Origin of the sequence: Chitinophaga caseinilytica, from assembly GCF_038396765.1 — a bacterium.
GTDB classification, from domain to species: Bacteria; Bacteroidota; Bacteroidia; order Chitinophagales; family Chitinophagaceae; genus Chitinophaga; species Chitinophaga caseinilytica.
In genome coordinates, this window is the sequence record NZ_CP150096.1 from 3,106,765 (window position 1) to 3,337,450 (window position 230,686).

At 56.0% G+C, this 230,686-nt stretch carries 148 protein-coding genes, 1 tRNA gene and 1 pseudogene (2 of these 150 running past the window's edge); 91 read left to right on the forward strand and 59 right to left on the reverse strand.

The features are described 5' to 3' along the window. Nucleotides 1-573 carry the 3' portion of a Crp/Fnr family transcriptional regulator gene (locus WJU22_RS12930; protein ID WP_341843650.1) on the forward strand. 90 nt of this gene lie to the left of the window's left edge, so only the last 573 of its 663 coding nucleotides appear in the window; its start codon lies off the left edge, out of view; the stop codon is at nucleotides 571-573. A 19-nt stretch (nucleotides 574-592) separates the two neighbouring features. On the opposite strand, the gene WJU22_RS12935 is transcribed toward WJU22_RS12930, so the two are convergent. Then, nucleotides 593-1,048: an OsmC family protein gene (locus WJU22_RS12935; RefSeq protein WP_341843651.1), complete on the reverse strand. Its 456-nt coding sequence runs from the start codon at nucleotides 1,046-1,048 to the stop codon at nucleotides 593-595. Nucleotides 1,049-1,514: 466 nt separating this feature from the next. Here WJU22_RS12935 and WJU22_RS12940 point away from each other — a divergent pair, with 466 nt between their 5' ends. Then, entirely contained in the window at nucleotides 1,515-1,880 is a 366-nt protein-coding gene (locus WJU22_RS12940; protein WP_341843652.1) for a hypothetical protein, read from the forward strand. 18 nt (nucleotides 1,881-1,898) lie between these two features. Further along, complete coding sequence (locus tag WJU22_RS12945; RefSeq protein WP_341843653.1) at nucleotides 1,899-2,987, forward strand: hypothetical protein; 1,089 nt, start codon at nucleotides 1,899-1,901, stop codon at nucleotides 2,985-2,987. Between the two features lie 53 nt (nucleotides 2,988-3,040). Here WJU22_RS12945 and WJU22_RS12950 read toward each other — a convergent pair whose 3' ends face one another. Genes WJU22_RS12950 through WJU22_RS12960 form a run of 3 tightly spaced genes read right to left on the reverse strand, consistent with a single transcriptional unit; the run spans nucleotide 3,041 to nucleotide 5,284 of the window. Next, on the reverse strand, nucleotides 3,041-3,568 hold the full coding sequence (locus tag WJU22_RS12950; protein ID WP_341843654.1) for a DUF3237 domain-containing protein: 528 nt from the start codon (nucleotides 3,566-3,568) through the stop codon (nucleotides 3,041-3,043). 16 nt (nucleotides 3,569-3,584) lie between these two features. Continuing rightward, nucleotides 3,585-4,457: an RNA polymerase sigma factor gene (locus WJU22_RS12955; RefSeq protein WP_341843655.1), complete on the reverse strand. Its 873-nt coding sequence runs from the start codon at nucleotides 4,455-4,457 to the stop codon at nucleotides 3,585-3,587. Between the two features lie 23 nt (nucleotides 4,458-4,480). After that, nucleotides 4,481-5,284, reverse strand: coding sequence for an SDR family oxidoreductase (locus WJU22_RS12960; protein ID WP_341843656.1), 804 nt, complete (start codon nucleotides 5,282-5,284; stop codon nucleotides 4,481-4,483). Nucleotides 5,285-5,497: 213 nt separating this feature from the next. On the opposite strand from WJU22_RS12960, the gene WJU22_RS12965 reads away from it, so the two are divergent. Continuing rightward, nucleotides 5,498-6,988, forward strand: a complete 1,491-nt coding sequence (locus tag WJU22_RS12965; protein WP_341843657.1) for a LamG-like jellyroll fold domain-containing protein — start codon at nucleotides 5,498-5,500, stop codon at nucleotides 6,986-6,988. Here WJU22_RS12965 and WJU22_RS12970 read toward each other — a convergent pair whose 3' ends face one another. The 14 genes from WJU22_RS12970 to WJU22_RS13035 all read right to left on the reverse strand — a co-directional run bounded on the left by WJU22_RS12970 (nucleotide 6,989) and on the right by WJU22_RS13035 (nucleotide 37,853). Next, nucleotides 6,989-8,626, reverse strand: a complete 1,638-nt coding sequence (locus tag WJU22_RS12970) for a glycoside hydrolase family 32 protein (protein ID WP_341843658.1) — start codon at nucleotides 8,624-8,626, stop codon at nucleotides 6,989-6,991. It abuts the gene before it with no gap. Nucleotides 8,627-8,765: 139 nt separating this feature from the next. Next, complete coding sequence (locus WJU22_RS12975) at nucleotides 8,766-9,806, reverse strand: hypothetical protein (RefSeq protein ID WP_341843659.1); 1,041 nt, start codon at nucleotides 9,804-9,806, stop codon at nucleotides 8,766-8,768. Nucleotides 9,807-9,823: 17 nt separating this feature from the next. Next, nucleotides 9,824-10,900 (reverse strand): hypothetical protein, encoded by a 1,077-nt coding sequence (locus WJU22_RS12980; protein WP_341843660.1) that lies wholly within the window; start codon nucleotides 10,898-10,900, stop codon nucleotides 9,824-9,826. Further along, nucleotides 10,858-13,353: a YncE family protein gene (locus tag WJU22_RS12985; protein ID WP_341843661.1), complete on the reverse strand. Its 2,496-nt coding sequence runs from the start codon at nucleotides 13,351-13,353 to the stop codon at nucleotides 10,858-10,860. Before WJU22_RS12985 ends, WJU22_RS12980 begins: the two co-directional genes overlap by 43 nt. Before the next feature lie 30 nt (nucleotides 13,354-13,383). Further along, nucleotides 13,384-17,445, reverse strand: a complete 4,062-nt coding sequence (locus WJU22_RS12990; RefSeq protein ID WP_341843662.1) for a hypothetical protein — start codon at nucleotides 17,443-17,445, stop codon at nucleotides 13,384-13,386. A 3-nt stretch (nucleotides 17,446-17,448) separates the two neighbouring features. Further along, nucleotides 17,449-19,602, reverse strand: coding sequence for a hypothetical protein (locus tag WJU22_RS12995; protein WP_341843663.1), 2,154 nt, complete (start codon nucleotides 19,600-19,602; stop codon nucleotides 17,449-17,451). Then, nucleotides 19,599-24,356 carry a DUF6603 domain-containing protein gene (locus WJU22_RS13000; RefSeq protein WP_341843664.1) on the reverse strand — a complete coding sequence of 1,586 codons (4,758 nt, stop codon included), beginning with the start codon at nucleotides 24,354-24,356 and terminating at the stop codon, nucleotides 19,599-19,601. Before WJU22_RS13000 ends, WJU22_RS12995 begins: the two co-directional genes overlap by 4 nt. A 14-nt stretch (nucleotides 24,357-24,370) precedes the next feature. Then, a complete protein-coding gene (locus tag WJU22_RS13005; RefSeq protein WP_341843665.1) occupies nucleotides 24,371-26,341 on the reverse strand; it encodes a hypothetical protein in 1,971 nt (656 codons plus the stop codon). Nucleotides 26,342-26,848: 507 nt separating this feature from the next. After that, the gene (locus WJU22_RS13010) at nucleotides 26,849-28,834 is read right to left on the reverse strand and encodes a DUF4135 domain-containing protein (protein ID WP_341843666.1); all 1,986 of its coding nucleotides are present in this window, start codon (nucleotides 28,832-28,834) and stop codon (nucleotides 26,849-26,851) included. Between the two features lie 493 nt (nucleotides 28,835-29,327). After that, complete coding sequence (locus tag WJU22_RS13015) at nucleotides 29,328-29,903, reverse strand: hypothetical protein (RefSeq protein WP_341843667.1); 576 nt, start codon at nucleotides 29,901-29,903, stop codon at nucleotides 29,328-29,330. A gap of 98 nt (nucleotides 29,904-30,001) precedes the next feature. Next, nucleotides 30,002-31,789, reverse strand: a complete 1,788-nt coding sequence (locus tag WJU22_RS13020; protein WP_341843668.1) for an alpha-L-fucosidase — start codon at nucleotides 31,787-31,789, stop codon at nucleotides 30,002-30,004. 62 nt (nucleotides 31,790-31,851) lie between these two features. Then, nucleotides 31,852-33,465: a RagB/SusD family nutrient uptake outer membrane protein gene (locus WJU22_RS13025; RefSeq protein WP_341843669.1), complete on the reverse strand. Its 1,614-nt coding sequence runs from the start codon at nucleotides 33,463-33,465 to the stop codon at nucleotides 31,852-31,854. Nucleotides 33,466-33,482: 17 nt separating this feature from the next. Continuing rightward, nucleotides 33,483-36,671 (reverse strand): TonB-dependent receptor, encoded by a 3,189-nt coding sequence (locus WJU22_RS13030; protein WP_341843670.1) that lies wholly within the window; start codon nucleotides 36,669-36,671, stop codon nucleotides 33,483-33,485. 219 nt (nucleotides 36,672-36,890) lie between these two features. Then, nucleotides 36,891-37,853 (reverse strand): FecR family protein, encoded by a 963-nt coding sequence (locus WJU22_RS13035; RefSeq protein WP_341843671.1) that lies wholly within the window; start codon nucleotides 37,851-37,853, stop codon nucleotides 36,891-36,893. Between the two features lie 112 nt (nucleotides 37,854-37,965). Here WJU22_RS13035 and WJU22_RS13040 point away from each other — a divergent pair, with 112 nt between their 5' ends. Next, a complete protein-coding gene (locus tag WJU22_RS13040) occupies nucleotides 37,966-38,580 on the forward strand; it encodes an RNA polymerase sigma-70 factor (protein WP_341843774.1) in 615 nt (204 codons plus the stop codon). 152 nt (nucleotides 38,581-38,732) lie between these two features. On the opposite strand, the gene WJU22_RS13045 is transcribed toward WJU22_RS13040, so the two are convergent. Then, nucleotides 38,733-40,358 (reverse strand): glycoside hydrolase 43 family protein, encoded by a 1,626-nt coding sequence (locus tag WJU22_RS13045; RefSeq protein ID WP_341843672.1) that lies wholly within the window; start codon nucleotides 40,356-40,358, stop codon nucleotides 38,733-38,735. Between the two features lie 321 nt (nucleotides 40,359-40,679). Here WJU22_RS13045 and WJU22_RS13050 point away from each other — a divergent pair, with 321 nt between their 5' ends. From WJU22_RS13050 to WJU22_RS13160, 23 genes are all read left to right on the forward strand, one after another. Continuing rightward, nucleotides 40,680-41,099: a DUF3592 domain-containing protein gene (locus WJU22_RS13050; protein WP_341843673.1), complete on the forward strand. Its 420-nt coding sequence runs from the start codon at nucleotides 40,680-40,682 to the stop codon at nucleotides 41,097-41,099. Between the two features lie 317 nt (nucleotides 41,100-41,416). After that, nucleotides 41,417-44,926 (forward strand): glycoside hydrolase family 38 C-terminal domain-containing protein, encoded by a 3,510-nt coding sequence (locus tag WJU22_RS13055; RefSeq protein WP_341843674.1) that lies wholly within the window; start codon nucleotides 41,417-41,419, stop codon nucleotides 44,924-44,926. 19 nt (nucleotides 44,927-44,945) lie between these two features. Further along, nucleotides 44,946-47,255 (forward strand): GH92 family glycosyl hydrolase, encoded by a 2,310-nt coding sequence (locus tag WJU22_RS13060; protein ID WP_341843675.1) that lies wholly within the window; start codon nucleotides 44,946-44,948, stop codon nucleotides 47,253-47,255. A gap of 101 nt (nucleotides 47,256-47,356) precedes the next feature. Then, nucleotides 47,357-47,944: an RNA polymerase sigma factor gene (locus WJU22_RS13065; protein ID WP_341843676.1), complete on the forward strand. Its 588-nt coding sequence runs from the start codon at nucleotides 47,357-47,359 to the stop codon at nucleotides 47,942-47,944. Nucleotides 47,945-48,011: 67 nt separating this feature from the next. Continuing rightward, nucleotides 48,012-49,184, forward strand: coding sequence for a FecR family protein (locus WJU22_RS13070; RefSeq protein WP_341843677.1), 1,173 nt, complete (start codon nucleotides 48,012-48,014; stop codon nucleotides 49,182-49,184). A gap of 86 nt (nucleotides 49,185-49,270) precedes the next feature. Next, nucleotides 49,271-52,894 (forward strand): SusC/RagA family TonB-linked outer membrane protein, encoded by a 3,624-nt coding sequence (locus WJU22_RS13075; protein ID WP_341843678.1) that lies wholly within the window; start codon nucleotides 49,271-49,273, stop codon nucleotides 52,892-52,894. Nucleotides 52,895-52,906: 12 nt separating this feature from the next. After that, a complete protein-coding gene (locus WJU22_RS13080) occupies nucleotides 52,907-54,256 on the forward strand; it encodes a RagB/SusD family nutrient uptake outer membrane protein (RefSeq protein ID WP_341843679.1) in 1,350 nt (449 codons plus the stop codon). A gap of 13 nt (nucleotides 54,257-54,269) precedes the next feature. Further along, a complete protein-coding gene (locus tag WJU22_RS13085) occupies nucleotides 54,270-55,778 on the forward strand; it encodes a TlpA disulfide reductase family protein (protein ID WP_341843680.1) in 1,509 nt (502 codons plus the stop codon). 250 nt (nucleotides 55,779-56,028) lie between these two features. Then, a complete protein-coding gene (locus WJU22_RS13090) occupies nucleotides 56,029-56,601 on the forward strand; it encodes an RNA polymerase sigma-70 factor (protein ID WP_341843681.1) in 573 nt (190 codons plus the stop codon). Nucleotides 56,602-56,663: 62 nt separating this feature from the next. Next, nucleotides 56,664-57,737, forward strand: coding sequence for a FecR family protein (locus WJU22_RS13095; RefSeq protein WP_341843682.1), 1,074 nt, complete (start codon nucleotides 56,664-56,666; stop codon nucleotides 57,735-57,737). Nucleotides 57,738-57,764: 27 nt separating this feature from the next. Further along, a complete protein-coding gene (locus tag WJU22_RS13100; protein ID WP_341843683.1) occupies nucleotides 57,765-61,133 on the forward strand; it encodes a SusC/RagA family TonB-linked outer membrane protein in 3,369 nt (1,122 codons plus the stop codon). Nucleotides 61,134-61,135: 2 nt separating this feature from the next. Beyond that, entirely contained in the window at nucleotides 61,136-62,626 is a 1,491-nt protein-coding gene (locus tag WJU22_RS13105; protein ID WP_341843684.1) for a SusD/RagB family nutrient-binding outer membrane lipoprotein, read from the forward strand. Between the two features lie 265 nt (nucleotides 62,627-62,891). Further along, nucleotides 62,892-63,245: a hypothetical protein gene (locus WJU22_RS13110; RefSeq protein ID WP_341843685.1), complete on the forward strand. Its 354-nt coding sequence runs from the start codon at nucleotides 62,892-62,894 to the stop codon at nucleotides 63,243-63,245. After that, nucleotides 63,206-65,800, forward strand: coding sequence for a hypothetical protein (locus tag WJU22_RS13115; RefSeq protein ID WP_341843686.1), 2,595 nt, complete (start codon nucleotides 63,206-63,208; stop codon nucleotides 65,798-65,800). Before WJU22_RS13110 ends, WJU22_RS13115 begins: the two co-directional genes overlap by 40 nt. A gap of 56 nt (nucleotides 65,801-65,856) precedes the next feature. Further along, complete coding sequence (locus WJU22_RS13120; RefSeq protein WP_341843775.1) at nucleotides 65,857-67,323, forward strand: RagB/SusD family nutrient uptake outer membrane protein; 1,467 nt, start codon at nucleotides 65,857-65,859, stop codon at nucleotides 67,321-67,323. Nucleotides 67,324-67,334: 11 nt separating this feature from the next. Next, nucleotides 67,335-68,342: a hypothetical protein gene (locus tag WJU22_RS13125; RefSeq protein WP_341843687.1), complete on the forward strand. Its 1,008-nt coding sequence runs from the start codon at nucleotides 67,335-67,337 to the stop codon at nucleotides 68,340-68,342. Between the two features lie 9 nt (nucleotides 68,343-68,351). Continuing rightward, on the forward strand, nucleotides 68,352-69,419 hold the full coding sequence (locus WJU22_RS13130; RefSeq protein ID WP_341843688.1) for a DUF5007 domain-containing protein: 1,068 nt from the start codon (nucleotides 68,352-68,354) through the stop codon (nucleotides 69,417-69,419). Between the two features lie 11 nt (nucleotides 69,420-69,430). Continuing rightward, on the forward strand, nucleotides 69,431-72,550 hold the full coding sequence (locus tag WJU22_RS13135; protein WP_341843689.1) for a SusC/RagA family TonB-linked outer membrane protein: 3,120 nt from the start codon (nucleotides 69,431-69,433) through the stop codon (nucleotides 72,548-72,550). Nucleotides 72,551-72,560: 10 nt separating this feature from the next. Further along, a complete protein-coding gene (locus tag WJU22_RS13140; protein ID WP_341843690.1) occupies nucleotides 72,561-74,027 on the forward strand; it encodes a RagB/SusD family nutrient uptake outer membrane protein in 1,467 nt (488 codons plus the stop codon). After that, a complete protein-coding gene (locus WJU22_RS13145) occupies nucleotides 74,024-74,704 on the forward strand; it encodes a fasciclin domain-containing protein (RefSeq protein ID WP_341843691.1) in 681 nt (226 codons plus the stop codon). Before WJU22_RS13140 ends, WJU22_RS13145 begins: the two co-directional genes overlap by 4 nt. 19 nt (nucleotides 74,705-74,723) lie before the next feature. Continuing rightward, nucleotides 74,724-76,340 (forward strand): DUF5008 domain-containing protein, encoded by a 1,617-nt coding sequence (locus WJU22_RS13150; protein WP_341843692.1) that lies wholly within the window; start codon nucleotides 74,724-74,726, stop codon nucleotides 76,338-76,340. A 16-nt stretch (nucleotides 76,341-76,356) separates the two neighbouring features. Further along, complete coding sequence (locus tag WJU22_RS13155) at nucleotides 76,357-78,024, forward strand: alkaline phosphatase family protein (RefSeq protein WP_341843693.1); 1,668 nt, start codon at nucleotides 76,357-76,359, stop codon at nucleotides 78,022-78,024. A 30-nt stretch (nucleotides 78,025-78,054) separates the two neighbouring features. Continuing rightward, nucleotides 78,055-79,731, forward strand: a complete 1,677-nt coding sequence (locus WJU22_RS13160) for a LamG-like jellyroll fold domain-containing protein (protein ID WP_341843694.1) — start codon at nucleotides 78,055-78,057, stop codon at nucleotides 79,729-79,731. A gap of 65 nt (nucleotides 79,732-79,796) precedes the next feature. On the opposite strand, the gene WJU22_RS13165 is transcribed toward WJU22_RS13160, so the two are convergent. Then, complete coding sequence (locus WJU22_RS13165) at nucleotides 79,797-80,147, reverse strand: helix-turn-helix domain-containing protein (protein WP_341843695.1); 351 nt, start codon at nucleotides 80,145-80,147, stop codon at nucleotides 79,797-79,799. Nucleotides 80,148-80,280: 133 nt separating this feature from the next. Here WJU22_RS13165 and WJU22_RS13170 point away from each other — a divergent pair, with 133 nt between their 5' ends. From WJU22_RS13170 to WJU22_RS13180, 3 genes are all read left to right on the forward strand, one after another. Then, nucleotides 80,281-80,670: a hypothetical protein gene (locus WJU22_RS13170; RefSeq protein WP_341843696.1), complete on the forward strand. Its 390-nt coding sequence runs from the start codon at nucleotides 80,281-80,283 to the stop codon at nucleotides 80,668-80,670. A gap of 76 nt (nucleotides 80,671-80,746) precedes the next feature. Continuing rightward, nucleotides 80,747-81,631, forward strand: a complete 885-nt coding sequence (locus tag WJU22_RS13175; protein WP_341843697.1) for a hypothetical protein — start codon at nucleotides 80,747-80,749, stop codon at nucleotides 81,629-81,631. Nucleotides 81,632-81,729: 98 nt separating this feature from the next. Continuing rightward, nucleotides 81,730-83,481 (forward strand): SGNH/GDSL hydrolase family protein, encoded by a 1,752-nt coding sequence (locus WJU22_RS13180; protein WP_341843698.1) that lies wholly within the window; start codon nucleotides 81,730-81,732, stop codon nucleotides 83,479-83,481. Between the two features lie 54 nt (nucleotides 83,482-83,535). Here WJU22_RS13180 and WJU22_RS13185 read toward each other — a convergent pair whose 3' ends face one another. The 3 genes from WJU22_RS13185 to WJU22_RS13195 all read right to left on the reverse strand — a co-directional run bounded on the left by WJU22_RS13185 (nucleotide 83,536) and on the right by WJU22_RS13195 (nucleotide 89,703). After that, the gene (locus WJU22_RS13185; protein ID WP_341843699.1) at nucleotides 83,536-84,852 is read right to left on the reverse strand and encodes a DUF2231 domain-containing protein; all 1,317 of its coding nucleotides are present in this window, start codon (nucleotides 84,850-84,852) and stop codon (nucleotides 83,536-83,538) included. An 89-nt stretch (nucleotides 84,853-84,941) separates the two neighbouring features. Then, nucleotides 84,942-86,456, reverse strand: coding sequence for a DUF1501 domain-containing protein (locus tag WJU22_RS13190; RefSeq protein WP_341843700.1), 1,515 nt, complete (start codon nucleotides 86,454-86,456; stop codon nucleotides 84,942-84,944). A gap of 4 nt (nucleotides 86,457-86,460) precedes the next feature. Next, nucleotides 86,461-89,703 (reverse strand): DUF1553 domain-containing protein, encoded by a 3,243-nt coding sequence (locus WJU22_RS13195; RefSeq protein ID WP_341843701.1) that lies wholly within the window; start codon nucleotides 89,701-89,703, stop codon nucleotides 86,461-86,463. Nucleotides 89,704-90,174: 471 nt separating this feature from the next. Here WJU22_RS13195 and WJU22_RS13200 point away from each other — a divergent pair, with 471 nt between their 5' ends. After that, nucleotides 90,175-90,714 (forward strand): helix-turn-helix domain-containing protein, encoded by a 540-nt coding sequence (locus WJU22_RS13200; RefSeq protein WP_341843702.1) that lies wholly within the window; start codon nucleotides 90,175-90,177, stop codon nucleotides 90,712-90,714. 249 nt (nucleotides 90,715-90,963) lie between these two features. Here WJU22_RS13200 and WJU22_RS13205 read toward each other — a convergent pair. The 4 genes from WJU22_RS13205 to WJU22_RS13220 all read right to left on the reverse strand — a co-directional run bounded on the left by WJU22_RS13205 (nucleotide 90,964) and on the right by WJU22_RS13220 (nucleotide 95,086). Further along, nucleotides 90,964-91,050, reverse strand: a tRNA-Leu gene (locus WJU22_RS13205). 75 nt (nucleotides 91,051-91,125) lie between these two features. Beyond that, nucleotides 91,126-92,070 carry a DUF5996 family protein gene (locus tag WJU22_RS13210; RefSeq protein WP_341843703.1) on the reverse strand — a complete coding sequence of 315 codons (945 nt, stop codon included), beginning with the start codon at nucleotides 92,068-92,070 and terminating at the stop codon, nucleotides 91,126-91,128. A gap of 121 nt (nucleotides 92,071-92,191) precedes the next feature. Beyond that, nucleotides 92,192-93,874 (reverse strand): C25 family cysteine peptidase, encoded by a 1,683-nt coding sequence (locus tag WJU22_RS13215; RefSeq protein ID WP_341843704.1) that lies wholly within the window; start codon nucleotides 93,872-93,874, stop codon nucleotides 92,192-92,194. Nucleotides 93,875-94,093: 219 nt separating this feature from the next. Further along, a complete protein-coding gene (locus WJU22_RS13220; RefSeq protein ID WP_341843705.1) occupies nucleotides 94,094-95,086 on the reverse strand; it encodes an MBL fold metallo-hydrolase in 993 nt (330 codons plus the stop codon). Nucleotides 95,087-95,163: 77 nt separating this feature from the next. Here WJU22_RS13220 and WJU22_RS13225 point away from each other — a divergent pair, with 77 nt between their 5' ends. After that, nucleotides 95,164-95,514: an MmcQ/YjbR family DNA-binding protein gene (locus WJU22_RS13225; RefSeq protein WP_341843706.1), complete on the forward strand. Its 351-nt coding sequence runs from the start codon at nucleotides 95,164-95,166 to the stop codon at nucleotides 95,512-95,514. A gap of 117 nt (nucleotides 95,515-95,631) precedes the next feature. Here WJU22_RS13225 and WJU22_RS13230 read toward each other — a convergent pair whose 3' ends face one another. Continuing rightward, on the reverse strand, nucleotides 95,632-96,420 hold the full coding sequence (locus WJU22_RS13230; protein WP_341843707.1) for a DeoR/GlpR family DNA-binding transcription regulator: 789 nt from the start codon (nucleotides 96,418-96,420) through the stop codon (nucleotides 95,632-95,634). 347 nt (nucleotides 96,421-96,767) lie between these two features. On the opposite strand from WJU22_RS13230, the gene WJU22_RS13235 reads away from it, so the two are divergent. The 14 genes from WJU22_RS13235 to WJU22_RS13300 all read left to right on the forward strand — a co-directional run bounded on the left by WJU22_RS13235 (nucleotide 96,768) and on the right by WJU22_RS13300 (nucleotide 118,686). Further along, a complete protein-coding gene (locus WJU22_RS13235; RefSeq protein WP_341843708.1) occupies nucleotides 96,768-99,917 on the forward strand; it encodes a SusC/RagA family TonB-linked outer membrane protein in 3,150 nt (1,049 codons plus the stop codon). 20 nt (nucleotides 99,918-99,937) lie between these two features. Beyond that, complete coding sequence (locus WJU22_RS13240; protein WP_341843709.1) at nucleotides 99,938-101,485, forward strand: SusD/RagB family nutrient-binding outer membrane lipoprotein; 1,548 nt, start codon at nucleotides 99,938-99,940, stop codon at nucleotides 101,483-101,485. A gap of 44 nt (nucleotides 101,486-101,529) precedes the next feature. Next, a complete protein-coding gene (locus WJU22_RS13245) occupies nucleotides 101,530-103,800 on the forward strand; it encodes a glycoside hydrolase family 20 protein (protein ID WP_341843710.1) in 2,271 nt (756 codons plus the stop codon). A 9-nt stretch (nucleotides 103,801-103,809) separates the two neighbouring features. Continuing rightward, the gene (locus tag WJU22_RS13250) at nucleotides 103,810-105,117 is read left to right on the forward strand and encodes a gluconate:H+ symporter (protein WP_341843776.1); all 1,308 of its coding nucleotides are present in this window, start codon (nucleotides 103,810-103,812) and stop codon (nucleotides 105,115-105,117) included. A gap of 14 nt (nucleotides 105,118-105,131) precedes the next feature. After that, nucleotides 105,132-105,605, forward strand: a complete 474-nt coding sequence (locus WJU22_RS13255; protein ID WP_341843711.1) for a RidA family protein — start codon at nucleotides 105,132-105,134, stop codon at nucleotides 105,603-105,605. Nucleotides 105,606-105,654: 49 nt separating this feature from the next. Next, a complete protein-coding gene (locus WJU22_RS13260) occupies nucleotides 105,655-106,677 on the forward strand; it encodes a sugar kinase (RefSeq protein WP_341843712.1) in 1,023 nt (340 codons plus the stop codon). 74 nt (nucleotides 106,678-106,751) lie between these two features. Next, complete coding sequence (locus WJU22_RS13265) at nucleotides 106,752-107,564, forward strand: hypothetical protein (RefSeq protein ID WP_341843713.1); 813 nt, start codon at nucleotides 106,752-106,754, stop codon at nucleotides 107,562-107,564. A 337-nt stretch (nucleotides 107,565-107,901) separates the two neighbouring features. Continuing rightward, nucleotides 107,902-108,540 carry an RNA polymerase sigma factor gene (locus WJU22_RS13270; protein ID WP_341843714.1) on the forward strand — a complete coding sequence of 213 codons (639 nt, stop codon included), beginning with the start codon at nucleotides 107,902-107,904 and terminating at the stop codon, nucleotides 108,538-108,540. Nucleotides 108,541-108,558: 18 nt separating this feature from the next. Continuing rightward, entirely contained in the window at nucleotides 108,559-109,764 is a 1,206-nt protein-coding gene (locus WJU22_RS13275) for a FecR family protein (protein ID WP_341843715.1), read from the forward strand. 316 nt (nucleotides 109,765-110,080) lie between these two features. Then, nucleotides 110,081-113,497, forward strand: a complete 3,417-nt coding sequence (locus WJU22_RS13280; protein ID WP_341843716.1) for a SusC/RagA family TonB-linked outer membrane protein — start codon at nucleotides 110,081-110,083, stop codon at nucleotides 113,495-113,497. Between the two features lie 39 nt (nucleotides 113,498-113,536). Beyond that, nucleotides 113,537-115,027, forward strand: coding sequence for a RagB/SusD family nutrient uptake outer membrane protein (locus WJU22_RS13285; protein ID WP_341843717.1), 1,491 nt, complete (start codon nucleotides 113,537-113,539; stop codon nucleotides 115,025-115,027). A gap of 42 nt (nucleotides 115,028-115,069) precedes the next feature. After that, nucleotides 115,070-115,792 (forward strand): DUF4843 domain-containing protein, encoded by a 723-nt coding sequence (locus WJU22_RS13290; protein ID WP_341843718.1) that lies wholly within the window; start codon nucleotides 115,070-115,072, stop codon nucleotides 115,790-115,792. 23 nt (nucleotides 115,793-115,815) lie between these two features. Continuing rightward, on the forward strand, nucleotides 115,816-117,414 hold the full coding sequence (locus WJU22_RS13295; RefSeq protein ID WP_341843719.1) for a PKD-like family lipoprotein: 1,599 nt from the start codon (nucleotides 115,816-115,818) through the stop codon (nucleotides 117,412-117,414). A gap of 63 nt (nucleotides 117,415-117,477) precedes the next feature. After that, the gene (locus WJU22_RS13300; protein ID WP_341843720.1) at nucleotides 117,478-118,686 is read left to right on the forward strand and encodes a thioredoxin family protein; all 1,209 of its coding nucleotides are present in this window, start codon (nucleotides 117,478-117,480) and stop codon (nucleotides 118,684-118,686) included. 89 nt (nucleotides 118,687-118,775) lie between these two features. On the opposite strand, the gene WJU22_RS13305 is transcribed toward WJU22_RS13300, so the two are convergent. Further along, nucleotides 118,776-121,910: an ATP-binding protein gene (locus tag WJU22_RS13305; protein WP_341843721.1), complete on the reverse strand. Its 3,135-nt coding sequence runs from the start codon at nucleotides 121,908-121,910 to the stop codon at nucleotides 118,776-118,778. Continuing rightward, nucleotides 121,910-123,757: a CHAT domain-containing protein gene (locus tag WJU22_RS13310; RefSeq protein ID WP_341843722.1), complete on the reverse strand. Its 1,848-nt coding sequence runs from the start codon at nucleotides 123,755-123,757 to the stop codon at nucleotides 121,910-121,912. The genes WJU22_RS13305 and WJU22_RS13310 overlap by 1 nt, the downstream gene beginning before the upstream one ends. 311 nt (nucleotides 123,758-124,068) lie before the next feature. On the opposite strand from WJU22_RS13310, the gene WJU22_RS13315 reads away from it, so the two are divergent. The 5 genes from WJU22_RS13315 (at nucleotide 124,069) to WJU22_RS13335 (ending at nucleotide 135,316) form a co-directional block, all read left to right on the forward strand. After that, entirely contained in the window at nucleotides 124,069-126,870 is a 2,802-nt protein-coding gene (locus tag WJU22_RS13315) for a caspase family protein (protein WP_341843723.1), read from the forward strand. A gap of 11 nt (nucleotides 126,871-126,881) precedes the next feature. After that, the gene (locus WJU22_RS13320) at nucleotides 126,882-127,406 is read left to right on the forward strand and encodes a caspase family protein (RefSeq protein WP_341843724.1); all 525 of its coding nucleotides are present in this window, start codon (nucleotides 126,882-126,884) and stop codon (nucleotides 127,404-127,406) included. Beyond that, nucleotides 127,373-129,484 carry a S8/S53 family peptidase gene (locus tag WJU22_RS13325; protein WP_341843725.1) on the forward strand — a complete coding sequence of 704 codons (2,112 nt, stop codon included), beginning with the start codon at nucleotides 127,373-127,375 and terminating at the stop codon, nucleotides 129,482-129,484. The genes WJU22_RS13320 and WJU22_RS13325 overlap by 34 nt, the downstream gene beginning before the upstream one ends. A 225-nt stretch (nucleotides 129,485-129,709) precedes the next feature. Next, entirely contained in the window at nucleotides 129,710-133,303 is a 3,594-nt protein-coding gene (locus WJU22_RS13330) for a PAS domain S-box protein (protein WP_341843726.1), read from the forward strand. A gap of 63 nt (nucleotides 133,304-133,366) precedes the next feature. Further along, nucleotides 133,367-135,316 (forward strand): LTA synthase family protein, encoded by a 1,950-nt coding sequence (locus WJU22_RS13335; protein WP_341843727.1) that lies wholly within the window; start codon nucleotides 133,367-133,369, stop codon nucleotides 135,314-135,316. 80 nt (nucleotides 135,317-135,396) lie between these two features. Here the strand turns inward: WJU22_RS13335 and WJU22_RS13340 are convergent, their stop codons facing one another. Beyond that, on the reverse strand, nucleotides 135,397-135,597 hold the full coding sequence (locus WJU22_RS13340; RefSeq protein ID WP_341843728.1) for a hypothetical protein: 201 nt from the start codon (nucleotides 135,595-135,597) through the stop codon (nucleotides 135,397-135,399). A 74-nt stretch (nucleotides 135,598-135,671) separates the two neighbouring features. Continuing rightward, nucleotides 135,672-136,895, reverse strand: a complete 1,224-nt coding sequence (locus WJU22_RS13345; protein WP_341843729.1) for a YaiO family outer membrane beta-barrel protein — start codon at nucleotides 136,893-136,895, stop codon at nucleotides 135,672-135,674. A 100-nt stretch (nucleotides 136,896-136,995) separates the two neighbouring features. On the opposite strand from WJU22_RS13345, the gene WJU22_RS13350 reads away from it, so the two are divergent. The 5 genes from WJU22_RS13350 to WJU22_RS13370 all read left to right on the forward strand — a co-directional run bounded on the left by WJU22_RS13350 (nucleotide 136,996) and on the right by WJU22_RS13370 (nucleotide 142,247). Further along, on the forward strand, nucleotides 136,996-137,355 hold the full coding sequence (locus WJU22_RS13350; RefSeq protein ID WP_341843730.1) for a response regulator: 360 nt from the start codon (nucleotides 136,996-136,998) through the stop codon (nucleotides 137,353-137,355). A 17-nt stretch (nucleotides 137,356-137,372) separates the two neighbouring features. After that, entirely contained in the window at nucleotides 137,373-138,452 is a 1,080-nt protein-coding gene (locus WJU22_RS13355) for a HEAT repeat domain-containing protein (protein ID WP_341843731.1), read from the forward strand. After that, a complete protein-coding gene (locus tag WJU22_RS13360; protein WP_341843732.1) occupies nucleotides 138,449-139,885 on the forward strand; it encodes a glycosyltransferase in 1,437 nt (478 codons plus the stop codon). Before WJU22_RS13355 ends, WJU22_RS13360 begins: the two co-directional genes overlap by 4 nt. An 89-nt stretch (nucleotides 139,886-139,974) precedes the next feature. Then, a complete protein-coding gene (locus tag WJU22_RS13365; RefSeq protein WP_341843733.1) occupies nucleotides 139,975-141,192 on the forward strand; it encodes a PAS domain-containing sensor histidine kinase in 1,218 nt (405 codons plus the stop codon). Further along, nucleotides 141,189-142,247 (forward strand): response regulator, encoded by a 1,059-nt coding sequence (locus WJU22_RS13370; protein WP_341843734.1) that lies wholly within the window; start codon nucleotides 141,189-141,191, stop codon nucleotides 142,245-142,247. Before WJU22_RS13365 ends, WJU22_RS13370 begins: the two co-directional genes overlap by 4 nt. Here the strand turns inward: WJU22_RS13370 and WJU22_RS13375 are convergent. The 3 genes from WJU22_RS13375 to WJU22_RS13385 all read right to left on the reverse strand — a co-directional run bounded on the left by WJU22_RS13375 (nucleotide 142,204) and on the right by WJU22_RS13385 (nucleotide 144,541). After that, nucleotides 142,204-142,563: a hypothetical protein gene (locus WJU22_RS13375; RefSeq protein ID WP_341843735.1), complete on the reverse strand. Its 360-nt coding sequence runs from the start codon at nucleotides 142,561-142,563 to the stop codon at nucleotides 142,204-142,206. The two genes, WJU22_RS13370 and WJU22_RS13375, sit on opposite strands and share 44 nt — an antisense overlap. A 2-nt stretch (nucleotides 142,564-142,565) precedes the next feature. After that, complete coding sequence (locus tag WJU22_RS13380; RefSeq protein ID WP_341843736.1) at nucleotides 142,566-143,387, reverse strand: universal stress protein; 822 nt, start codon at nucleotides 143,385-143,387, stop codon at nucleotides 142,566-142,568. 152 nt (nucleotides 143,388-143,539) lie between these two features. Then, the gene (locus WJU22_RS13385; RefSeq protein ID WP_341843737.1) at nucleotides 143,540-144,541 is read right to left on the reverse strand and encodes a glycoside hydrolase family 43 protein; all 1,002 of its coding nucleotides are present in this window, start codon (nucleotides 144,539-144,541) and stop codon (nucleotides 143,540-143,542) included. A 68-nt stretch (nucleotides 144,542-144,609) separates the two neighbouring features. Here WJU22_RS13385 and WJU22_RS13390 point away from each other — a divergent pair, with 68 nt between their 5' ends. Beyond that, nucleotides 144,610-145,359, forward strand: coding sequence for an SDR family oxidoreductase (locus WJU22_RS13390; protein ID WP_341843738.1), 750 nt, complete (start codon nucleotides 144,610-144,612; stop codon nucleotides 145,357-145,359). Here the strand turns inward: WJU22_RS13390 and WJU22_RS13395 are convergent, their stop codons facing one another. Next, on the reverse strand, nucleotides 145,360-145,794 hold the full coding sequence (locus WJU22_RS13395; protein WP_341843739.1) for a hypothetical protein: 435 nt from the start codon (nucleotides 145,792-145,794) through the stop codon (nucleotides 145,360-145,362). It abuts the gene before it with no gap. A 63-nt stretch (nucleotides 145,795-145,857) separates the two neighbouring features. Further along, on the reverse strand, nucleotides 145,858-147,096 hold the full coding sequence (locus WJU22_RS13400; RefSeq protein ID WP_341843740.1) for a HAMP domain-containing sensor histidine kinase: 1,239 nt from the start codon (nucleotides 147,094-147,096) through the stop codon (nucleotides 145,858-145,860). A 166-nt stretch (nucleotides 147,097-147,262) separates the two neighbouring features. On the opposite strand from WJU22_RS13400, the gene WJU22_RS13405 reads away from it, so the two are divergent. Then, nucleotides 147,263-148,117, forward strand: coding sequence for a tetratricopeptide repeat protein (locus WJU22_RS13405; protein WP_341843741.1), 855 nt, complete (start codon nucleotides 147,263-147,265; stop codon nucleotides 148,115-148,117). A gap of 213 nt (nucleotides 148,118-148,330) precedes the next feature. Here the strand turns inward: WJU22_RS13405 and WJU22_RS13410 are convergent, their stop codons facing one another. From WJU22_RS13410 to WJU22_RS13420, 3 genes are read right to left on the reverse strand one after another with little or no spacing between them, the layout of a single operon-like run. Next, on the reverse strand, nucleotides 148,331-149,056 hold the full coding sequence (locus WJU22_RS13410) for a LytTR family DNA-binding domain-containing protein (RefSeq protein WP_341843742.1): 726 nt from the start codon (nucleotides 149,054-149,056) through the stop codon (nucleotides 148,331-148,333). Next, a complete protein-coding gene (locus tag WJU22_RS13415; RefSeq protein WP_341843743.1) occupies nucleotides 149,053-150,141 on the reverse strand; it encodes a sensor histidine kinase in 1,089 nt (362 codons plus the stop codon). The genes WJU22_RS13410 and WJU22_RS13415 overlap by 4 nt, the downstream gene beginning before the upstream one ends. 58 nt (nucleotides 150,142-150,199) lie before the next feature. Next, entirely contained in the window at nucleotides 150,200-150,349 is a 150-nt protein-coding gene (locus WJU22_RS13420) for a hypothetical protein (RefSeq protein WP_341843744.1), read from the reverse strand. A 13-nt stretch (nucleotides 150,350-150,362) separates the two neighbouring features. On the opposite strand from WJU22_RS13420, the gene WJU22_RS13425 reads away from it, so the two are divergent. Beyond that, on the forward strand, nucleotides 150,363-150,722 hold the full coding sequence (locus WJU22_RS13425) for a nuclear transport factor 2 family protein (RefSeq protein ID WP_341843745.1): 360 nt from the start codon (nucleotides 150,363-150,365) through the stop codon (nucleotides 150,720-150,722). Between the two features lie 13 nt (nucleotides 150,723-150,735). Here the strand turns inward: WJU22_RS13425 and WJU22_RS13430 are convergent, their stop codons facing one another. Then, nucleotides 150,736-151,542 carry a hypothetical protein gene (locus tag WJU22_RS13430; RefSeq protein WP_341843746.1) on the reverse strand — a complete coding sequence of 269 codons (807 nt, stop codon included), beginning with the start codon at nucleotides 151,540-151,542 and terminating at the stop codon, nucleotides 150,736-150,738. A gap of 69 nt (nucleotides 151,543-151,611) precedes the next feature. Between WJU22_RS13430 and rpiA the strand changes: the two genes are divergently transcribed. Both rpiA and WJU22_RS13440 read left to right on the forward strand, forming a co-directional pair. Continuing rightward, the gene (gene rpiA / locus WJU22_RS13435; protein WP_341843747.1) at nucleotides 151,612-152,283 is read left to right on the forward strand and encodes a ribose-5-phosphate isomerase RpiA; all 672 of its coding nucleotides are present in this window, start codon (nucleotides 151,612-151,614) and stop codon (nucleotides 152,281-152,283) included. Nucleotides 152,284-152,311: 28 nt separating this feature from the next. Then, on the forward strand, nucleotides 152,312-153,214 hold the full coding sequence (locus WJU22_RS13440) for a hypothetical protein (protein ID WP_341838696.1): 903 nt from the start codon (nucleotides 152,312-152,314) through the stop codon (nucleotides 153,212-153,214). Nucleotides 153,215-153,333: 119 nt separating this feature from the next. Here the strand turns inward: WJU22_RS13440 and WJU22_RS13445 are convergent, their stop codons facing one another. The 5 genes from WJU22_RS13445 to WJU22_RS13465 all read right to left on the reverse strand — a co-directional run bounded on the left by WJU22_RS13445 (nucleotide 153,334) and on the right by WJU22_RS13465 (nucleotide 159,105). Next, entirely contained in the window at nucleotides 153,334-154,047 is a 714-nt protein-coding gene (locus WJU22_RS13445; protein WP_341838697.1) for a 2OG-Fe(II) oxygenase, read from the reverse strand. Between the two features lie 27 nt (nucleotides 154,048-154,074). After that, on the reverse strand, nucleotides 154,075-154,914 hold the full coding sequence (locus WJU22_RS13450; RefSeq protein WP_341838698.1) for a methylated-DNA--[protein]-cysteine S-methyltransferase: 840 nt from the start codon (nucleotides 154,912-154,914) through the stop codon (nucleotides 154,075-154,077). Between the two features lie 74 nt (nucleotides 154,915-154,988). Then, nucleotides 154,989-155,585: an alpha-ketoglutarate-dependent dioxygenase AlkB gene (locus WJU22_RS13455; protein WP_341838699.1), complete on the reverse strand. Its 597-nt coding sequence runs from the start codon at nucleotides 155,583-155,585 to the stop codon at nucleotides 154,989-154,991. Next, complete coding sequence (locus WJU22_RS13460; protein ID WP_341838700.1) at nucleotides 155,561-155,902, reverse strand: Ada metal-binding domain-containing protein; 342 nt, start codon at nucleotides 155,900-155,902, stop codon at nucleotides 155,561-155,563. Before WJU22_RS13460 ends, WJU22_RS13455 begins: the two co-directional genes overlap by 25 nt. 41 nt (nucleotides 155,903-155,943) lie before the next feature. Next, entirely contained in the window at nucleotides 155,944-159,105 is a 3,162-nt protein-coding gene (locus WJU22_RS13465) for a TonB-dependent receptor (protein WP_341838701.1), read from the reverse strand. Between the two features lie 128 nt (nucleotides 159,106-159,233). Between WJU22_RS13465 and WJU22_RS13470 the strand changes: the two genes are divergently transcribed. The 8 genes from WJU22_RS13470 to WJU22_RS13505 all read left to right on the forward strand — a co-directional run bounded on the left by WJU22_RS13470 (nucleotide 159,234) and on the right by WJU22_RS13505 (nucleotide 165,351). Next, nucleotides 159,234-159,458 carry a DUF2905 domain-containing protein gene (locus tag WJU22_RS13470; protein WP_341838702.1) on the forward strand — a complete coding sequence of 75 codons (225 nt, stop codon included), beginning with the start codon at nucleotides 159,234-159,236 and terminating at the stop codon, nucleotides 159,456-159,458. Between the two features lie 161 nt (nucleotides 159,459-159,619). Next, the gene (locus tag WJU22_RS13475; protein WP_341838703.1) at nucleotides 159,620-160,519 is read left to right on the forward strand and encodes a TraB/GumN family protein; all 900 of its coding nucleotides are present in this window, start codon (nucleotides 159,620-159,622) and stop codon (nucleotides 160,517-160,519) included. Between the two features lie 47 nt (nucleotides 160,520-160,566). Then, nucleotides 160,567-161,961, forward strand: coding sequence for a serine hydrolase (locus WJU22_RS13480; RefSeq protein WP_341838704.1), 1,395 nt, complete (start codon nucleotides 160,567-160,569; stop codon nucleotides 161,959-161,961). A gap of 227 nt (nucleotides 161,962-162,188) precedes the next feature. Then, nucleotides 162,189-162,947 carry an SDR family oxidoreductase gene (locus WJU22_RS13485; RefSeq protein ID WP_341838705.1) on the forward strand — a complete coding sequence of 253 codons (759 nt, stop codon included), beginning with the start codon at nucleotides 162,189-162,191 and terminating at the stop codon, nucleotides 162,945-162,947. A gap of 130 nt (nucleotides 162,948-163,077) precedes the next feature. After that, nucleotides 163,078-163,548: a DinB family protein gene (locus tag WJU22_RS13490; protein WP_341838706.1), complete on the forward strand. Its 471-nt coding sequence runs from the start codon at nucleotides 163,078-163,080 to the stop codon at nucleotides 163,546-163,548. Nucleotides 163,549-163,602: 54 nt separating this feature from the next. Further along, the gene (locus WJU22_RS13495) at nucleotides 163,603-164,175 is read left to right on the forward strand and encodes a hypothetical protein (RefSeq protein WP_341838707.1); all 573 of its coding nucleotides are present in this window, start codon (nucleotides 163,603-163,605) and stop codon (nucleotides 164,173-164,175) included. 42 nt (nucleotides 164,176-164,217) lie between these two features. Then, a complete protein-coding gene (locus WJU22_RS13500) occupies nucleotides 164,218-164,772 on the forward strand; it encodes a hypothetical protein (protein WP_341838708.1) in 555 nt (184 codons plus the stop codon). Nucleotides 164,773-164,799: 27 nt separating this feature from the next. Continuing rightward, a complete protein-coding gene (locus WJU22_RS13505) occupies nucleotides 164,800-165,351 on the forward strand; it encodes a hypothetical protein (RefSeq protein ID WP_341838709.1) in 552 nt (183 codons plus the stop codon). Between the two features lie 50 nt (nucleotides 165,352-165,401). On the opposite strand, the gene WJU22_RS13510 is transcribed toward WJU22_RS13505, so the two are convergent. The 8 genes and pseudogenes from WJU22_RS13510 to WJU22_RS13545 all read right to left on the reverse strand — a co-directional run bounded on the left by WJU22_RS13510 (nucleotide 165,402) and on the right by WJU22_RS13545 (nucleotide 177,893). Then, complete coding sequence (locus tag WJU22_RS13510) at nucleotides 165,402-166,679, reverse strand: TCR/Tet family MFS transporter (protein WP_341838710.1); 1,278 nt, start codon at nucleotides 166,677-166,679, stop codon at nucleotides 165,402-165,404. A 175-nt stretch (nucleotides 166,680-166,854) separates the two neighbouring features. After that, nucleotides 166,855-168,762 carry a sodium:solute symporter family protein gene (locus WJU22_RS13515; RefSeq protein WP_341838711.1) on the reverse strand — a complete coding sequence of 636 codons (1,908 nt, stop codon included), beginning with the start codon at nucleotides 168,760-168,762 and terminating at the stop codon, nucleotides 166,855-166,857. A gap of 39 nt (nucleotides 168,763-168,801) precedes the next feature. Then, nucleotides 168,802-170,013: a glycosidase gene (locus WJU22_RS13520; RefSeq protein ID WP_341838712.1), complete on the reverse strand. Its 1,212-nt coding sequence runs from the start codon at nucleotides 170,011-170,013 to the stop codon at nucleotides 168,802-168,804. Nucleotides 170,014-170,060: 47 nt separating this feature from the next. Beyond that, nucleotides 170,061-171,875 carry an aryl-sulfate sulfotransferase gene (locus tag WJU22_RS13525; RefSeq protein ID WP_341838713.1) on the reverse strand — a complete coding sequence of 605 codons (1,815 nt, stop codon included), beginning with the start codon at nucleotides 171,873-171,875 and terminating at the stop codon, nucleotides 170,061-170,063. Nucleotides 171,876-171,940: 65 nt separating this feature from the next. Then, nucleotides 171,941-172,633, reverse strand: coding sequence for a RagB/SusD family nutrient uptake outer membrane protein (locus WJU22_RS13530; protein ID WP_341838714.1), 693 nt, complete (start codon nucleotides 172,631-172,633; stop codon nucleotides 171,941-171,943). Between the two features lie 323 nt (nucleotides 172,634-172,956). Beyond that, nucleotides 172,957-173,574, reverse strand: a pseudogene (locus WJU22_RS13535) (RagB/SusD family nutrient uptake outer membrane protein); the annotation flags it as partial. Nucleotides 173,575-173,602: 28 nt separating this feature from the next. After that, the gene (locus WJU22_RS13540; protein ID WP_341838715.1) at nucleotides 173,603-176,623 is read right to left on the reverse strand and encodes a TonB-dependent receptor; all 3,021 of its coding nucleotides are present in this window, start codon (nucleotides 176,621-176,623) and stop codon (nucleotides 173,603-173,605) included. Between the two features lie 397 nt (nucleotides 176,624-177,020). Continuing rightward, nucleotides 177,021-177,893, reverse strand: coding sequence for an AraC family transcriptional regulator (locus tag WJU22_RS13545; RefSeq protein WP_341838716.1), 873 nt, complete (start codon nucleotides 177,891-177,893; stop codon nucleotides 177,021-177,023). Nucleotides 177,894-178,057: 164 nt separating this feature from the next. Here WJU22_RS13545 and WJU22_RS13550 point away from each other — a divergent pair, with 164 nt between their 5' ends. The 3 genes from WJU22_RS13550 to WJU22_RS13560 all read left to right on the forward strand — a co-directional run bounded on the left by WJU22_RS13550 (nucleotide 178,058) and on the right by WJU22_RS13560 (nucleotide 180,683). Next, entirely contained in the window at nucleotides 178,058-178,627 is a 570-nt protein-coding gene (locus WJU22_RS13550; RefSeq protein ID WP_341838717.1) for a hypothetical protein, read from the forward strand. A 46-nt stretch (nucleotides 178,628-178,673) separates the two neighbouring features. Then, a complete protein-coding gene (locus WJU22_RS13555; RefSeq protein WP_341838718.1) occupies nucleotides 178,674-180,032 on the forward strand; it encodes a S41 family peptidase in 1,359 nt (452 codons plus the stop codon). A 72-nt stretch (nucleotides 180,033-180,104) separates the two neighbouring features. Continuing rightward, on the forward strand, nucleotides 180,105-180,683 hold the full coding sequence (locus WJU22_RS13560; RefSeq protein ID WP_341838719.1) for a YdeI/OmpD-associated family protein: 579 nt from the start codon (nucleotides 180,105-180,107) through the stop codon (nucleotides 180,681-180,683). A gap of 1 nt (nucleotide 180,684) precedes the next feature. Here WJU22_RS13560 and WJU22_RS13565 read toward each other — a convergent pair whose 3' ends face one another. Beyond that, complete coding sequence (locus WJU22_RS13565) at nucleotides 180,685-181,326, reverse strand: response regulator transcription factor (protein ID WP_341838720.1); 642 nt, start codon at nucleotides 181,324-181,326, stop codon at nucleotides 180,685-180,687. Between the two features lie 713 nt (nucleotides 181,327-182,039). Between WJU22_RS13565 and WJU22_RS13570 the strand changes: the two genes are divergently transcribed. Then, nucleotides 182,040-184,997: a sensor histidine kinase gene (locus WJU22_RS13570; protein WP_341838721.1), complete on the forward strand. Its 2,958-nt coding sequence runs from the start codon at nucleotides 182,040-182,042 to the stop codon at nucleotides 184,995-184,997. On the opposite strand, the gene WJU22_RS13575 is transcribed toward WJU22_RS13570, so the two are convergent. Next, nucleotides 184,960-185,601, reverse strand: coding sequence for a response regulator transcription factor (locus WJU22_RS13575; protein ID WP_341838722.1), 642 nt, complete (start codon nucleotides 185,599-185,601; stop codon nucleotides 184,960-184,962). The genes WJU22_RS13570 and WJU22_RS13575 overlap by 38 nt on opposite strands. A 276-nt stretch (nucleotides 185,602-185,877) precedes the next feature. Here WJU22_RS13575 and WJU22_RS13580 point away from each other — a divergent pair, with 276 nt between their 5' ends. Genes WJU22_RS13580 through WJU22_RS13590 form a run of 3 tightly spaced genes read left to right on the forward strand, consistent with a single transcriptional unit; the run spans nucleotide 185,878 to nucleotide 203,342 of the window. Further along, a complete protein-coding gene (locus tag WJU22_RS13580) occupies nucleotides 185,878-200,292 on the forward strand; it encodes an Ig-like domain-containing protein (protein WP_341838723.1) in 14,415 nt (4,804 codons plus the stop codon). 32 nt (nucleotides 200,293-200,324) lie between these two features. Then, the gene (locus WJU22_RS13585; RefSeq protein ID WP_341838724.1) at nucleotides 200,325-201,335 is read left to right on the forward strand and encodes a type IX secretion system membrane protein PorP/SprF; all 1,011 of its coding nucleotides are present in this window, start codon (nucleotides 200,325-200,327) and stop codon (nucleotides 201,333-201,335) included. A gap of 18 nt (nucleotides 201,336-201,353) precedes the next feature. After that, complete coding sequence (locus tag WJU22_RS13590) at nucleotides 201,354-203,342, forward strand: OmpA family protein (RefSeq protein ID WP_341838725.1); 1,989 nt, start codon at nucleotides 201,354-201,356, stop codon at nucleotides 203,340-203,342. A gap of 87 nt (nucleotides 203,343-203,429) precedes the next feature. Here WJU22_RS13590 and WJU22_RS13595 read toward each other — a convergent pair whose 3' ends face one another. Beyond that, complete coding sequence (locus WJU22_RS13595; RefSeq protein WP_341838726.1) at nucleotides 203,430-204,704, reverse strand: PQQ-binding-like beta-propeller repeat protein; 1,275 nt, start codon at nucleotides 204,702-204,704, stop codon at nucleotides 203,430-203,432. Between the two features lie 120 nt (nucleotides 204,705-204,824). On the opposite strand from WJU22_RS13595, the gene WJU22_RS13600 reads away from it, so the two are divergent. From WJU22_RS13600 to WJU22_RS13645, 10 genes are all read left to right on the forward strand, one after another. Beyond that, complete coding sequence (locus tag WJU22_RS13600) at nucleotides 204,825-205,421, forward strand: RNA polymerase sigma factor (RefSeq protein ID WP_341838727.1); 597 nt, start codon at nucleotides 204,825-204,827, stop codon at nucleotides 205,419-205,421. Between the two features lie 80 nt (nucleotides 205,422-205,501). After that, nucleotides 205,502-206,512, forward strand: a complete 1,011-nt coding sequence (locus WJU22_RS13605; protein ID WP_341838728.1) for a FecR family protein — start codon at nucleotides 205,502-205,504, stop codon at nucleotides 206,510-206,512. A 338-nt stretch (nucleotides 206,513-206,850) separates the two neighbouring features. Further along, on the forward strand, nucleotides 206,851-210,288 hold the full coding sequence (locus tag WJU22_RS13610) for a TonB-dependent receptor (protein WP_341838729.1): 3,438 nt from the start codon (nucleotides 206,851-206,853) through the stop codon (nucleotides 210,286-210,288). A 24-nt stretch (nucleotides 210,289-210,312) separates the two neighbouring features. Further along, nucleotides 210,313-212,028, forward strand: a complete 1,716-nt coding sequence (locus WJU22_RS13615) for a hypothetical protein (protein ID WP_341838730.1) — start codon at nucleotides 210,313-210,315, stop codon at nucleotides 212,026-212,028. Beyond that, nucleotides 212,028-213,209: a hypothetical protein gene (locus WJU22_RS13620; protein WP_341838731.1), complete on the forward strand. Its 1,182-nt coding sequence runs from the start codon at nucleotides 212,028-212,030 to the stop codon at nucleotides 213,207-213,209. Before WJU22_RS13615 ends, WJU22_RS13620 begins: the two co-directional genes overlap by 1 nt. A 30-nt stretch (nucleotides 213,210-213,239) precedes the next feature. Further along, a complete protein-coding gene (locus WJU22_RS13625; RefSeq protein ID WP_341838732.1) occupies nucleotides 213,240-214,313 on the forward strand; it encodes a fasciclin domain-containing protein in 1,074 nt (357 codons plus the stop codon). A gap of 2 nt (nucleotides 214,314-214,315) precedes the next feature. Then, the gene (locus WJU22_RS13630) at nucleotides 214,316-215,563 is read left to right on the forward strand and encodes a hypothetical protein (protein WP_341838733.1); all 1,248 of its coding nucleotides are present in this window, start codon (nucleotides 214,316-214,318) and stop codon (nucleotides 215,561-215,563) included. A gap of 22 nt (nucleotides 215,564-215,585) precedes the next feature. Further along, on the forward strand, nucleotides 215,586-216,587 hold the full coding sequence (locus WJU22_RS13635; protein ID WP_341838734.1) for a fasciclin domain-containing protein: 1,002 nt from the start codon (nucleotides 215,586-215,588) through the stop codon (nucleotides 216,585-216,587). A gap of 19 nt (nucleotides 216,588-216,606) precedes the next feature. Then, nucleotides 216,607-219,876 (forward strand): TonB-dependent receptor, encoded by a 3,270-nt coding sequence (locus WJU22_RS13640; RefSeq protein ID WP_341838735.1) that lies wholly within the window; start codon nucleotides 216,607-216,609, stop codon nucleotides 219,874-219,876. A gap of 27 nt (nucleotides 219,877-219,903) precedes the next feature. Continuing rightward, on the forward strand, nucleotides 219,904-222,099 hold the full coding sequence (locus tag WJU22_RS13645; protein WP_341838736.1) for an IPT/TIG domain-containing protein: 2,196 nt from the start codon (nucleotides 219,904-219,906) through the stop codon (nucleotides 222,097-222,099). Between the two features lie 117 nt (nucleotides 222,100-222,216). Here the strand turns inward: WJU22_RS13645 and WJU22_RS13650 are convergent, their stop codons facing one another. Further along, on the reverse strand, nucleotides 222,217-223,101 hold the full coding sequence (locus WJU22_RS13650; RefSeq protein ID WP_341838737.1) for a LysR family transcriptional regulator: 885 nt from the start codon (nucleotides 223,099-223,101) through the stop codon (nucleotides 222,217-222,219). Nucleotides 223,102-223,198: 97 nt separating this feature from the next. Here WJU22_RS13650 and WJU22_RS13655 point away from each other — a divergent pair, with 97 nt between their 5' ends. Beyond that, nucleotides 223,199-224,422 (forward strand): MFS transporter, encoded by a 1,224-nt coding sequence (locus tag WJU22_RS13655; RefSeq protein ID WP_341838738.1) that lies wholly within the window; start codon nucleotides 223,199-223,201, stop codon nucleotides 224,420-224,422. A 175-nt stretch (nucleotides 224,423-224,597) separates the two neighbouring features. Here WJU22_RS13655 and WJU22_RS13660 read toward each other — a convergent pair whose 3' ends face one another. Beyond that, on the reverse strand, nucleotides 224,598-225,770 hold the full coding sequence (locus tag WJU22_RS13660) for a metallophosphoesterase family protein (RefSeq protein ID WP_341838739.1): 1,173 nt from the start codon (nucleotides 225,768-225,770) through the stop codon (nucleotides 224,598-224,600). Between the two features lie 358 nt (nucleotides 225,771-226,128). Here WJU22_RS13660 and WJU22_RS13665 point away from each other — a divergent pair, with 358 nt between their 5' ends. The 3 genes from WJU22_RS13665 to WJU22_RS13675 form a co-directional block, all read left to right on the forward strand. After that, on the forward strand, nucleotides 226,129-228,741 hold the full coding sequence (locus tag WJU22_RS13665) for a DUF7133 domain-containing protein (protein WP_341838740.1): 2,613 nt from the start codon (nucleotides 226,129-226,131) through the stop codon (nucleotides 228,739-228,741). A 419-nt stretch (nucleotides 228,742-229,160) separates the two neighbouring features. Then, the gene (locus tag WJU22_RS13670; RefSeq protein ID WP_341838741.1) at nucleotides 229,161-230,174 is read left to right on the forward strand and encodes a zinc-binding alcohol dehydrogenase family protein; all 1,014 of its coding nucleotides are present in this window, start codon (nucleotides 229,161-229,163) and stop codon (nucleotides 230,172-230,174) included. Nucleotides 230,175-230,255: 81 nt separating this feature from the next. After that, on the forward strand, nucleotides 230,256-230,686 hold the 5' portion of the coding sequence (locus WJU22_RS13675) for an RNA polymerase sigma-70 factor (RefSeq protein ID WP_341838742.1). It continues 154 nt past the right edge of the window; 431 of the gene's 585 nt are visible here — the first part of the coding sequence; its start codon is at nucleotides 230,256-230,258; the stop codon falls past the right edge of the window.

Sequence of the window (230,686 nt, forward strand, 5' to 3'; positions counted from 1 at the left end):
GCCAGCCTGCTGCCCGCCCGGAAAGGGGAAACCATCACCCGGCAGGGACAATGGCTGCGCAACGCCATCCTGGTGGGCGCGGGATACATGAAGGTGTACCGGGAAGGCCCGGAGGGAGAAATTTTCATGTATTACCTCGAAGCGGGCCACGCCTGCGCCATGACTTTCGTGTGCGCACAGGGCAGCGAAGTGAGCGGGGTGATGATCACGGCGCTGGAAGACAGTCTCGTCATCCTGCTGCCGCTTCCGGTGATGGACAGGCTCATGCGGGAAAGCCACGACTGGAACCAGTTTGTGGTGAATACCTACCGCGCGCGGTTCGATAACCTGTTGCGGGCTTTCGATAGCGTCGTTTTCAAGAAACTCGACCAGCGGCTGCTGGATTACCTCCATGCCCAGGTGTCCCGCGTCAATAGCCGTACCCTCCAGATCACGCATCAGCAAATCGCCGACGATCTGCATTCCACGAGGGAGGCGGTGTCGCGGTTACTGAAAAGCATGGAGCAACAGGGGCTCCTGGCCATCAACCGCAACAGCCTATTATTGAAAACCGGCATCGTCCGGAAGCGGTAGGAACGATGCCGGCCGGGCGTCAGGCGCTCATTTCCGCGGGCCTGTTGGAAAACAGGGTGACCCCGTTGTATACCACGTTCCACGTCACGGGGAGTATCTTTTTCAACATATCGCTCACGCCGCAGAATTTCTCCTGCGAATCCTGCACCGCCTGCAATGCCGCGCCGGAAGCCGTGTCCGGGCCTTCGAAGATATAGTCGAGATGGATGGCGGTATATTGCATCGGGTGGCCGGCCGACAGCTGGCCCTGCACCTTCACGTCGAAATTCGTGATTTCCTGGTGCGCCTTGCGCAACAGGGCAATAACGTCCATCCCGGTGCAGCCGGAAAGGGCGGTCAATACAAGCGGTTTGGGAATAGGGCCGTTATTTTCGCCGCCAACTTTTTCGGGGCCGTCCATGATGACGGTGTGGCCGTTGACGAGGGAGTTGAATTGCATTTTGCCCATCCATTGGGACACGATTTCGTGTTGCATGATGTGTTTGGGTTTTGATTGATGAATACCCCACAAAGTTCCCATCTTCCCATCCGGGGTTTTGTAACATCGATCACATAGCCGAATTTCCTGTGTGCTAAACCTTGCGCGCATTTACCGAAATACCTTCGTATATTCGTTGCGTTAGTTTGTATATCGCTGCGCAAATGCGCAATCATAGTTGTGAAACAAATGAGCCTTCTTCATTTCTTCAACAACTGTAACCGGAAAACCTTTTCAATTCCCTATCCCGCTTTATCATCAAGCATACAAAGCATTACACGCCCGGTGGTCCCGCGCGGGCACGTCATGTTGCGTTCGTCCGGAAGGAGCGTGCACTGGCGCCGCACATTTGCCGCTATGGCAAATAGCTGGAACAATGCATGGCTGGTTTTGATGGTATGGCCGGATAGCGGAACACATATCCTATGCGTCAAACCAATTTGTTAACTAATACATTTTAACCATGAGTAAACATTCTATCCAGGTAACCTCCATTCTTTGCAACGCCACGTCGGAATCGGGCATTACCAGCGGCGATGAAGTCTATTTGGTGTGCCAGGCCGATGGCGGACTGCCCATCCGCGTGCCTGCCAAACTCAATTCCAGCCAGAACATGGAGAAAGGCGAAACATGGCATCCCGACAACCTCGTGCTCAATTTCGAGTATGAAGTGCTGGTGACGCTGTGGGACCATGATCTCAGTTACGACCCCAATCTCGCCACGTATCTCCAGTCGACCGACTTCCAGCCCGGCACCGGCTCCGGTTCCCGCCGTCTCAAAAACTACAACGGGGCGGATTACACCATTTCGTTCACTTACATCGATTAACCCCTTAAAAATTCCATTATGAAAGAAGAATTGAAAATTCAACTGGCGAACTACGCCGGCCTCAACCAGTCCATGAAGAAAACCCCCGCCCCCAAACCTCCGTCCATTCAAAAAATGCCCGACCTGGAAGGGAAAGTTTTCCAGGAAGCGGCAAAAGCCTGGGCCAGCTACAGCAGCTCTCCCGAAGGGAAGCAGGAACTGGCGGCAGCGGAGAATATGGATTTGCAGGAGCTCCGGGCGTACGTTGCCAGTTTGCCGGATAAACCTGTTTTTGCCAAACTCATCAGCTGGATCCGCTCGCTCGATTTGCCGGAGAGCAGCTTCACGATCGGGCTGAGCTTCGAAGCCGAAGCGGTCATCGGGATTAGCGGCACCATCGGCGTGGCCGTAGGCGTCGGCAATTCAAAAGGTATGCAGGCGGCTGAGTTCCTGGCGATGTCCGTAGAAGTGGGCTTGCAGGTCGGCATCATGGTCGGCGTGCAGTTCGGGCTGTGGGACCGTTCGCCGGAAAACCTGGAAGGGAACCGCTGGGGCTTTGAAATCGACCTGGGTTTCGAAGCGGAAATGAGTGCGGGGGTGTATATGGACGACGATGGGTTTTCCGGCCTGGCCGTCACTATCGGCATCGGCGTGGAAGACGGCATCGCGATCGTGGATTGTTACATCTACATCCTGGGCGGCCAGGGCGCAGACCCGTACCTGAAACCCGTGGTGCAGCCGCGGAAAAACAATCTCCTCATCATCGAAAGCCTGAAATGTGTACACCCCTCCAACGACGGCGGAGGAAACGAGAACGAAGTGTACTTCATTTTCCAGGCTGATGGCGATACGAAGTATCCCTATCCCACGTACGATTATTTTTCGATGAAGGAAGGAGACACCTGGCAATGCGGGCGCTCTGTCTGGTTCAATTCAAGTGTAGCGGTAACGGTGTATGATGAAGATGGAACGAGCGGCAACGATGTGGTAGGCACTTTCAGCATCGGCCTTCCCCTGGAATTGGGCAAGAGCGTCACCTTCAAAAGTACCAAAGATTATTCGTCGGGGCTCGATAAAGTGGAATATACCATCAATGTGAAGCTGGTGGCGCAGAATGTAAAAGGATAACGTCCGAAAGGGGCCGGCCTGGGAGGATGACATCCTGCCAGGCCGGCCTTTTGCTATTGAATGGCATAAATCCGGTAGCTCAATTTCCCCGGCGCTACGAACCGCCCTACACCAACCGCCACGGTATGGTTCAACCATGCGTATTTCGGGGAACTGGTCTCGAAAACCGGCGACGATCTGAAGTAGTAGTCCCCGGGCGAAAGCTCGTGGCCTTTCCCTGCGCGTAAAAGTGCGGATTTGTCTGCCGGCGCATAATTGAAACCGGTATAACTGATGTAGATCAGGGCGCCGTCGTCTGTCTGGATGGTAGCGCGCGCGTCCAGCCTGAAGGTGGTGGAGTCTGTCATCAGTCCCCATTCGCCGCCGCATCCCGTTAATTTGCCGTTGATCTTTTCGCCCTTAACAAGCCCTTCCCGGAAGGAAAAGATCAACCGTGTCCCCGTCGATACAGGCCCGATAACCTGTGGCGGATGAACGGAAATGTCGAGGTCGAAGAGGAATTTGGATGAAAGTTCCTGCGCTTGTACGCGCACGGCGGTACAGGCCGCGATCGCCGCAGCCAGGATAATTATCTTTTTCATGGTTATGGAAGTGTTTTTACGGGATGATAGAAGAAGGTTTTGAAGGGTTTGCGACATCGAAGAAATTATCGACGTCGCCGATGGCGGTGCGGGTGCATCGCATGATAATATCCTGCAAATCGGCGCCCTCGCTCTGCAACGGATCGATGGCTTTGACAAGGCGGGCCCGCAGTTCGTAAAGCTCCGTACGGTTGAATTTCTTCGAACCTTTCACGAGGTCGAGCTGCATGCGTTGTGCCTGTTGGTCCTGCTTCGGATTGAAAATACCGTTCAGCTGACTGCACTGATCGCAGATGCCGTTTTTGTTGACGAGCGCGCAACGGTGGTCGAAGATCCCGGTCATCGTTTCCCGCGCATCGTTCAGCAGGTGCTTTACCACGCCTTCGGTTTTGTCGAGAATGAGGCAGATTTCTTTCACCGGGAAATCATATATGTCCTTCAGTATGAGCGCCACCTGGTTTTCGATGGGCAGCGTTTTGGAGATGCAGGTAAAACAGAAATCGATATGTTCCATCATGTCGTATGCCCCGGCTGGGGAAGTACTATGCACCGTCCGGAACGATTGGGCGATCTCCGCTGTGCCGATGGCGAGCATGGCGCCCTGGTCCTGCGCGTCTTTGGGCCATCTTTTCTTTTTCTTCAGATGGTCGTAGGCCAGGTGGGTAGCGATGCTGAACACCCAGGTCTTGAGCGACGACTGCCGGTTGAACGTCGAAATTTTATCGAACGCGCGGATGAAAGTGTCGTGGGTGAGGTCGTCTGCATCGTTCCGGTCGGTGAGCAGGCGGTAGAGGTAAGATTTGAGCGGGTGCTGGAATTCAGCGAACAATTGCTGGAAGGCGTTGATGTCGCCGGCCAGGGCTTTGTTGTGCAGTGTTTCTTTTTCCATGGTTTGATGCAGGCTTTCGGATGTTAAAGTAGGTTTATTTTTCCGCAATCGAAATCGACGATGTGGCTGTTAAAAGGTGTGCCGTTGTCTGACACGAGGAACGCGGCGGTTTCGCCCAATTGCTGGAGCGTGGGGCCGGTAGCAAGGAGGTCGTGGCGGCTATATTGTTGCGCCATCTGTTCCCGCGGGATGCCTGCCTGGACGGAAAAGTCGGTGATCATTTCCTGGATCTTCCGGGTTTCCAGGAGGGCGCCGGCGCATAGGCAGATCGATTTGATGCCGTGTTTCCCGAATTCGGCGGCCATTACCCGCGTAAGGCCTTCGATGGCGGCGCAGGCGGCGGCGAACCCCGCCATATTGGGTGTTTTCGTTCTGGCCATCGAGGCGTTGAACAGCAGGAGGGTGCCGGGCGTACCGGATTCGATCATGTATTTCGCGGCGGCCCGGGAAGTGAGGAATTGCGATCCGCAGATCTTTTGCAAAGGATGCATGAATTGTTCGAAAGTGGCCATGGTACTGGGTGTTCCGCTTCCTGCGTCTTTGTAGTAAGTGCCAATACCGTTGAACACCATATCCAGCCGCCCGTTTTCAGCCACCACTTTTTTCAGATACCCGTCGATCTGCACTTCATCCATCGCATCTGCTTCGCCGGCTTTCGCAAGGCCGCCACCAGCTACGATCTCCTCGGCCAATGCCTCCGCCGCTGCCTGCCTTCTGGCCGTTACGTACACTTTCGCGCCATGCTGCGCGAACGCATGGGCAACCGCGCCTGCCACCTGTCCGGACGCGGCGAATATTACCGCTACCTTGTTTTTTAAACTGTTCATTTTGTATCGCTTTTTCATTTCGACGATCGGGCGGTCCGAAATGATCGGGATTTCCGGGATTTTTTTTCGATGGAAAAACCGGCAGGTTGGAAAGTTCCCGGATTTCCGGTCTTGCGTCTTTTCCCCAAAGCTGTATATTTGAGCGGCGGGGCGAATTTTTAAGATGATAAGCAACCGGCCAGCCCGCCACTTCCTTTAAAACATAACCTGACGATGCGAATTTCATGTTTATTGGCCGCTATGGCCACGCTCACGGCTGCTACCGCCATGGGCCAGACGATGGTAGCCCGCCATGGGTTCGACACGGTTTCCGTTCCCACCACCGCCGGCATCGCCGGAAAGGCTTTGGATCTCAGCAGCGCCGCCGCCACCAGGCGCCCCGTTACTTTCCCATATGCCCTCGGGCCGCATGCAGGATCGTATAGCGTACAGGTTTGGGTGAAAACGGGAGAAGGCCCGTCGAGGTACACATTCCTCGAAGCAACGGCTGGCGGGAACGGCTGGCAGCTCGGTATCCAGGAAAACGGCGCATGGTTCTGGGAATTACAGCAGGGCAAAACGACGTATCGCTATCAACCCACCCCGCAACGCCAGCAAATCCGCGACAAACGCTGGCATCAGCTCACCTTCTGCCATCATGTCGAAAAACAGGAAGCCACCCTTTATTTCGACGGCCGGCAGGTAGCCATTTACAACATAGAAGGAATTTCCAAAGCCACCGCCGCCGATACTTTGTTTGCCGGCGGGCGCCCACAGGGCGACCGTAGCGAATGGAACACATTCCCCGGGCAACTGGACGAAGTAACCTTGTTCGACGGTGTGCTTTCTCCCGCAAGCGTAGCGGCTTCCTGGCGCAGGCATTTCCCGCTGTCGCCCGAAAAGAGCCTACCAGCAGGGAAACAGCTGACCGTCATGAACTTCAACATCTGGCACGGCGGCAATGAAACCGGGAAAGACGCAGGGCCTGCGCGGGTGGTGGACATCATCCGTCAATCCGGCGCCGACATCGTTTCCATGCAGGAAACCTACGGTTCGGGGGAAAAGATCGCCGATGCGCTGGGATATTATTTCTACCTCCGCAGCAGCAACCTGAGCATCATGAGCCGTTTCCCGATAGACTCTACATTGCCAGGCTCCCGTTCGTTCTTCAACGGCGGCGCATTGGTCCGGCTGAACGAAAAGTCGAAAGTGGCCTTCATCACCAACTGGCTCAGCTATCCTTTCGATTATTGGGCCATGCTGGAAAAAGGGGAGAAGCTGGAACTGGATACGCTCGTCGCCGGAATGAAAACCCATAACGCCGCGCAACTCACCGCCACGCTCGACAAACTTTCACCTGTCATTCAACGGGCAAACGAAGTACCCGTCATTTTCTGCGGCGATCTCAACAGCGGTTCGCACCTGGATTACGTCGAAAAGACGAAGCATTTGAACGGTGGACTGGTAGTGCCTTTCCCGCAAAGTATCTATATGGCGGAAGCGGGGTTCACGGACAGCTACCGGAAAGTGCATCCCGATCCGTTGAAAGACCGCGGCACCACCTGGAGCCCTGAGTTCCCTTCGGCATTCAAAGACCGGATCGATTATATTTATTACAAAGGCAGCAAGCTCCATCCCGTAAAATCGTTCCTCATCGATCGCCACCCGGTAAAATATCCATCCGATCATGCGGCGCTGATCACCGTATTCGACTGGAAGCCTTAACTATGGCCATATCCCGCGTACCCGCGCCACTTCGAGCGAAGTGACGGTGACGTTATTGCCCCAGAACCGGAACCCTTCCGTGTTCCCGGCATCGGCTTTCCGTTCCGCAGACCAGGAGAACGCCCCGCCGTCCACGAACACTTCCACCGAAGAGCGGTCTAGCCAGATTTCGGCTGTAAGCTCCATGCTGGTGGGGTTTTGCGGAGAATAGAACATCCCGTTGAGCAGGTTGAAGTTCATGTCGTAACCGATGAGCCGCTGGCCGGAAAGGCTGAGCCCCGCGTCGGTAGCGTGGGAGAGGCGGAGGGTAGTTTTGATGTAGAGTTTATCGTCGCCGCTGAAATCCGCCAGCCGGCGGTTGGCCTCGTCTGTGGAGAGCTGCGCCCATTTTTGGGATGAACTATGGAGCTGTGATACTTCCCTGACCGGATAACTGAATAGCCGCGGCCCGTCTTTCGTATTGCGCAAAGTCAGTTCTGTGGGCAGCAGCATCATGTTATTGAAAGGCATGCCTTGCTGGGGGATGCGACCCCAACCGATCTGGATGCGCCGGCCGTCGCTGGCGGGAATGTTGTTGAAAGTCTGTGCCGCGTAAATGGAACCGGCGGAGAAGTAATATTTCCCATGCTCGGGTGTGAACGTTTTCCCGTCGAATTGCCCGATCATATAGGTGTTGGACGCGCCGTACATCACCCATTTACGGTTGTTGGGATCGCCGTCCACAGGCAGTTCGAACAGATCGGGGCATTCCCAGAAGCCGGTCACGTGGCTTTGGTAGTCCCATTTCTTCAGGTCGTGGGAAGTGTAGATCGAATGGCCGTCGCGCTCGTTAAGCACCATCACCCAATGTTTCGACGGGGCGTACCAGAACACGCGGGGATCGCGGGTATCTTTGCTGTTCCATTTTTCCTTCGAATCGATCACGGGGTTGCCGGCGTATTTGGTCCAGCTGCGGCCTTTATCCAGACTGTACGCTACGCATTGCACCTGGCGGTCGGGGCTGTCTGCCGTGTACAGCGCCACCATCGCTGGTTTGCCGGGTTTTCCGAAGCCGGAAGTATTGTCGAAGTCGATGACCGCCGAGCCGGAGAACATCGTCCCGGTTTTGTCGGGATGCAGGGCTACGGGGAGCTCTTCCCAGTGGATCATGTCGCGGCTGACGGCGTGGCCCCACGACATGTTCTCCCATTCCCGTTCGTATGGATTATGCTGGTAGAAAAGATGGTATTCCCCTTCATAAAATACCATGCCGTTGGGGTCGTTGATCCATCCGCGCCGGGTGGAGAAGTGGTACTGCGGACGGCGGTGCTCCCGGTAGAGGGAGTCCTGTCCCGCAATGCGGTCATCCTGGTAAATCATCCCTAATCCTTCCTTCCCGCCTTCGAATTCCACCCGCAGCTTTTTCCCTTTCCAGGCGCCTGCGTCCACGAATACCCAGTAATCCGGTGCGGCGCTCAGGCGGATGCGGAAATGACGGTCTTCCACACCGTTCACCCTGAACGTCATCACAGTCCGTTCCGACTGGTGCGATACGGGCAGGTTGATGTACCGTTTGGTAACTGTGAAAGTAGTGTCTGCGGCGGAGGCGCTGAACCCGGCGCCAAGGGCCGCCAGGAGCAATAGTGGGATCGTTTTCATGCGGAATGATGTTATGAAATGGACAGGTTTCCAAAGATAATCATCCTCCGGCCGAAAAGAAACCCTTCGGGAAGTAAAGCCGTGAAAACAGCAAAACCCGCTGCGTGAGCGGGTTTTGCCAGTTGTAAAGCCTCGAAAACTATCGTTTCAGTTCAAACGGAACGCTTCCCACGATCATGATCTTTTTGATGGGAACGCCTTGCCCTTTGGTAATGATCTCTTCGGGAGACGCATAATAATTCACGTCTGCCAGGTATTGCGGCGCTACGCGTTTCACATGTTCGATGAAATCGGTCCCTGTGCCGTTGGTGCCCACGATCGGGATGATGTTGGCGCCATCGGGCGGATCGGTCTTGCCCTTGTAGTATTTGAAAGTAATGGTGGAATCGAAATTGTCCGGCCACCTCACCTGTACGGTGGGCGCAAAGTTGGGGTTCGGAATGGACTGCCTGGGGAAGATGATGGTGTTCTGCGCGTCCGGGCCGGGCACGGAAAACTCGATTTCGCCGTCAGTGGGCAGGTTCTGGCATTGTACGCCGATGTTCAGCACGCCACCGTTTTCTGCACCGTAAATGGTCGCGTAGTTTTCGATGGTGGGCTGCGTGGCGTCTACTTCTATCGTGTTTTTCCAGCCAACGTTGGGATGCGTCAGGATGAAGTTGGCCATGTCGTTCACCGTGCCGATGCTGTACAGGTCGGGCGGCTCCAGCTGGTCGTCGCCGTTCTTCACCCACGCCACCAGGCAATAGTGGTTGTCTTGCCGCGGAGGCGTCCATTTGAACGGCTCGATCGTGGCGGCCAGCCCCTGCGCCTGCGCCACTACCTGCGCGGCGTTGATGGGCACGTTGGTGCCTTCGGTATGCATGATGGTATCCATCTTCCAGTTCTGCGGCCACAACACGATGCTGGTATCCACATAATACAGGTAGATCGTGGAAGTGATGCCCACCAGTTCCGTATTGATTCCACGGGCATATACGAAGTTGATTTGCAACGGCGTCTGGTTGTCGCCATCGGGCAGGCCCTTGTTGTAATTGTCCATATCCAGCAGCGACTGCGGATCTTTCAGCGGCACCGTCCCGGAAATACAGATGTCGGGCGATTGCGTCCAGCTGGGGCCTTTCGCGTTGTCGGGCGTTTCGCCAACGTAGTCCCTGATAAATAGTCCTTGGTATCCCATAAGAAAAAATTTAAGGATTAGGAATTGATTTGAAACACTTGTGCAATATTGTTGCTGTTTACACAGGCAAGGTAAATGGAGGAGGCATCCGGCAACATCGTGATACCCATCGGGTAGCGGATGTCGCGCTCCCAGGTGAGCGTTTGCACGATACGGAGCGAATTGGTGCTCACCACCCTGATGCCGGTAATGTCAGCGTCGGTGATGAACAGCCGGCTGCCGTCCGGCGAAATGCATAAACGCTGCAGGTTGATCACCGTGCCGTAGGAGTCGGGATATTTGTATTCCCGCATCTCCTGTTTGGCGATGTCGATCAGCACGAAACTGGTCATCATATTGGTTTGCGCCAGGATGTACAGCGTTCCGTTGTCTGGAGATACCACCATGGATTTCGCGATGCTGGTGATCGTGTAGATTTTGCTGGATGGCTGATAAATGCCGTTGGCATCCCGGTTGATCGTGTAGATTTTACCTGCGAACGCGTCCAGCACAAATACCACCGAGGCGTCCGGTGAATTGGCCAGCAGGATGGTGTTGGATTTAATGGTGGATACGAACAGGTTGTTGTCGGAAACCACCGTGTAGACGTTCGAATTCACATCGCAGGCGTACGTCACCAGCGCATGCTGCCCCGTGGCTTCCTTTACGACCAGGAACATATAATCGCCGGCGGCAGACATGGAAATATTAATCGGTTGCCGGGTAACGCCGCCCGTACCTGTGGGGATGGGGATCTTCAGTTGCGAAGCGAACGTAGTGGCATCCAGCACTTCCACCGAATCGTCGGCACTGGCGATGAGGAAGAGCTTTTTAACGGGTATCTGCGGCGAGAACACGCAACCGATCACATCGGTGGTGTTCATTTTGTTCACCACGGCGCCGGTAGCTACGTTGTACACGGACAGCCCTTTGGAATAAGTACCCTTGCCGATCGTGATCAGCGCATTGTGCCAGGACACGACGGATTTGTTGTCGTTGCTGATCTCCACATCTGTCGGCAGATTGCCCACATTCACCGGCGCGTTCTGCATCTGGTAATTGATGAGCTTGATCACCGTGAGGGATTTGTCGGTGCTGCTGGCGGCAAACACCATGGCGTCGTCGAGCGAGAGGAAATCCCCGCCGGACTGTTCACCGTAGGTATGCCGGCTTCCAGGATTTTGCAGTTGGAAACCCCTCCGCCGCAGCTCACCAGCGTCACGGTGTTGCTGCCGGAGTTGGTGACGAACGCATACGCCCGGCTGGTGTCCGTATCTATGCCCATGGGCAGGTTGCCGAGCGGCAGCTCCTGGCGCAACGACGAGCCTCTGTCGTCGTGATGCACCGCGATGAGCTTGTTGCTGCCCTTGCATACCACGAGCAGCGTATCGCCCGTGGGGTCGCCCACGGCCACGTCCACCGGCTGTGGTTCCAGGTCGGAAATATTGCGGATGAAATTGAAACTGTCGTCCAACGAACTGTACCCCACCACGGAAACGTTATTGCTGCCCGCATTGGCCACATACACCAGCGCGCCGGTTGGGTCGGTAGCCAATCCCATGGCGGAAATCCCTACCGGAACATCGTTTTTCACGGAGAAAACGGTGTCGCTCAGTTTTTCGATCACGATCAGGTGCCCCTGCTGATCTTCGCTATCGTTGCAGGTCACGAAAACGTAATCTTCGTCTGGCCCTACTGCGATGTGGGAGGGAACATTGTCGAGCGGTACGGTGCAGACGATGCTGAAAGAATAGGACGCGGTACTGTCGTTATACGTCACCCCGATCACGGTAAGCGTGCCGTTGTCTTCCACGGAAAAAAGATATTTACCATTGGTGGAAAACAGGATGTCTATCGGTTTTCCGCCTACATTGATGGGATCGGTGTAACGGTCGTAGGTCAGCGAATTGAGGATTTCGACGCTGTTGGCCGACTGGTTGATGGCTGCCACGAATTGCGCGTCGGGGGAGGCTACGACCTGTTTCGGGATGAAGTCGACGGTCACGTTCCGCGGCTCCTGGTCAAACGCCTGGATCAGCACGCTGCGTTGCAGTTCGTACAGTTTCGCGGAGTTTTTCGGGACGATGGACCACATCCCCGGGTTTTTCACGGATTTGTACAGCGTGCCTGATTTGTCGACCGGCTCTTTGGTATTGTCGCGGACGTTGACGAGGTACACGGGATCGTTGGTGTCCACGTCCCAGTAAAACTTCACGTCGTGCGGGAAATCTTTTTTATAGATCGCCGTAGGCGTTGCGATGAATGAATTGATTTCGGGTAGCACGTTCGCCGTCACCGTTTTCATCACCGTGTTCCCCGGTCCTCCGGCGCCATTGGCCACCAGCGTGATGTCGGTGGTTTCGGTGAGGAGGGCTTTGTAGCTTGTCACCTTCGTCACGTCTTCGTAGAATGGCATCAGCGTCAGCAGCTTGAAGTTTTTGGCCGTCCAGCTCACCGTCACTTCCGCCACACCGTTCTGCACGATGGCAGGGTTGGGCGAAATCGTGAGGTTGTCTATCGCCACGTGCGGGATTTTGTTCAGCACGATGTAATAAGACCCGTCGTTATACCCGGGCACGTCCTGGTATTGCACGAACATGAGCGTGGGCCCGGGCTCGAAGGTGGTCACGATCTGGTCGATGTCGAACTGCACGACCGATTTCGTGCCGGTACCGATAATGGCCTGCCCGTCTGGCGGCACCATGAGCCAGCAGGGGTTTTGCTGGTCGGCGTTCTGGGTGATCTTCCAGTTGCTGGCGTTCTGCCCTTGCCGTACCCTGATCTTCGCCGCAGACGCGGGCGTCGTCAACGCGCCATACCCCGGCCAATCGGCGGCGTACACGAACGATACGGTGAACACCGTTTTAGGCCCGGCTTTCACGACGGCCGGCGTAGGCCCGGGCTTGAAGATGAAGGAAATGCTGTTCATCACCGGATCATACCCGTCGATACTGTTGAAAATATCGCTGGCAGAATTGAGCTCGCAGCCGATGGCGGAATTGAGGTCTTTCTGCCCGTCGGGCGCATTTTGCAGCAGTACCTTGAAGAACGATACCTGCGGGAGTTTACCGCTGGACGCGGGGCTTACCCTGAAACAGCTCACGTTCAGACTGGCGTTGGGCGCCGCCGGCGGATTGCTCATCGTTAATCCGTTGATGGCAATGTTGATCGCATCGCCCGCACCACTGCCCAGCGTAATGTTTTTCGTGGGCGTCATGCAGATGAGGTTACCGTCCGGGTACAGTTCGAACTGCCAGTCGGCCGCCACGCAGGTCAGCGCCCCGAATTCGGCGGATGTAAGCTGCAGCGCGCTGAGGTCGAGGTACAGGATCGACCCCGTGGCCTTGGGTGCATCGCTTTTCGGAACGAGCTCGCCCGGCGTGAAAGTAGCATCACCGGTATTGAAGGTGATGGAGAGCGTGAGCTTGTTCACCGCCGGGTCTGTGGTAATGTATATCGTATTGGCGGCCGACGGGTTCCCGATCTCGAAAGACAGCTGCGGCAATGTGCCCTGCGATGCTTCTGAGGCATGCGTCAGCTGCGGCAGTTTGTTTTGTAATGTTTCCATATGCGTGTATTAAATGTTTTGGAATACAGTTTATTGGATGATGGACAGCAGCGATGCGTCGGTGCCGTTGTTGACGCCCGTTACATCCATAAAATCGACATACACCTGCACCTGTCCGCTGTTTTCGGCAACGAACGCTTTGGTGATGTTGAACGTGATCTCCGCGCCGGGCGCCAGTTCGGTATCTGCCGAAGGCGTGCAGGCCCAGTAGTTCCCGTATTGCAGGTTGTTGAGGCATTTGAACGTCCAGCTGGTGCGGGCGATCGCGATGTCCGGTACTTTGTCGTCACCGATCAGCTGGCCGAAATGGAGATAGAAAACGGCGCCGGTATTGGGGTCGCCTTCGGGTAGCAACTGGCCGGCTTTGAAAGTGATGTCCGTAGGCTTGCGGTTTTTTACGGTAAGGATGAAGTCATTGTCCTGCCCCGGCACGGCCACCGGTTGGCCCAGCGGGTTCTGCAGCGTGAAACTGAGCAACTGCGGATTGAGTCGCAGCCAGCCTTCCCGGATGGCCTGTGGCGTGTAGGCGGCGATGGCTTCGCTGGTCGTGAAGCTGATATCGGGGACCACGGCCCAGACGGGCTTGTCGGCCACGAGCGTTTCTTCCACCCAGCTCCATTGATAACCTTCTTCCGCGGGCAGCGGCAGGTTGAAGCCGGTAATGCCCTGCAGCACAGGCGTGGTAAGGAAAGTCATTTCGAGGGTGCTGACGATATCGGTGTATTCGTCGGGCGGTATCTCGATGGTCATCACGGGCTGAATGCCGCTGGTGGCGTAAATAGAGGCCCTGGGGTCTACCAGCATGAGGACTTTCACCGCGTCCTGCATCACGTTGGCCGGGTCGGGCGCATCGATTTTCGGGGAAACGTTCACCAGCAAGTTGGTGGCCGCCGGCTTCACGACGCCATTGGTGCCGGTGGCGGCTTCGCTGTAGAAGGATGAAAAATCGTATCCCTCCGTTCCCTGTTTGAAATAGCCGATCAAACCATCGTCAATATTGTCCAGGTCGCCGAGGATGACGGGGAACTGCACGCCGGTGAAACCGTTGTCTTCCGGCTCCAGCGTATACCAGCTTTGGTTGGCCGCCGGACTGCCCGCCGCTTCCAGCCGCAACATGGCCTGGGTAATGGCTACCGGCCGGCCGATCAGCACGGCCAGGTCGTTGTTTTGCGCGTAGCTGGAAGGGTTCACGAAATTATGCATGGAATCCACCGCCGTCCAGAAGTCGAGGAAGAAGGCGGGCGTACTGGTGGCAAGACTTTCCGCGAAAGCCGCAAAAACGGAATTCTGGTAAGCAAAAACGGAAGCTACCGACTGGTTGATGGTCTTGTTGTCGCCCGGGGCAGATTGCCAGAGGATGGTGGTGTGGTCGCCGTCGAGGAACATGGTGCCGAGGGCGTGGCCCTGCTGGTCGTAGAAAAACAGGCTGGCGTCGAGGTGATTGGGCATGACCCAGCCGCAAATGGGTGTGGTGGCGGGATGTACGGTCATTTCCTGGGATTGGTCGCCATCGGCAGACAGCCACCGGAAGATCAGCCGCGAGGGTTGGGAAATCCGCGGGGGCAGGAACGCCGTTTCCGGGATTTGTTTGCCATTGTACCAGCTGATCATGGAATTGGCGTAGCACTGGTCGGAAATCTGGATTTCGCGCTTGTTGCCGTACACGTCTACTGCGGTGAGCCGCGCGTTGAGGTACCCCGCGCGGATGGGGTTATAAAATCCGTTCGGTTCGGGCGATACGCTGTAGAAATCCCCGACGATGTCGCTCACGCTTTCGGTCAGTGGCGCGTAGGGGTTGTTGTCCGGCACCTTGACGTTCAGTTGCAGGTCCTGGTCCTGCATGATGAGCGAATTCCCGAACCCGTTGATGGAAAAGGTAACATACTTGCCCGTTCCGAGGTCGTCCAGGATGGTTTGCAGGGTTTTGTCGGTGTGGTCTTCCAGGTATTCCGCCAGTTGTTTGGCAAAGCTGTCGGCCGCGCTGAGCGTGAGGATGGCGGAGCCGCTGTAGCCTTCCCGGTTATGGGCGATGAACTGCGTGGGGTCGGAAGGGCCTTTATATGTGATAAAACCGCCGGCGTTCTGGTCTACGTCGTAATTGTTGCTGAAGAAGTTGGCGCTGTACTGCTGGAGGTTTTCTCCCTGCATCGTAGGCTGTAACGGCGAAAAATCCGCTTCCCAGATCACCATGATCGGGTTCCAGGGATTGCCGTTCCACCAGCGCACGGCTTTGGGCGCCGGCAGCAGGCCGGTAAAGGTATAGGTGGATTGGGACGCACCATCCAGCGCAGCCTGTAAACTGTCTTGCAAAACGTTGGCAGCGATGCCGGTGAGGCTGGATACGATGTTGGTGTTCAGCAGGCAGCTTTCTTCGATGAGGCTGTTGAAAACGGCGGATTGCGGTAAGTTGTTCGGCCCGGGCAGGTCGATGGCGTTGAACTGCGCCGCCGTGATGGTGATGTTATTGACAACGATGGATGAAAGCAGTTGATCGTTGATCCGGCAAATCAGGTACCCGTCTGCATCTACGCTGGCGGTAACGCTGAAGCGCGCCGTGCCGGCGAACTCCGGCGCAGTAAGCAAGAGCACCGGTTCGTTCGGCTGCCAGTACCTGCTGGCCGGGGTTTCCTTCAGTTCGAGCTGCGGCTTGATCCTGCGTTCCTCGTTGAGCGCGCCGAGCTGATCGTTGACCAGTTTGAGCTGTGCGTCGAGCTCGTTTTTCAGGGAAGTGAGTTTCGGGAAAATAGCGTCTTCGTAATAGCCGATCTGCGCGCGGATGATGGCGTCCAGCTCGTTTTTGGTGCCATCGTCATCGGCTTTCATCAACCGGTACCAGTTCCCGAACAGCGTACCTTTGAAATGGGTGTCGTAATCGGTGTAGTAATCGTATTGCTGCTGGACGATGTTCAGCTGGTTCAGGGAAATGCCCATCTGTAGCGGGAGATCGGTGGCCGGCGTGTCGTTCCCCGGGTCGTTGATATCGTCTTCGTCCGGTTTTTGGACGATGAGGTAGGTGATGCCGGCATCCGATGGATTGAACTGTTTGCCGTGCAGCAGTTCCTGCAGCAGCGAAAGCTGCCCTGGCTCCGGTTCCTTGAAAATCGGCAGGATGCCCGTCTGGAAAGCGTTCAGCAGGTCTTCGAAGAAATCGATATCCGGATGCAGCCGTTTTTTGAAGTAGGCGGAAAATGTTTCCGATGGATTGTTGCCGATGGTAACCGCTGCGGGAATAGGCCCCTGGTTGGGACTGTCCACGATATAACTCGTCTTGACGTTCCAGGTGATGGCTTCCGTCAAACCGCTGTAAAACGAATACACCGGCGTTGCGTCACTGTCTTTGAACGTCCACCCATAGGCCGTTTGCAACTGGTCTTTCGTTTTGCCGCCGTTCAGCGGATCGTTGACAGGCTGGCTGTACCAGCCGGTTACCTGGTACATCACATCGATGGGGCCATCGAGTTTATCCATATCGTCGTAAAAGCCGAAGATGTTCCTGGAGTTCGGGTAGAAGGCCGCGAAACACGTATCGCCGTTCGCAACGGCGCTCAGGTCCTGCCCCGTGAGGTCTTTGAACCTGTTGGGATCGGCAGGTTCGTTCCAGCTGGTGGTGAACAGCGCGGAGATGCCCGTGTACCGGTAGTTTTGTTCCTTGTCGCTGAGGGTTTTTACCGGCAGGGTCACCACGGCATCGGTCGGGTGAACGCCGGCGTCGTACAGGCCGTCGCTTTCGATGATCCAGGAAGTGCGGGAAGGTACGCCGCTGGTGATGATGATGCGGCTCAGCAGCCATCGGTTGGGCGTAACGGCAAAATTGGTTTGATTGGCCGCCGGGTCATAGTTGCCCCTGGTGAGGGCTTCGGGGAGCGCCCAGTGCAGGTGGACCCCTTTTTTCAACTGGTCGAGCGGCGCGTCGGTGAGCTTTCTCACCACGTTGGAGCCCAGGAAGGCATCGTAAATGCCGGTCTGGTTGATGAACGTGGTGGTAGCGCCCGCGAAGGTGCTGGTACCGTTTGCGTCTTCCTGGTCCTTGATTCCTACGCACAATGCGGTGATATCCACCGGTACGATCAGTCCGTTATCTGCTTGAGGCATACGTCAGGCTTTAGAATTGAGAAAATCAACTTTTACGACCCCCTTGATCATTTCCAGCGCGAATTGCGCTGCGGTGAAATCGGTGATCCCTTCACTGAGGGGCGGGGCGTTCAGTACCGTTTTGATGGCGTCTGCAGCTTTGCTGACCTGCAAGGTTTGCTGGTTGCTGCGGGTGGTGATCTTCGCCGTATATCCGTCGATCCCGGAGCCGGGGTCTCCGCCGCCCTGGATCACGCGCAGGGAGGTGAAGAGATCGGGATATACGCCTTCCACGCCGGAATGCAGGGCCTCCGGCGGTTCGTGGATAGAAACCCTTTGCACCACGCCGTCGAAGATGCAAAGCAATACTTCTTCCGACAGGCGCTCTATCCGCAACTGCTGGATCTCGGAAGTGCCGGCGGCATCGTCGTATCCCGTGATTTCCATGCCGGGCCAGCCTTTCAGCACGGCAGACCGCAGCAGGAAACCGGTGATGGTACCGGTATTGTTCACGAATCCCTTCAACGATTTCTTTCGTTTCCGGAATTGCGTGGCCGTTTTTCTCGCGTTGACGCGCAGTTTCGCCAGGTAAGGCGTTTCCACGATCATGGATGCGGTGGTGGAGCGCCCGATGCTGAAAGCCCCGTCCATCAACGCGTCTACCCAATTATTATCGATGTAGAAGAACCGCAGCGATTCCGGCGGCAACATCCGTTCATCGGCCACGAGATAGTTGAACGGCACGCCATTGAGCAAGCTCAGCCTGGCCATCCATTTCACGACGTCTTCCGGCGGCGAAATATCTTTTTCCATGCGCACGCTCCTGGCGGCGAACACGTCGCCGAAGGCTTCGATGCCCTGGTATTTGTTTTTGATGATTTCGTTTTCTTCTTCGATCACCTGCCAGGCGTACAAGCCTTTCTTCCAGTTGTAGAGCGACGATGCGAAGTTCTTGTTCTGCAGCGCCAGCAACTGCCCCAGCTGCCAGGCGGCGCCGTAGGAAATGTCGAACAGCCCGGTATCCGGATTGTACCGGTTCGCGGCGTCGGAGCAGGATACGGGAAATTCGATCGTTTCCTTCACCAGGTACGGCAAGAGCGGACTGCGGTACCAGGAAACGGTATGGCCGCTGTGCCGCAGCGAATGCCCGTGGGGCGTATATCCCATCATAATGGCGTTTTGTACCAGCACGGTAGCGTCTGCCGGGCTCAGCGTGCCCAGCGCCTGCTTGTCCAGGGCGGCTTTCACGGCGGCGGTGGTAGGTGGCGTGCCTTTGAACGGCACCTGCAGCACGGTAAGCCCCTGCTGGTCGAGCTCGTTTTTGTTCAGGTGCTCGAGAAGGCTTTTGAAGGTTTCGTCGCGGGAATTGACGGTGTAGCTCCAGTCGATGTAAGTGAGCAGGCGAACGGTGGTAATGCCGGCGGGGAGATTGCTCTTGCCGTCGTCGTCCGGCAGGTAATCACCGAAGTTTTCGAGGGAAACGAGGAAAGCGTAGTTGTCGGCATCGTTTTGCGGCAGGCGGTTTCCCAGCACCACGGTGAAGTTTTCCACTTCTTTCGCCAGGTTGTCCGTTTTGTCGAGCGTCTGCATTTTCCGGATGTGCGCCAGGAACGGGAGGTCTTTTTTCGTGGGGGCGATCTGGTTGAACAATGCCGCGGGAATGTCGATGATGTTGCAATCGTCGTCGGGTGTTTCGCCGTAATCCAGTTTTTGCATGCCGGGGTAGGAGAATGTTCCGGTGGGCATGGTCCCGGTGCCTGTAATGGAGGAGCCCGCCACGGTGATGGCGGTGCCCGCGGGCACGAGGGCTTTCGCCTTTTCCCGCACAACAGCGGGCTGCTCGCCTTCGCCGAACAAAAGCACCGCGAGCCAGGGCGCCGCCGCATCGCCATTCACACTGCTTCTTTCCCAGGGCAGAATCCGGCGGTTGAACAGCACATGCGGCAACGTTCCGCCGAATTCGCCGTTGGCCAGGTTTTGCGGGAAATTGGAATTGATATCGTCCGGATCGAGGGAGAACCGTTCGCTGGTAACCGCGAATTTCCTGCTTGCCGAAAATTCTCCCGGTTGCTGGTTCGTTTGCTGCTTCACCGTGATGGTATACTCGGCGGATTTCAGCGGCGGAATATCATACTGGATAAAAATTACCTCGTTTTCCGCGGGTGTGGTGTTCTTCATAGTTTAGTTTTTTCTTCTCCCAATAACCGGAAGAGCGGACTGGCCAGTAAATAATAGGTTTCCGGGTCTGCCAGTTCCACCACGTTGATCTGCACGTCCAGATCGAATCCCAAATCCGTAACGGCGCTCAGCAACATGGGCCGGTTGGCCTGCGCCTTGTTGGCCATGATGGTACCGGAAACGGTTACGTCCTTGAAATCATCTGTCAACGGTACATACGTTTCCGTCCAGGTGAAATACTGGAGCTCGGGGTCAAGCCGGAACTGCAGGTATTGCAGGTCGATGGGCAATGTGCTGGCAGGACAATCCTTGTACGGCACCATGGTAAACCCGGTGAGCACGTCTTTGAGCGTAGTATCGTTCAACGGGTCTCCCACATTCGGATTGCCGTTCCGGTTGAAGCTGACTTTCTGCCACAGACCTTTCGGCACGTTTTTCAGAATGGGCGTGGCGTGGAAGGTGGACAAATCGCCGTTGTCGCTGATGATCTCGATGACCTGTTTCGACTGGAAGGCGGAGCTGTCGAGCCCCACGGGCCGTACCCCGAAATCGGTGTTCTGTAACGGCGCCGGTATGTCAGGATCGATGACGATGCTGATTTTATCGTTTTTGTTATTGGTGAAATCCCATTCTTTCGAAGGAATGATGGCGTCTGTCGTCAGTTCGAACTTTTCCGCGTTCACGATCCAGTTCAGTTCGCCGGGTTTGTCGCTCAGTTGCGCCAGCAATCCATCGGCTACCAAAATCTTACATACATCCGCATTGCTGGCGGTTTGCAGGCCCTGGCTGGCGCCGGCCGGCAACTGGGGAAGCATGTCGCGGGTGAATTCGTCCCAACCGATTTGCTGCGGCTTGTTCTGGCTGCCCGCGCCGAAGGATATGGTGAAGGAAATGATGGTGACGTGAATGGTGGCCTTTCCGCTGAATTCCGGTCCCCAGACATGCAGGCCAACGCCAACGTGAATGGTGATGGTTTTCTTCGTGAAAAGGAGGTTGACGGTGAAAGACGCGCCGATGTCCGTATTGGCGACGATGTCGTAATGGAAAGGCTTCCACATGATGAGGAAATCGGCCTGGAGAATGAACCAGGCGCGGATCCCGCCGCTTTGCCATACGGCTTCCATCAACCCGCCGGCCATGATCGCGTTGGAGGTGAGCGCGAAATACAGGGCGCCCTTGATCATGAGGTGGCTGTCCACCTTCCACGAAACCCCCAGCCTGGGCACTTTCGGATACCAGTCGGGGACCGTGTAATTGGAATTATATCCGCCGAGCGTAATCACGAAATCGCCTTCATGATCGCCGCCGAACCAGAAGTAAAACGCGAACCCGCCGGTCAGGTGGCAGGCTTTGGCCAGCACGTACGAACTGTCTGTCAATTGCCCCTGTATCGAAATCATTCCCGACCCATCCACATAAGAAGCCTTGATGGCCAGTTCCGCATACGCTACAGCCGGAATGCCCGTGCTGCCGCCCGTTCCCGGAGGGAGCACCACGCGGGAAAGCCCCAGCAGCGCGATTTCCAGTCTGGTGCCGAACATCACCGTGAGCAGGGCGAAGGAGTTCACCATCTCGAAAGACGTGAAGTTGATGCCCGCGGCCAGCCAGGAACTGCCGATCTGCGGGGCCACGATGCCTTTCTGCACGATGTCTGCCAGCACGCCGTTCACCTGTGCGGCAATGTCTTTGGTAGGATCGGGCGTTGGCCCGCCGCCCGTGGCCCAGACCACGAACGGGAAGGTAGCCACGCCGGTTATGTCGGGGATCACCAGTTTGCGGTTGAACCCGAACCCGGCGGAAAGCCCGGTCACGAAGAAGAACGGCGGTCCGCCGATGGGGAAATTCAGTACGGCGTACAGGAACATGGACGGTTTCCCTTCCACTTCCGTATACCCGCCGATGCCGCCGATGGTGAGCGCGGGCGTTTTTACGAGAATGTCACCATAGAGGTTGACGGGCGAGAAGCTGCCCATCAATCCGCCGGAAACGAGGATGGGGCCGCTGTTGTAGGTGATGGAAATACCGCTGAGGGCGAAGGCGATGTCGAACGAACTGATGGCGGAACTGATGCCGAAACCGTTCAGGCCGATGCTGAGGCCGCTGGCGGTGGCGGTTACGTTTACCATGACGTAAATCCGGGAATCCTTGTACCCGATACCGATTTTGTCGAAATATAACGGCCCGAAATTCTTCTGGATGTTGAACCATTTCGCTTTCACGGCATCATCTCCCACCGCGGCCAGTTCCATCGTGGCGCCGTTGCTGCTGTCGCCGCCCAGGACGAGGCTCAGCGGGTACAGCGTGCCGCCGATGTTGACGGTCATGGAGAAGGAAACCTTTCCGTTCAGGCCGTCTTCGGGCAACAGCGGGTAGCCGGCGGGGTCGGCCACGAGGGCTTTGATCTGATTATTGATGGTGGTGGCGAGGGCTTTGGTGGTGACGATGGAAACGAAGTTCACGTCCACCGCTGTGATTTCGAGTTTGCCGGCCGGTATCAGCGTTGCGACTTTATCGATGATGGGAAGGTTGGCCAGATCGATCACCAGGTCGGAAGCCAGCCCGAAATAATAGATCCATTGCTGGTCTGCGGGGTTTTTCATGGCGAGGAAAACCGCTTTTCCGTAGTTGGCGGATTCCAGGGAGAAAGCCAGCGTACTGGAAGTGAAATCGTACATCATGGAGGCGCTTTTCAGCGCCAGGTCGAGGCCGGCCGGAACGGTGGGCATATCGAACCCGAAGGCGCCCACGATATCGGCCAGTTGCAGGTATTCGGAAGGCGTGAGGGCTTCCCAGGAGGCGGTGAGCCGCGTGTCTGTAGTACCGGAAGTGAAGTTGATGTGGAACACAGACTCGCCGCCGTTAGACACATGTTTGAGGGTAATGTCTCCCGACATCACGTTCTTGAAATTGTTGTTGCCCTCGTTTTCCAGCGAAAATTTCACGTTGATAGCGAGCTCTGTGGTGGTGAACGTGATTTTGGCGGTGGCGCCGAAGGAGAAGTTTTTGGTGGTGGAATTGAAGCTGACGGCCAGGTTCATCAGCGTGATGGTTTGGATCCATTTCGGGGGATTGGACACGCCGAACATCTGTACCACATACGAGATGAGGTCGCCGATAACGATGGGGTCGCCGTCTTTGGTGCGGCCGTTGAATTGCCAGCCGCCTTCGGGCGTATTGTTGATGGACGCGCTCAGTTCCACGCCCACTTTGCCGATCTGCAATACCGTGGCCACGCTTCCCTGTATCGGTTGCTGGATGTTGGTAGGGTCGCGGGTGAAGTGGAGCTTGAATACGTTGATGGCGATATTGTTCGTGATCTGCCAGACGGTGGCCGATTGCGCATCGAACCGGAAGCTTTGCACCGATGGCACCACGCCGATTTCGAGGACGGAGAATGAAAAATCGGGCACACCTTCCGGAACGGTCACCGTTCCTTCGAAAAGCTGCATGGCGATGGCGGTAAGGCTCAGCGTTTTCCCGGGCGCGAGCCCGGCCGTGATGGCCCAGTCGGGGTTATCCTCCGTTTTCCGGAGCGCGCACAGGAGGAAGTTGCCCGTCCCCACCTCGAAAATACCGTACAGATCGCCCAGCACGTTTCGCGTGAGGGGGTCGGTGAGGTTGTAGATATTGAACCCGATGGAAATCTTCGTGATGGAAAAATACCCTTCGATGACGGGCCAGGAAGAAGCGGTGGCCACTTCGAACTGCAATTGCGTGAGCACGCTGGTGGTGGCGTTGAAATTGACGAACAGCGCGTTGATATCGATTTGCGGAATACTGCTTAAGCCTGCGGGCAGGGAGTTCATGAAATCCGTTCCGCCCGCCAGGGCGAGCAGGTCTGAGAAGCTGGGCAACGTTACCTTTTCGCCGGGTTGCAGCCCGAAAGCCCATTCCGTAGTGCTTCCCAGGCTGGCGCCGAGGTACGCCGGCACGTTGACGCCGCCCAGCACGAAGGTGCCGGTTACACTGGCGGTGGTTTGCCAGTTTGCGGCAGGCGCCTGTTTGGTGAGCGTAAGGTTTACCTGGAGCCCCGGTAGCAGGAGAATTTGTTTGTCCACGATCGTCCAGCCGTTGGTCACGGAAACGCCGATGGTAAAGTAAGTGATGGATTTTATATTGACGTTGTACGAAACATCGAAACTGTTGATCTGGATCCCGGTGAGCGCGCCGGCCAGCACGGAAGGGAGGAACTGCGTGATGTCTTGCCCCGCCAGCAGGGAACTGATTTCCGCCGGGGTGAGGTTTTGATCGCCACCCTCGGCGATGCCGATCTGCCAGTCGCCGCCCGTACCGCTTTGCAGCACGATGGGAATGCCGCTGCCGGATACGCCTTTGCTGGTCACGTTGAGGTTGAACCGGAAGCTTTGCAGACTGAATTTTTCCGACAGCGTTTTGTTGAAGGAGATGTTGCCCGCCGTGATCCAGTCTAAAACGGGGAGGGTAGGCGTGTAGCTGGCCGGGAATATGGCATCCACGGCCCCTACCACCTGGTCTTCCTGCACATCGAAAGTGAGCGTCAGCGCGAGGGTTTTATATCCCAGCAGTCCCGACGTCCCTTTCACGGTCACCGAATCCGCTCCGGGCGCGGGTTTTTCGGCGTTGGTGAGCAGGAGCGTTTCCTGTTGCAACACATCCTGGAAGAACGTGTCCATGAAATCCAGCCCGAAATCTGCCGGGGTAATGAGCATGTCCCCGTTCGGCTGGATGGGGATGGCTTCCATTTTCTCGATGATCTGTGCTATCAGTGAGGGCATAATGAGGTGAATTGTCAGTTAACAGGAAGTGCTTCGTGCAGGCTTACATCTTCAACATGCAGCGAATTGGTAATGGAGGTTTGCAGCAGGAGCAACCGGGCGGCATATCGCGCGTCTCCCAACGGCTGTACCTGCTGCTGGTCGACGATCGCAGTGGTCGGGATGTTGGGAAAAAAGGTAGGCAGGGCGTACGTAACGGGAAGCTGCTGGGTAGCTGGGGGTGGATTGGGATTGTCTATCGTCACGGAGTTGGTGATCTGCACCTGGGCGCCGATAGAATCAACGATCTGCTGCATACCTATCCGGTAATAATAAATGGGGATGTCCAGCTGCGAAAGGTCGGTCAGGCATTGGTTGCCCGCCAGTACGTAGAAGTCCGGAAGGTCGGGTGCCTGGTAATTGCGCGCATCCACTTCAAGCTGTCGCCTGACGAGCGTTTGCATCGTGTACAGCTGGCCGGTGGCATTTAATGGGTTGAAGTAGTAGGGGGCGATATAGGTATTCTTGAATTCCGCGGTAGCGTAAGGGATGTATCGCACTACCACATTGTTCAGCCGGGTGAACCAGGCATCGAAAGCAAGGTTTTGCTGCGCGGCCCGCAATACCGTCATGCCGTCTGCAAACCCCGTCAGCAAAGCTGGCTGGTCTATCGGCACATATTGCTTGTTGCGGATGCCTTCCCATTGCCACAACCGGTTCTCCTTGTAATCGGGTTCGTATTTCTGGTCCAGGAAACAGTTATTCCCGGTGGCAGTCGGCGGTGGGGTTACCCAGGTGAAATCCTGTGCATTCAGGAAGAGCCCGTTGATCCCGCCTATCGGTAATCCAAGACCATCTATCAGGCTGGTGGCGCCGATGGAGTCGGTAGCCTTGTTCAGTGATATTTCCATATCTATCAGGTACGGCAGGTACGCTTTCACCCGGAGGTTTTCCAGGTGAAGGTCCTGCATGGAAAAGCTGCAGGCCAGCGCGGCGATCGCCCCTTCCGTGAGGTAAAACGTCCGGATAACGGCCGCGGCATTTTGGCTTTTGAAAATGAGGTAGTCGCTCTGCGCAAAAGGGTAATATCCGTTGAATTGTATGGACGTGCCAGACAGATCGTTGTTGAGGTATTCGATGTAACCATACGCGGCGCGCAACGGCAGGGGCGGGCCGGCCAGATATGTCGACTGGTAATTGCGTGGCAGGATGCCGTAGACGGGTACGGGTAATCCTGTAAATCCGGGATGGGTAGTCTTGTAAGCCGCCAGTTGTGCGTTGTAAATCTCGAAAAGACTGGCCGTCATAAACCTGGGAACAATGGCGTTGACAACGTCCGACCGGCCCGCCAGCAGACAGTCTGCCTCAATATCGCTGGGTTTGTACACGAGTCTTTTCACTTCGGTAACCGGGTTGTAATCAAACAATCCTACAACATCCACATTAAATGCAAGGATCAATACCTGTGTACCGCCTTTGTGGAAATCGGAACCGGTGGACCGGATGGCGGTCAGCTCCTGTATGGCGTTAATGGTGTTAGGCGTCAGTGCGTCGAAGAAGGCTTCGAGCAGGGCTTTATCGGCATACAGCCGCCGGCACGCCTGCTCGATATTGCCTGTAAAATGATTATAGAGCAATTGAAGCGCGCCGGTGGAAACCGTGAACGTGTTCCTGAAAGCCAGGCGGCTGGCGGGGTAGTTGTTCAGGATGTTGGTATTGAAATATTGCTCGTACGTCTGGTTGTTGGGGATGTTGAGCCGTAATGCCTGGTCTACCGCCGTGCCGATAAACAAATCAAACATCTTTGCCATTTCATTCATGAGGTTGGCGGATCTCACGGCAGTTCGCACAAAGCTGTAGTTGGCTGCGCCGAGATTGGTGGCCAGCGTTGTTCGGAAAAATGTTTGTGCATCTTGCAGATAGTCGAGGTACAATGATGCGCGATAGTTGTCTGGTGGTGTAACGCGCAGGGCTTTCAGTTCGGCGACCAATTCAGGATATGTCATAACAATAAGGTTTTTCGGACAATACGCGACACGTACACCTGGCGCATGTTTGCGCGAGATGAGCCATGGTGCACCAACACCGGGTACCTGGAATGTTGGTTGTACCAGCTGCATAGCAGGGCTACGTGACTAGTTGATCACAATAAAAACTCAGCAGGAAGATGAATGATGAATTACTGATTACGGGTTTAATGGATTTTACAATGAATCTATTTTAGGGCTAGACGATCAGTTAAATAGGGCGATATGAATGTAGCACTATTTCTTTTATTTCGACAAAAGTATTTTAGCAAAAATAAAAACTTAACAATTCAATTCGTACATGAATACAGCTTTTTCGTACGGTGAAAAACAGCTTTCATTTATAGCCTGTCTTTCATGAATAATATATTTTATAAATATTTTTACATTTCTCTATAATTGCCTGTCATGGCCGGTTGCGGCTGCTGCAAAGGTATGTTGCCGGATGTCCGACTTGTTTGAGTTTTCAACTGATGCAACGGGTTTTCAATTGACGGGAATTACCTGTTGCGGATTCATGCCTCCTGCGGCTAATGCATTCGTGATGGTGGGCGTTAGCAGCAATGAGCGCGCCGGGTTGCCCGGCGGATTAGCCAACGGAAATACCTGTGCCTGGTATACGATGGTGGTGGTGGGAATGTTGGCCAGGAACGTAGCCCGTCCCAGCACCGGCGCCACCTGGAATGGAACGGTGGCCGGCGGCGGCGCGGCATTGTTGATCGTTACCGTGGCAGGGATTGGCACCTGCGCGCCGTTGGAGTCGATGATTTCCTGCATGCCGATCCGGTAATAGTAAATCGGTATATCCACCTGCTGGAGGTCGGTCAGGCATTGCACGCCCGCCAGCGACAGGAAGTCAGGGTTCGCGCCAGGCACATAATTGTTCGCTTTCGCGGTAAGCTCACCTGTGATGAGCTGTTGTAACGTATATGCATTGCCGGTCGCATTCATGGGGTTCAGGTAATACGGCGTAACGAAACTGTTCTTGAAAAAGGAAGTAGGATAGGGGAGATAGCGCACCACAACATTGTTCAGCCGCGCGAACCAGCCATTGAAAGCAAGGTTCTGCTCCGCGAACGCCAGTACCGTCATTCCATCTGCAAAGCCCGTCAGCAGCGAAGGTTGATCGATCATCACATTTTGCTTGTTCCGTGTGCCGGACCATGTCCATAAACGGTTCTGATAGAACACTGTTTCATAGTCCTGGTCGAGGTAACAGTTTGCCCCTGAAGCGGTGGGGGCAGGGGTGCTCCATCCGAATTCCTGCGCATCGAGGTACAACCCGTTGATGCCGCCGGCCGCCAGCCCGAACACGTTCGCGATGAGCACCGTCGACTCAATGCTGTTCGAAGCCTTCGCCAGGCTTACTTCCATGTCTATCAGGTAAGGCAGGTACCCTTTTACCCGTACGTTTTCCAGGTGGAGGTCCTGAATGGAAAAGCTGCATGCCAGCGCGGCCGTTGCGCCTTCCGTCCGGTAGAAAGCCTGTGTGATGGCGGCGGCGTTCTGGCTTTTGAAGATCATGTAATCGCTTTGCGCGAAAGGGAAGTAGCCGTTATACTGGATGGTGGTGCCGGAAAGATCGTTGTTGAGATATTCGAGATATCCGTAGGCGGCGCGCACCGGCAGGGGTGGCCCGCCGACATGTGCCGATTGAAAGCTGCGCGGCAGAATACCGTAAGTCGTTACCGGCAGCCCGGTAAACGCGGGATTGGCAAGCTTGTAGGCGGCCAGTTGCGTGTTGTATATTTCGAACAGGCTGGCTGTCATAAACCCGGGCGTGATGGCGTTGATCACCGCAGATTTGCCCGCCAGCAGGCAATCCGTCTCGATGTCGCTGGGTTTGTACACGATCCGTTTGTCCGTGGTCATGGTGGTGTCGCCCGCGGCTTCGGTCACATCCACCGTTAATGTAAAGATCAACACCTGTTTGCCGCCTTTGTGGAAATCCGAGCCGGTCGATTTAATGCGCGAAAGCCCCCAGACAACGTTCGTCGTGTTGGGAGACAGCTCATCGAAAAAAGTGCCCAACGCATTCCTGTCGGCGTACACGCGCTGGCAGGCCTGCTGGATATTGCCGGTGAAATGATTGTACAGCTGCAGCAGCGCATTGGTGGAAACGGTGTAAATACCCCGGAAGGTGTTCCGGGTGCCCGGATAGCCTGGGGTCAGGATATTGTTATCAAAATATTGCTGGTACGTTTCGTTGTTGGGAACATTGAGGAGAAGTGCCGCATCCACCGCCGCGCCAATGTACAGGTCAAACATCGCTGCCATTTCATTCAGCAGGTTGGCCGACCTGACGGCCGTTCTCACGAAACTGTAATTCGGCGCGCCGATATTGGCGGCCAGGGTAGTCTGGAAGAACGTTTGCGCCTGCTGCAGATAGTCGAGGTACAAAGACGCGCGGTTCACATCCGGCGGCGTTACGCCCATGGCCCTCAGGATAGCTTCTAATTGGGTTCTGTTCATTTCGAAACGGGTTTTAAAGCAATGTATGACACGTACAACGCGCCCATCCACTCCGGGCAAACGGTTGAAAATCCTGCATCCGTTTGGGAAATGCGGTTTTCACGCGATGCGCTGCACGGCTACGTGATGAATTATCAATACTGAAACGCTGACAGGAAGATGAATGATGAATTACGGGTTCAATAAATATTTAGGATTGAACAATCAATGCTAGACGATTTTGTCAAAATAGGGCAGTATGAAATTAGCACTAATTATTTTATTTCAGCAAAAGTATTTTCCGACGATGATGTTTTTTGATTGCCTGAGGATAAAAGTAGGTGAGCGGAAACGCAGGATGGTGAAGTGTTTCAGAGAAATGAAAATATTTGTATGCTTGGGGAGAAACAACAGTAAGCGGAAACGTAGGTTGATGCATCGTTTCGCGTGAAATCAAAAAGGTACCCCATGCCGTGGGATACCTTTTCTATTGCGTTGTCGAATGTACGGTAGACTATTTCACTACGTACAACATGTCTTCATAATCATGCGCGGCTACATACAGGGGCACTTCGGCCCAGGGAGCCTTTCCTTTGGCAGCGGCCACGGTATGTTTGGCCAGTTCCTGTACCCGGAGGATGACGAGATATTCATGCAGCTCGCATGCCTCGCGCAACTGATCGTCGCGGAAACCTTCTGTTTCCATATATCTTTTATTGGTTTCCTGCAGGGGTTCGAAGCCCGTGATGGTGAGGGTTTTTTCGGATTCCCCGCTGAAATCCTGCAGCCAGTCAAGGTTTTCACGGTTGGCGATGGATTCGTAAGCCAGCAGGTGCAGGAACCAACGGTCGAAATGCGTCGTAAAACTGTTCATTTCGAGATAGAGCGCCTTGATCTCGAGCTCCTCTTCATCCGTCATGTACGTCCAGGAATGATTGAAATACGCCGTGAGCGGCGCCTGGAGGTGCAGCAGGTCTTTGCCGATCACTTGCTGGAATCCGGACGCCGGCAGTTGCGCCAGCATCGATTCCGCTTCCCGGATGGCCGTTTCTATTTGACCCGACTGGATGAGTTCCTGTATTTGTTGCATGCTGCAAAGAAAGGACAATTCGCGTAAATGGCGAATTAATACAAAAAAGGGTAGCCGACCCGCTTCGGCCAGCTACCCTTTCTATTTTAATGCTCTCGTTATTTCACGCGCACCAGCCGCACTTCCTGGAGGTTCATCACGCCCAGGCCGGGTTTGGTCAGTGGTTTGATCGTGATCGCGTTCACGCCCGCCGTTGCGAGGTTCACAGTACCGAGGTCCCAGTCGCGGTAAGCGCTCCAGTTATTGTCGGTACTTTTCACCACGCCGGTCAGGGTGGATTTTCCGGCCGTCACCGCGATTTTCGATCCGGCAGACTCGTCCGTGCAAGCCGCCCGGAGGATCACTTTGTACTTCCCGGGTTGCTTCACCCGGAGGTTCCACGTCGCCGTACCTGTCAGGGCCGTCCAGCTGTAAATGACCGGTTTGTCGCCCACCGAAAGCCCTACGCCCGGCGTGAGGACCGCATCGCCGGTATGCAGGCGGTAACCGTTGTCGGCTTCCGGGAAAATCCCCATGGGAACGAGGGAAGTTCCCGTAACGTCCAATTCGATCACGGTGGTAAGCTCGTTCCGTTTTGTATGGGCGATATCGATGAAAATGCCCTGCTCGTTCACTTCCGTGCGCAGCGGCGTGCGTGCGGCGTCTGCCAGCACGAAGGCGCGTGGCGTACTGCCCGCGTCCGGGGCGATGGGCACGTGCAGCCGGTTGTTTTCCGGCCAATGGAAGATATGCAGGAAATATTTACCCGGTTTGGTGGTGATCCGCCCCCAGTTCACTTTGCCGACGCTGTTGGCGCGGGAGCCGTATATCGCTTCGCCGTTCATTTTCATCCAGCCGCCGATGCCCTGCATCAGTTCGATGCTTTTGGCGGGGATGGTGCCATCGCCCATGGGCCCCACGTTCAGGAGGTAATTCCCGCCTTTGGATACGATGTCGACGAGGTTCTGCACCAGTTCCTTATCGGTATGCCAGCGCTGATTGTTTTTGCTGTAGCCCCAGGTGCCGTTCATGGTCATGCACGATTCCCAGTCCATGTTTTTATAGCCCGTTTCGGGGATGAACTGTTCCGGCGTCACGAGGTCGCCGTTGGCGCGGGTATAATCGCTGTTGTCGTCGAAATGGTACAGCCTGTTGTTCATGATGATGTTGGGATGGTGCTTCTTGACCATGTCTACCAGCGCGTTGGCGCCCCATTTCTCACCCTGGATCTCCTGCGAGCTGTAGTCCCACCAAACCACGTCGATGGGCCCGTAATTGGAGAAAATCTCCTCGGCCTGCTGGTGCATGTAGGCCACATAGTTCGCGTTGTTGCGGGTATCGTTTTTTACACCGCCGGGCGTTGGCATGCCGTGCTCTACATAAGCGTCGGGATGGTGCCAGTCCAGCAGCGAAAAGTACACGCCCACGCGCAACCCCTGCTCGTGGAGGGCGTTCACGATTTCCCGCATGAGGTCGCGGCCGGTAACGTCTTTCCCATCGAACGTAGTGGTTTTACTGTCGTGCAGCGCAAAGCCTTCGTGGTGGCGGGTGGTGAAGATGACGTACCGGCAACCGGCTTCTTTGGCCGTTTTCGCCCATTCCCGCGCAAAACCGGGCTTTGGCCGGAACAGCGGCGTGAGCTGTTTTTCATAAACCGCGGCCGGAACGTTGGCCATGTTTTGTATCCATTCCACGCATCCTTCGTAATCCTTTCCGTTCCATTCACCGGCGGCGGCGCTGTAGAGCCCCCAGTGCACGAACATCCCGAAGTGTGCGTCGCGGAACCAGCGCATGCGCGCGTCCCGGATCGCTTCCGGCTCTGCCGCATTGGCTTTCAGCCCGCCGCCCGCCTGTGCGAACGTTGCATATCCGGAAAGCAGCATCCCGCCGAGCAGGCACGTCTTCAAAAAGTTTTTTCCCATCGTATTCGCTATGTAAGTCAATTTCATTACTGATTGATAAAGTGCTGTTACCAGTTCGGGTTCTGCTCCATATTCGGGTTCGCGTTCAATTCTACCAGCGGGATCGGCCAAACGTAGTCCCGGGCCGCGTTGAACTTCCTTTGCTCGATGATGACAGCCTTGCCGGTAGCAGGGTCTATCGCGCCTTTGGCGGGCTCGTTCAGGACGATTTCCGCGGTTTTCCAGCGGCGGATGTCGAACAGCCGCTGCCCTTCGAAAGCCAGTTCCACCTGTCTTTCCCGGCGCACCAGCTGCCGCAGGCTCGCCTGAGAATTGTACCGGCTCACGTCCACATCAGGCATTCCCGCGCGCGACCGTACCATATTGAGATAACGTACCACATCGGGGTTTTGCCAGTCGTTCATTTCCACGAGGCTTTCCACGTAACTGAGCAGCACTTCCGCATACCGGATGATCATGAAGTTGAGCGATCCTTCCCAGGGCGTTCCTGCATCCTGCGGGTCGAGGTATTTTTTGATCCAGAAACCGGTTTGGGTGGATTGGGTGAGGCCGATCTGGTCGGGGCTGCCTACTTTAAACGGCTCCAGTTTCCTGTTCACGAACGTTTCTCCGGGAAGGAGCACGCTGGCCGCTAAACGGGGATCGCGGTTGTTCTTGAACGCCGGGTCGGCCTGGTAGATAGCGATGCTGTCTGGCCCCAGTTCATTGATCGTTTTGCCCTGCAGCGTTTCGTATGTGTTCACGATCGCGGCGGTGGGGCTCGTTGTGGCCTGTCCGCTAAGGCTTTTGGGCCCGAACCGGAAAAACGCTTCCTTCTGCCCCCTTACGCGGAAAAATATCCTTTCCTTATTGATCATGCCGCTATAGGAAAAGAGGGAGGCATAGTTGCCGACAGCCGCGTCGGTGCTGTGATACAGCTCATATACGTTCAGGTCGATGACCTTTTTGGCGGCTTCCGCGCATTTGGCATAATCGCCGGCATTGAGGTACAGCATGGTTTGCAGGGCATAGCAGGTGCCTTTGCTCATGCGGTAGGCGTCGGCCTCGGAGTAGGTGGCTGGCAGACCGGCCGCGGCGGTATCAAGCTCCGCTGCGATGAAAGCGATCACTTCCTCGCGGGAGCTGCGCTTAGCGAACTGTTCGTTGGGCGACAGCGAATGGTTCACGATGGGGATGGGGCCGTAGAGCAGGAACAGGTCGAGGTGGTACCAGGCGCGGAGGGCGCGGGCTTCGCAGGCGTAGCGGTTTTTGCGGTTCGCATCTTCCACATAAGCGCGATTGTAGTTTTCGAGGAAACGGCTGGCTTTGCGGATGAAGAGGTAGTTGTTCTTGTAGATTTCGTGCACCGAGCTGGTCTGGCTGGTGGCCAGGCCTACGGGATAGGTTTGCCAATCGCCGTAATTCCCGCGGAATACCGCTTCGTCGGTAGTTCCGGCGAGGTGCATCCTGCAGTTCGCCATATAATCGTAATTGCCGAGGGAACCGGTGGGCAGGCCGGCGTAAATGCCGCCCAGGGCGCTTTGCAGATCGGTTTCCAGTTTCCACCATTTTTCGTCGGTAGTGGCGGTAGGGTTGTCGCGCACGAGGAAGTCCTTCTTGCAGGCGGCAAAGAAAGGAATGGCGAATAGTATCGATAACAGTATGATTGAATTCCTTTTCATGAATGGTAGTTTGTGGATCAGAAAGTAACGTTCAGGCCGGCGGTGTACATTTTCATGACCGGGTAGGTAGACTGGTCGCCCTTGCTTTCGGGGTCGCCGACTTCCCTTTTGCTGAAGGTGAACGGGTTCTGGGTATTCAGGTAAACGCGCACGCCTTTGATCCGGAGCGGCCCGGAAGTGGCCATGGGAATGTTATAACCGAGCTGCACGTATTTCACGCGGGCAAAGGCACCGTTAACGGCCCAGAAATCGGAAAATTTCTCATTGGGGCCGGGGGAGGGCAACAGCCGCGGGAAGCGGGCGCCGGGGTTTTCGGGCGTCCAGTAGTCCAGGTGCCAGGTCAGCGGCGTACCGCCTTCTCCGGCAGCGTTGAACGGAATGGCCATTCTGCCGTTGTAGAAGGAAACCACCTGCCCGATGCCGGTTACCATGGTCTCGAAATCGAAACGCTTCCATTTGAGGGAAACACTGGTGAACCAGGTGTTGTAGGGGGTCGAATTGCCGAGTTTCACTTTGTCGTTGTCATTGATGACGCCGTTACCGTCGGTATCGGCATACCGGATATCACCGGCAGCCTGCCCCTGGATGATGGGCACGCCTTTTTCGATGTCTCCCTGCTGGAGGAGCCCCATGCTTTTGAAACCGAAGTATTCGTACAGCAAGCCGCCTTTCTCGTTGATGGTGGTACCGTCGATCAGCGGTTTGGCCTGCGCCAGTTTCAGCAGGGTGGATTTGTTATGCGAATACCCCACGTTGAACGCGATATTGAGATCTTTGGCGAGGTCTGCGTTGTAGGAGAACTTCACTTCCCATCCGGTATTCTTCATGCTGCCGATATTGACGGGCGCGCTGCTGATGCCGGAAGTGAGGCTGGGTTGGGGATAGAGGATGAGGTCGGTCGTTTTTTTGTTGTACCAGTCGAACGTTACGTCCAGCTTGTTTTTAAACAAACTGATGTCTGTACCGATGTCCAGGATGCCGATTTTCTCCCAGGTGATGTCCGGGTTGCCGAAAGTGGTTTCATTGCCGCTGCCGGCGTCGATGGTAGATTGGTACTTATAGGCGCCGATTTCGTTATTGCCCAGTTTGCCGTACGACGCGCGGATTTTGAATTGGTCGAGGAAGGTGAGGGATTGCATGAAATCCTCGTTGCCCACGTTCCATCCCGCGGCAATGGAGGGGAAATTGCCCCATTTTTTGCCCGGCGCGAAGAGCGACGAGCCATCCCGCCTGATGCCCGCTTCCAGCAGATATTTATCATTAAAGCTGTAATTCGCCTTTCCGAAAACGGAGGTGAGCGTTTTTTCCGTCCACGCGTCGGAATTGTTCATTTCCTTCGAGTATCCGCCGATCACGTTCAGGCGGTGCTTCCCGAATGTTTTCGTGTAATCGAGGTTACCGCCGGTGTAGTAATAGCTGGAGCGGTTGCTGGGACTGGCGGATTTGATATCGGTGAAGTCGCGCCCTGTTTTCTGGTCGGTGAAATAATCGAAGAAAAGATAGGCGTCGCGGTTTTGCTTGTCGCTGCCGGAGGAAACGCGGTAGCTGAATTGTCCTTTCAGGAGCAATCCCGGCAGCAGTTCCCATTTGGGCCGGAGGTTGATGAGCACTTCGTCCCTGATCCGGTTGATGAGGCCGCCTCTTTCTGCATTGGCGACGGGGTTCCAGCTTTCGCCGTAGGTGCCGTAGTAAGTATATCCGGGCCTTTCCGGTTTATCGGGGAATTTGGACGCCAGGTTCGGGGGCGCCGTGTACACCCAGCTCAAAATGCCGCCGGTGCCGCGCCCCAGCGCGTAGGGCTCCTTCTGCTCGTCGCGCGAGGCGAAGAGGTCCATGAACACCACGATGTTCTTGCTGAGGTCTACGCTGGTGTTGGCCCTAACGTTCGCACGGTTGAACGAGGAATTATTGACCATGCCCTGCTGGCTGAGGTAGTTGGCCGTGAGTGCGAACCGCGCGGCGCTGTTGCCGCCCGATACGGAAATGGAATGCTGCTGGATGGAAGATTTCTTCCGAACGACCTCATCGCGCCAGCGCGTGTCCGGGTAGCGCACGGGGTCCGATTTGTCGGCCGTTTGCCGGATGGCGTCATCGGAATACAGCGGGTCGCCGCCGTTGTTTTTCAGGGCTTCGTTGGTCATGCGCATATAAGTGGCCGCATCCACGAAATCGGGGGTGAAGGTGGGCGTCTGGAAGCCTGCGTACCCGTTGTACTGGAGGCTGACCACGCCGGGCACGCCTCTTTTGGTGGTGATGAGGATCACGCCGTTGCCCGCCCTGGCGCCGTAAACGGACGCTGCTGCGGCGTCTTTGAGCACGGAAATGCTTTCGATGGTATTGGGGTCGAGCTTGTTCATGTCGAACGGAACGCCGTCTACCAGCACGAGCGGGTCTGAGCTGAGGAAGGTGCCTACACCGCGAATTTTAATAGCGGCGGCGTCGCCACCGGGCAGGCCGGAGCCCTGGGAAACGTTGATACCGGTAACGCCGCCCTGCAGGGCCTGCGACAGCTGTGTGATGGGTTTATTGTTCAGGTTGGCCAGGTTTACCGTACCTACGGAGCTGGCCATGTGTTTTACTTTTTGTTCCGTGAACCCTGTTACCACGAGCTCGTTGAGGCTGCTCACGTTTTCCGCGAGGGAGATGGTGAGGTTGCGCTGGCCGGCGATAACGGTGTGTTCCCGGGGTTTGTAGCCGATCATGGAGAAAACGAGCACTTCATTGGCGCTGGCTTTAATCTCGAAATAACCGTCGGGGTCGGCTATCATGCCGCGGGGCGTTCCTTTTACGGAAACGGTAGCGCCGGGGATGGGTTGCGGGGGCTCGGCCTGGTCGAGGATGCGGCCCCTTACCAGCACGGAATCCGCGGATATTTTAACCGGTTGCGCGCTGGGGAAGATAAGGATGTTGTTCCCTTTTTCCTTCCAGGCGTAGCGGCGCTGGAGCAGCAGGGCGTTCAGCACATCTTCCAGCGGCGTGTCGTGGAAGGAGGCGGTCACCAGTTGGTCGCCGTTCACCTGCGAAGCGTTGTAGGCGAAGCGCAGCGGGGTCGCTTTTTCTATCCGGCGCAATACCTGCAGCAGGGGCTCGTTCCCGGCTTTAAGCGTGAGCTTGAGTTCTTTCAGCCGCTGGGCGGAAACGTTTTCCGCTTTTAACGTGGAAAAAGTGGCGGCGAATAGCGCGATGAGTAAGGTGGAGATCCGCATGAACGCTAAAAAATTTTGGTTGACAGCACAACGCAGCGGTGCCCGTGGCACAAAAGCTGCCCGTGCCATTTCATTTCCATGAAATTGCATAGATTTGTAAGGGTTTGTTTGTTACGCAAATAGAACTCGAATTCCGGCCGCCTTGTCTGACCACAGGGCGGCTTTCTCGTTCCGTTTAGTTTTTTCTCTTGTCGTGAATGTTGCTGGTGCCAGCGGTCGTTAATCCCTGCTGAGCGTGATTCGTTTTTGTTGTTTGTTTACGTGGTAATTAATATTGTTCACATCACATATAATGCTGAGTAGTTCTTCCAGCGGCGCGCTCCTGTTGAAGCTGCCGGTAAATTGTTGCTGCAGGATGTTGTTGTCGGTCGTCTGAATCGTATATCCGTACCATTGCCCGAAGATGGCCATGATTTCTGCCAGTGATTGCTTGTCGAACTGCAATTCCCCGTTCTCCAGTTCCTCCAGTTGAGGGCGGCTTAATTTGAACCGCGACGCGTTGCCGTTCGCGGAAAGCAGCCGGTCGCCCGCGGCGAGGGTGCCCAGCACCTGGCGGTCTCTGCTCACTCTTACCTTCCCTTCCAAAACCGTCACCGTCAAACTGTCCGTTCCCGGGAACGACACAATATGGAAAACGGTGCCCAGCACCTGGGTGGCCACGTTCCCCGTGATCACCACAAACGGAATGCTGGCGGCGGCTACGTCGAAACTGGCGTTCCCTTCCAGCGAAACTTCCCGCTGCTTCCCGGAAAACTTTTTCTCGAAACGGATGGTACTGCCCGGTTGCAGGCTTACGACGGAACCGTCTGGCAACGCCGCCGTACGGGGCTTGTCGATCGCCACCCAAACCTCCATTTCTTTCGCCCGGGGCCGCAGGTAAAGGAACGCTGCGGCGCTGCCAACGAGCACCAGCACGGCCGCCGCCCATTTCCAATAGGGGCGGATGCGGGGTGTGAACACCTGCTCGTGCAGACTGTCCAACTGCCGGATACCGGCGATGCGCTCACCGATCGATTGCTTCAGTTCCTGCCGGACCTGTGCGGATTCCTCCGATTGTGCTTCCAGCCAATTTTCCGTTTGGTCGAAAGATGCGTACCAGTTTTCGACCCATCGTTGTTCGGCCGGTGTGGCTTCTCCGTTCAAATATTTTTCGATCAGGATCAATAAATGATCATTATCCATGTAGGCGCTTTCTATACTTAACGATCCACAAAAGGCTTACCGCCACTCAAAAAACGGATAATCAAATTTCATCCACTTTATGTGAAAATAATATTACCGGCCCGTGCTGAATATGGTTACGTTTGCAGGAGACATACGCTTTATTATCAACCATACACCAACATATAACGAGGACGAGCTTTTCCGGATGCTGCTTGCGGGAAAGGAAGAAGCGTTCGACGCCATTTACGACCGGTATGCGCTGCCGTTGCTCAACGCGGCCTACAAGCGGCTTCAATCGAAAGAAGAAGCGAAAGAGGTGGTGCAGGAAGTTTTCATTGGTTTATTTCTGAAGAAAGACGCCATCAGGCATGCGGGGAATTTATCCGGCTACCTGTTTACCGCGCTGCGCAACAAGGTGCTCGACATTATCAAGACCGATTTGCTGCATGCGTCGCACCATCAGCAAATGCGATTGTTGCAATCGCCCCACACGGAAATCGATCATCAGCTCGAGGAGAAGGAACTGGAAATAAGTATCCGCAAAGCGATCGCGCAATTGCCCGACAAATGCCGGGAAGCGTTTTTACTGAGCAGGTACGAGGGATTGTCGTACAAGGAGATCGCCGGGATATTGAAAGTATCCGTGAATACGGTGGAAAAGCACGTGGGCAAGGCGCTCCGGCTGCTGCGCTTGCAGTTGAACGATACGGGGTTATTGCTGCTGTTGTTGCTCCTCTTCCGATAACTTTTGCTGGCCCTGAAAAAAAGCTGCCAGGCCGAATTGTTGGCCTGGCAGCGGGAAATTTCATTTTCAATTGATGGTTAATTGTAATCCGGGTGCATCGCGGTCCCTGCTGGCGTGGCGTATACGTTGAAAACGGATATCGTGTTTGCAGATCATGGCCTGGCAGGCGCCGGATTTTCCCCTGTAAAATGAAACCAGTTCACATCCATATATCCATCTACGCCTTCCTTCGTGGTGCTGAAATTGAACAGCGCAAACCGGTTGGCGGTCCACACAAGGCCAAGGTCCATTTTTAACGTATTGCCGAACTGCTGGAAATCGCGTCCATTAATACTGTAGGAGAACGTTGCGAGAAATTGCTGATCGGTTGCATGCGCTTTGATCCAGATTTTTGACGGCGCAAATTGCGGGATGCTGTCGATCACTTTGCCGTCGTTCACCATGATGAGCGTATTGCTACCGGCTTCTTTACGGATGGCGATATAGGCGTACGGAAATTCGAAGATCCCGAAACCTGCCACATTTCCTGGTTTCAGGCCGCTTGCGTCTATTTCGGCGATGCCTTCCGATGCAGGGCCCTGCACCCTTTGCGTAAGCGTGTTGCGGGCGGTCTTGAGGTCTTCGGCGAAAGAAGCCTTCAGCCGCAGATGCCCTTTCCGCTCCTTCAACGACCATTTGCTGTTGTCCGGGTTATGGTTCCACTGCCACTGCAATCCCAGTTTCACATGATTGAACTCGTCAGACGTGGCGGGCACCACGACGGGAAAATTCTTACCGAGGTCCGGTTTTTTGCCGGATGCGTATCCCTTGCCGTTTTCGCCGAGGATGGGCCAACCGTCTACCCAGTTCACCGGCAACAGATGCGGTACCCGGCCGATGGGGCCACGGTCTTGCATGATGATGAACCACCAGTCGCCGTTCTGCAACTGCACCATGCCGCCCTGGTGGAGGCCGTTGTTGGGATAAGAGCTTTCGTCCTGGTAGATGACTTTGCTTTCGTACGGACCGGTAATGTTTTTGCTGCGCAAACAAACTTGCCATCCCTCCGTACCGCCCGCGGGGTTGGTGATATAATAATACCCATTGATCTTATACATGTGCGAACCTTCCATGCCATAAGCCGGATAAGGCGCCGTGGAGCCCTCGGGCCGGCGGATGCGCCCCCGCCAGATGGGGATCGTATCAAATGGTTGTTTCACCGACAGCGCATCGGCGTTCAGCTCCGTCAGATACAGCGTCCCGGAACCATGCACCACGTACACGCGCCCGTTGTCGTCGAAGAACAGGCCCGGGTCGTAGAGGTATTGTGGGAAGATGGTCCGCTTCCAGGGGCCTTTCACATCTTTGGCCACGCACATCGAGAACCGGCCGCTGTCGGCCCCCCAACCATCCGGCGTACAAAAACCGACATAGAAGTTGCCGTTGTGATGCCGGATCGTATTGGCCCAGGAACCGTTGAGGTACATGGTGCCGCCCTGCATGTCGAATTTCGGGTCGTCGTTATAGCGGTCGAGTGCATAGCCGGCCATTTCCCAGTTCACCAGGTCTTTGGAGCGGAGGATAGGGCTCCCGGGCACATAGTGCATGCTGGTAGACACGAAGTAGAAATACTCGCCGACGCGGATCACGTCCGGATCGGGCCAGTCGCCCCAGAGGAAAGGGTTTTTGAAAGTGCCGTCGCCGTTGTCTGCGGTGTAGGCTTTCGGTGGCTGTTGTGCCATCAGTGGTTGGCCTGCCAGGCAAACGCCTGCCAGTAACATAAAGAGTGTTTTTTTCATGATCGTTGTTTCCGCAGAAGCGCGCGTTGCTGAATCGCGGCTTTGTATGTTGTGAGTAGCATTTGAGATGTTCAAAGGTGAAGAACGGGGATGGTTCTTGTTGCAACAATATTGATATTTTCAGATGGTTTATTTGCAGAGGGCGGGTGAAAAGCGGGGGCTTCATGGGGCGGCCAACGAATCCATCAGGTAAAAATAGCACCGGTTGCCAGGGCCGGCAAAGGCGGGGAGCACCGTTCTGCCAATTGTTGAAAATATGTAACTTTAGAGCAGGTACTGCACACTTTAACATCCCCAAAACGAATAAACCGCTGTAACGGTATGGTATTCCTTTTTATCCTGATTATTTTGATCGGCACTTTGCCGCTGTTAAAAACGGTCCGCTATATCCGGCTGGAGGAGCGGATCAGAAGGAATGGTATCTCCACTTCCGGCATCGTAACGAGCATCAAGACCACCCGCTACCAGCGGGGCCCGGCAACAGACAGGGTGCATGTGAGATATGGCAGCATCATTCCTGGCCAGTACCATACCGCGGACTTTGTGGCCAAATACGGGAAATACAGGACCGGAGATTCCGTTCCGGTAAAATACCTCCCGGAAAAAACCGATAAGATCGTTGTGGCGGAGAAAAGAGGGTACTGGTTGATGTTGATATTTTCCATCGCGCTGTTGCTGTTCGTGTTTTTCGCCGTGTACAAGATCCATGAAATGGTGCAGGCGGATGGCGGCTATACCTGACTTCCTTCAACAGCGCGCAACCGCAGGCGCCCCATTTGTCTCCGGCTTTTTTCGTTTGGTAGATGAGGTACCTGATCGCTGTCCGGTGCAAAAAAAATGAAGAAACGCTTGCTTATATGTACATATGTACATACATTTGAAAAACCAGTGTGATTTGAATCAGCATCCAATTTTCGGCGAAAGTGCAGTAGAATAACGCTTAACGGTAGTGGGGACCGATGTCAGGAACCGCTATGCAACGGAGGCATGGTACATTGCGTAACGCAGCAACAGCCCGCGGATTAGCAAACCCTGTGAATTAAGAATACAACATGGAAATGAAAAAACTGCATGCCTGCATGTCTTTGACAGCAGCGATGGCACTCTTTTGCGGAAACATATCCGCGCAGGAGCGCGTCTACAGCATCGTTCAGCAAGTGCGACCAAGCGAGATCCGGTTGAATGCCTCGGGCACTTTCGGCGCCGATCAAAACGTGGGGCACCTCACAGACGGCTCCGGTCTGCAAGACAGCCTCCACGATAACAACGGCAGCGCCTCCACCATGTGGCACACCGCTTTACAGCCGGCAGCCACCAGTCCGGCCGCGGGCGTGCCCGCATTCCCGGCCTGGGTGCGGTTCGATTTTTCGTCGCCCAAAGCCTTCAGTTCCCTGCTGATCTGGAACCACAACCAGGAAAGGCTCACCAACCGCGGGTTCCGGGCAACCAAAGTGTACGGCACCACCGACGGGCAGCATTGGCAGCTGCTGAAAGGGTTTGAGCTGCCGGAAGCCAGGTCCCTCAACGGAAAAGCTTCAAAAATCGACATCCACGCCGCTTCGCCTTTGAAAGCAGTTATCATCGCGGCGGAATCCAACTGGGGCGGCAATGTTTTCGGGCTGAGCGAAGTGAAATTCGAATCGGAAAAGAAACTGAATGAAGCGGAGCTGCCGTTTCCGCAAGACTTTAATTGCACGTCCACGAGCATTTACCGCTACTGCAAAGATGGGAAGCCCGGCCGGGAAGTGACGCTGGATTTTTCGGGGAACAGCTTGTATGCGGCTTCGGAAATCGAAGTGGTGGTAGACGGGCGGAAGGAAACCGCTTCGCTGCCGTTCAATAAATACGGCTACGAATCCGCAAAGCTCGTGCTGCCTTCCGGCGTAGGGGTCAACAAAGAGATCCAGGTGTTCGTGCAGCTCAAGGCGGGCAAGCGGGTGATGCGGAAATCGTTCATCCTTCCCAAACAAAGGCAATGGACCGTTTACATTTATCCGCATTCGCATGTAGACATCGGTTATACCAATACGCACGAGAACGTGGAGATCATCCATAAACGGAACCTCGTCAACGCCATCCAACTGGCCAAACAAACGGCCAACTATCCCGATGGCGCCAGATATCTCTGGAACCCGGAAGTGATCTGGCCGGTAGAGCGCTATCTGAAAGACGCGTCGGCCGACGAGAAGGCCGATCTGTTCGATGCTATCCGCAAAGGCTACATTCACCTGGATGCGGGGTACATCAACGATAATACGAGCGTTACGGCAGATGAAGAGTTCCCGGGTTTTTTCGGCGAAGCGAAGCGGATGGAAAAGATCACCGGCGTTCCCGTGCGCACCATCGTGCAAGTGGATGTTCCCGGAATGACATGGGGGATCGTGCCCATGGCGGCGCAGTTCGGGATCAAATATGTGTTTGCGCCTTTTAATGGGTCAGACAGGACGGGACTGGCCGATAAAGTGAATTTCAAGCCGTTCTGGTGGATCGGGCAAGACGGGGTTTCGAAAGTCCTGTTCCTCCAGCCCGGCGATTATACCCCCGGCGCAAGGGCAAAAGGGTACATGTTCTGGCCGTTGATGGCCGGACAGAAAGATCCGTCAAAACTCATCCAGATCGTGAAAACCGACCGCCCGCGCGACCACTTTATTGACGGCTACTTATGGCCGAAACTGAAGGAGCTGGAGCAGGATGCGGACTATCCTTACGATCTGTTTCCCATGACCTGGGCGATGGCCGACAATACGCCCATCGACGCCGATCTTCCCGACGCCGTCAAAAGCTGGAATGAGGAATACGCCTATCCCCGGTTGGTGATTTCCAGTTCCACCGGCATTATGTCTGCCTTTGAAAAGAAATACGGTGACGTGATCCCCACGTACCGCGGCGATTTCACGGAATACTGGACGGATGGCCTGGGCTCGGCGGCAAAGGAAACGGGCATGAACCGCAATGCAAAAGAGCGACTGATACAAGCAGATGTGCTCTGGTCGATGCTGCGCCGCGGCGAAAAAGCACCCCGCGCAGCGATGGACGAGGCCTGGCGGAATGTGTTGATGGGCTCAGAGCATACCTGGTGCTACATGAACCCCAACCAGGAAGATATGCAAAACGCCATCTGGAAAGGGAAGCAGGCTTTCTTCCGGAATGCTGAGGAAGGGAGCATCCGCCAGCTTGCACAGTCGCTGCAACCGGTAGCCGCCGAATCGTCTGAAACTGTGGCGGTCTTCAATACGCTGGCCTGGCCGAGAAGCGGGCTGGTCACACTTTCCGGCAGCCAAAGCAAAGGGATTTTATCCGTGTGGGATGAGCAGGGAAGGGCGGTGAGCACACAGCGGCTGAGCACGGGCGAACTGGTGTTCATGGCCAGCGGCATCCCCGCCTACGGTGCGAAAAACTATAAATTAAGCACCCGTGCCGCAGCGGGACCGAAAATGAAAATGGCGAAAGGGAATGTGCTCGATAACGGCGTGCATCGCATCGTGCTGGACCCTGCTACCGGCGACATCGTCAGCATTAAGGATAAAAAAGGAGAGGAATTCGTGAACGATACGGATGCCAGCAAAGTCAACAGTTTCCGGTATTTATTGGGAAGCGGGAAGCAGGTAGCGAGCGGTCCGCAATATGCGGCGAACGCGGACGGTGCGGTGCAATCCGGGCCAAATGTCAGCGCGAAGGGAACCGGGCCTTCGAACGTCCGGTTGTCGATTAAGGAAAACGGGCCGCTGGTAGCTTCCATCCTCGTGGAATCGCAGGCAGACGGATGCAATGCACTGACACGCGAAGTGCGCGTGGTGGCGGGCCAGGCGGAAATCGAAATTGAAAACTGGGTAGATAAGGTAGCCACCACCCGGAAAGAAGGCATCCACTTCGGGTTCGCGTTCAACGTGCCGGATGGCCGCACGCGGATGGATATTCCCTTTGGCGTGGTAGAAATGGAAGTGGACCAATTACCCGCTGCGAACCGCAACTGGATGGGGCTTCAACGCTGGCTGGATATCTCGAACGGGGAGAAAGGCGTAACCTGGGCTTCTTTGGACGCGCCGATTTTTGAAAGCGGAGGCATGACCGCCAACATAATCGGCGGCGCGTTTCATTCGCCGGAATGGATAGCGCGTTTGCCGCTGAGCTCCACCGTGTATTCCTGGGCGCTGAACAATCACTGGCACACCAATTTTCCGCTGTTCCAGGAAGGGAAGGTCCGGTTCCGTTACCGGATGCTCCCGCATCTACATGCTTACGACGCTGTAAAAGCTAACCGCTTCGGGCTGGAGCAGGCGCAGCCTTTGGTGGTGGCGCCTGTCCGGGAAAATGTTAAGATAGGGCAGTTGGTAGGGGTAGACAATGAGAAGGTTTTCATTTCGATCGTAAAAACGGCAGCGGATGGCAAATCCATGATCATCCGGCTCCGGTCGGTTTCCCCGGCCCCCGAAAAAGTGCGGCTCCATTTTCCTTCTTTCAAACCTGCTTCCATCCGGACTTGCATCGCAGATGAAACGCCGGGGGAGGAAACAGGGACAGACATCAATTTGCTGCCTTACGGCCTCACCACGCTTATCGTCGAATAAAAATCATAGCCATTCATCCATGAAAATGAAACGAAGCTTCCTTTTGCTTTGCCTCGCGCAATTGGCCGGAACACTGGGGTTTGCGCAGGAAAAGCGCCCCGTCGGATATGTGGACGTTTTCACCGGGACCTCAAATTCCCGCTGGATGCTGGGCCCCTATGCCACGCGCCCCTACGGCATGATCCAGCTGGGGCCAGACAACCAGGGTGCCAACCAGGGCTACAACTGGATGGCCGGATATGAGTACGCCATCAACAGCGTAAACGGCTTCAGTCACCTCCATGCCTGGACGATGGCCGGCCTTCGCATCATGCCCACCACGGCGGATCTCGTATTTACTGATGAGCCTGCGGACGCGCCCTACAAAGGCGCTGGTGCCGGCTACCATTCCCGGATACAGAAGGAAACAGAGAAAGCATCACCCGGATATTATTCCGTTTACCTGTACGATCATGACGTTCAAGCGGAAATGGCGGTTACCGCCCGATGCGGCCTGCAACGCTATACGTTTCCGGAGAAGCAGGAATCGCGGGTCCTCATCGATCTGCAGTTCCCCGCAGAATACGATTTCAATGTAAAAGACGCACGCATCACGAAAGTTTCGGATACGGAGATCGAAGGATATGCGGAGTCGGAATCCGGTGGCTTCAACAACTACAAGCTGTGTTTTGTGCTGCAATTCGATAAACCGTTTCAGTCTTTTAACGGCTGGACCGGCCGTAAACTGGAACGGAACACCCGCGAGGTTGCAGGAAAAGGCGATGTGGGCGCATTCGTAACTTATACAACGAAAAACGGAGACCAGGTGCATGTACGGTCTGGCGTGTCGCTGGTTAGCATTGAACAGGCGCGCCTGAACCTGAAAACGGAAATGGCGCCTTTCGGCTGGAATATCGAAGCGGTAAAAATAGACGCCGAAACCAGTTGGAACGATCTGCTGTCAACGATCCAGGTGGAAGGAGGAACGGAGTCAGACAGGAAAAATTTCTACACCAACCTGTACCGCGTGTTCGCCGCCAAACAAACCTGGAACGACGTTAACGGTAAATACATCGACCCCTCCGAGCAGGTACGGACATTGCAATATTGTAAAAACATCTACGGTGGAGACGCCTTCTGGAATACCTTCTGGAACCTCAACGGCGTATTGAGCCTCGTTGCCCCGGAAATCATGGAAAACTGGGTCGGCACCCAGCTCGAGCTTTTCGAACATACCGGTTGGACGGGCAAAGGCCCCACCGGCCTGGAATACTCCGGCATCATGGAAGGCTCCCACGAAATTGCGCTGATGGCCGCCGCGCTGCAGAAAGGAATCATCAAAGACAAAGCCATCGCCGAAAAAGTATACCAGGCGGCGAAATTCACAATGATGCACGAAGGCGTGAACATCCACGGCGGCAGCGCCGGAAACCCCAGGCTAAAGGAGTACATGCGCTTCGGCTACGTTCCCTATGAGCTCGACAAGACCAACAAAGCCCTGGACTATGCGTTCGACGACTACTGCGTTGCGCAGATGGCGAAGAAGCTCGGCAAAAAAACCGATTACGATTACTTCATGAAACGCTCCCAAAACTATCGGAACGTTTTCAATCCGGAACTGAAGTTTGTAGTGCCCAAAGACTCCCTGGGCAAATGGATGCCGCATTACGACGAGTTTTCGAACAATTCGTTCGTGGAAGGGAACGGATGGCAGTACTCGTTTTACGTGCCACACGATGCGCATGGCCTGGTAGGCCTGATGGGGAAAGACCTGCTCAACCAGCGGCTGAACGACGGGTTTGAAAAATCGGTCGCGCATAAATTCGCAGCCCACGCCCTCGACCGGACTACCGGCGAGCGCCATGAATACTATATCAACCAGGGAAACGAGATCAACATGCAGCCCGCGTTCCTGTTCAATTATTCCGGAAAGCCCTGGCTGGCGCAAAAATGGTCGCGCGCGATCATGGAGGTTTTCTATGGCGATACGCCTTATCAGGGCTGGGAGGGCGATGAAGATGAAGGCCAGATGGGCGGCTGGTTCGTGATGAGCGCGATGGGACTGTTCGAGATGCGCGGCGGCACGGAAACGGAGCCCGAGCTTGATCTCACCAGTCCGTTGTTCACCAGAATCCGCATCCGCCTCGACCCGAAATATTATAAGGGCGGCGAGTTCGTCATCGAAGCGCGCAATAATTCCAGGGAGAACATCTACATCCAATCCGCCACCCTGAACGGAAAGCCGCTCAATCGCCCTAAAATCCTGTTCAGGGATATCGTGAGCGGCGGGAAGCTGGTGTTGGAAATGGGGCCGCTGCCTAATGAGAACTGGGGGACGGCGCCGATGTAAAAAGGGTGGCTCAGGAACGTGCCCGTTACCTCCGAATCCGCTTTTTTCCTATTTTTAACCCGGAAACCAGCCAAATCAAAATCGAAGGCGCATCCGGGCATATGCAATACAATTCAGACATCGAGCAGGCGTTGCTGCGGCGGATCGCCGGGGGCGACGAACAGGCTTACCGGGTCATCTTCGACCGGTATGCCGACAGGATGTATGCCAATGCCCTCCACTTCACCAAATCGCCCGAACTTGCCAAAGACCTCACGCAGGAGGTTTTCATCCGGGTATGGCTCCACCGTTCAAGGCTCACCGAAATAGACCGGTTCGACGGGTGGCTTTTTACCGTAGCCCGAAACGTGATCCGCAACGAGCTGCGTAAAAAGGTGCTTTCCACCGAGAATATCGAATTTTTGCAGGCGTATTTTAAAGACGGCAGTCTTACGCCGGAAGAGCGCCTGGAGTTCCGGGAGCTGGAAGCGCGGGTAGACGAGGCCATCGCCCACCTGCCGCCGCAAATGAAATCGGTTTTCCTGTACAGCCGGCAGGAAGGACTGACGCATGAACAGATTGCGCAAAAAATGAATATTTCCGTCGTTTCATCCAAAACGTACATGGTGCGGTGCCTGCTCGCCATCCGGCGGCACCTCGGCAAAAACGGCGCCCGGCTGGGGCTGTTGCTGTTTTTGCTGTCGAAATAAAAAATATTTCGGCCGGCACGTCTTACCCCCGCATCATTTATTGTCTTTATTCCAACAAACCATGCATATGCATCCGTCCGAATTAGATTCGCTCCTGCAAAAGTTCCTGGAAGACACGATCTCCGAAGCGGAACTGGACGCCCTCCGCCGGCATTTCGCCGACGAAGGCGCGGCCAGCCAACAGGAAGCGGCCATCGAGGCCGTCCTGTGGAAAGCCCGCTTTACCGACGTGCTTCCGGGATCGAAGGAGGAAGCCTTCGCGCAGGTGATGCAGGCCGCCCGCGAACGGGAAGCCACGCCGCCAACCGTCGTTCGCCCCCTCCGGCGCTGGTGGCCCGCCGCTGCCGCAGTGGCCATATTGTTGGGAGCCGGCATCTGGATGACTACACAGCGTTCCCAACGGCAACAGGATGCAGTTGCAGATACCCGTTCCGGTGACGGGATACATCCGGGCCGCGAAGGGGCCATCCTCACACTGGCCGACGGTACCGAAGTGGTGCTGGACAGTATGCAGAACGGGGTGGTAACCACGCAGGGCGCCACCACGCTCATGTTGCAGAACGGACGGCTTTCGTACGACGAAAAGCACGATGCCGGCAAATCGGCCGATGCCTATAACACCATTGCCACGCCGCCGGGCCGGCAATTCCAGATCGTATTGCCGGACGGCACTAAAATCTGGCTGAACGCCGCATCTACCTTGCGATATCCCGTCGCGTTCAGGGGCGGGGAGCGGAAAGTGAAAGTGGAAGGGGAGGCTTACCTGGAAGTGGCGGCAGATGCCGCGCGGCCTTTTATTGTGGACGTGGCGGGCGGAACGGAGGTCCAGGTACTGGGGACCAGCTTCAATATCAATGCCTATAAAGATGAGAAAGTGCAACGTACCACGCTGCTGCAGGGCAGGGTACGCGTGAAAGCCGCGGGCGGGGAGCGCATCCTCGATCCCGGGCAGGAAGCCGTGGCGGACGGCCAGCTTTCCGTCAACAATAACGCCAACCTGGCACAGGCCATAGCCTGGAAAAACGGTGTTTTCCATTTCGAGAATGCCAGCCTGGAAACCGTCATGCGCCAGCTTTCGCGCTGGTACGACGTAGAAGTTGTATATGAAAAACAGGTGCCCGCGCTCACCTTCGGGGGAGAAATGGGCCGGAACCTGGAACTGAAAGACGTATTGGAATTCCTGGAAGGATCAGGGGTGCATTTCCGGATCGAAGGCCGGAAGCTGATCGTATCGCCCTGAGGGGATTTCTGAAGGTGACTATTCCCGCCGATTAACGGAAACGGCAAAGCGCCGCTATTTTATCAACTAAACCTTTGCAAACAGCTATGCAATCAAACGCTCGATGCAACCGGTACGGGCATCGTATGCCCTGTACAGACGGCGGCTACCGCCGGTTGCCAACCAACCTCCATGTAACTGTCATCACCGCGATGCTATTATTTTTCAGCATCGGGGCGTATGCGCAAAAGATCACCTACGCCGGTAAGAACGTGCCGCTGGAGAAAACATTTTCCGTCATCAAAGCGCAGACCGGTTACCTCGTGGTGTACAGTTCCGGACTGTTGAAAGACGCGAAAAAAATTACCGTGAACGCCAGCAATATGCCGCTGCAAACGTTCCTGGACAAGATATTCGAACAGCAACCGCTGAAGTATGTCATTAAACAAAACACCATCCTGCTGACCCCAAAAACGCAATCGGCCGGCGTCCCGGAAAAGGAAGCCGCCATCCGGGAAGAAATGGACCGCGCGCAGGAGCAGGTTATCACCGGCATCGTGACCAATGAACAAGGCGTGCCCATCCCCGGCGCCACCCTCCGCAGGAAAGGCGGCACCAACGGCGCTGTTACCGGCGAAGACGGCGCTTTCCGGCTCAACGCCGGCAAAGGCGATATCGTGCTCGTGCAGATGATGGGGTTCCGCATGCAGGAAATCGCCATCGGCGGGCAAAGCACGCTGAAGATCTCGCTGCAGCCCGAAGCGGTAAACCTGGAGAACGTGACCATTTCCACCGGGTATAAGAAAATCCCGAAATACCAGCTCACCGGCGCCGCGTCCGTCATCACCGAAAAGGAATATGACCAGCGCGTGGCCGTTACCGGCAATTTCCTCGAAAGCCTCGAGGGTAAAGTGCCGGGGCTGGTGTATAACAGCCAGACGGGCGAGCTTTCCATCCGCGGCGTTTCCACCTTCGATGCGGTAAAAAGGCCGCTGATCGTGGTAGACGGCTTCCCGACGGAGATCGACCTCAATACCATCAACCCCATCGATATCGTTTCCATTTCCGTACTGCGCGATGCCGCCGCGGCATCCATTTACGGGGTGCGCGCTTCCAACGGCGTGATCGTCGTGGAAACGCGGAGAGGCCAGGCCGGCAAGGCCCGCTTCAATTTCCGCGCCACCACTGCCATGCAGGACGCGCCCGATTTCGGGTACCTGCGCTACGCCGGCGCGCCGGAATTTGCCGGGCTGCAGGAAGCGCAGTTCCGGAAATCCAATCCCTCAGAATCCAGCTACACCACCACAGGCGGGCCCCCGGCACCGGTGTTCCAGATCCTGTTCGACGAAAAAGCCAATCGCATCACGCCCGCCATCGCCCGCCAACGGCTCGATTCCATTGCCGGGTACGACAACCGCCGCGATTACGAAAACCTGTTCTACCGCTCCCGCGCCGCGCATAACCTCAACCTCGACGTGAGCGGCGGCGGCGAGAAAAGCACCTATCTTTTCGGCGTAAACTACATCGGCGAGAAGCGCGAAGGCATGAATGCAAAAAACGACCAGCTCATGCTCAACCTGGCCAATACCTTTCAATTGTCGCCCCGCATCCGGATGGACTTCCGCAGTACCTATGCCCACGCCGCATCCGGCCAGGGCGTGATCCCTTCGCTGACGGACTTTTATCCCTACGAACGCCTCACCGACGAACACGGCAATCCCGTTTCCGTTGTGCAGGGCCCCAACCGCGATTACCTCAGCACCGGCACTTCGAAAGCCCGTAACGACCGGTTGATCGCGGCGGGGCTGTACGATCAGCTCTATTATCCTTACCGCCAGCTGACCGCCAATACCACCGATATCAAAACCAACTCGGTGAAAGTTCAGGCCCGGCTGGAAGGGAAGATCGCTTCCTGGCTCACCGCGGAAGTAGGCGGGAACTACGAATACCTGCAAGGTGTGTCGAAAAACCTGTTGCTGGAATCGGCTTATGAAGTGCGTCAGCTGCTCAATATGAAAGCCACGAAAGACGCCAGCGGGCGCCCGCAGTTCATCGACGTTCCGCAAGGCAACATCCTCCGGAAAACCGATCAGAATGCCATGAACTACACGCTCCGCGGACAGCTCAATGCCGATAAGCGTTTCGGGGATCATGAGATCACCGGCATGCTGGGCGCCGAACAACGCAGGACGACCGCAGACGCCACGCTGGCCAGCTTCTTCGGGTACGACGGTCAAACGCTGCTCAGTAAGCCCGTCAACCTCCAGCGCGCTTCCCTGTCTACCCGCCCCGCATTTACCGACGCGAACATGTACGGCTCCGGGATGAACCTGACGAACTATTTCAACGAAACCAGCAGCGACCGCCGCTTCATGTCGTATTACGCGCAAGCCACCTACATCTACAAAAGCAAATACATCGCAACGGGCAGTTACCGGATCGACCAGTCGAACCTCTTCGGCGTGGACCCGAAGTATAAATACCGCCCGCTTTGGTCTACCGGCCTGGCATGGCGCCTGCATATGGAGGATTTCCTGAAAGACAAAACCTGGATCAGCGAACTGAAACTGAACGCCACCACCGGCCTCAACGGCAACGTGCCCCTCAGCAATAACGGGCCGTTCCTCATCCTGCAATCGCAGCTCAACAATCTGTTCGACGTATCGCAGCCCGCATATTTCGTGCTGACGCCGGAGAACCAGTCGCTCCGCTGGGAAACCACCCGCTCCTACAACCTCCGCCTCGATTATGGGTTCTTCAACAACCGGCTGTACGGTTCGGTGGATTATTACGTGAAGCGGACCAACGACGTGTTCGGGCAGTACGACGCCGATCCCACCACCGGGTTCAACCAATACAACGCCAATACCGCCACCATCCGCAACAGCGGGGTAGACCTGCTCATTTCCTCCGTGAACGCGCGCAGCCGGAAATTCGAATGGCGGACTTCGCTCACCGCATCGCTGAACCACAACAAGGTGCTGGCGGTGAAAGCCACGGAATATGATAATTCCCAGAGCATCACCAGCAACCGCATCAACCGGAAAGATTATCCGATGGATGCCTTGTTCAGTTATAATTACGGCGGCCTCACCAACATGGGCAAACCCTTCGTGAACGACCGGAAAGGCGGGCAGCATATCCTCAACTTCTACGGTGCGGCCGTGGTGGACGTCACGTTCGACGATCTCATCTACAACGGGACGGTTACGCCCAAATACGTGCTGGGCTTGAACAACCAGTTTACGGTAGGAGCTTTCGACCTGTCGTTCCTCTTCATGTATTACGGCGGCCACGTTATGCGTGTGGAGCAGCCCAGCCCGGACAACCTCGGTTCCTACGCCACGCCGCTGCTGGAAGGTTCCGCCAATTACTGGAAGCAGCCCGGAGACGAACTGGTGACGCAGATCCCCGGATTTACACCCGGCAGGGCGGCTGACCCGTATTATTTTTCGTCGTACGCGCGATATGGGTATAAGTATGCATCGCAATTCGTGCGCCGGGCCGATTACATCCGCCTGCGCGATGTGGTGCTGACCTGGAACGCCAATTTCGCTTTCATGAAGAAAGCGGGCTTCTCCCGCACGCAGTTGCGCCTGCAGGGGCAGAATATGTTCAAATACACGTTCAGCGGGAATGATATCGATCCGGAAGCCATCGACCGCGTGAGCGGCCGCCGCCGGCTGGAAGTACAGCCGCTGTACAGCCTTTCCCTTTTCACTAACTTCTAAGGCCCGAACATCATGCAATTCAAATATATTTTCCTTACACTGGCAGCGGCCGCATTATCGATGACGGGCTGCAACAAGTTCCTCGACGTTAAGCCCAAAGGGATCGTGATCCCCGATAAGGTGAACGATTTCCAGCTGATGCTGAATTCCCGGAACATGAACTTCAGCTATCCCACCGTGCTGCTGGAAATTTCAGATGATTATTACGAAGAGTTCGACGATCTCAGCACCGCACCTTCCGCCAATGCTTACTTCTGGCGCGAAGGGCTCGACCAGAACGAACAGTCGGAGCCCATTGCCTGGGGGCCGCTGTACAACACGATCTACCATGCCAATGTGATCATCAATAACGTGCTGAAGGTGAAAGACGGCACCGAAGCCCAGCGGAAATCCGTGGAGGCCGAGGCGCTGGTGATCCGTTCGGATTGCTATTTCACGCTGCTGACAATATTCGCCAAAGCGTACAATCCCGCTACGGCTGCGAAAGATCCGGGACTGCCGCTGATCACGAGCACGGACGTGACCGATAAAACGCCGCAGCGCGCATCGGTACAGGTTACGCTGGACAGCATGCTCAATGCGCTGCATCGCGCCATTCCCTCCCTTCCGCTGACCAATCTCAACAAGCACCGGCCCACCAAATACGCCGCTTACGGCCTGCTGGCAAGGATCTACCTGTACATGCGCAACTTCCCCGAAGCGGGTAAATACGCTGACCTGGCACTTTCCATGCAGCATACCCTGATCGATTATAACGATTATGTGGACGTATGGGATTTCCCGTCTATGGATGCCAATCCGGAAGTGCTGTGGCAGCGCGGTTCGCTGGATTATATGCTGCCGGCCGGCGGAAGGTTGCAGAAAAGCCTGGCAGACCTTTACCCGGATTCCGACCGCCGCAAAACCCTTTTGACGTATGAGTGGCCCGCGGGCTCGGGTTTTTATACCTATAACGCAGAGCCAGGATGGTTCAATTTCGGCAGCACCTTCCCGGAAATGTACCTGACGAAAGCGGAAGCGCTGGCGCGGAACGATCAGCCTGCCGCCGCCATGGACGTCATCAACGAATTGCGCCGCTACCGCATAGACACGGATGCATACGCGCCCCTTACCGCCGCCAATAAAACCGATGCCCTGCAGAAAGTACTGCTGGAGCGAAGGAAAGAGCTCGCCTTCCGCGGACAACGCTGGATGGATATGAAGCGCCTCGACCAGGAGGGGCTCATGCCGAAGGTAGACAGGGTGCTCCGCAGCACCGGCGCCGTACAGGCCACCCTCGCGCCCGGCGACAAAAAATACGTTTTCCAGATACCCGCGCGGGTACAGCAATTCAACCCTGATATCATTTTAAATGACCGCTAATATGCCAGTAAATATGAGAAAACTCATGCTTTGTTTCGCGTCGGGCATCGTTCTGCATGCCGCCGCGTACGCCCAGAAGGGCACCGCCGCCCTTGCGGGCCAGCTCAAAAAGGACGATATCACCACACCGTTGCATATCCGTAATATGGATGGTGCCGACCTTACCATTCCCGTAGAGGCCGATGGTACATTCAGCGGGAAGATCAATATTCCCGCAAAAGGTTTCTATGATGTGTCCGGCGTCGGGAATATATACCTCGAGCCTGGATATGCGCTCAACATCGTTTATGCGCCAGACAGTACCTACCGTTTTACCGGCAAAGGCGCGGTGGAAAACAATGCGTTCGTATCCGCCAGCAAAAAACTCGGCAATTACCTCGCCCTGGGCGAAGAAACCCTGCTGGCGCAGGAAGCGCTGTACATCCCCATGCCGGAATTCCTCGCTAAACTGGACGCGTTCCTGGACGGGGGAAAGAAAGAGTTCGCCAAATCATCGAACGCTTCGTTCCGGGAGATCGCAGAAAAAGACCTGGCGTTTTATGCCAAATATGTGATGCACATGTACGCCATTTACTATGGCACCGACCTCGTGAAACAGGCGGAATTCTACAAATTCATGCAATCCGGCGACAGGGCCGATTCCAATTATCAAAGGAAATTCCGCGCACTGGACTCGGCCCAGCGCGTAAAACGGCTGACCAAAGAAGAAAAGGCGAAGCTGACGGACCTGTACGATGTGCAGTGGGATAAAAACGATGCGCAGCTTTTCAAACAGTCGTACTGGTACCGCTACATGTTATCGTCGCACCTGTCGGCGCTGCAGTGGGGGAAATACCGCGATCTGTGGATGGCGGAGGGAACGGGCCGCGACCGGCGCAGCCTCATCGATCTGACGATCGTGCAGCATGAAGTGAAAGACCCCTTCATCCTGTCGAACCTCCGGCACCGGCATGTCACCAACGCCCTGAAAATGCTCGGCGACAAGGCGCTCCGCGATAGCTTGTACCAAAATTACATGGCTACCGTAAAACGCGCGGATTACCGGAAGGCGGTCGAGGAAATCTATGCCAATGCCAACACTTTCGGCGATAATAAGCAGGCGCCCGACTTCACGTACGAAGACATCAACGGCAAAAACGTTTCCCTGCGCGATTTACGCGGGAAGTATGTGTATATCGATGTGTGGGCCACCTGGTGCGGGCCCTGCAAAGCGGAAATTCCGCATCTCGAAAAAGTGGAAAAAGCTTTCCATGGAAAGGATATCACGTTCGTGAGCCTGTCGGTAGACAAGCAATCGGATAAGGGAAAATGGGTGGAATTCGTGAAGAACGGAACGCTGAACAGCATCCAGGTGCTGGCCGATAAGGATTTCGGTTCCGATTTCGTAAAGAAATTCAATATCAACGCCATTCCCCGCTTCATCCTCATTTCGCCGGACGGCAAAATCGTGAGCGCCAACGCGCTGCGGCCTTCCGACCCGAAGCTGACGGAAATGCTGGAAAAGTTACTGTCGAAAGGATAAGCATCATCCCGTGAATGTTAAAGGCCGGTCTTGTGACCGGCTTTTTTTGATCACCCGGGCCGCATCTTCGTATCACCACGATTTACGGCGTGAATCCGGGGCTGTGAGGGGCTTGGGTGTATCGTAATACTAGGGTGTTGCCCGCTCGGAAACTTTCTGAAAAAGAAAGGAAAATTGTCGCGCCGGTGCTTATATTGTGCAGGTGGATGGGGGCCAACCGTGACAGTGAACAATTATTTTATCCGAGACTATGGTGCATTTGTTAAGACGGATACAGGAGGAAGACGACCAGGCGGCGTTCAGGGAATTGTACCTGTCCCTTGCACCGCAACTCCTCAAATTCGCCTACCTGTATATCAAAAGCAAGTTCATTGCGGAAGAGGTAGTGAACGATGTTTTCCTGCGCCTCTGGCACAGGCGGCAGCACCTCGATGAGATTTCCGATCTGAAGGTATACCTGTATGTAGGCATCCGGAACGGGATTTCCAATTACTTCACCCGGAACAAGGAATGGGAACATGTAGACATCGACACCGTATCGGACGTAGCCCTGGAGCTCGCCATCGATCCGGAACAGCAGATGATTTCCTCCGAATTGCGGACCCGGATCGAAACCGCGGTGGCAGGCCTGCCGCCCCGGTGCCGCGTTATTTTCAAACTGATCCGGGAAGACGGGCTGAAGTACCGGGAAGTAGCGGAAATCCTCAATCTTTCCGTGAAAACGATCGAAAACCAGGTTACCATCGCCATCCGGAAAATCGGCGATGAAATATATTTGCGCACGGGCGAAGGCCGGCCGGCGGAGCGTTCTTCCAATATTTAAACGCTTTTTTGGGGGTAAAGGCAAAAAAATGTGTCTAAACGACAGCAGAACTTAATTTTGAAATGACAGCAGAGCAACAGCGGATCGATATATTATTGGCAAGGCATATGGCAGGCGAGATCACGCCGGCCGAGCGGGAGGAGCTGCAGCAATTGCTGAAGGGCCACGCCGACACGGCTTTTGTGATGGAAGTGCTGAACGCTGTGCAGACCGTAACGACAGGCCGCGATCCGGAACTGGCCGATCCGGATGTTTGGGCGGAAAGAAGCTGGTCTTCGCTGGAAGCCGCCATGAACGCACCGGCAGCGCCGGCAGCCCCGCAGGAAGCCGCGCCCGTTGCGAAAGTCCGCCGTATGCGGCCGTGGTATTACGCCGCTGCCGCGGTCATCGCCGTTGCGGTGGCCCTTCCGTTCCTGTTCAGGGATAAAGCAGCTATTTCACATGCCGCGCAGCGTAACATCGTTATAGCGAAAGGGGAGCGCACCAGCCTCAGCCTGCCCGATGGCACCAAAGTATGGGTCAACGGCGGCAGCAAACTGTCGTATGGCGAAGCGTTCGGCAGCAGCAACCGGGAAGTCTGCCTGGAAGGGGAAGCCTGCTTCGAGGTGGCGCCCGATGAAAAACGACCTTTTGTGGTCCGCACGGGAAACATGGACGTCCGCGTGCTGGGGACCCGCTTCAACATAAAAGCCTACCCGGAAGACGGGCAGGTGCAAGCCGTGTTGCTGAACGGCAAAGTGAAATTAACGCTCCGCAATACCGCCGGCGGCCAGGAAAAAGACATGCTGCTCGCACCGGGCCAGAAAGTGACGCTCGGCACCGTGGCCGGGGAAGGGGTGGCCGACCGGGAATTGCAGCTTCCGCTGGAAGTTGGGGCCGTGAACCCGGCCGATTGCGACGAAATCGCCTGGATAAACGACCGGCTCGTGTTCCGGGACGTTCCGTTCCGCGCGCTCGCCCGGGACATGGAACGCTGGTATGACGTGAAAATTCACCTGGAAGACGCTGCGCTGGGAAAAGAACTCTTCAGCGGCGTGTTCGACAAGCAGGATATCAACGAAGCATTAAAGGCGCTGCAGATCGCAACTCCTTTCACCTATACCCGGAATGGGGCGGATGTGTATATCCGCAGGTAGTTCAGTAGTATCAACCAATGGAATCGTATGAGCGCGCGTGTATGGCTATGCATGCTGGTTGTTGTTGTGGTAAGTCTCACTGCCCGGGGGCAGGAGCGTTATTCCTTTTCTTTCCGGAATGTGGGGATGGACAGGATATTGACCGAAATCGGCACGGAAACCGGGTACAAATTCCTGTACAATTCCCGTAACATCCCTTCCAATCCCCTCAATTTTACTGTCCACAAAACAACGTTGCCGCGCATCCTGTCGCGGTTGCTGGGCGACAGCCTTCAATTCAATATCCTCGACAACAAACTGATCGTGATATCGGCCATCGGTGCGCCGGCCAGCCGTACGATCACCGGTGTGCTCACCAATGGGCGGGATCAGCCGGTATCGGGCGCTACCATTCATATCGAAGACGAAACGGCCGGCACGGTCTCCGATTCCAGCGGGTATTTTGCCCTGGAGATCAAACGGGAATCGGTGCTGAGGGTCAGCCATATCGGGTACTACGAGAAAAATGTGAATACTGCGGGCTTGTCCCACATCAAGCTGGAACTGGCTGAAAAGCACAAAGACCTGGAAGAAATAACGGTTACCGCGTTGGAAATTCCCAAAGAAACCCGGTCGATCGGGTACGCCACCCAATCGTTCAAAGTAGCCGGCACGGATATCGTCAAATCGCGGGAGCCGAATGCGTTTACGTCGCTGTACGGAAAAGTGGCGGGCCTGGGCGTGCAGAATTCCCGCTATCTCTTCAACAACCCGTCCCTGTATCTCCGTGGTCAGCGGCCGCTGGTGGTGGTGGACGGGATACCCGTTGATACCGATTCCTGGGATATCAATATGGACGACGTGGAATCGATCACCGTGCTGAAAGGGCCTGCTGCCGGCGCCTTGTACGGCCAGCAGGGCGCGAACGGCGCCGTGCAGATCAAGACCCGGCGGGGCGCTACCAACAAAAGGCCCGTTGAAGTGTCGTTCAGTTCCACTACAGAATGGCAGGTGAGCCCGGTGGCCTTTCCGCATTCGCAGGGCAGCTACGGGCCGGGGGATTATTTCAAGTATGCCTACAAAGACGGCAAAGGCGGCGGTATCAACGATTTCGATTACAACATCTGGGGCCCGCGCATGGAAGGGCAGCTCATCACGCAGTGGGACAGCCCTCTCGATGCCAATGGCAACCTGGTGCCGTTGCCCTGGCTGCCGCGGAACAAAAACAACCTCCGCGATTTTCTGGACAACGGGATGCTGACCATCAGCAATCTGGCCCTGTCCACCAAAAGCGACCAGGGAGATTTCAGGATTTCGATGACCCGGCATTTCCAGCGCGGCATCGTGCCCAATTCGAAACTGGGCATTACGACCGTGAACATGTCGCTCGGGCAAAATATCGGCAAGCGCCTGCGGGCAGACGTGATGGTCAATTACAACCGGCAGAACACGCCCAATTACCCCAGCATTTATTACGGTCCGGAAAGCCCGGTGTATGAACTGCTGATCTGGAACGGCGCCAATTTCGACATCAACGACCCGCGGCTGCGCAACTACTGGAAGCCGGGGCAGGAGGGCGTACAGCAGCAATGGCTGGAATATGTGCGCTACAATAACCCCTGGTTCAATGCGTATGAAAATACCAAAGCGTTCAGCAAAGACGTGTTCACGGGGTTCGTTTCGCTGGGATATAAAATTTCCCCCGCTTTCAACCTGCAATTGAAATCCGATTTCAATATCCACTACACCGGCCAGGAATGGCATTTCCCGGTATCGGGGAATTTTTACGGGCTGGATTTTTATAAAGTGGGCGCTTACATGGAAGCCAGTTCCCGGTTCAGCCAGCAGAATGCTTCGTTCATGCTGAATTTCCAGCGAAAGATCGAAAACAACTGGTCGGTAAAGTTGTCCGCCGGCGGCAACCTCCAAACCATCCGGCGGAAAAACTACTCCGCCCATACTTCCGGCGGGCTCACCGTTCCGGGCGTTTATAATCTTCAGAATTCCGCCATGCCCGTCAGCAATGCGGAGAACTACCGCAGCCTCATGCAGGTGGCCAGTTTTTACGGATATGCGGACGTGGCCTACAAAAACCTGTTGTACCTCGATGTGTCCGGCCGGTTCGACCGCAATTCCAATATGCCGCTGCATAACAACCTCTATTTCTATCCCCAGGCCAGCATCAGCGCCATCATTTCCGACATGGTGAAGCTCCCCCGCGCCATATCTTTCCTGAAATGGACCGGCTCCCTGGCCAGGGTGGGAGAAGGGCTGAGCCCCTATTCCCTGGCGCAGACCTACGAGTGGGCCACGGCCTGGCTCGGCAACCAGGGCGTTACCTACGCGCCCGACAATGTGTTGTACAACCCCAATATCAAACCGGAATTCCATACCACCATGGAAACCGGGCTGGACGTCCGCTTCTTCAACCAGCGCGCCGGCCTGAAGGCACAGGTGTACCGCACGGTAGACGGGCCGCAGATATTCAATTTGTCCATCTCCGCCGCTTCGGGCTGGGGGTATCAGAAAATGAACGGATTGGAGTTGGAGCGCAGGGGCGTTGAACTCATCGCAGATGCAATACCCGTGCAGCGCAAACATTTTACCTGGGCCATGGCGGGCAACGTCAGCCGCAATATCCGGTATCTCAAAAAAGTCTACGATTCCCTGGACCATCATATCCGCGTGAACGTGGGCGAGCGGTTCGATCAGCTGTACGTCAACCCCTTCGAGCGGAATCCGCACACGGGCGCCATCCTGTTCCATCCCAACGGAACGCCCGTCATCAACCGGCAACGGTTCGTGCGGTTCGGGAATACCGATCCCGACTGGCTGGTGGGGATGCAGCAACAGTTCAAGTATAAAAGCTTTCAGCTGACGCTGGATTTTGACGGCAGCTTCGGCGGCAAATTCTCCAATTACCTGAACCTGAAAATGTGGCAGGCCGGTTCCCATCCGGATTCGGATAATTATTTCCGGTACCAGGACTGGCTGCATTATAAAGACCCGGGTTATCGCGGAACGCGCGTAGGTGTGGGCGATGTGGTGACCGGCGGAACGGTGACCTACGATGCCGATGGAAAGATATTGACAGACACCCGGACCTTCGCCCCCAACACGACGCCGGTGCTGGAGCAAGACTGGGCCACTACCTACGAAACGGCCGACGAGCGGCGATACCAGTCCAAAACCTATTTCAAGATGCGCGGCGTTACGCTCACCTATACGCTGCCTGCGGCGATGCTTCGGAAGATAAAGGGGCTGCATGGCGGAAGCGTGTCGCTGGTAGGGCGCAACATCATGTATTTATCGAAACAGAAACAGATCGATCTCGACCGCTGGTCGTACACCTCCGGCAGCGATCTGGAAGAACCATCGATGAGAAGTATCGGCTTTAACGTACACCTTAATTTCTAAGCATGAAGAAATTACTGCTGCCTTCAATTGTTTTGCTGTTGCTGTGGGTGGCTTGCATGAAGCCCGAGGAGTTGCAAAAGAACCCGAATAAAGCCAACGTGGCAACGCCGGGCAGTGTGCTGACCGGAGTGGAGGAAGATATGTTCACCAGCCAGTGGGGTTACGCGCAACGGAGCAGCCAGTATCATTGCGTGGTGAATTCCTACTACGGATCGCAGAGTTACGACTTCGGCGCCGCTTCACACCAATATTACCAGCTCCGCAACGTGATGCAGATGGAGAAAGAAGCACGGCGAACGGGCGGGCCCAACGAACGTGCTTACCTGGCGCTCGGGTTGTTCCTGCGTGCGTGGTTCTATATCCAGATGACGGTCCAGGTAGGCGATATTCCCATGAGCCAGGCCATGATGGCGGAACAGGGGATCATTGCGCCGGTATATGATGCACAGCGGGATGTGTACCTGCAATGCCTCGAGCTGCTGCGCCGTGCCAACGATTCGCTGGGCGCGCTGAACCGCGAAGGCGGCAAAACCGTTGCGGGCGATGTGTTCTATAAGGGCGATCTCGACCGGTGGCAACGCATGGTCAATGCTTTCCGGTTGCGGGTGTTGATCGGGCTCAGTAAAAAAACGGGGGATGCGGGACTGAAGGTCCCGGAAACATTTGCCTTCATCGTGTCCCACCCCGACCAATGTCCGCTGCCGCGCAGCAATGCAGATAACCTCGTGGTTACTTATAGCGACGCCAGTGTCGAAAATTACAATCCATCCTATTCGGCAACTCCTGGTGCCAGTTCCCGCAACAGTCCGCTGGCAGCCACTTTCGTGTCGTTAATGGTGAAGCTGGAAGACCCGCGGCTCATGGTGATCGCGTTGCCTTCCGCATTGGCGGATTCCATTACCGAATCGGCCAGCGATTTCCGATCGTATCGCGGAGCGGCAACGGGAACGCTGCAAAAACCCATGAGCGATTCTGCCGCGGCGGGTTATTATTCCCATCCGGACCCTGCGTTCTGGTTTGCGTCGAAAACCGGCCGGCCTACCATCCTGTTCGGTTACCCGGAACTGCAATTTACCATCGCCGAAGCGGCCAGTCGCGGCTGGATCAGCGGAAGCGCCGCTCCATATTACGAAGCAGGGATCCGCGCGTCTATGGAGTCGTACGGCCTGTCGGGAGCAGCGGTGAACGATTACCTGGCGCAGGAAACGGTTCGGTATGCAGACAATGAACAGCAGGGGCTGGAACAAATCCTTACCCAGAAATATATCGACTTTTTCCAGATGGGTGGATGGGAGCCTTTTTATAACCAGCGAAGGACGGGCGTGCCCGTTTTCGGTATCGGCCCTTCCAACCAGAACGGCGGAAAAATACCCCTCCGCTGGTTTTATCCGCCTTTCGAATATATCGACAACGGCCGCAATCTCCAGGCGGCCCTCAACCGCCAGTATGGCGGGATCGATCAGCTCAATGGCCAGATGTGGCTGATCAGGTAACCTAACGGAATTTTTTTTTCAGTCTTTTGGGGGGATATGGAAATTGCTGTGTCTTTAATGGTAGACCACTTGAATTTCTGTTAAGCTGAACCAAAATTTGTATGTAAGAAAGCCAATCTTTTTTTCATCGTCGTTAGATAACTGAATACGCGCGTTGGTGCGTACATCGCTTTTGCCATGCCCGTTACGAACGGGCCGGCGAAACCGGATGGGGAAGCTATGTCTTATCCCGCCGCATTCTGAACAAACATATTATTCCATACTGATGATATCATTGTTACACTTTCACCGGTTACGCAACATGTTCCTTTTGCTGACAGCCTGCTGCAGCGCGGGGAACGTGGTGGCGCAATCCGCGCCGGCAGATACCGCCGCCGGCCGTTCGAACTGGAAGAAGCCGGTATTCTTCCCTGCATCCGCAGACAGTCTGCCTCTCCGGTCCGCCAGGGAGCTACCTTACACGTATACCGGGCAGTTGCTGGACGGGCGGGTGCCTGGCGTGTCGGTACTGCGCGCTTCCGGCGAGCCCGGCATCGCTCCGCTGCCGCTGATCAGGGGCTTTCCATGCCGGCGGGGCATGTGGCAGACCAGTTCGCCAATCGACCGCTATACGTCGTGAACGGGATGCCGCTGGTGCGGAACGATCATCCTTATGCGCTGACATTAAAAGAACATCCTTTTACCGACATCGGCAGCGGCATCGATGTCACGGAAATGATAGACCTGGAAAACGTGCAGGAAATGCATGTATTGCGGGGCCCTGAAGCCGTAGCCATGTACGGTACCCGTGCCGCGGCCGGCGCCATCGTGATCACCACCCGCGATCCCGAACTGGGCCGTTACCATCTTGGCCTCAACGTCTACGCCGGCGTAGCGGTAAAGCCCCAGGTGAAAACCATCAACGGTTACTACCAGCGCGATTTTCTGCTGCCGTTTTACCGGCAATACGCCCAGCCCGCCCAATGGGCCAACTTTCCGGCCTACCTGGCGGATTCTACGCAGCAGGTATATTTCGGGCCGGCGGATTGGGATGACCTCTATTACAAGAACGCCCTGCAACACGGCGCCAGCCTCAATATCACGGGCGGAACGCGGCGGGCCAACTTCCGCTTCGGCGTCGGGGAACACACCGAAAACGGTGTGGCAGATAATACGGCGCTGCGGAAATACAACGTGTTTTACGACATGAACATCATCCCGGTTGAAGGGCTGACCATCAATACCTACGTTCAGATGTTCACCGCCCGCCGCGACCGCAACCGTTCGCTGGTGGAAAGACTGGGCGAAATGGAATACATCACCAACCAGCAGGCGCCGCTGCCGCCCAACAAAGCCTATCTCGGCCGTTACTATGAATTGCTGGAAACAGGGAAGGAGAACAACTTCGCGAATTCCGTGCAGGCGATGGTGGATGTTGGCGTGAAACTGGCCAGGGGATTGGATGTACGGTCGCAGTTCAGTATCGACTATAACGACAACGACCGCGATATGTTCGTGCCCGGCGCACTGAACGACTACAATAGCTACAACGCTTACTTTACTGGCGTGAACCGCCGCATCCGGCTGAATAATTTTCTCACGTACGAACGTGCGGCCGGAAGGTTGCACGCCTTCAAAGCGCAATTGGGGCAAACGTATGAAGAAGACCAGCTGAAGTATGATTACATCCGGGGCTGGCGGGGGCCGTCGGACTTCATCAAGATCATCCAGGTGGATACATACAACAATCTCCCGATCACGCATGATAAATCGCTCGTTTACACTTTCAAGGATTTCCTGAAACAACGCACGCTGTCGTTCTACGGCAATGTGGCGTACGATTACGGCGATAAATTCCACGCGTTGCTTTCGCTGCGCAGCGATGGCTCGTCGCTCTTCGGGAATGGTTACTGGTGGGCGATTTCGCCGGTGGCGTCGCTGAGCTGGGATGTGAAGAAAGCCACTTCGCAAGACCGGGCGCTGGGCGCCGTTCAGTTACAACTGAATGCGGGCCGCACGGCGATCATGCCTTCTTCCGATTACTACGGCTACGGCCCTTATTTTACGGTAGATGCCGGATGGGCGGGCGCGCTCAATATTTCCACCTACAATTCCATGCCTTCGCTGAATATGCCGTTCAGGAACGGTTACACTGCCGGCGGGATCCGTTGGCCGTATAACGATCACCTCGACCTCGGCGTGCATCTCGGCCTTTTCCGTCAATGGACGGCTTCCATCAACCTCTACACCCGCACCGGCCGCGAACTGATGGCCCAGGTGCCGGTAGATGCTGCCTATGGTTTCAGCGGTCAGAACGTGAATGGGATGGAAGTGAACAACAAAGGCGCGGAACTGGGGCTGGAAGGGAAGGTCCTCAGCGGCCGCGGGCTCCGGTGGACAACCCGTCTCAACATGCAGTATAACCGGAACAAAGTGCTGCGCCTGCCGGGCAATGTACAATCCATGGAATATGGCGTCCGCCACCTGGAGGCCGGTAAGCCGATGGACCAGTTCTGGCTGTTGCAGAACCAGGGGATTTACGCCACAGACGCCGATGTGCCTGGCGCATCCGGCGGCAAGGCGCTCACCTACAACGGTATCCCGCTCCGTGGCGGCGATCCGCGCTGGGAAGACGTTAACGGGGATGGCACCATCACCAACGCCGACCGTGTCATGAAAGGCCGCATCATTGCGCCGCTGCGCGGAGGATGGAGCAACACGATGGTGTACGGCCGCTGGTCGGCCGATGTGCTGTTCACCTTCGCTACCGGTAATCACTTGCTCAACGGCGACGCTGCCAACCGGCTGGACTTCGCCAACCGCGAAGGCGCCAATAGCCTCGACGGGGTGAAGGAGCTGACCTTCTGGCAATCGGCTTCCAATCTGGATAAATATCCCCGGTACAACCCCTGGAGCCTCGTGAACCCTTATCAGGCGGAGCAGGACCTTTTCCTTGAAAAAGCCTTCTGGCTGAAGCTGCAGGCGTTTACGCTGCGGCACGATCTGGCAGGTTACGGATTCATGAAACGTTCGGGATTGCGCAAGCTGCAAGTGTACGCCACGGCGATGAACCTGTTCACGCTGACGCCGTATAAAGGCGGAGACCCTTCACTGGCAGGGCTTACCGGTATCCATTACGGTGTGCCGCAGCCCTTGCCGCGCACTTTCACCATCGGCATCAACGCAGACCTTTAAAAGCTACTTCTACATGAATATGCAACGTTCATACATCTTTTTTCCTCTTGTCGGGTATGATGCTGGCGGCCTCCTGCCGGACGAAGCTGGATGTGCAGCCTTCGCACCTCGTGCCTGAACAGAAAATGTGGACCACTAAAAACGATGCACGTTCCGCCGTGTTTTCCGCCTACGCGCTGCTGCGTTCCGCCCTGGCCGACAAGAACGCCTGGCTGGTGTACGGGGAACTGCGGGCCGGGGATTTTACCAGCGTTTCGCGGGGCGACCTCAGCGCCGTAACGGCCAACCAGTTGACCGCATCTTTTCCCGCGCTGGAAAACTGGAGCAATTGGCGACCTTTCTACGCGGTGATCTACCAGGCCAATCTCTGTCTCGAAAAACTGGAGACCGTTCATAAAAACGACTTCCGGTATACCGAAGAGGAAATGAAGGTAGACCTGGCGCATGTGCGGTTCCTCCGGTCGCTGGCGTATTTCTACCTCGTACGTATCTGGGGCGATGTGCCCCTGGTGACGCGCGCCGTGAGCGGCGAATTCGTACCGCTGGAACGCGCGCCCCAGGCCCGTGTGCTCGATATGGCCGCAGCGGATGCACAGGCGGCGGCACAAGCCCTGCCCTGGAAATACGATCAGCAAAGCCCGGAGCTGCGGTCGCAGTACTGGGGCCAGCCCAGCGCCTTCTGGCAGGGCGTCATCGCCGGGAAAGGATCGGCGTACATGCTGCTGGCGCACATCGCGGCGTGGCGCGGAGATTATCTTTCGACGGATAAATTCGCCCGGCTGGTGATCGACAACCGTTCGAAAGGCGGTTACGCCCTGGTGAATACGACTACGCTGACCGGGAATGGGGGTGTGTTTACCGGTCAGGCGGAAGACATCGTTTTCGCCATGCCGTTCAACAAAAATTACCAGGAATCTTCCGCCTCGGGGCATATCGAAGAATGGGTGCTGGCGGAGCCGTTTATCTCCAAAGCCCAGCCCGATATCTTTATCAGCAACGATTCCATCCTCCGGATTTTCGACGAACCGAACGACGAGCGCTTTAAAGTGACCGACGGTGGCGCCGGTGTCGGGAATTATTTTACCGGCTTCGGTAATCCCGTTCCGCTTTTTTCCAAAATCCGGTTGCTGAGCGTAACGGGCGCCAATCCGCTGCGCAGCTATCAATCCGCCATCGTGGTGTTCAGGTATGAAGAACTGCTGCTCCTCAGGGCAGAAGCACTGCTGTACCTCGGCAAAACCGGGGAGTCCGCACAGGTGCTCAACAGCGTCCGCGGACAGCGGGGCATCGGGGAGTATAAAGGCCCGCTTGCAGGGCTGGCCAACGCCATTCTGCAGGAACGGCGGCGCGAGCTGCTGGGAGAGGGCTGGCGCTGGTTCGATCTGGTACGGTTCGAAAAACTGGAACAATATTCCCGTTTCTCCCCGGCAGATCTGGCCAATGGCGCGCAATTCTGGCCGATTTCCAAATCGCAGCTCAGCTCCGCTTCTCCCATCCAACAAAACAAATACTGGCAACAATAACCATTCGCTTCATGAAACGCATTCAAACAATATTATTGCTGTGCCTGTTCTGCGGGGCCGTCTGGAGTTGCAGGAAAGACGATACCTACCGCCATTCCCGCCCCGTGGAAGCATTCGGCGGCACTACCTACGACTACCTGAAATCCCAGCCGGAGAATTTCAGGGACGTGTTGTTCGTACTGGAAAAATGCGGGCTGGCAAACCTGCTCAAAACGGACTCGGTAACGCTCTTCGCCCCCACAGATCAAAGTCTCCACGCCGCCATGGAGAGTTACAATGTTTACCGTAAAACCCTCGGCCTCGCGCCCGCTGGTATGGATGACGTGGATTCGTCGTCGTGGCGGGCCGTCATGGGCAATTACCTGTTCCGCGGGGCCTACAAAATGGTCGATTTCACCGGTCAGGACGGTACGCAATTGCTGTCGCTCTCCCTCCGCCATTTCAATATGCGGCATACCACCCGCGCTGCCGCCGGTGCCCCCGGCCTGGGCGCCGAAGTGATCAGCATGGCGTACCTGAACGGGTCGCGCTTCACCAAATACTGGCTCGCTTCTTTTGCCGGCACCACCAACATCGTTACGAAAAACGGTACGGTGCACATCCTGGAGCCCAGGCACGTGCTGGGTTTCAACACCTTCGTCTTTAAAGCGCGGGAAAAGCAGAACCTCTGGTCGGAAATGAAAGTGTTCGCCGATGGCGCGCGCACCCAGCCCAACGGCACCATCAACCTCTGGAACTTCTACGTGAAACGCCTCAAAGCGATTGATGGGCAAACGGTGGAAACCGAAGCACTGACCAACGGCCCCACCGGCGATCAGATGCAGATCACCGTTAATCCGGACTTCTCGGCGGTTGTGAAAGCGGCGCCTTCCGCAGCGAACCAAACGGTAGAAGACATGGGTTCCCGCTTCGACCCCGATAACCTGGCTTTCAACCTCAAGTTCAGGTTCATGGATGCGCAGGGGCAGGAGCATAAGGTCGAGGAAATTTTACGTTACACCGCTATCAGGGAGCAATAAACGATCAACATGAAAAAATTACAGCAAATGAAATGGAACAGCTGCCTGGCAATACCGGTCGTGATGGTGCTGGCCATCGCCTGCAAGAAGTTGCCTGAAAAGAAGGATTACCTCAGCCAGGATGCCAGCTTCAACATGAAATCGGTATACGAGCCCATTCTCGGCCGCACCGCGCTGGAGCTGACGCAGTTCAGCGCCGATGGTTCCACATACCCGCTCATTTTCTCGATAGAGAACGCCCGCACCAAAAACGGCGGCCACACCAATGTACCCGAGCTTTTTCAAAAAGTGAAAGTGCAGGAATGGAAACGCGACTACACCGGCCTCGAAACCTCGCTGGCCGAAATCGAAGCCAAGCGCGTGTGGGTGGAAGCGCCTTTCCTGGAAGTACGCAGCGGCTCCGGCGATATCATCTTCCGCAATGCGCCGTCGACCCTCATCCGCAGCTACCCCGATTCCGGGTACCTTTTCGATATCAAGGTCCGCAACAAAGGCAATGAAAGGATTATCAAAGACTTCTGGCTGCGGCCCATCAAGGAAGTACCGTACGAACCGTATGAATTCGATGTGTATACCCGCGAACGCAAAACGGAATCCCGCCCGCGGCCTTCCGGCGGCGGCGCCAACATCGTGCCCTACACCATTCACCCAACGGGTGTGAGCAAGATGTATTTCACGAAAGACAGTCTTTTCACCGATACCCTCATCTCCGTATACTTCACCAAAGAAAATGCCACCGGCCATTCGCTGACGTTCAAGTTCGTGGACCCGCGCTTCAACCCGATCGACCCGGCGAAGTTCAGCAATACGCAGTGGGATAAGATCCTGCACGGCTTCAATCGCCGGCAAACCGCCATGGGCGTTACCTATGACGTGGCATATCCCATCCCGCTGACCCAGCTCAACACCACCTGGGCCAACAGCGGGAAAGCGAACGTGAAATTCGGTTATAGCCGGAAAGGATTCGGAGGGGAAAGGCTGGATGCGAGCTTCGGATTGAATTTCGCCATTTATGAACCGGGCGACTGGACCATCACTTTCTACTTCCGCCGCGATCCCATTTTTAACGACGATTAATTCCCTTGAATATGAAATTATTTTTTAATCGCTTTTCGCTGATCGTGCTGTTCCTGTTTTGCTACAGCGCAACGAATGCACAACTCATCACCGTGAAGGGAAGGGTAGTGGCGGACGAAGGCGGCCCGCTGCCGGGCGTTTCCGTGCTGCTGCATCAGCAGGGCGCCGCGCCCAAGCCCATGGCCGCCACAGACCAGAACGGCAATTTCACCGTTTCCGTTCCCGGCAACGCCCGGCTGGAGCTGCGTTTTATTTCCTACGAAACGCTGGTGGTGCCGGTGAACAACCGCACTTCGCTCAGCATCGTCATGAAGCCGTCTTCCACCTCGCTGAAGGAATCGGTGATCGTAGGGTATCAGAAAAAGACCCGCGAAACGGTGACGGGCGCTGTTACGCGCATCACCGGGAAAGAGCTGCAGGACGTTCCGGTGTCTAACGTGGAACAACTGCTGCAGGGCCGTGTTGCGGGCTTAAACATCCAGCAGAATACCGGGGCGCCCGGATTCAGGGGCGCTTCCTCCATCCGTGGCCTGTCCCAGATGATGGTCAACGGCTCGGGAGATAACGCCTACCTCACGCCACAGTCGCCGTTGTACGTGATCGATGGCGTGCCGGTAGATGCCAACGCCGGTTTCGAATACGGCTTCCAGTCGCAGGGCCCGGGCACCAGCCCGCTGTCGCTCATCCCGCCGGAAGATATCCAGTCCATCGACGTGATGAAAGACGCGGAAGCCACCGCGCTCTACGGCTCCCGCGGCGCCAACGGCGTAATCGTTATCACCACCCGCCGGGGCCAGTCGGCCGTACCGATCGTTCGCTATGCGGGCAACATGTTCATCAATTTCACCCCCCAGCTCCGCAGCACCATCGGCGGAAAGGACGAGCGGGCATACCGGGTGAGAATGATCCAGGACGGCAAAAACCTGAGCGAGATCTATCGCATCAGCCAGACCCAGTTCCTGTCAGACAGCCTCAACGCGTTTTTCAACAACTCCACCAACTGGCAGGATATCTATTATCAAACCACCTACAACCATACACATAACGTGTCTGTTTCCGGCGGCGACCAGCGGCTGAACTACAAAACCAACCTGAACTATTATACCGAAGAAGGCGTAGTGCGCAACACGGGCTTCGACCGGTATTCCCTCAACCAGAACGTGAACTTCAACCCCACGCCCCGCCTCCAGCTGTCGGGCTACCTGTCTGCCGGCCTCGGTAAAAAGCTCAAAGGCAGCGGGAACGGTCTTACCGATGTGGGCGCAGGCAGCAATGTAAGCTCATCACTGCTTCCCGGCCCGTCTTACTTCAACAACGTAGGGCATTTCACCAATTCCATCTACCGGGTGAACGATACGCGTACCTATGATATCCGGACGTACCTGAATATCATGTATGAGCTCATGCCGCACCTGCAACTGTCTACCAACACCAGCTACAACTATACCTCCGACCAGGAAGATACCTTCATCCCCGCGCTTGCCAATAACGACAAACCGGCGGTGTATGGTTTCAGCGGCAGGAAAAGCAACCTCTACAACCGGAGCAGCATCAACTACAACAACACCTGGAAGGAAAAGCACAGCGTATATGCCTCCGTGTTTTCCGAAGCCACGATCGTGAATGTACAGAACAAGGTGATCAATCAGTCTAACGGCCCGAACGATAACTACCATGGCCCCTACGGCTTCAGTTCCTACTTTTCTTCCGTGAGCGGAACGCCGGATGCCGGCGGCTTCAGCGAAGTGCACAGCGTGGGCTTTGCGGCCAACCTGAGCTACGACTACAACAAGAAATACGTGGTCAACTTCAACTACCGGGCAGATGGCAACTCGTTTGCAGGGGAGAACGAACGCTGGGCGCATAGCCCCTCTGTTGGCCTGCGCTGGAACTTCAACAAGGAAAAACTGCTGGAGAATGCCGAATGGCTCGATTTCGGCGACCTCCGTTTTAGCTATGGCGTGAACCTCCGTCCCACAACCAATATTTACGCCTCGATGGGCTGGTACGACGTGAAAGGCAACTACAACGGCGTTACCCGTATTTCGCCGCACCTCGGCCAGATGCCCAACCCGTTCCTGTTGCCGGAAGAAGTGGAACAATTCAACTACGGGTTCGACATGAGCATTTTCAAGGGGCGCATCGGGCTTACGTTCGACGCTTATACCAAAACGGTGTACAACATGCTGTATTCCCGTAAACTACCGACGGGCACAGGGTTTGAGCAAACCTTCACGAACGACGCATCGATCTATAACTACGGTTACGAAGCGATGCTGACCGTAAGGCCTTTCAAATCCGACAGCAAGATCAACTGGACGATCAGCCTGAACGGGGCCGTGAACCGCGATGTGGTGCTTTCGCTGCCCGGCGGCGCGGCGCAGTTGCTTTCTGACGACAAGACCATCATCAACCGCGTAGGTTACAGCGCTACTTCCAATTACCTCCACATCTACGAAGGCGTGTACCGCACGAACGCAGACGTGCCCGTAGATCCCATCACCGGCCTGCCCATGCGCAACGAAGGGAAGGATTTTTACAAGGCCGGCGATGCCCGGTTCCGGGACGTGGACGGCAACTATGTGCTCAATGATGCGGACCTCCAGGTGGCAGGTACCCCCATCGCCCGGATCACCGGCGGTTTCTCATCTTACCTCACCTACAAGAACTGGAGCATCAACCTCAACGGCACCATCCTTTTCCGCCGCGACCTGCTGAACAAGGCCCTGGCCGAGCGTATGACCAAATTAAGGGACCCCTTCGACGACGCTACGTTCGTAGACCTGCGGGACCTCGATTACTGGAAAGGGAACGGCGACGTGGCCAAATATCCCAATCCGTTCGATTACTACTCCACTTCCGATTCTTACCGTATTTACCAGACGCTGTTCCAGGAAGACGGGAGCTTCATCAAACTCAACGCGGTAACGATCGGCTATTCCGTAGACCGGACGTGGCTGCGCAGGTTCGGGATGAACGCCTTCCGGATGTACACCACCGTGTCTAACCCGCTGATGTTTACCGGCTACAGCGGGCCGAACCCTGAAGCGGTGACCGACCTTGGGCGCGACCGGCTGGATACGTACCCGGTGGCAAGGTCCCTTTCGTTCGGTTTGAATATTGAGTTCTAAAAAAATTGGCATGAAGCGACTAACCTGTATATTTCTCATCACTGTGCTGGCGCTCGGCGCCGGATCCTGCAAAAAGTTCCTGACGGTGGCGCCGCCAGATCGTATGAGCGACGCCTCTTTCTGGAAAACGAAAAGCGATGTCGAATCCGCCATCGCCAACGCTTACGGCTTTCTTTTCGATATCCTCACCAACGGCCCGTACGTGCCGGGGAACGGCGATTTCCGCGCTGGTGAGATCGACGCCCCGCCCAGCTTTGACGTATTCGCCGCCATCGCGCAGCAAGACCTGACCAACAAGAACCGGCTGTCGAGATACAACATGAACAGCCTGGCAGACTGGTACCCTTTCTACCAGTCGATCGCCGCCTGTAACATCAGCCTCGACCGCATTCCGGCCGTAGCGGCCTTGTCTGAAACCGACAAGAAGCAGTACATGGCCGAATTGCGCTTCCTCCGGGCGTTCACCTATTTCTATATCTCCCGCATTTACGGTGATGTGCCGTTGTACACCGAAGCGTACGACCGGCGGTCGCTGCCCCGTACGCCGATGGTGGAAGTATTGCAGTTCTGCCTGAAGGAGCTCAACGAGATCCGGGAAGACCTGCCCTGGCAATACGACGATCCCACCAAATGGGGCGTTCGCGCGGCCCGTGGCGCGGTGTTTTCGCTGATCGCGAATGTAGACATGTGGGCCGCGGGTTTCGATAAAGACAACCAGCGCGCTTACTGGAAAGAAGCCGCCGAAGCCATCCAGGCCCTGAAGGCGTCGGGGCGCTTTGAGCTGCTGCCGCTGGAAGAGTGGCGGCGGATATTCAAAGGCCGCACCCGCGAAAGTCTGTTCGAGTTCTCCGTGAACACCAACTACGGCACCACCACCCGGTATGTAAGCATCGGCCAATGGACGCTGCATTCCCCACTGGTGGTGGGTTATGCGTCCAGCGACGTGTATTATTCCTCCGACTATATCAAGAAAATATTCCCGGTAGACAAATCCGACAAGCGCCGCGATCTCTGGTTCTATTTACCCTATGCCAATAACAATCAGTCGATGTTCATGAAGTACAGCAACGTGGTGAACATGATCACTTCCGCTTCCTGGCTGCTGGACGATGACCTCATTATGTTCCGTTACGGCGGCGAGCTGCTGACCGGTGCGGAAGCGCTGGCCAACCTCGGGCAGGATGGGCCGGCAAGGGAAATGCTGAACCTCGTCCGCGCCCGTGCCGGTACCGAGCCTTTTACCGGCTCCGGCCAGGACCTGAAGAATTTCATTTTCCTGGAACGGCAGCGCGAGCTGATCGGCGAAGGCGTAAGGTGGTACGATCTGGTTCGGACGGGCAGGATCACGGATCCCGAGCAGGTGAAAAGCTACCTCACGCAAGACCAGTTCAACCGGGGCGGCTGGATGTGGCCCATCGATGAAAAGGCCCGCAATTTCAATCCCAACATCACTTTAAATTCATACTGGACACGATGAGAAAGCTAATATGGATGATGGCGCTCGGGGCCGTAATAGGAACTGCATCCTGTAAAAAGGATTACTATGTCGACTCCGGCCTCCAGCGCGGCGTGTACGACGGCGATACCTACGAATGGCTGGCAACGAACCCCTTTTACTTCGATACCCTCGTTACGGTCATCAAGCTGGCCGGACTGGAAAATGTTATCCGGGATTCGTCGGTCACCTTTTTTGCGCCTACAGACCTGGCGATCAAGCGGGCGATGAACGATGTGCATAGCTGGCGGTACGCGGCGTTCAAGGATTCGCTGCGGCTCGACGAAGTGCCGGCCGAAGTGTGGCGGAAATACCTGTCGCGCTACATATTCCGGGATAAGTACAAGCTCAAGGATATTTCCCGGCTGGCGCCCGACCTGCCCGATCTGTACCCCGGCATGAATATGGAATCCTGGCAGGGTTATATCATGAACATCGGCGTCATTTTCAGCGATTACAACGGTACGAAAGACGTGGGGCCGAGGAAGGTGGTGATCAGCGATATCCGGAGCCTGGAAAGGCCTTCCTACTTCGTGTCGTACGCCGCCACGTCGGACATGCAGACGCGCAATGCGATCGTGCACGTCCTCAACAGCGAACATTACTTCGGTTTCGACGGCAATAACTTCATCAATACGATCAAGGAATATATTCAATAAACATACTGATCACGGCCACATGAACAGCAAAAGAACATACAACAACTGGTTCCCGGTATGGATGCTGGCACTGCCCGCTATGCTGGCGGCCTGCAAGAAAGACCCGTTTTCGGGCACCGATCCCTATGCCGGTGCAAAAGAGCCGGTGCAGATAAAAATCGACAAAACGGCTTCGGTGCCGGGCTACGGCGCCGCCGGCACAACGGTTACCATCAAAGGCAGCGGGTTTCAGCGGTATAAAGACAGCGGCCTTGCCGTGAAATTCAATGGTGTGGAAGGACAGATTTCTTCCGTGACAGACGAAGCCGTCTCGGTAAAAGTGCCGGCATCCGCCAGCAGCGGCCTGATCACACTGTCTGTAGCCCGCCAGGTATTTCCCGGGCCGAGGTTCCGCGTCACCGGGCCCATCACCATCGACCAGCAATTTGCGTCGATGCCGGGCGCCGATAACGGCAACATCAAAACCCTGGCATATGTACCGGGCGGCAAATATCTGATCGGCGGCACTTTCGACGACTACGATAACTCCGGCGCCAAAGACGGCTATCATGGCCTCGCGCGGATCAATGCAGACGGGCATATCGACCGGGATTTTAAAATAGGGAAGGGATTTGGCGGAAGCGTCAATGCCATCGCGGTACAGTCTGACGGAAAAATAGTGGTCGGCGGAACTTTCGATAATTACGATGACCGTTTTCAGGCAGGGTACGTATCCCGCATCACCCGCCTCAACGACAACGGGTCGATGGACAGCCTGCAGATCACCAACGTGGCCGGCAAAAAACAGGGCATCCCCGCGCTGAACGCTTACTTCGACGGAGATATCCATCACATCGTGCAAACGCCCGACAGCGGAAAGCTGGTCGTGTTCGGCAGCTTCAAATATTTCATGCGCAAAAACTTCGCCGGCGTGACGGTTGACGGGTTGCGGGATTCGATCCTGGTAGACAGTATCAGGATGGAAGGGATGGTGCGGCTGCATGAAGACGGTACGTTTGATTCTTCCTTCCATTTCAACGCGGCCACGCGGAGCAGCTTCGCCGGGCCCAACGGCCCTGTGAACGACGCCGTAATGCTGGACGATGGCAAGATGCTCATCGTCGGGAACTTTACCAGGTACAACGGCCAGTCTAGCCCCAATATCGCCCGGCTGAACAGGGATGGCTCCGCAGACGGCGATTTCAGTCCCGGCACGGGCCCGGATGCCAGCGTGAACAGCGTTTGCGTGCTCGCCGACGGGCGCATCCTCATCGCCGGCGCCTTTATGAAATACAACGGCGCGGAAAGCCGCAAGGTAGCCGTGCTGAAGGCCAATGGCAGCGGAGACCCCTCATTTTCCGTGGGCACGGGCGTGAACGGCGGGCCTAACGGGCTTGTGCGGAAAGGGTTCCAGTTGAAAAACGGTAAAATCCTGATCACCGGTTCATTCGATCTCTTCTCCGGCGTCCGTCGCGAAGGCACCGTGGTGCTCGACGGAGACGGCAAAATAAGCGAAGGGTACAACACCATGGGCGGCATGAGCGGATTTGTAGATGCCATGCTGAACGTGCCGAACGCCAACGCCACACTGATGGTGGGCTCCTTCACGGAATTCGATTTGCTGTCGCTCAGCCGTATCGTACTCCTGCGCTATTGATCTCAAAAATTCAACTATGAAAAGATTTTATATCTGTTTACTGATAGGGCTGCTGGGCCTGTCGGCCTGTTTCAAAGACAAGCTGCTGGTAGTGGGGCCGCCCAACGACATCGATCCCGCGGATACGACCACGGCGCCAGTCGCCTCCGGGATCAAGAGAAAAGTATTGCTGATCGGTGTTTCCGGCTTGCGCGGAGATGCGATGGAAGTGGCGCAGGTGCCGGCCATCGCGGCGCTGCTGCCCAATGCCGTGTATAGCTATGAATCGCTCACACAGCAGCCAACGCAAAGCGGCTCCGGATGGGCGTCGCTGCTCACCGGCGTGTGGAGCAACAAGCATGGCGTGAAAGACAATTCCTTTACCGGCTACGACGCCGTTAAATTCCCGATGGCTTTCCGCTATGTGAAATTATTCTCGCCGAAGCTGCGCACGGTATCCATCCAGTCGTGGCCGGTGCTGAACCAGCAATTGGTGAGCGGTGCCGATGTTTCCATCAGCCTCCCCGATGCGGATGCGCAGGTGAAAGATAGTGCGGTGAAGCGCCTCGGGCAGGATGATCCCGATCTGCTCCTCGTGGGCTTTACGGGTGTGAAAACCGCCGCGCATCAATTCGGGTACGGCCCCGATGTGCCGGAATACATGCAGGCCATCGAACAGGCAGATACCTATATCGGCGAAATCCTCGCTGCGCTGAAGGCCCGGCCTGGCGCGGCGCAGGAAGACTGGCTGGTGATCATCGCTTCCGACCACGGCGGCATCGCCAAGGCGGAAGGTGGTAGTTCGCCGGAAGAGCGGAATATTTTCACGCTCTTTCATAACAAAGCCTTCACCGGCACGAAGGTAGAGCAGCCGCTGACTTCGCTCAGAGCCGCGCGATACGCGTCTGACGGGCAATATGCGGCTTCTGCAAGCCCGTTGTACAATTTCGACAGTATCAAACAGTTTACCGTACAGTTCAACGTGCGGACGCGCGGTTTCGTCAGCGATGTGCCTTTCGTCGGCAACAAAGACTGGAACAGCGGCAATAACCCCGGCTGGTTACTTTGCCCGGTGGGGGCCGGGAAATGGAAATTCCAGGCCGGCAGCGGCAGCGGGAGGGTAGACATTAATTCCTCCGCGGCCGGGATCAACGACAACCGCTGGCATACCATTGCCATTACGGTAGACAGGCGCACCGGCCCGGGCGAAGTATTGCTTTTCCAGGACGGTGAACCGGCGGGCAGCAGTTCCCTCAATAACCTGTCGCCCTTCGCGCCATCGGGGCAGCAGCTGAAGTTCGTGATTGGGGACGACATAACCGGCAAATACCGGATCAATTGGGGAAACGACGATTTCCTCATGTCGAACGTTTGCGTTTGGGATACGCTCTGGAAAAAGGAAGATTTCAAAAAGTACAGCGGGTGCGACACCACGCAGCATACCAATCCCTATTTCAGCCGGATGATCGGCTGGTGGAAGGGGACGGGCCCCAACGGCAACCAGCTGGCCGACGCCAGCGGCCGCGACAACCCGCTGACGGTTTTCGGCAATCCGAACTGGATCACACAGGAAATTTCCTTCTGCAACGTACCGCAGCCCGCTGCCGTGCCGCAGTCGGTGGATGTGCTCCCCTCCATTTTCGCCTGGCTGAAAATTGCCGCCGACTCCGGTTGGGGGCTGGACGGTATCAGCAGGGTGCCATAGCAGATATTAACAATCGAATCAGAGCTTACCATGAATAAACTGAAGATATTTTGCGCCTTTGCGGCCGGGGTACTGGCCATCGCAGCCTGCAACAAGCCCGTGCTGTTCGACGAGCGCGTGGGGCAAGACAGTTCCATCAATACCGGGTCTAAAAAGAAGATACTGGTGATCGCCATCGAAGGCGCCCGCGGCCAGGTGGTGAAAGATGCGGACATGCCGCATTTGAAATCGCTGCTCGAACATTCCATCTATAGCTGGGATGCGGTGTCTGACACCTTGTCGAAAGACGCCGCCAGCTGGGCGGGCCTTTTCACGGGCGTCACCAATCTGAAAAACGCGGTGAAGGAATCCTGGTACCGCGGCCACAACCTGCAGGCATTCCCGTCTTTCCTCCAGCGGCTGGCAACCAACCCTGTGCTGGATATCGTGAGCGTATCCAGCAGCGCGTCGCTGAACGATACGCTGCTGAAAAGCGGCAGCGCCAACGCCTGGGTCAATACGGCCGGGAACGATGTACAGGCGCGGGACAGCGCGGTAAAACGCCTGCAGTCGGGCAGCCCGGATGTATTGGTGGTAGCGTTTAACGGCGTGCAGCGCGCCGGGGTAACCGGCGGGTTCAGTGCAGCCGCAGCTACTTACATGGATGCGCTCAAAGCGGTGGATGGTTATGTGGGCGATGTGCTCAACGCGATGCGCAACCGGAGGGATTTTGCGCGGGAAGACTGGCTGGTGGTAGTGACGTCTAACCACGGCGGCCTCGAAACCGGCGCTTATGGCGGCGCTTCGTTCAATGAAAGGAATATATTCCTGTTGTACCATCACCCATCGTTCGTGTCGCGCCAGGTGGAAATGCCCCTGGTGAACGTGCCTTACGATGGGAAGTATGCTTTCTTTAACCGGGAAAACGGGAACGACAAAGCGGCCTATACGAACAATCCTATTTTTAAAGTAGGGGCCGACCAGAATTTTACTATCGAGTTCAACATCCTTACCCAGCTCAATTCCGGCGCAGACCATCCGGTGATCGCCAATAAGAACTGGGGAAGCGGCGGCAATACCGGCTGGGTGATCTATAAACAGAACGGCAACCTGCGCCTGAACTTCAAGGGCGTCGGCACCAGCCGTATCGATGTCCGCAACGGGCCTCCCGTAGCCGACGGCAAATGGCATCACATTACGGTTACATTTAACCGGCAGGGAACGGTGGACTTTTATATGGATGGGAAATTTTTCGTTTCCGGTGGCAGCATTGCCAACAAAGGCAGCCTCGATGCAGAACTGCCGCTGGCGATCGGGTCGGACGGGACGCTGAACTACGGTTACAACGGGGCTAATACGTCCGGCGAAAATTACATCGCGGATGTGCGGGTGTGGAATACCGTTCTTCCGGCGGCCACGATCGAAGCCTGGGCTTTCCGGACGGTGACGAACCAGCATCCTTCCTACGCCTCGCTCATCGGTTACTGGAAAGCGAATGAGCAACCGGCGGGCAATACGATCAAGGATTACAGTCCGAGCGGGGTAGACCTCGTGATGCAGAACACGCCGCGTTGGGACGCGCGCACCGAGGTGCTCAACCCTTCTTCCATCGACGCTACGCTGCTGGTGCCGCGCGCGATGGACCTGACGTCGAACGTACTGGCATGGATGGGCGTAAAAATGAAACCCGATTGGGCGCTAGACGGCAAAGTGGAGATAGTAGAATAAATCGTCATACAACTTTTGTTGAAAGGGGGGCTATTTCCATGGCCTCCCTTTTTTGTTGGTGGGGATCATGAAGGTTTCGACATGATCCTTTTCCGGTGTTTTTTACCCCAATCTTCCATTTCGACGATGATCTTCTTCAGCGTTTTGCCATAAGGCGTAATGGAGTATTCGATATGGACGGGCGTTTCGTCGAATACTTTCCGGATGATCAGCTGGTTCATTTCGAGCTGGCGCAATTCTTTGGACAGCATTTTGGGTGTGATGCCCTGGACCAGGTTTTGCAGATCCTTGAATCTCCGTTTTTCGAACATCAGCAGCATTAAGATCTGCAACTTCCATTTGCCGCTGAGGATGTCCAATACATCCCGGATCGGGAGGATGGAGCGGGCGCATTCTTCTATCGACGGTTCTTTCATGTGTTTCAAAATTGGATTTTACATCGCACTATACAAAAGTAAAGTACTATACTTTGGATAGCGAAAGTAAGTAATTTTGACGGGTCGATGCATCAGACAGGTTCAATAATCCAATCACCACCAAAAAAGCAAAATGACACAGGAAGCACCCATCGCAACAACTCCGGATAAAACGACGGAGGTGTTCATGCATTACTTTAACCTGGGTAATGTAGACGATCTGATAGACGCATATTACGAGAAAAACGCGGTCATCGCCGGGAGCCCCGGTAGCATTGCCCGCGGAGCGGCGTTGAAAGAAGCGTTGCTGCCGTATTTTTCATTGAACGGAAGAATTTCCGGCGCAACGCGGCACACATTGATCAATGGAGACATCGCACTCCTCATCCTCGACTGGGCAGTGGAGTTTAACGATGAAAAAGGGAATCCCGCGAGATATGGCGGCACTTCAACGGACGTAGTGCGCAAAGGCGCGGACGGCGTTTGGCGCTGTGTGATCGATAATCCGCATAATATATTGTAGGCGTAGCAGTTGTTCCCAACGGAAAAGGCAAGCTGGCGTAGGCCGGTTTGCCTTTTTTTCTTATCATTGTTGACCTATGGCGCAGCTGATTTCCAAAGTCCAGTATAAAAATTTCGAGATAGGAGAATTTGTTGATATCCAGGAGCGTGGATTTGAAGAAACGATTGCATTGATCAATAGTTATCCCTGGAATACCGAACGAGAAAAGATCGAAATCAGTTTAACGAACCCTTCCATTACCATTGAAGGAAAGCAAAACGATTTTTTGAAGATTTCGGTGTTTTATCATCAAAAATTTGTCCTGCATTACTTTGACGACAAGCAAATACTTTTTACCAAAAGTTTTACCCATTTGCAGGATGCGTTCCCTTTCATTCAAACTTTTTTCGGGCAAGTCCCGTTCGAACCAACAGGTTTCAAGAAGGAAAATACCTTGTTTAAAAGCAATTTGAAGCATTTTGTGACGCAGGACTTCAGATATTTCCTGACGCCAAAATCGATCCGGAAGTATTTGTGGTCAACATGCTGGTTAAGTTTTTTCATGACTGCAGTTTTAATTTTCATAGGCATTTTGGCAACGTCTCATCCATTTTCTTTTTGGTTGAGGATGTGGATGTTAATATTAATTATTGCGGTGGGAGGCGGTGTGCACCTGTTTGTCTTTTTTAGATATGTAAAATATGCGAGGGGCAAGCTCCTGGTCATGTCGAGAAGGAATGATGTTTTTTATTTCGGCGAGATAGATAATCCCGTGAAATACGATAAAAGAGATTTGTTGGATTACTCGATTAAAATGGTTAGTGGAAGTCGAAATCCTTACAGCGTGTTTGCAGTTACAAAATTAAATCTGAAGGATGGCACGATCATCCAGGTCCCCAATATTTTGGTAGACCATTTAGAGATGGCGCATAAGTTATATGCGTATAAAATAGTGGACGATCACGGTTTTCCGTTTTTATGAAGGATAGGTCTGTTTTTCGAATGAATCGGCATATGGATGATTTGCCGATGGGTGAGCGTCGTTTAAAAACTTTGAATGATTCGCCCTATATTGGCCAAATGAACCGTTCCCTACTTTTTATCGCGCTACTCATAGCCGGCAGCCAAACTGGAATTGCACAGGATAAGTTGACTTACAAGGCATGGGACCCTGCGAAGGAAAATATCGCCGTCCTGGAGGGGCAGGCCTGGCCCAAACAGGTCAAAGACCCTTACGATCGTCTGCCGGCAAAAGCGGAAGGCGTTGTGCGGCCTGCGGTGTGGTACTTGTCCAACAACAGCGCCGGGATGAGCCTCCGGTTCCATTCGAACTCCCCGGAAATCGTCGTGAAATACACAGTAAAAGGCGGTTTGCAAATGTCGCATATGCCGGCCACGGGCGTAAGCGGGGTGGATTTGTATGCGAAAGACAGGGATGGGGGATGGATCTGGAGCAGCGGGACCTTCGCTTTCGGAGATACCATCACCTATCGTTTTCAAAACCTGAGCGGTAATCAGGACCGGGAATATACCTTGTACCTGCCGTTGTACAATTCGGTGAAGTGGATGGAAATTTATGTGCCGGCCGATAAATCTTTTACGCCCATTCCCGTTCGCCGGGAAAAGCCGATCGTTGTTTACGGGACGTCGATCGCGCAGGGTGCTTGTGCCACCCGGCCCGGCCTGGCGTGGACGGCCATCCTGCAACGGAAACTGGACCACCCGGTCATCAACCTCGGGTTTTCCGGGAACGGCCAACTGGAGAAAGAAGTGATCGATCTCGTTGCAGAAATCGATGCCGGGCTGTATGTGCTAGATTGCCTGCCCAACCTCACGGGCACGCCAAAAGAAGCGTTGATGGAAAAGATTACGGCCGCTGTGTTGCAATTGCAAAGCAAAAGGCCCGGTGTCCCCATCCTGTTGACCGAGCACGACGGCTATACGGATGAGCTGATCAGCCCAAACCGGAAGGCGGAATCCGAACGGCCGAACCTGGCGCTGAACGAAGCTTTCAAGCAGTTGAAGGCAAAAGGGATAAAGGACATCCATCTTCTGACCAAAAATGAAATCGGCCAGGATATCGAAAGTATGGTAGACGGTGTGCATCCGAACGACATCGGGATGATGAACTACGCCAATGCCTATGCAAAAACGATCCGGAAAATACTCATACGGCCGGAAGGGAATGTGGTCACGTCCCGCCCGGTGACGCAATACCGCGAGCTGCCCGGTTATGATTGGGAGAAGCGGCATAACGAAGTGCTGGACTATAATAAAACGAACTCGCCGCAACTGGTTATGATCGGCAATTCGATCACCCATTTCTGGTCGGGCGGGCCTAAGGCGCACCTGGCCAGGGGCGCAGCGTCGTGGGATAAATATTTCGGGAACAGGAACGCCGTTAACCTGGGTTTCGGTTGGGATAGGATAGAGAATGTGTTGTGGCGGGTGTATCATGGGGAACTGGATGGGTTTTCGGCGCAGCAGATCGTATTGTTGATCGGTACCAATAATTTGCAGATCAACTCCGATGCCGAAATTGCAGAAGGGCTCAAACAGTTGCTGGCGGCCATCCGTGAGCGGCAGCCGGCAGCGAAGGTTTTGGTGCTGGGGATCCTTCCGCGGCGGGGTATGGAAGCCCGGGTCGCGAAGTTGAACCGGTTGTACGCGGGCGTGGCGTCGGCTGCAAAAGTTAGTTATGCAGATGCCGGCGGTGTATTGCTCGATAGCAACAAAAAGCTGGATGAAACGCTCTTCAGCGATGGGCTCCATCCGAATGAAAAAGGGTACGAGCGATTGGGGGCGTTTATCGGCAAGCTGATCGGCAGATAGCGGCAATGCGCGACAGGAGGATGCGTTCTCCTGTTAATGACAAATCGCTGTACACTAACGGGCAACCGTCCGCCAGCTATATACCCGTTTGATGGCCGCATTCTTTTTCAACTGGTCGAGCCCTGCGGATGTGATGCCTGTTTCATTCAGGTTTACCGCCTGCAGGTGTTTCAATTCCGTAAGTTGCCCGCAGATCTTGTCCGTTACCGGGTTTTTATCCAGCCGGAGCTTTTCCAAATTGCTTAACGCGGAAAGGAAATCCAGATCGCCATCCGAAAATCCGTTGCCCGATACATTCAGCCAGATGATATGTTTTGACAGGGGCAGTATGGCATTTTTTGCCGCAGCCGCCGTAATACCCGAACCCGCAGGTAAGGTCACATCCAGCATCAGGGGTTTGTGAAGCATCAATCTTACCGTGAGCCCTGCTTTCCGGAGATTGCCCATTAAAGCGGTGTCGGCCGATGCGGGGATGTCTGGATGGAGGTCTTGGGTAAAGTCATTGTTTGCTGCCGATACGGGGGCAAATCCCAGGTACTGCGCCGCCATGGCTTTGATGGCCACCGTATCCGGGAGTGATGCTATTGTTTTCCCGGGCTCCGCTTTTCCTTCCTTTACCCACCAGCTGATCAGTTGTAGTTCATTGCTGGACAGGGGTGGTTTCCCATCTGCCGGCATAAAGTCTTTGTGGCCGGGGTCTAACATGACGCGCCTGATCAGTTCACTGGAATCCAGGTTGCCGGGTTGTACGGCTGGCCCCGTTTTGCCGCCTTTCAGAATGCCTGGCAGGTCTTCCAGTACCAGGTCGCCTTTCCTTTTCCCGTTCCGGTGGCAGGCCGCACATTTGGCTTGCAAGACGGGCAGTACCACATCTTCAAACAGCAGGGCGTTTTCGAGGTTGGCTGGTTTCGGTCTTTCCTGCTTGAACAGTACCTGCATGGTCAGGTAATCGTGGCCATGGGTGAGGCCGGCGCCCTGATGCCCGGAATAGCTCATCAGTACTACCAGGCCGGTCAGTAACGCGGAAAACAGCGGGCGGGGCACGGGGATTTCTTTCAGGAAGAAACGGGTCGTTGAAAAATACAGCAAACCAGCGATCGCCGCCAGCGAAATACCGGATACTTTATGCCTGTTTAACGCATCCGCATCATAATCCCCTTTCAAAGAAAGCAGGTAACCAAACACGGCGGCTGATACGGCCGCTACAAAGCCCGCCAGCAAAGTGAGGGGTACCACCTGTTTCAGGTATTCGAATTTCCGGCTGTAGGATAGCAGGTTGAAGAGCAATGCCAGCAAAATGAAGCCGATGGGCAAATGCACGATTAACGGATGAAGGCGTCCCGAGAAAGTGAAAATGTCCAGCAATATCATACGTATGTTAATTTGAGCGGCAAAGCGGTTGCCAGGGTGGAATGACGGATGAAGTTCCTTTTTGATGTCATGATGGTGTGGTGATGGGATCAGGTAAGGATGTCTCTTACTACTTTTCCTTCCACATCGGTCAATCTGAAGCGCCGGCCCTGGAATTTGTAGGTAAGCCGTTCATGATCGATGCCCATCAGGTGCAGCAAAGTGGCCTGGAAGTCGTGTACGTGTACGGGATCTTTGACGATGTTGTAACTGAAATCGTCCGTTTCCCCGAAAGTTATGCCTGGCTTAACGCCTGCGCCGGCCATCCACATGGTAAAGCACCGGGGATGATGATCGCGGCCGTAATCCGTGGGGGTGAGCTTACCCTGGGAATATACCGTGCGGCCGAATTCACCGCCCCAGATCACGAGCGTATCTTCGAGCAAACCCCTTCGTTTCAGATCGGTGATCAGGGCGCCGGTGGCCTGGTCGATAGATCGGCATTGCCCCGGCATATGGGCGGGTAGGCTGCCGTGATGGTCCCAGCCCTGGTGGTATAACTGAACGAACTTCACGTCCTTTTCCAGCAGCTTTCGGGCGAGCAGGCAATTGGCCGCATAGGTGCCGGCATCGCGGGAGCCGGGGCCGTACAGGTCAAATATCTCATCCGGTTCATCTTTAACGTCTATCACATCCGGAACGGAAGTCTGCATGCGGAATGCCATTTCGTATTGTGCGATCCGGGCATCGATTTCCGGGTCGCCATACACGGAGTTTTGCAGTTGGTTGAGTTGGGAAAGGTATGCGAGCATTTCCTTCCTGTCTGCACCATCATACCCTTCGGGGTTGTTGAGGAACAGCACGGGGTCTTTTCCCGATCTGAACTGCACGCCCTGGTATTCCGAAGGCAGGAACCCGTTTCCCCACAACCGCGCATACAGCGGCTGGTCTTTTGACGCATCTTTCGAAACCAGCACGATGAATGTTGGGAGGTTTTCATTGTCGGACCCCAATCCATAACTCAGCCACGAGCCAATGGAGGGGCGGCCGGGCAGCTGGTTGCCGGTTTGCAGGAAGGTGATGGCAGGGTCGTGATTGATGGCCTCGGAGTGGATGGATTTAATGATGCAAAGTTCATCTACCACTTTTGCTGTGTAGGGTAATAAATCACTGATCCAGGTCTGGCTTTCGCCGTGCTGATTGAATTTGAAAGCGGAAGGTACCACAGGTAACAACGCCTGGCCGGAGCTCATGCCGGTAAGGCGCTGGCCGTTCCTGACGGAATCCGGGAGGTTCTGGCCCCTCAGTTTTTCCAGTACGGGCTTGTAGTCGAACGTTTCAAACTGGGAAGGGCCGCCGGCCATAAACAGGTACACGACCCTTTTGGCTTTAGGGGCGAAGTGCGGGATGGCTTTGAGGATTTCCTGCTCCATATCGCCCGTAGCGTTCCCGACAACCGGTTTGGGCGAATTGCTGAACAATTTGTTCCCCAACAGCGAGCCCAATGCCAGGGCGCCGATGCCCATGGAAGTCTGGGTCAGGAAATTGCGGCGCCCTGCCTGCCGGTTCAGTTTGGAAAAATCAGGGGTGTTGAGCCGGAACTTTTCTTCATGATGGTCGCACATGCGCTTATCTTTTTATGAGTGATGCATCCGAATTGAGAATGGTACTGGCCACTACCGTGTTGGCCGCCACCATGGCGCTATCCAGCGCTCCGTTAATGGTGTGTTGACCGGCATGCAGCCAGCCGCTTTGCTTTTTGGGAGACTGCCTGAATTTCCCCAATTCCACCTGCCGGAGTTGCAGGAGCAGATCTATTTCCTTGTTTTGCGGGGAACGGCCCGTGAGTTTCCTGAATACATCGGCGATGGCTTTTCTGCCGTCTGCTTCTACCGTCATTTGTTCGCCAAGTACTTTTGCCGCTTCGAGATAGGAGGGGTCGTTCAGGGTCACCAAAGCCTGTAAAGGCGTATTTGTTTTTTGCCGGCTGACGATGCAATAACTACGGGAGGGCGCATCGAAGGTGGCGAGTGTCGGATTGGGGACCGACCTTTTTACGAACACATACAGGCTTCGTTTGTAGACGATGCTCCCGGTATCCGCGTCGTAAGTTTTGCTGTTGATTTCCCAAAGGCCGTTTGGCTGATAGGGTTTAATGCTGCGGCCACCGATTTCCGGGTTCAGCAATCCACTTGCTGTCAGTGCGTTGTCTCTCACCATTTCGGCAGACATGCGGAAGGCCGGGCCATGGGAAAGCAGCCGGTTTTCAGGGTCTTTTTCCTTCGCGGTGCCCGACGCGCGGGAATCCTGCCGGTAGGTGGCCGACATGACGATGAGTTTGTTGATGGCTTTTACATCCCAGCCGGATGCGGTGAAATTTGTCGCCAGCCAGTCGAGTAAAGCAGGGTGACTGGGCATCTCGCCCTGGTTCCCAAAATCGTCCGCTGTTTTTACGAGCCCGGTCCCGAAGAAGTTTTGCCAGAAGCGGTTCACCGCCACCCTGGCGGTTAATGGATTATCCGGGTGTGTGGCCCATTTGGCGAGGCCATACCTGTTTTTGGGAAAATCTTTGGGATAGCCCAGGATGCTGGCCGGGGTATTGGGGAATACGGGCTCGGCAGGCATGTCGTAATTTCCCCGCGTTAATAAATATGATTTTTTAGGCGTCGGCATTTCCTGCATAACCATCAACTCTTTGACCGGAGCGCCCGCGTCCGCCAGTTTATTGCGCAGGCGCATGAGCTCTGCTCTTTCGGTTTGTAAAGCGGGCGCAACGGCAGACAGGTAATACTGCTGCAGGGCGGGAAGGTCTGGTTGTGCCGCAACGGCTGCCCAGGTTGTTTTCTTTGCGAGGATACTGACTTCCAGCGGACTGAGGCAGCGGTTATACACGGCAATATCATCGACCAGGGCATTCGCGATCCCGAAGCCGCGGTCCCAGCCGCCAATTTGCAAACCGATCTCGTTGGCGCCAATTACACCATTCACCGGATTTCCGAAAAGAATGTCTTTATTGAGCTGGTCCATGGTTGTCTCCATTTGCAGGAGCGTGCCATCCATATAAAGGTTGAAACCTGCGGCTTTGGACGAGCCATCGTACGTTACGGTAAGGGGGATCCATTTGTCGCGGGGAACGTCGGCGGTGGATATCCGGGTGATGGCGTCCGAAGGGGCGGTGTGGGCCATCATAATTTCCAGTTTGTTGTTTTTGAGGTATAGATGATATCCTCTGAAATTGTACAAACGTTCCCGGTCGCCCTTATGAAAAATAACCCCTTGTTTTAGTGCGTTTGGTAAGTTGACCCACAAGGCGATCGTAAAGGGCTGGGATTTGCGGAATACGCCAACGGGTTTTACGTCCAGCCAGTTGTCGCCGTTGAGCCGCAACGCTTTCCCGTGGCCGTTTGCGGAAAAATCGCTTCCCTTTCCCGGATCGTTCTTCATCCCGCCCATCACGCCTGCCTGCTTGCGATCCATGACATTTTTAAAATCACCATTATCGAAATTGTAGTATGCCTGCAGATTGTCTGCCGGGATCTTGAACGCTACCTGTTTTTGATATTCTTTTTTGCCGGCCCATTGCTCAAAACCGGCGTTGGCATTGCGCGCTGAGGCCTGCAGCTGCTTTTCCAGTTGCGCAATACTGTCGGTGATTATCCGGATGGCTTTTTCCTGTTCCGCTGTAGGTAATAATAAGGTAGGCGTTGGGGTAGCGTTGTTGAACGAGATTTGTCCCGCTTCATTTACGTTATTAAAGAAGCTGAAGATTTCGTAATAATTTTTTTGGGTGATCGGATCGTATTTGTGGTCATGACATTTGGCGCAGCCGATGGAAAGCCCCAGCATGGCGGTCCCGAAGGTATTCGTTCTGTCTACCACATATTCTGTCTGGAATTCCTCTTCCACGATGCCGCCTTCCATGTTTTGCGGGTGGTTGCGGTTGAAGGCCGTTGCGATGATCATTTCCTTGTCCGGATGTGGGAACAGGTCTCCCGCCAGTTGCCATTGCAGGAACCGGTCGTAGGAAAGGTTGGTGTTAAATGCTTTGATCACCCAGTCGCGGTAGGGCGACATATCCCGTTCGCCATCAATGGAGTATCCATGCGTATCGGCGAACCGGGCGGCGTCTAACCAGTCTACCGCCATCTTTTCCCCGAAATGCGGTGAGCTCAGCAGGCGGTCTACCTGTTTTTCGTATGCTTCCGGCGAATTGTCCCCGATAAAATCGTTGATCTCTTTTAATGTAGGCGGGAGGCCGGTGAGGTCGAGCGATACGCGGCGGAGCAAGAGCTCTTTATCCGCTTCGGCGGCAGGGGATAGCTTTTCCTTTTTGAGCCTGGCCTGGATGAAATTGTCGATGGGGTTATTGCGTTTCCATTCGTCTTCGTTGATCTTCGGGACGTTTGGTTTGACGGGTTTTACGAAAGCCCAGTGGGGTTTATATTCCGCCCCGTCTTTTATCCATTTTATCAGTACTGCTTTTTCCGCGGCAGTAAGGGTGAGGTGGGAGCTGGGCGTGGGCATTAAATATTGGGGATCGGTGGAAATGATCCGGTGGAAAACCTCGCTTTTCTGCAGGTTCCCCGCGGCGATGGCAACCTTGCCAGGATTCTCCGGCAGATCTGCATAGGCAAAGTCGGCAATATCCAGCCGCAGGCCGGCTTTTTGTTTGGCTTTATCCGGGCCATGGCAGGCAAAACATTTGTCCGAAAGGATGGGTTTTACATCGCTGTTGTAATCCAGCGGCCCATCGAGCGCATCATAGGCAGCCGCAACATCGGCCGGCAGGTCCGGGTTGGAGGAGGAAGATACAAACACACTCATGCCAATGATGAATGCCAGCAGTAGCAGTATTAACAGGAACCGTCGCATCAGGTGGAATTTTTACAAGTTTCAGGTGCGAACAAAAGCGACCCATCGTCTTTGTTAAATGTATATCAAATGGTGGATATGTACAATACACAAAGGCAACGTATATTTGCACAAATCCGACCTATCCAGTCTATGAACATCCATTTGCTACGATCTGCGTTTATGCTGCTGAACACCGATTATGTCCAGTTGGACCATCATTGGCGATACCGGAACGTCACCAGTACATTTTACCGTTTGTATTATATAGACGGCGGGGAGGGTAAATTGTATAACCATGCGGAAACGGTTTCGCTGGAAGCGGGGTTTATATACCTGATACCCAGCTTTACTACCTGTAATTATGAATGCAGGCATCATTTAAGCCAGTATTATATCTCTTTTACAGAAGAGTCGTCGGATGGTACATCCCTGTTCGCGACCAACAGAAAGCTTTTCAAGCTGCGGGCCAGTGAAGATGATATCCGGTGTGTGAAGCGTATCCTTGATTTGAATCCCAACCGGACGCTGGGGAGTACCTACGACCCCAGGGATTATGAGAAAACGGATATCCTGAAAGGGTTTCAGGATTTGAATAACCTCCTGCGGCCTTCGGAGTTTATCGAGGTCTCGGGATTGTTGCTGCAATTGATTTCCCGGTTTATGGGCGCGGAAACTTTTTTCATGGAAGAAAGAAGGGCCATTCCTTCCAAGATTTTAGATGCCATTTACTTTATGCAGACCAACCTGCGGACGAATATCACGGTGGAAAAGTTGGCGGCAAGGGCCAGCCAGCATCCGGATTACTTTTCCAGGTTGTTCCTGAAAAATACCGGGGAGCGCCCGTTGGCGTTCCTGCAGGCCAAAAGGATCGAAAGGGTGCAGCTGCTGCTGGTAACAACGGATTATCCTTTTTATAGAATTGCCGAGGAAACCGGGTTCGAGAGTCTTTCGTACCTGTCGCGGGTGTTTCGGAAGCAGACGGGGCAAACGCTGGGGGCGTATAGAAAGCAGCATGAAGCGGTGAAGTAAGGGGCGCCAATTATTGCGAACAGATGTTTTTCAGGGAGAATGTGGTGCTGCTTGATGGTGGTTGGGGGAAGGATTGGTGACGTTGGAGGAAAGTGTGGATGGAAAGGTGTGTAATTGCTGGTTTATGGCGGAAGAGGGTGATGATCACGATCGATCGGAGTAGATTTCAGGAGGTGAAATTCCTGATTCAACCGGAAATATTTATAAAAACAAAAAAGACAAATCAGTCTAAACCGATTTGTCTTTTTTTGGTGCCCAGAACTGGATTCGAACCAGCACACCCTTGCGAGCGCTGCGACCTGAACACAGTGCGTCTACCAATTTCGCCATCTGGGCATCCCTGGTTTTGTGTTCGGGATGGCAAAGGTAAATGATTCCCGGAACTTTCCAAATCCTTCTTCAAAAAAAATATCAAACCCGAAAACATCCATACGCATTCTCGAAAGGAGAGAGGTCGCATTCCAGCGCGTGCCGGTCCCAATGTGCGGTAGTGGCGGCGGCTTCGTAAGTGGATTGCAGAAAATCGAGCAGCGTTTTTTCCGGATCGGAAGATTGTTGCACTACGCTGTACGGTAAAATGAATTCGCCGAGGGTGTTGTCGAAATATGCGCCTGCCGGTTGAACGGGTTGGGATGCAAACCCCTCCGGCGAGGGATACGCATAACTATAAAACGCCGCCTGCGGAAAGGAATCGTTGCCCGGCCAAAAGCCGCAGGAGCTCACCTCTTTCGAATACGCCTCCTGCATCACCCGGTCCGGCATGTTCGGTGCCGAGCCCGTGTGCACCGGCGCGTCGCGGCCGGAAAAGCGCGTCACCGCCAGGTCGAACGCTCCCCAGAAAAAGTGGACCGGGCTCACTTTCCCCGTGAACCCCGACCGGAAGCGCATGAACACGGTATGGATCTGCACCATCGCCCGCCAGCAGTCCTGCATCCTGGCCGCGTCGTACGAACGGTTCGTGTAATCTTCTTCGAAAGGTATCGGGTTTTCCAGTTCGGCCGGCATGGTGAAAATTTCCACATCCACCGATAACTGTTTCAACTTTTCGAATAGCGCATGATAAAAATCGGCGACCGCCATCGGCCGCAACTCCAGCTGTTCCTGCCGCCCCTCGCTCGTGCAGATGCGCAGCCGGTGGTGCACGAAATCGAAATCGATCTGGAACAGCCCGCCGTCGTAGGGGACGCTTCCGGTCGTCAAACCCGTAGGGCTCACGAAGAGCGTCACGTGCCAGGAATGGTTGAGCCAGGGCATCTTCCGCAGCCGGATCTTGCCCACCACCTGCGTCCAGCGGTGAACGGTGGCCAGGGTGTCTTTCCAGGAATCGTATTGCAATACGGGCCATTTCGTTTTCATATCGTCAAAGTTTGCCTATCTACAACAAATGTCGCGCCCTTTGGTTGACGGTCCACTAAAACGGCAACGCCCCGGAGGGTTCCGGGGGCTGCCGCTGTCGTCTATGCTGAAGTAATACTCCCTAGATGGTAAATTTGAAATAGCACCAGCAGCTCCAGGCGCAATACCGGTCACCGATCTTGGCCCTTACGCGCCATCTGCCGGGCTGTGCGCCCACGAAATTGTAGTTGAAGCTCGTGCCCGTGATGCCATGGAATACCGCGAAGTTGCGGAAGCTCTGCGCCGCCCATTGCCCGGCGTTCACCGCGCCGAATGCGTCGATCTCGATGCTGTACGTGGCGCCGGGAATGTTCACGGGCAGCCATTTGAACGTCATCGTCCGCGGATAATGATTGAACACGCTGCCGTCTGCCGGTTCAATGGCGCGGGGAACGGCCCCCTTCCACCAGGTGAGCGTAGGATCGCCGAGGATGCTCATCCCGTAAAACCATTGGCGCTCGCCAAGATCATGGTCGGTACCGCGCGCTTTCCACCAGTCTACCATCGCATCGCCGATGCATTTGCCCTTGCCGATGGGGTCGTAGAAATCGGCGAAAAAGAGCATCGACCCGGTTTTGGTACTGCCTACGGCCGTGAGCCCGTAGTTCGTCTCACCGCCGGCCTTGTCGAAAATGTACCAGCCGCCCAGGTAATCATCCTGCGTGTAACGCGCCGTGCTGCAGCAGAACAGGTTGTAGAAGTGCGCATTCGGTGCACGGCTGTCCCGGAAATACGAGCGGTCGATCCACTCGGTGGTGCCGGTCGCCGGAATGTGGAAGGAATGGACGTGCGGGGAAGAATGCGAGCATAACTGCACGAACGAGCGCATTTTGTTCACTTCGTCTTTATACAGATCTGCATCGGTAATGTTGGGATTGGTGTATTTGGTGATGAAAGACGCGGGCGTCATGAGGTCCATCTCGCAATCGTCGAAACTCGTCCAGTCGTCTTCCACGTACGCGAGCGCGGAGCGGCTATGCCCGAGGTTCCCCGTGCGGAAGAGATGGTTCCTGTCGAAATAATTGTTGATGAGCGTGGCATCGTTCCCGCCAAGGGTGGGCGTCCACACCCGGCCGATCCATATTTCAGGGGTTACGTCGCCGGAAACGGCGTTGTACTTGCCGTCGGCATCGGTGTCTGTCCAGGTGCCGTTGGTGTCCATGTAAAAGAGATCGCAGGGGAATTCGGAGCTGGAGCCGTTGAAATCGTCGCTCATCTCGAACCAGGCCACGGGAATGGCGCCTACCATCACGGCACCCACCGGACTTTTACTGCGGATGTAATTGCGGATGTAGGCCGGCTTTCCGCCGCTCACCACATGCACGGTGGCCCAATAGCCATCACGGGCGAGGTCGAGCACGTAGCGGTCGGTGCGCTCTTTCGTGGCCGCATACACGTCTTTATGCACGAGGATGAGCACCTTGCCTTTGGGGAACCGCAGCCAGATGTTGACGTTGAGGTAGCTTTCGGTGGCGGGTGCGGCCGGACGCGGTTTTTCTTCGATCAGCGGTGTGAAATTGAGGATGTTTTTGTTCAGTTCGGCGTATTCGGCGAAGGAACTGAGGCGGATTTTGTTGGGATCGGTGAGCCGGAGATTGCGTACGCTCTGGTAGGCCTGCGCCAGCTTGTAATTGCGGCCAACGGCCTGCATGTTGAACACGGTACGGTCTTGCAGGACCTGCGTGCGAACGGTGCTCAGATTCGACAGGCTTTGCTTTTCTCCGGCTACCGGGCCGCCTTTTTGGGGTTGATTTTCATTAGACATTTTGGATGCTTTTTTGAGGTTTAACAACGACCCAAAATTACATCCATGGCATGCCGGTGAACAGGTAGCAAATACGGGAGTTTTTAAGTACAACTACGCCTGCGGTTTTTGCGGGAAATACGGGCTACGGTTGTTTTTACAATGGCGAAAGTTCGTAAATATCGATTGCATGCAGGCCTTACATGGTCGTGTATTTTATGTTGATGTATTGATCGCTATTTACTTCACTTTTTCCCACCAGGGTGATTGGGGTAAAGGTTGATGAAGTACCATCGCTTCCCCGATCATGGGCGTAGCCACGGGCATCCCGGTTTTCTGCGCTTCGGCGAGCACGCGGCGGACGGGCTCGTCCCAGGGGTGGAAAGCGAGGGAGAATTTCGCCCAGTGGACGGGCAGCATGGCCCTGGTGCGGAGGTCTGCCGCGGCCTGCACGGCCTCTTCCGGCATCATGTGGATGTTGGCCCAGTCGGTGTTGTATTGGCCGGTTTCGAGGATGGCGAGGTCGAAGGGGCCGAACCGATCGCCAATCAGTTTGAAATGCGGTCCGTAGCCGGAGTCCCCGCCGAGGTAGAGCTTTTCACTATCAGATTCCAATACGAACGAAGACCATAGCGATTGGTTTCTTTTCATCCCGCGACCCGAAAAATGCCGGGCCGGTGTAGCTGTAAGGTTCAGGCCTACAGGCAGATCTATTTCTTCCCACCAGTCCAGCTCAGTAATGATGCCGCCGTCGATGCCGTACCTGATGAGGTCTGCCATAACGCCCAGGCTGGTATATACGCTATTGATGCGATTGCATAGGCGGCTGATGGTGCGGCGGTCGAGGTGGTCGTAGTGATTGTGGGTAATGATGAGCATGTCGATAACGTCAGGCAAATCATCTACGCTATAAATATTAGTACCTGCGAAGGCTTTTGCGAAAATCGGCACGGGCGAAGCGTAGTTACTGAAAACTGGATCTACCAGTATATTCCACCCATTCATTTGGATAAGATAGGAGGAATGGCCGAACCAGGTGATGGTGGTGCCCGGCCCGGGAGGAGATTTGAGATCGCGGCGGACGGAGGGGAGCGGCCCTGGCGGGTTGACCGACTTCGGTTTGCGCATGAATTTGATGAAGACTTTCAGCATGGTGTTGTCGGCCGACATCAATAAAGTGGGCAGTTCATTATGAAAAGTGCCGTTCCTGAAGTTGGGAGAATTCCATTCCATGGAAACGAATGTACGAAGCCTGCGGGAATGTCGGATTTTTCCAATTCCGGCGTTTTCGGGGCGCTTACCTTTGCGGTATGATCACAATCGCCACATTCAGGGAGCTTTGCCTGTCGATGCCGGAAACCACGGAAGTGAAGCATTTCGACCGGCAGGCGTTCCGTACGAAGCGCAAAATTTTTGCAACCCTGCTGGAAGCGGCCAATACGGCCAATTTCCCGTTTTCGCCGGAAGAGCAGGCGGCCTGGTGCAAGCTGGCGCCCGGGGTGTTTTACCCGGTTCCCGGTGGTTGGGGGCTTCAGGGGTGGACAACCGTCGATTTGCGGAAAGTGAAAAAAAGCCAGCTGGTGGATGCGGTGCAAAGCGCCTGGTACAACGCGGCGCCGCTGAAGTTGCAGGAGCAATACAGGATGCAGAATGGATTATAGGTTAATGCAGGTTGACGAGCATCGGAATAGCTGCAAAATTTGCAGGGACGGGTGTAGTCCGCAAACAGGTGATGCCCGCCGCAGGCGTTCATTCGCTGAAACGGTATGGGTAACAGCTTATAAAATGGTGAGGTTCTTGGCCCGGTAGGGCTGGATTTCCGGGCTGTCGGCCGGGATTTCCGTGATGAGGTAATGCACTTCCTGGAGATCGGCGATCTTCATTTTCATGGAAGTATTGAGTTTTTCGGCGATGGCGAGGATGGCGATTTTATCTGCCGCCTTGATCATGGCCTTTTTCACCTGGATGGTTTCCCAGTCGGAATCCGTGAGGCCGTTGGCGGGATCGATGGCGTTGGTGCCGATGATGCAGAGGTCGGCTTTGATGTTGGACAGGTATTCGAACACTTCGCCGCTCACAGTCATTTGGCTGTAGGCGGAGATCTGGCCGCCGATGACGATCGTTTTGATCATGGGTTTATCGAGCAGTTCCACGGCCGACAAAACGTTCACCGTGATGAAAGTGGCGCGCAGGGTGGAGGGGATTTTCTTGATGAACTCCCGGATGGTGGTGCCTCCGCCGATGAGCACGATCATATCGTCCCGCAATAATTGCAGCGTTTTTTCCGCAATAACGGCCTTGCTGTTCTGTGCATAGGTCTCCGATTCATGGCCGTAATGATAGGCGATAGACATGGCGCCGCCCTTTATCTTGACAACTTCCCCGTCGTCCGCCAGCTCGTTCACATCGCGGCGGATGGTATCCTCAGAAACATTGATAAGGCTCACGAGATCGCTGTAGGTGATCCGCGTATGAATGTTAACCTGCTTGATGATCAGTTCCTTCCTGGCTTTTTTCGTCAGGGAAACCGGGGGTAACTGGTCTTGCGATTGAATGTCCATAGTCATCTCTATTCTGCTTGCAATTTGAATGTTACTGAAAATTCCGGGTTTAAGCAAGGAATTCCGGGCAAATCAACCGTAAATATAATATTCCGCATCAAAATTTCGCATTTTTTGAATGATTGTGGCTGATTTTGCGTTAATTTTTTTGAATGAATTTGGTGGGTGGATTAATATAGTATTGATAATCAGTTTATTGATTTAAATGAGTTGCTGGATTTGCAAATCGACAAGATAAGAATTTGCAATAATTGCCATAAATTCTTGCAAAAAATTTGCAAATCTTGCAGAAGTGCGTATTTTTAGTCAAGATTTTTGCATTATCCGACTTATTTATCAACCAAACCACCGAGATGAAAAAATTCCAACTGGCCGCTATTCCACGACTGCTCGTTTTACTGTGCAGTTTGCTCCTGTGCCTGGATAGCTTCGCCCAATCCCTCAAAATTTCCGGTACGGTAACGGGTGCCGATGGACAAAAAATCCCCGGCGCCAGCGTCTCCCTCGCCAGCGCACGCGGCACCGGCACCGTAACCGACGCCAACGGCCATTACTCCCTGTCCGTTCCCGCTTCCAATACGCCCGTCACCCTCGTGGTATCGTTCATCGGCTACGACCCCGTCACCCTCACCCTTCAACCCGGCCAAACCTCCGCCAACATCACCCTCGCCGAAAGCACCCGCGCTCTCAACGAAGTAGTAGTTACCGCCCTCGGCATCAAAAAAGCCCGTAAAGCCGTTACCTACTCCGTTTCCGAAGTCAAAGGCGCAGACCTCACCCAGGCCCGCGAGATCAATATGGTAGAAGGGCTCACAGGCAAAGTAGCCGGCGTTTCCGTTTCCGGCCTCGCCGCCGGCCCCGGCAGCTCCAGCCGCGTCATCATCCGCGGCAACGGCTCCTTCGGCAACAACCAGCCGTTATACGTGATCAACGGCATGCCTATGGATAACTCCACGTCCAACGTGCCCTCGTCAGACAATGCCTCCATCGGCCTCAACGCCGACCGTGGCGATGGCATCGGCGGCATCAACCCAGACGATATCGAGACCATCTCCATCCTCAAAGGCGCCACGGCTTCCGCACTCTACGGCAGCCGCGCCGCAAACGGGGTTGTCATCATCACCACCAAAAAAGGCCTCAAACAAAAAGGCATCGGCCTGGAATACAATTCCACCCTCACGCTGGAAACACCGGCCATCGTGCCCGACTGGCAATACGAATACGGCCAGGGCATCCGCACCGCCAAGCCCACCACCAAAAACGAAGCCATCAACTCCGGCCGCCTTTCCTGGGGCCCGAAACTCGATGGCTCCGATGTTATGCAGTTCGATGGCGTTGCCCGTCCGTACGTTGCGCAAAAAGACAATATCAAAAACTTCTATCGCACCGGCTCCACCTTCACCAACACCGTGGCCGTGAACGGTGGTAGCGAGCTCGGCACTTACCGCCTCTCGATGTCGGACATGAACAATAAAGGCCTGCTGCCGAATGCGGAACTGAATAAGAAGATATTCAGTCTTGCCGTAGTGGCCAATCTCCACAAACGCCTCACCGTAGAAGGTTACGCGCAATACAACAAGGAAAAAGCGAAAGGCCGCTCCAACGTGGCCGACGCCACGGGCAACCCGAACTGGGGCGTGTATATGCTCGCCAATTCCGTGGACGTGCGCAGCCTCGCACCGGGGTACGACCTTACCACCGGTAACGAAACGCAGTGGAACCCGTCCGGCTTCGCCACCAACCCTTATTTCGCCATCAACAAATTCATCAATAACGACGACCGCGACCGTTTCCTCGGCAACCTCAACGTCAAGTTCAATATCCTCGACAATCTGTTCGTCCGCGGCCGCGTTACGCACGACTTCACCAACATCAACTGGCTGGGCGTGGTGCCTTCCGGAACGGCCTACGAGCCGCGCGGGTACTACCAGGAGCAAACGAACGGCATCACCGAAACCAACGCCGAACTGACGCTGAACTACCAGGGCCGTTTCGGCCGCGATTTCACGGTGGATGTGCTGGCCGGTGGCAACCGCCAGCGTTACCGCTCGCAGAATAAAGTGCTGCTGGGCAACTATTTCGCGGAGCCCGGGTTTTATGACCCCTCCAACGTGAAAAGCCTCACCACCACCAACGTACTGAGCCGCTCGGCGGTAAATTCCCTCTTCGCTTCGGCGGATTTCGGTTACCGCGATATGTTGTTCCTGACGGTGACCGGCCGCAACGACTGGTTCTCGACCCTCGATCCGGCGAACAACAACATTTTCTATCCCTCCATCGGCGGTAGCTTCATCCTCAGCGAAGCCGCCAACCTCCCGAAATCCATCACTTTCGCCAAGCTCCGCGCTTCCTGGGCGCAGGTAGGCGGTGGCGCGCCGCAGCCTTACGCGCTGAACCAGACGTACCACGTGGTGCCCGGCGGCGGCCATTTCGAGCAGCCGTTGCAGACGCCTTCGCAAGTGAACGGCGCCGGCGGCGGAACGCTCACTGCGCCGAACAAATCGCTTCGCCCGTACACCAACACCACACTGGAAGCGGGTTTCGAAGCACGTTTCCTCAATAACCGTTTATCGGCCGACTTTGCCGTGTACGATCGCCGCACGAAAGACGATATCGTGAACATCACCATTTCTCAATCATCCGGCTACAACTTTACCAATATCAACATCGGCGAAATGAGCAACAAGGGCGTGGAATTGCTGTTGAGCGGCATTCCCGTTCAGAAACAGCATTTCAGCTGGGAAGTGTCGCTGAACGCGGCGTACAACAAAAATGAAGTGGTGCGCCTGGCAGATGGTATTAATTCCATCGAGATCGGCCGCGCGGTAAATGGTTACGCAACCATCTCCGCCGTGGTGGGCAAGCCCTTCAGTATGATCAACGCAACGAAGGTCCTCCGGAACGCGCAGGGGCAAGCCAAATACACGGCCAACGGCTGGGAAATGGCCACTGTGGCGCCGGAGCAGATCGGCACCGGTGTGGCGCCCTGGAACGGCGGTATCAACAACAACTTCAAATACAGGAACTGGAACCTCGGATTTCTGGTGGACGGGCGTTTCGGTGGATATGTGTACTCGGGCACCAACCTATACGGCACCCGCTTCGGCCTCACCAAAATTACGCTGCCCGGCCGCGACGGTGGATTAACTGTGACCGGCGTGAACGACAAGGGCGAGCCCTTCAGCAAAACGCTTCAACCCAGCGAAATGCAGGGCTATTACGATAACTGGAAAGCACAGTCGGAACGGTTCGTGTACAAATCGGACTTTATCAAACTGCGGCAGGTGATTCTGGGGTACAAATTGCCGGTAGACAGGATCGGAGCGGTGAAATTCCAGTCGGCTTCCCTGTCGTTCGTAGCGCGGAACCTCTTCATCCTCCACAAGAAAACCCCGAACGTAGACCCCGAGTCTACTTTCAACAACTCCAACGCACAGGGTTTCGAGATGTTCGGCGTGCCCCGCACCCGGAGCTTCGGCCTCAACCTGATGGTTAAATTGTAACAACGCTTAAAAGAACGATCATGCAACGCATTACCAAATATACTTTCGCGCTTTTGCTCGGCGCTTCCGTGGGGCTCGCTTCGTGCGACAAAGGTTTCGAGGAAATGAACACCAATCCCAACGCCTCCACCAAACCGAACGTCGATTACCTGTTCTCGCAAAGCATTTTGCAGGGGAATTACGTGTACGACCGGGTGTACTTCTATACTTCTTACCTCACCTGCGGCGCGTTCGTGCAGCATTTCGCCTTCGGGAAAGAGGTGACGCTGGCCGGCAGCGGTGATAAATACGGGCAGGTAGACAGCTACCAGGGCCAGTATTTCCGCTTTGCCTATACGAATGTGCTCACTACGCTGGGGGAGCTCATACGCACAGCGGATGCCAATCCCGACCTCGTCAATAAATCCGCTTCCGCCCGCATCTGGCGCGTGCTCATCCAGCAAAGGATCACCGACCTGTACGGCGATGTACCGTATTCCGAAGCGGGGAAAGCGGCGACAGACCGGGTATACCAACCGAAATACGATGCGCAGTCGGCCGTGTACGACGGTATGCTCCGCGAGCTGGAATCCGCCATCGGCGCGTTCAACGACGGAAAGGTGAAATTCGGCGCGGCAGATTTCGTGTATAAGGGCGATGTCGCCAAATGGAAGAAACTGGGTTATTCGCTCATGCTGCGCATGGCCATGCGGATGACGAAAGTTGCGCCAGACAAGGCCCGCGAGTGGGCGCAGAAGGCCATTGCGGGAGGGATCATCATGCAGGAAGGGGATCAGGCGGTGGTTTTGTATGGCAGCGGATCGCAGAATTATAACGTGAACCCGGTGGTATTCGAGATCGTGGGGCAGGATATCAAGCCAAGTTCCAAAGGGGCGGATAATACCGAGAACGGCAAGTTCAGCAAGACTTTCATCGATTTCCTCAAGGCTAAGAACGATCCGCGCCTGCCGGTGATCTCGGTGGTGTGGAAAGACGGGAAACCCGATACATCCGCCGCCATTCAGCGCGGGATGCCGAACGGGACGGAAGGCCGGCCGGATGATTTCGTGACCTATTCAGAACCCAATCCCGCCACCGTACTGCAAAACTCTGCGCCGCTGATCGTGGTGTCTGCCGCGGAAATGCGGTTCCTGCTGACGGAAGCGATCCTCCGCACCTGGGCTACCGGGAACGCAGCGCAAACATATAAGGAAGGGATCGAGATCGCAATGCGCAACTGGGCATTGTTCGGTGAAGGAGGACGGATCGCTCCGGACAAGATCAACGCCTATACAACAGCGAACGCCCTGAACATGGCCAGCCCCTTCAATGATCAGATGAACCAGGTCCACAGCCAATTCTGGATCGCATCGCTGTTCGACGAGCAGGAAGCGTACGCCAACTGGCGGAGAACGGGCTTCCCCGTGCTGGTGCCGGTGAATGCGAAAGATAATATGACGAACGGTACCATCCCGCGGAGGTTGCCTTACAGCAGGACCGAGCAGGGCAGCAACCGTTCCAATTACGACGCCGCCCTGGCGCGCCAGGGAGCCGATTTACTGACAACCCGCATCTGGTGGGATAAATAATGCCGATGCGGACATTTATCCTGACTATTGTTTTACTAGCGGCCATGCCAACAACGAGGGCTCAACGGGCCGGTGCTTCCCCACACGGAGTGCCGGCCCCGCGGGCTTCCGCGGCGAATATTGCCGGAAAGGCAGTGGTGTTTGATGCGACCGTTGCGGCAGTAAGCCATTTTCAAAACGCCGGAGATGCGGCGCTGCAGCGCAACGCTCCTTTGCACCCTGCACTGATCCCTGCGCCGGTGGCGTATCGTGCGCTGAAGGGTTCATTGATATTGAAAGGAGATCCCGGCATAGTGGCGCCTCCCGAACTTACTCCGGCCATTCACCTGCTGGCGGAATACTGGAAAATGAATCCCGGGGCAGGCAGCCACATCGTTTTCCGGATCGATACGCATGTGGTGAAACAGCCCGAAGGCTACCGCATGCATATCCGTCCCGATCAGGCTGTCGTTTCCGTGCGCGACGCAGACGGTGCATTCCGCGCCGTACAAACCCTGCGCCAGCTGGCGCGTACCTCCGACGGAACAATTCAGTTGCCTGCCTGCGACATCGAAGACGCGCCCCGGTTCCACTACCGCGGCATGCACCTCGACGTGAGCCGTCATTTCTTTTCGGTGGATTTCGTGAAGGGGTTCATCGACAGTCTTGCGCTGTACAAATTCAATACTTTCCACTGGCACCTGACAGACGATCAGGGCTGGCGGATCGAAATAAAAAAGTATCCCCGCCTGCAATCGGAAGCCGCCTGGCGGAACGAAACGCTGATCGGGCATAAGAAGGAACTGCCCCATCGCTTTGACGGCAAACGGTATGGTGGTTTTTATACGCAGGAAGAAGTTCGCCAGGTGGTTGCCTACGCCGCTTCGCGGGGGATTGAAGTGATCCCCGAGATCGAGATGCCAGGGCATGCGCAGGCCGCGCTCACGGCCTATCCGCAGCTGGGCTGCACCGGCGGGCCGTATCAAACCGCTACCTTCTGGGGCGTGTTCGACGATGTTTTCTGTGCGGGGAAAGACAGTACATTCCTTTTTCTGGAAGATGTGCTCGAAGAAGTATTGCCGCTTTTTCCTTCGCAATACATCCATATCGGCGGCGACGAATGCCCCAAAACACGCTGGAACGCTTGTCCCGCCTGTAAAAAACGCATGGCCGACGAAAACCTCCCGGATGCAGATGCCCTGCAAAGCTACTTCGTCCGCCGGATCGGTAAATGGCTGAATGCCCGTGGCCGCAAGCTCATCGGTTGGGACGAAATCCTCGAAGGCGGCCTGGCGCCCGGCGCTACGGTCATGAGCTGGCGCGGGATTGAAGGGGCTACGGCCGCCGCATCCCAGGGCCATCGCGTCATCATGACACCCGAAGATGAATTGTATTTCGATCATTATACATCTTTATACGACGATGAGCCCGTAGCCGCAGGCGGCTACACGCCGCTGAAGGAAGTCTATGCCTGGGAGCCTCCCATGCCCGCGCTCATCGCCGGCGTGCAGGGGCAACTCTGGAGCGAGTACCTGCCAACGGAAAACCAAGCCCTGTACATGCTGTACCCCCGGATGCTGGCGCTCGCTGAAACAGCCTGGAGCCCCGTTTCCGGTAAGTCCTGGACAAATTTCCTGGCGCGCCTGCAGCGGAAAGATCCGGCTTTGGTCCCCGATGAAATTGTCATGCATACGCAGACGCCGCATCCCGGCACCATCCGCGTTTCGCTGGAAGGCATCGGGAAGATCGCATGGCGCCTCGATGGCGGGCCGGTAAAAATATATTCCGCTCCGTTCGATGTCCGGAAATCGGCCGTGCTGGAAGCCTGGCGCGCAGAAAACCCCTCCGGCCGGAAGCTCCGCCGGGAATTGACGGTACATCTTGGAACGGGAGCGCAGATCCGGCTTCATCAACTTCCCAATACGAAATATAACGCCGCCGCACAAACGCTCGTGTACGGCGTGGCAGGAACGCACCGTTACAACGACGGGCAGTGGCTGGGTTTCTCCGCCCGCGACCTCGATGCGGTGGTAGACCTTGGCGCAAAAAAATGGATCCGGCGGGTGGGGGTAAACATCCTGAACTATCACTGGCAAAGGATGTGGGAGCCCGCCGTTTTTCAAGTCCTCATATCCACCGATGGTAAAAATTTCACGCAAATCGCGGAAACGGACAGCTTTCCCGTCAATGGCATCAACGCCATCCGGCTGCCCGTTGCCCCGGTGGAAGCGCGTTTCGTGAAATTCATCGCAAGGCATAAAGGCGTCATCCCGCCGGGCGAATACGGTGCCGGCGGCAACGGCATGTTGCTGGCCGACGAATTGATGATCGAATAAAACCCAATGATGGCTTTTGTGATCGTTGCAATCTGCATTGTTATACTGGTGATTTTGCTGACCTGGGGAAAGATGAACGCTTTCCTCGCATTCCTTCTCGTGTCCATGATCGGCGGCGCATGGCTGGGCCTCCCGCTGCCGAGGATCCCCGGGGCTTTGCAGAAAGGCATCGGCGATACGGTGGGCGGCCTGCTGTCTATCCTCGCGCTGGGCGCCATGCTGGGCAAGCTGGTGGCCGAAAGTGGCGCCGCGCGGCAGATCGCGCAGGTGCTGGTCGGGTTCTTCGGCCCAAAGCATGTGCAATGGGCCTTGATGGTAGCGGGTTTCATCATAGGGATCCCGCTGTATTACGGTGTGGGGTTCGTGCTCATGGTACCCCTCATCTTCTCCGTCATTTACCGTTATAAACTGCCTGCCGTGGCCACGGGGCTCCCGGCGCTGGCGGCACTTTCCGTCACCCACGGCTTCCTTCCGCCGCATCCCTCGCCGGTGGCGCTGGTGGGCGCGTTTGGCGCGGATATGGGGAAAACGCTTTTGTACGGCCTCGCCGTTGCCATTCCGGCCATCGTCGTCGCCGGGCCTTTGTTCGCGGTTTTCCTCCGCCGCATCCCCGCCGGTGAATCCGCCCTTTTCCGCGCAACGGGAACGGAATCCGCCGATGCGCCCATGCCCGGTAAGGCCGCCAGCTTCCTCACCGCGCTGCTGCCCGTTTTGCTGCTGATGGCCGGTGCGGCGGCACAGCACTTTTTTCCCGGCGTATCGTGGCTGCAATTCGCCGCAGACCCGGCAATTGTGATGCTGTTTTGTATCTTCACCGCCACGGTAACGCTGGGCACCATGCAGGGCCGCGATATGGCGGCCATCATGCGCATCTGCGGCGACGCCGTCAAAGACATCGCCCCGGTATTGCTCGTGATCGCCGGGTCGGGCGCTTTGAAACAGGTGTTGACGGAAACCGGCGTCAGCGAAAGGATCGCGGGCACCATGCAGTTGTGGCCCGTACCGCCATTGGTTCTCGGCTGGATGATGGCCGCCATCATCCGCGCCTGCGTAGGTTCTGCCACCATCGCCGGGCTCACGGCCGCCGGCATGCTGGCGCCGCTGGTGAAAGCCGGGCTGGTAGAGCCGAACCTCATGGTACTGTCTGTTGGCGCGGGAAGCCTCATGTTCTCGCATGTCAACGACGCGGGTTTCTGGATGTTCCGGGAATATTTTTCCCTCAGTATCAAAAGCACGCTGCTGTCGTGGTCCGTCATGGAAACACTGGTAGGTGTGGCTGGCCTGGCGGGCGTATTGATATTAAATTCGATCTTATAAAAACAGGATATCTTATGAATTACAATGCAGAAGAGCAGTTTGAGAAAACCGGGTTGGTATTGCCGCCGGCTCCCGCGCCGCTGGGCGTTTACAAGCCTTGCCTGGTAGACGGGAAGTACCTTTATCTTTCCGGCCACGGGCCCGTGCAGAACGACAAATCCCTCATCATCGGCCGCATCGGCAAAGACATGGACATGGAAGCCGGTAAGCTCGCCGCGCGGCAGGTGGGCCTTACCATGCTGTCGACCATCGTGACCCATCTCGGCAGCCTCAACCGGGTGAAACGGGTGATCAAGGTGTTAGGGATGGTGAACTGTACGCCGGAATTTGAACGGCATCCGTATGTGATCAACGGCTGCAGCGAGCTGTTCGCGGCGGTGTGGGGCACAGAAAACGGCATCGGGGTCCGCAGTGCCGTGGGGTTCGGATCATTGCCCGATAATATTCCCGTAGAAATCGAGGCGCTGTTCGAATTGCATGATGATTGAAAGCCTTGATTACCGGGAAAAAAATTACATTGCCGGAAAATCACCGGGTATGAATCCTGCTCTTGCCACTTTCGGGGAATTATTGCTGCGGCTGCACAGTGGCGGCGACAGTCGTTTCCTGCATACCTCCGGGTATATTCCGTACTACGCCGGCGCGGAAGCGAACCTGTGCGTATTGCTGGCAAGGCTGGGCATTCCCGCGCAGTATGTAACGCGGGTGCCGGATAACGATCTTGCGTTGGCCGGCATCGCGCAGTTGCGCGGGCATGGGGTAGGGGTGGAAAAAGTATTGTACGGCGGACGGAAACTTGGATTGTATTTCTCTGAAACGGGCAACCACATCCGGCCCGTCCAGGTGATATACGACCGCGCCGGCAGCGCGTTTTCCGAATTGCAACCGGGAATGGTGGATTGGGAAAGCTTTTTGAAGGATCAAACCCATTTTCACTGGACGGGCATTTCGCCCGCGCTTTCCGCCACTGTTGCGGATGTCTGTGCAGAAGCGATAGACATTGCGCGCAGCCGGGATCTCGTCATTTCCGCCGATCTCAACTATCGCTCGCGCCTCTGGCAATACGGTAAACATCCGAACGAAGTGATGCCCGCATTATTAAAACATTGCCACATCGCCATCGCCGATCTCGATGCCTGTAATGTGTATTTCGGCATGACGACAGACCCCTCGCTGCCCTGGACCCGCCGTTTCGAGATAGCGGCGCAGGAACTACAAGCCCGCTTCATGCCTGAAACGCATACGCTGGCCATGAGTTTCCGCGTGCCGGAAAACGACCGCCTGCATTACACCGCCGCGCTCATGAGCGGCGGCAAAGCGTATTTCAGCCGGTTGAAGATCGCCCTTCCGCAGGTGAAGGAAAGCATCGGGACGGGAGACGCCTTCGCCGGAGGGCTCCTCTATGGTACCATGACCGGCCTGTCGCCCCAGGAAACCATCGATTTCGCTACCGCCTGCGGTGTGCTGAAACAAAGCGTTCCAGGCGATTGGCCCCTGTTCTCCAAATCCGAAATCGAAGCCATGGTGGCGCAGGGGATCAATACACGGATTTCGCGGTAGCAATGTCAGACCAATAACCAATATCAGGCAATACATCCTTTATTACTGGCCTGTTGAAAAAAATGTGAATGGAAATGAAGTATCTGTTGTCGCTACTGTTATTATGCCCGTTTAAATGGGGTTTCTCCCAAAGTACCGGAAAAACGAAACTATATCTCATCGGTACCGTCCATCAATCTTCTGCCATTTTAAATCCCCAAATGCTGTTCGCGATTTTAGACAGCATCCGGCCCGATATTTTGTTGCAGGAAAACGATAGCGAGCAAATTGCCACTTATTTCGACGACATAAGCCCCAATTCCAATGAGCAGAATGCTTCGTTGATGTACCTGAAGAAGTATCCCGGAACGTTGAACCTGCCATTCGAATTTGAAGGAAGGAATCAGTATAGGAAAAATAACGGGATGACGCCCACCGATCAGCTGACCATTCAATTGATGGACAGTTTATATCAAAGAAAGGCGCTGAGCAAGGCCAATATGGAAATTTACAGGCGGTACATCACGGCGAATAAAATCTTGTTCGAATTTGCCAAAAGCGATATCAAAACCATGAACGGCCTGGCTTTTGAAAAGGAGAACAGGCAGCGTCAATATATCCAGCATCATGAACTTCCTGCAATCGTTCATTCGGAAGGAATTTTCGCCCAACGTCTTGTGACGAAGCCCGACGGCGGGAGGATTTCATACCGCGATGGCTATCAGCTTTGGTGTAATTTCTGGGATTTGAGAAACAATACCATGGCGATAAATATCATCAGGAAAGCGAATGAGCATAAAGGAAAAACCATTGTTGTCCTGACGGGCGTGCAGCATAAATATTACCTCAGGGAATTGCTTGCGAGATACCAGGATGGCAACTATGAGCTGATTGAATATTTTAAGTGAACCTTCCCGTATTACTTACAATGCAACCCCAACTCGCGTAACTGCTTCAAATGCCATCCCTGTTCAAAAATCGGGAAGTGTCGGGAAGGTGCATTGCCTGTCGGCTTAACGGCGTTCAGCGGAAAATACGGGCACACGCCGTTGGTGGATGTTAATGCGCCCGGCGTTGAATCATTGCAACCATTTTGATGTATTCCGATGCTTTTTTTGCATGTGTTGCTGCGCTACATTAATTAATCCTGGCGGGCCCATATCAAAATAATATTATCGCGGAAACCATCACTTTTTTTACTTTAGTTTGCATCTCCGCTGATAATGTCAACCAATGTAGCCAGCTATGCCTGTAAGCCAGAATTATGATGAGAATGCGTTGCTGCAATTAATTGCAGACGGCGATGAGCGTGCATTTGGCGTGTTGTTCTCCCATTATTATCCCCGGTTGTTTCCGCTGGTCCACCGCTTTTCCCTCACCGATACCGACGTGCAGGAAGCTTTGCAGGAAACCTTCATCCAGGTGTGGCTGCACCGCGACCGCCTCCCGGAAATCGCGAACCTGCAGGGCTGGCTGCTCCGGATCGCATCGCGCCGCTGCCGGGAATTGCTCCGGAAGCACCTGTTACAGGAGCGCACCATTGCAAACGCCGCACTGGTAGCCGAAGAGGAGGTGGCGGATACACCGTCGCACCACATGCAGGGCGGGGAATTGCGGCGGCTCGTACAGGAAACGCTGGACGGCATGCCGGAGCAGCGCCGGAAAATTTACATCATGAGCAGGGAACTGGGCCTGAAGCCGGCGGAAATCGCGCAACAGCTTTCCCTATCCGTCAGCACCGTGAAAAACACCCTCGTTGCCGCATTGAAACAAATGCGCTCCCGCCTGGAGGAATCCGGATACATCGTTTGCTCCGTATCCGTCTGCTGCAAAATTTTTCTTTTTACGATAGTACGTTCTTCATCGGCGATGCACTTCATTTAGGTCAAGCTACCTAAAACCATGAATTTCGATCGCTTTCAATACCTGCTGGAACAGTACAGAGACCAACAGCTGACGCCCGCGGAGCGCGAAGAGCTGCTGGCGTTGACCGTGGAAACGGACGATGCCGGATGGGACGCGCTTTTCGCACAGCTCGCCGCCGGCCAGGCGCCCGCACATTTCGACGGGCCGTACCTCGACCGGGAGCTGAGCCGTGTGTTGCGGGTCGACAAGCCCGCGCCGGCGGTACGATCCGTAAAGCATGTTCACCTTTGGAAATGGATGGCCGCGGCTGGTGTGCTGTTGCTGCTGGCGTTCGGCAGCTATCGTTTATGGCATCGGGGCCAGTCGGGTACCGGAATTACCGCCCTTCCCGTTTCTGCGGCGCAGATCGCTCCGGGGCGCGAGGGGGCGGTGCTGACGCTGGCGGATGGCCGGCAGGTGGTGCTGGACAGCTTGCAGAACGGTACCATCGCCAGCCAGCAGGGTACGCAGGTGGTCCTCAACAACGGCCAGCTGGTGTACGACGCCCACGCGTCTTCCGCCGCTTCCATCAATCGCATCTCCACGCCCAACGGCCGCCAATACCAGGTGATCCTGCCAGACGGCACGAAAGTATGGCTGAACGCGGCCAGCACGCTCAAATACCCCACCGCTTTCACGGGAAGCGAACGGCTGGTGGAGCTTTCCGGCGAAGCCTATTTTGAAGTGACCAGCCAGCCTGCGGGCCCGAACGGGAAAATGCCTTTCATCGTCAAAACGTCCCAACAGCAAATACGTGTTACCGGCACCAGCTTTAATGTGAATGCTTACCAGAACGAGCCTTCCGTCAAAACTACTTTGCTGGAAGGCAAAGTACATGTAGATGGCCTGCCGGCTGCGGCGGGGAATGCCGGTGGGGTAGACCTGCATCCCGGAGAACAGGCGGCCACAACCGGTGCTGATGGCCCAAGGGTGGCCAGCAACGCGGATCTGGCGAAGGTGATGGCCTGGAAGAACGGGGCTTTCAATTTCGAGGGGCTCCGGCTCGACGAGGCGATGCGGCAGCTGGAACGGTGGTACGATATCACGGTAACGTATGACGGCGGCATGCCGGATATCCGGTTTTTCGGTGAGGTAGACCGCAACGTGAACCTCGGCGACCTGCTGGAAATGCTGGCAGGGGCAGGGCTTTCCTACCGGTTCGAGCCGGGCGGACAACTTGTAATTCTCAACAAAACCAAATAAATCATAGTGCCTGACCGCCCGCAGTTAGGGCCTGCGCGGCGCATCCGGCTTACAGACAGACATGAAAAAACCGTCACGGTTAGGGCCGGTGACGGTGGATGATTCCAGTTCGTGCTAAACGGATTTGACCAACCACATTTATCAAAACCAAAATCAGTTGCAAGGTATGCAAAAAAATGCCAATTGGTGCGGGGATTCCATTGCCGCACTGCCAGACAGGCCAACCGCTGAACCGGCAAGGCAGCGGGCTCCTTCTGCCGTAAATGACGGCCGCACAGGGCCAATTCGTTTTACAAAGACAACTTTCTGGATCGCGATGAAATTAACAGTGTTCCTATTAACGGCCGCCTTCCTGACCGTACAGGCGGAGCCCGGCAACGCGCAAAACGTGACCCTTTCCGGCCGCGACATGCCGTTGAAGCAGGTGTTTGCCGCCATTAAAGAACAAACCGGGTACCATGTATTCGGCAACTCGGCATTGCTTCGTTCCGGCAAACCCGTTTCACTCACGGTAAAATCCCTGCCACTCAGCGAATTCCTCCACGAAATTTCGAAAGGGCAGGCTTTCACCTGCGAAGTGCGGAGCAAAACCATCACACTGATCGCCAAACCCGTTGCGGCCGTTGCGCCAGACGCGGTGGCGGCAGACACGTCTAAGCCCGCCGCCACGGTAACGGGCAGGGTAGTGGATGAAAAGGGAGCGCCCGTAGCCGGCACCACCATTGCCGTGAAAGGGGCCCGGCAAGCGGCTATCTCCGACGAAAAAGGGACATTCACCCTGCAAGGCATCCACGCCGGCACCACCATCTATTTCACCAACATCGGATTCAAGCCGAAAGCGGTCACCGTTTCGGACGTAACGAAAAGACTGGACGTGGTCCTCGAAAGGAGCGTGGCCAGCCTGAACGAAGTAGTCGTGAACACCGGTATCGTTAGCCGCAAGATCAGCAGCTTCACCGGCGCGGCCACCACGCTTACCAAAGAAGACCTCCTGAAGGTTAGTAACAAGAACGTGGTGCAAAGCCTCAAAGTCCTGGAGCCTTCGCTGATGATCTTCGACAACCTCGAGCTCGGCTCCGATCCCAATAAGCTCCCGGAAATGATGCTGCGCGGCAACTCCTCGTTTCCGCAGGGCGAACTGTCTGACCTGAAAGGGGACTACGCCAACAGCCCCAACCGGCCCCTGTTCATCCTCGACGGCTTCGAAGTGAGCCTCACCAAAATCGTTGACCTCGACATGAACCGGGTAGAATCCATCACCATCCTCAAAGACGCGTCCGCCAAAGCCATCTACGGCGCCAAAGCGGCCAACGGCGTGGTGGTGATCGAAACGAAGAAGAACACCGGCAACAAGGCCATCGTTTCCTACAACGGCAGCATCGATATCGAAACGCCCGACCTGTCCAGCTACAGCCTCACCAATGCAGCGGAAAAGCTGGAGGCGGAAAGGATCTACGGGATGTATTCCCAGATATCGGACTATGCGCCCAATTATCAAACCCAGCTCCAGCTCGACCAACAATACAACCAGCGCCTGCAGGCGGTTCTTTCCGGTGTCAATACCGACTGGATGTCTAAGCCCCTGCGCAACGGCTTCGGCCAGAAACACGGCATTACCGTGGAGCTGGGCGAAAGGGACCTGAAGCTGATCGCGGACTTTTCCTACAACCGCATCGCCGGGGTGATGAAGGGCTCGTCGAGGAATATCCTGGGCACTTCGGCCGCCATGTCTTACCGCTACAAAAACGTGCTGTTCCGCAACATCCTCAGCTTTACGGACGCCCGCAGCAACGATTCCCCCTTCGGCACCTTCAACGACTACGTGAAGATGAACCCGTACTGGACGCCCTACGATGAGTTCGGCAACCTGAAACAGAACGCCGAAACGGGCCTGGTGCCCTACGTGGGCAGCACTTCCGTAGCGCGCCTCTTCTTTCCCAACCCGCTCTACAACTCCACGCTGAACACCAAACTGAGCAGCGACTATACCGAGTTTACCGATAACTTTTACACGGAAATCACCGTGGCCAGGGGCCTGAAAGCCTTGCTGCGCGGTAGCTTCACCAGCACCAAGAACCAGGCCGACGAGTTTTACCCCGCCAACCACCTGAAATTCCAGAATTTCACGGGCGACGATTTCTTCCGCAAAGGCTCCTACAAAAGGAACGAAGGCGCGCAGCTGCGATATACGGCGGATTTCAACATCAATTACAACAAGGCTTTGGGCGACAGGCACCTGATCTTCGTGAACGCCGGTGCCAACATCGGGCAACGCAGCTTCGAGGAAGTAGCCTACAATGCGGAGGGCTTCCCGAACGACCGGATGAACGATATCCTTTTTGCGGCGCAATACGCCAAATACCAGAACCGGCCCACGGGGCAGGAGGGCACCACGCGCGACCTGGGGCTGCTGTCGATCGTGAGCTACTCTTACGATGAGCGGTTTTTCGTGGACGCGTCTTTCCGGGCCAGCGCCTCTTCCCAGTTCGGTGCCAACCATCGCTGGGGGCCGTTTTGGAGCACCGGCGTGGGCTGGAATATCCATAATGAAGAATGGATCAGCAGGATGCGGGTGTTTGACCGGCTGAAGATCCGCGCTTCCGTGGGCTCCACCGGTTCGCAGAACTTCAGTTCGTACCAGTCGATCGCTACCTACGCCTATTTCCTCGACAAGATTTACCAGGGATACCTGGGCGCCTACCTGAAGGGAATGGCCAATCCAGACCTCCGCTGGCAGCAGAAGATGGATTACAACGTGGGGATGGACTTTTCCGTGGCTAAACGCCTGACCGGCCGGATCGATTACTACCAGAGCATCACGCAAAATACCCTGCTCGATTTCACGCTGCCGCCGTCTACCGGTTTTTCCAGCGTGAAGGAAAACCTCGGGCGTATCCGGAACACAGGCCTGGAGGCGATGATCACGTATAACGTGTATTCCGATCCCCGCAACCGCTCGTTCTTCGCCGTTTCGGCGTCTGCCATCCACAACAAGAACGTCATCCTTTCGATCTCCAACGCGCTGGATGCCTACAACCAGCAGCAGGACAAGATCTCCGGCGACCGCTTCAACAACAGACCGGTGGTGAAATATTACGAAGGTGCTTCCATGGACGCGATCTGGGCGGTGCGCTCACTGGGCATCGACCCCGCCAACGGACAGGAAATCTACCTCAACCGCAACGGCGTGAGAACGTATACCTATTCCCCCAACGACCAGGTGGTAGTGGGCGACAAGATGCCCAACGTATCGGGGACCATCGGCCTCAACGGCGAGTACCGCGGGTTCGGCATCAATGCCTACTTCACTTTCCGCCAGGGTGGGCAGCTGTACAACCAGACGCTGGTAGACCGGGTGGAGAACGTGGATATGAGCTACAACGTAGACAAGCGCGTGCTCAACAGTACCTGGCACCAGCCGGGAGACGTGAAGCCCTTCAAGGCGCTGGGCTCCGTGGAAGTGCAGAACCCAGACGGCAGCTGGACGCGGAAGTTCATCCGCACGCAGCCCAGCAGCCGGTTCGTGATGGACAGGAACGAACTGTCGCTGGCGTCGCTGAGCCTGTCGTACGACTTCTACCGCTGGGCCTGGCTGAAAGATGCGGGGATCCAGCGTTTGCGGGCCGCATGCTATACCAACGACCTCTTCATCCTTTCCTCCATTCCGGTTGAGCGTGGCGTCAACTATCCGTTTTCGAGGAAGTTTTCCTTCAATCTTTCCGCTACGTTTTAGCAGCATGAAACATCATTATTTGAAAACGAACCAGTTGTCATGAAAAGACTTTCCATATTCATCATTGCCATTGTAAGCCTCAGCGCCTGCAAGAAATGGCTGAACATCACGCCCAAGTCCGAGATTTCCGCTACCGAGCTGTTCAAGTCGGAGCAGGGGTACAAGGATGCATTGATCGGTTCCTATCTGCTGATGACCAATTCCGGATCTTACGGGTTCGAAAGCACCCTGGGGCTCGTGGACGTACTGGGGCAGCAATACGCGATGCCGGGCACTACGCATCCTTACTATTATGCGTCGGCTTACCAGTACGATCATTTATCGGTAGTGCCGAAGAAAGACAACATCTGGGCAACGGGCTACCAGGCCATCGCCAATCTCAATAACATCATCAATACGATAGATGGCAACAAGGGCATGCTTCACCCGGCTAATTACGCGATGATAAAAGGGGAGGCACTGGGCCTGCGGGCATTCCTGCACTTCGACCTGTACCGCCTCTTTGGCGCGGGGAACCTGGTGAACGATCCGTCGGGGCTCGATTTGAAGGTGCTACCGTACGTGAGCCGTTACGCCAAGCAGATCACGGCGCCTGTTGCCGGCAGGGCTTTCCTCGATTCCGTGGCGGCCGATCTGGCTACCGCCGCATCGCTCATGGCGAAATACGATTCCATGAGCGTAGAGCTTAACGCCGATAACGGTGTGGAAATTCCGAACGCCGATCTGTTTTACAACAACCGGCGCATGCGCTTCAATTACTACGCAGTGAAGGCTACGCAGGCCCGGTTGAACCTCTGGCGCGGCAATTACGCGCTGGCGAAGGAAGCTGCGCAGGAAGTGGCCGATAAAGGCATGCGGTACCTCGTTTCCTTCAACGGCGGCAACATCAACGATCCCAACCCGGTAAACAAGGATTTTACTTTCAGCACCGAGCACGTGTTTTCTCTGAACGTGCAGAATATGTTCAACGTCATCAAGCCATACATCGACCAGTTCGGGCCAGACGGCATCAATGCCAATACCTCGAAGCTGGCGCACAGCGGAACGGTGGCCAACGAATTGTACGAGGTGAACACGAAGCCGGGTATGTCTTTGTCGGATTACCGGTACAAGGAGCTGTACAAGAAAGTGTCCAGCACGGAATTCCTGCTGCTGAAGTTTACCTACGTTACCCCTTCCGTGTTCAAGGACCGGATGCCCATCATCAAGCTGCCGGAAATGTTTTACATCCTGGCGGAATGTGCTAACGAGACGGGAGACATCGCCACTGCAGTGGATTACCTCAACAGAATGCGCATCAGCCGCGGTATTTCCAACCAGTACAATCTGCCGGCCAGCTTATCGAAGGAAGAAGTAACGGTGGAAATTCTGAAGGAATACCGGAAGGAATTCGTTTCCGAAGGACAGTTGTTTTATTACTACAAGCGGAGAGGAGAAGCCAATATCCCGGGCACCGCCAAGGCGATGAACAACTCCGTTTATATGCTGCCGCTGCCGCAGCGGGAAATCGAAATGGGTGGCGGCAACTGATCGCCCATGCGTCGAAGTCCTTAACCGCAAAAATGTATTACCATGAAAAAATTACTCGTCATCATATCAGGCACCTGCCTGCTGTTCGCCTGTAAGAAATCGCAGGTGGAAACCTATACGGATGAAGCCCCGGCGATTTATTTCACGCTGACGGATTATTCCTATTCCTTCATGAGCGATCTCGACTCCACTTCCCGGACGATTTTTCTGCCCGTGAAGCTTTCCGGCTCGCTGCACGATCAGGAGCGGAGCTTCTCCATGGAGGCGGTCTATGATACGAATACCACCGCAAAGCCGGAATGGTATGAGATCAAGCCGGGATATCTCCCCGGGAACAGCGTCAACGGCGTAGTGCCGATCGTGCTGAAACGAAATGCCACCGTGGATACGTCTTTGGTGAAGCTCCGGCTGAAGCTCAAGCCCGGCAGCGCCCTCGATACCATGTCCAACGCCTCCGTGCAGGTGGTTTGGACGGGCATGATCATCCAGCCTGTGAACTGGCGCTGGCTTCGCTACTATTTCGGGACGCCGTTTTCTACCGGTTGGTACAAGTTCATCGTCAACGCCACCGGCCGGTCTACTTTCCCGTACGACGGTACCCTGTCCAGGACCGATCCCGTTACCTGGTGGATGACCGCCGGGCAGATTCAGGCGTACGCCCTGCAGGTGAAAGAAGCCCTGCAGGCTTACAACGCCGCCAATCCCGGAAGCCCGCTCCGCCACGACGATGGCCAGTATAAGGGGGAACTGGTGTCTATGCCCTGATTTTTCAACCTAACATCATTATCGTGAAAAAATCCATCTACTATATATTGATCGCAATGGCGGCAGTTGCCGTTTCCTGCGTCAAAGACAAATCTACTTTCAACCTTACGAAAGTGTCGCCCATCGTCATAGACACTACCGGGCTGCCGGCGTCTTACATCGTGTTCCAGTTCGATACGCTGCGCGTGGCGCCGGGCATTCAGCTGGAAGGGAAAGACCCCGCCGGCCTGCGTTACCAGTGGACGATGAACGCCTTCGGCGGATATGAGCGCGTGGTGGGAAATGAGCAGCAGCTCAACGCCCGCATCACCGAAAACCCCGTTACCACGGCCTACGCCCTCATCCTGCGGGTGACCGATACCGCCACCAACCTGAAAGCCTTCTTTTCCTGGAACATCAACGTGGTGTCTCCCTTCGGCGAAGGCCTGATCGTGGCCGATACCAAAGACGGCGTCAATAGCGACGTAAGCCTGGTGATGGCGTATAACTTCACGTCTGCGTTTCTGACAGACAGCGCCACCGCCCGTACGTTCCTCCACGCATACAGCAAGGCGAACGGAGACCAGCCGGTGCCCGGCCTGGTGAAGCAGCTGAACTATATGCGCTACAATACCATGAAAGACATCACGCTGCTGACCGACCAATCGTTCATCCGCATGAACCCCAATTCTTACCAGGCAACCGTGAAAGATAATGCGCTGTTCCTGCTGCCGCCCGCTACCATCAAGCCAGACGGGATCCAGACGGCTATCGTCAGGAATCAGCACCAATACCTCATCAACAACGGGAAAGGATATGGCCGGTACGGGAACAACGAGCAATTCGGCTATTCGTTCCTGGCGCCGGATGCGGCCGGGTATGTTACGCAACAGATCTGCGGGCTGCAGTCGCCGGCGTCTAACCTGCAAACCGGCGGCATATTGTACGACGAGAAGAATAACCGCTTTTTGATGCTGCCGAAGATGACGAGCATGAGCAACCCGCTCGTAGCGTTCAGGCCGGTAGATTATTCCGATCCCGCACCGGCGTTCGACCCGGGAACGATGGGGAATAAAACCTGCGTTGCCATGATGGAAGGTTACGACCAGCGGATCGTTGCCATCATGAAAGATCGTGGCAGCGACCGGTACTACGCCTGCCAGGTGAAGCTCACCGAGCCCATGACGGGCAAAATGGGCGTGGCGATGAACGATCTCGGCAACAATCCGGAGATCGCGGCGGCGAAGTTCTTCACCTGCTCCACCGCCGAACAGGTACTGTTTTACGCCACAGAAAGCAAAGTATACGCCACCACCACGGAAATCGGCAGTCCTGCCACCACCAACCTCCGGTACACCGTGCCCGCGGGGCACAAGATCACCGGCATGAAGATGTACGCCGGCGGAGGAAGGATGTATCTCCCGAACCCGAATGCCCCGGGCGACTGGCAACAAAAACAAACCGCCATGTCCGACAACAGGTTATTGGTGCTCAGTACCTACAACGAGGCTACGAAGGAAGGGAGGATCGTTACCATTCCGCTGGAACTGCTGGGCGTGGGCGGATTGGTCGCAGATCCGGCGTATATCAAGACCTATGGCGGTTTTGGCAGGATAACGGCTTTCAGTCCGCAGGCTTTATAACGCAATCATTTTCCATCATACAATAAAAAAATAAACATGGTTTTCAGGGATTTTCAAAGGAGCATGCTCCTGACGGGATTGCTATGCCTGCTGGGCGGTGCTTCCGGGTACGCACAGGGCATCGAGTTCATGCATAACCTCGATTCGGCGCTGGCGAAAGCGAAGGCGGAAAACAAGGTCGTGTTCGTGGATTTTTACACTTCGTGGTGCGCGCCGTGCAAGCAGATGTCTAACGAGGTTTTTCCGCAGAAAGTGGCGGGAGATTATTACAATTCCCGGTTCATCAGCTGCAAGGTGCAGTGCGACGATAAAGGCATCGGAGAAGCCGTGGGCAAGCAATACAGGATCAACGCTTATCCCACGCTCATGTTCATGGACGCCCAGGGCAACAACATGCATTCCATGGCCGGCGGCCTGGATGTCAAAGGGCTCATTTCCCTCGCGGAAACCGCTACCGATCCGCAAAAGAACCAGCTGTCGATGGTGAAGGAATGGGAATCCGGCAACAGAACGCAGATTTTCATGAAACGGTACTTCGAAAACCTGGTGAGATCTTACCGGGGCGATAAAGCGAAGGCCGATTTCGATGCCTGGTTCACCACCCTCAACAAGGAGAAAAAAGCGGAGAAGATTACTTACGAGCTGATGCAGATCATCAAAGTAGCTCCATTCAGCGTACCGTTCGAATACATCGAATCGAACAAAAAAGACTACTACCGCACCGTGGGCAAGCCGGTAATCGACAGCTTTATCGCCACCACTTACCTTTGGTACCTGAGAGGCATACAATCTATCGGTCAAACGAACAAAGACCTGACGCAATTCAACAAGGAGTTGGCGTTGTTCAAATCCAAAAAATACCCCTATTACGAGGAGTACGCCAGTTTCTATGCGGTGTTCGATTCGAAGGACGCGAGCGGGAAAGACGATATCAAGTTGTATCAGCAGCGCGGTACCGACTTTTTGGCCAAATATGGCCGGAAAAACGATTCCTATGCCATTTCACTGACGCATATGCTGGGCAACTGGACGGGCCGCAAAGACGCAGGCGCGGCTGGTATAACGTGGATGGAGGATTTGCTCGCCAGGAACCGTAACCCCCGCTACCTGAATACCTATTTCTACATCCTGTGGCGCAATTACCAGTTTAATAAAGCGGTGGAAGTAGGGAATGAAATCCGGGACGGATTGGTGAAAAACGGGAGAAATACAGCGGATATCGACAAGCAAATCCAGATGGTAAAGGATCTGATCGTGAAATATGGAAGCTGAGGTACGAATTTACCAGACCAAATAAATTTGATTTCCCCAACAACGATGCGCCCGGGCCAACTGCCCGGGCGTATTTGTACAATGTCAGCTTACTTGAAATGCAGCCCCAACTCCCGTAACTGCTTCTTATCCGTAATGGGCTGCACCGGCGACCCCGGCGCATACAGTTTCGCCCAGATCGATGCGGGGTCGAAAACGTTCAGGCGCGAAGTGTCGTTATGGAAGATCGTCAGGTAGCGGTCGCGGGCGTAGAAGTAGGTTTGTCCGCCGTTTGCCATCCCGAAAAGATCGTTCGAGGTGATCAGCAGGCCTTTTTTGAGGGTAAGATTGCTATCCAGCACCAAAAGCCGGTTGTTTTGCGTGTACACCATCACATCGCCGGAAGCCGCGTTGAAAAGTTGATCTTTCACCCCTTCCGGAACTACGTACTGCCGTGGCGGCGTTTTCTTCCGGATATCGTACCTGAAAATGGTGTCTGCGGCATCGCTGGTGGCGCCTGGCCCGGAATGGGTGTTCCGCAGCATGATGGCGAAGCCTTTCCCCATATGGATCCCGATGGGCGTGCCGGTCAGCGATTCCGTAGCGCCGTTGTTGAAATTGGAGACGTTCACACCATTTACTTTACTGAATGCGAACGCGTTGATGGGGCTGTTCCCCAGTACCACGGCAAACATTTCCGTAGCCAGGTTGGCATAGGCATAGTGAATGTCGCGGTTGAAAGGGGCGTCGTAAATCAGCGTGTCGGCACCGTTCAGGATATTGCAGATGCTGGGTGAGCCCCAAAGCGGGGAGCCATCGTCCGTGAAATCGGTGAAAGTGATTTCGCCGGAAATGCGGTGCAGTTCCACGCCGGTTTCGCTGATAACGTGCAATTCCGGGTAGTAGCCGAGACTGTATTCCAGGTACATGAACTTGCGGCGGTCGCGGGAAACCGTGACGGTAGACGATGCCGCGAACCTTGCAAACACCTTTCCGTATTTGTTCAGCAACATGATCCTGTCCCTGCCGTTTTCAACATATGGCACGATGAGGTTGCCGGAAGCCGTGGCCTGGATGTGATAGGATTCATGTTCGTCGTTCGCATATTTCAGGATTTCGGAGACATCGTGCAACTGCTGCCCCGTTTCCAGGGGAATGCGGATGGTTTCATCTTTTGCGGGGTCGTACAGGAACCCTTCATTCCGGAGCCAGTACATCGCCCGCATGCGGTTGCTGCGCGAATTGCCTTTGGTCGATAGTCCGGTAGATACCAGTTCTTCGCGGATGGTGCGCTTGCTCACCGCCACCAGGTTGGATCCATTGACGAAATAAGCGTACGGCACGGAATCGAATTTCATGAGGTTGGCACCCTGGATGGTGCTGATTTGATATGATTTCAGCGAGTCCTGCGTTTCCTTGGGCAGGAAGTTGTATAACACGAGCTTCCCGTCGTCAGACAGGTCGATGTCCAGCGCGTCTACTTTCACGAACGGCAGGGTATAGGTGGAAACGGCGAACAAAGCCTGCGATTTCTGCAGCTGCATGATTTCCTGCAGTTTCTCGTCCACCATTTTCGCATCTTCCCCATACACTTTATCCCGGAACACCTTGAAAAGCCCCAGGGCTTCCCGGGCGTCTTTGCCGGCGAGGTCGAACCCCATGTACACAAGGCTTTCATTGCGGTTGAACGCGCGGCGCAGCGACTGGATGTACAGCGTTACCACCGTGATCCCCACCACCAGCAGCACGCCGATCACCCAACTGTACCGCCACAGCCGTTGCCGGAACTTCTGGCGCTTTTCCTTCAGCTGGTCTGCATGCCTTTTGTTCACGCTGGTCCTGTAAAACTCCACCACCTCCGCCGGCAGGCTCAGGCGTTTCATATACGGTTCGTAGGAGGCGATCTCGCGGAGGCTCAACAGTTCGCTGGTATTATTCTTGAACCCTTCGTACCGGCTGATGATCTGCTTTTCGGTGAACCCCGTTTTCCGCTGCTCCTCCGTCCTGCGGTTGTCTATCAACCCTGCGAGGATATCGTGCGCCAGTTCATACGTCTGTCCATCGCTCCGTAAAATTTTATTCTTCTCCAGTTCGGTCAAACAACTCGTCATCAGCGCCGCCGACCGCCCCTGCAAATACGGCGGCACCAGGCCGGTAAACCATATGCCGTTGTTCACGCGGGCATACGGCAGCGGCCGTTTCGTGCCTTCGCTGGTCACGAATGCATCGAGCGCATTGGCCACGAAATCATCTTCTATATCCGGGAAATCCTTTTCCAGCTGCTCCTGTATCACATGGATCCGCTCATGCATGAAACGGTCCAGAACATCCTGCAAACTGCCGAACTGCCGGATGATGGCACTGTTCACCGTCAGTGGCGGCCAGGCGGAACCGGAAGGCTCCGGCTTGTTGGGCGTGTTCATGTAAACCGTGCGCCAGAGCTGGTCGAGGTAGATTTGCAGATAGGGGAGCGATACGGACTGCCGGTCCTGCAACACGTTGATGATCTCTTTGGCGTTATCCGCGCCCTGTTCCAGCCGGATGTTGAAGCGCTCGCAGCTTTTGAGGATCACTTCTTCCACGTTCCGGTTGTTCATCGTCTCGATGCGCAGCCGCCGGTCGCAGAAATCCGGGATGGCGCGCTCGAAAGGGCTCAGGCCCGCGAAGAATTCTTCCCGCATGATGAACAGGAAATTGCAGAACTGGAGATCGGGGTCGTATAGAATATGGTCGATGATCTCGATGATCGTTTTCTTTTCCTCTTCCGTTCCCATGATCAGCAATTCCTCGAACTGGTCGAAAATGAGGTAAACCGACCTGAGGTAACGGAGATTGATGCCTTTGAGCGCCTCGTAAACCTTCTGCGCTGCGTCTCCCGCGCTGCGGCTGCGCAATACGGACGGCGCCTGTTTATACCCCTTTCCGCCCGCCAGCGAGTTGGTCGGCATCTCCCCGGAAAAGGGATCGGCGGCGGATTGCGTGGCAGACAGCAGCGAATCCACCAGCTGATCGCCGCGGCGGATAAACAGGGGGAACCAGTCGGTATCGTCCATCCGGTTTTGCAGCCCGCATTGCACGATGCTCGTTTTACCCGTGCCGCTGGTGCCGTACACGAGCACGAGGCGGTTTTTGTGGATGTGCTGGTAGAGGGCGTTCACTTCTTCGTCGCGGCCGAAAAAGATGTTGTAGTCTTCCCTGCCGTAAGGGTCGAGGAATTTGAAGGGGCTATTGAGGATGCTGTTCATTACGGTGCCGGGGTTAATGCCTGCTGGGCGAACTGCCGGAAGGCGATGAGTTGTTGGCAGATGGCTTCGTACCGGCCCTGTTCCTGCTGCTCGTTCCGCGCAAAACGACGGTTGATGTTGATGCGCACATGGTCGAGCGGCTCGTCGGGCTTGGGGACCGTCCGGAAAACGTAGGTATCGTCTGCCGGTTGGTATTGCCCGAATATGACGAGGTTGGAGCGGTCAGACCGGCTTTCGAAGGTGTTCACGTCTACCACGAGGGGCGAAAGGTTGAGGAATTCCAGCGAATCGCCTTTGTACTGGCGCCTTTCCACGTTGAAAACGGGCAGCATCTGCTTGGTGAGCACCACGCCGCTATTGTCCAGGTGATGAGCGAGCAGGTAATAGTTGATTTCGTGGCTGGCGTTGGAGTTCATGAGTTTGACCACCTGGTGGTCGAACACGGTGAGGGTATCGTGCCGGTATTTGTTGATGCGGATATTCTGGATGCTGGTGAGCGTGTAGCGATGGAGGAACCCCAGCCGCTCGAACACCGTGCTGAGCATGTCTTCCGCCCGGATGCAAAGTGCGGGCACTTCCGCCTCGGGGACCTTCTGGCCGCCCGCCGCCCCGAAACCCGTGTACGTGACCGATCGGATGTATTGCAGGAACACGCAGGCCTCGCTGAAAGGCTGGTTCTGCGGATCGTCGTCGCGCAGGGTGGACAGCTCGCTCACGAAATATTGCACATCTGCCAGCGAATCGATGTATTTGCGGATAGACCGGATCAGCGCCGAATAATCGTACACGGAGCGGTCGGCGATGGAAAGACCGAAATATTTATCGAGCAGTTCCATCATTTCATCCGGCAGGTTTTCCACTTTTTGCGTGATTTTCAACTCCCACAACTGCGAGATCATGATAATCCCCATGAACTCCGACGCGATGTGGAACGCCCGCCCGATCTGCTCGAGCCGTTTGATGCCGGGCTGCTTCAGTCCCTCAGCGCCATATTCCGCCGCAAATAGCGTTTTAAGCTGAATGGCGATGGGGTGGGGCAGCACGTCGAGGATCGTTTTCTGTAACATATTGTCTTCGATGATCTCGGTTTGCCGCCGGTCGTCGATCTGTTTGGCGGGCAGATTGCCGTCTTTCACCAGCGCGTTAAACAGTGCCTGGGTCAGCTGGGCGTTGGGCTCGTACGGCGGCAGGGGCTTGTTGGGCTCGCTGGGCAGCGGGTTTACGTCCACCGCCGCGGCATTATTGAAAAACAGCCCCCAGAACGGTTCGCGCGGCGTTTTTCCGGGCAGGTTGAGATCGCGGGCGGGCGGCGCGTCTACGCCCAGCGGTACCTGCGACGCGAGCTGCGCCGATTTCAGCGCGGCGTCGAACGCCTGGCGGATGCTCATTCCCTTGGTACAGACGTTTTTAAAAAATTCCACACCGAAAATCCGGGCCGACAAATCATTCACCGCAGCCGAAGTGGCGATCACCGCCGGAACGCCCAGTGCCAGCAGCTGGTCTACCTGCGCGCCCGTAGAGCAGCCGTTGAGGATCACCAGGCGGAGGGCGCCGGCGTCTGCACTGGGCTTCAACAGGTAAGCGAGGCCCTGCCCGCTAGCGGCCTGATCGGTAAACAGGAGGGATTGTTCGCCGGCGTGGCCGGCATAGTGGAAAATGGCGATCTCCGCACCGTAAGTGGAAAATGCATTGTTGATGTTGGAAACGGTGGCGAAAGACTCCCGGTGAACGCTGTAATCTCCCCGGTTGGCGGCGATCAGGGTATTATGGATGCCCTCGTCTTCCTCCGTCACCGATTGCAACGGGGCCTGTGGAAGATTTGCAAAGGCAATAATGATCTTTTTCATGACTGATATGGAATTGGGGTAAATAAATTCCTTGCTGCACGATGGAAATCTCGACTTTTGGAGTTAATTTGGAGTCACAATCTATTACCTAAGGTACGATTTTTCAACGAATTAGTCAGGACGCGATAACCCCAGGAACAAACGAAGCAGTGTATTCGGAATAACCCCGGAATTCCTATTTAAATAGTAGCAGAATATATGCAAGAACGTCGATTTTATGCGGCTTTCGCCGGCATAAACGGATATCCCGACAGTCCGCTCAGCGGCTGCATACAGGACGTGCTGAAAATGGACCGCCTCTTCCGCGATCAATGCGCGGCGCAAGTTGGCCTCAGCTATCATCCTGCCTATTATCTCCAGCCCAACACCGCCGACCTCCGGCTGCTCGACAAATACGCCGCTTCCGTTGGCGCCCCCTCGCCTGGCTGCCGCCCACTTTCGACAACTTCACACAAAAAATATTCACCCATTTCGCCGACGCAAAAGCCGGAGATATCTGTGTTTTCTTTTACAGCGGACATGGCTCCCAAACGCCTGCGCCGCCTGAATTCCACCGGAACAATCCCAGCCGGAAACTGCAAACGATCGTTTGTGCAGACAGTCGCACCACCGCGCGCGACCTCACCAACAAGGAATTCGCATATTTGCTCTGGAAAGCCTTCGGTAAAACGGATGCGCATTGCCTCGTGATCACGGACTGCTGTCATTCCGGCGGCAATACCCGCGCCCTCGCGCCCGTGGGCGCTGCGGGAGAATTTCGTCCCCGTTTCCAGGCAGACGGCGATACGGAATTGTCCTTTACCGATTTGCTGGGGCACGATGTGCCGGGGTTTTTCAAACTGGAAGACGGGGAGATGAAACCCGAAATAGCCGGGTATATCCACTTCGCGGCCTGCCGGGCCGATGAGCTGGCGCAGGAATCCTGGCGCGGCGGGCTTTTCACAGGGCGACTGACCGATACGCTCCGGGCCAACGGCGGGGCCACCTCGTACCGGGATCTCATGTGGCGGTTACAAACCGTCGTGAATACAGCTGCGGCCGATCAGCATCCGGTCGTTTTCGCGGCAACGAACGCGGACCTCGACGGGAGATTCCTGTCAGGCGCCATGTTGCCCGTTGTACCGCGATATGAAGTTCTGTTCGATGTGAGCCTCCAACACTGGAAACTCTTCGCCGGCGCGCTGGAGGGCCTGGCGCCCGGTGCGGTGGTGGAGGTGAAGGACGGGGATTTCCGGAAGGAAGTGGAACTCCAGGAAGTGGACGCGCTTTTTTCCCTCATAGACATTGCAGACCTCGATACGGCGTCCCAAACGGCGCGGGCAACCCTGGTGCGGGCAGCGGCTCCGCGGTTGACGATGGTTTCAGCGCCCGATCCCGCTTTGGAAACGGCATTGGGAAAAGAACGGTATCCATTGGTGGATGTAAAGTTCGGGAACGGCGAAAGCGCGGGCTATACAGTGTTCCGGCCGGAAGACGGTTCCTATGTATTATTGGAGAACGGTGGTACGCTGCCGCTTTTCCGCAGAACGGCGAGCCCGGAAATGTTCCTGCAATACGCGCAGCGCGTTGGTGCCTGGATGGCTGCGCTGGACTGGAAACGCCTCGATCCCCGGCTGGCCCGCGAACATTTCGAGCTGACGTGGAAAGTGGTGGAAGGGAGTAATCGTCAGCCCGTAGCAACCCCGGCAACGGGCGATCTCCTCGAACTGCATTACCGCGATGGGAAACAGCCCGCGTTTCGCCTCAGCATTGCGTTGAAGGCAGACGCCCCGGTAGAAAAATGCTTCGTTCGCGTGCTGTATCTCGGCAGTAAATTCGATATCTACCCGAGCCTCATAAATGACGGCGAAGGCCCGCTGACACGGGGCGGCGCTCCGCTCGAGCTGGCTTATATCGATAACGGGAGAACGGTGTACGATATTCCCGTGTCCATCGATGAACAATACAGGTCATATAACAGGTACCGCATACACGATTACCTGAAGATCATCGTTTCCACCGCGCATTTCGACGTAACGAAATTCGAACAGGACGCCCTGGAGCTGGATGGCCCGGGGAACCGCGGACTGGGCAGTTCGCGCGGGACGGACGAAGATACACGGGAAGGTGTTGCCTGGTCGGTGTTTACGGCCCGCATCGCCACTTCGTTCGAGGGTTTGGAAAAAATGATGGGCGCGGGAGAAAAAGCGAAGCTCGGTGCGCTGGAGATACGAACGCCGGCAGGTTTTTCCGGGAAATGCGCACTCATTGCGGAAGGGGATGTGCCGGCCGTAGCATCCGCTGCCTGGGGCGCGGGGTCGTCCGGCAATGCGCTGGATGGCGGGATGGCGGTTTTACGCGTGGAAATGTCGGGGAACCTCCGGCCGGAGGAGCCTTTGAGCGTTTTGCTGACGCCGCCCCTGGCGGAAGTCCGGCAATTGCCGCCGCATGCTGTAGTCCCGTTCGTGGCGGAAGCGGATGCATACCGGCCCGTGGGGTTCCAGGGGAGTTCCGGTTCCGTGGCGATCACGGAAATTCCGGAGACCGATCTCCGTTTCAGGCGCATCTTCCTCCCCGGAAAATATGCCGGCCTCCGGATCTATTCCCGCGAAAACGGCTCCTGGCAACAGCGTCCCGGTTTCGATCCCGGTATTCCCGGCGCCCTGCTGCTCGACGGTGTTACCGGAAACTCGGAGTTGATGTGGCAGGCATTTTCCGCGCGGCCCAATGCGCCTGCGCAACTGCTCCGCTTCGATTATTCGCCGGCAGACGACCTGTCTGTCGTCTCGGAAAGCCTGCACGCCGCCATCGCGGGCCTTGGCGCGGGGAACGTGGCGGTCATCACCAACGGCATCGGCCGGCAACTGGCGCAAATGGCGGAAATCCCGCAATCGGGCGCGATGGTTTTTACGGGAGACGAGCGCGAAGGCCGGACATCGGGCGATTTGCTGCGCATGATGGCTTTCTCGGTACGGGAAACCGGTGTCGTGAAAACAGCCATCCCGGCATTGGCGGCCACGCTGCAGCTACACACGGAACATACGCCGGATACGGTAGTTAATGGATTATATCCCGGTTATCTCCAGGACGAAAAAATCATCACATCGATCTTACATCAAATCATTCCACATTAAACTGATACGACATGTCTAAAGGCTATTCCCTGCACATCGGGGTGAACAAACTGGACAAGACGCATTATTTCGACGTGCCCGAACTGAAAGCGGCCGTTGCCGATGCGAAATTCTGGAAAGCGTTCGCGGAGCAGAACGGCTATAAAGCCAAAAAACTCCACAACGATGAAGCTACCGCATCCGCCGTGCTGACCGCCCTCGCGGATTATGCAAAGCTATTGCAGGCGGGAGACATCCTCCTGCTCACATACGCCGGCCACGGCAGTCAGATCGGTAACGATAAAGTGACGGGGCTGGACAACGAGCGGAACGACCAGACCTGGTGCCTGTACGACCGGGAACTGCTGGACGACGAGCTGTTCGAAGCCTTCCGCGAATTCGGGGACGGTACGCGTATTCTTATCGTGTCGGACAGTTGTCATTCGGGCACCATCGCCCGGGTGGCGAAATCCCCCAAACCCTCAGCGAGCACCTCGCCGCCGGCCTGGAAAACGCGACGGAAATGCGCGGCCTCAGATCCCGGAAACTGCCGCTGAAACAGGAACAGGATATTATGGAGACGTATGGCCCTACGGTGTACGGTCCGCTGCAAGACCAGTTCCGCTCAACGGCCCAGGCGGCGAACGTGAAAGCGGCGGTGAAGCTGCTGGCCGCCTGCCAGGACGATCAGACTACTTTCGATGGTGAATCCAACGGCGTGTTCACCGAATCGTTCATCGAACTGTTCCGCAAAGCGGCCACCCGCAAGAAAAACGCGCCGGAACTGATAGACGCCATCCGTGAAAGATATTATTATCCCCGCCCCAATTTCTTCGAATACGGCGCCATCATCCCGTCTTTCGACGCGGCATTCCCGTTCCAGATCGATATTCCCGATGCGGCGGTCGTAAAAGGTTCCCGCAAGCCGGACCTCAAACCTACGCCCGCAGGCCGTAACCTCACGAAAGAAGAGGAGTGGGACGAAGTGAAGGTGAAAAGGAACGCGCAGTTGCTCGTTACCTGGAAAGTGCCGCCCGCCAAAGACATCGATCCCGGAAAAGACATCGATATCCTCGAAAAAGGCGCGGATTACCTCGTGCTGGAAATGAAAACCACCCCGCACGAGCACAGCTGGAGCGCGGCGCACGCCCTTCGCCAGAGCCTCCTGGCCGCGGGCCTGGAAGCCGTCGTGGAACCGATCATGAGCGTGTCGCCCGCGCAGGACAAGCGCGCTACCCGCGAGGGAGACGCCAACAACCCGGACTACATCCGGGAATGGCCGCCCGCCATGGGCGAGGCTGCCATCGGCTGGCACCTTGGCGATGCGCATTCCCAGCTCGCCAAAGCCACAGCAGAAGTGCGGGCCACGCCCGGCGCCCACGTCCGCATCGCGCACCTGGACACCGGTTACATCGCCGGCCATCCCGCGCTGCCGGAAAACCTGGACCTCCAGCGCCAGCGCAACTTCGTGAGCAAGGAAAATCCCGATTTGGCGCAGGATAAACCCGAATCCGGGCAAGACGGCCACGGCTTGGGCACGGTTGTTTTGCTGGCGGGCGGTAAAGTGACGAAAACACAGACGTTCGGGGAATACGAAGGTTATATCGGCGGCGCCCCGGTAGCAACGGTGGTGCCTTGCAGGATTTCCGAATCGGTGGTGATCATGAACGACCGCACTTTCGCCGAAGCGATCGACTATGCGATCGGGGAGGGCTGCGAAGTAGTGTCGATGTCCATGGCGGGGAAGCCCAGCCAGCGGATGGCGCGGGCGGTGAACCGGGCTTACGAGGCGGGGATCGTGGTGGTGTCTGCCGCCAGCAACTGCTGGTACAAGGGCACGGGCGCCCTGTTGCCGAAATGCGTCCTTTTCCCGGCGGCTTTCGAGCGGGTGATCGCGGCCACCGGCGCCATGTACGATCATAAGCCCTACGATGTGGACTTCCTGCGCGAAGGCTCCGAGCGGGCCATCAGCACGCAATACATGCAGGGCTCCTGGGGCCCGGCATCGCGGATGACGCGCGCCCTGGCCGGCTATACGCCGAATACGCCCTGGGCTTCTTCCGTTCACCCGTTCGTGCGGAGCGGCGGCGGCACCTCGTCGGCCACCCCGCAGGTGGCGGCCACGGCGGCGCTCTACATTGCCCGGCACCGGAACGAAATGGAGCAGAAAGGATATTATGACGAAGGGAAGAAATGGATGAAAGTGGAAGCCGTTCGCCATGCGCTTTTTACCAGCGCCGCGAAAGGGAACGTTTTCGCCGACTGGAAGAAATATTACGGGAACGGGATCATCCGCGCCTGGGACGCCCTGCAGGTACCGGTGGCGGAACCCTCTACGCTGGTGCAGTCGCCCTCGGCCGAAAGCACCTGGTGGGGGATCGTGGAGATTGTAGGCTCGTTCTTCAAGCGCCGCAAACTCTTCCGCAGCACAACGCCCGTGCCGCCGGAAGAAGCCCTGGCGGCGGAACTGCTGCACCTGTTGCAGACAGATCCCCAGTTCTACGAGCTGTTTTCCCGCATCGACCTTTCCAACCCCGTGGAGATCGAAGCCACCATTGGCCAGCCCGGTTTCCGGGACAAAGTGCTGGCTTCCCCCTATGCATCTTCCTGGCTGAAAGAGGCGATGATGATGTAACCGCTACGGCTGTTTCCGGGAGAACTTACTAAAATCAGCCGGGAGACTGACTGGCGTCAGTGGTGGTGGAAGCGTGCCGGCCGATATTTGCACTACGTTTTAAGCAATTTTAGTGTTTTTCATAGGATATGGTTTATAGCGCCACAGATTCTTCTGCGGCGCTTTTCTTATTTTTGCCTTATATTTATTGTCCGTGATAATCAGAAGGAGTCCTGATTTGAAACTATGAAGAAACCGCCCGTACCACAAAACGAAGCTGCACGCCTGCGTGCGCTGCGAAGCTACAATATCCTGGACACGTTCCGGGAAGAAGAGTATGAAAAGCTGACGGACCTTGCGTCCCGAATCTGCGGTATGCCGATCTCGCTCGTCACCCTCATCGATGAAAACCGTCAATGGATCAAAGCGAAGACCGGGCTCGATGTCGAGGAAACGCCGCGTAGCGAATCCATTTGCCAATACACGATTTCCCATTCCGACCTGTTCGAAGTGAGCGACGCTTCGAAAGACACGCGTTTTAAGGAACTGCCCGGTGTTTCCGGAGATGAACATATCCGGTATTATGCCGGGTACCCGCTGATCGACCGCGAGGGTTTTGCGCTGGGAGCGCTGTGCGTGCTCGATCGCAAGCCCGGCGTGCTGAACCGCGAGCAGAAGGAATCGCTCAAGCTGCTGGCGGAAATGGTGGTGTCGCTCATCGTGGAACGGCGGAAAAATATCGAAAGGAATTATTTCGAACAGTTGTTCGAGCTGTCGCAAGACCTGATCTGCATCGTGCAGGCCAATGGTTTTTACCGGAAGGTGAACCCGGCCTTCACGAAAACCCTCGGCTGGGATGAACGGGAGCTCATGACGAACCCGATCCTGCATTTCTCCCATCCCGACGATGTGGAATTAGCGGAAAAGAACCTCACTAACATCCGCGAAGGAAAAGATAAAGTTGCCTTCACCCGCCGTTTTCGCACCAAAACCGGTGCCTACCGACTTATCCAGTGGGCAGCCAATTCCGATCCCGATACCGGCGACATCTTCGCCATCGGCCGGGATATCACCGACGAGCGGATCCGGGAAGAACTGCTGGAACAAAGCCAGAAGAAACTGAGCGCCTTTTTCGAGCACAGCCAGGGCCTCATGTGCACGCACGACCTGCGGGGAAAGATCATTTCCGTCAACTATGCCGGTGCTAACCTGCTCGGATATACGGTAGCGGAAATGTCGAAAATGAACCTGGCCGATCTGCTGCCCGAAACCCACCGCTTCGAATTCACCGCCTATTTACAGGAAATCCGCGATAAGGGAATGGCCGCCGGACAAATGACGACGGTACACCGCAACGGCTCCCGCCGCATCTGGATGTTCAGCAATGTGCTGGAAACCGGCCAGAACGAAGAACCTTACGTGATCGGTAACGCTATCGATATCACCGAGCGCTATCTGCTTGAAAAAGACCTCGCCCGCACCAAGGAAATGCTGGAACAGACCAACGCCGTGGCGCGGGTAGGGGCCTGGGTGGCGGAAGTGCCGAGGAACAAGCTGTACTGGACAGACATGACGCGCGAGCTGCACGGCGTCCCGAACGGATTTGAGCCCGACCTGCAGGCCGCGATCGGCTTTTTCAAGAAAGGCGAGCACCAGAACAAAGTGATCCGAGCCGTAAACCGCGCCATCCGCACCGGCCGCTCGTTCGACCTCGAAGTGCTCATCATCACCTGGCAGGGCGAAGAACGCTGGGTACGCACGCAGGGGCATGCCGAATTCGAGAACGGTGTCTGCAAAAGACTGTACGGCGCCTTCCAGGACATCAACGATAAAAAGAAAGCCGAGCTCGAAATATCCAGCTCCCGGAAGCTGTTGCAGGAAGTGCTGCAATCGGCCTCAGAAGTGAGCATCATCGCTACAGACAAAACAGGCGTGGTCACCGTCTTCAACCGGGGCGCGGAAAGGCTGCTCGGTTATTCTTCCGAGGAAATGATCGGGAAAGTGATGGTGAATGTCATTCACGATAAGGAAGAAGTGGAAGCCCGGGCGAAGGAGCTTTCGGAAGAATCCGGCGAGAACATAACGCCCATGCGCGCTTTCATTTATAAAACAGAGCGCGAAGGGTCGGAACAACGGGAATGGATATATGTAAAAAAAGACGGTTCCCGCTGCATCGTATCGCTCGTGATGACGCCCATCCGGGATATCCGGAACCAGGTGACCGGGTACCTCGGCATTGCCACGGATATCACCAAGCGCAAGCGCATGGAACAGGCCCTCATCGCCTCCAAACAACAGGCGGAACAGGTGAGCAGCGCCAAATCGGAATTCCTCGCCAATATGAGCCACGAGATCCGCACGCCGCTCAACGGCATCATCGGGTTTACGGACCTGGTCATGAAAACGGAGCTCGACGGCCAGCAGCAGCAATACCTCAAAATCGTGCACCAAAGCGCCAACGTGTTGTTGAGCATTATCAACGATATCCTCGACCTGTCGAAGATCGAAGCCGGGAAACTGGAACTGCACAACGAAAAGGTAAAGCTGTACGGCCTGGGCCAGGAAGCGATCGACATCGTGACCTACCAGGGCCGCGAAAAAGGGCTCGATATCCGGCTGAGCATCCCGCCGCAATTGCCCGCCTACATTCATACAGACGCGCTGCGCCTGAAACAGGTGCTCGTCAACCTCCTCGGCAACGCCGTTAAGTTCACGGAAAAAGGAATGGTGGAACTGCGGATCAGCGCCATCGCCATGGCGCGCAATGGCGACATCACGTTCAAATTCGAAGTGCGCGATACCGGCATCGGCATCAAGCCCGACAAGCAGGAGCGGATTTTCGAAGCCTTCGCGCAGGAAGACGCATCCACCACCAAGAAATACGGCGGCACGGGGATAGGTCTTGCCATTTCCAATAAAATCCTGGCCCTCATGGGCAGCAAGCTGCAACTCATCAGCTACCCCGGCTCCGGCAGTATTTTCTATTTCTATGTAACGCTGCCCGTGGAGCAGGGCGATTCGGCAGACGATGCAACGGCAGGCCACGACGAAGGGAAGCCGGTCGTTTCGCTGGAGCACCGGCAGGTGACCGTTTTGGTGGTGGAAGACAATACCGTGAATATGCTGCTCACCAAAACGATCATCCACAAACTCATGCCGTCTGCCGCCATCATCGAAGCGGGCAACGGGCTGGACGCGGTCCGGATTTTCCGGGACACGCGGCCGGACCTTATCCTGATGGACATACAAATCCCCGAACTGAACGGCTACGAAGCCACTTACAAAATCCGCGCGATGGAATCCGATGGCCGCGTGCCCATCATCGCCCTCACGGCTGGCAATATCAGCGGGGAGCGGGAGAAAAGTTTTTCCGCGGGGATGGACGACTTCCTGTCGAAGCCCATCGTGGAGGAGACGCTCGCCGCCATTCTCCGGAAATGGTTGCCGGATGAGCAGTCTGGCGATACGGAGGCACGGAACGATGCGCCAGGGGACGTTTCCGTCAGCCAGCATTTCGATATCAGCGTACTGAAAAGCTACCTGGGAGACGATGACGATGTGTCGAAAGACATTCTGCTGCTCACGGCCTCCGAATTGGATAAATCGCTCGAAGCGTTGGAGCAGTTCGTGGCGGAAGGGAACCTGAAAGGCATTAAATCCATCGGCCATAAGCTGTACGGAACAACGGCCAGTGTGGGCATGCGGGAACTGGCGCGCCTGGCGCGCGTGCTCGACATGCTGACCGAATTCGAGTCAGGCCAGGTAGAGGCGCTGTTGCAGGAAACCCGGGATGAAATGGCCCTGGTGCAGGAGTTGCTGAAGAAAGAAATTGAAAAATAATTTATGCTTGTAAAATTGCCGAAGTTGCATGAGTGGATACCTGCATTTAACAGGTTTCTGCTATTGTCTTTATTACTATTCCTGTTGATATTGGTGCTCCGCGCCATCGATCTTTTCATGATCGGAACGTTCCCGGTACCGTTGGGGACGATCATCGGCCGGGCGCTCTGGGCGGATGTGCTCACGTTCCTGTCTGTCATCCGCTGGATCGTACTGCCGTTCCTGTTACTGTATATGCTGGTAAGCCCCCGCGCCGGCAACGCTTTTTACATTTCACTGATCGTCCTGTATGTGTTGGTCAGCTTTTCCCTGAACCTGTATTTCCACCAAACGAGCGTGCCTTTGGGCGCCGACCTGTTCGGGTATAATATGCACGACATCAAGCAGACCGTGGGTGCCGCGGCCGGCTCCGTGCCAACGGCCACGCTGGTGGGCCTCGGCGTAGCCGTGGTCGTGTCTGCCGTGGCGATCGTGCTGTTCGTGAGGGGCCGCATCCGGGGCGACCGGCGCGGGTTCTGGTTCGTGCTGGCCTGTATATTGCTTTTCTGGATACCGATTTCACGGTCGCTCACCCGCAGCGGGTTGCGGTCGGAATATGCAGGGAACATCGTCCTCAATAAAACCGGTTTCTTCCTCGCCAAATCGGCCGATTACTTTTTCCCGAGCGATGCCGCTTATGGCGCTGCGGGGGAGGATTTGAAGGGCGATCCGCTGTTTACGTATAAATATCTGCAGCCGGACGCGTTCCCTTTCCTGCACGCGCAGCCGGCGGGGAACAACCTCCAGCCGTACTTCCGTGCCGATTCGGTGAAGCCCAATGTGGTGATCATTCTGGTGGAAGGGTTGGGACGTGCCTTTTCGGGCGACAACGCTTACCTGGGGAGTTTTACGCCGTTCCTCGATTCCCTCGGGCGGGGGAGCCTTTATTTCGAAAACCTGCTTTCCGGCGGCGGACGAACGTTCGCCGTATTGCCCACCATGCTGGGATCGCTGCCGTTCGGCAAAAACGGTTTCGCGGAAATGGCGCCCGAACTGCCCAATTCCCTCACGCTCATGAACCTTGCCCGGCATAACGGCTATGGCGCCAGGTTTCTCTATGCGGGAGACGCCAGTTTCGATAAAATGGACCTTTTCGTCCGCAACCAGGGCGTGGATTCCATTATCGATAAATCCTCGTTCGGCGATGGGTACCGCCTGCTGCCGGCCAACAGCGGCGGGTTTACCTGGGGTTACGGCGACGATGAGCTGTTCCGCAAATACTTCGACGCCACGCCCGATTCCGGTGCGCCGCGGCTGGATATCATGCTGACCGTTTCCACGCACTCGCCGTTCAAAATCCCCGACCAGGCGCGGTATAACGCCATGGCGGAGCAACGGATCAAATCATTTAAATTGTCCGCGGAAGAAACTGCTGCGCACATGCAGTACCTGAACGTGTATGCGTCGGTGATGTATATGGACGCGTCTGTACGGGGCTTCTTCCGTCAGCTGCAATCCAGGAAGGATTACGCGAACACGATCGTGCTCATCACGGGCGACCACCGCTTGCCCGAGATCCCCATGCGCTCGAAGATCGACCGGTATCATACGCTGCTGATCGTGCATTCGCCGCTGCTGGCCCAGCATACCCGGTTCTCGTCCGTTTCTTCGCATTTCGACGTGGCGCCTTCCTTTACGCGGTTGCTCGCCGGCCAGTACGGCTGGGACATTCCGCAGGAAGCCACCTGGGTGGGCACGGGCCTCGATACGGCGCGCGCTTTCCGCAACGTGCATCATTATCCGCTCATGCAAACGAAAAACGACGTGGCCGATTATGTGGCCGGACCGTACTTCATGAATTCCGGATCGCTGTACCGCATCCTCCCGAATATGGACCTCGAGCCGGAAGACGACGAAGATACCGCCGGGAAACTGGAAGCCGGGTTTGCCACATACCGCAAACGGAACGACCGTATGGTACAAACCCGCCAACTACTGCCGGATTCGCTCTATAGCCGGTATGTGCGGAAGTGATGTTAATCCCGTTCGACTTAAAAAAAGAAGGTGCTTCCAACGAGGCACCTTCTTTTTTTATAGGTTCGGACTCCTGCTGGTTAGTCGTTCAGTCTGAGGTAAGTTTTCGCAGCAGCATAATCGGCCCAGTTTACCCTGTCAGCCGACTTTGCAGCGCCATTGCCGGGAAAGATCATGTACCGGAATTGCTGGTACTTTTTGCCGTTGGCGGTTACGGTGCTGAGGTCTGCATTGGAATACAGCTGAATTACCTGGGTGTACGCCGAAAACTCGACGAACAAACCGGATTGCGCATCCAATATGCAAAAGGCCGCCCCGAATGGATGGGACGGCCTTTTGCTTATGTTTTATGTGGTTAGAAGCGGCGCATGAGGCTCACGCCCAGGTTGATCTGGTTGCCGTAGGTGCTGGGCCGGAATTCTTCGTAATACCAGGTGCCGTAAAGGCCGATGATGTTCTGGCGGAGGAAGGTTTTCTGCCAACCCAGGTTCAACTTGTACGACATCAGGCTGTTATTGATCTCGTAGTTGATGTTGTTGCGCCGGTCGTCGGGCGAAATCCCCGTACCGATGCCGAAGAGCCAGAAATCGTCTGCCCCTGCGGTATAATACCGGGCGTTGAGGTTGAAGGATTTGGACAGGTTGTCTTCGCCCGGCGTGAGGTACGTCCGGAAGTTGAACCACCAGCTGCGCCAATATTTACCCAGCGATGCCGTGTACACCCAGGTGGAACTGCTGAAATACAGGTACCGGAAGCCCAGTTCCGCTTCGAAGCTCTTCGGCAGGTTGGCGTAGAGGGAGAAGCCTGCACGGTATTTCGGGAAGATGGAACTGTTGGAGTAACCGGCGCCAACGTAAGAATAAAACGTGTTGGAGAAGCGGGGATAGGCTTCCACTTCGCCCTGCACGCCGTCGTCGCCAAACTTCTTTGCGTAATTGACCCGTGCAAAAACCGACCCGATAGGGGTTTGGCGGCCGTAAGCGAGGCTCAGCATATGCCAGGGATCATCGAACCTTTTGTCGAAATAAGTGTAATCGTAGCTGAGGTCGAGCTTGTTTTTCCGCACCTGGTCGCGGATACCGCTGAGGAGCGACCGGGCGGCGGCGTTATTGGGATTGATGGTCAATACTTTATTTGCGTATATGGCGGCTTCCTGCAGGTTTTTCTGGAACCCCAGCACGCGGGCTTTGCGTAGCAGCAATTCCTCGGACTGGGGATGGTACTCCAGTCCTTTGTTGATGTGCTGCATGGCTTCTGCGGGACGGTCGTTCCAGTATTCCAGGTCGGCAATGGCCACGTAGGCGTCTTCATATTCGGGCTTACGCTGGAGGATATACTGGAACTCGGCGCGGGCGCTGTCGGTTTTGTCGCTCCAGGTGTAGATACGGCCGAGGAAAACGCGGATATCGGCGTAGTCGGGGCTTTTGGCGAGGGCCTGCCGGCAAAGACGGATCGCTTCTGGATAATCTTTCCGGTCGAACGCGGCCTTCCGGGCCAGCTGGAAAAGCTCATCGGAATCCTGCGCCAACGCAACAATCGATATCATGGCGGCGATAACGGTCAGAAGGATATGCCTCATATTTGTCGGTGTTCGGTTTTTATTGCCTGATAAAGATATAACTTCTTCCAGACCAGCGAAATATTATCTATTTTTGTACTCGTGTTAACACGTATACTCCATGAAGATTTTAATTGCGGAAGATGATAACCTCATCCGGAAAACCATCGAGATAAAACTGGCAAAAGACGGTTATGAAATCATATCCTGTTCGGAGGGCAACCAGGCGCTGGAAAGCATCCGCTCCGAAAAGCCCGACATCGTGCTCACGGATATCATGCTGCCGTCCGTTTCCGGTCTCGAAATCGTAAGTGCCATCAAGCAGGAAGGGAACCCCATCAAGGTGATCGTACTGTCGACCATGGGGCAGGAAAATATCGTGGAAGAAGCCTTCCGCCTCGGCGCCGACGATTATATGACCAAGCCTTTCAGCCTGACGGAATTATCGATCCGCGTGAAAAAACTGATTCAGTCCCGTTAAAAATTAAACCGAACATCTTGCTGGAACCGAGCACCATACCCGAGGCAACCCTGTATGCATATACGGTCCTGTTCGCGGCGATCATGATCATCGTCCTGTTAATGACCGCCGCCGTGCTCCGCCGCCGCCGTATACGGTACCGGACGGAAAAACGCGTGCAGGAATATTTCGATCAGTGGCTGGGAGACCTTCTTCTGGGAGAAATCAACGAAAACAGCCATATCGAAATACCGGAAGAACTGCTCGACCGCCCCCATAACCGCCTCGCGCGCGAGTTCGCCATCAATCAGCTCATCAATACCAAAAAGAACCTCATCGGCCAGGCTGCCCGTAACGTTATACAGCTGTACCGGCTGTTAGGGCTGCGGAAAACTTCGTGGGACAAATTCACCAGTCCGCTCTGGTACCGCAAGGCCCGCGGCATTTACGAGCTGTACATGATGGAGCAGCGCGACACCGGCGGCGCCATCGGCAAACATACCAACCATCGCAACGCATACGTGCGCGCCGAAGCCCAGACCGCCTTGCTGGCGTTCGAAGGGTTCGAAGGGCTCCGGTTCCTCGGGGGCCTCACCCAGCCCATGAACAACTGGCAGCAGCTCAAGCTGCTCGAACAGCTGCACGCCCTCGACCCCGGGAACTTCGAAGGCCTGCCGCAGTGGCTCGGTTCGGCGAACGACAGCGTGGTGATCTTTGCGCTGAAGCTCGCCGAGATCTACCAGCAGCTCCAGGTCAGGGAAGAAGCCACCCGCTGCCTGCAGCATCCCAATTCCCATGTACGCGAACAGGCCGTGAAAACGCTGGTACATATCGGCGACGAAGAAGCCGGCAAACTGCTCGCCGAACAATACCCGACGGAAACGGAGCACAACCGCAAAGTGATCCTGGAAGGCCTCGAACATGTGGCTACAGACGCGCAGCGCGGGTTTCTCGAAACCACGCTGGCCAGCGACGACCCCGCCGTTCAACTCCAATCGGCCCGCATCATTTCCCGCTGCCTGAAAGGCGGGGAAGCCATCATCGCCGCCAAAGCCCTGGCCCAGCCGGAACCCTACCGGCAAATATTGCTTCACATTCAAAGCAACCCTGCACGATGAAAATACTGGCCGATATCCTCGTTTACCTGCTGGTGACCGGCATCTTCGTATATTCCGTCACCCTCATCATCTCGTACATCGTCATCGGCATCAATTCCGTGAACGAAACGCGGGAATACCTGCATAAAAACGAAGCCACCGATTACCGCCTCCTGGCCGCATCACCGCATGCGCCCACTGTGAGCATCCTGGCGCCGGCATACAACGAAGGCGCAACCATCGTGGATAACGTGCGGTCGCTGCTGTCGCTGTATTACAACAAACTCGAACTGGTCGTCATCAACGACGGGTCGAAAGACGATAGCCTGCAAAAGCTTATCGACGCGTACCAGCTGGAAAAAGTGGATTTCTTCGTCAACTACCGCATCCCGACGAAAGAAGTGCGGGCCGTGTACAAAACGAAACACCCGGCCTACAACAAGCTCGTGGTGGTGGATAAAGTGAACGGGGGGAAGGCGGATGCGCTGAACGTGGGCATCAATATCGCAACCAACGATTATATCGTTTGCATCGACGCCGATTGTATCCTGGAGCACGACGCAATTCTCAAAATGGTGAAACCGTTCCTGGAAGAAGGGGAGAAGAAAGTGATCGCGTCGGGCGGGGTGATCCGCATCGCGAATTCCTGCGAGATCACCAATGGCCGCCTCACGCGTGTGCATCTCCCCGACAATTACTGGGCCCGTATGCAGGCGCTGGAATACATCCGCGCGTTTTTGCTGGGGCGCATGGCCTGGGCGCGGCTGGATGGGCTGCTGCTCATTTCCGGGGCATTCGGCGCGTTCGACAAGGAGATCGCTATCCGCTGCGGCGGTTATAATACCAATACGGTTGGGGAAGACATGGAACTGGTGGTAAGAATGCGGCGATATATGCATGAGCAGGACGTACCGTATAAAGTGACCTATATCCCTGATCCGCTCTGCTGGACGGAAGCCCCCGAGACCGGGACCATCCTCACCCGCCAGCGCAACCGCTGGACGCGGGGCACCATCGAAACGCTGCGTTTTCACAAGAAAATATTCCTGAACCCGCGGTACGATCTGCTGGGGGCATTGAGCTATCCCTACTGGCTGCTGTTCGAAATGCTGGCGCCGCTCATCGAGTTCACGGGGTTCGTGGTGTTTTTGTTCCTGGCTTTCTTCGGGCTCATCAACTGGCACATGTTCTTCGCGTTTTTGTTGTTCATCGTGTCTTTCGGGTACCTCAACAGCGTTTTTGCCATTTACATGGAAGTATATACCTATAACCAGTACCGCCGCCGCAAAGAGATCCTCAAACTGGTGCTGGCGGCGCTGACGGAGCCGTTCATATTCCATCCGTTCGTAGTATGGGCGGGCGTTCGCGGGTATTTCGATTTCTTCCGCAAGTCGAAGAACTGGGGCGAAATGACGCGCCGCGGTTTCGGCAAGGCACAGCCGAAAAACGGTTGATCCCAATTTTCATGTACCCTTTATTCCGCCCCGCCGGATTAATATCGTAAATTCGTTCCGCAATATTCAGTCATAACGCGCCAAAACAAATGAATAACGCAGATTTCGGATTCGACGTATTATTCAAATATGCGACACTTGGTATACTGGTGGCCGATACAGCCGGTAATATCGTAATGTCCAACCCTTTCCTGCTCCGGCAGTTCGGATACACGGCCGAAGAGCTGGAAGGCCAGAAGGTGGAAAAACTCATTCCCGACCGCTACGCCGGCCGTCACGAAAGCCATCGCGACCGTTTCAGCCATCATCCCCATAACCGGCCCATGGGCATGGGAATGGATCTTTTCGCGCGGCGGAAAGACGGGACAGAATTCCCGGTGGAAATCAGTCTCGGTGTTTATGAAGCGCCCAACGGTCGCCTGGTGGTGGCCTTCGTGAGCGACATATCCCTGCGCAAACAGTCGGAAGACGCGCTGCGCGAATTGAACGCGGAACTGGAACAAAAGGTGGCGGATCGTACGGAATCGTTGTCGAAGCTCGTGAAGCAGATGGAAATGCAGATGAAGGAGATAGAGCGGAAAGACAATGAATTACGGATGGCCCTGCAGAAGGAAAAGGATTTGAACGAACTGAAGAGCCGCTTCGTTTCCATGGCTTCCCACGAATTCAGGACGCCCCTCAGCACCGTACTTTCCTCATCCTACCTCATTTCCCGCTATACGGCGGGAGAAGAGCAGCCGCAGCGCGAGAAGCACATCCAGCGGATCGTTTCCTCCGTCAACCTCCTGACCGATATTCTCAATGATTTCCTCAGCGTAGGCAAGATCGAGGAAGGAAGGATCCATGTGCGGCCGGCCACGGTAAACGTGGAATCCATCATCGGCGCCACCGTACAGGAACTCTTCGAGCTTAACAAAAAAGATCAGCGCATTTCGTACGTGCATACCGGTGACCCGGAAGCGCTTCTCGATCCGGCGTTGCTCAAACATATCATCCTCAACCTGTTGTCTAACGCCATCAAATTCTCGCCGGAAAGCAGCGCTATCGGCGTATCTTCCGAACGGGAAGGGCAGCAACTGGTGATCCGCGTGGCCGACCAGGGCCGCGGCATCAGCGAAGACGACCAGGCGCACCTTTTCGAACGCTTCTTCCGTGGCAACAACGTGTCAGATATTCAGGGCACCGGCCTCGGACTGCATATCGTAGCCAAGTATACCGAACTGATGGATGGCAACATCCAATGCCGCAGCGAAGTAGGAAACGGCACCGAATTTATTCTGACTTTTCAAATCCCGCCCAACACATGAGCACGATTCTCCTGATCGAAGACAATGCCGACATCCGCGAAAATACCGCGGAAATCCTCACCATGGCCAATTACAAGGTGCTGACCGCAGCCGATGGCATGCAAGGCGTGCAGATGACTTTCGAGCATCACCCGGATCTGATCATTTGCGATATTTCCATGCCCGTGCTCGACGGCTACGGCGTGCTGCACATGCTGCACAAACGCAACGCCCTCCAGCATACGCCCTTCATCTTCCTCACCGCCCGTACCGAAAGAACGGACATGCGCAAAGGCATGGAAATGGGGGCCGATGATTTCATCACCAAGCCCTTCGACGCCATGGAGCTTCTCCAGGCCATCGAAATCCGCCTGCAGAAAGCCAGTAAGCTGAAGGAAGACATCGCCCAGGGCCCCGGCGCCATTTCGGCGCTGCTGTCCGCAACCGGCGGCGGCGACCAGCTGGAGGCGCTGAAGAACGAGCGCAATACGCAGCTGTTCAAAAAGAAACAGGCCGTGTATTCCGAAGGGAAACACGCCACCAACCTGTTTTACATCGTCAAAGGAAAAATCAAGGCCAGCAAACGGCATGATAACGGGAAAGAGCTCATCACCGGTCTTTACAACGAAGGCGATTATTTCGGGTATACACCGCTGCTGAGTGGCGGATTGTACCAGGACAGCGCCGAAGCGATGGAAGACGCGGAGATCGCCATGATCCCGAAAGCGGATTTCGAAGCGCTCATGAACGGGAACCCCGCCGTACAGCGCCGCCTCATCCAGATGCTGGCCAACAACATGGCCGAAAAGGAAGAACAGCTGCTGGGCATCGCTTACAACTCCCTGCGCCGCAAAGTGGCCGACGCGTTGCTGGCACTCGATAAAAAATACAATGCGGCCGGTAGCATGCAGTTCAGCATCGACATCAGCCGCGATAACCTGGCCGCCGTTGCCGGCGTGGCCAAGGAATCCCTCATCCGGACGCTGGGAGATTTCCGCGACGAAAAGCTCATCAGCATCCGGGAGGGCGAAATTATCCTGGAAGACCGTAAGAAGCTGGCGCGCCTCCTGAATTAGGGAGGTCTGCGCACTGCATCCGCAGGTGCCCGATTTCTTCTTTCATTTTGCCCAGGTCGGATTCCAGTCCTTCCCGCTGCAACAAATACGATTTACCATCTGAATGCTTCTGGTACAGCATCACCAGGTCGTGGTGCATGAGTGCGAGGGCCTGGTCGTTCTGCAGGAACTGCTGCTGCAGGGATTCCGCACGCTCCAGGAACTGGCGCGACGAATCCAGCTGCAAAGCCTCCATCAGCCGTTGTTTCAGCAGGATGTTCTCCTGTTTGAGGAACTCCAGCATCCGCAATAATTCAGATTTCTTCTCCCGGCTCATTTTTACTTGTTATGTGCGATGAATAAGGCGCAGGGTACCGCTTTCATAAGCAGGTCGGCCATGCTGGCCTTGAACCAGCGGCTCACGGTGCTACGCTGATAGGCGCCGAGCACCACGAGGGTTTTGCTGTCTGCCTTCAGCAGGTGATCGAGGATGGCGTTTTCCGCATCGCCCTGCAATACTTCGTATGCGGCGTTGGGGTTGTGCCTTTTCATGAACTCCTTCATCAGCTGGTTTTCCGGAACATGGTGGTTATCGTCTCCCCGAACGGTGATCACCGTGGCCGGCAGTTTGTTCGTTTCCGGCAGGATGGCGGAGAACATTTTGATGGCGAAAACGGAAGACGGCGCCCCGTCGTACAGCATCACCGTTTTTTCCACCGGCTGCCATTTCAGGGGCGAGATTAGCACGGGGCATTGCACTTCCGACAGCAGGTCGCGGATGAAGCGGGTGGGCGCGGCTTCGGGTAAACGGGTGAAAGTTTCGTCGGCGCCGATGATCAGCAGATCGGCGTATATGCTTTCCCGTAGGAGGTCGGGCAGGGCGAACGATTTATCGCGGCGGACGGTGAAATTGACGCCACCGGCCTGGCAGGCGGTTTCGAATTCTTTGACCGCATTGTCCCGGATCTGTTTATCCTTGGCCATCCGTGCTTCGAGGTCGTTGGTTTCCATGGCGGTAGCGATAGAAAAGCTGTTGTGGGTGAAATCGTCGAGGAAAACGCCGACGAGGTGGGCTTTTTCCCGGGCGGTGACAGCTATGGCCGTTTGCATACTGGATTCCGAAAGTTTAAGGCCGTCGAGGGCAACAATGATCTTTTTCATGCTATAAAATTCAGTTAAAGTGGGTGAAGGAGGAATGATGACGGTCAACGGAGCCGTTGATCGTGGTCGGGGCGGATCAGGCGGGCGTAAAATGGCCGCGCCCCCGCCTTTCTTACAACAAAAAGCGGGGGCGCGGGTTCGGGGGCGGTATGTTATTTGTCGTAATGGACGGGCGGCAATTTCGTAGCGGGAACGCCTTCGCGGGTGATGATCACGGGTTTGATAAGGCCGTTTTCGTCGAATTCCAGTTTTTCGATGCAGGTTTCCCGGGAATTGGCGTGTGTTTCACCGATGGGGCGGCGGTGATAGACGATGAAGTATTTTTCCGTTCCGGGAACATGAATGACGGAATGATGACCCGCGCCCCTTGCGATGGCGGGGTCCTGGTCCAGTATTTTCCCGATCCGGCGGAACGGGCCAGCCGGGGAATCGGCGATGGCGTATGCCACGCTGTAGTCGGGGCCCGTCCAGCCGCCTTCCGACCACATGAAGTAATATTTCCCGTTTTTGATGAACATGAACGGCCCTTCCACATATTTTTCCGGCGTGATCTCGCGGAAAACCGTCCCGTCTTCGAACGGTTCGAATCCCGTAAAATCATCTTTCAGCCGCGCGATGTTGCAATGGCGCCAGCCGCCGTAAATAAGATAATGTTTCCCGTCTTTGTCGCGGAAAACGAACTGGTCGATGGGCTGGGCGCCGTTATGGAACTTGTCTACGAGCGGTTTGCCGAGATGGTCGCGGTAGGGGCCTTCGGGCCTGTCGGCCACCGCCACCCCGATGCCGCCATATTCCTGGTCGTTCTGAATATCGTTGGCCCCGAAAAACAGCCAGTATTTCCCATGGTGCTGGATCACGGACGGCGCCCACATGGCGCGTTTCGCCCATTTGACGGCCGCGGTGTCGAGAATATGGGCGTGTTTTTTCCATTTCACGAGGTCGGCCGAGGAAAAGGCGTCGAAGAACACCTGTTTTTCGTACGGGGCGGAGAAAGTGGGGAATATCCAATAGTTCCGGCCGTAGATGATGGCTTCCGGGTCGGCGTACCAGCCCGGGAAAACGGGGTTGCCGGACATTTTCCGTTTGGATTTTTGCTGTGCGGAGGCGGGGAGGAATGCCGCAGCGGCGCAGCAGAGGAGGATCAGGCGCTTCATATCCGAAATATAGAAAAAACAATCGGGGCTTCCGCTTGTTAAGAATAAGCAACAAAAAAACTACTGTTATGGGTAAACTGGATAAGAAGGTGGTATTTATCACCGGCGGCAATTCCGGGATCGGGTTCGCCTGTGCGCAGGCCGCTGCAAGGGAAGGCGCTACCGTCGTGATCGCGGACCTCGAAAAAGTGGATCACGGGCCCGCCATTCAAAAGCTGAAAGACCTCGGCGCCGAGGCTTCCTTCGTCCCCATCGACGTATCCGATTTCGAAAGCGTGAAAAAAGCCGTGGCCGCCACCGTCGAAAAATACGGCCGGCTAGACGTGGCGCTCAACAACGCCGGCATCGGCGCGCCCTACGCCGGGATCCACGAAACCGACGAGAAAGTCTGGCAGCGGATCATCGACATCAATCTTTCCGGCCAGTTCTACTGCGTCAAATACGAGCTGCAGCAATTCCTCAAACAGGGCGGCGGTGTGATCGTGAACCTCGCGTCGCTGGCAGGGCTCGTGGCCGAACCGGGCCTGGTACCCTACACCGCCGCGAAACACGGCGTGCTGGGCATTACCAAGAATGTGGCGGTGCAATACGGCGCACAAAACATCCGTTGCAACGCCATCTGCCCGTATTACATCGAAACCCCGCTGCTGAAAGACCTGAACGTCGACGTCCGCGAAAAGTGGGAAGAAAGGACGCCCATCCACCGCCTCGGCAAGCCCGAAGAAATCGCCGGCGCGTTCATCTTCTTCGCGTCAGACGATTCGTCGTATTGCAATGGCAGCATCCTGCCGATAGACGGCGGTGTGCTGGCGGGCTGATCATTTTTCCGCGAAATAATTGTGAATAAAGGAGAACCCCGATATCTCGAATTCCCCGGCGCCCTTGGCTACCAGGAAAAGGTCGTGGATGCCGAAGGCGTGCCGTAACTGGCCGGTGAGCTTCACGTTGAAAGTGGTATCTGCCGTGTCGGGGATGCGGATGGAACCGAGTTTTTTGCTGCGCTTGCCGTTAGGCCTGTCTATCCGGAATTCCAGCCTGGGAGCGGATTTCCCTTTCAGGTTGCTGCTGATCACCACTTCGAACCCGATTTCCCCCATGCTCAGGTTCACCTGCCTGAACCCGAGGTACGAGCCCGGCTTCATCATGTACTTCGTTGTATCCGACGCCGGCGTGCGCAACACACCCTGACCGCTTGCCCGCATTGACAAGCAGCACAGCAGGGCCGCCGTTACGAGGATCGCAAGTGGTTTCATAGGTATGGTTCGATCTCGGGTTTTTTCTTCCCGGCAAATTACATAAAATATTAGAATAAAATATTATGAATCAATTTTTACCGGCTGTGGTTTGCCGGCGGGGAGCACGAGCGTGAACTGCGTTCCCTGGCTGGGAGCGCTCTGCCCGTTCAGATGGCCTTTGTTCTGGGCGGTGAATTCCTGGCAAAGCAGCAAACCCAGCCCGCTGCCGCGTTCGCCCTTGGTGCCGTAGCCGGGCGCGGATTTGAAAGTGAAGAGCTGTGGAATTTTTTCGGGTGCGATTCCGGTGCCCTGGTCGTGCACGCGGAAAGTAACCTGGCCTTCGACGTTGATGGCGGACATGCGGATTTCCCCGCCGGGATAGCTGAATTTTACGGCATTGGAAAGGAGGTTGCGGAGGATGACAGACACCTGGTCGCGGTCGGCATACACCCAGCAATCGGCCGGCACGTCTACCCGGAGATGGATTTCCTTTTCCCGGATGGCGTTTTCGAACAGCGCCACGATTTCCTCGGTGAGGATGGCCAGGGAAGCGTGGACCGGTTTCACGCGGATGCCTTTCATCTGGCCCATGCTCCAGCGCAGCATATTGTCCATCGTACCGGCCAGGCGGTTCACTTTTTTGTACAGCTCGTCGGCCGCGTCTTTCATGTCTGCTTCGGGGTATTCGCCCTTGCGGAACATGTCCAGCAACATTTCCAGCGTGGCCAGCGGCCCGCGGATGTCGTGCGCGATGATGCTGAACAGTTTTTCCTTGTCGCGGTTCAGCGCCACCAGCGCCTGGCGCTGCACTTCCTTCTCTTCCTCGTAATCGTCGTGCACCCGCTTGAAGTAGGAGAGGGCCATGATGATGAAAGAGAGTCCCCAGGCCACGTTGAAGATGATCCGGTCGTGCGGGACGGGCCTTTCGGGGATAAAATTGATCCAGGAAAAGCGGACCGCGAGAAAGGAGGCGATCATCACGAAGGAAAGCGACATGATGAGCCATTTGTTGTCGTACACCAGTACGGTCACGATGAGAATGTTCAGGAGGAAATATTCCACCCCGTTCCGGTAGATAAGGGCGGTAACGGTGTAAATGATGATGCTGGAAATGATGATGAAGAGCCTGGCGCTGAGGTACCGTTGTTTCCAGGTGAGGATAACGGTGCCCACGCTGCATGCCACGTTCAGGCAATTGAAGAGCGACAGGAGGTACCGCTCCTGGATGCAGTTGGTGATCGCGAAAAATACCAGTCCGGGGATCCAGGGTACGGTCAGCAGGTTGAGGAGCCGCGTGCGGCGTGCCTCAATGAACGGCATATCCGGTGTGATGCCTATGTTGAGCAGTCGGAATAGGAATGATCTGGCCGATAATTCGGAAAATGGCATGGTGCAAAGATAAAAAACCTTCGGCTTCGTGGTAGCCCCCTGAACACCATCGCTTTACGGTTGAAAAACGTATTTTTGCCGTTCAAAATCCTAATATATGGCTGCCAGGTTCTATTCCCGCGATCAGTTTTTTCAGCGAATGCCCCAGGAAATCGTGCTGGCGGCAGACGTTTACCGGCGTATGCTCGAAAATGGCTGGAAAGAATTCGCCCTGGCGGAATTTGAGATTTATTTCGTGTCGGACGACCGCCAGAAGCTGGAAAAGCTGGGATATTTCCTGCAAGACGTTTACAAAATGAAAGTGGCGGGCACGCGGCAGTCGGGCGGCGGGATTATCGAAATGGGGTGCCTTACCGCCCCGGTCCCCGTGAGCGAGGAAAATCTCCTGTATTTCGTGATGGATATGTGCCTCAAGGGTTTTGAGCACGATTGCCGGATGGACGGCTATTCCACGGCCCCCGCGCCCGCGGAGCTGCAATATCCCGACGAAGCGCCCGAAAAACTGGCGGAAATCTTCGACCGGGGGCTGGCTTCCTACGCCAACCGCAACTTCAGCGACTGCGCCATCCAGTTTACTTCCGCCATCCGCATCTTCCCCGAAAACCCCAACGCCTGGTATTCCCGCGCCATCGCCAAAGACGAACTGCTCCTCAACGCCAAAGCCCGGGAAGATTACGACGAAGCCCTGCGGCTGTCTCCCTCGTTCAAGGAAGCCTGGATCAACCGGGCCGTCAATAAAGACGAAGCGGGCGATTACGCCGGCGCGCTGGCGGATTACGACCAGGCCATCCTCCTGGATGCCCTCAATCCTGCCGTTTATTTCAACCGGGGCAACACCAAACAACGCCTGGGCGACCAGGCCGGCGCCTGCCGCGACTGGACCAAAGCCCGCGACCTCGGCGGCGATTATGCCGAAGAAAGCCTCCGGGCGTATTGCGGGCAGCAACAATAATTTCCCGTTAAATCCTGATCCTGTTCCGCCAGGGCTGCACCCTGCTGCGGGGCTCCCTGCCGAGGAAAGCGTACAACTGCCGGAGCCAGTACCTGAAACTGTGCATGGGATTGATTTTGCCGAAAGGTATGGCCACCCGGCGTAGCTTCCCGCGCAAGTCGACGAACGGCGTGGCAGGGCGACGAACAGCGTCATCTCCCGACGAACCGTTCCCTAGTAAATGAGCTTTTTCAGATTATCCACGTAATTGCGGCCGATGCTGAGCTCCGTCCCGTTTTCCATGACGAGGAACATCTTGCTGATATCGCGGTACACTTCGCGGATGTGGAGGATGTTGACGATGTGGGAGCGGTGGATGCGGATGAACTTCTCGGGATCGAGGCGCTTTTCGATGATGCCGATACCCTGGGAACTGAGGTAAGATTGGTCGTGGGTGTGGATTTGCGTGTAGTCTTTCTCCGCTTTGAGATAGATGATCTCGTCAATGGCGATGCTTTTGAGCCGGTTGCCTTTTTCAACGAGGATGCGTTTGGGGAAATTGACCGTTTGCGCTTCTGCGAGGAAGTGGAGGTTCTGGGCATGATCTGCCCGGTGGATGCGCTCCATCGCTTTGCTGAAACGCTCGCGGGTGTAGGGCTTGAGGAGATAGTCGAGCGCATTCATCTCGAACGCCTGCAACGCGAACTGGTCGTAGGCCGTCGTGAAAATGATGAGCGGGATATGGGTGATCTCTTCCAGCACCCGGAAGCCGTTCATGGCCGGCATCTGGATGTCGAGGAAAATGAGGTCGGGCTTCAGGGCGTTGATATCGCGCACGGCCTCCAGTCCATTGCGGCATTCGCCGGCCACTGCGATGTCCGGGAAATCCGCGAGGTACTGGCGGATGAGGAATCGGGATGCTTCTTCGTCGTCTATGATCAGGGCGGTTTTGCGGCTCATGAGGGTCGATTGGTATGTGTATAAAATATGAAACGGAGGCCAGATGGCTGGTTGCGATGGATGAGCAGGCTTTCGGAAAACAGGAGCTCCAGTCTTTGCCGGATGTTGCGCAGGCCCACGCCGGTGCTTCTCCCGATTTCCGACAGTTCTCCGCTGTAGCCTACGCCGGTGTCGCTGATCTCGATCCGCAGTTTGTCGGATTCCCGGGCGATGTCGATATGGATCTTCCCGCCATGGATGCTCGGCGCGATCCCGTGCCGGATGGCGTTCTCCACTACCGGTTGCAGCAGCATGGCGGGGATCATGACGTTTTCGGAGCCGTTCAGCGGACTGATGCTGAATTCCAGTCTTTCCCGGAAACGGCTGTGCTCCAGTTCCAGCATGGTGCGGACGTAGCGGATCTCCTCCTTCAGCGGTACCCATTCATGTTCCGTACAATATAACGAATACCGGAATGTATCCGCCAGCCGTGCGATCAGTTCGCGGGTAGGTTCCTGCTCGATGGGCACGCTGGCGCTGATGGAATTGAGCGTGTTGAAGAGGAAATGCGGCTGGATCTGCGCTTTGAGGGCGTTGATCTCGCTGCGGAACGCCGCGTCGGCCAGTTCCTTTTCCTTTTTCAGCTGCGCTTCCCGCTCCAGGAAAAAATTATATACGTGCAGCAGGCTGAAGCACTGCAGATAATATACGATAACGGGGAAAACCGACCGCAGAATGTAGATACCCTGCATGGGCGGCTGGCCCACCATGAAATTATAGAGCTGCGTCCCTCCCAGCCAGGCGCCCCAGAAAAGAGGGATGAGCATCAAATGGAGCCGGAACCGGAAGCGGAGCGGACGGTCGCGGAACTTCCGGAAAACCAGGTACCAGCAAGGCACGCTCACGATCAGCAGGATCACCGAATCCCAACAGATCATCCGCAGGTAAACAGCGTCTACCCGGCCCAGCAACACTTCCGGAATATACAGGACGAAATCCTGCAACACGAACAACAGGCAATAGCCCGCCATTTCGCCCCAGGTGATATTGCTGAATGCGCTCTTTTTCAGTGCTGCTGCTATTTTTCCCATAAAAGACTTACTCATAACCGTCCAAGTTGGCGGGAAGTTACGCCAAATTCAGGAGAGATTCCCGGCCGGGAGGTCATCCGAACACGTTGTTGAAACCTAAAGCAGTATTGCGTTTGGTGGATTTTTGCCGGCTGAAGTGTTGGATCTTTTCCGCGAAATGCAGGATGGTACGGCTGAAATTACGGCTGAAACGAAACCGGCCTGCCGTTTGTTGTGCTTTCATAAAACTATTCCATATGACTACCGCCCAAATCGCCTCCCGCCTCGAAACGCTCTGTCGCGCGGGAGATTTCCACACGGCCGTGGACGAACTGTTTGCCGACGACGCCCTGAGCATCGAGCCGGTTGAAACGCCTGATTTCCAGAAGGAAACGCGCGGCAAAGCCAATATCCAACAGAAAGGGGAAAAATTCGGCAACATGGTGGATACGATGCATGCGCTCACCATCCGCGATACCATTACCACCGGCGATGTTATTGCCATGGTCATGGGGATGGACGTGACCATGAAAGGCCGTCCCCGCGCCAATTTCGAAGAGCTGTGCGTGTACCAGGTGAAAGACGGGAAGATCGTTTCGGAGCAGTTCTTCATGTAGTTTGCCCGCGGCCTTAGTGCATCACCTGCACGAGGATCTTCCATCCCGCCGGCGTATGCCCCCAGATGCGGAGGTAATGCGCCTTCCGGCCTTCGTACACCGCGTCCCCGTACACCAAAGCAAGGTCTTTGGCAGCGGAAAGGAACGATCCCACAGGACGGAACTCCGGGGCCAGCGGCATCCGCTGGATCAGTTCACGGAAACTGTCCGGTTTTGATACAGGTACGTGGCGGTCGAGGTTCAGCCAGGAATGCTCGTTGAGCACATCGTCGTAAGCCGCTTTGCCGGATGCCTGGTATCGTTGCAGGAAGGCGTCTTCAGCCGATCGGGCGGTGGCTTGCGGATCGGGCGTGAGGGAGGCGGTGATGGGGTTGGGGGACGGATCGGCATACAACCTTTTGGGAAACCGGGTCCCGAAATCGATGAGGTATTTCCAGTCGCCGGAAGGGCGGCGCACCCAGAAAGTGGTGTATTGCCCGGCGAGGAGCAGCGTGTCCGCCCCGGGAAGTTTCATGTAGTACGGCCCGGTCGTAAACCCGGAAGCACCATCGCCCGAGGCGCCGGCGAATTGCGGCCCCCAAATGAGCTGGATGTCGCTTTCCGGCCGCTGGCGCCATTGTTCAAGGGCATTCTCGTACTGACCGCCGTCCATGGCGATGGCGGTGCTGTCGGTGAAAGCGAGAAAAGCCGATTTTACGCCATGTTGTACCGCATGCGCGGCGAAGCTCCGTTCGGCCCGGATAACGGAAGATGCGTCCTGTGCGGTGGCTCTCAACGACATAAAAACGAATACAAAAGCAGTCAGATAGGTATGTTGCATATAGGGTGGTTGATCAAACTACAGCAATCTACGAAATCCCGCAAACCGGGAAATGACGTAAATTCCGGAATGACTTCTCAACAGGATAACGATAAGAAACTCGCCGCTGAAATGGCGGTTTCGATGCTCCGAAACGGTATGACGGTCGGTTTGGGGACAGGTTCCACCGCCAGGTTCGCGCTGCATGCCATTGCGGAGCAACGATTGGAGATCAAAGGGGTGCCCACTTCCTGGCAAACCGCCGAACTGGCCCGGTCGCTCGGTATTCCGCTGGTGGATATCAACGATGTGCCGTATATCGATATCACGCTCGACGGGGCCGATGAGTTTACGCCATCCCTCGATCTCATCAAAGGCGGCGGGGCGGCGTTGCTGCACGAGAAAATCGTGGCGGTGCGGTCGCGCCAGCTGGTGATCATGACAGACGCTTCGAAACGGGTGGCGCAACTGGGCAAATTCCGCGTGCCGGTAGAAACGATCCCTTTCGCCGTGCGCTATGTGCAAGACCGGTTGGCCGCCATGGGCGCCAGCAGCAGCGTTCGCCACGGGGTATTGACGGACGAAGGCAATGCCGTGATAGATGCGGATTTCGGGCTGATAAACGATCCCGCGGCATTGGGCGCGCAGTTGAAAGCCATTACGGGGGTGGTGGAGCACGGGATTTTCGCGGGAATGGCGGCGCTGGTGCTCATGGGAGATAACGGCAGGGTGGAGCGATTTCCGCAAGTTTCGGGTGGCTGAACCAACCGGCTGCGTTAACTTTGCGGCCATGTCTGCCCGAACTTTCATCATTCCCGCTTCCGATCCTTTCAGTTTCGACGAATGCCTTTGGTTTTTGGACCGGGGGTTCGACGAATGTATGCATACCATCCTGCCCGCCCGCGTCAGGAAACTCGTGCCTTTGCCGGGAAACCCCGTGCTGGTGGACTTCCGCGCGCATCCGGAAGGCATCATGGCCGAGTTGCTGGAAGGCGATGTTAACCCGGGGACGGAAGCCACCTTGCGGGCGTACGTCCATGAATGGCTCGCGCCGCAGCAGGATATTCTTCCCTTTTACGACAAGCTCGCCCGTATCCCTGCGATGGCGTATATGCCCGAGGCGTTCAAGGGCCTTCGCCTGATCGGTATTCCCGATCTTTTCGAGGCGTTGGCCTGGAGCATCATCGGCCAGCAGATCAACCTTCCCTTTGCCTACCGGCTGAAACGCAGGATGGTGGAGCGTTGGGGCGAAAGTTACGATTTCGGGGGAACGGCGTATCACCTGTTCCCGGCGCCTTCCGTGATGGCACAGGCCGATCCGGCGGAGCTGCGTGCTATGCAATTCACCGGCCGGAAATCGGAATACATCATCGGCGTGGCCAAACAATTCGCCGAAGGCCATGTGAGCAAAGCCGCGCTGCTGGCGCTCCCGGGCCTGGAGGCGCGCCGCAGGGCGCTGACAGACCTGCGCGGCATCGGCATCTGGTCTGCCAACTACGCGCTCATGAAAAGCCTGCGCGATGCTACCTGCATTCCGCATGGCGATGCGGGACTGCTCAATGCGCTGTTATCCCATCAACTCATTTCCAGTAAATCCGATCAGGCCGCCATGGAAAAACTCTACCGCAAGTTCAAAGGCTGGGAAAGCTATATGGTGGCCTATTTGTGGAGGAGCCTCGCGGTCAAAAGCTGATATCAGGATATGCATATCTGTTATGGCTTTATTACAAGCCCATAACCGGTTATCGGCAGTAGCGTTTCCCATAACCAGAAACGGCTGTCCATTTCAAATGGACAGTCGTTCGTATCCCATCACGTAGCCGCATCGTGGAAGATAATCCCCAGCGTATGCCGGTGCCCCGAGCGGAGCGCGCTCACGCCGTGTTTCATATGCGCGCGGTAGAACCCGCGGCTTCCTTTCAACGGCCTGAACTGCGTCGTGAATAAAAGAATATCGCCTTTGCCGGGTTGCAGCACGATGGCTTTCGATTGCGCGCGGGGCACCTGCTCCGTGAGCACGAATTCCCCGCCGGTGTAGTCTTTCCCGGCTTCGTCGAGGAAAAGGACGGCCTGGATGGGGAAGTATACATCGCCATACAAATCCTGGTGCAGGGTATTAAAACCACCTGTTTCGTATTGAAGGATCAGCACGGCCGGAAGCTCCTGGCCATTGGCGCGGCAGCGTTCCAGGAAGGCCGCATGTTCGCCGGGATACGAAATCCCCGTTTCCAACTGTTCCATCCATTTATTCGCCACCGGCGCGATCTGGGCGTACAACGTTTCCCGCAGCGACTGCAGCAACGGTGGCAACGGGTACCGGAAGTACTTGTATTCGCCCAGCCCGAAGCGGTAACGGGCCATCACAATGGTTTTCCGGTAAAAAGTAGATTCGTGGTAGGCGGAGGAGAGGGTTTGTGCGTCTTGTTGGGTGAGCGCCTGCGGGATGATGACATACCCGTTTTCCTGGAGCTGCCGGGCAATGAGCGGCCAGTCCCTCTGCAGGAGGGCGTTTGCGGTTGGATGCATGATACTGGTTTAATGTAAGGAAGGAATTCAGGAGACTTTCGCCGCTTCCCAGCCGATCATGGCGGATTTGCGGTTGCTGCCCCAGTGATACTGGCCCACGTCTCCGGAAGCGCGGATCACGCGGTGGCAGGGGATGAGGAAGGCTACGGGATTGGCCGCCACGGCGGTACCCACGGCTCTCGACGCGCCGGCATGGCCCGCCTGTTCCGCCAGTCCCGAATAAGTGACCAGCCCGCCCATCGGTACGTTCAGCAAGGTTTCCCAAACGCGGACCTGGAAAGGCGAACCTTTCAGGTGCAGCTTGATCTCGGGGAGCTTTTTCCAGTCCTGCCCGAAAATAAACAACGCGTTTTGCTGGTTCACGTCCACGAACTGGCGGTACGCGGCATTGGGGAATTTTTCCTGCAAATCGCGCAGGGCTTCGGCTTCGCCTGCATCGGCAAAAGCCATGTGGCAAACGCCCTTTTCGGTGGAGGCTACGATCAGCGGGCCGAACGGACTTTCCGCGAAGCTATAGTTGATCTGCAAACCCGCGCCGCCATTCCGGAATTCACCGGGCGTCATGCCTTCTATTTTGACGAAGAGATCGTGCAGGCGGCTGGTGCCGGACAGGCCGGTTTCGAAAGCCGCGTCCGACAGTGTATCTCCCTGGATGAGGCGGGCTTTGGCGTGGTCGAGACTGAGGTATTGCAGGAATTGTTTCGGGCTTACCCCGGCCCAATCCTGGAACATCCGCTGGAAGTGGAAAGGGGAGAGGTGCACATGTCCTGCGGCGGCTTCCAGGTCTGGCTGGTCTTTGAAATGCTGCCGGAGGAAGGCGATGGCCGAAGCGATCCTGTTAAAATCGATTTGTTGTTGCGTTTCCATGTTTCTCCATTTTATACCACAAAATTATCACGGCTTCACTTCCCCCGAAACCCGCTTCTTGCGCAATCCGGTTGCTATACGATGATACGAAAGGTAATGTTGATGCGCGGCTCCGTGATCCGCGCCGTTTTCGGGACGCCATGGTACCAGTTTTCCTGCGTGTGGCCGCGCATGAGCAGGAAGCTCCCGTGCGTCAGCACCACCTGTTGGCGCAGGGTTTTTTCTTTCGCGTGTTTAAGCTGGAAATACCTCGCCGCGCCGAAGCTCACGGAACCGATGACGGGCTGCGGGCCGAGGGAACGTTCGTTATCGCGGTGCCAGCCCATACTGTCGTTGCCGTTGCGGTAAAAATTGAGCAGCGCGCTGTTGAAAACCACGCCGGCCACGGGCTCGATCTTCGATTTGATGAACCGCAGCGCATCCGTCCAAGGCAGCGGCTGCATGGTGACGCCGGAGTAGGTGTACGCCTTTCCTTCGTTGCCGTACCAGGCCGTGAGGCGCGGCTGCATGACCTGGCGGCCCATGATAACGATGGGTTCCTGCTTCCAGGCGATGTTTTCCGTTAGCGCATGCAGTAGCCGGTCGCTTTCTTCCGGTCGGAAGAAGTGCGGGAACAGGCGCACGTCGCCGTCTTTTGGCAGGAGGTTTATATGTTGTTCGATGCTTTCCATTGTTTGTATTTGGCGGGGAGGCAATGGCCGCAGGGGCGGTACCCCTGCGCCAGGGCTTCTTCTTCACTGGCGAAAAACACCCGGTTCCGGTCCAGCATCCGTTTGCCGCTGGCGCAGTGCAAGGTGCCGTAAATCCGGCCTTTGCGGTATCCGCCGAAGGCGATCTTCCCGTTCCGGAACAATTCCCGGAACCGGGCGCTTCTTTCAGCGGCGGTGCTTCCCATGTGCAGGTGCTCGATCATGGGGCAATTTACGTTTTCCGCGGCAGCCGTCCAGCCCGATTCTTGCGGTTTGCCGTAAAAGAAAAGGACCGCCATGCGGCGGTCCCTCCGGGTTATTGCTGTTCTGTTCGGAATGACTAAAAGCTGTAGCGGGCGCCGAACTGCACCTGCCAGGGCGTGCCGCCGGGGCTTACCACGCCGGTGTTGGCGCCTACGCGGTATACCATTTCGTTCTTCGCTTTGTCGAAGCCGGTTGTGGTATAGATGTTCTGTTTGCCGAGGGATTTGTTGGTGCCCCAATCCTTGTTCAGCATGTTGGCGATATTGAAGCCGTCTACCGACAATTCGATGCCATGCCTTTTCGCGAAGCTGAATTTCTTGGCGATACGGAGGTCCCAGATGCCGAAGAAGCCGTTTTCGCCGCCATTGCGCTCTGCAACCTTACCCATGCTTTCACGGATGTAGGATTTCAGGCTGTTGCTGGCGTTGGCGTTGTTCAGGATGCCGTTGATACCGTCTTTGTATACCTGCGAAACGTTCGGGTCGTTTACGTTGAAGATGTAAGCCAGGTCGTTGGACGTTACGAAGTCGCCGTTCACGTTGCCGTTCACCGCCAGCGAGTAGCGGGTACCGCCAAGGCCGGAGTAGCGAACGCCTACGCTGAAGCCTTTCCAGGAAGGCAGGGTGCCATAGAACACTACTTTGTGGCGGAACTGGTTGTCGGAATACGTCATGTGGCTCAGGTCGCGCGGGTTGTCTTTCACCATGAGGCCGAGCGTTGCGGTATTGGCCACGTCGCCGTTGTAGGAGGTATTGTCTTTGGAATCGTTCCAGGTGTAGCTGCCGGTAATTTCACCGTCTTTCCAGTAACGCCAGGTGGCGTCGAGCACCACGGCGAACTGGTTCACCTTTCCGCCGCTGTTCAATTCCAGTACACGGCCCACGTTGGTGGTCTTGCGGCCCTTTTGCCAGTCCATGATCCCTTTGTCGGTAATGGTGGACGCGGGCACGTAAACACCGCGGCCGCCTTCGTTGGCGAGGGTGAAATAGGGATTGTCTACCATGTTGCGGTCCACGTACATATAGTTGTGGCGGGCGATAGTGGTGAAGAAGGTAATGCCGGCTTTGAGGCGGTCGGTGAAGAAGTGGTTATAGGAAATGTTCGCTTTGTACACCACGGGGATGCGGGCGTCTTTCCCGTTCATGTTGATAGTGCCGGTCCGGGGCAGGTTTTTCTCTGCGATGTAAGCTTCGCCCGGCGCGGTGTTCGGGTTCTTGCGGTAACCGATGAAGTCGGGAACGGGCAGCAGCGCCGGATCGTTTACGTCGATGGAAATCACTTTCGTGCCGTCGAACAGCTGGTTGTTGATCATCGCGTAGTTGTTGATGTCTGACCCGAAGATACCGGCGCCGAAACGCAGGTAATCGGTATGCTTGTCGGCGATGTCCCAGTTGAACTGGATACGCGGCTGGAGGATGAAGGAGTTCAGCCCGTTCTGCGTGTTCAGGCCCAGTTCGGTGGAAACGGTCTGGTTGAAGTTGGGCTTGTTCATGTAGGTGGTGTAATCCGCACGGAGACCGGCGATCATTTCCAGGCCTTTCGCCAGCTTAGTCTGCATTTGCGCGTACAGGCCGGCGTTGAGGACGTTCTGGTCCAGCGCAGGGTTGCCGCCGATGGCTACCTCACGGGCATAACGGTAAGGCGTGTTGTTATTGAACGCGTCCATCCCCCGATAATAAAACCGGCCGTTCATTTCACTGCCGTAAAGGGAGTTGAGATGGCTGTACATGATGTCTGTACCGAAAGTGAAATTCGCCTTGTCGGTGCTGAAATACACGTTATCCACGAGCTGGACGATGTTGTTGTAGAAATGCTCGGGAGAATAGCGCTGTCCGCCCAGCTGGATGTTCGTGTTCACGGTTTTGCCGTTCACGGTGGAAGTAATGTTTTCCACGATGGCGCGCGGGATGTTTTCGCGGGGCAGCTGTTTGTTGGGCACGCTTTCCTCGAAAGTATACAGGTGCTGGAGCTTCAGTTCGTTGGTCACTTTCGGGTTGAGCACCGTACGGAGGGTGGCAAGGAAGCTGTTGTTGTATACGTTGGCGTCGCCGTAAGACTCGAACATGTTGATGGTCGTGTTATCGTCGCGCCCCTGGAAGTTGCGGTCGTTGATGTAGTTGTTGCGGATGGTGAGGAGGTTTTTCTCGTTCAGTTGCCAGTCTACACGGGCGAAGATGGCGTCTGTCCCACGTTTTTTATCGAAGTTGCCGAACTGCGGGGAATTGGCGACGCCGTATTTGGTCCGCGCGATGTTCTGGAACTGGTCGAGGGTGTTTTGGGTGATGTTGAGGCGGACTTCATCTTCCGGGCTTTTGATTTCGGCGATGAGGAGCGGGCGGGCGTCTGCCTGGTGATCCCAGGTCACGAAGAAGTGCGCTTTATCCTTTACGATAGGGCCGCCCATGGCGAAGCCGTACTGGTACGTGGAGAATTCGCTGTTACGCTTGGCGCCGCGGATGTCGTAGCGGCTGGAAGCCCAGTCGGTACGGCCGAACATGAACGCGCTACCAGTGAATTCGTTGGTGCCGGATTTGGTTACGGTGCTGATGGTACCGCCGCCGCTGCGGCCGTAGGTGACGTCGTACTGGTTCGTTACCACCTTGAACTCGCGGATCGCTTCCATGGAAATGATGTAAGGCGCGCCGGTGCGGCTGTTGGAACCGCCGCCTGAGGTGGGGTTACGGGCCGAGGTACCGTCGATGGTGAAGTTCACGGAAGAGGCCAGCTGACCGGAGAGGTTGCTGCCGCGGCTGAGGGGCGACAGGTCTACCAGCGACGTGAAGTTCCTGCCGTTCACGGGCAGCTTCTGGATGTCGCGGGCGGTAACGGTAGTGGCGGCGCCGAAATTCTCGCGTTTGTTGCGCAGGGCGTTGCCGACCACTTTCACTTCGCCGATGTTGACGGTGGAGGATTTGAGGACGATGTTCTGGCGGAGCACGTCGCCCTGGTTGAGGAAGTTGCCGCCGGCGTCGTACGTGGCGTAGCCGACATAAGTCACGATGATGGAGTAGGGGCCGCCGAGGGGCAGCTCACGGAAGTTGTATTCCCCTTTGTTGTTGGTCACCGTTCGGGTGGTAAAGCCGGTTGAATTGTTCTTTACCATCACCGAGGCGCCGGGGATGAGTTGTTTGTTTTCGTCCGATACGACCCCGAAAATCGAGGCCTGCGTGGTTTGGGCGCGGAGCCCGGGCACGGCCAGACAGCTAAGGCAAAGCAAAAGAGAGAGGATGTGTTTCATGCAGCAAGCATTTTTATTCGAGGTGTAAAATTAAATAAGGTGTATAGTAATCCGATGTATTAACGCAAGGGTAACAGAAAGTTCATATTCAAGGTGATAAGCAACGGTTGGCTGCTTATATTTGGATAATGAACCCGCAACTTGGCAAACAACTCATCATGATCGGCCTGCTGATCGTTGCCCTTGGAATAATTCTGTATTTCTTCTCCGACAAACTGCGATGGTTCGGCAGGTTGCCCGGCGATATCCGGATAGAGAAGGAGAATGTGCGGTTTTACTTTCCTGTCACCAGCATGCTCATTGTCAGCCTGGTGATTTCATTGTTACTATATGGTTTTAGAAAATTGTTTTGAATGTTAGGCGTATGCTCATGTTCATTTAAACGTGGTCGTACAGTTTTTTCAGTTCATGGAATTAAATCGATTGTAAAGATAGGAGAATCCCCCATTCCGCAAAATGGATTTTTCATATGTTATAACTTATATTATATATTTGGAATAATTGTTGTTTGATAATGAAAATGCAGCTACTCCGTTCCGTCGCCCTCACTATGCTGGCCCTGCTTTGCACCCTGGCCGGCCGTTCCCAGACCACAGACGTTCATTCCCAGTTATGGAAAATCACCGGCAAAGGCCTCCCGGCGCCGTCGTACCTCCTGGGCACGCACCACGCGGTGGGTGGATCGTTCGTGGATTCGTTCCCCGCCATCAGGCGCGCCTTCGACGCCTCCAAAGTCCTCATCCGCGAGGCGCTTCCGGTTCCCGCAACGGCCGATTACGCCGCCATCCTCGAATTCCCGGTTAACGATTCCCTCCAACGGTATATGTCCCCGGCCGATTTTCAAACGTTGACCACTTTCATCCGCTCCAAACTCACCGGCGACGACACGCTCCTCATGGCCCGTGTTCCCCGACTCACCCCGCAAGCCGTCAATTTCCTCATCACCGAACTGAAAGGGGACGACGCTTCCGGCAACGCAACCCCTACCGAACCGGGAATGGACGATTTCCTGTATGACCGGGCCCGGTCGCAAGGCAAAAACGTCGTGCCGCTGGAAGATGTCATCGACCAGGCAAAGTCGATCAAAGCCAGCGCAGACCTCCGCCAGCAGGCCGCACAGCTGGCAAGACGCATATCCGGGAGCACAGGCGCTGCAGACGATGCTTTCCAGGTCAATACCATGACCGTTTACCGCAGCCGCCGCATCCCGCACTATTTCTCCTACCAACAAACCCAGCAGTTCGAGCGCGCCTATGGAGCCGACAGGAACCTGCAATGGATGCAAAAACTCCCCGCCCTCATCGAAAAAGGCCCCGCGTTCATCGCCGTGGGTCACAATCACCTGGTCAGTTCCGAAAGTCTGGTCCTGCTCCTGCGGAAAGCCGGGTATACCGTCACCAACGTCCCCCTCTGATTTTCTTCCCGGAAATTCCCGATATTGGGAAACTTAACGGTTTTCCCATGTCCCGCATCCTGGTTACCCTTTGCTTCCTTGTAGCCTCGCTCGCCGCCGGCGCGCAATCGTCCATCCCGGAACGGCTTTCCGAACGCATTCCCGCATTAATGGTGCGGGATCGCATACCCGGGCTTTCCATCGCATACATCGAAAAAGGGCAGGTGGCCTGGGTCAGGCATTTCGGCGTCGCCAGCAAAGCCACCGGCGAGCCCGTGCGGGCCAACACCCGCTTCGAAGCTGCTTCCCTCACGAAAGTGGTCACCGCTTACATGGCCATGCAACTGGCCGGCAGCCGCCAGCTCGATCCCGATAAACCCCTCCGCGATTATCTCGGCAATAATGATGACGTGGGCGACGATCCCCGGTTTGCGGCCGTTACCGCACGGCGGGTGCTCACCCATACCGCCGGGTTCCCCAACTGGAGGGATTCGGAGAAACTCACTTTCCTTTTTGCGCCCGGCGAACGGTTTGAGTATTCGGGCGAAGGGTTTGTATTGCTGTCGAAAGCGATGGAGAAAATTACCGGAAAATCTTACGCAGAATTGGCGGAAGACAGCGTATTTACGCCGCTGGAAATGATCCACAGCAGTATGGTCTACGATACGGCTTCGCGGCAACTGTATGCCCCGCGGCACAACTGGCTGGGAGAAACGGCTTACCCTGCCGACTATACGAATGTGAACGCCGCCTATAGCCTCCGGACAACGGCAACCGACTACGCGCTTTTCCTGTCTGCATTGCTTTCCGGCAAAAAGTTCGATCCTGTGCTGTTCCGCGACATGATGCGCCGGCAAAGTTTCCCCGATCCGAAGGAATCGCCGGATGTGGCCTGGGGCCTGGGCATCGGGCTGGACAGCACTTCCACCGGCCGCTACGCCTGGCATTGGGGCGATCAGGGCGACAGCAAGGCGTTGTTCGTCGTGGATATCGACAGGCAGGAAGGCATCGTATATTTCACCAACAGCGCCAACGGGCTTTCTCCGGCTGCAGATATCCTCGCCATCGCGCCCGGCGGTAACCAAAGCGGTATCGTAAAATGGGTGAAATATGACAAGTTCGATCCGGCGGCGGAAACGTTGCTGCTGTCTATCCGCAATGAGGGCGCGGCAAAGGCGATGAAAGCATATGTAGCCGGCCGGAAGGAAAAGTTCCCGGAAAACGTGCTCAACATGCTCGGTTACGCTTTGCTGCGTGAAAAGAAAACCGCAGACGCGATCGCCGTCTTCACGCAGAATACGACCGATCATCCGGAATCGGCCAACGTGTGGGACAGTCTTGGCGAAGCTTACATGGAGAACGGGGACAAGCCGTCTTCGATCATCAATTACGAAAAATCCCTCCGCATCAATCCTAATAACGGCAACGCCGCGCAGCAGCTCAAAAAGCTCCGCGGAAAATAATCCTGTCCAACGCTACTTTACTCCATAATCCGCTTCCAGCAAGGCGGCCAGGCCGTCGTATCCCGATTTTTCAGTTATCTGAACAAAACGTTAAATAGCGCGTTGAATGATAGTTGTCATGTTTCCCGCTTCCGCAAACCGGTAACTTTGAAATACTTTCAAACGAAGCCCCGTTTATCCCGTTAAGCCTATCAACCCGTATTGTATCATTCAAAAAATATTGCATTATGAAAAGATTGGAAAACAAGGTTGCCCTGATCACGGGCGGCGCAGGCAGTATCGGACAGACGACCGCAAAATTGTTCCTCGACGAAGGCGCCAAAGTGGTGCTGGTAGACCTGGATGAAGGAGCGCTGAAAAAGATCACCGGAGAATTGGGCCCCAACGCGGCTTATGTGTCGGCAGACGTGACGAAGTCTGAAGACGTAAAAAAATACGCGGAAGAAGCGGTGAAGAAATTCGGGAAGATCGACGTGTTCTTCAACAACGCCGGTATCGAAGGGGCCGTGGCGCCCATCACCGAGTTCCCGGAAGACGTGTTCGATAAAGTGATGGCCGTGAACGTGAAAGGCGTGTTCCTGGGATGCAAATACGTGCTCCCGCAGATGAACGACGGCGCCAGCATGATCATCACCTCCTCCGTGGCCGGCCTGGGCGGTTCGCCCGAATTCGTGGCCTATGTTACCTCCAAACACGCGACCCTCGGCATCATGAAAACCGCTGCGCTGGAAGCGGCGGCCCGAAAGATCCGCGTGAACTCCATCCACCCCTCGCCGGTCAACAACCGGATGATGCGCTCCATCGAAGAAAGCTACGCGCCCGGTAATGCGGCGGAAATGCAGAAAGGCTTCGCCGCGGGGATTCCCCTCGGCCGGTATGCAGAGCCCATCGAAATCGCGAAACTGGTGCTGTTCCTCGGGTCAGACGACAGCCAGTTCATCACCGGCGCACAATATGTGATAGACGGTGGTTCCAACGCCAAATAGCAAATGCTCGCACTTATACGAAAGCGGCTCCCGGATGTTCCGGGGCCGCTTTTTTTCTTGATGGCCATATCGATAAATACAATTTGACTGAATGGTTTAAAAAGGTACATTTGATGAAAATTGTACGACGATGACACAAGGATCCCCCGAAAAGGAAATATGGTCGGCCTGGGCGAAACTGCTCGACCGCGATCTGAAGAAACTCCACGAAGAGATCGCTGCTTTCAAAAGCGAAGAAAACGTATGGAAAACGATCGGCTCCATCATTAACCCGGCCGGAACGCTTTGCCTGCACCTTACCGGTTCGCTGAACCATTTTGTGGGCAATACCATGGGCAATACGGGTTTCGTGCGCGACCGCGAAGGCGAATTCGCCAACAGGAACATCCCCCGCGAAACTATGCTCCGCGACCTCGACGCCTGCCGGGAAATGGTGGTGAAAACGCTGAATGCCCAGCCCGAAGGGACCCTCACGGCCACATTCCCCCGCAAATTCATGGAGCAGGACGTTACGTACGCCTGGTTCCTGAGCCACATCCTTACGCACCTGAGCTATCATCTCGGCCAGGTGAATTACCTCCGCCGGGCGTTGGAAGGGTGATGATGGGAAATGTGAAGGACTTGGCGTAATTTCAGGGAACCAATCCCTTCGCCTATGCCGCAATTCACCTTGAAACCCTTCCTGTTTTTCAGAACGGTCCTTTTTTACCTGGCCGCCACGATCGCGTGGACGGTTGCCGCTATTCGTACCCAGGAATTCGGGGAACCCGGTGAGGGCTTCATCCTGGAGCTGGGATATTTGCTGATCCTGGGGTTTTCGCTGGTTGTGGGTATGCGCAACTTTCGATCGGGGATGCTGGTGATGATTCCTGCCGGCGTGATCCTGATTTTCCTCATCGCTACATTTGTTTTGGGCCTGGCCTTGCTGGCGATGCATGCGCCGGTATGGATATATTTTATCATGAACGCTGCATTCGTCTCCGTTGCCATGACATGGTTGATCGATTGGTGGGACGAACTTTCCTTCCGGAAATGGACGATCGTGCTGACCGGGGGATGTTTGCTGATCGGGTACTTGTTGATCGGCGTATGTAAGTCGGCGCTGGAAGAAGAATTTAATATTAAAGCGAGGATGTCTATGTTCCTCATTTTTCAGACTGTACTGATCATTCCGCTGGCGTTCGGTATGGCGGTAGAGAAGTTAGGAGCGGAGCAGGAAAATATGTAATTCGCATAACTAGCGAACAATGCCAATGTTAAATTCTAACCTATGAAATCTATCACTTTCAACCGGCCTGTATTTCAGCGAACTTTGGGTGTTTATGTAGTGGGCACATTTGTCGTGCTTGCGCTGAGCGTGCTTTTGCGGCTTTCCACCATTTATAATGAAATGCTCGTATTGCTGGCGTTGTTCCTCGTTTTACCGGTAAGCCTGGTTTGGGGGATGGGGAAATTCCGGCCGGTGACGTTGCTATTGGTCCCGGTTGCGGTAGCCTTGTTTCTGTTCAATTCTTTTGGATTGATGGGGATCGTCAGCAGCCTAACTGATGCGCGTTGGGTATATGCGGTGGCGGCATCACTGTTGACGGCGGCGGTATTTACCTTGCTGGTAGACCGCTGGCATAAGGTGGCTTTCCGGTGGCAGACGATGCTGGGTACGGAAGTGGGGATGGCAGTGGCCTATGTGATTATTGATTATTTAGAGCGGCAGCGGCTCGACCTGGGTATGATTGGCAATTCGTCGGTATTTCTGATCTTCCATACCCTCATCATCCTTCCATTGGCGTTGGGAATGGCAGTGGGGAAGAAGGAAGTAACGGCTTGATGTATACTGATGCAGAAAAAAGCAATAATGAAATCAATCACATTCAATTGGCAGGATTTTTCGCGCACGATGGTTATTTACGTGGTGGCTACGATATTGTTTCTGGCCATCCGCAGCACTTCTCTGGAGCTTGGTGGCAAAGCTGATTTCGCTTTTTTCCTGGTTTTCCCGCTAAGCCTGATATTAGGCATGCGGCCGTTCAGTTGGTTTAGCCTCGCGTTGATCCCGATAACGCTGGGAATTTGTGCTGTCACGGGATTTTTTATTTTGGGAGGACTGAATCATGGGGGAACGAGTTTTTGGGGATTGTATTTATTTTCTTCGTTGATGACCGCTGGCTTCGTCGTTGGGGTGCTACATTTTTGCAGGCCAATGCGCTACCCGGTGTGGGTGTTTGTGGCTACTGCCGGTTTCAAAATGATCGCTTTCTGGGTTTTTCAGGCGCATTATATGTTGAGGGATACAGCCACCGATAATTTCAACATATTTCTGCTGTTCAATTCCCTGATGGTATTGCCGCTGGCGACGGGTATGGCGCTGGAAAGCAAGGGCAGCCTGCCGGAAGAGGCGGTGGCATAAAAAAGGACCCACCGTTCCGGTGGGCCCCATATTCAATTTCGTATCCTTAATTAGTGTAAAGGCATTTCCGTAGCCGCCTGTGTTTGCTCGAGCACATGCCCGACGGAGGGATTCGACTTCTCCCGCATGAACACCCGCTTGATGATCACGATGCTCAGCCCCATGAAAACGGCGCCGATAATAAAGTGGATCCCCGGGAAATGGAACGGCGCCTTCACCGAAGTGAAATAAGCGAACGTACCGTTCATGATCAACGGCCCGAAGATGGTGGTGAGGCTCATCAGGCTGGTAAGCCCTCCCTGGAGCTCACCCTGCTGGTTGGCCGGCACGTGCCCGGCGATAACCGATTGCAGGGAAGGGCCGCAAATCCCGCCCAAACAGTAGGGCACAAGAAAAGCAAACATCATCCAGCTTTGGTTGGCAAATGCGAAAAGTACCATTCCGAGCGTATACAGCCCCAATCCCACATAAATACTCCTTTCGTTCCCGATTTTCGGGACGATCACCCGGGTAAGCCCGCCCTGCACGGCGCCCACCAGTACGCCTACGAGCGCCAGCGACCAGCCTACCATATCAGAATGCCAGCCGAAGCGGTATTGGGTAAAGAAGTTCCAGTTGCCCTGCACCGCCTGGCTGCCCAGGTAAATGAGGAAGAAAGCGACCGACAGCCCGGCGATCTCGGGGTGGCGGGTGAGGAATTTCAGGGAGCCGAAAGGGTTGGCGCGCTTCCAGTCGAACGGCCGGCGGTTTTCCTTCGCCAGCGATTCGGGCAGCAGGAAGTAACCGTAGATGCAGTTGATGAGGCAAAGCACGGCCGCGGCGTAGAACGGTGCGCGCAGACCGAATTTGGCGAGCAGCCCGCCCAGCGCAGGCCCCAACACGAAACCCAGGCCAAAGGCCGCCCCGATCATCCCGAAGTTCTTGGCGCGGGAGGTCTCGTCTGTGCTCACATCAGCTATATAGGCCGAAGCTGTGGTAAAGCTCGCCCCGGTAATCCCCGCGATGATTCGGCCCGCGAACAGCCAGCCATATGTTGGTGCCATGGCCAGGATAATATAGTCGATACCAAAGCCCAGCAGCGAAATCAGCAGGATGGGCCGGCGGCCGTAGCGGTCGCTCAGGTTGCCCACCAGCGGCGCGCAGATGAATTGCATGATGGCGAAAACGGACAGCAGCAGCCCGCCATAGGTACTGGCCTCATTCAGCGGAATACCCTTCAGCTCGGCGATCAGGTCGGCCATTACCGGGATGATCAGCCCGAAACCCATCACGTCGATCAGTAGTGTTACGAAAATAAAGGCCAACGCCCCTTTCTTGTTTGATTGCATATAGTGGTTTTACAGATTCCAAAAATAATCCCGGCAAATCAGATTGAAGGGGCGCAAACGCGACAATTTTAGGGTATTTTAAAACTTCCCTGAAAAGTACAACCGCGGCTTCCCTTCGTCTTTTCAAGACAAAGTTAAACCGCGGTTTTGACAGCCTTATGTCAGCAGTAATTTTCTACGCAACCGATTTTTCCATCACCTGTTCCTGCGTGCTTTTTCCGATGGTAGCCATAAACCGGTCGTATTCGATCGATTCTTTGTTCATTTTGTCGTACCAGTTCTTTTTCAGGATCAGGGTGGTAATGCCCAGCACGAGGACGGTACTGAGGAGCGACAATTTGTGTTGCAGCACGATGTACATGGGCAGCAGGGTAAGGGCGCATTGCCAAACGATCCCCACGCCGATGTTCACCATATCCCGCCGGAAGTTCCTGTTCGGTTGCAGGCCGGGGTAACGCGCCATGGCCTTCGCCGCCACCGGCCCCCAGAAGCCCCAGGGCCGCACGCGCACATAAAACTCCACGAGCGTATCCTCATCCACCGGCGGCGAACTGTATGTGCCGATCAGGCAACCTGCCAGCGATACAACGAGCATGAGGGGGAAATAATACAACGGCAGGGTATTGGGGAATAGCAAGGGTACGAACATCGCCGCGATGATCCCCGCCGCCATGCCCCAGAAGAACCCGAAACCGTTAAAGCGCCACCAATGCCACTTGAGCACGTTCGCCGCGATATAGCCGCCATACAGCGCGGAAACGATCCATTGCAGGATGGTATTGATATTTTGCAGGTAAAAGCCCACGCAGGTGCTGAAGATCACCACTACCGCCGAAATGATATAGCTGGCGCGGATCTGGGTTTTCACCGGCGCTTTGGGATTGATGTACCGCAGATAGATGTCGTTGATCAGGTATGCCGGCGCGGCGTTGACGGTGGAGGCAAAGGTGGAAATGAACGCCGCCAGCAAACTGGCCAGCAGCAATCCCGTCAATCCCGCATACGAAAACTGGCTGATCGCCCGGGGAAGGATGGTCTCGAAGTCGATGCCGTTGCCCATCTGCCGGAAATCGTCGCTGAAAAATACGATCGCCAGCACGGTGAACCCCATGATCATCAGGTATCTCGGGAACAGGAGGAACACGGAAACCGATGCGCTCATGAGCGAAGCCTCGCGCGGGTTGCGGCACGCCAGGATCTTCTGCATGTCGTAGCTGGGCGCAGGCCCGGCCATGCTGAAGAATATCCCCTTGAAGAGCATCATCATCACGAATATGGCGAACAATCCGTACTGGTCGCCGCTGATCTTGTCCATGATCGCCGGGATGTGGTTACTCCAGTCCAGCCCCAGCTCCCAGCCAAAGAAAGGTGTATCCCATCCGGCCGGGACTTTCGCCGCCAAAGCTTCCGGGCTCACTGCGTTGATGGCCGTTACGGCGATGGTAATGCCGGAAATCGTCATGATGGTGAATTGCACGGCATCGGCCCATACGATCCCTTCCATCCCGCCCATGATCACATACAGGGTGGCGATGCTGGTAAAGAAAATCCCGTACAGGTGAGGGACGTACTCAGGGGCTACGTAAAAAGGAACGTAATTGGAAATAATGTCCCACGGCAGGAAAACCTCGATGAACTTGCCTACACCGATAAATCCGTAGCAGAGGAACCCTACCACGCCGATCACCGCGTAACAAACTACCACCCCGTGCGCCAGCCCGGCGCCGTTGCCGAACCCGAAGCGCGTCCGGATCCATTCGGCGCCGGTCCGCGCATTGCTGCGCCGCAGCCACATGGAGAGGTACACCATCATGAAAATCTGGTTGAATACCGGCCACAGCCAGGGCACCCACAAGCTTTTCAGGCCGTATACGAACGCCAGGTATACCATCCACATCGTCCCCGAAATGTCGAACATCCCGGATGCGTCGGACAAGCCCAGCATATACCAGGGCAGCTTTTTGCCGCCGAGGAAATAGCCATCGAGATTCCGGGCGGCCCGTTTTTTCACGATGAGGCCGATCACCACCATGGCGGCGAGATATACGGCGATTATGATCAAGTCGATTAATGCGATCTTCATTGTCTGGTGTTCCTTGTAACGTGGTAAAAGGCGGTAAAGTTAGATGAATTTAGGACTGGCGGAAGACTTTTCCTTTTGCTGCTCGAATGCCAGGTTCCGGTCGATCAGCTCGTTGATCCGCTGAACGGAGGAAGCCGACCGCAGGCCGTCTTCCGGCGTATGGAGGCAGTAATCCAGCAGTTTATCGACGGTGGTGGTGGCCACATGCATCCGCGTGTCGCTGGAAGCGTAGTAGATGTACACCGTCCCGTCGTCGTCGCAGATCCAGCCGTTGGAGAAAAGTACGTTGGATACGTCTCCTACGCGCTCCATGTCTTCCGGCGCCATGAGGTACCCCGCCGGTTCCGCGATCTGGCGGGAAGGCTCGTCGAGCGCCGTGAGGTAGAGGTACAGCACGTACCGGAGCCCCGCCGCGCAGGCGCGCACGCCGTGGGCAAGGTGCAGCCATCCTTTGGAAGTCTTGATGGGATGGGGGCCTTCGCCGTTCTTCAGTTCTTTTATCGTGTGGTAAAATCTTCTGTTGATGATCGATTCCTGCTCCACAACAGGATGGAGAATGTCTTTGACCAGCGCCCAGCCGATGCCGCCGCCGCGCCCGGCCATGATGAAATCGTCTTGCGGACGGGTATAGAACGCATAGCAGCCATCTACGAATTCAGGATGCAACACCACGTTGCGCTGCTGGCTGGTTGAGCGCAGGTTGGGCAGGCGCTCCCAGGCCTGGAAGTCTTTCGTCCGTACGATGCCTGCGCTGGCCATGGCGGTAGACAGATCGCCGGGCGCCGCATCGGGGTGATGGCGCTCGCTGCAGAACACGCCGTAGATCCAGCCGTCTTCATGCGCCGTGAGGCGGATGTCGTACACGTTGGTTTCGTGGGGATCGGTGTCCGGCAATTCCACGGGCCGCGGCCAGAACCGGAACTGGTCGGTACCGTTCGGGCTTTCCGCGATAGCAAAAAAGGATTTCCTGTCTACCCCTTCCACGCGCACCATCATGAGGTATTTTCCGTTCCATTTGATGGCGCCGGCGTTCATGGTGGTATTGACGCCGATGCGTTCCATACAGTGCGGGTTCGACTGCGGGTTCTGGTCGTACCGCCAGTTAAGCGGAATATGTTCGTGGGTGATGACCGGGTTGCGGTATCGCTGCACGACGCCGTTGTGGTACGAAGCGGGAGAGTTAGGCTGGGCCAGCAGGGCCTCCTGTCGCTGAACGAGGGTTTCCCAGCGTTGCTGAAACTGGTCTTTCATGTGTTTTCCTTTCTTCTGCAATTGTTAAAAGTCCAAAAATCTGTTGTCTAATAGGTTTCGGGGTAGAGGGATAAACGGGTAACTCTGTGGAAGGCGGTGCCGCTGGGCGCGGTGATCTCCATCTCGAAAATCACTTCTTTCGTGGCGGGATCCACTTCCACCACGCGGCCGCCGAACCCTTTGCCGGTAGGTACGCCCATACCGGGGAAGAACATGATGTGCCCGGTCTGCTTCAAATACTGAACGCCCGAAAGCGCCTGCGAAAACGCGGCCGCACCACGGTTTTTACCGTAAGACCATACCTGCTGCACGGTTCCTTTCGCTTCGTCGATCTTGTATTCTACGGCGCGACTGTAATTCTGCGTCTGCGAATTGGGGGTAAACTGGCGGTCGTAGCCATTGTCGAACACGAGGATATTGCCGTTGGGCAGGCTCACGGGCGTGTGCGGGCCCCAGGCCCAGTCGAACCCCGGCGCCGCGGCCTCTCCATTCACAACGGCAACGTCCGTAACCGCGTTCCCGGCTTCATCAACCGGTTTGAGCAGGAACCGCTGGAATTTGTCGCCCCAGTTTTTATGCGGCGAAAGGATCCATTTCAGCGTACCGCCGGCCGTATAGGAAAAAACGCCCTGGTAGCGGCAGGTGATGAGCAGGTTGCCGAGGTGCTCGGCTACGGAATTGTTATGCGCCCAGTTGCCGGGCGATTGTGCGAAGGGGCCGGGCGTGGAGCCGTCGGGCAACTTCGGATAGCGCGAAGAGTCGAGCATCGTAGCGAGGTCCCACTCATGGGCGATGGTGCCGTTGACGGGGTCTAGCTCTATGATGAAGTCGTTGATGCGCGGCTTGCCGTTGGCGAGCCGGGCGGAAGATTTGCTTACCGTCACGAGGAAGTTCCCGTTTTGGGCTTCCGCCACTTCGTGATGGAAGGTATAGCCGAGTGCGGCGAGGTCCCACTTGCGGAGGAGCTTTCCGAACATATCCATCTCCACGATCCGGTGCAGTTGCCCGTCTCCGGAGATGAAAGTCCCTTTTTTCGTGCGTTTCAGGCCGATGGAAGCGCCGAACCGCTGGAAGTCGGGGGAGTTTTTCAGGAGCAATATCCACCTGATCTCGCCTTCCGCGTCTACCATGTAAGGCGCGGAAACGTCGATCTCGCTTTCCCCGGGATAGTTCACCAGGTTCAGGCCGGGTTCCATTTTGGCCGTTTGGGCAACGATGGTTTGGGGAATGGCGAAGCCCTGCATGGGCAGGGGGGCCGTCTGGATGCGGAGCTGCGTGGCGCCGCGTTCCTTCCCGTCTTTATCGGTATAGGTGAGGGTGATGGTGTTGTTATAGTTGGGGTAGAGGCCGAGGATGGGCACATCCTGCCTTACGAGCGTAGATTGCAGCAGGTGGGTAATGGTGCCGGAAGTGCCTTCTTTTCCCGCTACCGTTACGCGGATGCGGCCCGCCGCGGGCAACCGGAGCTCGGCCAGGGCGGCGAGGGGATTGCAGCCCGAGGGGTTCAGCGTCACGCCTTCCACCATAAAATCGAGGTTGCCGCCTTTCGTAGGCACGGTTACCACGTTGCCGCCGCGAAGCGTTACCAGTGTTTTCCATTTGTCTTGCTGGTCCTGCACCTGCGCGATCTCTTCCGCGGGAATGCGGATTTCTTCCGTTTCGAAGCGGAAAGTATAAACGCCGCCGGAAAGGGAGTAGCCGTTGAGCAGGCTGCCGATGTCGGCGAGGCGTTCGAATGTCTTTTGAATAGCGGGGTCTGGCGAATCGTTGCCACGGTTTTTGCGGCAGGAGATCAGCGACGCGATGAGGAGGATGGGAAAAATGGTCCGGGTAAGCCTTTGCATCAGGTTGTTCACTTTCATATACGCGAGAGGATAAAAGGCCGGGAACGATGCCCGTTCCCGGCCGGTGATTCACATTTTACATATTACCAAAGAGGATGCTGCCGGATAGCTGTGTTCGTGTTCAGCTCATTCTGCGGAATGGGCAGGTAGTAGTGTTTCTGCTGGAAGTTTTCGGCGCCCTGTTTCTTGTTGGCCACCAAAATCTGCTTCATATCTGCATAATTGTACCAGCGTTTCAGGTCGAAGAAGCGGTGCCCTTCGAAGAAGAACTCCAGTTCGTTCTGGTGTACCACTTCGGCCATGATAGCGTCTGCGGAGCCCCAGGTTTTCGCGGCGAGCCCGGCGCGGTTACGGATGCGCGTGAGGTCTGCGGCGGCATCGCCGAGTTTGTTGGTCTTGGCGCAGGCTTCCGCATGCAACAGGAGCACTTCCGCGAAGCGCATCACGCGCAGGTTGTTGTTCTGGTTCGCCTGGTTGTAATGGCTGTTGGCGTCTTTGACGTTCTTGTAGTAGTTGGTGAACTTCTTGATGAGGAAGCGCCCTTTCTTACCGTCGATCGTCGGGTAGTCGGGCTGGCCGCGGAGGCGTTTGGATGCGGAGGCTTCCCATATCTCGTCGAACGACATATTCCCGAACCACGCACCATCGGGTACGTTGTCAGTGAAATCGGAATGTTTCCAGAAGAAGCTGGTGTACATACGTTTGTCGAAACGCGTGTCGGAGCCTGCGGGCCTTTGTTCCTGCACGAAGCTGGAAACGATGGAGGCGGTGGGCATCCATTTGAACCAGCCGCCGGTGCCCTGGGCCCTGCGAAGTTCGGGATCACGAAGCCCTGTGTGTCGTTGGGGCCTTCCGATCCCCAGGCGCCCTGTCCGAAGCTGCCGTCGTACTGGATCTCGAACACGGATTCCTTGTTCATTTCCGTGTATTCGGTGAAGTTATCGCCGAATTCGGCGGTGAGGTCGTAGGTGTAAGGCGCGCTCAGCAGCAGTCGCAGTTCCGTTTCGGCTTCCGCGTATTGCTTGGTATAGCACAATGCTTTACCGAGGTGGGCAATGGCGGCACCTTTGGTCACGCGGCCGGATTCTTTCGCGGGGCGGGTCACGGGGAGGAATTCCTTCGCCGTTTTGAAGTCGGCGATCACCTGTTTCCAGATATCGGCCTCGGGCGAGGAAGCTTTCATCACTTCGGCCTGATCGTCCAGCGCGGGGATGAGGCGCAGGGGCACATTGCCGAAGTTGGCCGCCAGCAACAGGTAGTTGTACCCGCGGAGGAAGGCGGCTTCGCCGTAGAGCTCGTTTTTCTTTGCCTCGCTCATGGGCACGTTGCGCACGTTCTTCATCACCACGTTGGCGCGGTTGATAGCCTGGTACAGCCGGTCGAAATCGCTTTCGGCGGTGTTGGGCGTGTTGGTGTAGGTAGCGGGCTCCCAGTTGTGCATTTCCTCGTTGAGGATGAACCAGACATCGTCAGCACGGTTCATGGTATGCCAGCCGGTGTAGCCGCCGAAGTAGCCGTACATCTGTCCGCGGATGGGGGAGTAGACGGTGGCCATGGCAGCCTGTGCGTTGGCTTCCGACGTCCAGAAGGTTTTATCTACGGCCTGGTTGGGATTCGTCAGGTTGAGGAATTCCGATTCGTTGCAGGCTGCGAACGTGCACGCCAGGAAGGCGGCAAATGAAGTTCTTTTTATAGTGGAAAAGTTCATTTTTTTCATTTTTCGGTCGATGTTGTGGATGACAGTCTTAGAAGTTCACCTGGAGGCCTACCATGATCGTTCTCGCGAGGGGGAAACGGCCGTGGTCGGTACCTCTTGTCATGGTGCCGCCGCCGCCGCCGTTCTGCTCGTTGTTCTGGCCGAGGTCGGGGGAATAGCCCTTGTATTTGGTGATGGTGAAAGCGTTATCCATAGCGGCATACACCCTGGCGTCGCGGAAACGTGCTTTCTGCACGAGCGTGTTGGGCAGGGAATAGCCGAGCTCCAGCGTTTTGAGGCGGAGGAAATTGCCGCTTTCCAGCCAGCGGTCGCTCACGCGGCGGGCGTTCTTGTTTTTGTCTTCCTGGGTGAAGCGGGGCATGTCGGTGTTGCGGTTGGTTTCCGTCCACGCGTTGAGCACATCCTTGCCAAAGTTGGTATACTCGTTCATGGATTCCATCCGGGCGCGGGTGTAGTTGTAGATTTTGTTGCCGGTCATACCGTCGAAGAAGAACCCGAAGTCGACCCCTTTATATTCCAGCGATCCGCGGATACCGTACATGAAGCTGGGGAAGGGGCTGCCTGCGAACTGGCGGTCGTCGTCACCGATCTTTCCGTCGCCGTTGAAGTCGATATAACGGATATCGCCGGGCTTCGCATCGGGCTGGATGAGCTTACCATCTTTCCCTACGTGTGCATTCACTTCGTCCTGGCTCTGGAACAGGCCGTCGGTTTTGGTCACGAAGAACGAGCCGATGGGATATCCCACTTTCGCCCAGGTTACCGTGCCTTCGCCCTGTGGGTTGTAACCGCCGAATTCCTGGATGGTGCTGCTTACGGTGATGGCTTTCACTTTGTTTTTCGCGGTGGAGCCGTTCACGCCGATGCTGTAATTCACCTGGCCGATGTTGCTGCGGTAATTCACGAGCACTTCATACCCGGTGTTGCGGATGATGCCGGCGTTCATCGGGGGGCTGCCCTTGATGCCGGTGGAGCCGGGCTGACCGATGTTCAGCAGTACGCCGTCGGTTTCCTTGATAAAGTAATCGGCGTTCAGCGTCAGCTTGCCTTTCAGGAAGCTCGCGTCCAGACCGATGTTGCTGGTTTTGGTCTCTTCCCAGGTCAGTTGCGGAAGGGCTACCCATTCCACACCGGTGTTGGTACCCATCCACCAGGTACCGCCCTGGATGTAGTTGATACCGCTGGTGCTGATGCTCTGGGTGGTATAGTTACCGATTTCCTGGTTGCCCAGTACGCCGTAGCTGGCGCGCAGTTTCAGCTCGTCAATGGAGTTTTTCAATGGCGCGAAGAAGTTTTCGTTCATCACGTTCCAGCCTACGGAAACGGAGGGGAACACGCCGAACTGGTGGCCCGGCGCGAACCTGGACGATCCGTCGCGACGAACGGAAGCGGAGAACAGGTACTTCGAATCGTAGCTGTACATCACCCGGCCGAACATCGATACCAGGGCGTTTTCCTGCAGCGAACCGTTGGTGGATTGCTGTGTGGTAGGGCCTGCGTTGATCGCGTCGGTGCCAAAGGGAACGTCGAGGCGGCTGGCGCCGAACCCGCGGTTGGAGTTCTTCTGCGCGGCATAACCTACCACAGCGGAAATGTTGTGGTTGCCGATCTCGTTATCGTAGTGAAGAGTGTTCTCCGCCAGCCATTGGTTGTTGAAGAACGCTCCTTCGGCGAGGCGCGACTGGTAAGAACCGGAACCGAAATCATAGGGCACGTTCGCGTTGTAGTTGCGGCCGTTGTTGCGGTTGATACCGAGGTTGAATTTGTATTTCAGTCCTTTCACGAACAGGTCTACTTCCGCATAACCGTTCACCAGCAGCTCGTTCACGTGTTGCTGTTCGTTGAACAGCATGGAGCGGCCCACCGGGTTGTCCATGTTCTTCATCCAGGGCGAGATGCCGGTGTACCCGCCGAGCTGGTTGGGGTTGTAAACGGTCATCAGCGGGTTCTGGCGGAGCGCATCGGTGATGGTCATCGAGTTGATCTGCTTGTTGGAATTGCGCAGCAAAATGGTGCTTCCCAGGCGTACATGATCGTTCAGGAAGTTGAAGGTATTTTTTGCGCGGATGTTGTAGGATTTGAACCCGGAATTGAGGATAACGCCTTTCTGGTTGATATAACCTGCGGAAAGGTTGTAGGTGGAACGTGCGGTACCGCCGGCCACGCTGAGGTTCAGCTTGGAGATGGGGGCGGAGCGGTATACTTCGTCTTGCCAGTTGGTGCCTTCGCCCTGGAAGTCTACGGCTTCCTGGGGCAGGTAGCCGGATTGTTTCATCACGGTTTTCCACTGCTGGGCATCGAGCACGCCCAGTTTGCGGGTCACGTTCTGAACGCCGGTCAGGGCGTTGATGTTCACGGTAGGCGCCATGTCTTTGCGGCCGCTTTTCGTGGTAACGAGCACCACGCCGTTGGCGGCGCGGGCACCGTAGATCGCTGCTGCGGATGCGTCTTTGAGCACTTCGATGCTGGCGATGTCTGCGGGGTCTACCATGTTCATGTCGCCATACACCCCGTCGATCACGTACAGCGGTGTGTTGGAGCCGAGAGAGCTGAGGCCGCGGATGTTGATGCTCATGCCGGCGCCGGGCTGGCCGCCGCTGTTGGAGACGGTTACGCCGGCGATGCGGCCCTGGAGGGCGGATGCGGCGCTCTTGGCGATGTCTGCCTGGAGGTCTTTACCGGTCACGGAAGCTACCGCGCCCGTGAGGTCTTTTCTTTTCACACGGCCGTAACCGACAACGATCACCTCTTCGAGCCTGCTGTCAGATTCCAGTGTGATGGCCACGTTCGCGGATTCGCCGACTTTGATTTCGATCTTTTGCATGCCCACGGAAGAGAATTCCAGGGTCTGGCCCTTTTCGACGTCCAGCGAGAAATTACCGTTGGCGTCTGTGGTCGTGCCTTTGTTAGTGCCCTTGATGCGGACAGTGGCGCCGGGGATCCGGTTGTTTTCCCTGTCGGTCACCGTGCCTTTGAGCGGGCGCGCCTGTTGCGCCCATGCGTTGAGGCTGAATACTCCAAATAGCAGTATGAATGCGATTTTTTTCATACGTAGAAGCGGATTTTTAAAGTGTATTGAAGAAAGGTGTTATGTCTGATGGGGCCCGCTGCGGGGCGCGATTGCTTATCATTTTGGTTGCTGTCTCGTTTTTATCCGGTGGTAAAGCTAGAAGATTGGTGCTTCGGAGGATTGACCGTATTGCTCATTTTGATTGAACAATCGGTTCAATTTTGCAGGCGTATGGAATACAGCTGACGCTAACGGACGCTAAATTTCCGGTTGCGGGCGTAAATGCCCGCAGTGGCAGTTCAGGGAAGATTAAATGTCGGATTGACGTCGTTGTCCGGGAGGGGCAGGCAGGTTGGGGAAGTTTGCTTGTGGGGAGGTTTTGTTGTACGATTTGTTCAATCGGGTTGAACTTCTGCGTCAGCCGGTTTCCCGGAAATCAGATGATGGTTTGATGTTTCCGGGACATGTCGCGGTACTCCGCCGGCGTGATGCCTTTTGCCTTTTTGAAGACGCGGTAGAAGTAGGAAATGCTGTTGAAACCGCAGCGGGCCACCACGTCCGGTATGGGCGCTCCGGCCTTCAGCTCCTGGATGGCCAGGTTGATGCGCACGTCCAGCAAATAATCCGTAAAATTCATACCGGTATGCAGTTTCAGAAACCGCGCGAAGGTAGACCGGCTCATGTTGAGGACCGCCGCGGCGTCCGTCATCCCGATGTCTCCCGACACCTGGCGGTTGATGAGCGTCCGTAACTGCTGCAATTGTCGCTCGGCGCTGTTGATCTCCGGCGTGGCGGTGCTCGACAGCTCGCGGTAGTCATCTCCCTTCGACAATTCATGCAGCAACATCAAAAACCGCATCACGGAATAAAAACCATCCGTTTCCATGGTGAGGATGCGCAGGAGCGGTTGCACCCTGTCTATGGTAGCCGTCCCGAAACTCACGCCCCTGGCCGCCCGCGAAAAAAGCTGGCGAACGCTGCGGAACTGGTTCTTGTCAAGATATTGCTCGATGAGCGAAGAATGGAACTGGATCGTGATCTCATGGATATTGCTGGAAGTACAGGCCCCGTCTTTCCAGGCGTGCTTCAGCTCCGGGTTGGCGATCAGCACCAGGTCCCGCTCGCCGATGGTTTCCACCGAATCGCCGATGACCCGCTCCGCCCCGGGCGCCCCTTCCACGAAATTCAGCTCGAATTCAGGATGCACGTGCACGGGAAAGGTGAACGACGACTTCCTTCTGTCGAACACAACAAAGCAATCTTTCTCCGATAAGGGCGATTTCTCGCGGTAAATCTCGGGCGTAGTCATAATCTCGGCGGTCTAAAAACGTGTTATGCGCCTTAAATGTAACGATTTAGCGGAAATTTAGCAGGAAACGAAAAAAGGGGCCGCCATTCCCCTGGTTTTGATTTTGGAAGAATGTTATTATTTTGGGATAGCATACATTCCCATCCCTAACCCGATCAAATATTATGTTATCCCAATCAGATTTTACTTTATTCCTCCGGGCCTGGCCCGAAAAACTGCGGCCGGATGCGTTGGCCGTTGGTGAACATTTATCCGGCACCCTCAATAACGATCGCGCTATCGACGAGTATAATCATCCCATATTTTCGCTGGACGGTGAGCAGGTACATATTCCGGCGCGCATGCATTGCCGGGAGCCGGATTTCGAGGCGGAGGTGCCGCAATTCACGGAAACGCAGCTACGGATGTATCATTGCACCTTTCTCCGGAACCACGACGGGTTCGTACGGCAGCGGGCCCTGGCGGCGCTGGACAAAGATCTTGATTACTGGATGGTACCTTTCGTGCTGCAACTGCTCGGAGAATACGTCATTGAAATTATCCAGGACCTGGATGCATACATCACCGGTGTGAACATGACAACTTTCGCGCGGTTCGTGAAAGAAAACCCGGCATATTGGCGGTTGACGGAAGACCGGATCGGTAGTTACTGGGTGTATTACCGCGACCGCTTCCCCGACATCCGGCAGTACCCCGCCAGGCTGATCGCCAACAGAATTAACGCAGCTTTATGACTTGGCTTGCATCCACTGTTTCGGATTTTACCTACCTTTTCGTTCCATGAATAGAATTGTTTTTTGCCTCCTGCTCCTGATCACCGGGAACACATTCGCCCAAAGCCCCCTCACGCGCGCCCAGGCCGTTTCCGATATCGATTATTATGTGCGAACGATGAAAGCTTCGCATTATTCGCCTTTCGCGGAAATTACTGAAAAGGAATTCGACCGGCGGACAGGGGAGATCAAAAGCGCCATCGGCGACTCCATCTCCATCCCGGAATTTTTGTGGAAGATGTACGAAATCACCGCCCTTATCGGCGATGCCCACAGTACCCCGCAGCTCGGCCAGCCGGCTTTCCGTGACGATTTCCAAAGTCCGTTGTTCTTCCCGTACCGGTTGTTGCAAGACAAAAACGGCGTGTATGTTCCCCGCATGATGGCCATCGTCCATGGCCTGGAGCCGGGCGAGCCTATCGTCAGCATCAACGGCGTAAGTATAGATGCGCTGCGCAGGGAGCTGGATACGCACCTGGCCGGCCTTCCCGCCTTCCGCCGGGAGGCAGGCATACGGCTTTTTTCGTATTTCCTTTACCTGAAAGGCGTTCGCCCGCCATTCACGGTAACGTTCCGGGAGAAGGGATCGCCACAGACCGTAATTCAACAGCGCGTTCCGTTGAAAGCGGCGCTGGCGGTGAGTATGCCCCATATCACGGAGCCGTTCGTGTTTGAAGTGCGTGCCGGGAAAGTGGGGTACCTGGATGTGAGGACGCTGAGCGCCAGTCCGGCGAAATTCTCCGCCTTCCTCGATTCCGCTTTCACCGCGTTCCAGCAGGTCAACGTACATACGCTGGCGATAGATCTGCGGAACAATAGCGGCGGCAATACCGATCTGGCCGACATCCTGCTCAGTTATATTACCCGGAAACCCTACTCCTGGGGCCTCAAAAGCTGGAAAATCAGCCAGCCGTACAAGGATGCGCTCATCGCCAACGGCGATACCACCGCTCCCTACCTGCGCCGGGAAAACGGTACCATCTGGAATTCCAGCGATCCCCTCGTGCAGAAGCTGCCCTCGCGGCACGCAGACTCCCTGTTCAAAGGAAAAGTATATTTCATCACCGGGCCCTTCACCTTTTCCAGCGCCATGGCCCTCGCCGATGTCGTGAAAACCTGGAAACTGGGCACCATCGTGGGTGAGCCCACCGGCGAAAAGACAAAGGATTACGGCGAAGCGTTCACCATCGAGCTGCCGGCCAGCAAAATCCGTATCCAGTCTACGTCTTCACTCAGTCATGGGGCAAGCGGCACCCGCGCAGCGAATATGCCGGTGATGCCCGGCGTGCCCATCAGGACGGAGGTTGCCGACGACCGGCGGGGCATCGACCGCGCCATGGCATACATCCTCCGGCAAGCGAAATAAAATAAAGTTGGCGGGCTACTGACATAAGGCTGTCAATCCCCCGGAATACATTTGTGCTACAAACCCATTCAAATGTTGAAACAGGACGCACCCACCTTTACGCCCGAAAGCAGCCAGGCATGGCGCCAATGGCTGAAACAACACCATCAGACCGAAAAATCGGTATGGCTGGTCATGTACAAACAACAATCCGGCAAGCCCGTCATCAACTGGAGCGAGGCGGTAGACGAGGCGCTGTGCTTCGGGTGGATCGACAGTACCCGCAAAACGCTGGACGAGCATACGTTCATCCAGTTTTTCAGTCGCCGGAAGCCGAACAGCAACTGGTCGAAAATCAATAAGGACAAGGTCGAAAAGCTGATCGCCGCCAAAAAAATGACGAAAGCCGGGCTGCGTTGCATTGAAGTGGCCAAGCAAAACGGTTCCTGGACGATCCTCGACGAAGTGGAGCAATATCTCATCCCCAAAGACCTGGAAAAAGCGTTCAAATCCCATCCCGGCGCCAAAACCTGGTTTACCAGCCAGGCAAAATCGGTCCAGAAGCTCATGCTGGCGTGGATCGCCATGGCAAAACGCCCCGAAACGCGGGAGAAACGGGTGGCGACGGTAGCTGAATCCGCCGGCCGGAAAGAGCGTCCCGCGAATTTGTAACTCAGTTGGAGTACAGGCGTACCATTTCCGCCAATTCAATAATGTTGGAGATATTGAGCTTTTCGAAGATCCGGCTTTTGTAGGTGCTCACGGTGGTGACCTGCAGGTTCAGTTCTTTGGAAATGTTCATCACGCTCATTCCTTTCGCCAGTAAATGCATCACTTCCTTCTCGCGGCCCGACAGCGTGTGCAGCGGGTTTACCGTGCCGTGGGGGCCGAAGCCATGATGGCCGCCATGGTCCATCAGCCGGGTGCGGATGCCGGGCGTGATGTATTTGCCGTTTTCGGCCATGGTAACGATCGCGCGGCGGATTTCTTCTTCCGGGGCGTGCTTTTCGAGATAGCCGTCTGCCCCCGCCTGGATATAATTAATGCCGAAAATCTGCTCGTCGTACCCCGAAAAAATGAGGATCCGGATATTCGGCTGCCGGAGGCGCACCGCGCTGATCATCTGGAGATTGTTGCCGCCCGGGATATTGATGTCGAGAATGAGAAGATCGAAGGGTTGTTCCGACAAATGCCGGATGGTTTCGTCGAAATCGGCGGCTTCCACCACCTTCACCGGCTCCAGCAGGTCTTTGATGATGGTCGTAATGCCGAACCGTACAATGGCATGGTCTTCCGATACGAGTACAGATTTCATGGACTGGTAATATGCCGGCAAAGCTAGCGATTTTGACGAGTTTGCCGGATGAATGCCCCGAATGTCGAATAATTACTACAGGCCGGCCCATGGAGACGGTATATCTTTGTGCCGCGTTTGGAAACCTGCCGGTTTACGACGGCCCTCCCGGCCGCCCCGGTCTTGCCCCTGTTGTGGAAATCACCCGTCCACCCCCGTTTCCCATCCGCTGCTATCCATTTTTTCACACACGATCACTATCCGTCCGCCCGTTCGAAACCACGGGCCGGAAGGCTGTACATACAGGAACTATTTTGGTTTTTCAAAGGATATGGTTTTAAAAGAAAGGGTTGTTATTCCTGACGACCCTTTTTTATTTCATACCTATACGTAACGGATATACGATGATCCGTGTACCGGTACTTTTTACTGAAAATCCTAACGAGTCTTTTTCCTTTCATGGTTATGCGTAACGGCGATGCGAGTTGTCGTGTTCCGGCACTTTTATGGGGAAATACCGGAAATCCAGGCGACCTTTTTTCATTTTAGCTATCTGTAACGGCTATACGGGTTGTCGTGTTTCGGTACTTTTTACCGGAAAAAGCAGGAAGTTTTGATTTCGGGAGATGGCGTGCTAAATTTGCGTGCTAAAACGGAAACGGACCAGTCTGAAATTATTTATCTACATATCTGTGTTGATATCCCTTTGCCTTGCCGCGAAAGCGCAGCATGGGATGGATACCGCACGTTATCTGCTGCGGCATTACGACAACAGCAGCGGGCTGCCGCAAAACAGCGTAAACGCCATCGGCGCGGATGCGGAAGGGTATATCTGGCTCGCTACGGAAAACGGGCTGGTGCGGTTCGATGGGTTGCATTTCCGGCTGTGGACGGGCGAAAACCCTCCGCTGAAGAACAACCGTTACTATAATATTTTCTTCGACGAGAAAGGACGCCTCAGCGCCATGAACTACCACGACGAAGTAGTGACCATCGCGCACGGCCACGTAACCCGCGACTCCCTGACCCCGCTCTCCGCCCGCGATTTCGTACGCTGGCGCCAGCCGGATAATTCGCTCGACAGCGGCATTTCCTACCACATCCGCCTGCCGCTCCGCCCCATGGGCTGGGGCGCCGAGCTGGAATGTCTCCACTGGCAGACGGGGAACGACCGCTTTGTGGATTACAGGAACGGCAAGATGACGAGCCTCCGGGACGGCAAGCCCGAATACCAGCACCCGTTCCTCCATCACGGCAGCTGGAACTTTTTCCTGCTCAACGGCGTGCTGTATTTCCTGGAAAAGGACGGGCGCTCCGTTCGGTTCGGCCCGCAAATGCAGACCGCGCGCCTCCGGGGCGACATCGCCCGCGATCCCGCCTTCGCACGCCGGCCGGGAGAAATAAAGATTTTCTGGAACCGGCTCTATCCGGGCCATGTGCTGCTGTACTTCAATCATTCCTTTTACCTTACTACAGCCAAAGGCGATGGGCTCCACACACGGAAAGTATTCTCCGGATTCGATGTGAAGGCGAACAACATCAACGCCGCCTTTTACGATACCGCCTCCGGCAGCCTGTACCTCGGGAGCGGCACGCTCGGACTTTTCATCCTTACCCCGCAGTCTTTCTCCAGCAACCACGTGCCCGACGGCAATAACAGCCACTACAGCGTAATTCCCTATGGCCCCGACCGCGTGCTGACGCGCGGGTTCCTGTTGGGGCTGCCGGGGTCCGGGGTGCAACGGCTCGGCTGGCAGGCGACCAGCTCCGATTACTACAGCATGAGCCTGGATGGTTTAGGCAACATGTGGACGAAAGGGCACAACCAGCTGATGCGCTACAACCTGTTGCCGCCGCTCCGGCAAACCGGCCGGTGGCAACTGCCCGCCAAGATCACGATGTTGTACACGGACAGCCGGCAAAAGCTCTGGATCGGGCTGAACAACCACATGGGCGTATGGACGATCGACTGCCGGAAACCGGACACTGCCGCCACGAAGCTCCTGCAGCTATGGCTCGACCCTACCTGTTTCGCGGAAGACGGGAACATCATGTACATTGGTGCTAACCGCGGATGTTATATCTACAATATGGCTTCGCGACGCCTGGATTCATTAGCCGGACTAACGGGAAAGTATGTACGCAGCGCGAAAGTGACGCGGCCCGGCGAAGTGTGGATCACGACCTACGAAGACGGATTTTTTCTTTATAAGGACGGCCGGCTGACGGCGTTCCCGGCGGATAACGACCGCTACCTGGCGAATGCGCACTGCATTTACGCAGACCAAAAGGGGTATTTGTGGATCCCGACCAACAAAGGTCTTTTCCAGGCGCGGCGGACGGATTTGCTGGCTTATGCCGCCGATTCCACCGTTTCGCCCTATTATCATTATTACGATCGCAGCGACGGATTTGCCACCAACGAGTTCAACGGCGGATGCCAGCCCTGTGCGGCGGAAATGGGGAACGGATATGTGGCGCTGCCTTCGCTGAACGGCGTCGTGCTCTTCCATCCCGACTCCGTACGGCCCCTTTTGCCCGGGGCGGTGGTTTCGCTGGACAGGGCTTTGCTGGACAAGGAAGCGCTGGCGGCCGACAGCTTGATCCGCCTGCCGGGGCAGTTCCATTCCCTTCAGCTGGAATTCAGCAGCCCATATATGGGCAACCGGAAGAACCTGCAACTGAACTATGCGCTGGTGCGGGTAGGAGCGGGCGATACGATCTGGATCCCGCTGCCGGCAGACGGGCGCGTAACGCTGTCTGCCCTGCCGCCGGGCGATTATGCGCTGGTGGTCCGCAAGATGGACGGGTTCGGTCCCGGGAATTTTACCGACAAAACCCTGCGCCTGCATGTAAAAACGCCCTGGTACGAATCGCGCCTGTTCTACTTCGCGCTGCTGCTGTCGGGTGTGGTAATAACGTTACTGGTTACACGTTTAAGAACGGTTTATATCAACCGGAAGAACGCCATGCTGGAGGAGCTGGTGGCTTCGAAAACGCGGGAGTTGCAGGCGAAGTCGGCCTTGCAGGAGAAGATCATCCAGTCCGTTTCCCACAACATCCTCACCCCGCTGAAATACCAGCAGTTGCTGTCGCAGAAGATATTCGAAACGGTGGGGAAGGAGGCGAAATCGCTGTCCGACATGTCGCGCATCCTGAACGACCATACCCATTATTTATATTACATGGTGGCCAACCTGTTGCGGTATCTGAAGAGTCAGATCGAGGAGCGGGATGTGAAGGAGACGGTATTTTTCCCTGCTGAGACTGCCGGCGAGGTGCTGAAGATATTTGCCGGCATCGCTTCGGAAAAGGGGACGGAGCTGGTGAACGAAATCCCGGTTTCGCTGGCGTTGTATGGAGACGAGGTGTTGCTGTCGGTGATCCTGCACAACCTGGCAGACAATGCCGTGAAAGTGACGCGCAACGGGCGGATTGCGCTTTCGGCCAATGACGTGGGCGGCGGAACGGTGATCGTGATCTCGGATTCGGGGCCGGGGATGCGGGCAGACCTCGTCCAGTGGTTCAACCATGGCGCCTCCCGCGATTATCCGCTGGCTGGCGGCGGAATCGGGCTCATGATCGTCAAGGAGCTGGCGCAAACGATGGGCCTGCACGTGGCGGCTACGGCGGAAGCTGGGAAAGGAACCGAATTTACGGTTTGGTTTCCTGGCGAGCGGGGAACGCACTGACTTTGTCTGCCAGTTCGATCACATTGTTAACTCCCATCTTCCGGAAAATTTTCATTTTAAACGTACTGAGGGTAGACGACTGGATGTTGAGGGCGGCCTTGATCTCGGGGTTTCCTGCGCCTTTGACCATCATCTGCATCACTTCGAACTCCCTCGGCGAGAGTTGTGAGGATTCCTGCATTTTGTTTTTCGGGAAATGGCCCAGCAGCCGCGACTGCATGGGCGCGCTGATCCATGGCGCGCCGCCGATAACGGTGCTGATGGCTTCCTGGACGGTTTCGGGAGGGGCGGTTTTCTGCAGATAACCACTGGCGCCGGCTTTCAGGTAGCTGATGGCGTGGGTTTCTTCATCGAAATTGGAAAACACGAGGATGGGCGTGGCCGGGCGAATGCCCTGCACTTCGGCGATCATGCGCGGATGGCCGCCGCCGGGCAGCTGAATGTCCAGCAGTAAGAGGTCGCAGGGCGCTTCCCGCAGCAAATCCAGTACATGGTAAAAGGTGTCCGCTTCGCGGATAAAGGCTTTAGGATAACGTTCGCCGATAATGATCTTGACTCCCATTCTCAGTACGCTGTGGTCTTCGGCAATAATAATCTTTGGCATAAGGTTCCCGGGTTCGTAGAAATATTTCTATGGTTAGAATAGCTCTTATCATAAAAGTAGAAAACGAATGACACACCAACAAATTTGTGTCCGGTAATTTTGCGTATCGTGGCGGTAAACTGATCCGGAGCGTTTGTATTAACCAATCCTAAACCATAAAGCGGTATACCTATGTATTGACCTTTACATTACCCTGTACATACTGAACCTCATTGACTGTCGTGTCCGGGCTGCCGGAGGCGCCTTACCGATAACCATTTGCATACACCGATCCTCATGAAGAAGATTCTTTCCCTTTTCGTATTGCTGTTCCTGACCCTGCCGATGATGGCCGCCGATTTTTACTGGGTGGCTGGCTCGGGCAGCTGGAGTAACCTGAATAACTGGCGGCTGGGCAGCCCTACTGGCAGCATTCCTGCCTTTGTTCCCACCAGTAATGATAACGTGATCTTCGGGACGGGTGCCGGCAATGCCGGCGCGTGGGTGGTAACGGTAGACGCGAACGTTTTCTGTAACAATTTCACCTGGATGCCGGGGCTTCCGGGCACACCGAGGATCAACCGGACGAACAATTCCTTCATCATATCCGTTTCCGGCAACGTAACCATCCAGCCGAACGTGGCGTACGATGCGATGCAGATCGACATGGTGGGTGGTGTGAATGCAACCGTAACCGCCAATGGGCCGGCGAATGTGAATATGGGTTTTTACATCCGGAAAACGGGCGGGGCGGTCGTAACTTTTACCGATGATTACGTGGCTAAGGTCCTGTACAGCCGGAACGTCATTTCGCTGGTTACCGGGGGGCTGAATGTGGCCAACCGCAAAATCGGGATGTACAGCTTCGGGACAGACCAACCGGGCACGCGTACCCTCGACATCACCAACGCCACGCTGGACCTCGCCTATATGTATAGTGCGTTAGGCAGCGGCCTCACGTTGTCTGCAACCGGCAGCAAGATATTTACGAACCGTTTTTATTCGGATGCAGGCGTTTACAATGAAGTACAAATCCGCAATACCAGCAAGGATGAACATGCAATAGTGGGCAGCACGTTCCGGAAACTGGAGTTCATGAACGCCATAGCCAACTCGGAAGCGCGGATCGCATCCGGCAATACCATCGATACGCTGATTTTCAACGGTACCGGCTCGATCCGGGCGTCGCTGAACAACGTGAAGTATGCGTTGTTCAAGATGGGCGGTTATTTCGGGGGAACGGGCAATACCGTGCAATATGCGGAAGTGAATGGGGCTTTCAGTGTCATTGACAACGGAACGCATACGCTGGACACGCTGATCACCACCCCCAACAAAAATATTACGATCGCGGGAACGCTTAATATCAACAAGCTGCTGCGGGCAGGCGGTACTCCCTGCAACGGTTTCACGGAGATCACCGGTAGCTCGTCGGGCACATTCAATCTGGCGGCAGGCACCGTAGTGGATATTGATAACGTGCTGCTGACGAACATGACCGTGGCGGGCCCCATGACACCGGTAACCGTGAATGGTATCGATAATGACGGGAACACCGGATGGAACATCGTACAGCCATCTGCGCCCGGCACAACCCTGTATTGGGTAGGCGGCGCCGGAGACTGGAACGACAATGCGCACTGGAGCACCGCGAGCGGTGGCCCGGGCGGGGCCTGTATCCCATTTATCAATGACAACGTTGTATTCGACGCCGGTAGTGGATTTGCGGCGGGCAATAATGTGGTGACAACGTCGGCCAATACTTACTGTAAGGATATGACCTGGTCGGGCGTGGCGGCCAGTCCCGTTTTCAACGAAACCACCGCCTTTAACCTGAAGGTGTATGGCTCGTTGGTACTCGACCCTTCGGTTACCATGAACGCAATTCTGTTTATGCATGGTGAAGCGGATGCGACGGTTACGACCAACGGCGCCACAATCGGTAAGCTCGGTTTCAACATCCGCAAGTTCAGGTCGGGTTTTCAGGCTACCGTAACTTTTACGGATAACTGGACAAACCCCAATGGCGCCATTGCCGTGCCACGAGGTGGAATCGATCTGACTAACCGTACCTTGAATATCAATACTTTTTCTTCAGGTGGCGCCCTTGGCCGCTATATTCAAATCGAAAACGCAACGATCCTTGTCAACGACTGGACGGTAATCGGGATTGGCCATATCGTAACGAGTACCAATTCCTACATCCGGGCGGCAACGGGTTTTACATCCTATCTACAGACGTATAACGATGTGGAAGTATTGGCTACCGGGGAATTGGCGATGGAAATTGTCAGTACGAATTTCGGTTGGCTGACGTTCAGCAATACCAGCGTTACATCAGGCGCCAGGATACTAGGCAATAATACCATCCGCCGGCTGGAATTCAAGGGGAAAGCGCAAATACGGAATACCAACAATAATATAGACTCGCTGATCCTGGCGCCCAACCGCAACTTTAACTTGCTGGATGCAACAACGACCAAGGTTAACAAATATTTCAGGTCGGTTCATCCTGCCTGTAGCGGGTTAGGGGAGATCCGAAGCGGAAACGCCGCGATCAGTACATTGAATTTTGGTGCGAATGCTACTGTGGAAATTGAAAACGTGTATATGGAGAATGTCGCCGCTACTGGTGGTGGCGGTTCGTTGACATTGCCGATCCCTTTCAATGGCGCCAATGCCGGCGGCAATTCGGGATGGACCATTTCTCCGGCAGCTGCCGGAGACAGGTATTGGGTTGGCGGGGCCGGTGATTGGAACGATGCCAGTCATTGGAGCAACACAAGTGGCGGATCGGGAGGAGCATGCATCCCGACTGCCAGCAACGATGTTTATTTCGACGCCAATTCCGGGTTTACGGCGGCATCCAAAACGGTGACGATCGTTCAGGGCAACGCTTACTTCCGGAACATGGACTGGACCGGCGCTCCCAACAGTCCCCTCCTGGATAAAAACAATACCTGGGTAGCGGAATGCTGGGGCAATCTGGTGCTGAACCCGAATGCCTTTATCAACGGGCAGATCCGGATGATGGGCGCCAACAGCGCAACGATCGCCGGCAGCACCAAAGGGAACTTCGATATAGATGTCCGGAAAACATCCGGCGCAGGCGTTTCCTTACTCAACGATTTCAATAACGCGAACTCGAACTTCCGGCTGACGACGGGTGGATTCAATATAGCCGGTAAAACAATCAATGTAACCAGCATCAGTAACTTCGGTATCGACGGTAACATCCAGCTGGATATTTCCGATGCCAATATCTCCGCAATAAATTTTCAGTATTACGGAGGTTTCGTCAACCGGACCGTCAATGCCGCGAATTCCCGGATAACCGGTTCGGTTATTCTGCATGGGGGAACATATAACTATATTTCCATACCGGGCACGCTGGCTGGCAATTGCCAGCTGACGAGCGCCACGGCGGATTCCCTCATTTTCACGAACCCGCACAACGCATCGGCGGTTGGTATCAACGGTAATAACAACAACTTAAATTACGTAGAATATAAAGGCAGCGGTGCCATTTATGGTACGGGCAATACGATGGGAACGCTCGTATTCTTCCCCGGGAATATCTACCGTTTGAACGGGGGGTCCACCAATACCATCACCGGTAACTGGTTTGGCAGCGGTACGCCCTGCCGCCTGACAGAGATCCGGAGCAGCACTGCCGCGCAGGCTACTGTCGTTAAAACCAGCGGCAACGTCACTTTCGATTATGTGCGCCTCGAGCGCTCGAGGGCAACGGGTGGCGCTACATTCACAGCAAAAAGCCACAGCGACGATCTCGGTGGCAACTCCGGCTGGACGATCGAGCCGAAAGACGGTGTAACGGGAATCCTCGGCCTTGGCCCCGATCAGGAGCTTTGCGCCAGCGCATTCCCTCACACATTGAACACCACGGGCTTCTTCGGTGCGCCCGGCTCCGTGTACACCTGGAGCGACGGCAGCAACGGGGAGACGCTCAGCGTAACCACCCCCGGGACCTACCGTATCAGCGTCACCTTCCCCGACGGCTGTAACGTGAAAGATACCATCAAGATCACCCAGGCCGTGGTACCCGTAGATCCCATCGCGGGAGATGCAGGCATTTGCGTGGGCGAAACCAAGACACTGACCAATACCACGCCCGGCGGCGTCTGGACCACCAGCGACCCGGCACTGGCTACCGTGGACGCTTCCGGCATTGTGACCGGTGTAGCGGACGGGAACGTCACCATCACTTATACCGTTACTTCCGGCGCGGGTTGCGTGAACGCGGTAACCCATGCCTTGACGGTGAACGCGCTGCCCACAGTGGCGGCCATCACCGGTACGCCCGACGTTTGCGTGGGCGGCACCACACTGCTGGCGAACACCACGGCCGGCGGTACCTGGAAGAGCGGGAACACAGGCGTAGCCACGATCAGCGCTGGCGGCACCGTGACCGGCGTTGCTGCAGGTACGGCCATTATTACATATGAAGTGACGAGTGCGGCAGGATGCAAATCCAGCCAGACGATCAATATTACGGTGAACGACCTTCCGGTTGTACCGGCCATCACCGGCACCACTTCCGTGTGCACCGGCGGCACTACCACGCTGGCGAACGCAATGGCGGGTGGCGTGTGGACTTCCACCAACATCGGCGTTGCGGCGGTAGACCCGGTAACGGGCGTTGTGACGGGCATGGGCGTTGGTACGGCAGACATTACCTACACGGTGATGAACCCCGAAGGATGCTCGGCCGGCAAAACCATCACCGTTACCGTGAGCCTTCCGCCGGCGGTGGCGCCGGTTACCGGCATTACCACCGTTTGTATCGGGGGCAACACTACTTTGTCGAGCGCCACGCCCGGAGGCACCTGGTCTTCTTCCGACAATGCGATCGCAACGATCGACGGAAGCGGGATCGTGACGGGCGTTTCAGCCGGTTCGGTTACCATCACTTATACGGTGACCCTGCCCGGCGGTTGTGTGTCGACGCAGTCGGCCACGGTAACGATGAGCGCGCCGCCGACGGTAGGCGCGATTTCCGGCACCACCGCGGTTTGTGTGGGTGAACAGACGGCATTGTCCAGCGCTACGCCGGGCGGTGTATGGTCTTCCCTGAACACGGCCGTAGCAACGATCGACAATAGCGGCAACGTGACCGGTATCGCTGCCGGCACCGCCGTTATCCAATATACGATCACCAACGGGACTGGCTGCGCAGCTACGCAATCGGCAACCGTGACGGTGAGCGGCAAAACTTACGTAGCGCCCATCTCCGGTACCAATACCGTTTGCCTGGGCGACCATACTTATTTAACGAATGCCACGTCCGGCGGGATCTGGGCTTCCTCCAACATTAGCGTTGCTTCGATCGATCCGACGGGCCTGGTGACGGGGTCGATACCCGGAACGGCGACCATCACCTATACCGTGACCAATGTGAACGGTTGTGCAACGGTGCGGTCGACGCTCTTCACCGTGAACACCCCGCTGCTGGTGGCACCCATTACGGGCAGCAATACGGTTTGTATAGGAGGGACGACCCCGCTGGCCAGCACAACGACAGGCGGCAGCTGGTCTTCCAGCGATCCGACGGTAGCCCTGATCAATGCCAATGGCGAAGTGACGGGTGTAACGCAGGGCAATGTCATTATAACTTACGAGGTTTCGAACAGCGCCAGCTGTAATGCTTCCGTGACGTTCAACCTGGCAGTGCAATCGCCGACGGTGGTGGCGCCCATTACCGGAACTACCGGTGTCTGCATCGGCGGTCAATCCACTTTGGCGAACGCGACGCCCGCGGGGGACTGGTCGTCTTCCAACACCGCCGTGGCAACGATCGATGCATCGGGCGTTGTGACAGGCATATCCGACGGTACTACTACCATCACTTATACGGTAACCGAGGCATCGGGTTGCAAATCCATCCAGACGGCTACGTTTACGGTGCATCCGCTGCCGACAGTAGACCCGGTTGGCGGTGTGACCGATGTGTGCGTTGGGGCCAATACGACATTGTCCAGCGCAACGGCTGGCGGCAACTGGTCGTCGTCGAACACGGCGGTGGCCACGGTAGATGCCTTTGGCGAGGTGACGGGCGTAAGCGCCGGAACGGCGATCATTACTTATGAGGTGACGAGCGGGGCGGGTTGCACATCTTCCCAGGTTGCTACCATTACGGTGCATGCGCTGCCCGGTGCAGGCACGATCACCGGTATTACCGATGTATGTGCCGGTTTGACCACCGATCTTGATAATGCGACGCCCAACGGTACCTGGACTTCGTCTAATACCGCCGTGGCAACGGTGGATGTGAACGGTATCGTGACAGGGCTTACTTCCGGAACAACTACCATTACCTATACGGTGACCAACGCCTCAGGTTGCGAGGCGACGGCAACCGCTACCGTAACCGTTCATGCGCTGCCGAATGCAGGTACGATCACGGGGACGATGAATGTTTGTACAGGTTTGACGACAGACCTTGATAATGCGGTGCCTGGCGGCGTTTGGGCTTCTTCCAACACCGCTGTGGCAACGGTTGACGCCAATGGGCTCGTAACCGGCGTTGCTTCCGGAACGGCCACGATCACTTATGAAGTGACGAGCGCGGCGGGATGTATATCTACACAGCAGGTGACGGTGACGGTCAATGCCCGGCCAGCGGTGAGCCCGGTCCTGGGTGTGGCCAGTGTTTGTATCGGCGGAACGACTACTTTGTCGAACGCTACGCCATTGGGCGTTTGGTCTACATCCGATGCTGCCGTTGCGACCATCGATGCGGGAGGTGAGGTGACAGGTGTATCCGCCGGAACGGCTACCATTACTTATACGGTGACCAATGCGGCCGGATGCGTGTCTGCGAGAACGGCGATCGTTACGGTGAATGCGTTGCCGAATGTGAGTGCGATTACGGGTGTTACCGATATGTGCGCAGGGGCGGGGACTACCTTGTCGAGCGCAACGCCGGGCGGTACCTGGTCTTCGTCGAGCACGCTGGTGGCTACCGTTAATGCGTCGGGCGAAGTGCTGGGCGTATCTGCCGGAACGGCGGTTATTACCTATTCGGTGACCAATGGTGCGGGTTGCGAATCCACGCGGACGATTACCGTTACGGTGAACGCCTTGCCGGCGATCGCGCCGATTACCGGAACGACTGACGTATGTGTGACCGGCACGACCGATCTGGCGAGCGCTACACCGGGTGGTGTTTGGGCAACATCAGACGCGGCCGTGGCCACGGTGGATGCGGACGGAAAGGTGACGGGCGTGACTGACGGTACCGTTACCATTACTTATACGGTTACGAATGTATCCGGTTGTGAGGATGTGCAGATGGCAACGGTGACGGTGAATGCGCTGCCGGTGGTAGACCAGATCACGGGTTCGACTGCGGTGTGTGAAGGATCGACGACCGAATTGGAAAATGCGACTGCCGGAGGTGTATGGACATCTTCGAATACGGCGGTGGCAACGATAGATGCGAATGGCGTGGTGACCGGCCTTACTGCCGGAACGACCACGATTACATATACGGTGACCAACCCATCGGGGTGCGAGGCGGCGCGGACGTTTACCTTTACGGTGAACGGGATGCCGGTGATGGCGCCGATTACCGGAACGAACGACGTATGTGTGGCCGGCACGACCGATCTGGACAACACTACGCCTGGTGGAGTTTGGGCTTCGCTCAACACGGGTGTGGCTATGATCGACGCGAATGGTGTGGTGACGGGTGTTTCAACCGGTACGGCAACCATTACTTATACGGTGACTACTGCTGCGGGTTGTGTGTCTGCGGAATCGATGACCGTTACCGTGAACGCTCTGCCGAGTGCGGGTGCGATCACCGGTACTACCGATGTCTGCATTGGTCTGACGACCGACCTGGACAACGCAGCGCCTGGTGGCGTGTGGACATCGTCCAACACGGCCGTGGCAACTGTTGATGCGAATGGAATTGTGACAGGCCTTACTGCCGGTACGTCTACCATCACTTATACGGTAACTTCTACATCCGGTTGCGTTTCAACTACAACTGCTACCATTACCGTAAATGCCCTGCCGAGCGCGGGTGCGATCACTGGTACGACCGATGTTTGCATTGGCCTGACGACCGACCTGGATAACGCAGCGCCTGGTGGCGTGTGGACTTCGTCCAACACGGCCGTGGCCACTGTAGATGCGAATGGAATTGTGACAGGCCTTACTGCCGGTACCTCTACCATAACTTATACGGTGACTTCTACATCAGGTTGCGTATCAATCACAACGGCTGCCGTTACCGTGAACGCCATGCCGAATGCAGGCACGATCACCGGTACAACCGATGTTTGCATTGGTCTGACGACTGACCTGGACAACGCAGCGCCTGGTGGCGTGTGGACTTCGTCCAACACGGCCGTAGCGACTGTAGATGCGAATGGAATTGTGACGGGCCTCACTGCCGGTACGTCTACCATTACTTATACTGTAACCTCTACATCTGGTTGCGTTTCAACTACAACTGCCGCCGTTACCGTGAACGCCCTGCCGAACGCAGGTGCAATCACTGGTACGACCGATGTTTGCATTGGTTTGACGACCGACCTGGATAACGTAGCGCCTGGTGGTGTGTGGACTTCGTCCAACATCGCCGTGGCAACTGTAGATGCGAATGGTATCGTTACGGGTGTCACCGCTGGTACGTCTACCATTACTTATACGGTGACGTCTGTATCCGGTTGCGTATCGACAACGACCACTATTGTTACCGTGAACGCGCTTCCGAACGCAGGTGCGATCACTGGTACCACTGATGTTTGCGCTGGCCTGACGACCGACCTGGACAACGCAGCGCCTGGTGGCGTGTGGACTTCGTCCAACACGGCCGTGGCAACTGTTGATGCGAATGGAATCGTGACAGGCCTCACTGCCGGTACGTCTACCATTACCTATACTGTAACCTCTACATCTGGTTGCGTATCTACTACAACAGCTACCATTACCGTGAACATCCTTCCGAACGCTGGCACGATCACCGGTACCACCGATGTGTGCATTGGCCTGACGACCGATCTGGACAACGCAGCGCCTGGTGGCGTGTGGACTTCGTCCAACACCGCCGTGGCAACTGTAGATGCGAATGGTATCGTTACGGGTGTCACCGCTGGTACGTCTACCATTACTTATACGGTGACGTCTGTATCCGGTTGCGTATCGACAACGACCACTATAGTTACCGTGAATGCGCTTCCGAACGCAGGTGCGATCACCGGTACCACCGATGTGTGCGTTGGTTTGACGACCGACCTGGACAACGTAGCGCCTGGTGGTGTGTGGACTTCGTCCAACACGGCCATGGCGACTGTAGATGCGAATGGTATCGTGACGGGTGTCACCGCTGGTACGTCTACCATTACTTATACGGTGACGTCTGTATCCGGTTGCGTATCGACAACGACCACTATTGTTACCGTGAACGCGCTTCCGAACGCGGGTGCGATCACTGGTACGACCGATGTTTGCATTGGTTTGACGACCGACCTGGATAACGCAGCGCCTGGTGGCGTGTGGACTTCGTCCAACACGGCCGTGGCGACTGTAGATGCGAATGGAATTGTGACGGGTATCACCGCTGGTACTTCTACCATTACTTATACGGTGACGTCTGTATCCGGTTGCGTATCGACAACGACCACTATCGTTACTGTGAACGCTCTGCCGAATGCAGGCACGATCACCGGTACCACGGATGTGTGCGTTGGTTTGACGACCGACCTGGACAACGTAGCGCCTGGTGGCGTATGGACTTCGTCCAACACGACCGTAGCAACTGCGGATGCAAATGGAATCGTAACTGGTCTCACTGCCGGTACGTCTACCATTACCTATACTGTAACCTCTACATCTGGTTGCGTATCTACAACAACAGCTACAATTACCGTGAACGCCCTGCCGAACGCAGGTACGATCACCGGTACCCCCGATGTCTGCATTGGCCTGACGACCGACCTGGATAACGTTGTGCCTGGTGGCGTGTGGACTTCGTCCAACACGGCCGTGGCGACTGTAGATGCGAATGGAATTGTGACGGGCCTCACTGCCGGTACTTCTACCATTACTTATACGGTAACTTCTACATCCGGTTGCGTTTCAACTACAACTGCTACAATTACCGTGAACGCCCTGCCGAACGCAGGTACGATCACCGGTACAACAGATGTGTGCGTTGGCCTGACGACCGACCTGGACAACGTAGCGCCTGGTGGCGTATGGACTTCGTCCAACACGACCGTAGCAACTGTGGATGCAAATGGAATCGTAACTGGTCTCACTGCCGGTACTTCTACCATTACTTATACTGTAACCTCTACGTCTGGTTGCGTTTCAACTACAACTGCTACCGTTACCGTGAATGCCCTTCCGAACGCAGGTGCGATCACTGGTGCCTTGGACGTGTGCGTTGGTTTGACAACCGACCTGGACAACGCAGCACCTGGTGGTGTATGGACATCGTCCAACACGGCCGTGGCGACTGTAGATGCAAATGGTATCGTGACGGGTATCACTGCCGGTACTTCCACCATTACTTATACAGTGACTTCTACATCTGGTTGCGTATCGTCAACGACCGCATTTGTTACCGTGAACGCCCTGCCGAACGCAGGTACGATCACCGGCACTACCGATGTCTGCATTGGTCTGACGACCGACCTGGATAACGCAGCGCCTGGTGGCGTGTGGACTTCGTCCAACACGACCGTGGCGACTGTAGATGCGAATGGAATTGTGACGGGTATCACCGCTGGTACTTCTACCATTACTTATACGGTGACGTCTGTATCCGGTTGCGTATCGACAACGACCACTATCGTTACTGTGAACGCTCTGCCGAACGCAGGTACGATCACCGGTACCACCGATGTGTGCATTGGCCTGACGACCGACCTGGATAACGTAGCGCCTGGTGGCGTGTGGACTTCGTCCAACACGGCCGTGGCAACTGTTGATGCGAATGGAATTGTGACAGGCCTTACTGCCGGTACGTCTACCATTACCTATACTGTAACCTCTACATCTGGTTGCGTATCTACTACAACATCTACCATTACCGTGAACATCCTTCCGAACGCAGGTGCGATCACCGGTACCACCGATGTCTGCATTGGCCTGACGACCGACCTGGATAACATAGCGCCTGGTGGCGTGTGGACATCGTCCAACACAGCCGTGGCGACCGTAGATGCAAATGGAATCGTGACGGGTATCACTGCCGGTACTTCTACCATTACTTATACGGTAACTTCTACATCCGGTTGCGTATCGACAACGACCACTATTGTTACCGTGAACGCGCTTCCGAACGCAGGTGCGATCACTGGTACCACTGATGTTTGCGCTGGCCTGACGACCGACCTGGACAACGCAGCGCCTGGTGGTGTGTGGACTTCGTCCAACAGGGCCGTGGCGACTGTTGATGCGAATGGTATCGTTACGGGTGTCACCGCTGGTACGTCTACCATTACTTATACGGTGACGTCTGTATCCGGTTGCGTATCGACAACGACCACTATTGTTACCGTGAACGCGCTTCCGAACGCAGGTGCGATCACTGGTACCACTGAAGTTTGCGCTGGCCTGACGACCGACCTGGACAACGCAGCGCCTGGTGGTGTGTGGACATCGTCCAACACGGCCGTGGCGACTGTTGATGCTAATGGTATCGTGACAGGCCTCACTGTCGGGACTTCTACGATCACCTACACGGTAACCAGCACATCCGGTTGTGTTTCTACTACGACTGCAACCATTACCGTGAACGCCCTGCCGAACGCAGGTACGATCACCGGTACTACCGATGTCTGCATTGGTCTGACGACCGACCTGGATAACGTAGCGCCTGGTGGCGTGTGGACTTCGTCCAACACGGCCGTAGCAACTGTGGATGCAAATGGAATCGTAACTGGTCTCACTGCCGGTACTTCTACCATTACTTATACGGTGACTTCTACATCCGGTTGCGTATCGACAACGACCACTATCGTTACCGTGGACGCACTGCCGAACGCAGGTACGATCACCGGTACAACAGATGTGTGCGTTGGCCTGACGACCGACCTGGACAACGTAGCGCCTGGTGGCGTATGGACATCGTCCAACACGGCCGTGGCGACTGTGGATGCGAATGGAATCGTGACGGGTGTCACTACCGGTACTTCCACCATTACTTATACAGTGACTTCTACATCTGGTTGCGTATCTACTACAACAGCTACATTTACCGTGAACGCCCTGCCGAACGCAGGTACGATCACCGGTACCACCGATGTGTGCGTTGGCCTGACGACCGACCTGGACAACGCAGTGCCTGGTGGCGTGTGGACTTCGTCCAACACGGCCGTGGCAACTGTAGATGCAAATGGAATTGTGACGGGCCTCACTGCCGGCACCTCTACCATTACTTATACTGTAACCTCTACATCCGGCTGCGTTTCAACTACAACTGCTACCATTACCGTAAATGCCCTGCCGAGCGCGGGTGCGATCACCGGTACCACCGATGTGTGCGTTGGCCTGACGACCGATCTGGATAACGCAGCGCCTGGTGGCGTGTGGACTTCGTCCAACACCGCCGTGGCAACTGTAGATGCGAATGGTATCGTTACGGGTGTCACCGCTGGTACGTCTACCATTACTTATACGGTGACGTCTGTATCCGGTTGCGTATCGACAACGACCACTATTGTTACCGTGAACGCACTTCCGAACGCAGGTGCGATCACTGGTACCACTGATGTTTGCGCTGGCCTGACGACCGACCTGGACAATGCAGCGCCTGGTGGTGTGTGGACTTCGTCCAACACGGCCGTGGCGACTGTAGATGCGAATGGAATTGTGACAGGCCTCACTGCCGGTACGTCTACCATTACTTATACGGTGACTTCTACATCAGGTTGCGTATCAATCACAACGGCTGCCGTTACCGTGAACGCCCTGCCGAATGCAGGCACGATCACCGGTACCACCGATGTTTGCATTGGCCTGACGACCGACCTGGACAACGCAGCGCCTGGTGGTGTGTGGACTTCGTCCAACATGGCCGTGGCGACTGTGGACGCAAATGGAATTGTGACGGGCCTCACTGCCGGTACTTCTACGATCACCTACACGGTAACCAGCACATCCGGTTGTGTTTCTACTTCGACTGCAACCATTACCGTGAACGCCCTGCCGAACGCAGGAACGATCACCGGTACTACCGATGTGTGCGTTGGCCTGACAACCGACCTGGACAACGCAACGCCTGGTGGCGTATGGACTTCGTCCAACACGGCCATGGCGACCGTAGATGCGAATGGAATTGTGACAGGTATCACTGCCGGTACTTCTACCATTACTTATACAGTGACTTCTACATCCGGTTGCGTATCGACAACGACCACTGTCGTTACCGTTAATGCGCTTCCGAATGCTGGTGCGATCACCGGTACGACCGATGTGTGTATTGGTTTGACGACCGACCTGGATAACGCAGCGCCTGGTGGCGTATGGGTCTCGTCCAACACGACCGTGGCGACTGTAGATGCAAATGGTATTGTGACGGGCCTCACTGCCGGTGCTTCTACCATAACTTATACGGTGACCTCCACTTCCGGTTGCGTTTCAACTACAACAGCTACCATTACCGTGAACGCCCTGCCGAACGCAGGCACGATCACCGGTACCACCGATGTCTGCATTGGCCTGACGACCGATCTCGACAACGTAGCGCCTGGTGGCGTATGGACTTCGTCCAACACGGCCATAGCGACTGTGGATGCGAACGGTCTGGTAACCGGCCTATCCGCAGGTACGACCACCATCACTTACACCGTCACCAACACCGGCGGTTGCGCCGCCAGCAAGTCCATCGTCATCAGCGTGAAAGCCTGCACGCCGCAAGTTCCGCCCGTTGCCACAGACGACCAGGCCCGCACTTACCAGGCCCAACCCGTGAATATCAACGTGATCGCTAACGATACGCAGGCCAACGGCGCCATCGACGTAGCCACCGTTACGGTACAAGCACAGCCTGCTAACGGAACGGTAACCGTATCTGCCAACGGGATCGTACGATACACACCTGCACCGGGCTTCACCGGCACGGACAGGTTCACCTACATCGTCCGCAACACCGGTAACCTCCCGTCCAACATCGCTACCGTCACCATCAACGTAGACATAATGCCGGTGGCCGTGAACGATACGCTCAACACACGCCCCGACCAGCGCACGCAGATACCGGTACTCACCAACGATAAAGGCGCCATCGACCCGGCCTCCATCGTGATCTCGCGCCAGCCGGCCAGGGGAACAGTCACCATCAACCCCGACGGTACCGTCACCTTCGCACCGCTGCCCGGATTCAAAGGCGCGGAAGAATTCAGGTACCGCATGCGCGATGTACACGGGACACTGTCGAACGAAGCCGTGGTGCGGATTTATGTGGGAGAAGAAGACTTCTTCATCCCCAACGCCATCACGCCGAACGGGGACGGTATCAACGACCGCTTCGTGATCCCCGATCTGCACAAGTTCCAGCGGGTATCGCTCACCGTGTTCAACCGCTGGGGGAACGAAGTATACCACAAAGCACTATACGATAACAGATGGGATGGCAACGGCCTCTCCGGCGGCACCTACTACTATATCCTGAAAGTCGAAACGCCGCAAGGGCCCAAAGTCATCAAAGGCTGGATCCAGCTGCTTAAATAACCGATTCCTGAACGACCAAAAAAACGATGCTCATGCGCAACAAAATAATAGGGATGATCTTCCTCGCAACGGCGGCCACCTTTCCGGCCGCCGCCCAGCAGGAGGTGCAATTCAGCCAGTATGTGTTCAACGGGCTGGCCGTTAACCCTGCCTACGCCGGTTACCGGGGCGACGGTTACCTGAACGCCACCTTCCGGAAGCAATGGGTCGATTTTCCCGGTGCCCCCACCACAGGGATCATCTCTTTCGACGGACTGCCCGCATGGGCCGACAATGAAAAGGTCGGCCTCGGCATCCAGGCGCTGTGGGACAAGTCCGGTCCGCAGGAATACATGTCCGTTTCCGGGGCCTACGCCTACCGCATCCCGCTCAACGAATCGGGCTCCCGCCGGCTGAACCTCGGGCTGGCCGTCAGCGTTGCGCAATACAGCGTTACGGGCAATTCCCTCCAGCTCACCGATCCCAACGATCCCTACGCGCCTACGGGCAAGATCAGCGCCTTCAAGCCAGACGCCAGTTTCGGTATGTATTATTACACGCCGAACTTCTACGCCGGCGCCTCCGTGCTGCAGCTCTTCTCCCAAACGCTGGACAATAACGTGCATATCGGCGGCTCGCAAACCGAATACCTCGTCATCAAACGCACCCGCCACGTCTACTTCACCACCGGTTGCATGATCAACCTCGACGCCGATGTGAAACTGAAACCTTCGATCATGATCAAGGAAGATTTTCACGGCCCCACCAGCTTCGATCTCAACCTGTTCGCCCTCGTGTCTGAAAAACTCTGGATCGGCGGTTCGTACCGTTCCTCCGTGCCACTGCTCAACAAAAAAACATTGCAGGACGGACTGCGGAGGGCCAACGCAGCCAGCGCCATGGTGGAATATTTCGCGGGAGACAAGATCAGGATCGGTTATTCGTACGACTTCGCGCTGAGCGGCATCGCCAGCTACCAGACGGGCTCGCACGAGATTTCGATCGGTATCCTCTTCCCCCGGAAACAAAATGGAGAACGGATCATCAGTCCGCGGTATTTCTAATCAAACAGCTTAACACCCATGAACATACGTGCGATATGGCAACTGTCTGGCCTCCTATGCATTGGGGCGGGCCTCGTGGCGAACACCGCTTCCGCGCAGGAGCAGCGTACAGCCAGAGACAGGGCTGAGGTACATTACCTCCGGTACGAATACAGGAAAGCCGCCGTTTTTTTCGAAGAAGCGGCCAAAAGGAAATTTTTCAAAACGGAACAGCTGCGGATGCTCGCCGATTGCTACCGCCAGCTCGATGAATACGACAAGGCCGTAGACAGCTACCGCAAAATCACGGAAAGTAAAGACGCCCTTCCGGCGGATTTCCTCCATTACGCCGACGCGCTGAAGAGCACCGGCGATTACGCCACGGCGAAGGAAGTGTACGGCCGCTACCGCGAAAAAGGCGGCGCCGAAGCAGCAGCCCGCATCGCCGGCTGCGATTCCGCCATCGCCTGGATGGCCGCTGCGCCGCCGGTGATCACGAACCTCCGGCACCTCAATACCTCGGCGGCCGACTGGGGCGCCACCTGGAACGGGAACGGGCAGTTCGTTTTCACTTCAGACAGCCTGCGCTCCTCCATGCTCGACCCGAAACAGAAGGCTTCCCTGCAGCAATACCGCCGCACCGGCAACGCCTTCCAGAAATTATATCTGGCCGATACCGTGCACCGCAACCCAGACGCTATCGTGGTCCGCGGGTTCGATAACGTACTGAACGATTTCAGGTACCACGTTGGCCCGGTGGCCTTTTCTCCGGGAGGTGACACGGCGTATATCACCGTAACGAGCCCCGGCAAGCCGGTAGCCCAGAAAGTGGGCCGCCACGAAAGATATCGCACCCGCAGACTGGAATTGTTCGTGAGCGTCAGGGGCCGGAATGGCTGGCAAGCGCCCGCGCCCTTCGCTTACAACAACGCGCAATATTCCATCGGCCACGCCGCCGTTTCGGCCGACGGGAAAATACTTTATTTCACGGCAGACATGCCCGGCGGACAGGGGAAAACAGATATCTGGTTTTGCGAACAGAAGGCAGATGGCACCTGGAGCGCGCCGCGGAACTGCGGAGCAGCCATCAATACGCCCGAAGAAGAAGCCTTTCTCACGGTGAACGAAGCCGGCTGGCTGTACTTCTCCAGCAAAGGGCATCCGGGCATGGGCGGCTTCGACTTGTTCGTAGCTGAAGGAGCGGGCCAGCACTGGAACCATCCCATCAACCTGAAATCAGGCTACAATTCCCCGGGCGATGATTTTCACCTGAAAAGCGGCCCCACCGGCACCGAAATTTTCGCCTCCAACCGCAAAGGTGGAATGGGCGGCGATGACCTCTATGGGCTCGTGCCCGAGATCGCGGCGAAACCTTCCATCGAAACCGGCAAAAAAATATTCATACTGGAAACCACCGTCTTCAAACAGGGATCAGAACAACCAGCCGCCGGGGCCACGGTGTTGCTGACGGACGAGAACCGCAACGACTACTGGACGCTGCATACGCAGGATGATGGAAAAGCATACATGGTGCTCACGGACGGTCACCGGTATGTTGTATCAGCGTCGGGCCCCGGTAATGGCTGGTCAGCAACGAAAACGTTCACCGCCGGGAAAGAGGACACGGTGAAGATAGGCTTGCAGCTGCAGGCAGGCGTTCCCCGCCCCGGCGCCATCATGCACCTGGTGAGTATCTACTTCGACCGCGATGGCTACCGCCTCCGCCCCGAAAGCCTCTCCGCGCTGGATTCCCTGGCAGATATGATGGAACGCTTCCCCGGGCTGGAAGTGGAACTGGGCGCGCATACCGACAGCCGGCATACGCACGCCTACAACATCACGCTGTCTGAACGCCGCGCTACCGCCGCCGCCAATTACCTCGTGAGCAAAGGCATCGACAGGGCCAGGCTCAAAACCGTGGGCTACGGCGAAAGCCGCCTGACGAACAAATGTGCCGACGGCGTGGAATGCACCGAAGAAGAACATCAGCAGAACCGCCGCATGGAAGCGCGGATCCTCAAACGATAATCCATGGGGGATTTCAACAGGACGAATACACCACAAAAAAAGCGTCGGACAGAAAGTCCGGCGCTTTTCTTTTATGCATGGATGCAGTTATGGTTGATCGGGGAGTGGGATGGCGTACACGGTGCCGTCGGTAGCCGCAACGATCACCGATTTTCCGGCGATGAGCGGCGCGGCGGTAATGGGGCCGAGGGCGTAGAGCTTGTCCATCACGAGAAGCGTGGTGCTGTATTTTTCCGGTACCGCGCCGGCGGCGAGGAACAGGAAATCGATCTGGTCGCGGTCGAGCGTGGAGGTGCCGTGGGCTTTGCGACCCGGGGTGTCGAAGGTACTGAACACGTCCAGCGAATCTTTGTTGAGCAGGTACATCCGGCCCGTGAAATCGCCGTAGGCGACCAGGTTTTTGCCGACCGCCGGTGCGCCGAAAACGTAGCCGCCGCCTTTGTTGCGGAAGATCTCTTTCCCGGTTTTGGCGTCGAGCTTCAGCAGTAGATAGGAGTCGGACGTGCCCACGTAAACATGTTCACCGTCTGCCACCGCGGTGCCGGAGATCCAGGCGTTGCCGCCGTCGTACGTCCAGATGAGCTGGCCGGTAGCCAGGTCGATGGCGCGGAACTTCGCGTCGCGCGCGCCTACGTATACACGTCCGTCTGCGACTACCGGGCGCGCCTGTATGCCTTCGAGGACGCCGCCGTATTGGGTGTCTGTCCCGGTTTTGAATTTCCATCTGAGCTTTCCGGTATTGGCATCGAGCGCATATATGTAGGTGTCCCAACTGCCGATCACGACCGTATTGTTGCTATACGCCGCGCCGCCATGGACGGGGCCTTGTGTTCGGAATTTCCATTTGAGTTTACCGGTAGCGGCGTCGAGCGCGTAGATGGAACTGTCGCTGCTGCCGAAGAACACACTTTTGCCGTTGGTTGCGGGAGCGGAGAGGAAGAAATCGTACACGTCTTCCATATAATCGGTATCGGGTTTCATCGACCAAAGCCCTTTGCCGCCGTTCTTCCTTTCCCCGCCGGTTTTGAACGTCCAGACGGCCTGTCCGTTTTTCACATTCACACCATAATAATGCCCGTCGTAACTCCCTACCACGGCCGTGTTGCCGGCGATGCAGGGTTGTGTGGCGATCTCTTTTTTTGCGGAGAATTTCCATCGCTGTTTGCCGGAATGCAAATCAATTGCATATAGGTGCCCCGCGGAACTTCCCGCCAGTATCGTGTTGCCAGTAAGCGTCGGGGCGCTGAAGAACCGGCCTTCACCCTTGAACTGCCAGGATTGTGCGTGCGTGGAAAGGCTGACTGCGGCCAGGGGAGCCAGGAGGAAAATGCTTTTGAATTGTGGGAGGAAGGGAAGGGGCATAAGGCTAAATGGTTTTGTGCATCAGTAAGCTAATCAATTCCATGCAATAATTAATACATACTTAATACCACCGCGGGAAAATAGCCAGTAAGTTTGTCCCGGAAAATTGTGGTCATACTTATGGGATTTTCGTTAACGGGACAATCGGATAACTTTTTGCTGGAGGAATGCAGGAACGGCAATCCCCGGGCATTCGACGAGCTGTTTGACCGTTATTCCGCCCGGCTCCATCATTACGGCCTCAAATACATTGACGATGCCCACCAGGCCGAAGAAGCCATGCTCGACGTTATGCTCTGGCTCTGGCAGAAATGCGACCAGGTGCCCCCAGACGTGCAGCTCGCTCCCTACCTTTTCCGCGCCATGAAAAACGCGGTAGTGCGCACGGTGACCCGCCAACGCAATTTCACCGTTCCCCTCGAGCACCTTGGCGAAAGTGTGCCCGCCGGTACCCTGGACGCCGACAGCCGCATCCGCGAGCGGCAGCTGGAAACCGCCTGGCTGGAAGAGCTGGGCCAGCTCAGCGAGCAACGCCAGAAAGCGTTCCGCCTCAGCCGGCTGGAAGAATTGTCGCACGCCGAAATAGCCCGGGAAATGAAGCTTTCGCCCTTTACCGTCAAGAATCATATCAAAGCCTGCCTTTCCCAATTCCGTGAGCGGTTGAAAGACTACGCCGACCTCAGCACCGCCATTGTTATCTGTATATTAACTCTCTGATTTTTTCCTTTCCCGGTTAGCCCTCCCTTCCCGATACTGTACTATATAGGCATGCGGCGATTAATGCCGCCTTGCAGATCATGACGAATCAAGTCGACAGCCCACACATACACCGCTATCTCGATCGCCTTTGCACGCCCATGGAGCAGGCGCGGGTGGAAGCATTCCTCCAGCTGCCGGAAGGCCGCGAACTGCTAAACGCCGTTCTCGAAGCCCGGATGGCTGCGGATATGGAGGAAAGCGCCTCCGCAGTGGTTCCCGCCGAAACGCGCGCGCAATGGAAAGCGAAGCTCGCGGAAAGAATGTTCGGGGATGGAAGCGCCCCCGCCAAAGTGGTCCCCATGCGCAAATGGTTCAAAGCCGCCATGTGGGCCGCAGTGATCGGCGGCGCGGGATGGATGGGCGCACGGATGCTGAAGCACGCGCAGCGCGAACCGGCCATGGTCATGGCTTCCAAGCAAACGGCCAATGGCCGCCGCGCGGTAGTGCGGTTGACGGACGGGTCGGTAGTACACCTCGGCGCCGGAAGCAGCCTGCGCTACCCGGAATCGTTCAGCGGCGATGCCCGCGAAGTATTCCTCGACGGCGAAGCATTCTTCGAAATAGCAGAAAAACCCGGACAGCCGTTCATGGTGCATTCCGGCGAAGTGCGGACCACCGTGCTGGGCACCTCGTTCCGCGTGAGCGCGTTCAACGGCAGGCAGGCCCTGGTGGCCGTGGCTACGGGCAAAGTGCGGGTAGACCATGTGAAAGACGGCGTTCCGCAGGAACTGGCGGTGCTGACGCCGGGCGAGGAACTGAACTGGGAACAGACCGGTGGAAAATTCCACGTAGCGGAAGTAAAAGCGACAGACGTGGAAGCCTGGAAAGGCGGAAGGTTGGTATTCCACAGCAAGCCGCTGTTGGAGATCGCGAAAGAACTGGAACGCTGGTACGGCGTAGAGATCGCGATCGGCAAGGAAAGTATTTCAGATCAGAAAATAACGGTAACCCTTTCCGGCGCGGCGCCGCTCGACAAAACGATGCAGCTGCTGGCCGCGGGAGGAGGGTTTTCCTATATCACCCAAGGGGGAAAAGTCACCATTCATTAACCTTAAACATTGCGCATGATGTAGAACGGTACGCAAAAAAAATGCCCCCGCTTGCGTTTGCACCGCCGGCAGGAGCATGTAGATAATTTCTTTCACCTTTCATGTTTTGGACGACGATGACGGTGAGGAAATTACATGGGCATCTCATGCCCGTACGTTAACAGATTGCCCTTCGCAGGGCTTAACCAGTAACATTCAAAAGTATGAAAAAAGGATTAAAGAATGATCCTTTCGGAAAAGTCATGCCCGCTGTGACCGATGGCCGCGCACTTGAATGTAACGCTCCCGGGAACGCCGCTTGGCCCGATTCCGGACCGTTACGTCAAATACGCTTCCTGATGAAATGCTCGTTTATCTTCCTGCTGATCCAACTTACCTGCGTGAGCCTGCTGCTGGCCGGCACGGCCACCGGGCAAGACCTTTCCGCCCGGCTCGATCTCCGGCTGACCAATGCCGGTGTGCGGGAAAGCCTGCTCCTGATCGAAAAGGAAAGCGGTGTGCGCTTCCTGCTCCCCGAATCGCTGCTGGAGAACACCGGCAAAAAGATCACCCTGCATCAGCCCGGTATCTCCGTGAAAGATGCGCTGGCGCATGTTTTTGCGGGAACGGAACTGACCTATAAACTATTGAACGGATATGTGGTAGTGGTCCGCAAGCCCGTTCCCATCCGCGTTTCCGGGCGGGTGCTCGACGGGAAGTCGAAAGAGCCGCTGCCCGGGGTGTCGATCCGTGTGAAGGGGACTTCCAGCGGCGCAGTGACGGATGTATCCGGCAATTTCGCGATCGATATTCCCGAAGAGGGCGCTACACTGGTATTCAGCCTGATGGGATATGACGCGAAGGAAGTAAAAGTTGCAAAGGGCACCACTTCGATTTCCGTAATGCTCAATACCGCGTCGCGCCAATTGGGCGAAGTGACGGTGAACGCCCGCAGGAAAACGAACACCGAAATCACGGTGCTCCAGGAACGCAAGAACGCCGCCATCGTGCAAGACGCCATTTCGGCGCAGCAGATCGAGCGCACCGCTTCCATCACCACCACCCAAGCCCTGCAACGGGTGAGCGGCGTAACGGTGACAGACGATAAGTACGTGGCCATCCGCGGGCTGGGCGACCGCTCCGTGATCGGGCAGCTCAACGGCGTGCGCCTCGCATCCTCCGACCCCGACCGCAGCGCCATTCCCCTCGATCTCGTGCCCGCAAGTCTCCTCGATAACATCACCATCTTCAAAACCGTTACGCCCGATAAACCGGCAGACGCCGCCGCAGGGATCGTGGAGCTGAAAACCAAATCCATCCCCGACAAAGCCACACTGGAGATCATCGCGCAGACGGGCTTCAATTCCAACATCGGGATGGGCGGGAAGATGAACAGTTTCTATAACAGCGAGCTCGGTTTTTTCGGCGGGAAAGTGAATGAGAAAAACCTTTCCCCCGAATTCCTCAACCTTTCCAAACAATATCCCGGCGGGCTGGGCCAGATACAAACGCTCATCGCCAACAGCCAGCACGACCCCGCCATGCGCCAGGAAGCCAATCGCATCAACCGCATCATGCACGGATTCGATCCTGTGCTGACCACCCGCTACAAACAGGCGCCCCTCAACCAGCTGTATTCCGCTACATACGGCAACAGCTTCAAGGTGCTGAAGAATAAACAGCTGGGCCTCGTGCTGGGCGCCAACTATTACCGCCGCGCGAGCGATGTGTATGGCGGCGAGCTTACACAGTACAGCATTTACCAGGGCGTGATCACGGGAAACCCACAGGTGTACAGCCCGCGGAGTATCCCGAATTACATCACGCCGAACAGCCTCTACATGGGCAAATACCAGACGTACAAGGAAAATACCGGCACCGAAACCCTCAACTACGGTACCCTCGCGGGGCTTTCGTTCCGCTTCAGTCCGCGCCACGAGATCAGCATGCAATACCTCGGCAGCTGGGGCTCCGAAGCGCAGGCCGTGAACATGTACGGCCAATATCAATACACCGGCCTGCCCGGCGAAGTGAACAGCACGATCTATTCCCTCAAGCAAACGCGCCGCAGCCTCAACACGTTCAACCTGCAGGGCGAGCACAAGTTCACCGCATCGGCGTATTCGCCGCGGCTGAGCTATAACATGGCATCTTCCTCGTCTTCCCAGAACGATCCCGATTTCCGGTTCGTAACGCTGACGGATTATAAACCCCGCAACGGCGCCTATTACTGGCGGCCTTCGGTAAGCCCGGCAAGCGGACAGGGCACCTGGAACCATACCGATCATCTCTACGCCCTGAACTCCGGATATGTGAACGGGTACGGCACCTACGGCATCATCCAGGCGGAGCCAAACGGCCGCCGGTGGCGCAATCTGGAAGAAACGAACTGGAACTACAAAGCCGATGTCACCCTTCCGTTCCCGCTGTTCGGCCGGAAACAGGAATTCAAAACCGGTGTCAATTACCTGAATCGCGACCGCACTTTCCGGGAAAACATGTTCTTTTTGCCCGGCTCCAACTTCGCGCCGAACGGTGCGCTCACGCTGTACGACGTTGCCGGTAATCTCGACAGGTTCGTCAGTGCCGATGTGATCGGCATCAGGCCGGTTGCCGGCGGAACGGGCGAAGGGGCGGACAAAGTCGGCGGTTACCTGTACAACAGCCAGAAATCACCGAACAACTACACCGGCTTCTTCGAAACGAATGCGTTCTACGGTATGCTCGACATGCGCATCCTTGAAAACCTGCGCCTGGCGGGTGGTGTGCGGTTCGAGAAAACGAATATCCAGTCGGCCGTGGATACGTCCGACGTATATCTCGATCCGGCATTGACGAAGAAAAACGACGACGGGCAATCCGTTCCCGTCATGATGATCGACCCGAACACCGTTTACAAAACATCCTACAAACCCTACTACGCGGCCAACCTGACCTACACGCTCCACGAGAACATGAATTTCCGCATGGCCTACAACACCACACTGGCGCGGCCGGAGCTGCGCGAGCTTACGAACGTGTTCGAGTTCGATGCGTTCCAGATGGGCCTGGTAGTGGGGAACCCCAACCTCGTGAACCAGCATACCGAAAACCTCGACTTCCGTTGGGAATGGTTTCCGGCGGCGGGGGAAGTGATCTCCGTGTCGGCCTTCGGCAAGCGCATCCAGAACCAGCTCGTGAAAGTGTTCAGCTTGAAAACGGACGGCCTGGCGGCGAAGTATCCCGAATATCCCACCATTCAATTCCAGAACGATCCCAACCGCGGTACGGTTTGGGGCGTGGAACTGGAACTGGTGAAGGATTTGGGAAGATTGTCGCCCGCATTCCGCAACTTCTTCATCGGCACCAACCTGCTCCTCGCGCAAAGCAATATCAAGAAAACGCAGGAGCGGTACAGCGCCAATAAATCGCTGGACAGGCATACGCCGGAAAACAGTCCGCTTTTCGAACAGGCGCCTTTCAGCCTCAATGGCTGGCTCAACTACAAGAACGCACGTTCCGGTACCGACCTCACGGCCACGTTCAACATGGTAGGGGAGCGGCTGGTGCAGATCAATCTCACCGGCGAGCCCGATCTCTACACCCGGCCCGTGCCCATGCTCGACCTCGTGTTTTCGCAGACGCTGGGCAAACGCCTGTTGTTCAAGGGGTATATGAAAAATATCCTCAATCCCGCGATCGAAACGGTGTACGCCAATCCCGGAACGGGTGGCAAATGGTACGGCAACCGGTATGTGAACCGCAGCTTCAAGCGCGGCGCGGAAATCATGCTGGGCTTTACTTACAAGCTGTTATAAACCATCAACGTAAAAAGATTTTGCATGCAATACAGATTTTATGCGGCCGCATTGTGCGGGTTGATGCTGGCCTTCCTTTCCTGCCGGAAAGAAAAGCAGGACCACCAGTACGACAACCGTCCCGTCCAGGACGCGCGCGGCAATTCGCTGCTGCGGCTCGTTAACCTGGTGGGGCATAACCAGGTGCTGGCCGGCGGCGATACCCTCACCAATTACACGGCTTATCCGCCCGGTTACGCCGGCGAAGAGCTGTATCCCGGAACGCCTTTCTTCCCGGAGAACGGCCGCCTGGGCCAGACCTGGAGCGTTCCCCGCCAGTTTTTCCATGCCGGGAAACTGCAACTCATGACGGAACGCTTCGCGGTGCAGGGTGCGCGCGATACGCTGGCGCTGGATGTAAAGGAAGACGGAACGGCAGCGAAGGATATATTCCTCCTGCAACCGGAATGGGTGGCCGACAAGCGCCTCCCCCGCATCGTGGAGCTGCCGCGCAGCGTGACCGCCCCCGCCAAGGCCGGATACTTCAAAGTAAGACTGGTGAACCTGGCGCAGGCGATCCGCCCGCAGTCGGAGCCTATCGACGATCTCACCAAGCCCCTCACGCTCGCGTTCGCAGACGGTACGCCCGTTGCGCCCGCCACATCGGCGGTAGGCGTGGGAAAGGCTTCGGAATATGTTGAATTGCCTTACGGAACGTACCAGTTCAAGGTATTGAGCCCGGAAGGGTACCAGGTTACGGCAGGCCAGGGCAGTTCGCTGGAATTTACCAGCATCCTCGACCCGGCAACCGCCACCCTCACGAAAGGCGCTATCGGCCGGCCGCACACCGTCAGCACCCATCTCACTTACTCGCCGGTGCGCACGTTCCAGCCGGGTGGTGTGTATACGATCGTGGTGGCGACAGACCAGTTTACCATTCCTTATTACAATGGGCAGTCCGGCGAAACGACGGTCGCCTATATGAACGCTTTCCGCATCCTGTCAGACATCAGCGAGCCCGCGAACCTGAACTACGCCCGCATCCAGGCGGTGAACGCATTGCCGGGAGAAGGTGCCGTTTCCGTGCAGCTCGACGGGCAAAACCTGGCACAGCTCGGTTTTGGGAAACCCAGCGAATATGCGCTGCGCATCCGCGGAACGGTCCGCATCGATGCTACGGACGCGAAAGGCACGGTGATCGCTTCGGCGAATGCAGACCTGGAGCCGAATATGAATTACACGGCCTGGGTGTTCCGCGGTGCCAACGGGAAAGCGGCCATCAACGTAGTGAGCAACAACCTCAGCGGTGGCTGGTATGTTGGCGGGAACGGGGCAGACGGGAGCCTGGACCGCCGCCAGCATAAATATCCTTTCCACATCCGTTTCCTGAATTTCTGCGAAGACCTTCCGTACGTAAGCTTTACAGAAGACAACGGGCAGCCTTTCGGCAGCGAATCGAGCATCAACCTGCAACCCGGCGTAGCGGCCACCAACGTGCCGTACATCCGCCTGTTCCAGCAAAAGGAAGCTTTCCAGATCATGGCCTACCGGTCTTCTCCGGGCGTGGTGCCCGGCAGCTGGATCCGGGAAGTGCCCGTGTTGAAGGGGGCGGATTTCATCGCCAGGAAAGCATTGTACGTACGTGGCGAATTACCGAACCTGGAGCCCGGCGTATTCACGGTGGCGCTCATCGGTAAACTGAACGGCGCATCGCCGGAAGCGCAAAAGGCCAGAATGATCATTGTAAAACATACGAAGTAATGAACAAGAAGCTGACAACATTATGCCTCTGGGGCATCCTGCTCGCCGGCCTCGCCGCCTGCAGCAAGGTGGAGTATACGGAGATCGAGAATCCTGCATACCTCCGTGTGTTCAATAACCTGAACCTGCGGATCGGGCTGGAGAACAAAGACGAGGAAAAGCCTTTCCTCACCATGCTCATCGACCCCGTGCTCGATGCCGACGGAACGCCCGTGAGCGCCGCCATTAAAGGCGATTTCCTCGACCAGCGCGCGCCGTACGCACCGCCGTACCCTTCGCACGTGGGCTCCAGCAACAGCGTCAACAATCCCGAATATCCCGGAAAGGAAAACGTGCTGGTAGGGCCCGTGCTCAACGGGTTCGACCTCAGCAGCTGGGCCCAGGTGCCCTCTGGCCGCCACCGCGTGATGTTCTGCTACCGCCCCACCAACGCCGTGCCCTTCTTCAGCCTGGAGCCGCAGCTTCGCCGCAAGATCGTCATAGACACGGTGCTGGAACTGGGCGCGCGGGAAGTATACACCATGCACGTGCTCCAGCGCAACTTCGCCACCCGGAAAGTAGGCGTGATCGTCCGGACGGAGAACTTCCATAAAATTGCCCTGTCCGATTCGCTCGTGTATGTGAATTTTTACAACTACAGCTCCGAAGGGTTCTGGCAGGCCGATAAATCACTGAAGAAAAACCAGTTCGAATCCGGTATGCTTAAATACGGCATCCGCGACCAGATGAACATCTTTCTCACCCTGTGCAAACCCGGCGGTTTTAACGCCATCCCCGGATACAAATTCATCCAGCTGGGATCGGTGACGCGGGACGCCGCTTCGGGGAAAGTGACGCCTTACTTCAGCTTTCCGCTGTATGCCGACCCTACGTCCAACCATATCAGCACCGACATCTGGCAACGGATCTCCGTGCTGTCGCCCTCCATCGATCCGGAACGGAATCCCTACGGCGATGTGGCGGCGGATACGGATTGCCAGTATGGCGTGATCGCCTGTATCGGCAACGGCAGCCGTACCAGCTTCGAACAGGGGGCGCTGCACCTGCCGGGCATGATCGTCAACATTCACTCCGGCGTGCATAACCCGCGATCATTCTCCACGGTCAACACCATCGAGATCGTCAACGGGAATGCGTACCTCACCACCATCCAGCGAAAATATCCGCCGCCGGTGTACTGATCGCCGGGCGCTCACATCAAAACGAAAGTCATGTTTCAAACCATCAAAAAATATATCCTGTCTCTTTCCGTACTGGCGGCGCTCGGCGCCTGCAGCCACGACGAACTGGAACAGGTCAACAAAGCGCAGGCGTTCAGGCCGGCCGGCGATTTCATCCGGAATAACTACGACCTGTCGCTCACCTACGCCGCCATGCAAAGGGCCGGCATAACGGAGGCGCTCAACGGGAAAGGGCCGTTTACGGTGCTGGCCCCGGGCAATACCGCCTGGAACCGGATAGGGATCATGCGGGCGGAAGACTTCCAGCGGCTGGATGCGGACAGTCTTCGCAACATGCTCAACTACCACATCATCAACCGCAGGCTGCTTCTCGCCGAAATCCCCGTGAACGGGATCGACGTCCGCTACGCCACACTCTATGACAACAAGGAGCTGTTTACTACGTTCGCCACGCATCAGCAGGGATATCCCCAATACCCACAGAACCATTTGTTCTTCAACGGTTCGTATTGCACCAAGAAGGAAGTGACGCTGGCCAACGGTACGCTGTACGTGCTGGACAAAGTGATCAAATATAACCCGGGTACCGTGCAGGACTGGCTGTCCCAAAGGCCGGAATACAGTTTGTTCGTAGCGGGACTGAAGAAATTCGGCCTCTGGGAACAGCTGGCGCAGGCGGGCCCTTTTACCGTGTTCGCCCCGGAAAATGCGGCGTTCGAAGCCGCAGGGCTCGACCTGGCTACGCTGAATGCTATGAACGCGGATGCGTATATCGGGGCGCGGCTGTTTGGCGTGTACATCGTTCCCCGCAGCCATTATTTCATCGGCGACTTCCTGGCTTTTAACACGATCTATGGAACGGGAGGATTTACGGCGAAGATAGAAGGGGATACGCATAACCGGGCCATCCGGGCCGATCGGATCAATGTGCAGGGAGATGTGACTTACACCCTGTCGGTTTTTACGCCAAACGATCCCTGGAGCCCCATCGGCGGCGCCATGGGCACGGTGGCGGCCCGCAGCGATTTTCAGACGGATAACGGGCTGGTGCACAATCTGCCCCAATTATTGATCAAGCCCGACCAGGCGCGGAAAAACCAATGACCATGAACACAACTACCAAACATACCATCCGCAGCGCGTTTTTCGCCTGCCTGATGCTCCTCGCTGCCGCGGCCTGCCGGAAGGAAGAATTCCAGCAGCAGCCGCACGGCGAGCCCATGCCTTACGCCGACACAGCACGCCATGATGTGCGGGGGCTGCTCGCCGTATCGCCATTCAAATTGTTCGACGCCGCGTGGCGGCGCAGTCATATGGACGAACTGATGGCTTCCAAACCGCCGTCTATGCGCTTTACCATCCTCGCGGTAGATGATGCGGCCATGACGGCAGCGGGCTTCAGCGCGGCGGGGATTGCGGCGGCATCGCCGGAAACGCTCGATTCCATGCTTCGTTTCCATGTGCTGGTGGAAGCGGTCGACACAACGGCGCTCCGCCTGCAGACGCGCAACGTGGGCAAGAAAACGCTGTTCGAAAGCACCACCCTGCAGGAAATGCTGAACCGGGTCGGCTCGAACGTAACGTATCCCGAGCCCTACAATTACCGTCAGTTTATCAGCGCCGGCGCAGACGGAGAGCTGATCGTGAACGGAAAGCATACCGGCTCGCGCAGGCCCCTGTTTGCCAGGAACGGCGTGGTATGGCCCGTGAACCGCGTGCTGGAATTCCCGCGGCAACATGCATTGGATTATCTCGCCAGCGACCCGCGCTTCAGTCTGTTCGTGGCGCTGGAGCATTGGTGCGACAGCGTGTGGACCGAAGCGAGCTGGGGATATTTTCAGCGCACGACCTTCTCTTCGCTCCGGCCTAACATGTCGAACGGCGCCATCCAGCAGGAAATGTTTCTCGCGCCCACGAACGAGGCTTTCGCCGCGGCCGGGTTCCGTACGCTGGAAGATCTCGTCAACCTGAACATGCGGTCGCTGCCATACATGGATATGGACTGGTTCGAAATGCGGAACGGTTTTGTGACGGATACGCTGCTCAGTTACCATGGCCTCGGCCGGATGTACGCGCCCGTAGGCTCGTGGGGCCCGGGGGCGGGATCGATGGCGGTCTTCTTTTCCAGCGACCTGAACGCATCGCTGTCCGGCTTTGTGCTCAATGTGACCGACGGGTTGTTGCCGCCCTATTACATGCCGCTGGTCTTCAGTTCCGGGAATGGAAAGATCACCATCAGGCTGCCGGCCGGTACGCATACCGCAACCGTCACCGATGCGGATATCCGTACGTTGGAAGGGCCGATACATGCGGTTGACAGGCTGATCGTTCCCGCAAACCTGCAACTTCCCTGATTCACCCAACAAATTTTGAGCGATGCAATCCAATCCGATCAAAACGATATTCACCGGCTGCATGGTGGTGACGATAGCCATCGCCACCAACGGCTGCGATAAAGATAAAAACGACGCGCGGCCACAAGACAACAGCCGCATTCCACAGGTGCTGACAGACAACTTCAACCTGACCGTCATGAACACCGTGGTGCTGCGTACGCATATGAAAAACGAATTGCTGAAGTCCGGTCCCTATACCCTTTTCGCGCCATCGGACGAGGCTTTCAACAAAGCCGGTTACGGTACCGTGACGGCCATCCTCGGCGCCAGCCAGCAATTGATTGACGGCATGGCCAATTACCATGTGATGCCGGGGCTGTACGATCTGCAGAAAATGCCTTTCCTCTTCAACCAGGAGATCAAAAGTTTCAGCGGCAAGCTGTTTGTGACGCGATGGGTGAAGGGGCAGGATACGATCATCACGGTGAACGGGAGCCGCCTCCTTTCATCCGGCATTTCGGCGAGCAATGGCTATGTGCAGGTGATCGACCGGGTGCTGGAGCCTTACCGGCATGAGCAGGTGGGGAATGCGGTTGCGGGGGAAAAGAGCCTGACGCTTTTTTACCATGCGCTCCGTGTGGCAGGAATGATTCCCCTGCTGGAAGGTGCCGGGCCGCTGACGGTTTACGCGCCCGCCAACGACGCCATGAAGGCCTACGGCTACCCCACGCTGGAAACCATTGAAGCCACCGATCCCGCCATCCTGCGGAATATGCTGCGCTACCACATCGCGGCAGACCGCCGTTTCGTGAACGATTACATATTATCTACGGGCAGCGGATCGGCCACCACACAGGGGATGATCAACAACAACTCCGTGAAGGTGACGCTGGTGCCCGATCCCCAGCAACCCGGCAACTTCACCGGCATTACGCTCCGCGGAACGGGGAACACGGCAGACGTGAAACTCGTCCGCCGCGACATCATCGCCGGCAACGGCGTGCTGCACATTACCGACCAGGTATTGCGCATCAATCAATAATCAACAAAAAAACTACATCATGCAGCATTTTACTGTGAGATATATTTGGGCCTTTTTGCTGTTGCTGCTCCCGTTTGCGGGCGTGGCGCAGGAAACGGGCGGCGGCCTCACCGGCAGGGTGCAGGACGCGAAGGGCGGCCCCCTGCCCGGGGTCACCGTGGTGGCCGTTCACGAGCCCTCCGGCACTAAGTACCCCGTCATCACCGACGAAGGCGGCCGCTACCGGCTCATGGGTATGCGCATCGGCGGGCCTTACAAGGTAACCGCCACCATGATGGGCATGCAGCCTTTCGAACAGAACGGAATTGTCGTGAAACTGGGAGAGCCCCAACTGCTGCACATCGTACTGGCGGAAGAAAGCCGCCGGCTCGGGGAAGTGGTAGTGAAAGGCGCCAACAAGGGAACACGCGCCAATACTTTCGGCGCGGGCCAGCACATCAGTCGCACCCAATTGAACAATATGCCCGCCGTGAGCCGCAGCATACAGGACATCACGCGACTGGTGCCCCAGGGCAGTAAAGACAACAGTTTCGCCGGCACCAACTTCCGGTACAACAACGTGACGATAGACGGGGCGGTGAACAACGACGCCATCGGGTTCAGTCCTTCTAACGGCGGCCAAAGCGGTACTTCCGGCCAACCCGGCAGCAGCACCCGCACCAACCCCGTTTCTTTGGACGCCATCGAGGATATGCAGGTGTACCTGGCGCCGTACGACGTAAAGATCGGGAACTTCACCGGCGGCAGCGTGAACGCCGTCACCCGCAGCGGCACCAACAAACTGACCGGTTCGGTCTATGCTTATGGAAGAAACGCCGCCATCACGGGGAAAGACCGGAAAGGCACGCTGGGCAAAATGAACAGCGATTTCCAGGATTACCAGGCCGGCGTGCGACTGGGTTTTCCCATCATCAGAAACAAATTGTTCTTCTTCACCAACGAAGAAATCACCCGCCGCACCGATCCCTCGCAACTGATCGCCGGGAAAGCCGAAACGGAAGGCATCCTCAGCGCCAAAGACGCCGAAGCCATCCGCAGCACCACGATCGGGCGGTACGGGAATGTTTTCGATCCCGGAACGGCGGGAGTATTCAATTCGTCGTCCAAATCGGTAAAGTTTTTTAACCGCATCGATTGGAACATCAACGACAAACATCAACTCTCGCTCCGCAATAATACCATTCGTTCCAGCGCCATCAGCCTCGACCGCGACCAGCAGGATTTCCGGTTCTCCAGCATGGCTTTCAAACAGACCAACAACCAGAGCAGTACCGTGGCCGAACTGAAGAGCCGCCTCGGCAACCGCATCACCAACAGTTTCGTGGCCGGTTTCAGTACCGTGCACGATTACCGCGATCCGCTCAGCGATCCGTCTTTGCCGCAGGTACAGATCCAGGGCAGGACGCCGGGCACTACCATCTACCTCGGTACCGACCGCGAAGCGTCAATCTTCAACATGAAACAGCGGACGGTCGAGATCACCAACAATTTCAGCTGGAGCCGCGGGAAACACAACTTCCTCGTCGGCACCCACAACGAACTGTACCATATCGATTACGGTTTCGTGAACAGCTGGAACGGAAGGGTGGATTACCTGAGCATCGGGGATTACATCAATAATCAGCCGTACCGCGTGCGCGGCAGTTACAACTATACCAATAATTCGAGGGATTACATCCTGGCCAATCCGGGCGCCGTGTTCAATGTGAACCTTTACAGCCTGTACGTGCAGGACGAAATCCAGGTGAACGACAAACTGAAGCTCATGCCGGGATTGCGGGCGGATTACACGCATCTCCCCGAAAAACCGGAACTGAGCGACAAGGTGCGCAACGCCATCGCCGATCCCTTTTTCGGCAATACTTTCGAGTACACGCCGCTGAGCCGCATCCGGAACGATTATTTCAGCAAAGTGAAAATCTCCCCGCGCCTCGGTTTCCGGTACGACTGGCTGGGCGATCAAAGCCTGGTGCTGCGTGGCGGTGCCGGCCTGTTCACGGGGCGCATCCCGTTTGCGTGGCTGGCGTATGCCTATTATAACAACGGGATCGGGTATGGGTCGTTCGATCAGCGGGCAGACCAGAAACCCTTTGCCCAGGGTGCAGACGCCATCCGGCCGGGCAAAAACGGCATCGCGGATTTTGTTGCGGCCAACGGCATCGTCACCAATAATCCCTATGCCGGCAAAACGCAGGTAGACCTGGTAGACAACAACTTCAGCATGCCGCAGGTGCTCCGCGCCAGCCTGGCCGTAGATTACACGACGGCTTCGCAGTGGAAACTCGGCATCGAAGGGCTCGTGACCAAAAGCCTGAAAGACGTCGCTTTCCAACAGGTGAACATCACCGACGATCCCCGCTGGTACGGCTACGACCGGCAAAGGAAGCAACCTGTTTACAATAGCACCGTAGATCCTGCGTTCTCCAACGCATACCTGCTGAGCAATACCGGAAAAGGGTATCGTTACAGCATCACCGGCACCGTGCAGCGGACGTTCGTGAACGGGCTTTTTGTGTCGGGGGCGTATACCTACGGGCAAAGCAAAGACCTGTACAACGGCATCCGGAACTCCATGGAAAGCAACTGGCAGCTGAACCCTGCGCTGAACCCGAACAATCCTTCGCTGGCATATTCGAACTTCGACATCCGCCACCGCATCGTGCTCAACTCCAGCTACCGCAAGGCCTGGAACAAGGTGATGATCAGTACGCTGAGCGTTTTCTTCAGCGCGCAATCTGGCAGTCCGTTTACTTACGGCGTGGTGAACAACAGCGTGCAGGGCCTCCCGCAGCAGGTAAGCCTCGCCTACATCCCGGAGCGGGACGAAGCCATCGGTTTCTTTAAAGACCGGACGATCGACGGCGTTATGATTTCCGCTGCCGACCAGGCCGCCGCTTTCAACGCGTTCATCGACGGGAATAAATACCTCAACGGCAGACGAGGCGATTTCACGGAACGCAACATGGGCCGGACGCCCTGGAACGTACAGGCCGATCTGCATTTTGCACAGGAATTCCACTTCCCAAAATTGCAAACCAGGTTCATCACGTTCACGGCCGATATCGTGAACCTGACGAACATGCTGAACCGTGGATGGGGGATTCAATACTTCTCGCCCAATACCTTCAACAGCACGGCCAGCGTAGGCCTGACGCCAACACTGTTCCCGCCGGAACAGGGGAAAGACGGTTATCCCGTGTACACCTTCGCCAAACCCGGACTGCCGTATTCGGTGGATTACCTGGCGTCCAGGTACCAGGTGCAGCTGGGACTGCGGTATACTTTTTAAACAACCACAAGCGATCAATCATTGCATATGAAAAAGCTCATCAGATATTTTTTGCTCCTGTGCCTGTTTGCCGCAACGGTTGGGGTACAGTCGTGCAGGAAAGAGAAAGATCCCGTGAAAACGCCCCTGGCCGTAAAAAGCTTCTTCCCCAACAGCGGGAACGGCGGCACATTGGTCACGATCCTGGGATCGGGATTCAACAACGAAGGGTCCGTGAAGGTTTCTTTCGCGGGTAAGGACGCCGACATCATCAACCGGCAAGACACCGTGCTGGTGGTGCGCGCGCCCGCAACGGGCGGGTCCGGCGCTATCCGGGTAAACCTGGGTGAACAGTCTGCCGAAGCGGGGAATTATACTTATCAAAAATTGTCGGTGAAACAATTCTTCCCCGGCAACGGTCCCGCCGGCATGCATATCCGTATCAGCGGCGAAGGGTTTAGTAGTTTGGATAGTCCGGCGGAGGTATTGGTGAACGGCAAAAGCGCCACCATCGTCAGTGCCACCGATACCCTGATCGTTGCGGAAGTGCCTGTTGCGGCGGGCTCTGGCCCGGTAACGGTGAAGGTGGACGGGAAATCTTCCTCCGGCGCGGACTTCCGGTTCCAGGCCATCACCGGCATCAAGCCCGTTACGGGCGGAGCTGGTACGAAGGTGGTGATCAGTGGTGGAGGATTCGAGAACGTATTGGCCGGAAATGTGGTGGATTTCAACGGCAAACCTGCCGTGGTGAAAGAAGCCGCTGAAAACCGGCTGGTGGTGGAAGTGCCGGCGGATGTGCGCACAGGGCCCGTATCCGTCGTGATCAACGATCAGAAAACGACCGGCCCGGACTTTACCATCGTTCCCCTGCCAACGATTAGCGGCGTTACGCCGTTGAGCGGCCCCGCCGGTACGGAAATGACGATCACCGGCCTGCATTTCAGTAAGGAGACAGACGAAAATATCGTGAAGATCAACGGCACGGTGGTGCCCGTCAAGTCGGCGACGGGCACGAAACTGACGCTCGTGCTGCCCGGTGGTACCGGCGTCGGTAAGGTGACGCTGAGCGTGAACGACCAGGCCGTAACCGGGCCGGAGTTCCGCGACCAGCAACTGGGCATCCTGTCCGTAACCCCGGCCAATGGCCTCGCCGGCACGAAAGTAACGCTTGCCGGAACAGGCTTCAGTACCATTCCCGCGGAGAACATCGTCACCTTCAACGGCATCCCTGCAATGGTGGAATCGGCTACGGAAACCTCCATCACCGTAACCGCTCCGGCGGCGCTGACGAGCGGCCCGCTGGTGGTGAAGCGCGCTGCACTGGAGGCAAGGGCGCCCCAACAGTTCATGCGCGCAGGCGTGATCACGATCGCCGGAGGGCCTGCCACCAACACCTTGCTGACGAACACGATGAACGGCATGGCGGTCGATTCCAAAGGCAACATCTTCGTCATAGACCGATCGCAATTCAATGTGCTGAAAGTGACGCCCGACGGGCAAATAAGCGTTTTTGCCGGTAGCGATGCCGGAGAAATGGGCGTTGTGGACGGGAAAGGGATAGCCGCGCGTTTCATGACGCTCCGCGGCATCGTGATCGATCCCAACGATAACATTTACGTGACCGAAGTGGCCACCCGCAACAATATTCGTAAGATCAAACCCGATGGAACGGTAACTACCTTCAAATCAGGACTGGAGCGCCAGCCCGGCCAGATCATCCTCGACAAAAAAGGCAACATGTACGTGTCGCAGTTGTATTGGGGGATGTTGAAGATTTACCCGGATGCCGCGGTGGAACAGGCTTTCAATGGCAGTGTGTCTGACGATTGCCGTCCTGCCGTTGACGCGCAGGGCAACCTGTACTATTATGTAGACGAAAACGAAGGGTTCCTCGGTAAGTGGAACTTCGGCGGGGCGGTCGATTACCGCTGGCTGGGCAGCTCGTTCGGTCATCAGGACGGCCCCTTCGACCAGGCGCTTTTCATGTACGGCATGCGCGGCCTGCTGTTCGATGCAGACGGCAACATGCTCATCCTCGACAAAGCCAACTATTCCATCCGTAAAGCCAACTTGGCGACAAGGGAAGTGAGTACCGTGGCGAAACTCGGCCGAGGCTTCGAAGACGGGAGTTTCGAACAGGCGAAGTTCTCGTTCTCGACGGTTGATATGGCGACCGACCGGGACGGCAATATTTACCTGCTGGACGCGGGCAACAAAGCGATCAGGAAAGTAATGTTAAAATAGCTAAGTAAAAGCAAAACACTTGGATAGCCCGCCCTGGCTTCTGCCGGGGCGGTTTTTTTGTTGCGCATGTAAAATGTAAAAAAGGGAACAGGGCCGTCTTGGAACGGCCTTGTTTTATTACCCCATCCGCTTCGAGGTTTCCTTCAGCAATCTGTAAAACTCCGTTACCGCTTTCTTTTCGTACGATTCCCGCAGCGAAATGATCATCGCTTTGCGGCGCATGTTTTTTCCCGTGATGGGGACCGCCGTTACGCCGTCTTCCTGCCGGATGGAGGTGCGGATGAGGATGGAGTACCATTCGCCCGAGCGCACTACTTCCAGGAGCATGTGGATGTCGTTGATCTCGAGGGAAATGTTGGGGGAGAGGTTTTTCTGGGACAGTACTTCGGAGATGAAGGCCCTCGTGCTGTAACCCTGTGCGGGCAGTGCGAGCGGCAGGCGGGCGGCTTCTTCCAGGCGCACGCTTTTCTTTTTCGCCAGCGGCATGCCGGGCGCCATAACGAGCGTCATGGGCGATTCGAAAAGCAGTTGGTAGCGGATGTCTTTTTCCTTTTCCGCTTCATGGAACGTGAGCACGAAATCGAATTCGAAATGCTGGAGTTTTTCGATCATTTCTGAAGACGTTCCCAATACCACCTGCACCCGGATGTTGGGGTGCGTTTCCATAAACCGGATAAGGGCAGGGGCAAGCACCGGGCGCAGGCCGTAGGTGAGGCCGATCCGGATTTCGCCGGTTTCGAGGTTGTTGAGGTCGCGCAGCACCTGGAGCCCGCTTTCCGCCTTGTGGACGCTTTGCAACGCGTAGTCGGAAAACAGTTGCCCGGCCTCGGTGATCACCACGCGCTTGCCCACCCGGTTAAACAGCGGCACGCCCAGCTCGTCTTCCAGCTGCCTGATCTGCTGCGAAAGCGTACTCTGGCTGATATGCAGCAACCTCGCCGCTTCCCTGAAATTCCCCATTTCCTTCGCCTTCAGAAAATACCGCAACTGTCGCAGTTCCATAATTGATCGGTTTTATCGATGGATGTGATAGAAAAATACCGTTTTTCAAATTTAGGCATTGTTGGGAACTTTGCCGTGAAACAAACCGTCTTACCCGATGGATGCCGTTCAACAGACCCTTTCACCTTCCCGGCGCCTCAGCATCGTGCTGGGGTTCACACAAATCCTTTTATGGGGTGGTTCCTTCTTCCTCATGGCCATCGTGGGCGAGCCGATCGTCCGGAATACGGGCTGGTCGCACGAGATGGTATATGGTGCATTGTCGCTGGCGTTGCTCATTTCCGGGCTCATGGCGCCTTTCATCGGCCGGGTGATCGGGAAGCCGCTGGGCGAGCGGCTCATGCGGTTCAGCGGGCTCGTCATTGCGGCTGGACTGGCCATCGCGGCCATCGCGCCGCACGTGACCGTGTTTTTCCTGGGATGGGCCGTTATCGGAACGGGTATGGCGCTGGGGTTGTACGATGCGCTCTTTGCCGCGCTGGGCAAGCGTTATGGCGCTACGGCCGGGATGGCTTTCACTTATATCACGCTCATCTCCGGATTCTGTACCACCATCATCTGGCCTTTGCTCACCTTGCTGCTGGGGCAGTTCGGCTGGCGGGGCACGCTGCTCATTTACGCGGCGGTATTAGCGGTGGTTATTTTTCCCGTCTATACTTACATCTTCCCGAAAAACAGTGCAAATGCCCCGCGGCCCGCGCCCAAGCCCCTCCGCGAACTCGCCCCGCCCACCACCGGCGACCCGAAAGTCTATTACCTGGTGATGGTCCACCTCACCATTGGTGCCATCCTCATGACGGGCATGTCTGTCCATATGATCGATATCCTGCGGAACAATGGGTTGTCGCTCCCTGCGGCCGTGGGCATCGGCGCGCTGCTGGGCCCGAGCCAGGTGGGCGTGCGGTTCCTGGACCTTTTCTGGCCGAAGAAGTCGCAATTAACGGCTACGGCCATTTCATCGGCCGGCGTGCTGACGGGGATGGGCCTGTTGCTGGGGAGCCCCGCCCTGGCGGCGATGGGCATCGTTTCTTACGGGGTAGGTAACGGGATGCGGACGATCCTCAGGGGCACGCTGCCGCTGCATCTCTTCGGGGCAGATGGGTATGCGGCGCTCATGGGCAAACTGGCGCGCCCGCAGCTCATCGCGCAGGCGGCTACGCCGTTCGTCGGCGGATGGGTGATCCAGTCGATGGGCGTATCGGCGTTCGTGTGGGTATTGGCCGTGCTGGCGGGGATCAACCTGCTCATTTCATTGCTCATCCGCAAAACCGCAGTGGTACATGTGATGGCGGAACCCTCGGTTATTCGCAAAGCTTCGTAAAAAGAAAAACCCGCTCTGTGGAGCGGGCTTTCCTGATAAAATATTACTTGCAGATCTCGCCGCAACATCATGCCCGTAACTCATTTTAGTTGCTACGTGCGCGCTTTTTCAGGAAATGCTGATCTTTGATGATCGTTGTTGTGGCGGAGAAATCATTTCCTTTTGTAGTGCCTACCTATTTCGTCGGTTTCAACACCACTTCATCGATCTTCTTTCCCGATACATCAAACACTTCGATCTGCAATTGCTTCGCATCCGCTTTGGCTTTCACGATGGAGGTATTGGAGTTCACCAGCACCGGGAAATTCCAGGCGCCGGCCTCGGGCATCCTTTTCACGTTGCGGTGCAAATGGCCGGACAGCATCACCTGCGCCCCGGCCTGGTTCAGCAGCGGCACGAATTTTTCCGCCACTTCCTTTTCCCCGTGCCAGCCGCCAAACGGCGGAATATGCGCGATCACCACTTTATACGGCGCTTCGGTGTACTCCGGCCGTTTCAGCGCCTCCTTCAGCCAGGCGGCCTGTTGGGTGCGGTAAGCGTCATAGTCTGCGATGCCGGAGTATTCGATGTCGGAATCGGGCTTGTCTTCCCCCGTATCCAGCACCACGAAGCAAACGGGCCCCGTGCGGAAAATGTAGTACAGCTGGCCGTTGGCCGCAGGGAAGTACCGCGGGAATTCACTGGCGAACTCGCCCCGCGTTTCGTGGTTGCCGCGGGCGTAATACATGGGCACACGATCGGCAAAAACGCTGATCGCCGTATCCATGAACGAGCTGAATATCTGTGCTTCATTCCTTGAATTGTTCTGCATGTCGCCGTTGAAGAACACCAGCTGGTTTTGTTTCCAGTCTACCTGCGAGAGCAGTTTCTTCAATACATCGCTTTGCTGGTGGATGTCGTTCACCATGGCGAAACCGGTTTCCGTGGCCCGGGGATCGAGGGTGGTGAAGGTGGGTAGCTCGGCGCGGTAAGCGGCGCTGGCGGCGATGTTGCCGTATTTGACGATGTAACTTTCGTGGCTGAGGATTTCCTGCGAATAGATGCGGTAACGGTATTTGGTGGCGGGTTGCAAGCCTTCGATGCGCACATTGTGCACCATGCCTTCCGTTTTCTGCCCATGTGCCGCTGCGAAATATTTCGGGCGCTCTTTGGCGTAAAAATGCGAATCGTCCACAGGCGCCAGCTCCACCCAGGCGATGGAATTTTTACTGGTCGTCCACACGATATTGACGCCGGTTTCCCCGAGCGCCTGCAAATACGGGCCATGTGTGATCTTGAAAGCTTCCTGGCTGAATACGAACAACGGGGCCATGACAAAGGCGCCGAGTAGCAATAGGTAATTTTTCATCAAGTAAGGATTAAGATAGCCGGTTTCCTGCGGCGCTAACAAGATAGGGGGATTTTAGCGGGATTTCCTATCCTGAAATCGATTTCAAGGGAATTCGCTACGTTCAGACAGGTTCCGGGACGCATCCTTCCATCCGCCGCCACCGCCTTTCGTCCAGAATTCAACCGGTAGGGCCGGGTAGCGTGGAAAATGCCGAAATGGCTATTGGTAGGGGATTTGGGCGGCCGGGAGCCATTCACTAAGCGTATGAAGTACACAATCCATGGAAAAAATTTCCTTCCGGAAAATTTATTGATTACTTTGAGCGGCTCATTTGATAAGCATTTTAACCGTTCGCTCTTAAACAGCACTTAACACGATGATCAAAACTTCGCTTGCCCTGCTCTGCACCGCATCGGTACTGGCTGGCGCAAACTTCTACTTGGGAGACAAGAAATTCAAGTTGTCCGATCCCCCGGAATTGACCATTTCCCGTTTTGCCGGCCCGGATATCACCCCCAGTCCGGCCTGCCTCGCGGTAGCGCCCAATGGCGACGTATTCGTAGGGGTAGACATGATCGGCTCGCTCGGGAAAGACCCCGGGAAAGGCCGTATCCTGCGGCTTACAGACAGCGATAACGACGGCAAAATGGACGCGCACACCGAGTTCGCCGTGGTAGACAACCCCCGCGGCATCCTTGTGATCGGCAAAAAAGTGTATGTGCTCCACACCACCTTCTCCGCAGAAACCGGGAAAGCCACGGGCATGTCGCTCGTGCTGTTCGAGGACAATGACGGAGACGGTAAGGCGGACGGGGCTCCCCAGCCGCTGGTGACCGACCTCAGCAACACCAAATACATCCAGGAGCGCGGTACAGACCACGCTACCAACGGTATCCGCATGGGTATCGACGGATGGATCTATATTTCCGTGGGCGACTTCGGTTTCCACAACGCCACCGACCGTTCCGGCAAGAAAATGACCATGCTCGGCGGCGGCATCGTACGTGTGCGGCCCGACGGTACGGAGATGGAAGTCTTCACCCACGGCACCCGTAACGTGTACGACGTGGCCATCGACCCGTTCATGAACGTGTTCACCCGTGAAAACACCAACGACGGCGGCGGCTGGAACGTGCGTTTCTCGCACCACATCCAGTCGGGCGAATATGGCTACCCCGTATTATTCCAGCACTTCACCGACGAGATCCTGCCCGCGCTGGTAGACGTTGGCGGCGGTTCCGGAACGGGCGCGCTCTACATGTCTGAGCCAGGCTGGCCGGAGAAATTCACCAACGTGCCCATGATGGCGGATTGGGGCAGGAGCATGCTCTACATCCACCGCGTAACGGCCGACGGTGCTACTTTCACGCAGAAGGAAGAGGAGTTCCTCGGTATTCCGCAGATCACCGACCTGGATGTGGACGGTTCCGGCAGGCTGTACCTTTCCGCATGGGACGGTGCCGGCTATTCCGGTAGCCCCAATAAAGGATACATCATCCGTGCGGTCCCCAAAGACTGGACGTATACCGCATTCCCCGATATCACGAAATCTTCCGTAGCCGAACTGGCGGCGATGCTGAAATCCCCCAGTTCCGTGGCGCGCCTGGCCGCGTCCCAGGAGCTCGTTTCCCGGGAAGATAAACAGGCGGCTTCCGCAGCGGCGCTCGCCGTGGCGGTAGATATGGAAGCGCCTTTGTACGCCCGCGTTGCCGGTATTTATACCTATGCCCAGGCGGCTGGCCATGACGGTATCGCCGGGCTGACCGGTCTTACCAAAGACGCTACTGTCCGCGAGCACGCACTGCGCGCCCTGGCAGACCGCAAGGGCCTGGTAGCCGACGTTTCCATCGATCCGTTCCTGCAAGGCATTAAAGATCCCTCGCCCCGCGTAGCCGCAGCGGCCATCGTAGGCCTCGGCCGACTGGGCCGCCAGGAAGCAGCGGCAGCCCTGTTGCAGACGAAAGTTCCCGCAACGTTCGTGGCGCCGGCAAAAGGCACTGAAGGTCCGCACGCGACGCCGAACGCCGCGATCGTACTGCCGCACCTGGCCGTGCAATCGCTGGTGAAACTGCATGCGGTAGACGCTGCCGTGGCGGGCATCAATGGCCCCAACGGCGCGCTGGCGATGTGGTCGCTCCGTTACATGCACGATACCAAAGCGGTGAACGGACTGCTGGCGGCGTATCCGCTGGCCAAAGACCTGAAACAGAAAAACCAGATCATTACCACGCTGGCCCGCCTTTACAAGAAAGAAGCGGATTACGACGCCTCCTGGTGGTGGGGCACCCGTCCGGATTCTCACGGCCCTTACTACAAAGCGGTGACCTGGGAAGGATCGGCGGCCATCGAGAAGTTCCTGAAGCGTGAAGCGTTGAAAGCGCCCGCCCGCAAGCAGTTCTTCACCGACCTCGACGAGCGCAACCGTATGGAAATCGCCGCATTCGCACCGGCGAAGAAAGAAGACGCGGTCGCCAAAAACGAGCCGAAAGTAGACCTCGAAAAAATCAAGAATAAAAAAGGACAGGTGGGCAAATCTTCCATCGAAGACGTGCTGATCGCCGTGAACAACATCAAAGGCGATCCCGCGAAAGGGAAGCTGCTCTTCACCGCCCAGGGTTGCGTGGCTTGCCACAGCATCAACAAGGGTGAGAAGATGAAAGGCCCGTTCATGGGCCAGATCGGCTCGATCATGAACCGCGAACAGATCGCTGAGTCTATCCTCAAACCGAACGCTTCCATTTCCCAGGGTTTCGCGACCGTGACGATCACCACGAAAGACAAAAAATCCTACATGGGCTTCGTGACGGAAGAAACCGCTTCCAGAGTGGTGCTGCGCGATATCGGCGGCAACGTGACCACGCTGAAAGCTTCCGACATCGCATCCCGTAAGGAAATGAAGAATTCCATGATGCCGGCCGGCCTGGCGAACGCCCTTTCTTACGAAGAACTGGCTTCGCTGGTGACTTTCCTGTCGCAGCAGAAGAAATAAAGCATTTGCTTTCGAAGATAAAAGCGCCGCACCCCTTGGGGTGCGGCGCTTTTTTATGTTTTCGCCGGGAAGGGGAACTGCCAGCATAAAGGATGTAAACCGAAAACAGGATTAACATTGAACTTTGTAAACCAATATCAGTATTTTCTAACATAAGGTGTAAACTTACAGCAGGACTAGACCCAATGTCCATACGTATAGATACAGTAGGGATATAGTAGGGATACCGTACTGTAACCGTATTGGAACAGTACTGGAACAGTACTATGTACTATTGCACCGGGGCTGCGAATCGGGGTAACACATCCGGTTGCAAGTGCCATTTCCTTTATATCCTCTGATCCGTAACAGGAAAAGTCGGATCCGGACAAGGAATTCCCGTCAGGATTAGCCATTTTTGACCCAAAACCGCGCAACGAATGAAGATTTTGACCTGCACCACGCCCGGAATCCTGACATACGGCGAAGCATCGCAACCGGAATTGAAGAAAGACCACGCGATCATCCGCATCCGCCGGATCGGCATTTGCGGTACCGACCTGCATGCTTTTGAAGGCACGCAGCCTTTTTTCAGTTACCCGCGGGTGCTGGGGCACGAGCTTGCTGGCGAACTGGTGGCCGTGGACGGCGCGCCGGGGTTCGAAGCAGGGGAGGCCGTCACCTTCATTCCCTATTTCAATTGCGGGAAATGCATCGCCTGCCGGACCGGGAAACCCAATTGCTGTGTGAACATCGCCGTGTGCGGCGTGCATGTGGACGGTGGGATGGTGGAATACCTGCAGGTGCCGTCGGCCTCCCTGCTGCATGGCGAAGGGCTTTCGAATGATGCGCTGGCGCTTGTGGAGCCCCTGGCCATCGGTGCCCACGGCGTGCGCCGGGCGGGCGTGATGCCCGGAGAATTCGTGGCGGTGATCGGCGCGGGCCCCATCGGGCTGGGGATCATGGAATTTGCCCGGATCGCCGGGGCGGAAGTGATCGCCGTAGATATCAACCCCCAACGCCTCCAGTTCTGTAAAGACAAGCTCAACATCAAACATACCATCAACGCCGCTGCCGAAAACCCCGAAGCAGCGCTCCAAACCATCACCCATGGCGATTTTCCGACCGTGGTGATAGACGCCACGGGCAGTCAGCGCGCCATCAACGACGGCTTCCGCTACCTCGCGCACGGCGGGCGGTACGTGCTCGTGGGGCTCCAGCGCGGGGAGATTTCCGTCGCCCATCCCGAATTCCACAAACGGGAAGCCACCCTCATGAGCAGCCGCAACGCCACGAAAGAGGATTTCCGGCATGTCATGGACGCCATGCGCAAAGGGCTCGTGGATCCTACCCATTACATCACCCATACCGTCAATTTCGGTGAAGTGGCCGGAAAATTCGCGTCCTGGCTCGATCCGGCCAGTGGCGTGGTGAAAGCCATGGTGCAGTTGTGACGATCGCCGCCGGTCAGGACTCCTCCCTTCCTTAATTTTCTCGCATTTTTATTATTTTTATCCCGAATCAACCATCACCGCATGCCAAGGGAGGGGGACGGAATGAGCGAGCATCTAAATAATGAAGGGTCGTTGCTGGCCGAAGTAGGGGCTTCCGATGAGCGGGCGTTCGAAACGATCGTCCGTCATTATTTCCCGCGACTGCTGCCGTTTGCCATTAAAATCACGAAAAACAAGGCTGTAGCCGAAGATATCGTGCAGGAAGCATTCCTGCGCCTGTGGCAGCACCGTGCGGAATATGAGAAGATCCTGTTCCTGCGCGCCTGGCTGTTCACCGTAGTATCCAACCTCTCGCTTACCTATATCAAGCGCCTCGCCCGTGAAGGCAAGCTCCTTCAGCATCTCCGCGATTTTTCCGACACCGCGCGTTCCGACGTAGCCGAACAGCTTCAGTTCCGGGAAAGCGGCAACGTGATCGCCCGGGCCGTAGACCGGTTGCCGCCCCAACAGCA

Coding starts and splice junctions, on each gene's coding strand:
- WJU22_RS13570 (WP_341838721.1), top strand. CDS start 182,040: ATGGATACCGCACGTTATCTGCTGCGGCATTACGACAACAGCAGCGGG.
- WJU22_RS13140 (WP_341843690.1), top strand. CDS start 72,561: ATGAAGCGACTAACCTGTATATTTCTCATCACTGTGCTGGCGCTCGGC.
- WJU22_RS13320 (WP_341843724.1), top strand. CDS start 126,882: ATGTCTAAAGGCTATTCCCTGCACATCGGGGTGAACAAACTGGACAAG.
- WJU22_RS13480 (WP_341838704.1), top strand. CDS start 160,567: ATGTCCCGCATCCTGGTTACCCTTTGCTTCCTTGTAGCCTCGCTCGCC.
- WJU22_RS13450 (WP_341838698.1), bottom strand. CDS start 154,914: ATGGAAACGCAACAACAAATCGATTTTAACAGGATCGCTTCGGCCATC.
- WJU22_RS13230 (WP_341843707.1), bottom strand. CDS start 96,420: ATGACTATGGACATTCAATCGCAAGACCAGTTACCCCCGGTTTCCCTG.
- WJU22_RS13065 (WP_341843676.1), top strand. CDS start 47,357: ATGCAATACAATTCAGACATCGAGCAGGCGTTGCTGCGGCGGATCGCC.
- WJU22_RS13415 (WP_341843743.1), bottom strand. CDS start 150,141: ATGAGTAAGTCTTTTATGGGAAAAATAGCAGCAGCACTGAAAAAGAGC.
- WJU22_RS13095 (WP_341843682.1), top strand. CDS start 56,664: ATGACAGCAGAGCAACAGCGGATCGATATATTATTGGCAAGGCATATG.
- WJU22_RS13390 (WP_341843738.1), top strand. CDS start 144,610: ATGGGTAAACTGGATAAGAAGGTGGTATTTATCACCGGCGGCAATTCC.
- WJU22_RS13565 (WP_341838720.1), bottom strand. CDS start 181,326: ATGAAATCTGTACTCGTATCGGAAGACCATGCCATTGTACGGTTCGGC.
- WJU22_RS13195 (WP_341843701.1), bottom strand. CDS start 89,703: ATGCGACGGTTCCTGTTAATACTGCTACTGCTGGCATTCATCATTGGC.
- WJU22_RS13385 (WP_341843737.1), bottom strand. CDS start 144,541: ATGAAGCGCCTGATCCTCCTCTGCTGCGCCGCTGCGGCATTCCTCCCC.
- WJU22_RS13245 (WP_341843710.1), top strand. CDS start 101,530: ATGCCAACAACGAGGGCTCAACGGGCCGGTGCTTCCCCACACGGAGTG.
- WJU22_RS13150 (WP_341843692.1), top strand. CDS start 74,724: ATGAACAGCAAAAGAACATACAACAACTGGTTCCCGGTATGGATGCTG.
- WJU22_RS12975 (WP_341843659.1), bottom strand. CDS start 9,806: ATGGGATACCAAGGACTATTTATCAGGGACTACGTTGGCGAAACGCCC.
- WJU22_RS13380 (WP_341843736.1), bottom strand. CDS start 143,387: ATGAAAAAGATCATTGTTGCCCTCGACGGCCTTAAACTTTCGGAATCC.
- WJU22_RS13010 (WP_341843666.1), bottom strand. CDS start 28,834: ATGAACAGAACCCAATTAGAAGCTATCCTGAGGGCCATGGGCGTAACG.
- WJU22_RS13625 (WP_341838732.1), top strand. CDS start 213,240: ATGTTTCAAACCATCAAAAAATATATCCTGTCTCTTTCCGTACTGGCG.
- WJU22_RS13300 (WP_341843720.1), top strand. CDS start 117,478: ATGCTCCTGACGGGATTGCTATGCCTGCTGGGCGGTGCTTCCGGGTAC.
- WJU22_RS13475 (WP_341838703.1), top strand. CDS start 159,620: ATGAAAATGCAGCTACTCCGTTCCGTCGCCCTCACTATGCTGGCCCTG.
- WJU22_RS13100 (WP_341843683.1), top strand. CDS start 57,765: ATGAGCGCGCGTGTATGGCTATGCATGCTGGTTGTTGTTGTGGTAAGT.
- WJU22_RS13600 (WP_341838727.1), top strand. CDS start 204,825: ATGGGATTTTCGTTAACGGGACAATCGGATAACTTTTTGCTGGAGGAA.
- WJU22_RS13035 (WP_341843671.1), bottom strand. CDS start 37,853: ATGGATAATGATCATTTATTGATCCTGATCGAAAAATATTTGAACGGA.
- WJU22_RS12965 (WP_341843657.1), top strand. CDS start 5,498: ATGCGAATTTCATGTTTATTGGCCGCTATGGCCACGCTCACGGCTGCT.
- WJU22_RS13275 (WP_341843715.1), top strand. CDS start 108,559: ATGAATTTCGATCGCTTTCAATACCTGCTGGAACAGTACAGAGACCAA.
- WJU22_RS13495 (WP_341838707.1), top strand. CDS start 163,603: ATGCCGCAATTCACCTTGAAACCCTTCCTGTTTTTCAGAACGGTCCTT.
- WJU22_RS12935 (WP_341843651.1), bottom strand. CDS start 1,048: ATGCAACACGAAATCGTGTCCCAATGGATGGGCAAAATGCAATTCAAC.
- WJU22_RS13110 (WP_341843685.1), top strand. CDS start 62,892: ATGATATCATTGTTACACTTTCACCGGTTACGCAACATGTTCCTTTTG.
- WJU22_RS13155 (WP_341843693.1), top strand. CDS start 76,357: ATGAAAAGATTTTATATCTGTTTACTGATAGGGCTGCTGGGCCTGTCG.
- WJU22_RS13515 (WP_341838711.1), bottom strand. CDS start 168,762: ATGAAGATCGCATTAATCGACTTGATCATAATCGCCGTATATCTCGCC.
- WJU22_RS13510 (WP_341838710.1), bottom strand. CDS start 166,679: ATGCAATCAAACAAGAAAGGGGCGTTGGCCTTTATTTTCGTAACACTA.
- WJU22_RS13375 (WP_341843735.1), bottom strand. CDS start 142,563: ATGAGCCGGGAGAAGAAATCTGAATTATTGCGGATGCTGGAGTTCCTC.
- WJU22_RS13070 (WP_341843677.1), top strand. CDS start 48,012: ATGCATCCGTCCGAATTAGATTCGCTCCTGCAAAAGTTCCTGGAAGAC.
- WJU22_RS13255 (WP_341843711.1), top strand. CDS start 105,132: ATGAATTACAATGCAGAAGAGCAGTTTGAGAAAACCGGGTTGGTATTG.
- WJU22_RS13655 (WP_341838738.1), top strand. CDS start 223,199: ATGGATGCCGTTCAACAGACCCTTTCACCTTCCCGGCGCCTCAGCATC.
- WJU22_RS12940 (WP_341843652.1), top strand. CDS start 1,515: ATGAGTAAACATTCTATCCAGGTAACCTCCATTCTTTGCAACGCCACG.
- WJU22_RS13175 (WP_341843697.1), top strand. CDS start 80,747: ATGGCGCAGCTGATTTCCAAAGTCCAGTATAAAAATTTCGAGATAGGA.
- WJU22_RS13520 (WP_341838712.1), bottom strand. CDS start 170,013: ATGAAAGACCAGTTTCAGCAACGCTGGGAAACCCTCGTTCAGCGACAG.
- WJU22_RS13120 (WP_341843775.1), top strand. CDS start 65,857: ATGATGCTGGCGGCCTCCTGCCGGACGAAGCTGGATGTGCAGCCTTCG.
- WJU22_RS13015 (WP_341843667.1), bottom strand. CDS start 29,903: ATGCAACAAATACAGGAACTCATCCAGTCGGGTCAAATAGAAACGGCC.
- WJU22_RS13425 (WP_341843745.1), top strand. CDS start 150,363: ATGACTACCGCCCAAATCGCCTCCCGCCTCGAAACGCTCTGTCGCGCG.
- WJU22_RS13420 (WP_341843744.1), bottom strand. CDS start 150,349: ATGAAAGCACAACAAACGGCAGGCCGGTTTCGTTTCAGCCGTAATTTC.
- WJU22_RS13090 (WP_341843681.1), top strand. CDS start 56,029: ATGGTGCATTTGTTAAGACGGATACAGGAGGAAGACGACCAGGCGGCG.
- WJU22_RS13290 (WP_341843718.1), top strand. CDS start 115,070: ATGAAAAAATTACTCGTCATCATATCAGGCACCTGCCTGCTGTTCGCC.
- WJU22_RS13220 (WP_341843705.1), bottom strand. CDS start 95,086: ATGGAATGGAATTCTCCCAACTTCAGGAACGGCACTTTTCATAATGAA.
- WJU22_RS13045 (WP_341843672.1), bottom strand. CDS start 40,358: ATGAAAAAAACACTCTTTATGTTACTGGCAGGCGTTTGCCTGGCAGGC.
- WJU22_RS13615 (WP_341838730.1), top strand. CDS start 210,313: ATGCAATACAGATTTTATGCGGCCGCATTGTGCGGGTTGATGCTGGCC.
- WJU22_RS13215 (WP_341843704.1), bottom strand. CDS start 93,874: ATGTCTAATGAAAATCAACCCCAAAAAGGCGGCCCGGTAGCCGGAGAA.
- WJU22_RS13050 (WP_341843673.1), top strand. CDS start 40,680: ATGGTATTCCTTTTTATCCTGATTATTTTGATCGGCACTTTGCCGCTG.
- WJU22_RS13040 (WP_341843774.1), top strand. CDS start 37,966: ATGGTTACGTTTGCAGGAGACATACGCTTTATTATCAACCATACACCA.
- WJU22_RS13610 (WP_341838729.1), top strand. CDS start 206,851: ATGAAATGCTCGTTTATCTTCCTGCTGATCCAACTTACCTGCGTGAGC.
- WJU22_RS13465 (WP_341838701.1), bottom strand. CDS start 159,105: ATGAAACACATCCTCTCTCTTTTGCTTTGCCTTAGCTGTCTGGCCGTG.
- WJU22_RS13630 (WP_341838733.1), top strand. CDS start 214,316: ATGAACACAACTACCAAACATACCATCCGCAGCGCGTTTTTCGCCTGC.
- WJU22_RS13350 (WP_341843730.1), top strand. CDS start 136,996: ATGAAGATTTTAATTGCGGAAGATGATAACCTCATCCGGAAAACCATC.
- WJU22_RS13135 (WP_341843689.1), top strand. CDS start 69,431: ATGAAATTATTTTTTAATCGCTTTTCGCTGATCGTGCTGTTCCTGTTT.
- WJU22_RS13225 (WP_341843706.1), top strand. CDS start 95,164: ATGATCACAATCGCCACATTCAGGGAGCTTTGCCTGTCGATGCCGGAA.
- WJU22_RS13080 (WP_341843679.1), top strand. CDS start 52,907: ATGCAATTCAAATATATTTTCCTTACACTGGCAGCGGCCGCATTATCG.
- WJU22_RS13315 (WP_341843723.1), top strand. CDS start 124,069: ATGCGCGGCGCAAGTTGGCCTCAGCTATCATCCTGCCTATTATCTCCA.
- WJU22_RS13500 (WP_341838708.1), top strand. CDS start 164,218: ATGAAATCTATCACTTTCAACCGGCCTGTATTTCAGCGAACTTTGGGT.
- WJU22_RS13550 (WP_341838717.1), top strand. CDS start 178,058: ATGTTATCCCAATCAGATTTTACTTTATTCCTCCGGGCCTGGCCCGAA.
- WJU22_RS12960 (WP_341843656.1), bottom strand. CDS start 5,284: ATGAACAGTTTAAAAAACAAGGTAGCGGTAATATTCGCCGCGTCCGGA.
- WJU22_RS13595 (WP_341838726.1), bottom strand. CDS start 204,704: ATGCCCCTTCCCTTCCTCCCACAATTCAAAAGCATTTTCCTCCTGGCT.
- WJU22_RS13580 (WP_341838723.1), top strand. CDS start 185,878: ATGAAGAAGATTCTTTCCCTTTTCGTATTGCTGTTCCTGACCCTGCCG.
- WJU22_RS13525 (WP_341838713.1), bottom strand. CDS start 171,875: ATGAAAGTGAACAACCTGATGCAAAGGCTTACCCGGACCATTTTTCCC.
- WJU22_RS13370 (WP_341843734.1), top strand. CDS start 141,189: ATGAGCACGATTCTCCTGATCGAAGACAATGCCGACATCCGCGAAAAT.
- WJU22_RS13410 (WP_341843742.1), bottom strand. CDS start 149,056: ATGAGCCGCAAAACCGCCCTGATCATAGACGACGAAGAAGCATCCCGA.
- WJU22_RS13190 (WP_341843700.1), bottom strand. CDS start 86,456: ATGTGCGACCATCATGAAGAAAAGTTCCGGCTCAACACCCCTGATTTT.
- WJU22_RS13575 (WP_341838722.1), bottom strand. CDS start 185,601: ATGCCAAAGATTATTATTGCCGAAGACCACAGCGTACTGAGAATGGGA.
- WJU22_RS13640 (WP_341838735.1), top strand. CDS start 216,607: ATGCAGCATTTTACTGTGAGATATATTTGGGCCTTTTTGCTGTTGCTG.
- WJU22_RS13265 (WP_341843713.1), top strand. CDS start 106,752: ATGAAGTATCTGTTGTCGCTACTGTTATTATGCCCGTTTAAATGGGGT.
- WJU22_RS12980 (WP_341843660.1), bottom strand. CDS start 10,900: ATGGTGTTTGCCGCCAGCAGCACCGACAAATCCCTCACGGTGATCAAG.
- WJU22_RS13365 (WP_341843733.1), top strand. CDS start 139,975: ATGAATAACGCAGATTTCGGATTCGACGTATTATTCAAATATGCGACA.
- WJU22_RS13345 (WP_341843729.1), bottom strand. CDS start 136,895: ATGAGGCATATCCTTCTGACCGTTATCGCCGCCATGATATCGATTGTT.
- WJU22_RS13165 (WP_341843695.1), bottom strand. CDS start 80,147: ATGAAAGAACCGTCGATAGAAGAATGCGCCCGCTCCATCCTCCCGATC.
- WJU22_RS12990 (WP_341843662.1), bottom strand. CDS start 17,445: ATGCCTCAAGCAGATAACGGACTGATCGTACCGGTGGATATCACCGCA.
- WJU22_RS13545 (WP_341838716.1), bottom strand. CDS start 177,893: ATGACTACGCCCGAGATTTACCGCGAGAAATCGCCCTTATCGGAGAAA.
- WJU22_RS13325 (WP_341843725.1), top strand. CDS start 127,373: ATGCGCGGCCTCAGATCCCGGAAACTGCCGCTGAAACAGGAACAGGAT.
- WJU22_RS13235 (WP_341843708.1), top strand. CDS start 96,768: ATGAAAAAATTCCAACTGGCCGCTATTCCACGACTGCTCGTTTTACTG.
- WJU22_RS13145 (WP_341843691.1), top strand. CDS start 74,024: ATGAGAAAGCTAATATGGATGATGGCGCTCGGGGCCGTAATAGGAACT.
- WJU22_RS13395 (WP_341843739.1), bottom strand. CDS start 145,794: ATGAAACCACTTGCGATCCTCGTAACGGCGGCCCTGCTGTGCTGCTTG.
- WJU22_RS13505 (WP_341838709.1), top strand. CDS start 164,800: ATGAAATCAATCACATTCAATTGGCAGGATTTTTCGCGCACGATGGTT.
- WJU22_RS13490 (WP_341838706.1), top strand. CDS start 163,078: ATGACACAAGGATCCCCCGAAAAGGAAATATGGTCGGCCTGGGCGAAA.
- WJU22_RS12945 (WP_341843653.1), top strand. CDS start 1,899: ATGAAAGAAGAATTGAAAATTCAACTGGCGAACTACGCCGGCCTCAAC.
- WJU22_RS13665 (WP_341838740.1), top strand. CDS start 226,129: ATGATCAAAACTTCGCTTGCCCTGCTCTGCACCGCATCGGTACTGGCT.
- WJU22_RS13620 (WP_341838731.1), top strand. CDS start 212,028: ATGAACAAGAAGCTGACAACATTATGCCTCTGGGGCATCCTGCTCGCC.
- WJU22_RS13400 (WP_341843740.1), bottom strand. CDS start 147,096: ATGCCGTTCATTGAGGCACGCCGCACGCGGCTCCTCAACCTGCTGACC.
- WJU22_RS13075 (WP_341843678.1), top strand. CDS start 49,271: ATGCAATCAAACGCTCGATGCAACCGGTACGGGCATCGTATGCCCTGT.
- WJU22_RS13280 (WP_341843716.1), top strand. CDS start 110,081: ATGAAATTAACAGTGTTCCTATTAACGGCCGCCTTCCTGACCGTACAG.
- WJU22_RS13030 (WP_341843670.1), bottom strand. CDS start 36,671: ATGCGGATCTCCACCTTACTCATCGCGCTATTCGCCGCCACTTTTTCC.
- WJU22_RS13660 (WP_341838739.1), bottom strand. CDS start 225,770: ATGAAAAATTACCTATTGCTACTCGGCGCCTTTGTCATGGCCCCGTTG.
- WJU22_RS13405 (WP_341843741.1), top strand. CDS start 147,263: ATGGCTGCCAGGTTCTATTCCCGCGATCAGTTTTTTCAGCGAATGCCC.
- WJU22_RS13310 (WP_341843722.1), bottom strand. CDS start 123,757: ATGAAAAAGATCATTATTGCCTTTGCAAATCTTCCACAGGCCCCGTTG.
- WJU22_RS13635 (WP_341838734.1), top strand. CDS start 215,586: ATGCAATCCAATCCGATCAAAACGATATTCACCGGCTGCATGGTGGTG.
- WJU22_RS13185 (WP_341843699.1), bottom strand. CDS start 84,852: ATGATATTGCTGGACATTTTCACTTTCTCGGGACGCCTTCATCCGTTA.
- WJU22_RS13130 (WP_341843688.1), top strand. CDS start 68,352: ATGAAAAAATTACAGCAAATGAAATGGAACAGCTGCCTGGCAATACCG.
- WJU22_RS13440 (WP_341838696.1), top strand. CDS start 152,312: ATGTCTGCCCGAACTTTCATCATTCCCGCTTCCGATCCTTTCAGTTTC.
- WJU22_RS13585 (WP_341838724.1), top strand. CDS start 200,325: ATGCGCAACAAAATAATAGGGATGATCTTCCTCGCAACGGCGGCCACC.
- WJU22_RS13670 (WP_341838741.1), top strand. CDS start 229,161: ATGAAGATTTTGACCTGCACCACGCCCGGAATCCTGACATACGGCGAA.
- rpiA (WP_341843747.1), top strand. CDS start 151,612: ATGACTTCTCAACAGGATAACGATAAGAAACTCGCCGCTGAAATGGCG.
- WJU22_RS13430 (WP_341843746.1), bottom strand. CDS start 151,542: ATGCAACATACCTATCTGACTGCTTTTGTATTCGTTTTTATGTCGTTG.
- WJU22_RS13105 (WP_341843684.1), top strand. CDS start 61,136: ATGAAGAAATTACTGCTGCCTTCAATTGTTTTGCTGTTGCTGTGGGTG.
- WJU22_RS13085 (WP_341843680.1), top strand. CDS start 54,270: ATGAGAAAACTCATGCTTTGTTTCGCGTCGGGCATCGTTCTGCATGCC.
- WJU22_RS12950 (WP_341843654.1), bottom strand. CDS start 3,568: ATGAAAAAGATAATTATCCTGGCTGCGGCGATCGCGGCCTGTACCGCC.
- WJU22_RS13485 (WP_341838705.1), top strand. CDS start 162,189: ATGAAAAGATTGGAAAACAAGGTTGCCCTGATCACGGGCGGCGCAGGC.
- WJU22_RS13445 (WP_341838697.1), bottom strand. CDS start 154,047: ATGCATCCAACCGCAAACGCCCTCCTGCAGAGGGACTGGCCGCTCATT.
- WJU22_RS12970 (WP_341843658.1), bottom strand. CDS start 8,626: ATGAAAACGATCCCACTATTGCTCCTGGCGGCCCTTGGCGCCGGGTTC.
- WJU22_RS13270 (WP_341843714.1), top strand. CDS start 107,902: ATGCCTGTAAGCCAGAATTATGATGAGAATGCGTTGCTGCAATTAATT.
- WJU22_RS12985 (WP_341843661.1), bottom strand. CDS start 13,353: ATGGAAACATTACAAAACAAACTGCCGCAGCTGACGCATGCCTCAGAA.
- WJU22_RS13000 (WP_341843664.1), bottom strand. CDS start 24,356: ATGCCCTCACTGATAGCACAGATCATCGAGAAAATGGAAGCCATCCCC.
- WJU22_RS13605 (WP_341838728.1), top strand. CDS start 205,502: ATGACGAATCAAGTCGACAGCCCACACATACACCGCTATCTCGATCGC.
- WJU22_RS12955 (WP_341843655.1), bottom strand. CDS start 4,457: ATGGAAAAAGAAACACTGCACAACAAAGCCCTGGCCGGCGACATCAAC.
- WJU22_RS13210 (WP_341843703.1), bottom strand. CDS start 92,070: ATGAAAACGAAATGGCCCGTATTGCAATACGATTCCTGGAAAGACACC.
- WJU22_RS13305 (WP_341843721.1), bottom strand. CDS start 121,910: ATGAACAGCATCCTCAATAGCCCCTTCAAATTCCTCGACCCTTACGGC.
- WJU22_RS13590 (WP_341838725.1), top strand. CDS start 201,354: ATGAACATACGTGCGATATGGCAACTGTCTGGCCTCCTATGCATTGGG.
- WJU22_RS13240 (WP_341843709.1), top strand. CDS start 99,938: ATGCAACGCATTACCAAATATACTTTCGCGCTTTTGCTCGGCGCTTCC.
- WJU22_RS13250 (WP_341843776.1), top strand. CDS start 103,810: ATGGCTTTTGTGATCGTTGCAATCTGCATTGTTATACTGGTGATTTTG.
- WJU22_RS13455 (WP_341838699.1), bottom strand. CDS start 155,585: ATGGAAAGCATCGAACAACATATAAACCTCCTGCCAAAAGACGGCGAC.
- WJU22_RS13330 (WP_341843726.1), top strand. CDS start 129,710: ATGAAGAAACCGCCCGTACCACAAAACGAAGCTGCACGCCTGCGTGCG.
- WJU22_RS13160 (WP_341843694.1), top strand. CDS start 78,055: ATGAATAAACTGAAGATATTTTGCGCCTTTGCGGCCGGGGTACTGGCC.
- WJU22_RS13055 (WP_341843674.1), top strand. CDS start 41,417: ATGAAAAAACTGCATGCCTGCATGTCTTTGACAGCAGCGATGGCACTC.
- WJU22_RS13005 (WP_341843665.1), bottom strand. CDS start 26,341: ATGACATATCCTGAATTGGTCGCCGAACTGAAAGCCCTGCGCGTTACA.
- WJU22_RS13180 (WP_341843698.1), top strand. CDS start 81,730: ATGAACCGTTCCCTACTTTTTATCGCGCTACTCATAGCCGGCAGCCAA.
- WJU22_RS13285 (WP_341843717.1), top strand. CDS start 113,537: ATGAAAAGACTTTCCATATTCATCATTGCCATTGTAAGCCTCAGCGCC.
- WJU22_RS13555 (WP_341838718.1), top strand. CDS start 178,674: ATGAATAGAATTGTTTTTTGCCTCCTGCTCCTGATCACCGGGAACACA.
- WJU22_RS13560 (WP_341838719.1), top strand. CDS start 180,105: ATGTTGAAACAGGACGCACCCACCTTTACGCCCGAAAGCAGCCAGGCA.
- WJU22_RS13170 (WP_341843696.1), top strand. CDS start 80,281: ATGACACAGGAAGCACCCATCGCAACAACTCCGGATAAAACGACGGAG.
- WJU22_RS13645 (WP_341838736.1), top strand. CDS start 219,904: ATGAAAAAGCTCATCAGATATTTTTTGCTCCTGTGCCTGTTTGCCGCA.
- WJU22_RS13650 (WP_341838737.1), bottom strand. CDS start 223,101: ATGGAACTGCGACAGTTGCGGTATTTTCTGAAGGCGAAGGAAATGGGG.
- WJU22_RS13540 (WP_341838715.1), bottom strand. CDS start 176,623: ATGAAAAAAATCGCATTCATACTGCTATTTGGAGTATTCAGCCTCAAC.
- WJU22_RS13060 (WP_341843675.1), top strand. CDS start 44,946: ATGAAAATGAAACGAAGCTTCCTTTTGCTTTGCCTCGCGCAATTGGCC.
- WJU22_RS13025 (WP_341843669.1), bottom strand. CDS start 33,465: ATGAAAAGGAATTCAATCATACTGTTATCGATACTATTCGCCATTCCT.
- WJU22_RS13460 (WP_341838700.1), bottom strand. CDS start 155,902: ATGGCGGTCCTTTTCTTTTACGGCAAACCGCAAGAATCGGGCTGGACG.
- WJU22_RS13125 (WP_341843687.1), top strand. CDS start 67,335: ATGAAACGCATTCAAACAATATTATTGCTGTGCCTGTTCTGCGGGGCC.
- WJU22_RS13260 (WP_341843712.1), top strand. CDS start 105,655: ATGAATCCTGCTCTTGCCACTTTCGGGGAATTATTGCTGCGGCTGCAC.
- WJU22_RS12995 (WP_341843663.1), bottom strand. CDS start 19,602: ATGAAGAACACCACACCCGCGGAAAACGAGGTAATTTTTATCCAGTAT.
- WJU22_RS13360 (WP_341843732.1), top strand. CDS start 138,449: ATGAAAATACTGGCCGATATCCTCGTTTACCTGCTGGTGACCGGCATC.
- WJU22_RS13530 (WP_341838714.1), bottom strand. CDS start 172,633: ATGCCCACCGCCTCCATCGTTTCCAGCTTCGTGCAGGAACAAAGGCCC.
- WJU22_RS13470 (WP_341838702.1), top strand. CDS start 159,234: ATGAACCCGCAACTTGGCAAACAACTCATCATGATCGGCCTGCTGATC.